This is a genomic window from Candidatus Peribacteria bacterium (assembly GCA_023038255.1).
GTDB lineage: Bacteria > Patescibacteriota > Gracilibacteria > Peribacterales > Peribacteraceae > CALREJ01.
Genome location: CP082927.1, coordinates 915,488 through 1,144,793, shown reverse-complemented (window position 1 = coordinate 1,144,793; position 229,306 = coordinate 915,488). Strand labels below are relative to the sequence as shown.

Genomic DNA, 229,306 nt, shown 5'->3' with positions numbered 1-229,306 from the left:
CCGCTCGTTCGATGTAGTGCGCACCGTGTCCAAGCCGGCTGCGGAACGGTTGCTGTCGTGGAAGGTGCAGAAGTCCAAAGTATCTGTCGTGCCGTCTTTCTATCTGGATCACCAGGTATTTGCAGCGCTCCAGCAGCCTGCAAAAAAACAGTATGACGTCGCGTTCTGCGGACGGCTGGTCGAAAACAAGGGGCTCGACACGTTGCTTCGCGCTATTGCCAAACGCCCGCGCATTACGTTGCTTGTCATTGGTGATGGGCCTGAGCGCAAGCGGTGTGAGGAACTTGCACGGCAGCTCGACATTAGCGAGAGAGTGGAATTCCGCGGCTGGCTGGCGGAGCAGGATGATGTTCTTCGCACCCTGATGAACGCAAAAGTCTTCGTGATGAATTCCCTGAGTGAAGGCGGACCGCGCATTGCACTGGAAGCCATGGCCTGTGGACTGCCTGTCGTGGTGACAAAAGTCGGCGTGATGCCGGATGTCATCGAAGACGGGAAAAACGGGCTCTTTACCTCCGGTACGCCGGACAACCTGATTGTCATGATTGAACGGCTGCTGCAGGACGAAGCGCTGCGCATACAGATGGGGCAGGAGGCAAAAGGCGTTCTGCAGCGTTTTGAACGCGAGAAGCTTATTGCCAATTACGCCCGTTTCTTGCAGTCTGTAGGGACTAATGGATGATCTCTCTCCTTTGTCACAGGCTCCCATCCCCTCCCGCCCCTTTGGGGCACCCTCCCCTGCAGGGGAGGGGAAGTTGAAGCTTCTTTTTATCACCCAGAAACTCCACGGCCAGGATGCCTTTGGCATTCTGTGGATTAACGCGTTCCGGAATGCTGGCTATGACGTGCAGGTTATTTGTCTGGAGTGGCGACCGGAGGAGGCGATGGCCGCGCTCGGCATCACCAGTATTCCGTTCACTGTGCACTCGCTGGGGAAAGAAAGAGGGTTATCGAAGATGATGCAGATTCTCACCTTCATCCGCCTGACATTCACCCTCCCTTTCGATCGCATTTTCATTCATATGGCACCGGTGTGGGGACTGCTGGGAGCGCCGGCATTTATTCTCCGCCGTAAACCGACCTACCTGTGGTACACCCACTACAAAATGCAGGCCGGACTCCGGCTCATCGGTTGGTATGGAAAGAGAATGTTTTGTGCGACGCCACAGAGCATGCCGCAATACGAGGGGAATCCGAAGAAAGTCGTTGTCGGTCATGGTGTGGATCTGGGGTACTGGGCGAAGCGTCCGAATGTCGATCCTGATCCGAGGAAGCTGCTCGTCGTGCACCGTCTGTCACGTAGCAAACGCCTGGAACTTATCATCCGTGCCCTCATTCTTTTACCCGAGGATTTCACGCTTGATGTGTACGGGATTGAAGCGGAAGCGGACTATGTGGCGGAGCTCAAAGCACTTGTCACAGCATTGCAGCTGGAACATCGCGTCACGTTCCACGGCATCATCGCGAGCAAAGATCTGCCTGCTCTGTATGTGGCGCATCAGCTGATTCTCAATATGGCGTCAGAAACAATCGACAAAACCATGGTCGAAGCTATGACCTGCGGTTGTTACCCGATGACCACCAAAGGCAATGCGCTCGCCATCGGTATTCCTGTTGCTCCAGAGACCGATACTCCGGAGGCGATTGCCGCTTTCATTCTGACGTACGGATCGAAAGCGCCTATCGACGCCAATGCCATGTATGAAATTGTGGAAACGCGGCACAGCCTGAAAGCACTGATTGCGAAGATGGACGTCTACATCCACTCCGGCACATGACGCACTCTCCCATTCCCTGTTCGGTCCAGGTTCTGACGCGTAACAGCGAGCGGTCTATTGAGCATTGTCTGGAGACCCTCAAGGATTTCGGAGAGGTGATTGTGCAGGATGGACATTCCACAGACCGGACAGTGGAGATTGCGAAGCGCTATCCGAATGTGACGATCATGCCGCAGAACCCGGTGTACCTTGATACCGAAGGACGTATCCGCGATTTTGCCGCTATCCGTAACGAGAGCATTAATGCTGCAAAATATGATTGGGTTTTAGTTGTTGATGCTGATGAAGGCATCAAGCCGGATCTTACCGAGGAGGTCCGTCGTCTCATTGCCGACGACAAAAAAGGCGTCTACATGGCGTTTCGCCGGTATTACGTCGACGGCACGAAGATCATGTATTCATCCCAGTACCCGGCGCTCCAGATTCGCTTCTTCTACCGGCCGCTCATTGAGGGGTATCAGAAGCCTGTTCATGAGCGTATCAAAGTGAAGGAGGGAGTGGAGCTTCAGATGCTTGAGTCAGAACTGCCTGTCCCGCTGCCGCCCGCGAAAGATCTGGTTGCCAAGAACCATCGGTACCTTCTGATGGAAGCAAAGCGCGCGGAGAACATCACCTTTTTTGGATGGTGTAAGTGGGTGCTCTGGCGGAATACCCGCACGATGATTGGCGTCACGCTGCGGCTGCTGAAGATCTGGCTTGTTCCGCGAGAGGGAGCAAGATTGCCGCTTGCATACGAAATGCAGTTCCAGATGCATTCCCTCAAAACCATCATTCACACCTTCCCACTGATGGTCCGATTCCGCCGGCTGCCACTCCATGCCCGTCAGTTCATTACCTATATTTTTACCGGAGGGTCGGCGGCTGCCATCGACATTGGTCTGTATTTACTTCTGATTACGCTGGGCCTCTTTTACATCACTGCATCGATTATCAGTGGCGTCTGTGGATTCATCAGTGCATTCCTGCTGCATAAATATGTCGCATTCAAGAAGCATGACCGGATCGGGAATCACTTTCTACGGTACTGTCTGCTTGGGCTTTGGAATCTGTTTGCCACGACCCTCGTGCTCTATATTTGCGTGGACATTATCGGGATTCCAGAAGAGGGGGCGAAGATTCTTGCCAACGCATCGGTCGTGTTCTGGAATTTTTTCCTCTATAAATTCTTAGTGTACGTCTGATTATGGTTTGCGTCTGAGGATCTGGAGTATCCACCAGACTTTCAGCATATCGCTCACAGAGCTGATGATCGTCGAAGGTTTGCCTCCGCGTGCTTTGCCGCCCTTTCTCGGTTCCTGGATCATCTCCACATGGGCGATTTTGTAGCCGCGTTTGGCGGCACGAATGAACCGTTCGGCTTCCACAAAGACGCTGGTGGATATGACTTTTATATCGGAAATAATTTCCCGGCGGACACATTTGATGGTGCCCGGATCGTGCAGGTCCACGCCAAAAAGAATGCGCGGGAGCCAGCGGTAGGCGGAAGAAATGATGTGCCGGTAGATCGTGTAGTCTTTGTAGATGCGGTCGCAGATGACGACGTCGTGCGTCTCCAGGAGCGGCATGCATTTCATGAGGGTTTCCGGTGGGAATTGCCCGTCTCCGGAAATGAGGAAGAGGAAATCTTTGGTAGCGGCTTTGTATAAATCCTCGAATGTCGTTGCGATTCCCTGATTGATGGCATGACGTTCAATGCGGATCTCCGGGTGTTTTATTTTGGCTTCCTGCAGGAGTTCCCATGTATTGTCTTTACTCGCATCGTCCAGCACGATGAGCTCGTAATCCGGTGTGCAGTTTTTCAGAACGGTAATCGAGCGATCAATAAGATCGCTGATAGTCGCACTTTCATTGTAGGCCGGAATCAGGAGGGAGACTGAGGGCATGGACGCCTCAGAGTACCTCGTTCAGCGCACTGATAACAGCGTCAATCTGTTCGCTTGTGAGTTCCGGGAACATGGGGAGCGAGAGGATTTCCTCGGCCAGCTTTTCACTGTGCGGGAAATCGCCCTTCTTCCAGTTGCTGGCATAGGCCGGCTGGAGGTGGATTGGGACCGGATAGTGGATGCCGGTAGCAATACCTCTGTCTGCAAGTTCTTTCTGGACACGGTCGCGGTCAGCAACCCGGATGATAAAGAGGTGATAGACAGATGTGCTTCCTGGTTGGGTAGCAATCGGCACTGCTTTTTCCGGAAGTTTGGCCAGATACTCTTCTGCGTGCGAACGGCGGGCATTATTCCAATTGTCTAAATGCGGCAGCTTGACGCCAAGCACCGCGCCCTGAATACCGTCCATACGTTCATTCCATCCCACTACATCGTGATGATATTTCTTGGGCGAACCGTGTTCGCGGAGCACGCGGAGCTTCTGGGCAATCTCTGCATCATTGGTGGTGACAGCTCCACCTTCTCCGTAGCATCCCAGATTTTTTCCGGGGTAAAAGCTGAACGCCGCACCGTCACCCAAGCTGCCTGTTCGCTTTCCGTTGTAGAGAGCGCCGTGCGCCTGGCATGCATCTTCGAATACCAGTACGCCGTGTTTTTTGCCGATTGCCATGATGGCATCCATATCGACCGGCTGTCCGTAGAGGTGCACAGGGAGAATCGCTTTCGTGTGCGGGGTGATAGCTGCTTCAATTAATGCAGGGTCCATCAGAGCGGTATCGGGCGTGCAGTCTACCAGGACGGGGATGGCACCGATTTCGGAGATTGCTTCCGCGGACGCAAAGAAGCTGTTGGTGACCGTAATCACTTCATCTCCTTCGCCAATGTCATACGCCTGCATCAGGAGTGCGAGGGCTGCAGTGCCTGAATTGACCGCGACGCAATGACTTGTGCCGCAGTAGGCTGCAAATTCTTTTTCAAATGATTCCACTGCCGGCCCCAGAATATATGCAGAAGAATCGAGCACTTTCTGGATGGCGGGACCGATGTCGTCTTTGATAGTGCGGTACTGGGCCTGGAGATCAAGGAAGGGGACAGACATGTCAGGAGTGAAAAGCAGGTAAGAATCTGATGATTACGCTTCTGGTTCTACATGAATGTACAGGGCGCCGTCCAGCGTGGCGACAGTCAGTGTGTTGTCCGACCGGCTGATGACCGTGCCCGGGCTTTGAACGGGATACAGCATGCGGCGTTCCGCGTGGACGATCGAGCCGAATTCGCACACCGGCCACTGCAGCGGAGGGAATGTAAATGCCCGTATCCAGTTGTACAGGCGTTCCGTCGGCTGGTTCCACTGCACGGTCTTCTCCGAGAAATGTATCGTGTTTCTGCCGTAGTAGGTGTAGTCCTCATTCTTTTGCGGGGTGCGCGTATTCTTTTGCTCGAGAACCGGGAGGCAGTGCTCGGAAAAGAGCTGTGTGCCGTGCTCTATGCAGGAAAGATATACGTCTTTGGCGGTATCTGCCGGCTGGATGGGGAATATTTTTTGGGCGATGATATCGCCTGTATCGATGCCTTCATCTATGTAATGAAGCGTGACGCCCATTTCTGTTTCACCGTTCAGCAGGGACCAGGCACCGGGGAAGCAGCCTCTGTAGCGCGGTAACGGGGAGAAGTGAAGGTTGATCACTCCGTAGGTTGCGCTTTCAATGACTTCTTTGGTCAGCAATTCGGCACACTGAAAGGAGAAGAGAAAATCCGGTTTGCTATTTTTGAGCCAGTCGAGCGATTCGCGGAGTTTCGTGCGGTGCAGGGGAAGGTTCTGGCTTTCGGCATATGCGGCAAATGACGGCTGCCAGGTAGCGGTGCCCGTGTCTTTGGGGTCAGGGGAGACGGCCAGGATGTGCGCGTGTTGCTGCAGGATCTGCGTGCAGCGGATCGCGATATCGCCATTGCCTGCAATGATTGCTGTCTTCATAGGGCGGGATTTCCTTTAACAATGGCATGAGCCGGAACGTTTTTTGTCACCACTGCGCCGGCACCGATCATAGCTCCTTCACCAATGCTGATGCCCGGCAGGATAGTCGCGTTGGATCCGATGGATGCCATCCGCCCGACATGTGTTTTGAGACATTCCCAGTCCTGTTCGGTTTGCAGACTTCCGTCCGTATTTACGGCACGCGGACGCTTGTCATTGGTGAACATGACCCCGTGACCGATAAATACCCCGTCTTCCAGAATTACACCCTCACAGAGAAAACTATGACTCGATACCTTGCAGTTTTTTCCGATGACCACGCCTTTCTGTATTTCGACAAATGCCCCGATGCGCGAGCCGTCACCGATAGTGCAGCCGTACATATTCACAAAATCACGGATGACAACGTCTTGTCCCAGAATAACATCGGGTGCGATTTTTTGAAGCGGGGAGCGTTCCATGCTTAGAAGGTAAGGGGGCGGTTTTCTGCAATCGACTGGTTCGCGTATTCCAGAATCTGGAGAATTTTCCGGCCCTGTTCTCCGGGTACTTTCGGTTCTTCCACCCCTTCAATCACTGCGCGGAAATGGTTTGCTTCCAGGCGGAGGGCCTCTGTGTTATCGAGTTTCGGGATCAGTACATCGCCGCTTCTGTAGATGGGGAAGAACGGGCTGGCATCTTTTGATTCGCCCAATGCGCCGCGCTGGACGCCGGTGTCGTAGATGCGGATTTTTTCGGAAGGATGGATGTCATCAAACAGAACCATTTTGTTTGTTCCACCGATAATTGTCTGGCGGAGCTTGACCGGAGAGAGCCAGCTCACATGGATATGCGCTTCAAATCCGCCCTCAAAAGACATGTGCAGATGGCCGATTTCCTCCTGGTCTCCATAGTGTTTGCTGCCGTGTGCGAAGAGCGTTTTGATGGTTGTGAGATCGCAGATCAGGCCGAGAATCGAGAGGTCGTGGATGGCAAGATCCCAGAGAACATTTACATCTTTCTGAATCAGTCCCAGGTTAATGCGCGACGAGTCGAAGTAATAGAGATCCCCCAGATCGCGGTTGTCGACTAACTCTTTAATCTTCCGGACAGCGCCTGTGTAGACGAATGTGTGGTCGACCAGGATATGCAGGTTTTTGCTTTTGGCGAGGGCAATCAGCTCATCAGCTTCCGCAACGGTTGAAGTGATCGGTTTTTCAATAAGAACATGCTTGCCGTGTTCGAGCGCCGCTTTTGCGATCGGAAAATGTCCCCGTGTGGGTGTTGCGACAGCAATGGCGGTCAGCTCGGGATCGTTCAGGAGATCGTCGAGTGATTGGGTGTGGGTGACAGACGGATACTGCGCGCGCATTTTATCCAGATTCTTCTGTTCCAGGTCGCATCCGTATTTCACTGTCCAGCCGTCCGCTGCACTGAAGTTCCGGAACAGATTCGGTCCCCAGTAACCAAGGCCGACGATACCGATTGAGAGGGTGGACATGGAGGGAGTATAGAAGGAAAAATTGAGAATTGAGAATTGAAAATTGAAAATGATGGGTTCGGGTTCGGGTCGGGGTTCGGTATAGTCTGAGCATGCGACGGGATTCATTTCTCTCTCTGGTACTTCTTTGTGCGGTGATTGCCGGCTTTTTGTCTGTGCTGCCGTATGTTTTGCATACGTTCTCTCCCGATTTTCAGGGACTGACGATCATGCGGGATAAAGACTATGCAAACTATGACAGCCGTCTGCAGCGGGTCTTGGTGGGGTATCCGGAGGAAGCGTCGAATGCGATTACGCCTATTGGCTCAGGGATTGAAGGATTGCAGGTTGCGGGGGTGGAGAAGGTGATCGGGGTGCTGTTCGGATGGATTCCGGTCGATGCACCGACTCTCAGTGTCATTGTGACCGGCGTCCTGACACCGCTTCTGTTTGTCCTTTTTTATCTGCTCTTTACGACGCTTTGTTTCCCGAAACGCTGGTCACTTGGCATGACACTTGTCCTCTTTTCCGTGATGTTCCATGGCCTGACCCGCGTGGTGCATCCGGGCTGGAGCTTTGTGCCGACTATTGCGGCTCTCCTCGCATTTTTCCTGTTCTTCCGGAAACCGTCAGTCACTCATCTGCTAATTGGCATCTTTTTGCTGGGGTTGATGCCGTATATTTATTTCTGGAGCTGGACCTGGAGTTGGGCGGTCGTGGGATCGTTTGTCCTGCTCTCGCTTTTTTCCGGACCGGATACAAATCTCCTTCGGCGGTCGCCGTTCTTTACGGTCCTGCTGGCACTCGGAATTCTGCTTCTTGCAGTACCTTTTGCCCTGCAGACCATTTCGCTATTCGGCAATGCCATCTATCCCGAAGTCTCTATCCGCGCGAGTTTCCTGTACCAGCGTTTTCCCGAGTCCCCGGTCCGGTCCGCCTTTCTTCTCCTGCAGCTTGCCGCTCTTTTCTCCCTCTTTAAATCGTATCGCTCCGATTGGACATATATCGCGGCAGTATCGTTCCTCTTGGGCATCGTTCTTGCCATGCATCAGAACGTACTGCATGAACGTGTACTGATGTTTGCGTCCCACTATTATCCGCAGCTACTCATCAGCACGACCGTCTGTGGCGCGTGGGTTCTGTTACGACGGGTCTGGATGCCGGCAAGAATTGCTGTTGCAGGAATCGCGGCTGTTTTTCTTGTAGCCGGTGTCTCTGACTATTTTTTCGCCCATGCATTCTTCATTCCGAAGCCGGAGGATTTCCGGGATCAGCATATGGCCAGTGCCATCGCGCTCCTGAAAGATCAGCCCCGCCAAACCATTCTCACTGACGCCGACACCGGGCGCATCGTCACCGCATGGACGGACCATGGCATTGTCTACACGACACACGCCCGATTCCTCTTTATCTCCGATGCTGACTTGGTAGAGCGCTACTGCGTTGCAGAAATTGCGAATCCTCAACCGGAGGGAAACCGCGTCCTTGATTTTGAGTACAACAGAATCCTGCAGTCAGCGGTGTATCAGGCGTACCAGCAGCGTCTTATTACCGAGACCTGTATCCGTGTGAAGGCCGATCCTCTCACCTATTTCCGGAAGTATAATGTGAGTCTCTTTTTATGGAACAAAGAACAGCGTCCGGCTTGGACTGTGGATGCAGCGCGCCTTGGATTGACTGAAGCACAGGAGGGGGAAGACTGGATTTTATGGAAAGTGACACAATAGGGCGGGGGTTTGGGTTTAGGTCGGGGTTCGGTAGGATACAACTATGTCTGAACGCACGTATCGTCTTGTGCTTGGAGTGGCTGCTTTGTTTTTGGCGGCGTGGATTCTGTTTCCGTTTGTGCGCTATGCGTCGTATCCGGATTATCAGGGATTGGTGCCGCTGCGGACCGGAGATGATGGCGCGTATTATGACCGTATCCAGACTGCGCTGCTTGGACGGTTTGATGAAGTGAGTAATGGCATTACAGGCCCAGGGATTCAGGGAGTGGGATCGGCGTCAGTGGAATTCATTACCGGATTTTTGCTGCAGGGGACAGGGCTTCGCGGACCGGAGGCGGGAGTGCTCCTGATGGTTCTGATTGCGCCGCTTTTCTTTGTCTTCTTTTCGCTCTTCTTGCGCCGGCTCGGGGTGTCTGCACGGATGTCTCTGCTCCTGACTGCGCTTTATACCGTCATGGTTCTCGGGTCGCTCCAGCGGCCGGTAAATCTGTCTTTCACTTTGCCGTATACCGCACTCGTCCTTCTGGTCTTTGCGAATGCCCGTTCGCGTGGCGGCATGGTCCGCTGTCTGCTTGCCGCCCTTCTGATTGGCGTGCTCCCCGGGGTGTACTTCTGGGCGTGGACGTTTTTGTGGGCAGCCTGTGCATGTGTTTTGCTTCTGCAGTTCATCGCATTTCCACGCTCAGGCACAAATGATGTCTCACTGCGTCGGCTTATCGGAATGGGAACGGTCACATTTCTTGTGGCATTGCCATTGCTCTTCCAGACCTGGGTGATGCAGGTGACCAGCTCGGTTTTTTCTGATGTCGCGTCGTATCGCAGTGGGCTCTATCCGTCCCATGCGATTGAATCACCTGAGCGCGCCGTGCTCCTTTTGCTTCTGGTCATTGCATCGCTGACGATTTTTATCCGCAGGAAGGATCTGCGTGAGGTGTTGCTTGTGCCGGTCTCGCTCGTCATCAGCGCGTTTGTGGTCATGCATCAGAATGTCATCCACGGAAAAGATCTGATGCTTTCCAGTCATTATTATCCGTTCGTCTGCCTGGCTGCGGTTGCCATGGCTGCCACTGTTCTTGCGCACGACCCTGTCCGTTTACGCACAGCTCTTGTGAAGTGGCCCTCCACACTCGTCCTCATTATTACATCCATATTGCTGGTTGCAGGATTCTGGGACTACCGCATTACATGGAAGTTACCTTTTGCAAAACAGTCAGATCTGAATATGCAGTACCTTGCACCCGCTCTCAGGCATCTGACAGATGGCACGCGTCACGCTATCCTCTCCGACGGGAAAACCAGCCTGCTCGTTGCGGCCTGGACCGATGACAGCGTCGTCTTTACACCATATGTTCAGAGCCTGCTTGTGAGCGATGCGGACTATATTCGTCGTAGTTGTTTGTCCCAGCTGTTTCATCCCGCCGGCCCCGATACCCGTGCGATTGCCTGGGAGCTGACACAGTTCCGTGGTGAGCATTTGCTCGATGTACGGGAGGCCGAAGTGCGCTCTCTCTGTACAACACTGTTCTTGAATCCTCGTGCTGCATTGGAGGCGTATAACGTCGATCTGCTTCTTTGGAATGAAACGCTCTACCCGCTCTGGACGATCGATCCGACACTCTTTGAAAAGACAGAAAGCGGAAATGGCTGGAGTTTGTGGGCTCTGCGGAGTAGGTGAAGTGTGCTATCCTGCTTCGTCCATGCGTATTGCTTACTGCACCAACGTCCGGCTTCCGAGTGAACGCGCCCACGGCCATCAGGTCGCGCAGGTGTGTGATGCGCTCGCGCATCTGGGTCACGAGGTGACGGTGTTTGCCCCGTTCCGGAAGAACGTTGTGACTGATGATTATTGGACGTATTACAACGCCGACCGGCGTGTGAACATAGAACATCTCGGGTCGTTTGATCCCATCGACTCGCCACTGCTTCCCGGAGTCACGGGGCTTCTGACGCTCAACGTGCTTTTGCGTCGTGCTCTGAAAACGACTCTGACACAGGAGCGCTTTGATATGGTCTACACCCGCAGCCCGGCTCTACTGCCTGCACTGCTTGAAAGCACTATCCCTGTGATTGTCGAACTGCATCAGCTGCCGCGCCGTAACAAAAGAGCATTCATCAAACAGTGTAATCAGTGCCGGATTGTCTCCTGCCTCACCTCTCCCATGCGCGACACGCTGCTCTCGTGGGGCGTGCTCCCGGAGCGTTTGATGGTTGCGGGAGATGCGGTTGATCTGACCCGCTTTGCAGCGTTGCCCACGCGTGATGCTGCGCGCGATGCGTATAAAATCCAGACCAACAGACTGGTTGTCGGATACGTCGGACGTCTGAAGACTCTGGGGATGGAGAAGGGGGTGGGGACACTGCTGGAGGCGCTCAAATATCTGCACGATTCCCATGAATTTTTCGGACTGGTGGTTGGTGGACCGGAATCTGATCGCAAAGAATACGAAGCGATGGCTGCATCATATGGGCTTGGCCCGATGGACATTCTCTTTACCGGTGAAGTGCCGGGTAGCGATGTTCCGCTCGCGCTTGCTGCCTGCGATATGTTTGTCATGCCATTCCCGGATTTTCCGCATTACCGCTTCAACATGTCGCCGCTTAAAATGTTTGAATATATGGCCGCTGGTCGCCCGATTGTGACGTCTGATCTCCCGACAGTCCGCGATGTGCTCAATCACGATACTGCAGTTTTCTGCAAACCCGGTGATGCTCAAAGCCTGGTTCTTGCCCTCCATTGGATTAAAGACCATCCGCAGGAGGCCGCAGAACGTGCGACAAAGGCGCAGGAGCTTGTGAAAACCCATTCGTGGGAAGAACGCATGAAGAGAATTCTGGATGCTGCTACCATCAAGGCATGAAGACGATTGTCTCTGTCTGTTCGGCGCGCCCCAACTTCGTGAAAGTGGCGGCAGTCCATCATGCGCTGGCAAAACACGGCGGCGAGTTCAGGCATGTGATTGTTCACACGGGTCAGCACTACGATCCACTCTTCTCTGATATCTTCTTTGAGCAGCTTTCCATCCCGCTTCCGGACTACAATCTCGGGATTCATGGCGGTACGCGTGAGGAGCTTTTGGCTGCCACGGAGATTGCCTGCTGCGATGTTTTTCCGAGCATTCAGCCGGATCTTATTTTGGTGTATGGTGATGTGAACGGGGCTCTTGCTGCCGCGCGCGCTGCAAAGAAGTGTGGCTATATGCTTGGTCATGTCGAAGCCGGACTCCGCTCATTCGATCCTTCCATGCCCGAAGAACTGAATCGCATTGAAGTCGACGGCCTTGCAGACATTCTTTTCTGCAGTGAGGGTGCGGGTGTGGAGCATCTGAAAGAGGAGGGTGTGGGTGGCAAAATTTTCCTGGTGGGAAACACCATGATCGACACGCTTGTCCGCATGATGCCCCTTATTCAGGCTGCAGAATTACCTGTTCGTTTTGACGGCCCGTTTGCCGTTGCCACGCTGCACCGCCCGAGTAATGTCGATAACCCGGAGACGCTTCGCGAAGTACTGTCATTTTTCTCAGAAATCTCCCGGCATATGCCGCTCGTGCTTCCTGCACACCACCGTCTGATGCATGCCATCACTGAGTTTAACCTTGGCGACAGCGTTGCACCGACCATCGAACTGATTCCGCCGCTCGGATACGTCCCTTTCATTCGCATGGTGAAAGAGAGTTCCTTCATCCTCACGGATTCTGGCGGTATTCAGGAAGAAGCTGTGTATTTGCAGAAGCGCTGTTTCACACTCCGTCGCAATACCGAGCGCCCCGCTACCATCGCCAGTGGCAGCAATGTCCTGGTCGATACGGCTGTCCACGCAGACCGCAGCATTATGCTCGCGTTTGCTGAACACCCTGTTCCGCTTGATGTGACGGTACCGGATTTGTGGGATGGGCAGACGGGGGAGAGGATTGTGGGCATATTGACAAATATGTAAATTTTATTAATATATCAAATATGCTTTCTCATCCTGATTCAGAACCGACTGATTCATTGCCAACAAAGACACAGTTTTTTAGCGATTTAGCTCAGAGTGTTCCCTTGACTGCATGGAGAATGCATAAGGAAAGTGGTCATTTCGATACGCCAAGAATGCATCATTATCGTGCTGAACTCGAACAGCGTTATGAAGCGGACAAACCTGCAAACCCGGGACGACAGGGCGTGCTTGAACATGTACTCGTTGTTGCTGCACGTGTGCATGAATTGGGAGTTATTGTTGATCTGTCTGCTGATATGAAAAAGAAACTGCAGACGGCGGCTATTTTACATGATGCCGGAAAGTATGAGGAAAGACTGCTGATGCAGCACGCTAAGAGGGAATCAACATCAGAATGGGATGCCTATGATCAGGCTGGAGCGCGCACTTGGACGAATATTAATAATGAAGGATTTGATTCCGACATCGTTCATATTTCTATGGCTGCCGGACACACAAGTATCCCCGAGGCCCGATATATTCTTAGCAAAGAAAATCTGTCAGAAGCGGATATTGCGTGGCTGGTTCTGCATTACGTTGATGATATTACGCGCGGTTCTGCTCCTATTGATCCCGCATTTATCAATGCCGAAACAGGATACCTTGAGAACGATCTGGATAAACGCATGAATATGAATCGTACAAATTCTGCATATCAGAATCTGAACAATGAAGGAGTAAGCCGTGATGGTTTTAATATGCCAACTTTTGATGCACAACAGGAAGTCGGTCATGCAGTTGAGCGGCGTCTTTTTAATATGATCGGCATTGAACGCCTACGCGCAATTGTCGCTACAATCCTTCATTCAGATGAATCACTAGAGGAAATGATGCAGCCAGTACGCCTGCCTGAAATCATCGATCGTCTCGTGCATTCACGATTCAATGGGGTGGATCAGCGCTGATTATTCCTGCACCTTCTTCTTGATTGCCCGGTTATACCAGTACCAGTATCCCGGGAACCGCTTCAGGATTTTCCATTCCTGACCGATCGGCATAGGCCGGCCTTTCCAGCTGGTCGGGATTTCGGTGATTTTGCCGCCTGCTTTGTAGGCGCGGAAGAGGAGGGCCATGGAGTACTCGGTGCCGGCATCGGGGATATCAAACGGGAGGCTCTGGAGGAATGGACGACGGTACATTTTGTAGGAGTTTGCGCAGTCCCAGGTGGGGACGCCGGTGAGGATTTTCAGGCTGTAGCAGACGACGCGGGAGAGGATGTTCTGGAGAATGGGCCCGCCTTCTTTGTGTCCGCCTTTGATGTATCTCGATCCGCACACGACATCGGCAGATCGTTCTGTCATCGCAGCTGCCATTCGATCAATCGTTGTTGGGTCATCACAGTTATCGGCCATCACCGGTACAACCAGATCACCTGTTGCAGCTTTGAGGCCGGTAATCACGGAATTACTGAAACTGCCTTTCCGCTCGGTATTCTTCACCATTTTTATCTGCGGATAGGCCTGCATCAGTTCTGTCACGATCTCCTCAGTCTTATCCGAACAATGGTCCGCAACCACGATCACCTCATGCGGATTTTTCACATTCGTCACAACGCCCAGCACGGTGGTGCGGATGTTGCGCTCTTCGTTGTGGGCGGGAATGACGACGGAAATCATGACTGGAGGTTGAGGTTTTTCAGGACAGCTTCTGCTTCTGCAAATTTGTCTACAGCCTCCTGCTTTTCGCCCCACGACACAAGTTCTTCCATGCCTTTTTCAAAGCTGACGGTCGGCTGCCAACCAAGGATCGACTCTGCTTTCGTGGTATCTGCAAAACAGTGACGCACATCGTTCTTCCGGAATTCTGCGGTGATCTTTGCCGGGACATCGATGCCGGTCAGCTTTGAGAGCGTTGCGGCAATGTCTGCAATGGACGTCCGGTGGCCGCTGCCAATATTGAATACCTGTCCGTTTGCGGCATCGGTATCGAGTGCGAGCAGAAAGGCACGGGCGACATCGTGGACCGAAATGAAATCACGGGACTGTTTGCCGTCTTCGTAGATGACAGGGGATTGATTGTTTTTAAGTCTGGAGAGGAAAATGGCGGTCACACCGGTATACGGGTTGCTCAGGCTCTGGCGCGGTCCATAGACGTTAAACAGGCGGAAGGCGGTCGCCTTGATGCCGTAGAGCGGCGCGATATTCATGACCATATCTTCCTGCATGTTTTTCGTGAGTGCGTAGATGGTGCCGGATTCACGCAGGGCATCTTCTTTGATAGGTACACCTTCTGCAGATGCTCCGCAGACCGGACAGTGCGGTTCCCAATCATGCTGTTCCATCTGCTCCACCGGACGCAGGCCCGGGCGGACATCGCCGTGCGTCTCACATCGGTACAAGCCTTCGCCATAGGACGTCATGCTTGTTGGAATCAGAATCTGTTTCACCGTGCAGTCTTTCTCAATCAGGAGCTGGAGCAGGTTTGCGGTGCCGCCTACGTTAATATCGGTATAGCGCTTGATCTCGTACTGGGACTGACCAACACCGACTGCAGACGCGCAGTGGATCACCGTATCCATGCCGCTGAGCGCTTTCCGGAACTCATCAATATTGCGGACATCACCGTGGATGAATTCCGCTTTCTCATTCAGATACTCCGGCTTTCCGTCCGGATGGACCTGTGTTTCCAGCGAATCAAAAATCCGCACCGTGTCGCCACGTTCAATCAACGCATCGGTTATAAAAGAGCCGATGAATCCGGCTCCGCCGGTTACGAGGATCTTCATAGTGCGGACAGTGTAGCAACTTTTGCCTCTACATTGTTGCGCTCAGGGATGCTTGCGACCATCTGCTCCAGGATCGTATCAATGTCGTATTGCTGCTTCCAGGCGGGATAGTGGCTCTGAAACTTGCTCATGTCGGAAATGTACCAGATATGGTCACCAATGCGGTTTTCGTCGGTGTAGGTGACATCTGCTTTGTTACCCGTGAGCGCTTCCACTTTCCGGATTGCCTCGACCATGGAGATATTGCTGAAGCGTGTGCCGCCAATGTTATAGGCTTCGCCGCAGCGGGGATTGTCTGCAAATGCATCAAAGGCGCTGATGACATCACTGGAGTGGATGTTGTCGCGGACCTGCTTCCCCTTGTATCCCATAATCGTATACGGCTGGCCTTTTGCAATCGAGAGGACGAGGTACGCGAGGAAGCCGTGAAGTTTTGCACCGGAGTGGGAGGGGCCTGTCAGGCAGCCTCCACGAAAGACGCCGGTCTTCATGCCGAAGTACTTGCCGTATTCCTGCACCATCACATCGGCTGCCACTTTCGAGGCGCCAAAGACGCTGTGCGTGGAATGGTCGATGCTCATCGATTCATCGATTCCTTTGTAGAACGGATGATCCATGGGGAGTTCGTAGCGTGTCTCAAGCTCCAAAAGCGGGAGGGCATTCGGTGTGTCGCCGTAGACTTTGTTGGTTGAGGTGAAAATGAAGACCGCTTCCGGGGAATGGAGACGCGTGAGTTCAAGCAAATTCAGTGTTCCCTGCGCATTCACGCCAAAGTCCGTGAGTGGTTCTTTGGCAGCCCAGTCGTGGGACGGTTGTGCGGCGGTGTGGATAATGCGGTCGAATCTCTCTGCCTTAAAGAGTGTCTCTAGTCCTGCCAGATCGCGGATGTCCAGCGTGTGGTGTGTGTAGTTTGGGAACGTCTGTTCCAGCTGCTTTCTGTTCCAGTCGGTTGATGCGCCCTCTCCGAAAAAATACTTTCGCATGTCGTTATCAATTCCGTGCACATCGTGGCTACCGGTACAGTAATGTTTGACTGCTTCCGAACCTATTAAACCTGCCGAACCCGTAACGAGGATCTTCATAAAGGCATGGTAGCAGGGGGCAGGCGGTTTCTCGACAGATTTTTTCCCGCCGGTATGCTGATTCCATGGATATTCTCGTAACCCGACTTCGCTTGCGAGCTACGCCGGGCAAGCCGGCAGTATTTGGCCTGTATTTACCCCATATTATATGAGAATCCTTGTAACAGGAGGTGCCGGCTTTGTTGGCTCGCAATTGGCAGTTTCTCTTGAGCAAAACGGGCATAACGTCACTATTGTCGACTGGCATATGCCGGATAGACATGCTGTGCTCCATGATTTCCGCGGAAAAACCGTGTCTGCGGATGTGAGTGAGGAGTCCTTTTGGACAGGTTTAACGGAGCGTTTTGATGCAGTTTTTCATGAAGCAGCCTGCACCGATACTACTGTGACCGATGAAGCATTCATGATGCGCCACAACCGCGATGCGTTTCAGTATGTGCTCGACTGGGCGATTGAACACGGGACGAATGTGATCTATGCGTCTTCTGCGGGAACGTACGGCAATAGTGCTGCGCCGCAGACGGTGGGTGTTGGCGAAGAGCCGGTGAATATCTATGGTCACTCCAAGCTTGCGATGGACCGGATAGTTCGCGGACTGCTTCCGGAGCCCCCTATCAAGATCATCGGTCTTCGGTATTTCAATGTCTACGGTCCCGGCGAAAGCCGCAAGAAGCATATGGCCAGTATGATCTATCAACTCGCACAGCAAATGAGAGAGGGGAAGAACCCCCGGATCTTTTTTGATGGAACCCAGAAGCGGGATCAGGTGTATGTAAAAGATGTAGTGCAGGCGAACCTGTGTGCGCTTGCGGTCGGTCACGAAGCCAGCGGCATCTATAACGTCGGTACTGGCACCGCAGTGACGTTCAATGCGATCATCGATGCGCTCAATGCAACGCTTGGGCTCAGTCTGCCACCGGATTATATTGAGAACCCCTACGTGGGCTCGTACCAGAATTTCACGCAGGCGGACATTGTCCCCACGCAGGAAAAGCTCGGATATGATCCTGCATTTACGCTTTTATCCGGTGTACAGGATTACTTCGAAAGCGGCTTATTGCTTCCCGAGTAACCGACTCAGTGCATCCCAGACACTGTCGACGGTTGTCTCTCTGCTTGCACGCAGTTGCTCGTCTGTTCCGGTGCGCGGCGTCTTTGCGATGAAGACCCAGGGCACTGTGCCTGCGGGTGGGGGAACGTGGATGACGCGGCTTGAGGGTGGAGGCATCTGTTCGACCGGATCGACAGGTCCGACCATGGCGGCAATAGGCGCCTGCATTGCTTCTGCTATATAGAGCGGCCCCGTATCGACCGAGACAAACGCAGCAGCGTTGCCGTAGACCACCGCGGCCTGGTGCAGGTTCAGTGTTGATGCATCGACAGCTACAACCTCGGGTGAGAGGTGCGTGCGGATCTCCTGAATGACGGATTGGTCCAGTGTGGAAAGGACAACCGGCATTGCATAATCTGCATGAATCCGGCCAGCCAGCTCCGCCCATTTTTCGACCGGCCATTCCTTGATGCCGTTTCCTGCAGTCGGGTTCAGGACAACGAAATGTTTGGGTTTCACTGTAGACTGTTCCATCCACTGCGTGGCAGTCGCGACGTCATCGGTGCCCGGGAAAATGTCGAGCTTGTAGGGAATAGGTTCCAGATGGAGTGCCTGCAGAATCTTCATCTGATGTGTGAAGGTCGATTGATGGAATCCGTAGTGCAGGGTGTGTGTGCTGAACAGGCTGAGGACTCTGACGAGTATGCCGTGGACGCTAGAGATGGTATTGCTGCGCACGGGCGCCCCTGACCAGATGCCGATGATGGATGCGAATGCATCGGGCATGACGCTTATCACCCAGTCGAACCGCTCTCTGCGGAAACGTCTCAGGAGTGCGCGGCGGTCGGTTTTTTCATCGTACGTGTGGACCGTATGAATGAAAGGATTGTTGCGGAGGACGGCTGCACACGATGTCCGGCAGAGGACATAAATGTCCGCTTGCGGCTGCCGTTCTTTCAGTGCACGGATGATGGGGGTAGTTGCCACAAGATCGCCGATTTTTCCGAAACGGATTACCAGAATCTTGTGTGGTTTTTCTGCCTTTTTTCTAGTGGTTAGCAGTAAAAAAGGAGAGCAGATAAACGTGGCCAGTGCCCAGAGAATCGTCTTCATGCGCGGGGGGTACGGGCAAGTTTTTCGGTGGTTGATCCGAGCTCTTTTTTGACCGGAATCAGTACCAGTTCCGCACCGATCTCTTTCACCACAGGAGCTTCGATGCAGTTTGCGCCGTATGTTTCTGCATTCGCATGCACGTCGGGGCGGATGACTTTCAGCCACTCGCGCGGATCGTCGTCATCAAAGACAAAAACAGCATCGGCATGGAAGGCGACATGGAGGGCGCGGGTGTGTTCGTCATCAATCGGGCGGTCGGGGCCTTTGTAGCGTTTGACTGATGCGTTGCTGTTTACACCGACTATCAGCAGATCGCCATGTTTCCGTGCTTCGCTCAGTAGGAACAGATGACCGGGGTGGAACAGGTCGAAACTGCCGTTTGTGGTGACCACTTTCTTTCCTTCTTTCTGAGCCGTTCGTACAAAATCCGCTGCTGCATCTATGCTCAGAACACGCTCACCAGCTTCCTCAAACAGCATGTCCGCCAGTTCATCCATATCTGTAACTGTGTCATCGGATGGAATGGTGACCGGGTATTCGGAAGAAGACAGTCGCACCGTCCGGGCATTGATTGCTTTCCCGAATCCGATATCGGCATCTTTGTCTCCCACCATCAGGACGCCTGCTGAGTGTATATCCGGATATGCTCGCTGCAGCTGATGCCAGAGTCCTGCTTTGGGCTTGCGGCAGTCGCAGCCTGCATCTGTATTGTGGGGGCAATAGAACGTGTGTTCAATGATGATATCGTCGGTTGCCAATCTCTCTGTCAGCTCTTTCTGGAAGGACAGAAATTGCGCCTCTGGCACATCGCCCCTGCCGATGCAGGATTGATTGGTGATGATGAAAAGCCGCAGGCCTGCTTTCGCCAGACGCTTCAGCCCCGTTACCACGTGCGGCAAAAAAGCCAGATGATGGACATCATTGGTATTGCCCTGGTCTTCAATGAGCGTGCCATCCCGATCCAGAAGCAGCGCGTGCAGAGGCGACATGATTACAGGGTGGAAGCGAGCTCTTCGGCGGTGGCGGTTGCAGTACCGGCCTTCCGGACCACGATGCTTGCGGCACGATTTGCCAGATCTGCAGCGTCGGTCAGGCTTGTGTCGGATGCCAGTGCGAGAGCGAGTGTTGCGGCAACCGTATCGCCGGCTCCGGAGACGTCGGCCACTTCCTGTGTGAGAGCCGGAAAGACCTGTGCCTTCTTTCCTTTTTCCATCAACAGCATGCCGTGCTCTCCGAGTGTGACAAGGACGCTTCCTCCTAGTTCTTTGGAGAGTGCAGCACACATTTTTTCGGGTGTGAGATCGTCTTTCCCGGTCAGTACAGCGGCCTCTTTTTTGTTCGGTGTAATTAGCGTGGCACCTTTCAGGCACTGCATGTAGGACGTGTCACGTGGCTTGGGGTCTACAATAACCGGAACCTTTGCCTTGGCTGCCATCGCGATACATTTCTTGATGAGGGAGGGGGAGAGGAGTCCCTTTGCATAATCCGAGAGCAGCAGGACATCGCAGGTTTTTAGCCCCTTGGCGATTTCCTGCAGCACTGATTTTTCCAGTGCGGTGCTGAGTGTATGCGTGCTTTCATAATCGAGTCGCAGGAGCTGGTGGCTGCCTCCCAGAATACGTTCTTTGCGGATGGTGTGGCGGGAGCTGTCTTTCAGAAGTATGGCATTCACGCCTTCTTTTTTGAGGATGGATTGCAGTGTCTTTCCGTACGCATCATCGCCAATGACGCCAATGACCGTCGCCTTTCCTCCGAGTGCCGCCACGTTGCGTGCGGCATTGGCTGCCCCTCCGGGCACCTGATATTCGGACCTGAACTGGACAACAGGGATTGGGGCTTCAGGAGACACGCGATCTACTGCGCCGATAATATAGGAATCAAGCATGACATCTCCTACGACCAGGACCGATGCTTTTGGGAAACTGTTTAGCACTTTTTTCTCACGCTCAAAACGGTCTTCATCTACATGGCCGGATTCCTTGATCCGGTAACTGTCCTCCTCTTTGTGCGTAGTGGAAAACTCCATAATCTCACTCGCTTCTAGTCCCGTAAAACGGTGTGGTGTATTACGCTTCACATGGACAAAATCTCCCGGCAGAAGGGTGAAGGTTTCCTTTGCAAGCTCCAGAAGCACCTTGCCCTTGAGGACGTAAAACACCTCATCCTTTTCTTTGTGCTGATGAATACTGCAGCGCATGTTTTTTTTCAGGACAAGCTTCTTACCGCAGTATTCTTTATTCACAATCCAGTGTTCTTCGCCCCAGACTTTCGGGACTTTGTAGACCTCACTGGCGCGGAAGTAGGGCTTTTTTGAGTCGTCGTTAATAGGAGCATCCATGGCGGAAGTATACGGAAGGTTCAGAGGAAGGTTAAGGGTAAGGATCAGGAGTCCTTCTGATGTTTTGTGTAGATCCCCTCCAGTGTTTCAATCATCTTTTCCATCGAGAAATGGCTTTTCATATGATTCCGTCCGGCTTTCCCCATGGCTGCGGTTTCATCGGGATGGTCCATGCACCACTGCATTGTTGCGCGGAAAGTGTCTGTATTTTCTGGATTCAGAATCCAGCCCGACAGTCCTTCTACTACCGATTCGCGGGCTCCGCCCATCGTCGTTCCTATGACCGGACGTTCGCACGCCATGGATTCCAGGCAGATGGTCGGGAAGCAGTCCAGACAAAGTGATGGGACCAGTGAGACATCGCAGGCGGTGTAGAGCGTCCGCATTTCCTCGGCGGACTGATTGTTGAAGCGGTGGAGCCGGTCTCCCAGATGATCAAAAATCGGTTCACTCAGAATGCCTGCAGCAATCAGATGTGCATCTTCCGGAAGTGCTGCATTGACCGGCACAATGCCTTTATCAATCCCGAGTCTGCCTGCGAGCAGGAATAGTGTTTTGTCTTGTGGTAATCCGAGGGTGGCGCGTGCTTTTTCTTTTGTCTGCTTCTCTTCCCAGAATGACAGATCAACCCCGTTATGCACCGTCCGCAGATTGCGGTATCCGAACTGTTCCATCCAGGTGCGCAGTGCATCGCTCACCGTCAGGACCGTGCAGTGTGTCATGAGAATGTTGCGGATCATCATCGTGCGGAACGGATTCCAGCTCCAGCGCAGACGCTTTAGATCCTTGAGCCAGATGTGTGTATCGTCCGGCATCACGCGGCCGCAGGCGATATTCATGACATCGTGGCAGGTCACAATCACCGGGATGCCGGCTTTGCGTGCCAGCGGAATCCAGGCGTAACCCGCCTGTCCGGCGAGGAGATGTGCATGGATGACATCGGGTTTGACTGCATGGATGTGACGCATGATTTCCCGTGCGCGCCTTCCGGAAAAGACACTGCGGTAGTGGGCGAAGCGCTGGGGGAGTGGCGGGAATGTCCGGATGGAAATGCCGTCTTTTTCTGCAGGAAACACGCCCGGTTTTGCACAAGTGAGAATGGAGACAGTATGTCCTTTATGCGTGAGTCCTCTGGATATTTCCCACACTATGCGTCCCGATCCGCCAAGAACCGCAGGAGGCAGGCCGTCGGTTATCTGGAGGATGTTCATGATGCAGCAGGGGCATCGTACACGGTTTCAAACCAGTGACTCAGCTGCATCAGTGTCGACAGAGAATGCAGGCCGTACTGTGTGTGAGCTTTGTGCTTCTCAAAGACGTCGCGCACAGCATCGACATCGAAGAGTTCCTGAATGTGCTTGTTGGCGAGCATTTCTTCCACCAAGGGTGCCGTTTCACGGCGGATCCACTTGGCGAGTGGTGGATAGAAGCTGGCTTTATCGAGGGTGAACAGGTGCTCCGGAAGAATGGAGCGGTAGGTGTCTTTCAGAAGAACCTTCGTATGTTTCATTGAGAGGTGCCAGCCGGTTTTCGTGGCGTGCGATGCAGCAATAATGCGCGGGTCCAGGAATGGAACACGGCCTTCGACACCAAACGCCATCGTCGTGGCATCGGCTAACTTCAAAGACTCATCAACGAGCCAGAGGCCGCGGTCGAATTCCATGAAAGCACGGACATCATCCTTTTTCCGGAGAGGCTCAAATCGCTGCTCGAAGAGCTCGGTCGTTGCTTCGGGTTTGAACCAGTCTCCCTTCACAATCGCCGATGTTTCGGGAATGGATCTCGCAAGTAAACGTTCTGCCAGTTCCGGACCCGGACTCATGGCAAGGACATCGCGCGGGTTGCCAAGCGCACCCCCGACGAGTGAGCGGAGGGGTGGCGGAACACTGCGGAATTTTTCGAGAATGTGTGCGATGCGATAGCGCGGATACCCTCCAAACAGCTCGTCACCACCGGCACCGTTCAAAATAACGTCGACATGTTTCTTGGCTTCTTTGGAGAGCAGATATTGAGCAACTGAAACCGAATCCGCATTCGGCAGATCCAGTGCCCGGGCGGTATCTTTATAGTGCTCGCGGAAGAGATCGGCGGTCAGGAGCAGTTCGTGGTGGTCTGTGCCGTAGTGTGCGGCTGTTCTCTTTGCGAGATCGGCATCGGTATTGAACCGTTTTGCCCCTTCAGATTCTGTTGCTTCAAACCGGACGGTAAAGGTGCTGATCGGTTTTTGCGCATGTTCCGCCATGTGGTGCAGGACGATGGAGGAGTCCATGCCGCCGCTTAAGAAAATGCCGACCGGCTTATCCGAAATGAGGTGATCCTTCACGGCATCGCTCATCATCTGCGGGAAGCGTTTTTTAAAATCCTGCTTTGATGTAAACGTCGGCGCATCAACAGCGGGTGTAAACGTTCTGCGCGCTTCTCCTTTGGCGGACCAGGTGAGAATCGTTCCAGGCGGCAGTGATTCAATGCCCTCGCACAGCGTCTGCGGGCCCGGTACATACTGGAGCCTCAGGTACTGCGAGAGTGCGGTGTAGTTGATGGCGGGCTTCTGGGGCAGTGCGCTGATGAGCGTCCGCATCTCCGAGGCAAAATGCAGCTTGCCCTGCGGGTAGCTGACGTAGAGCGGCTTGATACCCGAACTATCACGCGTGATGTACCAGGTACGGGTGGTAATGTCATAGATGCCAAAGGCAAACATGCCAATCAGCCGCTGTACAAAATCCATGCCGTAGCGGTCGTAGAGCTTGAGCAGCACTTCCGTATCGGTTCCGGTTTTGCAGCTCAGGTTTTCCTCAGCAATCAGTCTGCGGAAGTTGAAAATTTCTCCGTTAAAGACAATTACCGCTGTGCGGGCATCGTTCCACATCGGCTGGTCGCCCACTGGCCGGGGATCGAGAATCGCCAGACGAGCATGACCGAGCGTTGCACCTGGTGCTACGACAACGGCATCGCCATCCGGACCGCGGTGTTTCAGGCACTGAACCATCCGCTGCATCCGCACGTCATCTTCGCCGGCAAATCCTGCAATTCCGCACATACCAACCCAGCTTACAGGTCCATCTTCTCCCAGGCGATCCTATAGAGGATGGAATCCAGGCGCGATGCTTCGGGAATCATTTCAAGCTCAAAGTTGTCATAGATGGTGACATAGATCTTATCCTGTCGCTTTCCTTCCCGGAGCAGGAAGAGATAATCCACATTCCGGTCGCGGAAATACTGCTTGAGCTTGGCGCCGGCATCGGGTTCTTTTAGAAGGGCGGGAATGTTCGGGTCGATATTCCCGGCAATATCCTGAATGGGCACGCCCGTAAAGAGTGCAATGCGGCCATGATCGCGGATGCCGAGGACGCTGCCTTCGGGGACGTTGGTCTTTATCCATTCAATCGGTTCCCACAAGTCGGCAATATCTTCTGCTGATGGTCGCGCAAGAATGCTCATGCGGTGACCCCAGGGCATTTTGTTCGACAGATCGTAAAAGGCGTAGAGCGAGAGGATTACTACCGCCAGCGTGCCGATGCCCAGAGGAATCCGCGCTTTTTTGCCGGTAAACAACTGCACAAACATCCAGGCGATAAAAATAAAGAACAGATGCGCTGTGGGATTGATGTAGCGCAGACCGTGGAAGTCCGCGAAATACCACTGATACGCCACAAGCGCACCGCAGAAGCTGACGAGGTAGATGGTGGTGATGATTGCCGCTTCCCGTGTTTCTTTGCGCACGTACCCATACATCAGCGCGACCAGACAGAGGAGCGTGGAGCCTGTTGCAACGGTGAAGAGCTGTTCCAGTTCGAATGTATTCCAGATGACAATCCGCAGGTAGCGGAGCAGCTCAAAGTTTTCGAACGAGAACTGATGCCACGCCAGAGAGATTTCGCGCCGTCCGATCTGGTTTGCCAGAAACGGTGAGCCGGTCACAGAAATCTGCCAGATAGTTATGACAGCCCAGCCGATGAATGCTGTTGCCATAAAGCCGATCAGAAGACGGATTGCTGATTTTCTGTCCGATGCACGGGCAATCTGGATGAGCTGCATGAGGCCGATGGTGCCTGCCACAAAAATACCGTCACCGCGTGTCATGAGTGCAAGGGCGACCGCAACACCGGTAACCAGTCCGCGTTTCATGGGGGTCAAACGCTCCGTCCACACGCCTGCGTAGAGTGCAAAAGCAAGGACAGTGAAGAATGTGAAGCTGGCGGTGTCCATACCGTTCACCGCTTCCAGAAATGCATTGCCGGAAAAAGTCGCCATCAGAAATGCGAGCCATGCTGCTGTCTTGTGACGGGTGATGTGCAGCGTGAAGACATACACAACGATGGTTGCGAGTGATGCGAAGAATCCGGAGAAGATCAGAGAGGCTTTGACCGCCAGTGCCTGATTGAACAGCATGAAGCACAGCGACATCAGATACGTCCACAAAAACGGGGACCCGGTTGTGGGATGGACGAAGTCGTAGGTGAAGCCGTACCCTAGGGCGATATTCTGTGAGACCGCCATTTCAATGAATGCATCATCAATAATCCAGCTGGTCAGTGAGAGCCCTTTGATGGACGACAGCAGGATAAAAACAGCTTTGAAAGCCAGAACGGCTCCGGCAACCATCAAAACGTAACGTGCGTCCCAGAGGGACTGGCGAAAGGTAGTCATGACTGGATTGTACCGATTGACGCTTCGTACGCAAAAAATCGCATTCCTTCCCCTTATCCTGACCGCTGACCTTCTCTATACTTACTCTATGGGTGAATGGTCGAATTTCCGGCAGATGTTCATGATGCTGCGCAATGCGGGCATGAAGCCTGCGTATTTTATTGTGCCGGGACTGCTTTCCGCTGTTGCTGCCGCATTCGAAGGAATCAGCGTTCTGCTTCTTGTACCGATTGTGCAGGGGCTCTTTAACCGTGATTTCAGTTTCATCCGTGCAAATGCGCAGACCACGGAGATTTTGTCCTATTTTCCTGCATCCTGGAGTGCGACGGATCAGGCGGTCCTTCTTTTTATTCTGACGGTGTTTGTGGTTGCGGTCGTATCTAAAAATCTGCTCCGGTATGTGTCCATGCTCAGCATGTGTTTTCTGGCGTATCGCACCGCACATCATCTCCGCAAACAGATTTTCTCCCGCTACCTGACCTTCGGAAAGTTCTTCTTTGACCGCTCCACCATCGGTCACCATAACACCGTGCTCACGACATTTACCGAGCTTGCGATGAATCCGCTGATCGGCTTCGACCGGTATCTGAGCCAGGCGTTTTCCGTTCTCACGTACTTCATCATCATGTGCACGCTGTCGTGGCAGCTCACCGCGTATGCGATTCCTCTCTTTTTGGTGCTGCACTTCACTGTCTCTTTTGTCATCAAAAAGATCCGCGCTATTTCCGCACAGATTGCCGATGCATCCAAAACACTCCAGAAAAAATCCATCGAAATCCTCACCATGATTCCGGTCGTGCTCGCGCATAATGCCCAGTCTCTGGAGCAGGGGAGGTACAAAAAGCTCAGCGATCAGCTGTCCGCCACGTGGTTCAAAAACAGCATTTTCTTCAACATGGTCAATCCCATCAACGAACTCGAAACACTCGTGGCCATGATCGCACTCTTTGGCGTCATCCTCTTTCTGCTCCCAGGGTCCCAGCTGACGCCGTCCACCATGATCGTGTATTTCTATCTGGTCATGAACTCAGCGATCAAGTTTTCCACACTGACCGGTTTCCGCTCACAGATCGCGAGTGCGTCCGGGCCTGTCACGGAGATTCTGAAGATCTTCAATAATGAGGAAAAATTCAGTGTTCCCGGCGGATCGAAAGAATTTGCGGGCCTCAAAAAATCCATCGATTTCAAGCACTTCCATTTCTCGTATCCCGAAAGCCGCGAAGTGCTTACTGATATTTCGTTCTCCATTGAGAAGAGCAAAATGACCGCCATTGTCGGTCCAACGGGTTCGGGCAAAACCACGCTGATGAGTATCCTGATGCGGTACTACGACTGCGGTCCGGATATGCTGTTTGTGGATGGTACCGATATCCGCGCATTCACCCTCGAATCACTCCGCTCCCGTATGGCACTGGTGAGTCAGGATACGCTGCTTTTCAATGATACGATTGGCAATAACATTGCGTACGGATTCAAAGATGTTACCAAAAAACAGATTGAAGACGCAGTGGCGGAAGCATCTCTCTCCGAGTTTGTCGCGAAGCTTCCTCAGGGGCTCGATACCATTGTCGGTGACCGCGGCGTGCAGCTCTCGGGTGGTGAGAAGCAGCGTGTCTCCATTGCACGCGCGCTTTTGAAGGGTGCCGATATTCTCATTCTGGACGAAGCAACCAGTTCTCTCGATAGCCGTACGGAAGCCCTCATTCAGTCTGCCATCGATAAAGTGACCAAGGGCAAAACGTCGATCGTCATCGCACACAGGCTCTCAACCATCAAGAACGCAGACAACATTGTCGTCATTGAACACGGCAAATGTGTGGAACAGGGATCACTTGATGAGCTGCTCGCCAAGAAGGGGGTATTCCATTCGTACTGGGAAGCTCAGAAATTCTCCTGATCGCGCGTGACTCATGATTCTTCTGCATCGGCGCAGTCAGGCAGGCGCCTGAAAGTTCTGCTTGCTGTTATGAAATATGATTACGGCGTGCAGGAACAGGGGTATGGGTATGAGCACTATCAGTTTCATGATGCGCTGGTGCGCATGGGGTGCGAGGTGCTGTATTTCGATTTCATGACTCTTCTGAAAGAGCACGGACGGACCGCTATGAATCGTCTGCTGCGGGAGACTGTTGACCGCGAAAAACCGGATATTCTTTTTTGTTCGCTCTACAAAAATGAGATCGACAAAGATGTCATGCGTGCCATCACCGAGCAGACCGAAACGGTCACCCTGAACTGGTTCTGTGACGACACATTCCGCTTCCGCGGATTTTCGAGCAGATGGGCCCGCTCCTTCGACTGGATTTTCACGGTTGATAAGCACTGTGTTCCGCTTTACCGCCGGTTGGGTGCGGCGCATGCGGAGTACGTTCGTTGGGCGTGTAATCCTTTTCTCTATACAAAAAATACGAATGCGCCGCTCTACGATGTCACCTTTGTCGGGCGATCGTACGGCGGGAGAGGAGCGGCTATTGAGCGCCTGAAAAAAGAAGGTTTTTCCGTCCGTACGTGGGGGCGTGGATGGGAGGGTGGCAGGTTATCCCAGTCTGAAATGGTGGAGGTCTTCGGTCGCAGCCGCATCAATCTGAATTTTTCCGATGCGTCCGTGCGTCCGGGGTGGAAAGGAAAAATCGGCCTGAAGTTCCCGAAACAGATTAAAGGGCGCTTGCTCGAAGTGCCGGCATGCGGCGGCTTTCTGCTCACTGGCGATGCCCCGCTTCTTCCTGATTATTACACTCCTGGAAAAGATGTTGCGGTCTTTACGTCTACAGACGATCTGGTGGAAAAAGTACGGTACTACCTTTCATATGAAGAGGAACGCGCCGCCATTGCCCGGAGCGGATACGAGCGCACGATGCAGGAACATACCTACATTCACCGCTTCCATGCGATGTTTGCAGCAATGGGCTTTTCGACTCCAGATCCCGCCGCTGTGTTGGCAGGGGATGTTCCTGCGGGAACATCTACGGACGTGACACTGGCCGTCACAGATCCTGTCGTGAGCGTGATTGTGCCGGTGTATAACGGGGCGCGCTTTGTCGGACAGACCATCGAAAGTATTCTCGCCCAGCAATTCCGGGATTTCGAATGCATCATTGTGGATGACGGATCTACCGATGACACGCCTGCAATCATCGCGCGGTATGCGGCAACAGATGCACGTATCCGCTTGCACCGCCTGTCACCCAATGCCGGAAAAATCGCTGCATTCAATGCAGGTTTCGCGCTGGCTCGTGGTAGATATATCGCCATCACCGGCGCGGATGACATCAGCCTGCCGCAGCGCCTGTGGAAGGGGGTGAATTTTCTGGATGCCCACCCGGACATTGCAGCCGTTGGCAGCTGGGTCGATATCATCGATGGCGACGGAACCGTAACCGGCATTCTTCGTCATCCGTCATCGCCTGCACTCATCGCCTGGCTGCTGCATTTCCGCAATCCGCTTGCAGCCTGTGCGACACTCATTCGTCGCGATACATTTGAGCAGCTGGGCTGGTACCACGATGAAGCGTCGGAGGATTATGATTTCCTCGCGCGCCTGAGTCAGTCCCATGCAATCGCTAATATTCCCGAAGTCCTCGCACAGTATCGTGTGTGGGATGGTAATTTCACATCACGTCACAAGGCTGCGGAAGAAGACACTGCCTGTTCTGTCATTGGAAGGCTGTCTACCTCTCTTTTGAAAGAGCCTGTTCCGGCGGAATCTGTCCGTGCATTGCGGCTGGCGATGGATGGCAGCGAACCGGTGAGCCTGTCACAGGTTCGCATGGCTGCCGCGCTCTGCCTGCGTCTGCATCGTGCATTCAGAAGAAACCGCCGGCTGTCTGTGCGCGATGCGCAGATTGTCCGTCACAGCGTATCGGAATATCTGTGCCTGCTTGCCCGTCATGCGGCACGGCAGTCACGTCTGTTGTCGGTGTGGCTCTATGCAAACGCGCTCATCAGAAATCCGCTTTTTGTGTCCCATGTTCTGCGTCACCGGTTCAGGCGCTAAATAGGATCAGTCTTTTTTCTGCTGAGCCAGATACGCCAGAAATTCATCGTAATTGCGCAGATAATCTGCTTCGTCGTACGGACCATCCGCAACAATCAGCAGAATGGTATCCGGCTGGAAATGATGCAGAGTCCGCCAGACGAGTGCGGGCAGCAGGAGCGGTTTTCCCGGAGAATCGAGCGTGACGCTTTCTGTCCGTGTGCCGTCGGTCACATCGACCACGCATCCTCCCTGCAGTGGAACCACAATTTCTTTGACCGTTTTATGCGCATGTTTTCCGCGGACTGCATCCGTCGGGACATTTTTGACGACCAGTACTTTCCCGATCCTAAAAGGAAGATTTGTGCCTTCCTCGAACATCAGTAAATCACCCACATTCTTTCCATGGCTTTCAATGGTGATCCACTTGTACAGGGCATTATCCATTGGCTTTTTGGTAGAGATCGATATAGGTCGGGATGTAGTCCTTCAGGGCAACTGTCGGTTTCCATCCGAGTGCCCGTAGTTTGCTGCAATCCACCGAGTAGCGTCCGTCCTGCCCCTGCCGGTTTTCAATGCGCTCCACCCAGTTTTCCCAGTTCTCGCCGGGCTTCATGACTTCCACAATCATCTGCACCACATCCATCACGCTGTATTCCTCGTTGGAGGAAATGTTATAGATTTCATTCTCACCGCCCTGCTCCATAATCTGCAGGATAGCCCGGACGTTATCCGCCGCATACAGCCATTCGCGGATGTAGGTGCCGTCCCCGTGCACGGTCATTTTTTTGTTGTTGGCCAGATGCACGACGGTTTTGGCAAAGAGCTTTTCCGGGTACTGGCCGAATCCGTAATTATTGCAGCTGCGGCAGATTTTGTAGCGGATGCCGTATGTTTTTGCCCAGGCAAGAATCAGCTGATCTGCGGCTGCCTTTGTTGCGGAGTAGGGACTGCTGGGACAGAGCACCTGCTCTTCTGTCGCTGCGCCCTGCATCATGCTGCCGTAGACTTCATCGGTGGAAATATGCACGAATTCCGGGCGGTCACTCACATCTTTTGCACGGATGATTTCCAGCAGGTTATAGACGCCGCGCGTGTTGCTTTCAAAAAATACCTGATTGGCGACGATGGAGTTGTCGACATGGCTTTCTGCCGCAAAATTCACCACGGTGTCGACGTTCGGGGGCAGGTGTTTGATGGAGCAGATATCCTGTTCCAGAAATTCATAATGCGGATGTGTTTCAAATGTCAGATCTGTGCGTGCGGCATAGGTCCGCTTATCGATATTGATGACATGGTAGCCGCTTTGCAGAGCAAGCTCGACAAAGTACGAGCCGATAAAGCCCAGTCCGCCGGTGACGACGATCGTCTTCATGGACCGGCAGTGTAATAGAAAAGCGCCGATTCTTCCAGTTACTGCTTTCCTTGCGGCACGCGCGCGAATTCACTATCGTTCACCCACTTATGATCCAAGCCATTTCCCAGTGCAGAATCTGCAAAAACACGCATCTTGTGAGCATTCTTGATCTTGGGAATCAGGCTCTGACGGGCATTTTCCCTGCAAGTACTTCGGAGGAAGTACAGGTGCAGCCGCTGGAACTGGTGAAATGTGAAGGAGATGGTGCCTGCGGACTTGTGCAGTTGAAGCACAGCGGGGATCTGGAAGAGATGTACGGGGAGGATTACGGGTATCGCTCAGGACTGAATCGCTGGATGGTGGAACATCTGGAGGGTATTGCTGACTCCATTAAAGCACGGGGCATCCTTCAGGAAGGTGACACGATTCTCGATATCGGCAGCAATGATGCAACGCTTCTCACGTTTTTCCATGGACAGGGATATAGGCTTGTCGGCATGGATCCGAGCGCTGTGCATTTCTCGGAGTTTTACAAAGAGAACATGCAGCTTATTCCACACTTTTTTGATGCTGCACGTTTCACCAAAGAGCTGGGTCCGGTGAAGGCGAAAGTGATCACCTCGATTGCGATGTTTTATGATCTCGAAGATCCGCAGGCGTTCGTGAACGGTATCGCGTCTATTCTGGATGACAACGGACTCTGGCTGTTTGAGCAGAGCTACCTGCCCTCCATGCTGGAGGCCAATGCGTACGACACAGTCTGCCATGAACATCTGGAGTACTACGCCATGCGGCAGATTGAGTGGATGCTGGAGCGCGCGGGCATGACGGTTCTGGATGTCAGTCTGAATGGAGCCAACGGAGGAAGCTTCCGTGTGACAGCGGTGAAAACAGGCAATCCTCTTCTTGCTCAGAAAACAACGGCGGCGGAAGATTTGCGGAACCATGAGGAGCTGCTTGGCATCAATGGATTACAGGTTTATGCAGAGTTCCGTACACGCGTGGAAGAGCATCGCCGTCATCTCCGTGCCACGATCGACGCCATCAATGCAAAAGGGAAGACTGTGTTTGCATTAGGAGCCTCCACCAAAGGAAATGTTGTGCTGCAGTACTGCGGATTCACTGCCGAAGATATTCCGTATGTTGCGGAAGTGAATCCGGATAAGTTCGGCAAAATGACGCCGGGTACGCATATTCCCATCATCTCCCAGGCCGATGCCGATGCGCGTCACCCCGACTATTACCTAGTCCTGCCGTGGCATTTCCGCACTACTATTACCCAGAACATGCGGTCATACCTGGAGAAGGGTGGACATTTACTATTCCCGCTGCCGGATATTCTGACGGTTGGCAAAGACTCTCTATGACCAAACGCGTTCTTGTGACTGGCGGCAAAGGATTCCTGGGATCTGCGGTATGTGAAAGGCTCAAAAAAACCGATTGGGCGGGAGAAATTCTTGCGCCGAGCAGTGCGGAATATGATCTTCGCAATCAGGTTGCGGCAGAAGCCATGTACCGTGATCTGCGTCCCGAGATTGTCATCCACTGTGCTGCGCATGTCGGGGGAATCAAAGATGCGCGTGAGCATCCGGCGGATTTTTACTATAACAACCTGACCATCGGGACCAATGCCCAGCACTTTGCGTACAAGGCCGGTGTCGAGAAATTTATCGGTGTCGGATCGGTGTGTGCATACCCCGAGTGGGCACCCATTCCTCTGCGGGAAGAAACACTCTGGGACGGCTATCCGGAGAAAGTGAATGCTCCCTACGGAATCGCAAAGAAAATGCTGCTGGTCCAGGGCAATGCATATCGTCAGCAGTACGGCTTCCGCTCCATTCATCTGCTTCTGGTTAATCTCTACGGCCCACGTGATAACTTTGATCCAGAAACTTCTCATGTCATTCCGGGTCTCATCCGGAAATTTCTGGAAGCGCAGGAAAGTGGGGCGCCGTCCGTCATGCTCTGGGGTGATGGTACGCCGACACGCGAGTTTCTGTATGTGGATGATGCCGCCAACGGCATTGTGCTTGCCGCAGAGCAGTATGACAGTCCTGAGCCTATTAATATCGGTGCCAGCCGTGAGATTGCCGTGAAGGATCTTGCACACCTCATTGCAGCTGAAATCGGGTACACAGGCGACATTCAGTGGAATACATCGGTCCCGAACGGCCAGCCGCGACGCTGTCTGGATACATCAAAAGCGGAAGAGCTTTTCGGATTCCGTGCGGGCATGCCTCTGGAGGAAGGCATTAAAAATACTATTACGTGGTATAAGTCACAGAGCTAAGAAGCATTTTCAAACTGCTCTGCCTCAGCCATCAGGCGGGCGAGTTCTGTGAAGGTGATTTTCGGTTCCCAGCCAAGAAGCTTTTTTGCCTTGGATGCATCACCCAGAAGGACATCAACCTCAGTCGGGCGGAAGTAGCGCGGATCAATGTGGATCAGTTCTTTGCCACTTGTTGCATCGAACCCGATTTCATCTACGCCGCTTCCTTTCCACTGCAGTTCATAGCCAAAGAAGCGTGCAGTCTCTTCTGCAAATTCGCGCACAGTATGGGTCTCATTCGTAGCCAGAATGTAGTCGTCTGGCTTCTCTACCTGCAGCATGAGCCACATACCTTCCACGTATTCTTTTGCATATCCCCAGTCGCGTTTTGCGTCGAGGTTTCCGAGGTAGAGGAGGGTGTCCAGTCCGGCATGCATGCGTGCAAAGCCACGGGAGATTTTGCGGGTCACGAATGTTTCGCCGCGGCGCGGGGATTCGTGGTTGAAGAGAATGCCGTTCACGGCAAACAGGTTGTAGCTTTCGCGGTAATTGACCGTCATCCAGTACGAGAACAGTTTGGAGATGGCGTAGGGGGAGGCGGGGCGGAAGGGTGTCTCTTCGGTAATCGGCAGCGTCTTTGCATTGCCAAACATCTCGCTCGACGCAGCGTTGTAGAACTTCACCGGGAAATCGACATCGCGGATTGCCTCCAGCAGGCGCAGTGTTCCGAGGCCAGTCACATCACCCGTATATTCCGGAATATCGAAACTCACGCGCACGTGACTCTGTGCTCCGAGATGGTAAATTTCATCGGGGCGGATGTCTTTCAGAAGGCGGTTCAAATTACTTCCATCAGACAAATCCCCATAATGCATGAAGAGTTTCAGGTTCTTCGTGTGCGGGTCCTGGAAAATATGATCCAGACGTGTTTTCACCACCGTGCTTGAGCGCCTGATAATGCCATGCACCTCATAGCCTTTTTCCAGCAGCAGTTCTGCCAGATACGAGCCGTCCTGCCCGGTGATTCCTGTAATCAGTGCCTTTTTCATAGAATCAGTATAAAGATCGGCATCAAATTTCGATAGGGGCATGGCATGCCATGCCCGTACAGGATATTCTGTCCCTCCATGGCGTCTTTCAGCATTATTCTGCCGGCGTATAACGAGGAAGAGGGCATCGCTTCTGTGCTGCAGGATATTCGTCGTACGTACCCGGATGCAGAGATCATCGTGGTCGACGATGCCTCAACGGATCGGACTGCTGCCATTGCGCAGGAAAACGGGGCCAAGCTCATTCGTCATCAGTTGAACATGGGGGCGGGGAAGAGCGTGAAAGACGGCGTGGAGCAGGCGTTCTGTGACCGGATTATCATGATGGATAGTGACGGCACCTATCCGGTCGCATCCATTGCCACCTTGCTGACTGCACTGGATGAAGGCTACAACCTGGTCGTTGGCGCGAGACATGGCAAGGCCTACAACGGGCGTTTGCTGAAGTGGATGGCACGGATCGTCTTTCGATTCCTTGCTGAATTTGCGACAGGCAAACGCATTCCTGACATTAACTCCGGCATGCGCGCATTCCGGCGGAGCGAGATTCTCCCGTATTTCCCGCATCTCTGTAACGGCTTCAGCCTGCCGACCACGATGACGCTTGCGTATTTTTTCACAGGCATGAAAGTGCAGTATGCTCCTATTGAATACTACAAACGCTTCGGCCACACCAAAGTCAGGATTATCCGTGATAGCCTCCGCACCCTACAGTATATGGTTGAATCCATCGCGCATTACAATCCACTCAAGCTGTTTCTGCTGCTCGCGACGTGTGCGGTTGTCTGTGGCATGATTGCCATGTCGTGGATTGGGATTATCGGGTTGTTCTTGGGGTTGCTGTTTGGGGTGCTGGTGATGGCGGTGGGGGTGGCGGCAGAGAGTATCAGAAAGACCTAGCACAACCCTCCTTGGCGACGGGGCCCCTCCCATGTATTTCTTAGACTGTGAATTCTCTCAGGTCTTTTTATTCCTAAAAGCCGCAAGCTATCCACCACACCGTATCTTCACCATCATCATCGCCCCTTTCACCGCGTCCTTCCAGTTAATCTTTTTGCCTTCCTCAATACTGCGCGGATGGTAGCTGATGGGAATTTCGACGATGCGTGTGCCTTTTCTCAGGCACTTGGCGGTAATTTCCGCTTCGAGTTCAAAGCCGTTGCTTGTCAGATTCAGATTCCGGAAGAGATCTGTCGGCAGCAGTTTGTAGCAGGTATAGGTGTCGGTCAGGCGGGCAAAGAAGAGAATATTCATGAGTGCGGTCATTGCTTTGTTGCCCATGAGAAACCGCCAGTAAATATGCGGGGTTTTTCCGTGGAAGAAGCGTGAGCCGAAGACGACCGTGCCCGGTTCTTGTGTAGCGCGGCTGATGAGCAGATCAATTTCTTTTGGATCATATTCCAGATCCGCATCCTGAATAACGGTATAGGCACCTGTTGCATTCTCGAGTCCCAGCCGGATAGCAGAACCCTTCCCGCCATTTGGTTTGGTGAGGACCAGATCAGCTGGTCTGGCGTGCGCATGCAAAAGCTCAAGCGATGCGTCTGTCGATCCGTCATCCACATAGACAATCTGTGCGCCCGGGCAGGCGCTCACAATAGCGGACATGATTTTTTCCAGCGTCCGTGCTTCGTTGTAGACCGGCACAATGATGCTGAGTTCGGGGGTCATGAGAGCGTGAACGGATGCGGGAGCAGAGCGAGGGCAATCGCGATGCCGACTCCCAGAAAAAGCACGGCAACGGCAATCAGGCGTGCAGGGAGCGTATCATGTTCTGCAGCCTGGAGCAGGACGAGTGGATAGACCGGCGTAATCACCCGGCCAATTGAGGTGATGGAGCCCCAGATGTGGTCCGGCATCAGGAGCATGAGGCCCAGGAACAGTACGGAAAAAAGAGGCAGGAATACGGTCATATTTTTCTTCCACAGATTCCAGAGTGACCAGAGAAAAGCGGGAAGAACGAACCCGGCAAAGAGTGCAATGGATGAAAGTGTATACATGTCGTAGCCCTTTGCGCCGCGCAGAATATCGATAATCGCGGTAAACGGTAGAGAGTGTTTGTCCGTGCTCCAGAGGAATGGCACTTCATGGAAGACCTTGTAGATGAGGGCGTGGAGTGCGAGGAAGGTTGCGATCGGGATGATTAGCAGAAAACAGTCCTGCCACCTGCGCTTCCAGACGAGGTACAAAAACAGCAGCCCGATAAAAATAATATTCACTTCCCGGGTCAGCACGAAGAGTGACAGCAGGATGATATCAATGGTGTTGAGTTTGGCCCGATCAATAAAGCGAACCAGAAACACGGTCAGCAGTGCGAGCGTGAGCGGCTCTGCAAGAGAGAAGTGCAGTCCAATCATTGCGGCAGGAGACAGGGCGAGTGCAATGCTATACAGCGCACGCCTCGGGTGGAACCAGAGAATGGCGCCTGCCACGCAAAGCAGGCTCGCAATCTGAATGAAAAGGAAGCTGTAGGGGAGCAGGTGCGTCTGACCGAATGCCAGGATATACGCAGTCACCGGCAATAAAAAACGCTGGTACGAGTAGGCAATGGTCGGGTGAATCGCGAGCTTTTCCCACAAGTTAGGTTGTACGAGAATGCCCATGTGCCTGGCAATCTGGTAGTACTGTTCACCGTCATACCCCGGAACACTGAGCAGGACGAACTGTTCCGGAACGCCGTATTTTTCCGCGGTAATCGTATCCATGTGAAAAAACGATGTCATGTTTCCGCTGTATGGACGGACAGTCAGCAGGACGATTGCAGCGAGCGCGCCAAGGAGCAGCGCCAGCGGCCAGTAATACCGTGCGGATGGCATGTATGTTTAGAGTGACAGATAGATGCGGCCGGCGTCGGCAATTGCCTGGCTATCCAGAGAGGATTTCAGATCGTAGATAATGCCGCTTTCCTTCGTGGCATCAATCATTGTCTGAAGAGGCAGTGAGCGGTAGGCGGCGTGCGACACGAGCATCAGGATGGCATCGTACGGACCTTTTTCCAGAGAACCCGGTGTGTGCTTCATGTGCATGATCTCTGCCTCGGTCAGAAACGGATCGTGTGCTTCGACGGTCACTCCTTCTGCTTCCAGTGACTTGATAACGTCATGCACTTTGCTGTTTCTGGTGTCGGGCACGTCTTCCTTGAAGGTGAGTCCAAGGACCAGAACGCGCGCTTTGCTTGGAGGAGTGGTCAGTGCCTGCAGCACCTGATCCGCCACGAACTTGCTCATGCCGTCATTGATCATGCGTCCTGCACTGATGACGTGCGTGGTCATGCCCATTTGTTTTGCTTTTTCCACCAGGTAATACGGGTCCACTCCAATACAGTGTCCGCCGACGAGGCCCGGGCGAAAGGGAAGGAAGTTCCATTTGGTGCCGGCAGCGGCAAAGACATCACCGGACTTGATCCCGAGTTTCACGCTCATCATCGCGATTTCGTTGACGTACGCGATATTCAGATCGCGCTGGGCATTTTCGATTGCCTTCGCCATTTCTGCCACCTTGATGCTCGGAGCACGGTGGATGCCTGCTCTTACGACAGATCCATAGAGATCCGCAACGGTATCCAGGGTCTGCTCGTCATCACCGGAGACAATTTTGATGATGGTTTCGACTGTATGGGTTTTGTCACCCGGGTTGATGCGTTCGGGGGAGTAGCCCAGATGAAACCCTTCACGCCAGACAAGTCCGGATTCTTTTTCAAGAATAGGCGCACACAAATCCTCTGTTACACCCGGATACACGGTGGATTCGTACACGACAATCGCGCCTTTCTGCAGATTCTGTCCGACAGTTTTGGTTGCATCGAGCAGAATGGTCATGTCCGGATTGTTGTCATCGTCCACAGGAGTCGGCAGCGCCATAATCACCACGTTCGCCATTTTAATAATGCTTGGATCATCGCTAAATCGGATACTCACTTCTTTCAGCTGGTGCTCGCTCAGTTCGAGTGTGCGGTCATGTCCGTTTTTCAGTTCCTCAATACGACGGCTGCTGATATCGAACCCGCAGACGTCATATCCTTTTTTTGCAAAGGCATGCGCCAGTGGCAGGCCGACATAGCCGAGACCGACAACGCAGATACTGATAGGTGCTTCTGACATGGGCGGAGTATAGGGATTGGAGGGGGGTCTTGCCAGTTATTTGAGAGGTTATAGGTTATGAGTTATGGGTTACCGGGGGTGGAATTCTTTTTTTATTATCAAAAGTATCAACCTTCATTTCTCGGTCTTCCCATAACTCATAACCCATTACCCATAACCCGTTTGTTAACTGGTAACAGCTAACAAAACTCTGTACGCTCCCGGCATGACCAAGTCTTGGGCGGGACGCACTGCTCTTGTCACCGGCGGTACGGGATTTATTGGAAGCTTCCTTGTTGAATATCTGCTCGACCACGGAGTGAAAGTCCGTGTGCCGTTGCGTGCTGAAAATTACCGTGCGCTGTCGTCACGCAGAGCGGAAGTGGAGTGGATTGAGGGTGACCTGCGTGATCCTGCATATTGTACAACTCTCGTCCGTGGCGTTGACGATATCTTCCATCTTGCGGCCAGCCGTCGGAATACCGAGTATCACCAGAAGCGCCCGAGCGATGTCATTAACGATAACGTTCGTATGACGCTTGCGCTGCTTGAAGCCATGAAAGAATGTGAGTCTTCGGCATCAGTTACGTTCTTCAGCACCGCAAACGTGCCACCTGCCATTGATCCTATCGCCATTGCGCAGTCAGGCAGTATTGACGGTTATGTTCTGGGCAAAGCGCTGTGCTGCACCCTGTGGCTGACTGCTGCACGGCAGCGCAAATTTCCGCTTCTCATTCTCCGACCGGTCGGCGTCTATGGTCCGCGCGATACGTTTAACGAAGATGCCAACCTGATCCCGGCTCTCATGGTCCAGACCAGAGACAGCAAAGACAAGCTGGAAGTGTGGGGCGACGGTACACAGGAGCGCGCGTTCCTCTATGTGGGTGATCTTGTCCGCGCCGTCATGACACTCATTGATGCCGGTGCACAAGGCGTTCAGTACATCACGACCAATCAGGTGGTGACCGTCCGTCAGCTTGCCGAGCAGATTCGCGATCTCGTCCGACCGGGACTCCCTATTGCATTTGAACCTGCAAAAAATGTAGAAAACCGCACAATCCCGATGCTCCCGATGCATCCTGTGTTACAGTCGATGGACTGGGTTCCTCTGTCTGAGGGGCTTGCCCTTACCTACAAAGCCTGGAACGGCTTACCCGCATGATCAAAGCACTTTTCCGCAGGCATGCATCCCAGCTCTGGAAATTCATGATTGCCGGCGGCAGCGGTGCGATTATCGACTTTTCGCTTCTCAACCTTCTGAGTGTGGGTGCAGGGCTGGATCCGCGCTTTGCAAACATCTTCTCGACACTGATTTCCAGTTTGGCAGTCTTTCTCATCAATAAATTCTTCGCGTTCCGTCACCGCCAGGGGAATGCCGGCAAGCAGGCGATGCGCTTTGCAATGGCGTATGCTCTCGCGTATTTCCTGAACGTCGCCTTCACGGCGCTCTTCATCACCATCGGTGTGTATCTCCTGCCACAGGTCGCTTTGCCCATTATCTCGAACCTTTCCAAAGCTGCAGCCATTGGTGCGGTGATGTTCTGGAACTACTTCCTACTGCATTCGTTTGTGTTCCGGCAGAAGAAAAACAATATGCCGGAGGTTGTCACTGCCGGCGTCTAAGCGTAGGCATGCTGCGCTGCTCCTGCTAGGATGCTGAGGCTTTTAGCTAGCTCTATGCCAAAAATCGCGATCATCGCCGGCGCAGGTCCCGCAGGTTTAACCGCCGCGTACGAACTGCTGAACCGCACAGACATCAACGTGATTGTGTGCGAGGCGACCGATGCCATCGGCGGGATCGCCCAGACCTATAATTACAAAGGAAACCGCATCGACATCGGCGGACACCGGTTCTTCAGCAAGGAAAAACGTGTCATGGACTGGTGGTTCAATATCCTGCCGCTCCAGGGCGCACCGTCTGCCGACACGATCGAAAAAGGACATGAGATCGACTACATCTCGGAGGCGGTTGTGGAATATCTGTGCACTCATCAGAAGAAAACCATTCCCGCGCCAGATCCGGAAAAAGAGGATCAGGTGATGCTCCAGCGTCCGCGCCTGAGCCGCATTTTCTACCGCAAGCATTTCTTTCCGTATCCCATTGGCATCACGCTGCTTGTAGCCCGTCGCCTGGGGCTCTGGAATACCTTTCTGATCGGGATGAGTTATATCAAACGGCAGGTGTTTCCCATCAAAAATGAAACGTACTTGGATGCGTTTTATAAGAATCGCTTTGGCGATCGTCTGTATAAAACATTCTTTGAGGCCTATACAGAAAAAGTCTGGGGCGTGCCCTGCAGCCAGATCCGTGCCGACTGGGGAGCGCAGCGCGTGAAGGGGTTAAGTCTGAAACGAGCCATTGCTCATGCGATCAAAGATTTGCTTTCCAGTGATTTCAAGAAAAAGCAGGAGGAGCGCGAGACCAGTCTTATCACCCGTTTTTTCTATCCGAAGTTCGGCCCCGGACAGATGTGGGAGACGGTGACGGAACAGATCAGGGGCTGCGGAGCCGAGGTGCGGATGCAGACCCGCGTGGTTGGCGTGCGGCATGAAGACGGGAAGGTGGTATCTGTGACGCTGGAAGATGCCAAGACCGGAAAAACCGAGGAGATCCATTGTGACTATTTCTTCTCCACCATGCCCATCAAGCACCTGATCGGCATGATGCGTCCGCGTCCGCCTGCATCGGTTGTAGAAGTGGCAGAGGGTCTCAGCTATCGTGATTTCCTCACTGTCGGATTACTTCTGAATAAGCTGCATGTGCAGGAAGGAAAAGAAAAACCGGCTGCCGATGTTCCCGATAACTGGATCTATATTCAGGAAGGCGGAGTTCGTGTCGGGCGCGTACAGATTTTCAATAACTGGAGTCCGTACATGGTCGCAGACCGCAAGAATCATATCTGGATCGGCCTTGAGTATTTTGTGAACGAAGGCGGGGATCTGTGGATCAAGCCGGACCAGGAGATGATCGACCTGGGGATTTCTGAAATGGAGAAGATCGGATTCCTCAAAAAAGAAGACGTGGTCGATGCCTGCGTGCTCCGCATGCCGAAAGCCTATCCGGCCTACATTGGCAGTTACACCCAGCTCCATGTCGTCCGTGAGTATGTGGCAACCATGCCGAACTTCTTCCTTATCGGCCGCAATGGCATGCACCGTTACAACAACCAGGATCACAGTATGCTGACTGCCATGATGGCGGTGGATAACATTATTGCCGGCAAAACCGATCACTCAAACCTGTGGGAGGTGAATCTGGATATGGTTTACCATGAGGAGAAGAAATCTCAGGAATAACCAATCATCCGGCGTAGCACATTACTTATCGTCCGTGTGATCTCCGCCTTCAACTGTACGCATATCCTCAACAATATTTTGTGCAGTGAGATCTATATCATTGAGCAAATCGGCATACTTTTCATCAGTGGGGCACACTGCTCTTGCCTCCTGAATGAGTTCCAATGCCTCTGCAAGGTCGCCGTTTCTTCTGTGGAGCAGTGCGAGGTGTAATTTTGCCCCCGCCAATTGCTTGGCAGCATCCGGCATGGTTACCAGCACAGCCATCAGTGAGTCTATCGCTTCAGCTGCACGCATTGTTTCATTTTCTGCAGCCTCAGAGGTATGTTCTGTCTCCGTCTCGTCAACAGTCACAAAGGGTGCCAATCTTCTGATGCCGCGTCCGCAAAATTCTGCGCTTATCCTGCTTCTCACCCCTTCATCCAAAAGATGGTCTTTTTGCTCCTCAACAATCGAGCAGATATCTGCGCAGGGGAGATTATTGATCGCTCCTGTTGCCAGGAGAATCTGCGTATTGCGGTTACTGTTTTTCAGACTGTCTAATACGGTATGGATGTCATCTCTGTTATGGGAAAAGACACAAATTGCCCAATAGACCAGGCTGCGCAACGATCCGTCTTTTGCGAGTGCATCGGGATTTTTATGCAGAATAGCTTCCGCTTCCGATAATGTCTGCAGCTCTCCTGCTTCAGTTAACTCTTTGGATTCATACAGCAATTGTGCCGCTGCAAGTTTTACGCGCGGTTCATTACCCGCCTTCATGGTCTGGGCGCAGTGGGGAAGTATTGTATCGAGCACCTGCTGCCGCAGCTCACTGCCCTCCATCATTTGCAGCAACCAGAGCATCATGAATTTCTGCTGCTGCCCAACCTTATTGATGTGTGCCATCAGCACTCTTTGTAATTGCATTCTTTCTGCTTTTACTTGCTCTGAATCATTCAGCGGATCTATGAACAAATGCTCTGCAGTCAGGTCAATCAGGACGTCGATTTTTTCTGGTGAAGGAGGCGAGTTGGGCTGCATATTATGCGGGGGAAAGATGACCTTGTGATACATAGACTGCCTCAATAAAACCACGGAAAAGACGGGATTGTTCTTTGGGGTCTGCCTCCACTTTTTTGATGAACTGTTTGGCGCTGTAAAAGAGCCAGAACGCAGCGCGTATCCCAAGTTCCTTTTCACTTTTTGGATTTTCTGCAGTGATATATGGATCAAGTTCTTTGTGGATGGTCGGTAAATATGTCTCAACGTTGAGGGCAAAATCCTGCAGTGTCCGGATATTCAATTCGTCCAATAAACGGAGGACTGCTGGTGCAGCCCTGTATTCCGAGAGCAGATCAGCGCCACAGATTTCTGCTGAATACGCACGATCCTCACCCGAGATATATTGTTCACGATTGGGATTATTCGGCTCTATCTTCAGTACAAAATCACGAAGATGCGATAGTTCATGCAGCAGCCCAATGCCCGCCCATTCCTCTGTGATGTCCTCGGGCCGTATGCGTAACTGATGAATAGCATGATGAAGGGGGACGCTGAGTAACTCGCTTTGTTCATTCATTACCCGATGATCCGAGGGGATAGCGATGAGCCATGCCATGCCCATTTGGCCGCCTTCAGATGCACGGATAGCCTCGCCATCCATTTCTGCCCAGCGAACGGCGTCCTTGCGGAATGATTTCAAATCACTCAGCAGAGCCATATCCGGATCCTGATCGCGTCGGATATGTGAGGGGACATATTGTGTAATACGTTCATATCCTGCGTCATAGCGCTGTCGCACTTTTGCAGGAGTAAGCAGTGCTCCTTCTAAAGGCACGTTTATCTCCGCAATTTTTTCACGCGTTCTGTCTCGTACCAGTTTGACGCCCCGCACAATAAAAATATTGTTGGCGATTTTCTCTGCGTTTTGCACATCCTGCCCCGTGACAGCAGAAAGACCCTCAATAGAATCTCCCTTTTGATTAATGACTACAAAAGCGGTGTTCCTGCTCCCGGGAATTTCCACAAGCTCCGTGTTGTTTGGTCCCTCCACAAGCTCCTCCGGTATTTTTTGCATGAAAGAAAGTAGCCCCTTTCGTCTCTGGAAGATCTCATACTCCATCGTGTTTGCCTCGCTCCACTGAAATGCATCAGCACGTATCACGTCATTTTGTGCCGGCACCAGGACTCTTTCCATTTTTCCTGCATCACGCTGAATCCATAAAGAAAGTTTCTCCGGAACGCTTGGGTCCCATTCCACCTGAACATTGTCGTGAAAAACGGTGTTGTTAGGGGTTTGCATTATTATATTCTATGTTATTATTGTTTTTTGTCAATTAACCCTCAAATCTCTGATTTACTGCCTTCTTCCTGTTCTTTTTTGTCATTTTTTCCCAAAAGATCAGGAATGATAGCTTCCACTGCATTGTGTGTTTCTCCACTGAGATCCGTCGTTTGTTCGATATATCTTCGTCCAAGAGCATCTGGATTAAAAGCATTCCGCGTCACACTGCTGCGTTTGTTATCAAATATCCCAAAGTGATCTTGAAGTTCAATCATGCTTGCAATTGTATGTTTTTTTTCTTTTCTATCAAATCACTTACGGATTCATCTTTTACATTTATATAAAGCAAACAGCAGATGAAATGAATCATCTGCTGTTGGCGGTTGCGGCACACGGGAAAGGGTGATGTCTAGACGATGATGCATTCCACCTCGGGATTGGCCATCAGCATTTCGATGGGGCTTTGAATGCGAACGACGTGACCTTTCCCTGGATGTTGCGGATCGGGCTGCCATACTCCCTGGTAATCGGCGCCTGTTTCGGCACAGGCCATACGCAGGCATCCCACTACCTGCAGGGGGATATCGCTGTACACCACCACATGGGCAGCAAGTGCTTTGCTGCTTTGCTTGTGTCCGTAGAGCGTGACCGGCTCTCCAATGAAAATCGGCTTTTTGCACCAGGCACACTGAATGGTCATCGCTGTGATTTCTGCCAGGGAGTAGTCCACATTCGCTGCAGCATTGAGCGAAAGGGTCATGAACCTTCTCTCGCCACCCATTTCCAGATAGCCATGTCGCTTGGTGAGCTGCCCTGAATTCGATACATACGTGTTGCCGGTTTCAATCAGCATTTGACGCCACAAGCGTCGCATCCACTGAGGTAGCATGATTTCATCCTTTTTTGTGTGCAGACACTGCCGTTATCTTCCACCATGAAAGACAACGGAATACCTGCCGCGTACTGTCAAAGAGCGGTTTGGCAGAGTGCGCTTTCTCCGTGGGAAATGCAATCAGGTGTTGGCCTTATACCACTCCACCGCTTTTTCAATCCCTCTATCAAACGGCGTCTGCGGATTGTATCCCAGTTTTGTCTGGGCCTTTGTGATATCCGCAATATAGTGTGTTACTTCGCCCGTTCTGGCTTCACCAATGTCGAGTGTGGAGGTGCTTCCGAGCAGTTCCTTCATGCGCTCCGCGAGGTGCAGAATGGTGGTGCCCTGACCGTATGCGAGGTTGTAGGTGTCGTTCTTGGCGGTCTCCCACTTTTCAATGCCGAGCATAATGCCGCCCACACAGTCGTCGATGTACGTGAAGTCCAGACACTTGTCGCGGCCGAAGACTTTCATCGGTTCGTTGTTCTTGGCCTGGCGGAAGTAGAGAGGGACGACGCGGACGGAGTTGTCGTACATGCCGTAGACATTCGAAAATCTCCAGATGATGGTCTCCATTTTGTAGCAGCGCTTGTAGGCTTCAAATAATGCCTCACCGCCGATTTTGCTTGCGGTATAGGGGCTTTCGCAGGTCATGAAGTGTGCTTTGTCTTCTGAGTATTTCTGTCCTTCCGGCAGGTGAATATTGCCGTAGGTCTCGCGCGATGATGCGAACATCAGTTTTTTGATGCCGTTCTTGCGGGCGAATTCGAGGACGTTGAAGGTATCCTGGAAGTTATCCATCGCGCGCTCCGGGTGTTCCACAAGTTCGTAGACGCGTGCATTGGCCGCCAGATGAATGATGAGCTCCACATCCGTCGGGAGCTTCCCGAATTCCTCCGCATGCCGCAGATCAATATCAATACGCAGTGCTTCTACTTCTTCTTTCCACTGACAGGGTTCCCAATCTGCTCCTACAACAGTATGACCTGCTGCAAGGAGTTTCTCACAAAGACGGGTGCCGATGGTGCCGGAGGAGCCGGTTACGAGAATCTTCATTGGCGGCAGCTTATAGCTTTTAGCTTCTAGCTTCTAGCTTAAAAAAGTTTTCACCACTTTTTTTCCCATAACCCATAACCAATAACCCATAACCCGTTCGTCTTACCCCTATTTTCCGCTATTCTCCCCATGTCATGCTTTCCCTCATTCTCCCCACCTTCAACGAATCCAAAAACCTGCCTGAATTGATGGCGGTGCTGAAGGGCGTGCTCCAGATGCCGCATGAGATTATTGTCGTGGATGACAACTCGCCGGACGAAACATGGAGAGTGGCGGAGGAGCTCAAAACGCAGTATCCGACTATCCGCGTGCTTCGCCGCATCGGGCGCAGAGGGCTCTCGTCTGCAGTAACAGAAGGATTCGCGATGGCGCATGGGGACGTGCTGATGGTGATGGATGCCGATTTGCAGCATGATCCCAACCTGATTGTAAAACTCTACGACGCCGTCCAGAACGGTGCCGCGATTGCGGTTGCGTCCCGGTACATTGAAGGCGGTAGCGTGGGGGACTGGGTGACGGGCCGCCGGCTTCTTAGCAAGACTGCAACCTGGCTCGCATCATCTTTGCCGCCTGTGCATTCGTCCGATCCGATGAGCGGATTTTTCGCACTCAACCGTGCATCGTACAATCTGATTGCACCGCACCTCCGGCCGACCGGCTTCAAAATCCTGCTGGAAGTGCTGTCGTGTCTGCCTGCGGGCAGCACTATCGCTGAGGTTCCCCTCCACTTTGCCTTCCGCAAACACGGTGAGAGCAAATTGAACATGTGGGTGGAGATGCAGTTTGTGCTCCAGCTCCTGAGAATCGCTGCCAAGCGTGTGTGGCAGATACTGATGCGTCGCGTGTGGATCTTTTTCCTGCTTGTTGCCTGTGTGCTCCTTCTCACATTTTTGCCACATGTCTGGCGTCTGCGCTTGCTCTATACCGATGCTGCTGTCCGGTCATCGGTTCAAAAAACCATGCAGGCTGCTGCCGATACACACGGTTGGCTACTCTCAGATCTGATTGTCGATGAAGTCTTTCCGGATCGCGTCCGTGTCCTGCATCGCACAGTGAATCGCGGGACGGACACGTCTGAATGTATGGATCTTTCCTACAACACTTCGTCTCCCGTGCCATGCGCCGATTGATGTCTGCTGTCATTCTGGAGATCTACGCCCTGTGTCTGGCGTCGTACCAGTATGCGCAGCATGTCCGGACCGATGAAGCCAAATATCTGCTGAATATTCCGTATCCGCACCCGCCACTTGCACGCGGCATTCTGCATACGCTCGACGGTTTTGTGTTCCAGGAATTTTTCTGGCGCCTCGTTTTTGCGTCTCTTCTGGTCCAGGCAGTCTGGCTCGCCGTGCGGTTACTTCCTGACCGCAAGACCTCGGTTTACATTGCCGTCAGCGCGTGCTGGCTTTTGTGTACCGGCATTCTCCTGCAATCCGGCAGCATCATGATGGCGCCGCTCACCGCTCTGCAGATGTGGGTGTTTGTGTACTGGTATCTGCAGGATGATCATACGAAAAACCGTGCCGGGCTGATCGGATTCTTTTGGTTACTCTCGCTCTTTACGGCGTATCAGGCTGTACTGATTGCGCCGGTCGTTGCGGCACTTCTGTGGCGGCAGCTGGAACCGATGGTCCGGAGGATCACGTATTTCTTTCTGCCAGTTGCGCTGCTTCTGGTCTACACCCTCACGAACCCGCTCGTTCCCGCGAGCCTGCTTGTGCATGGAGGTGACAGTGTTTCAATAAACGATTCGCTCTTTGAACTGATGATGTTGTGGCTGTGGAGCGGCAGTATTTTCCTGAGTATCAGTGGCCTCATTGGCAGCATCAGGGCGCGTCTGTGGCCGGTTGGTATGAGTCTGTGCCTTGTCCTTGCGTACGTGTTTCTCGCACGGTTCAGTTATTACGCGATTCTCTTTGTACCTTTGTCTATGGCGGGACTGATTGTGCTTGTCCGTGCCCGGAAGATGTCTCCGTTTATCATCGCAACAGGCGTGGCCGTGGTGACAGCCGGATATGTCCTTATGTTCCAGCCGCTTCCGGAGCCGAGTCCTGCGCGTCGTGTTATGCAGCAGCTTTCCCGTGAACAGGTAAGTGGCCCACTTCTGCTGCAGGGCAGTTTCGGACATGAGTGGCAATACGAAAGCCACATGCCTGTTGGTCGTTACACAGAATCAAGACTGACAGATGCAGGAGCTGTTATCTGCGTAAGTGCGTGCAGTGATCTGGATACCAATCCAGCCTGGCGGCAGGTAAGTGCGGAGCCGCCCTTTGTGTATGTCCGCCGCTGATGCCACATAACAAAAACGGCCCCTGCGGATGCAGAGAGCCGTGGTTGTTTGAACGTCTCGTTTAGCGAGCGGAACGGATAGCGCCGCGTGTGGAGCAGGACTTAATCTTGGTGCGGTAACCGCGATCAGTCGGCTTGTACGGACACTTTGTCGTCTGATAGTTGGTCAGAGTGACGGCGCCGGTCACAGCGCTTGCTGTGGCGGTGCTGGCAGTCTGCAGCTGTGCGCTGAGAGTGATCAGAAGCGCGAATGCAGATGCTGCAAAGGCACTAACAAGGTGAGCGTAACGGCTCTTGTGAGAATGTCCTTTGGACATAGGTGTGGGGGTAAGTATGTATGTTGGTATTATAATAACATATTTTTGTTAAATTTGCAATGCTCCTACTCCTCATTTCACGAGAATAGGCGTTTCTCTATATTCCGTAGTATTCCCTATACCAGTTCACAAACCGGGGCACGCCGTCTTTAATCTGGGTTTGCGGCTCAAATCCGAGCATTTTCTGCGCTTTGCTGATATCTGCCAGACTGGCGCGCACGTCACCCGGCTGCATAGGGAGATAGTCTTTTTTAGCTTCTTTGCCACAGGTCACTTCCACCATGCGGATGTATTCCATCAGTTCTTCTTTGCGGCCGCAGCCGAGGTTGAAGATCTCGTCATCGTAGTTCTTATCAATGGATGCAATGATGCCATTGGCTATGTCTTCCACGTACGTGAAGTCGCGCTGCATTTTGCCTTCCCCGAAAATCTGGAGTGGCCTGTCTTTCAGAAGCGCATCGGTGAACAGGAAGAGTGCCATATCCGGACGACCCCACGGACCGTAGACCGTGAAGAAGCGGAGGCCTGTCGATTTTGTTCCGTACAGTCTGTGGTAGGTGTGCGCCATCAGCTCGTTATCTTTCTTGTTCTGACCGTAGAGCGAGAGCTGATCATCTGTGCGGTCATCTTCCGCGGCGGGCAGTTTGCCGTTGCCGCCGTAGACGGAACTGGAAGATGCATAAATCAGTCCCGGAATGTTCTGCTTTCGTACTTCATCCAGAATGTGGAAGAACCCGGTGATGTTGATATCAATGTATTCATCCGGATGATCGAACGCATAGCGGACACCCGCAAGCGCTGCGAGGTGCAGTACGCGATCAACGCCTTTCATGGCATCCGCCACCGTTTTTCTATCGAGAATATCACCTTTGATAAACGTGAATCCGTCGCGCTGTTTGAGCATCTCCAGACGCTTCTCTTTCAAGGTCGGATCGTAATACGCGTTCATGTTATCGAGTCCCACAATTTCATCACCGCGATCAAGCAGTTTCATGATTGTGTGGAAGCCAATAAAGCCGGCGGCGCCTGTCACGAGAATCTTCATACGGAAGTCAGTGTGCGTGAAGGAGGCTTTGGGGGCAAGTACTCTCCTTGCACTTGTGCGGTTTTTATCTAAAATCCGCTCCTTATGGAAACTGGTTCACAGCGAGACTACCTCCTACATGTACAAAGGCGACAAGAAGATTGGCAGGCATATGTGAATTGCGTGTCTGTCACCGGTCTTAAAAACTTGCTCTCTACGTTGCAAAATCCACCACGTTATAGCGAAAAGGATTTACAGAATGTGCTGATCCGACTGCGTTCTACGCAAGTGACAGATGCTATTCTTTCTACCAACATAGAACAGCTGGAAGCTCTTATGCAGCAATTTCTTGCAGAACAAGCCCCTGTTATATTGCAGACTATTCAGCAAGAATCCCAAGAGGGACGGCTTAAAATGATGTCCCTCCTCAAAAAGAAGTCACAGGATTAAAGGCCAATTCCATGGTAGATGAACCCGGCCTCTGTGACCTCGCGTGGTTCATAAATATTGCGACCGTCAAACAGGAGATTGCCCTTCATGTGTTCTTTGGTGAGCTTCAGGTCTGTGCCGCGGAATTCGTCCCACTCGGTCAAAACCACGAGTGCGTCAGCTTCCATGACCGCATCCATCGAGGTATCGGCGTAGTGGGTAATGAATGGCAGCAGCGGCTTGGCGCGCTCGGTGGCAACGGGATCAAAAGCGCTTACCGTATGTCCGGCGCTGATGAGTGCATTGATGACATCAATACTCGGCGCTTCGCGCATGTCGTCGGTCTTCGGTTTGAAACTGAGTCCCCAGATGGCGACTTTCGACTGCGCCGGGAGCATCGACACAATCTTTGCAATGAAGCGTTCGCGCTGATGCTGGTTCACGGCATCGGTCGCTTCCACAATCGGCATCGGGATGCCGTACTCTTTTCCGGTGGCGAGCAGTGCTTTTACATCTTTCGGAAAGCAGCTGCCGCCGTAGCCGATACCCGCATGCAAAAAGCGTGGACCAATGCGGCTGTCGAGGCCCATGCCCGTTGCGACATCGCGGATATTGCCGCCGGTTTTTTCCGTCAGCTCCGTGAGCATATTGATGAAGCTGATCTTCGTTGCGAGGAAGGCGTTGCTTGCGTACTTCACAATTTCCGCGCTCTCTCTCTTCATGAAAATGATCGGCTTATTGGCTCTGGTGATGGGGCGATACAGCTCTTCCATCAGTTCTTTTGCGCGCGTATCACCATTGATTCCCACGACAATGCGTTCAGGCATCATCGTATCCGGCACCGCCATTCCCTCACGTAAAAATTCAGGATTGCTCACAACAGGAATACTCCAGGTAATACCGCGCTCTTTCAGGATTGCATTGATCTTCTCCTCACACAGCTCGCCGGTCCCCACCGGTACTGTCGATTTATTCACAAACACAATCGGGTGATCCACTTTCTGCGCGATTGTTTCTGCAACAGCAAAGACCGCACGCAGGTCCGCTTTGAATCCTTCGCCCGGGGGAGTGGCCACTGCGGAGAACACCACTTCTGCATGTGGGAGTGCGAGTGTGATATCTGTTTCAAATATCAGGCGTCCGTTTGCGAGGCCCTGCTTGATGAGTTCTTCCAGTCCGGGTTCGTAGATCGGGCTTTTGCCGTCGCGCAGCATTGCAACTTTGGCGGCATCAATATCAATGCCATACACCGTGTGTCCGAGTTCTGCGAAGCATGCCGCAGACACGAGTCCTACGTAGCCGGTGCCAATTACCGCGATGGTCATGGACGACAGCTTACATGCCTGTCCGTAGCTCTGGAAGAGCGAAGGCGGGTAGCTTTTGGCTTTCAGCTTCTAGAGTTCTCCAAAGAAAAAAGCCTCCCCGTTACAGAAGGCTTTTATCAATTCCGAGAAAAAGATCGCTTAGAGATCTTCGCCACGAACGGTCTTGCGGCCGTTAGCTGCTGCGCGCTTGATAGCCTCGGAAAGAAGCCACTCAGCGAGAGCGCTCACGTGCTCAGCGAGATCGCCGGAAGACATCATGTTCTTGCCATTGATGTATTCCTTAACCTTGCTAGCCACGATGAGGGCCATTTTGCCCGGCGTGAAAGCGAGCATGTCTGAACCACGAACCGTCTTGCGGTCGTTAGCCTGGGCAGCTTTGACGCCCATACCCAGCCACATTTCAATGTGCTTGCTGAGGTGTTCTGCGAGGTCACCGGAGGACATCATGCCCTTGCCGTTAACCAGCTCTTTAACTTTTGAAGCTACAACGTAACTCATAAAAAAAGAGGAAAGAAATAATGCGAGGTGAATTCTATTCACCCTAGAGTGCATTATGCAAGCGAGAATTTGAATTTCACGTAGGAATAGCACTGAAATGTTCAATGGACGACGCTACAATTTGTCGTGGGGTCATCTTTTACGATACCCGTGTTTGTGTGCACTTTTTTGGCTGTATGAAGAGAAATACAGCCCACCAAACATCCGCAGGAAAAATCCTCCCAAAAAACACACCGGTCCATGTAGTGAGATTTCTTTCTTTATGGTGTTATTGGATGTGTTTTCTATTGATGAAAGGGTGATTTTGTTCAGTTTGATGTACAAATAGCTTTCGGAAAAGAGTCTGGCCGGAGGCCAGCCGAAGCCTTGGCGAAGGCTGGCGGAGAGGGAGAGATTCGAACTCTCGAGACCCTTTTGAGGCCTACACGATTTCGAGTCGTGCGCCTTCGACCACTCGGCCACCTCTCCGCGCGTAGCGCAGACGATAGCCGAAATGAGTTCTCTGTAAAGCGGAGACTCAGGCAGCATCTGGCTTTTTCCCGCTCTGCGCCCCCGTAATCCACGCCACTCTTTCTGCCAGCAATGCACGCAGTGCAGCGCGCTGATGTTCTGCTTTTTTATTAATATGATCCGCGACTGTACGGACACAGTTCAGTAGTTCTTCCTGACTGGCCTTTTTGTCTATAGCGGTATCCAGTGCAATCAATGCCTTGTTCACTGCATCGTCCGGAAAATAATCCAGTGTGGGAGTGTCATCAGTCACGTGTGTAGTATAGTACACTCTTCGGCTCCGCTCGGGGTGACAGTTTACTGCTTAGCCAATCTCTTTAATTCTGCATCAATAAACATCTGAATATCGCCATCAAGTACTCCTTGTGTGTTACTGGTTTCGGCGTCAGTACGCAGATCTTTCACCATCTGGTACGGATGCAGAACATAGCTGCGGATCTGCTGCCCGAATGATGCACTCTGTGATGCGCCTTTCAGTTCCTGTTTTTGCTCGAGTTCTTCCGCGCGCTTTTTTTCGAGGAGTTTTGCTTTGAGCAGGTTCATCGCGCGCTCGCGGTTCTGGATCTGGCTGCGCTCAGTTTGAACTGCTACGACAATATTTGTCGGGAGATGTGTCAGGCGGATGGCGCTATCAGTTTTGTTCACGTGCTGACCGCCGGCTCCGCTGGAGCGGTAGGTGTCGACGCGCAGATCGCTCGCATTGATAACAATCTCATTTGTCTCCGTAATTTCCGGAAGCACTTCGACGAGTGCGAAGCTTGTCTGGCGCAGGCTTTTTGCGTTGAAAGGGGAGAGGCGCACGAGGCGGTGTGTGCCCTTCTCGCACTTCAGATATCCGTATGCCGGATCGCCTTCCACAAAAATCGTGACAGTTTTGATGCCCGCTTCCTGTCCATCTGTTTTATCAACAATCGACGTCGTCCATTCCATGCGCTCGCAGTAACGCAGGTACATGCGCATCAGAAATCCCGCCCAGTCCTGCGCCTCGGTTCCTCCTGCTCCGCCGCTGATAGTGATGTAGCAGTTGTTGTGATCGAACTCACCGGAGAGATAGAGCATCGGTTCCAGGATCGCCCATTCTTTTATCGCCTTATCATATTCGGTCTGTAATGCCGGCAGGTCATCCAGAGAACTGATCTGCGTCATCTCCACCAAACCATCAACATCACTCTTCAGAGCTGCCACAGGGTCCCACTGCTTCTTGAGTCCGCGGAGTTTTGCAAAAAGCTCGTTCGCTTTCTGCTGGTCATCCCAAATATCGGACGCGGTTGATTTCGCTTCCAGTTCGGCTATCTGTGCAGGCACATTCCGGGCCTCAAAGAGAGTCCTTTCCCATGTTCACTGCAGACTGCAGTTCCTGAAGCTTCAAAAGGAGTTCTTCCACGGGGAAGGGGGGAGAGATTAGGGCTCTACTCTACCGCATCTCGGTCTTTCTTTATAAGTACAAATAAAAACTATTTACTGTATTGTCAAACACACACCGGTTCAAAAAGATCACTTTTTCTGCTATACTGTCTAGAAAACACATGTTCCCCACACCCACACTTACACCGGCCCAGAAAGAGCCATTCCAGGATATTCTGGAACGCGTTGCATTGCCGCTCATGCTTTTTTCAGCAGTGTTCTTCGTGCTGCTCTTCGTCTCATGGTTCGGCATCCTTCCGCGCTTCACAAGTTTTGCAGTGTCCGACGAGCGTCTTTCACCGGTAGAAATGGAAACCTATGTGTCGCACATGAAGGCGGAACTTATGACACAGGAAGACACGCGTAACCGCCTTATTCTCCCGACGTATGACGAGGCGTATGAAACGCTGAAATCCGCGAAGCGCAGCGAGATGAGTGCGTTTGTGCTCCGGAAGAAGCTCGAAGAAATGGGCGTTGCGGTTGCGATGAAGAAAGATGCAGTCGTCATCACACGCATTTCTACTGATGGATCAACAGTCACTCTGAGCGGCGATGTCCGCAATGTGGACCTGCGCAGCATGACTGTGCTCGCATCGTTTGTGGAAGCAGTCGAAGATCTTTCTTTTGTCAGCAACATGACGCGTCCGTCTTTCACCCGTGAACAGAATGCAGACGGTACGTTCCATTCTCCGTTCACGATCACCTTCACGCTCGCAACCACATGATCACCGTCGCATCCATCCGCCGGCCGGGCCTTCGGGTGCAGTATCTGCTCTCAGCCATGCTGCTCGGGCTTTCCATTCAGCTCCTCACGCTGCACGTGGAAACAGTGCGTGATATGCGCGACATTGGATTACCGGCTGCCCTTGCACTGCCTTCCATCCAGCACCGCATGAATATCATAAAAGAACAGTCGGAAGTGGCGCAGTTGCAGGCGAGTATCACCGGAGACTCGAGTGAGGAAATGCTGCGGATGTATGTCCTTCCGGATGACACCGCTCTTGATCGCCTCCTTGCAACCGTTGATGCTCTGACGACTGAACTGCGAAAGCAGGGGATGCTGGCCAGCCTCTCACCGGTACAGGTCGGTGATGAAACGGATGCTGACGGTTTCACAAAAACGCCGGTCTCTTTTGAGGCTGATGTCACTGCAGAGGGACTCAAGACGCTCTTTCTCTTCCAGGACCTTTCCGGACTTCTGACTGTGAGTGATGCGCTGACTGCGGACGAACAGACAGCACTGCTGCAGCTGACGGAGCAGGAAAATCCTGCTGCTATCACCGCACTCGAAACATTCCTCTCGATGGATCTTCTCACCTACGCCAAGGCGCCTCAGGTGGCACAGGATCAGTTGTTCCGCTCTTTTTCCTCTGATGTCTTCACCGATTCCTTCAGCCGCATGACCGAGCAGTCGGATCTTGGTGCGATTGTCGAACTGCTTTCCGGGCCACTTGCTCGTTCACTCGAAGCGCAGAAACTTTGGCCCCTGCGGTTCCTGATGCCTGTCAAAAGTGCGATCCGCCAGACGGGAGTGAACCAGTATCACATTGCAGTGACGTGGGAGGCGTATAGTCGGTGATTGGTCATTGGTTATTGGTAGCGGGTTTTGCGTGAGTTTTCTTGACCGTGATGGGTATTTTGCGTAGATTAAGCCCAATTTTCCCCCTCAATTTTCTGAGACAACGATTTACCCATGGCAGACAGCAGAAGCTGGAAAAGCGTCCGCGCATGAATGAACAGATCACCAGCCCCCAGGTTATGCTTATCAGCGACGAAGGGGAAACGGAGACAGTCACGATTGCCGAGGCCCTGGAGCGTGCCAAGACTGCCGAGATGGATTTGATTGAAGTATCGCCAAAAGCAGTACCACCAGTCGTGAAGATTGGGGATTTTGGTCATTATCTGTACCAGATCCAGAAGAAGGAGAAGAAGCAGAAAGCCAACAGCAAGCAGTCGGAAACGAAAATGCTGCGCTTCGGATTCCGCACAGAAAAGCACGATCTCGATCGTTTGGTGGATCAGGCGAAGGATTTCCTCGCAGAACGCCACATGGTGAAGTTTTCCGTGCGTCTGCGTGGTCGTGAGCTCACCAATAAGGATTATGCTATTACAAAGCTTAAGGGGCTGATGGCAGATCTTGCCGAATACGCGGAAGTAGAGCAGGAGATTAAACCGCAGGGAAACCAGTTTATTGCAGTTATGCGGCCAAAAGCCAAATAAGACCCTTCATCTGTATCTTGACCTCCAATTTTCCTTTGCATCCTCGTTAACTTTCCCTATACTCCCAGCCCGTCACAGGTTTTTTATGCCAAAAATGAAGTCACACAGCGGCGCGAAGAAGAGAGTCCGTAGGACTGGATCCGGTGCGCTTGCCATGAAACGCCACGGTCGCAGCCACCTTCTCCAGCAGAAGAGCAAGCGCCAGAAGCGTTTGAACCGTACTATTATGGTCCACCCGACCAACGTGCCCGCTCTGAAGGGTCTCCTCCCGAACATCTAATCTTCTCTTCACTCCCATGCGTGTAAAACGTGGTATCGTCCGGCATCGCAGACACAAGAAAATCCGCAAGTTAGCAAAAGGCTACGAAGCGGGGCGCAGTGGCACGTTCGTGAAGGCGAAGGAAGCTGTTATTAAAGCAGGTCAGCACGCGTACATGGATCGCAAGAAGAAAAAGCGTAACTTCCGCTCCCTCTGGATTATCCGCCTCAACGCGGCTATTCGTCAGACAGGCAGCAAGTACTCTGTCTTTATTGATCAGCTCAACAAAAAGGGCGTTCAGCTCGACCGCAAGGTTCTTTCTGAAATGGCTATCCGCGAGCCGGAGGCGTTCCAGAAGATTGTGGAGATGGTGACTGCTAAATAAAGCGTGTCACGCTAAGAGTTTTCGAACTGTGTCATGCTGAGGACGCTCGAAGCATATCTTTACATATAATCTTCTCTCTTTGTATGTAGATTCGCTCCGCTGGCCGCTGCCGCGGGGGGCATTCTTTTTGCCCGTGCAGCAAAAAGAATCAAAAAGTGCGGTCCGGCCAGAGCCACTGACCGCTGACCCCCTCACCCCCCGTGGCCGGACACCTCGCCACGAACCTTCATTTTCCCTTTGGGAAAATGGTCCTGGTGGAACTTCTTTTTTTATGAACCAACAGAACTCCCTCGCCCGGAACGGGAGAGGGCTAAATCTCAATCTCATCCCCCAATCTACTTCTTCTTCGTCGCCACCTTCTTCACTGCCTTCTTTCCTCCTCCCGTCACCGGCTTGGTAGCGGGCTTCATGTGTCCGTACATCTCAATGGTACAGAGCGTGTAGAGCACGGTAGAGAGAGTGGTGAAAGCGGCAGAGAGCACATTCAGGATTGTCAGACTCATACTTGTCGGCATGTTGATGCCAAAGCCATCGAGAATACGGATGGGTGCGAAGAGGATGATGCCCAGCAGGAACAGCTTGATGAAGAGCTGCCACGTGTGGCCTTTCACAATCGCTTTGCTTTTCTGGAGTGCGGGGCGGTAGGAGATGCCTTCTTCAATTAAGATGATGGAATAGAAGGCGGTGCGGACGCTGTAGATGACACCGGGGACAATCAGGAGAAGCGCCCAGAGGAACGTGATGATATTGCGGAGAATGCCGGTCAGAATCAGCGGGATAAGGAAGCGGCGGGCTTCCGTACGCACTGCGGAAAAAGACGTTCTGCTGCGGCCGGAACTGGAGCCCAATTGTCTGCTGCCGATAAGCAACACACAGGCAATGCCCCATACCAGAATAACGGAGAGGATGAGGATGAAGAGGGCACTCAGAAGAATGGGGGCGCCATTAGCTGCATCCATTTTCAGAGCAGGATCGGCCATGAAGGACGAGAGTTCGTTCATACCGATCATCGGCAGGAACATCAGCCAGATTGCAACCTGCATCAGCACGGACTGCTTTTTGGCGAAAGCCCAGGCATTGCCGATGAGTGTAAAAACAGATGGCATTATTTGCGCTTCACACGAACGAATCCGGAGACCTCGAGGACTTCGAGCTTCTTCTCTTCTTTGGCAAGCAGGTCGAGAAGCAGGTTGATACCCATTGCGTCGCTTCCCATGTGGCTGCACTGGATCATGTTCACGCCGTATTCTTTACCCTGTTCCACTTCTTTCTCGGTAAAGTGCATGGCGAGGATAGTGCCGACGCCCGCTGCGGACTGCGCTTTAATGAAGTCTTCCGGTCCATTGGTTCCTCCGGTGAATTCTGTAGCAACCAGTTTTCCAACGCGGCTGCCGCGGCTTCCGTTCACAATAATGGGCGGGTTGCCCTTCTTTGCGTAGTACTTGTATTCCTCAATGTCGTGGAGTGCGTTCACAATTTCGCCGAGATCATCAAAGTTCTTCTTACAGACGTTCTTTTCCATCCACTGCCAGACGAGGTTATCGGTAATCGTGTGACAGCCGAGAGCGGGGATACCGAGGAGCTCTGCCGTGCGCTGGGAGCGGAACATGTTGTCTGCGTGGATAGCGCGCCAGATGCGGTCCTGACGAGGACGCAGGAGATGTTCTGAGTGATTCACAGGCACACCGGCTTTGGCGTAGACATCGACCTGTACATCCATGACCTTATCGAGGTCAGCCAATGAGCGGCCTTCCGGATGGTGGATCATGACAGCATCAATTTTATGCCCCTTTTCGCGGAGGCGATCCGCAAGGATGAATTCCTGGGTTTCGATATCAATACCCACCATCAGATGCTTCACTTCCGTATTGTCGTCTCCCCACAGGATGCCGGAATCCGAATACGGGTTCCAGGTGCGCTCCATATTGAAGAGTTCTTTCTCGCGGCCTTCAAGTTTCTTGCTGCGGTCGAGTTCTTTCTTGAGCATTTTTTCAATATATTTGCGGCCACGGGGGTCGGCGTCGATACCGTATTCAACGGCGCGTTCCATCATTTTCTTGAGCTTCATAACGAAAAACGGAAATGTGCAAAATGTACCCTCTAGAGTAAGAGGGCGCATACATAAAAGTAAAGCACGATTTTGCGCATTTTTCGAAGATACAAGAAACAAGATATTCCCTCTGGGGACCCTTCAGAGTCTCTTGTTTCTTTTATCCAATCACGACCTTTGCATCGGCAATAATCACGTGACTCTCCGAGACAAGAACCGGGTTTAGGTCGAGCTCCTGAATCTCCGGGCAGGCCATCATCATGTCGGACACGCGTTCGACGACGGTTGCGAGTGCATCAATATCGCGCTGCGGTTTGCCGCGCATCCCAAGGAGCAGCTTCCAGGCCTTCAGCTCCGTGAGCATTTCGTACGCCATTTGCGTGCTGACCGGTGCAATGCGGAACGATGTGTCGGCAAACAGTTCCGTATAGATACCGCCAAGACCGGCCATAATCAGCGGACCAAAGGACGCATCGCGCGTGGCGCCGACGATGAATTCATCGCCGACCGGGAGGAATTGCTGGACGAGGACGCCATTGATGGTGGGTGATTGGTTATGGGTTATGGGTAATGAGTTATGGGATTTTTGGACGTTGCTGATGATTTCTGTGAAGGCTTTTGTGACATCGTCTTTTGTTTTGAGGTTGGCGCGGACGCCACCGACGTCTGTTTTGTGGAGGATTTGTGGAGAGCTGATTTTCATGATGACCGGATAGCCGATTTGCTCTGCGATGATTGCGGCTTCCTCAGGACTTTTTGCCAATGCCTGTTTGGGCATCGGGAGGTCGAAGTGGGTGAAGAGTGCAGCGGTTTTTTCTTCATCTAGAAGACCTTTTGGGAGATCGGTCACCGGAGACCGGTGATCGGGTGTGTCATGCTGAGGGCACTCGAAGCATGTAGACGTGTTCACCCTTCGAGCGGCCTCAGGGTGACACTGCAGTGCGGCCATGGCCGCCACTGCTCTCTCTGGTGTCGGGAAGACGGGGATCTTCTGGCTGCGCAGATAGGCAATCGCTTCAGTCACTGATTCTCCGCCCATAAAACATGCACAGACCGGCATCAGCGATGCAGAGCGCGTGACATCCACAATCATTTTTGCAATCTCCAGACACGGCGTCATCACCTGTGGAGTTAAAATCACCACAAGTCCATCTATGTTCGGGTCTTCACAGCATGCAGTCATGGCGGCTTCATACCGATCAGCTCCTGCATCACCAATGACATCAATCGGGTTATGGATGGATGCGCTGGCAGGGAGTTTTGGCGCGAGGACAGCTGCTGTTTTTTCACTGAGTGCAGGGAGTTGCAGGTGCACACTTTCTGCTGCATCTGTCGCGAGAATACCCGGCCCACCGGCGTTGGTCACAATACCGATTTTATGCGTGAGGAGCGTCGGCTGTGTGCTTAGAACCGCGAGCAGGTCGAACAGCTCTTCGCTGGTGTGGGCGCGGTGGATTCCTGTTTCTGCGCAGAGTGCATCAATCGCACTGTCACTTCCGGCAAGCGCTCCTGTGTGGGATGCAGCAGCCTGTTTGCCGTGGTTCGAGACACCTGCTTTCAGCAGCACAATCGGTTTTACTTTGGCAACGCGTGCGGCAATATCGCGGAATGTTCTGCCGTCTTTGATGCTTTCCAGATAGAAGGCGATCACCTTGGTTTCTTCATCTTTCTCGCACAATTCCAACCACTCACATTCATCCATCACCGCTTTGTTTCCAATGCTCGCCATCAGCGAAAAGCCGATGCCTTCCTGTGGCGCGCGGTCCATCAATGCCACAGCAGTTGCACCGGACTGACTGATGAGCGCGACGGTTCCCGCAGGCGGCAGATCTTTGGCAAACGATGCGTTCATGCCGATAGCCGGACGGACGACACCCAGACAGTTCGGACCGACGAGGTGGATGCTGTACTGGTCAGCAATGGCGACGAGTTCTTCCTCCAGCTTCTTTCCGTCATCGGTATGGACTTCGCTAAATCCGGCACTGATAACGACTACAGATTTGATGCCTTTCTCGCCACATTCTTTCAGAGCTGCAGGAACGACCGCAGCGGGAATCACAATCACCGCAAGATCAACCGCATTACCAATGTCTTTGACCGATGTGTAGACCTGCTTTCCGAGAATCTCGCCACCCTTCACGTTTACCGGATAGACCTGACCGTTGAAGCCCTGTGTGAGCAGGTTTTTTAAGATGTCATGGCCGACCTTGCCTTCCTGTGAGGAGGCTCCGATGACGGCGATGGATGTTGGTGTAAGAAGCATGAAGGCAGCTTAGTCCTGTGTGTCTGCGAGGGCAGCTATTTCATTCCAGATTTTATAGAATGTTTCGTCGTCCCAGGTTTCTCCGGGTGACAGGTAACGTTCCACGGATTCTTTGGTGTCTGCGTAGACATCATCTCTGAATGCCTCATTGTTTTGCAGAAGGTACGTGCCTATGTGTGTGGTAATGCGGTCTTCCAGAGTTCCGAATCCGCCGCTTGCATTGGTTCGACGTGTACTTTCAAGAGCTCTGCGTAGGATTGCATCCTTATTGTCGTCCGTCAGATCAATTCCGATCGGTGCTTTCTGCTGCTCATTTGCCTGTGCGAGTCTGGCTTGTGCGTCCTCTTCCTCTTTTGCCATTTGTTTCGCTTTGAGTTTTGCAAGAACCTGCTCGCGGATGGTTAATTGTCTGCCTTCAACAGGCTGGGCAGTGGGAGCGCGGGTGGGGGCGGAGAGAGTGCGAAGGTTCAGTGGGTTTTCCGCAACTTCGCCGTTTGGCCCCGTTGCGAGCATGTCACAGTATTGCGCCAGGTGTTTGAAGTATTCCGTAAAAAGAATAATCGGGCATCGCTGCCCCGCATAGATCGCTTGCAATGTCTGCAGGCAGTCGTTGTAGCGCGCCACTCCCTCTTCGGATAAAAGTGCATTGAAGATAACTAATCCACACTGTTGTCGCTCTTGTTCGAGCGCCCGTGTGCCTGCCTGCATAATGATGTTTTCATATTTTACTTTCTTTTTCTGAATGCCGTTTCTATGTTCAGGTCTGACCGTGAGTGCGTAGGGAATGGTCTGCATTTCTACGCTCTTTTCTGCATCCTCGTTTGGTTCCGGAGACATGGTGACATCGGAAAGATCGATCGTTTGTCCGATCGCTGCTTCAATCATTGCAGGGTCTTTTTGCGGCTCCGGGTGCTGTTGCTCTTGGCTTCCTAAAGACGATGGGGTGTTTGTCATATGTTTATTATAACATACTTATTAAAATATGACAATATAACGCATTCTAACGTATTTTTGACGATATCTGCACTATTTTCTCACCGTTTTCCTGTCTACAATGCTGACCAATGTCCTCTCTGCACATTATCTACGCTTCCACGAGTGGTCACACGGAATATGTCGTTGACCGGCTTATTGCGTCGCTTACAGGTGTGACAGCGGAAAAGCAGCGTGCGGAACTCGCGCAGCCCGGGGATCTTTTGCGGGGCGATGTGCTGGTTCTGGCAACCAGCACGTGGAATACAGGCGGACCGGAAGGCCAGCTTAATCCGCATATGTTTGCACTGCTGATGGATCGCGCAGCGCAGATCGATCTGGCGGGGAAGCGCGTTGCGGTCATTGGACTTGGGGATGACCGGTATCATTTCACCTGTGCCGCAGCGGATCACATGGAGGAGTTTGTGACATCCCATGGTGGGACACTCGTCAAACCGACACTCAGAATCATCAACGAGCCTTACGGTCAGGAGAAGACGGTGGAGAAGTGGGCTGCTACCCTGCAGAAAGCATGAGTCGTCTTTCTCTGAAAATCGTCGGCGCATCAGGCCAGGGAATCATTTCCATCGGCGAGATTCTCGCAAAGGCGTTCAAGCGTTCCGGCTACTGTGTATTTGGCTATCGCGAATACATGTCGCTTATTAAAGGCGGACACGGCAGCTATCAGATTGATGTGTCGGATCATCTTATCCAGAGTTCGGAGGAGCAGGTGGATGTGCTGATCACGCTCAACCATCACGGGTTTGAACATAACCTCATGGACCTCAAGGAAGGCGGTACCATCATCCATGACACGAAAGTCTGGAAATTTTCGAAGGCCGATGAAGCACTTCTGAAGAAGCAGAAAGTGCAGGTGGTGTATCTGCCTATTCATCAGATGCTGCAGAAAATGCAGGCCAAGCCGATTCTCGCGAACGTGATTTTCAGTTCGTTCATCTGGTGTGCGGTTGGGGGCGATATCAAGCTTCTGAAGAGTCTGGTCGGGGAGCGGTTCGCGAGCAAGAAAGATCTGCTGGAGATGAATATGCGCTGTATAGACGAAGGATTTGCAGTCTGCACAGAGTCCGGTTGCACCCTCTCCGTTGCGCTTCCGAAGCCGGATAAAAAGTGGAAAGACCAGTTGCTTCTGACAGGCAGCCAGGCGATGGGACTCGGGATTGTGCATGCGGGCTGTCGCTTCTACGCAGGCTATCCGATGACGCCGTCGTCACCGTTACTGTCCTATATTGCCGAGATTCAAAACGAAACCGGTATGGCCATCAAACAGGCGGAAGATGAAATTACAGCTGCTCAGATGATGAGCGGCGCGATGCATATGGGAACACGCGCCATCACCGCTACATCCGGTGGAGGGTTTGACCTGATGACCGAAACCATCTCGATGGATGCGATGATCGAAAATCCCGCAGTCATTGTTCTAGCGCAGCGCCCGGGTCCTGCCACAGGACTCCCGACATGGACTGCGCAGGGAGATCTCCTGATGGCTGTGCACTCTGCTCACGGAGAATTTGCCCGGTGTGTGCTGAGCGTGAGCGACGCCGAAGATGCTTTTCACCTCATGCCGAAGGCCTTCAATATTGCCGAGGAATTCCAGACGCCTGTCATTGTCCTCACCGACAAGCACACGGCCGAAGGCATTTACACCCAGAAGGCGTACGATCAGAAAAAGGCGAAGATTGTCCGCGGCAAACTTGTCACAGCATCAGCAGATCTGAAGAAGCTGAAGAGCAGTGACCGTTACGATCCGACTGCCAAAGATGGCATCAGCAAGCGGTGGTTGCCGGGTGCTAACGCTGCGACCTATTGTGCACAGGGTGACGAGCACAGTCCGGATGGAAGTGTCAGTGAATCGGCAGACAATGCGGTTGCGCAGATGGAAAAGCGTATGCGGAAAGCTGCTGTTTTGAAGAACGTATTGCCGGAGCCGGAGTTTTTCTATGGCGACACCATGCCGGAGCCGGGAAATGCAAAGCTCGATCTTCTGATTGTCAGCTGGGGCTCGAACAAAGGCGTCATGCTGGACGTACTCAACGATCCGTCACTCACCAAAAAGAAGGTCGGGTACCTGCACTACACGTATCTGTGGCCGCTCAAAACAGAGATGTACGAGGAGCTTACAAAGAAGGCAAAGAGAGTGCTCTTTATTGAGTGCAGCTATCAGGCGCAACTCCTTCAGCTTTTGCGCATGCAGTGCGGGACGCAGGAAAGTAATGTGCTTCTGAAATATGACGGCCGGCCGTTCTTCTACTACGAATTACTGCAGGCGGTTCATCAGTATCTTTCCAAATAACATGTCCATCAAACTCGATCTCACCGGCCCCAGCATTTCTCCGCTTGAGTATCATTCCGAGAACAGGTGTACGTGGTGTGACGGCTGCGGGGACTACGGTATCTGGACTGCGGTGAAGCGTGCACTGTCTGAGCTCGGCCTCCAGCCGCACGAAGTGCTTCTCTGTTACGATGTCGGTTGCCACGGAAACGGTTCAGACAAAATTGAAGGATACCGCTTCCATGGACTGCATGGCCGTGTGATGCCGTTTGCTGCTGCTGCAAAAATCGCAAACATGAAGATGCCGGTCATTGCTTTCGGTGGTGATGGCGCGAGTTTTTCGGAAGGAGTCGGTCACCTGGTCCATGCCATACGCAGTAATTATCCGATCGTGTTTGTGCTTCACAACAACGGGAACTACGGACTTACAACCGGACAGGCGAGCAGTCTGACCCCTCAGGGAAAGAAGATGAACGCGGCCCCGAACGGCATTCCGGAACAGACTCTTCCGAGCATGGATTTTGTGTTCTCGCTTGAGCCCACTTTCGTTGCCCGCGGCTTCTCCGGAGATATTCCGCAGATGACAGATATCCTGAAAAAAGCCCTCGCGCACCGCGGCTTTGCCTTCGTCGATTTCCTGCAGGCATGTCCGACGTATAACTACTTCGCGACCCATCAGTACCTGCTCGACCGCTGCTATCACCTTGAAGGTCATGACACCTCGGATTTTGTGAAAGCGCGTCAGCTGGCAGTCGATACATCGGAGAGGATTGCGACCGGCATTCTGTATCAGAATGAAGAGGTGCCGAGCTTCTATGAGCAGCTGGTGCCGCGTCAGAATAAAAAGACGATGCTGGTAGATGAAGTGCAGGTGCAGGATGTGAGTGGCCTGATGCAGCAGCTTATTTAATCAGCGCTTTCAGCAGTGCTCCTGTGACCAGAAGCGGATGATTCAGTGCGAACATCTTCATCTTTTTCCCGTTGCCGCTCATCGGGGTTTTCTGCTTGTTCTTGCGGCGTTCGAAGAACTTCCGGATCATGACAACAAGGGCATCCTTGCGCGCTTTTTTTGCAATTCTCATTGTTTTTCCGAACCACGGGAGCGTCAGAATCAATTTGTCGAAACAGAGAAGGCGGTCATAAATGCCGGCACCGGATTCCTCGTTCTGCGCACTGGCACCTTTAGGATGCACACGGAAGGAGCCCAGATTTTCTTTCACGTAGACAATATCGGATTTCGAAAGAGCCCGGAGCCAGTATTCCACGTCCAGAAACTGTGGCAGGTCCTCCGCAAAAAATCCGATCTGCCGGATGAGTGACTGACGGAGCATGACAAAACTCGGTTCGCCGATGAGGTTCGGATGCAGCTGGCGCTTGATCCATGTGTGCAATAGCTCCTGGCCGCTCTGGAGTCCGTTCTGCAAAATCTCGTTCCGGATAGCGCGCACTTCCTGGTACTTGTACGCATTCGCAGTACTCTCGCTGCAGTCGTAGGTGTGGTCAGCCGCTGCAAAGCCTGCTGTCGGATGTGCCTGAAGAGCTGCCAGCATTTTTTCCAGATACGTCGGTTCCCACACGTCGTCCTGAAACAGGAACTGCACGTACTCTGCCTCTCCTTTTTCCAGAGACAGATTCCAGTTTCCGCCAATACCGTACCGTCTGTTGTTCTTCAGAAAAAAGACGCGCGAATCGCGCATGAAAGGCTCCACACTTGACCGGACATTGGACTCGGAATGATCATCGTTTACAAGTAATCGCCAGCGCGTTTCCGTCTGGGCTATTGCCGATTCGATGGCCGCCCGCAGATGCACGGGATCCGCCTCGTAGGTCGGGATGAGGATGTCGATGAGAGGAAAAGCCATGAGGCTAGCTTATAGCTTCTAGCTTTCAGCTTCTAGGCAGGATTGCAGCCTCTCTTTCGGAGGATGTGGCAAGCAGGTAAACTAAGCGCTCTTATGCGAATCGATATTTTAACCCTGTTTCCCGGCATGTTTGAAGGGCCTCTGACGGAGTCCATTTTGAAGCGTGCGCAGGATGAGGGGAAGCTCGACATCCATTTTCATGATCTCCGGTCGTTTGGAATCGGTGCCTATCATCAGGTGGATGACACGCCGTATGGAGGTGGGGCGGGCATGGTGATGCGGGTGGATATTCTGGTGGATGCTATTGAGAAGATTACGGCTGAAGGGTTAACGGTTATGGGTGATGAGGTGAAGCCGTATCGGATTTATTTTTCACCGCGGGGAAAAAGGCTTGAGCAGGAAATGGTGGAGAGTATTGCATCGACGAAGGAATGGTTGATATTGGTGTGCGGGCATTACGAAGGGATTGATCAGCGGGTGATTGATGGGGGATGGATTGATGAGGAGATGAGTATTGGTGATTATGTGCTGACCGGTGGGGAATTACCTGCGATGGTTTTGGTCGATGCGGTGGCGCGGCACATTCCCGGCGTCCTCGGACACGAGGCATCAGCGGAAGAGGAAAGCTTCAGCCCTGCGCTCGACCGGAAAAAAGAGTATCCGCACTATACGAAACCGGCGGAATTCCGCGGACTTCAAGTGCCTGATGTCCTGATGGGCGGGCATCATGCGGAGATTCAGAAGTGGAGGAAATCACAACTCCGGTAAACACATGACCGATGCACTTATCAAGCGGCTTGCTGCAGAGGGTGCCATCACCGTGGCTGTTCGCGTCCGGCCTCATGCAAAAGTAACACAGATCAAAGACGTGATGAGTGACGGCAGTCTGAAGATAGATCTTGCTGCGGTCCCGGAAGACAGCAAGGCGAATGTTGCACTGGTCCGGTTTCTGGCCGGCATCTTCTCTGTACCGGCATCACACATCCGCATCCTGTCCGGTGCCACAGCACGGGTAAAACTTGTACGAATCAGTCAGCAAGAGCCGCAGTAATCTGTCCGCGCAGATCCGCATATTCGGGCAGTCCGACATGCAGTGTTTCATCAATGACGTACGTCGGTGCCAGTGTGACATTGTACGATGCTACGAGCGCTTTTCCGGCAGCAAGTGCTGACTGCAGTGTCGGACCTTTCAGACAGTCTGCGAAAGTGGCGGAGTTCAGTCCCATGTCTGTTACCTGCTTTTGCAGTGTGGCCGGATTTACTTTTGAGAAGAGGAGATCATTCATCTCCTGTCCTTTGCCCTGCAGTGTGGCACAAATCAACATGGAAGCGCTCGCATCGCTCTGTGCATATTTTGCGAAACTGACAGGAACCACCCCGATCTGGAGCGTGTTCTTCGAGATGAAGTCTTCAATTAACCGGGGGAGGAGCGTCGTGTGAAATTGCTGCGAATACGGACTTGAGTGATTCACAAAAAGAATCATGGAGACAGGGGCGTTAGTACTGCCCATGTGCAGCATGCCGCCGCTCTGAAAACGCTCGGTTACTTTTGTCATGACAGGGGCAACGGACGATGCGCTGCTGCCGGATGTTTTAAACTCCGCACCGCTTTCCGTCACTTCAGCCTGCGCAGCGCAGCCCGCCAAAACGAGTGCCGTTGTTGCTGCCAGAAATGTGACTATCAGACGCATGGTGAAAGAGTAACAGAAGAAAGGACATGATAATAACCGATCTCTGATATTCTGTCCGCACATGTCCCGCATTTCCATCCTCGGCGTCCCCATCGATGCTATTACCCGTGAACAGGCTATCGAGCGTCTTGCCGACATGCTTGTGTCGGAGCGGCAGCATCATGTGATGACCCCGAACAGCGAGATGCTCGTTGCAGCACAGAAACATCCTGCCTTTCATCAGGTGTTGCAGCGCAGTGACTTAAATCTGCCGGACAGCCAGGGGATTGTGACCATGGGGCGGTACATCGGGCAGTATGTGCCGGAGCGTGTGACGGGTGTGGATACGGTCACGGCATTGTGCGCAGTGCTCACCGAAGCGGACAGCGTGTTTTTACTTGGAGCTGCGCCAGGCATTGCCGAAAAAGCCGCGGAGGCCCTCAAAGCAAAAAACCCGCATCTGCGGATTGCCGGTGCGTACGCCGGGACGCCGAAAGCGCATGACGCAAACAGCATCATCGCGCGCATTAACGACGTGCACCCCCATATTCTTTTTGTCGCCTACGGTGCACCCAAGCAGGATCTGTGGATTGCAGAGTACTTACAAGAAATGCCATCCGTTCGCATTGCGATGGGAGTGGGCGGAACCTTCGACTTTCTCGCGGGTGCAAAAAAGCGCGCTCCACTTCTGCTCCAGACAATGGGACTCGAATGGTTCTGGAGACTGGTGTGCGAACCGCGTCGTCTTCCCAGAATTCTTAACGCTGTGCTGGTGTTTCCGTTTCTGGTGATTCTGCGTCAGCGGTCTGATGTAGTGGCTCGATAAAATCAACCATCCACTGTTTGTTCTTACGGAGTTTGATGAGCTTCGGACCGTCTTTGGTTTCTGCCAAATACGCACGCTCGGTGTCCTCATCATTCATGCGCAGCAATGTCGTGTTGCCCAGCTCTTCATCCTGCAGCAGCAGATAGATCGCCACGTCCGGAGCGTCGGTCAGTGCAGCTTTGAAGTTATGTGCGGCACGTCCCAACATAGATACAGCACACACAATCGCGATGCTCATGAAGATGGACCAGAGCACGGTGTGGCCGTAACGGCGGGAGGAGAGGGTGTGTATGTGGAATTTGGACATCGGATTATTATAGCAAAAAACGGTCTTTTTTGGAATCCCTTCACGAACTCTGTATACTCATTTCATGGGTACACTCATTCTTCTCCGGCACGGCCAATCTCAGTGGAATCTCGAAAACCGCTTCACAGGGTGGTCTGATGTGCCTTTAACCGAACAGGGGACCAAAGACGCCGCAACGGTGGGACAAGCTCTTGCGGAATTTACATTTGATTGTGCATTCACATCCCGCCTCATCCGCGCCCAGAACACGCTCTCGATTATTCTCACGCAGACCGGACAGATCAACGTTCCTGTCATCGAAGATTCCGCCCTCAACGAACGTCACTATGGAGATCTGCAGGGACTCAACAAAGCCGAAACTGCGGAAAAGTATGGACAGGATCAGGTGACACTCTGGCGCCGCAGCTACAGTACGCGTCCGCCAAACGGAGAGAGTGTCGAAGACTGTGAGCGTCGCACGTGGCCGTTTTTCAAGCAGTACGTGTTCCCGCATATCCTCAACGGAGAAACAGTCATCATTGCTGCACACGGAAACAGCCTGCGTCCCATCATCAAAAATATGGATGGACTGACAGGAGACGAGGTTGCTGTTCTGGAGATCGGGCTCTGCACGCCGTACATCTACAAATTCGACGGAGACAGAATGGTGGAAAAGCAGATCCGCGAAGTCGAAGGCATTGTCACCCTCGGCGCGTCCCAGACACAGAAGAACGTCGAAGGGGGACGGGTGTAAGGTTTTATTGACGCTCTTGCAGAGAATCCCTAGAGTGCCCGACCTATGTCTGCCAGCCCTGAAACCGGCCTTTGGATAGAGCACACCTGCGATGGCAATCGTCGCGCTGGTGTGAGGAAATTGGCTCAGCAGGGTATTATTGTGAACCCTGCCGATTTAGATGAAGACCAGGCTTTTGAATGTAACAATGATGGTGGTGAGGCAACGAAACGTATTATTGAAGCGGCGCGTGATGAGATGGTGGGACTGATTTCGCTCTGGGCGTGGTCTGTGAATAACTGGAAACGTCCACCTGGACAACAGAAAGCTGTTTTTCGTGTTGTCGAAGCATTCCTGCAGGATTTGGAAGCAAACTGGATACATCTACCGGAAAATCAGGATGTCCGCTTGGTGCACATGGGGCGCAAAGAAAGATTGACGCAACAGGCGCCGTCGATGATGGATGTCATGCAGCGGGTTATGGATATTACACAGGATCGCAAGGGAATGGTTGTATCACTCATGATGGATTACAGCGGACCGGATGAAGAAGATCGTGCGCGGGAACTCTGGAAAGCAGATACCAGTCGTCCTTTTACAGATTTCCTGGATCTTCCGCAGCAGGGCATTGCCTGGCGAGAACTGGATTTACGCATCCGGACCGGCGATGGCGATACCGACCTCAAACATATCAATAGTGTGATGAGCGGTTACACGAGAGATAAAACGCGCGATGTGTTCCCTGATTGTCTGCTGGAAGATTTCACTCCTGAGCTCTTTCGCACCTATCTCGCAGAACTGCGAAATATGAAGCAGAAAGAGGGACGATAATCTGCTACTCTCTGTTCCATGACTGAGATTACCTACCGTTCACCGACTTTTTTTGATGACCTTGCAGCCAATCCTGAGCCGCACGTCCATCTTATTCTGATTGCCACCAAACCAGACATTATCAAGCAGGTTCCGCTCTACAAGGAACTCAAGAACCGCGGACATCTGGTGCTGCTTGGCCACACCGGCCAGCACTACGACGAAAACCTGAGCGGGGGAATGCTGAAAGAATTCGGGGTCGAGCCGGACTTTAACCTGAACGTTCGCGGCAGCATGCACGAAGTGGTCAGCCAGATTATCGGACGGCTGGGATTTGTGATTGCGGAGTTGAAAGCAAAAAACAAGATCGTCATTCCGTACGTCCACGGCGACACCACCACTGCGATGGCTGCGAGCAATGCAGGGTACTGCAACGGCTTTGCATCAGTGCACGTGGAGGCTGGTATCCGCACGCTTACGCCGCGCTTTGCAGATGAGCGATTGGCCTTCGACGATGTCTCTCATTTTGATGTCGCTCTCTGGCGTGAGTTTCTGATGGACAGCACTAACTGGGAACGGGGCAGTCAGGAGCCGTATCCGGAGCAGTTCAATACGCGTGCTGCTGAGGCGGGAACCGGTGTCCATCTGGCGCCTGTAGAACTGGATCGTATGTTTCTGGAAAACGAAGGATTCCCGGATGATCGCATATTTGTTGTCGGTAATTCCGTGGTTGATGCAACGCTCGATGCACTGAAAAACGCAGAGCAATCCGATATTTTTGAACGCTATCCCGCACTCGAAGACGGAGACTTTGTCCGCTTCTGCATTCACCGCCGCGAGAACTGTATGTCTGAAAGTCGCTTCCGCGCGATTTACGATGCAATGAAATCACTCATCCTCGACGGGAAAACAGTGCTGCTCATTTCGCTCTTCCAGACAGAGGCCGCCTTCGACCGCTTCGGTCTTCGTGCAGAAGTGGAAGAACTAAAAACTTCTCATCCGAACTTTATCTACTCTGCGGTCTGGCCGCTCTACACGGATGTTATGACTGCCATGAGCAAGGCTGCCGTCTGCGCGACAGACTCCGGTTCCATGCAGGAAGAAATGAACGTGCTTGGCGTCCCGTGTGTCACACTCCGCTACGGTTCCGACCGCAGTGAATCTGCCATCGCCGGAGGCAATCTGATTGCTCCGCCCGTCGACGGTGCCCTCATCCGCCGTATGATTGATTTTGCCTGGAATAACGAAGAGATGCGCAAGACTCCAAAACTCTATGGAGAGGGTGTCAGCGCCCGCTGTATTGATGCGGTCGAAGACGTGCTCGCACATGGAGAAATTTTCCGGAGCGAAGAAGAGCGTTTGTTCCAATAAGTTCCGTATAATAGCCATAATAAGGAATTCTTGGAATAATCTTGCAAACAAACATTGCAGGAATAGTATGACGCGCTTATGGAAAACCCTGGCTCTTCTGATTCGGTGGTGCTCGCGCTTTCTTCTCTAAGAAGGAAGGGAAATAGTATTGTGCGGGACCTTGAGGAATTACAGGAAATGAGAGAGATGTATGAGATGGACGGGGAAGGCGTTCCCGGATTCGTGAAGCAAAATATCCGGACATTGCTTCAGAAAATCTCCCTTTTTTCTGAGCGAGTAGAGTCACAGGAGATCAGTTCTTTATGTGCAAACAATGCTGTGCATCAGCGTATTTTTGAACAGATCATACGTATTGCCAGTATCATACAGGCATCGGTTGGATTGCTGGATGTTATTCTGTCCTTGCCCGACAGCAGAGATGATGACGATGATTGTGATGATAACGATGATCGCGATCGTGATGATGATCCACGGCCATCACCTTCATCTCCACAGAGTCGAATACTGACAATTCATGATATAGCTGTTTAAAGATGATTCGCTATCATAGTCCTATGCTTCAGCGTGTCCGCGAATGGCTGGCTCTGCTCCTCATAGTGCTCCTGCCGTTTCATGCACTCGGTGTCACGGTTCTGACAAAACTGATTGCAGGCCCCGGTCAGGCGCCGCTTCTGCAGCTGGCTATATGGAAAGAAGGGGTGCTTGGCATCATCCTGCTGATTGCATGCGTGGAATACATCACCCGTCTTATTGAAGTCAAAAGTCTGAAGTCTATCGGACGGCATTTTGATGTCATCGATGTACTCATCGCAATCATCATCGGACTTTCTTTTCTGGTCTCTGATTTTCAGCCGGAATTTTCAGTGTCACAGTTTGCACTGGGCGTGAAGTACGATCTTATTCCGCTCATTGCACTCCTGATTCTCCGCCGCGTGCACTGGTCTGCGTGGTTCAAAGAGACTGCGTTCCGCGCCATTCTCTGGGTGGGCGGGATTGTCTCTGTGTACGGCATTCTCTCGCTTCTGCTCCCCGACAGTTTCTTCTACTGGCTCGGGTATTCCGATCTACATTCTCTGTACGTTGCAGACAAGCCGCTCGCTGCGTTCCAGCAGATCGGGGGATCGACGCTGCATCGGGTCCAGTCGACGTTCAGCGGACCGAATCAGTTGGGGATCTGGCTGCTGATTCCGATTGCGATTGCTGTCACAGGTGTCACCCTGAGGTCGCTCGAAGGGTCGACGCCGGCTGCCTTAAAGCGTGTTCATGCTTCGAGTGTCCTCAGCATGACACTATTGGCTCTCGTTCTTATTGCTCTCTTCCTGACTTTCTCCCGCGCTGCCTGGATCGGCGCATTCGTCATCATCGTGATGGCGCTCTATCCGTTTGTGAAAGCGCACATGACGCGCGGGCGTTTGCTGGGATCGGTCTTTGTGTGTGGCGCTCTCGTCTTCACAGCAGTCGCACTTTTTCCAACGGCACTGCTCCGTATCTCCTCCACACGTGGTCACATCGACCGGCCTATCGAGGCTATCGGCAGAATGATCGAGTACCCTTTGGGCATGGGCCTTGGTTCCGCAGGTCCCGCCACTAACCGCTCGGCTGATACATGTGTGATGCTCCGCCCCGAAGACGATCCGTCCTGGGCGAAAGACCGGGCGGACTTGTGTGTGTTTCTGGGTGACAAGCAAGTGCAGCCGACAGGACGTCTGTGCGGCTGTCCGTTTTTGCCGGAAAACTGGTATCTGCAGATTGGAGTTGAGCTTGGAGTTCTTGGCTTCATTTTATATCTGTCTTTGATCGGGCTGATTCTGCGTCGGTTATGGGTTATGGGTTATGGGTTATGGGGAGTAGGTTTGATGTTTGTGGGCGTGAGTATTGCGGCACTCTTTTTGCATGCATGGGAAGATGCGGCGATTGCGTACAGCGTATGGATGCTGATTGCCCTTGGATTGCCCGTTGCCTCCAGGCGGTAGGGTGCGTACAATCCCCCTATGTCAGCCCCTATTCATCCAAAAAGCATCGTTATTCTGGATTTTGGGGGACAGTACGCCCATCTCATTGCACGCCGCGTGCGTGAGGCCGGGGCTTTTTCGGAAATCCGTCCGCCGAGTACACCGGCTGAGGATCTGAAAGAGGCTGCGGGAATCATCCTCTCCGGAGGTCCGCAGAGCGTGTACGACGCAGGCAGCCCGCAGGCCGATCCTTTGATCCTCGAGCTGGGTATTCCTGTTCTGGGTATTTGCTACGGTCACCACTGGATCGGGCACACGCTCGGAGGTGAAGTGACCAGCGGGAAGACAAAGGAGTACGGACGCACGCCTATTGAGGTCAAAGCGGAGACGGCACTTTTCAAAGGACTCCCGCATACATTTGTCGTCTGGATGTCTCATGGAGATGAAGTCACACGCCTGCCGCACGGATTCATCACCGCTGCAAGCTCCTCTGATTGTATCAACGCCGCTATGGCCGATGAGGTGCGCAGAATTTACAGCGTCCAGTTCCACACTGAAGTGGTACATACCGAACACGGATCTGAGATTCTCCAGCGCTTTGTAAACCTGACCGATCACGCACCCTGGAATCTGAAGAGCTACGCTGAGCGCATCGGGAACGAGGTGAAGAAAGATGTCGGGGACAAGCGCGTGTTTATGATGGTGTCCGGTGGCGTGGATTCTTCTGTTGCCTTTACAGTCCTGAATGAAGTCCTCGGTGCGCACCGTGTGCAGGGGCTTTTGGTTGATACCGGTATGATGCGCAAGAACGAGGCACGCGCGATCATGAATGCGTTCCATCTCTTTGATATCGAAAATCTGGAAGTCGCCGATGCATCCGAAGAATTCTTTGCAAATCTGAAAGGTGTCTACGATCCCGAGGAAAAGCGTCGCATCATTGGCGAAACATTCCTCACGGTGCAAAAGCGCGTCAGCGAAGAAATGCACCTGCGGATGGAAGACGGCTGGATGTTCGGTCAGGGGACTATTTACCCGGACACAATCGAAACCGGCGGCACGCAGCATGCAGACAAAATCAAGACGCACCACAACCGCGTAGATGCCGTGCAGAAAATGATTGATGCCGGACAGGTCATCGAGCCGCTCAAGGATCTGTACAAAGACGAAGTCCGCAAGCTTGGCGAAGAAATCGGTCTGTCACACGACCTTGTCTGGCGCCATCCGTTCCCGGGTCCGGGACTCGGTGTCCGCATTCTCTGTGCCGAACAAGCATTCGATCCTGATGCCGATCTTGATCTCGCTATTCCGCATAAGGCATTGCCCGTTCGTTCTGTCGGTGTGCAGGGAGATGGTCGAACCTACCGTCATGCGGTTGCGCTGTTTTCAAAAACACCATTCCACGTCGAGCCGCATTTTATGGATCTCGCGACCTCGATCCCCAATGCAAACCGCGCCTTCAACCGCGTGCTTCAGTGCACCTCACACGACACACCGCCGGAGTTTGTCTTCACTCCCGGTTACATCACGCGTCAGCGCGCAGACCTCCTCCGCGACGCCGACGATATTGTCTACGACGAAATGCATCGCGCCGGACTCTACGAAAAAATCTGGCAGTTCCCGGTCGTGCTTCTTCCCTTTGGAACGAGTGAAGGGGGACAGTCGATCGTCCTTCGTCCCATTGAATCTCAGGAAGCCATGACCGCCAATGCGGTTGCCCTTCCGGATGAGGTCATCAAGAACATGACAGAAAAAATCCTGCAGCTTCCGGGCATTGATTGTGTGTTCCTTGATCTAACAAACAAGCCACCAGCTACGATAGAGTGGGAATAATCTTTGTCAGAGTTTTTCAAAATGTGTGTCTTATCGAGCACATACATGACTGGTCGTAGCTTTAGCGAAGGCCGGGCTCTATACTTATGTCCTCATGATTCCTCCACTTCTCGACGAAGCGGAGCTGCAAAAGCTTATCGCTCTGGCCCAGGATGGTGATACGGATGCTTTCGGGCGTATCTATGACCATTTCTTCACACCTGTATACCGGTACTGTGCGTTTCGTCTGCCTGTGGAAGTGGCGGAGGACACGACGGCGGATATTTTCGTAAAAGCCTGGGAAAAGATTCATACGTATAAAGCGCAGCGGGGGGTGCCCTTTGCTGCCTGGATTTTTCGTATTGCCCGCTACAGCGTCATCGATACCTATCGATCAGCGAGAGGATTTGATGAAGTTCCTGAGGATATTCCTGATTTGGACAATTTTAACCGTACAGAAGGCCGAGCGGAGCGCAATGATACCCTGCGCATTGTCCGCCATGCATTGGACCAATTGCCCACCCGGTACCGTGAAATCCTGCTTTTGACCTATGTGAGCGATTTGCCGTACAGCGAAGTGGCCAGAGTGCTTCATATGACTGCTGGAGGGGTGAGAATCCTCAAATTGAGGGCTCTGCGGAAACTGGAATCCCTTCTCCCCCCGGAAATTGTCAAAGACTCGTAACAGAAGCCCTTTTCCCACGTTTTAATAACCGACATGGACCTCGAAAAACGTATCCAGCAGCTGGCGAGTGAACTTGCTCCGACCACGGAGCAGCATGCACGCGTCCGCTCCATTCTCGAGCGTCGCATCCAGGGGCCGGCCATTCTGAGCGAGGCAAAAACACAATCATCTCCCGACGCGCAGCAGAAAAATCATCTGAGAGAACAGATCTCCGATCGTATTTCCATGCCGGGGGTCTCGTCTGTATTCGGTCGCATCCATGCATTTCTCTCACCAACATCATCGGTACAGGCGCGCATCAAGCGCTCTGTATTCGATCACCTGATTCCGCCGACACCCGTACCGTTCTTTCAGCGTGTCACCAAGTGGGGAGCAGCATTTGTTATTGTCGCGCTTGCGCTCCGTGCCAGCCCGTTTTTGTTCCTGGCACCACAGTCGAACGCAGTCTCTGCGGTTATTCTTGATCCCACACCGACTGGCGTAGAACTGTCATCCCACGGACTCTGGCAGCCGGTGACACAGGAAGTCGAACTGCATGAAGCCATGAATTTGCGCACCGCAGACGGAGAGGCAACCCTGATGATGCACGATGATGGAAACGTCCGTCTCGATGCGCACACCACTATTGCGCTCAATGATGTGTCCGACCAGCCGTCGACACAGCTCGATGCCCCGACATTCACTGTTGAATCCGGCACCGTCTGGTTGCAGGCACTTCTGCCGGACCAGGTCCGCGGCTTCCTTGTTGCCACTCCTGCAGGAACCATCACGATGCACGGGGGGAGTGTGTCCGTGGCTGTGGAGGGCACTACTGTCCGCATAGAAGTCTGGGACAGACATGCAGTTGTTGTGCATGAAGGCCAGGCAGCATCACTCGTTGCCGGTGAATTTGTGGAACTGACACCTGGCAGCAAACTGGTGGTGCAAGATCTTCCTATCAATGCATACAAAGGAACATGGGTGGCACAGAACCTCGGACGTGACAGCGTGCACCAGCGTGAACTCGCGCAGTTGCAGCAGGAGCGCCGCGCTGCAGAAGCGGGAATTCTGCCAACGTCACCGTTCTATACCGTGAAGCGCGTTGCAGAAACCGTGGATGTACTCCTCACGCTCGACCCCGCCGCAAAAGTGGAGAAGCGTTTGCAGCAGGCAAGCATCCGTCTGAACGAAGCAGCTGCTCTTATCATCCAGGGTGATTCCGGAGCCAGCATTCCGCTTGATGAATATCGTCAGACGCTCATCGACGTTGCATCCGGAACAGGGGATACGCTCGTCCAGTATCTGGTCCAGCGCACCGTTGCGGAAAATGCAGCACAGCTGAGCGCGGCTCTGCCGGATGATCAGCTCTACATTCTGAAAAAGGCAGTGCTCCAGGCAAGCGCTGCTTTGCCAAACGACACACTCGACGAACGCGATGTGAGCGGCACACTCCTTGTCGATACACTCAACATGCTCGAGCAAGCCATTCAGAACAACGATGTCGATCAGATGCATCTCGCACTGAAGACGCTCTCACCGTATCTTCCATCGCTCCAGAGTGGCAGCGGAGACCTCCTGAAGCCGGATGCGCGCAAAGAAGCACTCTCACTGCTTACACAGGTTGCAACCGCACTGAAGCAGACAACAAACGGCAGCGGCACCGTTCTGACAGACGATATCGCCCGTCAGATTGCCGACTATCTCCCGACGCCGGCAGCATCAGCAGATGCAGACACGCCACGCATTGTCATTTCTTCATCCTACACGCCGCTTACCGAATCCCAGCTGGAAACGGCAGTCCAGGGAGCGCTGCGTCGTGTGTTTGATATCTACACCATGCCAAACAGCCGCCTCAACGCCCTGCGCGTCGAAATCAAGAAATTCGCCGATTCCCCGGACGAGGGCCGTTTCCTGCGCCGCCTCTACCGCGATATGCCTGATAATGACGTCTTCCGTCAGGTTGTCCGCACGGCTATCCAGAATTTGAGAGTGGAGCAGTTTATTGAGGACGAATCTGTGGAGACGGGAAGTGGTACAGGAGCTCAATAAAAAGCTTTTAGCTTCTTGCTTTCTGGTTTTAGGGTTCTTTTGATGGGGTGTATTGACTCAAATAGGCTTCTCGGACTAGAATTTTGGCCCTTTTCACCAAATCCCTATGTACGAAATTACAGAGTTAAAGCCGGGTCGCGCTATCCAGATTGATGGCGAACCGTTCGTTGTGCTCACGTCCGTCTTCGGCCGCAAAAGCCAGGATAAGGCGAACATGCAGTGCAAACTCAAGAACCTGAAGACCGGTGCGATTATTGCCCGTAACTTCCAGGGAAGTGAAAAGATTCAGCCAGCAGACGTCGGCCGCCGCCGCGTGCAGTTCCTCTACAGCAACGATGGCATGTTCACCTTCATGGACAGTGAGAACTACGATCAATTCGATCTCCCCGCCGAGATAATTGGTGATGGAGCCGGATACCTGGTGGATGGCAATGAAGTGGACGCACTGGTGTTTGAAGAAAAGCCCATTGGTATTACGCTTAAGGCAACAGTCGACCTCAAAGTGGTGGAAACCATTCCGGGTGTGAAAGGTGATACAGCGACTGGCGGTAACAAGCCTGCCAAGCTGGAAACTGGCATTAAAGTGAACGTGCCTCTCTTCATCAATGAAGGGGACATCATCAAGGTGAATACGGAGACGGGGCTGTATATGACGAGAGTCACGAAGTAGAGATTGCCTCTTCCGGCCCTTCGGGCCACCCTCTCCTTGCCGCCCACACTCCCACTGGAGAGAGAGGAAGTGGAAACAATTTTCTTCTTATAACAAAAAGGCCACTTGCGTGGGCCCTTTTTGTTTTTGTTTTGTCGTCCTTCGTAGCTATCGACGTTATAAATATAACATTGAGCTACCTATACATGAAGGTTGACTGAGGAGAGGAGTCCTCGATTCTCTGCCTTGCTCTGGTCTCTTGTTTCTCCTCGTGACCTGACGAAGTCCCCGTACCGGTTCCACGAACAAGGCACAGGGCCAAGGGGAACACTGGGGAGAGAAGGGGCTGCGTACGGTGAGCGACCTCACATCGACCGCACGAACGTTACAGAGCAGAGAGGAGGATGAGCGCGGACTTAACAATCACGTACCTAGACCCAGAATGTATGCAAAGGGTTGCAGGTGTGTGGCCGGGAGGAACGAGTGCCAAAGCACACGATCATCCTTCTCTCTGTTAGCTTGCGGTGGAGTTACCCTACTACGCTCTTTGAGCTTCGCGGGGTGATCCGATGGGGATCAAAAGAACTGTGTTTGTCTTTGTTGTGTGTGTCCTGATTCCCCGAGTGGGTGAGTGACCTGTTCGCTCTGTGCTGAACAAATCACGTCATCGTACGCTTATGGGGAAAATACGCAACTGAGTGTGCTGGACGGAGATATGAAACTATATTTTGAATACATTTGGTGTTCAAAAAGTAGCCTGTTTTCTTACTTTCTCGGCCATCCTGTTTTCGCTGTTGTAGCACAGACAGTCCATTGTTTTATGGCCTATTGTTATTTTTCTGAACACTCGGTGCCCTTGATTGCAGAAAAAGCAGTCCTAGAATGCGTCAAATTTCCCCCTCAGCACCGTATGATCAATGCACTGAATACGATGACTATTCCATTGGATTACGCCGTACAACAGGTAATGATCCGCAGAGGCATTCCAGAAGCAAACAGGCACAGGGTGCGACAGGCAATCGATAGCATTCTCACTCAGTTTCCTGAAAGGCGCCTTTACATTGATGACATTTCGGGATTACTCCCATCCGACATCCAAGAAAAACCGGCGGATTCGGACTGATTATTCTTCTGATTTTCCGCCCTTTCCGTGATGGTCTGGTATACTTCTTTGCTATGCAAAACACTATCCAATCCCTCTTAGAAACCGGCATATACGGCAATTCCGCTGAGCGTTTGCTTCTGTCGCTCCTCACATTCCTGGTTTTGTATCTTGTCTTTTTGCAGGTCCTGCCGTTTGTCCTGAAGCGTTTGCGGTCACCAACTTTTACGGCCGATCAGACTGTTCTGGGTACTGTTATTACATTCGTACAGAAGATTCCTTCTTTGGTGTGGGGTTCGCTCGCTCTTGTCATTGCTTTGCGCTGGCTCATGCTGCCACCCCGGATTGAATATCTGGTAGCGGCCGTCTCACTCTTTTTGGTTGTCATTTTGGGTGTGCTCCTCGTCCAGAAAATTCTTGAGCATGTGCTCAGTCATTTCATGCACGTGACAGGCAGCGAACAGAAACCGCCTGCGATTTTCCAAAATGTGCTGTCGATTCTTCTCTGGATTCTCGGCACCTTGATGATTCTCTCGAACCTCGGTGTGAACGTTACCTCGCTTATTGCAGGACTTGGAATCGGCGGGGTGGCGTTTGCGCTCGCATCGCAGAGAATTCTTGCGGATATTTTCAGCTCGTTTTCCATCTACTTCGACAAGCCGTTTCGGGAGGGGGATTATATTGTGACCGGCGATCACAGCGGATTTGTCCGGAAAATCGGCCTCAAGACCACGCGTATCCAGGCTGTACAGGGAGAGGAGGTGATTATCCCGAACCAGGAGCTGACACAGGCCAGAGTGCGGAATTACCGCCGTATGAATGAGCGCCATGTGGAGTTTGATATCCTCGTTGCGCCGGATACCTCTGTCGAAAAGCTGCGCCTGGTACAGACTATTATCCGCGGCATTATCGATTCGCTTGAGCCGCTGCACTATAACCGCGTCACGCTCACGAAAATCTCCAAAGCGGCCATCACGTTTACCGTCGTCTACGAGGTAAAAAACAACGATCATGACATGCACATGAACCTGCTGCAGGAGATCAATCTGCGGATGCTGGAGGAATTCAGACGCGTCGAGATCGCTCTTGGATAACCCCACTTCGCCTCAAGGCTTCGCGGGGCAGGACACAAAAAAGCCCGATCCTGTGACCGGGCTTTTTCTGATAATCCTCTGATATTTACTGCTGCGCCACCTCTTCCCATGCGCCGAATCCTGCCTCTTCGTCCACTGTGCGGTGACGGACAGTCAGCTGTTCGGCTTCGCCAATAAAGACGCCATACTGGTCACCTCCACCTGCCCACCAGCACTGGATGGATGCAATGCTGCCTGCAACGTCCTGCAGCTCTGTAGACGCTGTTCCCATACAACTGGTGCTGTAGATCTCTTCTTTGGTTGCCGCTACCTGCAGCGTGATTTTGGTGACAGGCATATCGCCTTCGCCCACCTTTTCACCGGTGTCTACGGCTACCCATTCTACTGGCATGCGCTTGCCCATGGATGGTGTGTCCGTATCGGTCGTTGTCTGCGTGTTACATGCTGCCAGCGTGAGAGCCAGGCCCGCAATCATCAGATATTTTTTCATGAGAGAGAGGAGAAAAAAGTAATGCGTGAGAGGGGAGATCTTCTGTATCCATGATAGAAGATTGGGACGAAAAGGCCAGAACAACAGAATCGCCGAGGAAACGAAGTGTTTCCAGTGCCTCCGCCCGTATAATCATTTTTTGCTGCTGTATGCGTTTTCTTGTGGTGAGTGCATACCATATTTTCCCCAATCGTGTGAGGGATTGCGAAGGGGTATCTGTACTCTCGATCATTATTTGATCTTCTATCTTCATACAGATAAACGTATCACCGGAGCTTCTCCTGCAGAAGGCTATTTACCTTTCCCGGGTTCGCCTGGCCTTTGGTCTCTTTCATAATCCATCCGACAATTGCACCGAGTGCCGCAGCTTTTCCGCCTTTGTATGCTTCAACTGACGACTGATTCGCTGCGATCGCAGCATCAACAATCGCACCGAGCGCACCGTCATCGGAGATCTGTTTCATGCCGCCTTCCTCAATAATCGTGGAGGCATTTTTGCCGGTTTTGATCATGGTTGCGAGGACGTCTTTGCCGGCATTTCCGCTGATAGTTCCGGCATCAATTGCTTCCACAAGTTCAAGAATGCGTGCAGCATCCGGTCCATCTGTAATCGTCTTGTTCTCCGCTTTCAAAAATCCGAGCAGTTGTGTCAGGACCAAGCCGGACGTCCGTTTAATGTCGTTGGTCTTCTGGAACACGGCATCGAAAATTGTGCGCAGTGCATTGTCATCGGTCAGTTGCAGAGCCGCTGCCTCTTCCAGTCCGAGCTGGACATACGTCTCGCGCTGGTCGCGGGGGAGGGCGGGGAGCGATGCTTTCACCGCTGCAACGTCGGCGGCGTCGAAATGCAATGGCGGAATGTCCGGTTCCGGGAAGTAGCGGTAATCCTGTGCGTCTTCTTTGTCGCGGAGCATGCGTGTCTTTTCTGCATCATCCACCCAACCGACGGTGATGTTTCCTTTCAGGGGGCCACCGGTTTCTTCCCATAGATCGCGCAGTCTCTTTTCCTCGTACTGCAGCGCTTTTTCGAGTGCCTTGAAGGAGTTCAGGTTTTTGATTTCGCTGCGGGGATTCAGTTTTTCTGTTCCTTTTTCACGCAGAGAAATCGACGCGTCGAAACGCATCATGCCTTTGAACATATCCGCTTCCGATGCATTCACAGAAATGAGAATGCGGCGGAGTTCCTGTGCGAACGCGACGGCTTCGTCGGCGTTTCGCAGATCCGGCTCGGTCACAATTTCCATGAGAGGAGTTCCTGCACGGTTGTAGTCACAGAGCGTGGTGTCGCCATAGTGACTCAGCTTTCCGGCGTCATTCTCCATGTGCAGGCGCGTGATGCCGCAGACTTTCTCGGCAAGCTTTCTGCCGCTTGGATCGCGCAGGTCGTAGTGGACGGCGCCGCCTTTTCCGAGCGGGAAGTCGTACTGCGAAATCTGGTACCCAAACGGAAGGTCCGGATAGAAGTAGTGCTTACGATCAAAATGACAATCAGGGGCAATAGTGCAGCCGATCGCGAGAGATGCTTTCACCGCTTTGCTGACAGCTTCGGCATTCGGCACCGGGAGTGTTCCCGGGTGTCCCATACACACAGGACATACGGTCGTGTTTGGTTCTTTTCCAAACGCATCGTTATCACACCCGCAGAACATCTTCGTGTTCGTGTTCATTTGCGCATGCACTTCCAGGCCGATGATGACTTCAAGTTCTGCCATAAGCAATTCTGGCAAAGAGTAGCGGAAAAAGGCGTGGATCGGCAAATGGAAATCGCTCTGTTCAGCTCATTCCCGTACGCGGGAGACGGGTGCTATAGAGATTTGTGAAATACTGAGTCGCACCCGCTACCGTAGCCTGTTGGAATATGCGCACTTCCGCTCTGCTGGGCTCTGCATTATTGAGTCCCAGAATGGGGGCAACATCGTCAAAAATTTCTACAATATCGAGGTGTGTCGTGCTGATATCTTGCCCGTCGCGGTGCAAGGGTGTCGTTCCCTGAATACTGCTGCTACTTACTTTCCAGGATTTCCCCAGCCTGGTGCAGATGGCAGTATGAATTGCCGTTCTGACGCGCGATAGCTCCTGATCTTTGCGTAGCAGCTGTGTCGATTCAGCGCCTGTAGCCTCTACGGTCTGATGTTCAATAGCGGACATAGCAGAGGATTTTGACGGTTTTCCAGCTGTTTGCAATTCCATCTACAAGGAAGAGGGTATTTCATTCCAAAAATGAACTTTCACCCTATTTTAGTCTAGTCTTAGCGATGCTCTTGATATTTGACATGTGTAGTGATTATATGGTCCCCAATATGGAATCACTCCTGGAACAGGAAGTGGCCACTCCAGAAACTACAGAAGAACCGCAAGGCTCTCTGGATGCCCACACTGTCTCTCAGGATATGACGGTTTTAGTAGGTCCAATTCTTGAGGAGAACATCCCTGATGAACAGTCTAAGTTATTTTTCCGTTATGTCCGTTATGGTGATCAGCAGGCTTTTCATGTTCTTGAACGGGAATGCCGCGATGCCGCTTTGTATCGTGCCTTGCGATTGGTGCCCGATCCGCAGCAGGCACAGGATGTTGTCCAAGAGTGCTGGATACGGGCCTTAGAGCACAGTGGAGCTTTCGATTTCAGTAAGCGTTTCATGCCGTGGTTTGTATTCATTATTGCCAATTATTCATTAGATCTTCTGCGGAAAAGAAAAAGGCAGAAATTCTCAATTTCCAGAGAAGCCGATAACGCTACTGATTTGAGCATTGGAGCGATTGCCATCGCCCAGGATTCACTTGAAGAACATTTGCAGGAAGAAGAGGTGCAACAGTGCCTGTCTGAAATACATGATGAGACTGACCGTAAACTAGCTTTTGCCATGATGCATAATGAGTCTTTCAAAGACTTTGCAATACAAACAGGGCGCAACGAGGCAACTGTACGTTGGCGCGGCGAAAGAGTGCGTCATAAACTTCTCAGTATTTTGCACAGACGGGGGTGGTCAGTCCCTGTGCAGCTATAAGAATTTACAATGCCTTTCCGCTCTGTGGGTAATCCACAATAAGTTTTCCCTCCAGGTGATCCACCTCATGCTGCACCACGCGTGCATCAATTCCTTCGAGCATGCGCTCCTGCTGTTCACCCTTGGCATTCAGGTAACTGACGACAATAGAAACGGAGCGGGGGATCTGCAGCCAGACATCGGGCAGACTCAGGCAGCCTTCTTCTGCAAGTTCAGTATCGGTACTGCGGAAGGTGATATCGGGGTTGATGAGCGGCGTGAGCTTCTTCCCCATGCGGACAATGCAGACGCGTTCCGTGCGGTTGATCTGCGGGGCGGCCAGGCCAAGTCCATCAGCGGCAATCGTTGTGTCCTCCATATCCTTGAGTAACTTTAGAAGTTCTTTTGTGACCTGCGGAACTTTCTTCGTTTTGCTGCGAAGAATAGGAGTATCGGCGCCGGTGACAATTGGTAAATTGGCCATAATCAAAGATGGTGGCAGTGTACGGGAAAAGCGATGAGATTTGAAGCTAGGACTGATATCGTAGGATATCTGTATCGCCGTCAATGCCGGTTATACTTTTTCGGAAAAAATCGACCAGTCGACTTGGCTTCGTGTTTCCAGACAAAGATCCGAACAAATGTCGCCCCATATCTTCATTGTGCACATAGCAACGAACAAAATCCTCAAATGAAAGAGTATGTAAGCTATCAATTGTCGCAATGCTGGCTGCTGTCATAGATACCGCGCGCATCGCTTGCGCCCCCTTTTCTTCATTAGCAAGATACAATTGATAAAACCGCTCTGGATTCTTGCAGAGGGATTCCCATGTCTCTGTTGCGGGATCAAAAGGGTGATTGCCTTCATTCGCTGTTGTATCGGCCACTTCAGGCATAGCAATATTGTACGACGACAGTCTGCTCGGAGTCTATACTTAGCGTGCTGCCATCTGTACCATCCCCGCCCTTTTGCGGAGCTCATCCATCGAGGAAATTTTTCCGTGATTCAGCATTTTTATCAGAATCTTCGCGGTCTGGATCACATCCGGCAACGCGCGATGGCGGCCGCCTTCGAACGGCAGTTCAAAGCGCTGGCTCAGAATATCGAGGTTGTGACGGAATTGTGTGGGGAACAGGCTCTGGCTGAGGCGCATGGTGCAGAGAATTTCCGGAAGCTCGACGTATCCCCAACAGAAGTCCTTTTCGTTTTCGAGGAAGCCTTTGTCGAATGCGGCGTTGTGCGCAAAGAGGATAGAGCCTTTGCTGAATTCCAGAAATTCCGGCAGGACGGTCATGATGCTCGGTGCATTGATCACGTCGTCATTGGAAATATGATTGATGCGCTGCGCTTCCAGCGGAATCTCGCGCTCAGGATTCACGAAGCTGCTGAATGTCTGTTCCGTTATGATGCCGTTCTCAATCCGCACACCGGCAATTTCAACAATTCTGTGACCTTTTTTCGGGTCCAGACCAGTTGTCTCCGTGTCGAAAACTGTCAGCGGGGGAAGCATGGGAGCTGATTATACTCAAATGAGCATGATGCGACAGACAGTTTTATAGACATTGTGCGGGGACTTACTGTCCGAGTTCACGCATCATTTTTGCCTGATTTTCTTTATAGGCATCTGCCTGCTTCATTGCTTCCTGTTGTGCGGTTTCCACGTTCTGCTGCACACCTTCTTGTTGTTTGATGACTACATAATAGATTCCTCCGGCAATAATCAGGCCGATTCCTATGAGCATCAGAAAACGCATATGCCGATTCTAAAAACTCTTTCGTGTGCCTGCAACATTTTCCAGAAGACAGGGGTATACTTTTTGCATGAAAAGGCCTGACGGCATTCCAATGGCCACAGTGCTTACAAAGCTCGGAAAGCTCTATACGCCTCCGAAAACTTTTCTGCATTACCGCACGCCGGTGGATCTGCTGGTCGCGGTTATTCTCAGTGCGCAGTGCACGGATGCCCGTGTGAATATCGTGACCGAGACCATTCTGTATCCGAAATACAAAACGCCGGAAGATTATCTCCGGGTTCCGGTTGAGGAGCTGGAGGATGACATTCATTCATGTGGCACATTCCGCATGAAAGCAAAATCGATCCGTGGCATGTGTGCCATGATCATCGAGAAACATGATGGCAAGGTCCCGGATACTATGGAAGAGTTATTGGAACTTCCGGGCGTTGGTCGCAAGACAGCGTCGGTCATTCTAAGTGCTGTCTTCGATAAAAATCTCGGCATTGCGGTGGATACACATGTGCAGCGCCTCGCCCAGAGAATCGGCTTAAGTAAATACGATGACCCGAAGCGTATCGAACTCGATCTGATGGAACAGGCGCCGCAGAAAAAATGGCGGCAGGTGACAACACTTCTGATCAGTCACGGGCGGGCGGTGTGTACAGCACGGGGGAGACAGTGTGGAGCGTGCGTGTTCAAGAAAGATTGTCCGTCGTCACTTGTAATGGGGCGGAGTGATAAGGCTAAGCCGAAGAAGGGCGGCATGAAATCGAGACTGCGTGCTTCATAAAAGAAGCCAGTGTTCAGGAGTAAACACTGGCCGCTGTACTGGCTTCTTCACTTTGCCCGAAGGCAAAGAGCGGTTGAAGAAGCGCTACAGCTCGCTTTTCAGCTTATTCAACTATAGAACCATTAATATATCTGTCAAACCATCAGACATCGTAATATCTGAAGAACTCGTGCGGGGTTGGCCGCATGCGTTCGGCGCTCACCTCGGCTCGTTTTCCTGCAATGTAATCCATGAGGAATTCTTTGGTGAAGACACCTCCTTCCAGCAAGAAGCTATGATCCGCTGCCAGTGCATCGAGTGCAGCGCTCAGGTCTTCCGGGGCATGGGGAATTTTATCAAGCTTGGCAGGGTCCATGGAATACAGGTTTTCATCCGTCGGTTTTCCGGGGTTGATTTTGTGCTTGATGCCATCGAGTCCAGCCAGCAGCATAGCCGCGAATGCGAGGTAGGGGTTTGCTGCGGGATCGGGGGAGCGGAACTCTATGCGTTTGGCCTTCGGGCTCTGCGAGTACATGGGGATACGGATAGCCGCAGATCTGTTGCGGGCGGAGTAGATGAAATTCACCGGAGCCTCGAAGCCCGGGACGAGGCGCTTGTAACTGTTGGTCGTTGGATTGCAGAGAGCGCACAATGCCTGTGCATGCTTGAGAATGCCGCCCATGTAATAGAGTGCTGTCTGACTCAGGCCCGCGTATTCCTTCCCTGCAAACAGCGGCTTTCCCGCCTTCCATAAACTCTGATGCGTGTGCATTCCGGAGCCGTTATCACCGAATAATGGCTTTGGCATAAAGGTCACACTTTTCCCGAATTCTGCAGCAACATTGCGTGCAATATATTTGTAACGCATAAGTGCATCGGCCATCACCAGGAGTTCATCAAACCGCATGTCGATTTCTGCCTGCCCACCCGTTGCCACTTCATGGTGAAATGTTTCGATGCGGATACCGGCCTTTTCCATTTCCATCACCATCGCGGCACGGATGTCCTGGTGCTTGTCTGTGGGGGCGCCCGGGAAATATCCTTCTTTGTGACGGATGGAGTACCCAAGATTCGGACTCTCACAATCACCTTTGCCGCAGTTCCAGGTGGCTTCTTCGGAATCCACTTCGTAGTGTGCGGTGTGGTTCGCGCAGTTGTAACTGACATGATCGAAGATGAAAAATTCCGCTTCGGGTCCAAAGTATGCCGTATCCGCAATGCCCGTCTTTTTCAGATATGCCAGCGCCTTCCGTGCGATGGTGCGCGGACTGCGCAGATAAAAATCTTTGGCACCCGGTTCGCGCACATCGCAGAGAATCGAGAGAGTCGGTTCCACTGTAAACGGGTCCATAATTGCCGTATTGGGATCGGGGATCAGGAGCATGTCAGACTCTTCAATCTGCTGGAATCCGCGGATGCTCGACCCGTCAAACCCTGCTCCGTCACGCAGTACATCTTCGAGTTCGTGGATCGGCTTACTTGTGTGTTGCAGCGTGCCGGGTACATCCACAAATGTGAGATCGAGCACGGTGGCTTTGTGTTTTTTCGCAAGAGCGATAACATCTTTGTCTGTCATAAAAGTGGGGGGAATAAGATGGAGGAATGAGGGATGAAATTGAGAGATGGCAATCAAAATAATTGTCGAGGTTGTACGTGCACATCACCCGATCATCAATCTTTATTGTGTGAGAAATTTTGATCAGTTCATTATTTTTACAACATAAGTACACATTCATTTTTTATCTATATGTAAACGTTTTTTCGTATTATGATTTTTTATTTTATAGATAAAATCTTTGTGTTGTTCATTTTGGTAACATATTGATACACTCATAATATATGGCAAAAGATCTTCTTCCCGTGCTGCAGGCTGTCGGACTCGACGACAAAGAATCGGAACTCTATCTCGCTGGATTGCAGATAGGATCTGCACCTGCATCGGACTATGCAAAAGCAACATCGCTCAATCGCATTACTGCGTATAATTCTCTTGAAGCACTCGTGCATCGCGGATTATTTACGCATGTGAAGAAAGTGCGCGGCAAATGGTATGCACCGGTTGCTCCGGAATATCTGTCTCTCGAAGTGCAGAAAAATGCACAAGCTCTGGAGAGAGCACTGCCTGAACTGCGGTCACTCCAGGGATCCAAATTCCGTCAGCCGCGCGTCCGGTTTTTCGAAGGGTGGGAAGGTGTGCGCCGGGTCTATGAAGATACTCTGACTGCGAAGGGAGAGCTGCTGAATTTTGCCAACTCCACTGTTGTCCGAAAATTCTGGCCTGCGTATGACGCTGAGTATGTAGATGAACGCGTGAAACGCGGTATTCATCTCCGTGGTATTGCCCCGGATGATGCGACCGGCAAGGCGGTACATGGAGAGGATAAAGCCAAAATCCGTGAAATCCGTCTGGTTCCTGCCAAGGAGTTCGATTTCACCAATGAGATCAACGTGTACGATCACAAGGTTGCCATTTGTTCGTTTGATTCGGGACTCCGTGGCAATAGCGACATGTTTGGTGTGATTATTGAGAGTAAGGAGGTGGCGGAAACACAGCGTCAGATCTTTGAAATGGCATGGCGGTATGCTGGTGCAGGAAAAGGCTGGCGAAGATAAGCCCATTTTCCCTTTTCAGACTCATATCCCATGCTATAGTGTCGTCTCTTTTTACTTTTCTCCTTATTTTTGTATGAAGAAAGCTCTTTTCTCTGCTGTTTCTGTTTCCCTTCTTGCTCTCGCAGCTTGCAACGGCACAGCGTCCGTTACAACGGATACTGAGACCGGTTCATCCAGCAGCTCCATGATGATCGAGGAGACCAGCTCTGCAATGACAGATATGTCCAGCGCCAGCTCTGTAAGCACAGATGCTGTATCCAGCGCTTCTTCTTCCACAGAGGGCGTGTCCATGTCCGTTTCTGCAGAAGTAACCGCTCACTAAGATTGTCTGTTACGTCTAAACGGTGGCTTCCTGCAGAGGAGGCCACCGTTTTTTGTTCAGAAAGATATCAGTACTGATATGCTATTTCCCTTTGATTTGCTCTGTGGGAGGTATACATTTGCCTGCAATCTGTTCTTTCACAGCGTCGTTTTTGTGCCTTTTCTTCAGAATACGAGCAGCTATTCCAAGCTGTAGCGTAAGCTGAAGGTTAGGGCACATGTTCGATTTTTTTCTAGAGAAGATCGCTGTGCCGCAGTTCGTTTCCGTTTCGTGACTCATGTTGAGTCGAGTGTTCAAACCTTTTGGAGAAGTGTGATCATGTTGAAACGCTTGTGCAGTTGGATTCCGAATCGGTGGGTATGTCTCAGTGTGGCCTTGATCGCGTCTTTGGCTTTCGTCGCGGGTGCCGGCAACAATACGGTAGCTCACAATGAAGCAACGCAGATTGCCACAGCGAATCCGAATCTGGCTCCCGATCTCGCGAACGCGCCGAATGACCCTGGCAATACCGTCGCCAGTACGTCGATCATCACTCGAGCTGCGGACAAGAATGCTGTGAATACCACGCCGGCCACGAACGCGCCGCCGAATATCCACCGCATCGTCAATCGAACCGTCGTGATTACGGCTGTGAACGGCACCTTCCTGGTGCCGTCCTAGTCGAAGTCGACACCTAACCTATGAGTTCCCCACGAACTCATAAGCCCTTAAACGGGAAGGGTCTGTGACTGCTTTTGCATCACAGGCCCTTGTTTTAGAATGCCTGTTTTTCTTACGCCGCTTTCGCCGCATCGGTTTTTTCCTGCTGCCTGCGGAGTTTGTTCATCACCTTCACCATCAAAAAGAGAGCGAATGCGACAATCATGAAATTCACAATCTGGTTGACGAACAGTCCGTAGTTCCAGGTGGGGATTCCTTTCGCTTTGGCATCCACGAGTGATGCAACGGGAGTGGAGGATAGATTGAGGAACATGTCCCTGAAATCGACCTGCCCGGTAATGGCGCCGATTGGAGGCATGATGATGTCGTTGACGAGTGAGTCGACAATCTTCTGAAACGCAGCACCAATCACGACACCGATTGCGAGATCCATGGCATTGCCTTTGACCGCGAATTCGCGGAATTCTGCGAAGAATTTCATGCGGTCATTATCTCATGTTCTTGTTTTCAGGCAAACAGATCGTTTCCGAGCAATCCCTCTATTTCCCTACGGCGGTTTTCCAGCTGTGCTTCCAGGCGGAGCTGGCCGTTGAAAATTGCTTTTGGAATTTTATCATCATTGAGTGATTCCAGTTCTTCTTCGAGTTCCTGTTTATTCAGCATAGGTTTGTGTGGGAAATGTTTCTCATCAGTATACCAAAAGTGAACGATCCGGGCAATTGCCCGTGACGTGGTTTTGATGGAAAGGTAGGATGATTTTCCCAGGACTTCACCCTTCGAGTGTCCTCAGGGTGACACGTATGAAGCAATATCACGATCTCCTCCGGCATATTCTAGACAACGGCCACCGCCGGACAGATCGGACGGGCGTGGGCACAATCAGCGTTTTTGGCTATCAGATGCGTATCAATCTTGCTGAGGGATTCCCCCTGCTTACGACCAAAAAAATGGCGGTGAAGTCGATTGTGCATGAACTGATCTGGTTTCTGAAAGGGGATACGAATATCAAGTATCTGGCGGATCATGATGTGCATATTTGGGATGAATGGCCGTTTCAGGATTATGTGATTGCCAACAAGCTCACGGGACAGTTGCCTATGTATTCGGAAGGGTGGATGGCGGAGAAGAAAAACTTTATTGAGAAGATCAAAACCGATGCTGCGTTTGCCGCGCAGTGGGGCGACCTGGGACCTGTGTACGGAAAGCAGTGGCGCAGGTGGGAGGGGGCGGACGGCAAGACGTATGACCAGATCGGCCATGCCATTGAGCAGATCAAGAAGAACCCGGATTCCCGCCGTATTCTCGTATCTGCATGGAATGTGTCTGATGTGTACGGTCACACAAAAACAGCGCCGCCGTTGTGTCACACGCTATTCCAGTTCTATGTGGCCGATGGGAAACTGAGCTGCCAGCTCTATCAGCGCAGTGCGGATTCGTTCCTGGGAGTGCCGTTCAATATTGCATCGTATTCACTGCTGACCCATATGATTGCGCAGGTGTGTGGATTGCAGGTGGGGGAATTCATTCACACGTTTGGCGATCTGCATTTGTACAGCAATCACCTGGAGCAGGCGAATGAACAGCTCAGTCGCGAGCCCAAAGCGCTGCCGACACTGAAGCTGAATCCCGCTGTAACAAACATCAGTGATTTCACCTTCGAGGACATCAGTTTTGAAAACTACGATCCGCATCCGGCCATCAAAGCGCCGATTGCTGTGTAAATATTTGCATGGCAAAACCCGCTACATCCTGTAACGGGTGGTGCTCTTCGGGCATGTGACTCATTTCTTGGTCACGCTTTCTGGAATCTTTTGCGGAAGATCGTATGGGACAGTGAGATTCCGCGGAATTCTGAACGTACGCTGCGAGAAACTCTTTTTGTCGACCGGCGTTCTTCCTTTTTTAAAGGGAGATTCCAGGGGACGTTCTTTGTGAAATGCGATCCATTCTTCCTCAAAATGTGTGACGGCTGAACCGTACCATAGCTGAGCTGAGACAGCAGATGCATCAAACGATGCATCGTTTGGAACGGGCGTAATGAGTTCAATAGGCATCAGCAGATCGTCATTGTCGTACGTGAGAGGGCCGATCTTCTTGATGAAGATTCCTGCAAATGCAGTCGTTCCTTCAATGCTGTCGATTACGACGAGGAATGAATCCTTGTCTTTGCCCGATTTCACTTCCGGATGGGTGGGTCCTCTCTCCCAATAGCGGAACTTTTTCGGATCTTTCGTCGGGTCTTCTTTGCCGCGCAATGCACTGAATCCCAGCGCGTAGGCGGCGGCCTTCGCTGGAGATCCTTTCCCTGGATGGAAGATAACTTCCACCGTTTCACTCTTCTCTTCAATCTTGACGCTGCTGATTTCCTTCAGGGCCGGTGTCGGAGCAGGCACTTGCGCAAGCCCGCATGCGACAAACATCAACAATAGCTGGACCATGTTGTCTCCACTCCTTCAAAAAATGAGCCGAAGGTGCCTAAAGGGCAATCCCCAACAAACACTGCTGAGGACTTCACTCTATACCTTCTTTCCGGGAAGAAAACAGGTAAGCTAAAACCATGATTATCAGCCTTGTCGCCGCCGCATCGGATAACAATGTCATTGGCAAAGATAACTGGATGCCGTGGGATTTGCCGGCTGAATTAGAGCATTTTCGGGCGTATACGCGGGGCAAAACGGTGATCATGGGGCGGAAGACCTACGATAGCGTCGGACGGCCGATGCCCAACCGTCATAACATCGTTGTATCGCGTCAGGAGGGGCTGGAGATTCCGGGCGTGGATGTTGTGCCGTCCATTGAAGACGCGATCGATCTGGCGCGGGAGGATGACCTGCCGGAGGTTTGTGTGATTGGCGGGGAGCAGATTTACAGACTTGCGATGGATTATGCGACGCAGATCAACCTGTCCCGGATTCATACGACGATTGAAGGGGGAGAGGCGTTTTTCCCGGAAATTTCGATGGATGAATGGAAAGAGGTATCGCGCGTGGAACATCCGGCTGATGCGGAGAATGCGATTCCGTATACGATGCTGGTGTACGAGAGGGTGTAAGACGTGGTTCCTGGTTCCTGGTTTTTAGTTATTGGTAACCAAACCAGAAACTAGTAACTAGTAACATTATTCCTTCTCCGTCCTCAACCACTTTACGCCCCAGTACACAAACGGCGTCTCAATCACGCTCATTGCACATTTGATCAGCCAGTAGGGAATCAGGAGGCTGACAATGAAGGTGACGTTGCTGCCGACTGTCTGGTCGAAGGCGTAGAAGGCGGCGAACATGAAGATGACTGTGTCTAAAAATTGAGAGAGAAAGTTACTGACGTTGTTCCGGAACCAGAGGGCTTTTGTGCCCATCATCGCGCGGATTTTTGCGAAGATGTAGAGGTCGGTAAATTCGGCGACTGTGAAGGCGAGGAGGCTGGCAAACGAGAAGCGGGCGGAGAGGCCAAAGATTGTCTGGTAGGCGGGTTCGGTGGGTGCGAAACGGGCGGAGGGCGGGAGGGCGGTTGCGAGGAGGGAGAACAGGAAGACACAGACGACCATGGCTAGTCCTGCGCGGATGATGCTGCGGGTGCGCTCTTTGCCGTAGACTTCTGTAATAACATCGTTGATGGTGAAGACGAGCGGGACGGTGAAAATACTGACGCTGGTATTCAGATTGAGCCAGCCCCACTGCACGAGCGGGAACGTCTTTGCGCCCATCAGTTCGGATGTGAGGATGCAGAAGATGTAGAGGGCTATCAGGAGGTCGAGTTTTTTCATTGTCACTATAAGGTCAGAGTAAAGGTTTAGGTTAAGGTACGCTGAAAACGGTCGCTTTGCCATGATCGTCTTTTCCGCAGTGATAAGCGATTTATGTGCAACATGGTCGCTTGGTCTGCCCCGATGCTTGTTGTATGCAAAAGCGGGGGGATGATTGGCGCATATGGAAACCCCTACAACATCACCGGCATTGGATGCAGAGCTTCTGGCTCAGAATTTCCAAGAAACCATTGCAACAACGGACGCGCAGACGGTGGATGATTTCATATCGAATGTCCGCACCATGTCTTCCACTCTTCTGCAGGCAGGAGGCGCTCTGGCGGATGCCGGAGAGATAATGCAGAAAAATGCGGATAACGTGGAACATGCGGTGGATGGGTCCATGAATATTCAGGTCGATGCCACACTCGAACCCGGACTCAATGGCTTCACCTATGTGGGCGGAACCGATAGCGACATTACGCTGAACGCTGAGCTGCTGTACGCCTACGATACGACGCAGGAGCTGGAGCAGACGGTCATTCATGAGAAGGAGCATAACGATCAGAAAGAGCTGAAGACCGGCGGACAGGAAACCATTTTCTACACCGCATCGCAGGAGGCCATCACTGACCCGACTCTCTTCTACGAAGGCGGTGCAGAGATGGCAACGGCCGATGTCTTCGGGCGCAGAGACGACCAGCCTGAACTTTATGAGACTGCACATGATATGGCGGAAGAGATTCATGCGGACCATGCGGAGGCGCTCACGACCACGCTTAATGTGACAGGGGATCTCTCGACGCTGCAGGGACATGTATGGGAAGCGGGGCTGAAGGACGGGTCACTCACGATGGATGAACTTATTGTCCAGGCAGAAAAAACAGGATACACAGACAAGGCGGCAGAGGTTCTGAGCACACATGTGCAGATGGTCGGAGCAGGACAGTAAGGCAACAAAAAAGAGCCTCGTGGAGAGGCTCTTTTGATTGCGGAGAAAATGATTATTGCTGCAGCTCCGTCTTCGCACCCGGGAAGAGCTTCCTGTTATTGGCGAGGGGAGAGACGGCGACCTTGCGTGCCATCCAGCGGGTGATGATCATGCCGGTGAACATGGAGATGATGACACCCAGACCGAGCGTGACGGCAAAGCCGCGGACGAGGGAGGTTCCTACCATGAAGAGCAGGACGCAGGTGATGATGGTCGTGATGTTACTGTCGCGGATTGACGGCCAGGCGCGGTCGAAGCCGACCTCAATGGCGGTCTTGAGCATTTTGCCGCGCTTGAGTTCTTCCTTCACACGCTCGAACACGAGCACGTTACAGTCCACCGCCATACCGATACTCAGGATCATACCGGCGGCACCGGCGAGCGTGAGGACGATGTAGCTGTCGGAAAAAAGGAAGAGCGGGAGCTTCAGGATGGCAATGAAGATGACGGCGTAAATAAGGAGCGCAAGGTTCGCGAGGACACCGAGGAAGCGGTACATGAAGAGCATGTAGAGCATGACGATAATCATGCCGATGAAGCCTGCGAAGACAGACATACTGAGTGCCTGTGCGCCAAGTGTTGCTTCCACTGTCTGCTGACCATTGAGGTGGATTGGGGCGGGGATTGCTCCGGTGTTCAGGTCCTGAGCGAGGATGCGTGCCTCTTCGTAGTTCTGGCTACCGGTAATGACCGCGCTGCCTCCGGTGATTTCTGTCTGCACGGTCGGAGCGGAGACGAGTTCGCCACCCACAAAGATCGCGATGCGCTTGCCGATGTTTGCCTTGGTGAGTTCCTGGAACAGGCGGGCACCTTCTGCATTGAAGACAATCTGCACAACCGGGAGGCTGGTATTCGGTTCAAGCGTGACTGTTGCGGAGCGGAAGTGCTTGCCATCGAGTTCGGTGTCCTTCCAGCCTGTCGGGCGGAGGGAGAAGAAGAGGGTGCGGAGTGTAATAGCATCTTCTGTGCTGCGGACCTGACCGCTCTGGAGGCGGGTGAGCATCGCGTTGGCACGGGTCACAGCGTCTGCACCGGTAATCGTGAGAGCATCGAAGGTCGCCTTGTCTGCAGGCATGTACGGTGCTTTGTCGACGCGGATGATGTGGTAACCAAACGGTGTCTCGACAGGATCGCTCAGGACGCCGACTGCCTGTGAGAAGGCAACGTTTTCAAAGCTAGGCACCAGGGAACCGTGGGTAATAGGCCCAAGGTTACCGGCGTTCTGTGCGGATGGACCGTCACTCTGTGTACGGGCGATATCTGCGAAGTTCGCTCCTGCCGTCAGCTGTGCTTTCAGCTGCTGCGCGCGGGCGAGTGCTTCTTCTTTTGTGCGGGTAACGTTTGCCGGAGCTGAGTTAGCTCCCTTGTAGGCAACGAGGATGTGACTGACATCCACCTGCTGTGCACCCGGAACATAGCTGCGCAGGAAAATCAGCTGGGCAGATCCGTCGTCCATGGTGGCCACTTTCAGCTCACCGGACTTCATCTCTTTGATGGTGGAGATGAGGCGGGTGGGGACTTTGTCATCGAGAGAAATATCCTGTTCCAAACGCTGTGTGGTGGTTGCTTCGGACTTTGCGAGGACGCCGAAAGCCTTCGGAGCTTCGTTGATCACGCGGCCGGTCATGGTGCGCGGAGCGAGCACTTCAACAAGGAAGATGCCCGGGACTTCATCCGTCACAAGAGCGCCCTGCGCGTCAGTGTTCTGCACGCTGACAGAGCCTTCAATACGCTGCACGCCGTTTGCGGCTGTCATGGACCATACTTTTTCCAGCCCCTTCGGAAGCTCATCCTGGAAGTAGACGTGTGATGCCTCGTAGCCCATGCCGAGCTGGGAACCAAGATCCTGCCCCAGTGTTGCGAGCGTGGCTCCGCTCTTTGTCATGCGGGCGACGGCTGCGGTCACGTTGTTACGGACGGTTGTTTCGTAGGCTGCGTCAGCTTCTGTGAACTCTTCTTTGAATTCGAGCTGGATGGTTTTTCCGACGGTATCAATACACTGCTGCACGTCGACCACACCCGGACATTCCACCAGAAGGTGCTTTTCGTTTCCGACATAGGACGGAGTGATGACTGCTTCACTCACACCGAGGGCGTTGATGCGGCGCTCGAGAACGGTGCGGATAGCTTCCACAAGGTTTGTCTGCTGCTCACGGATGGCTGCGCGCTCGTTCTGGAGCTGGAGCAATTCGGTGCTGCCGGCGCCTCCCTGTGCCTGCAGTTCATTAATGCGGGTGTCGAGCTGCTTCACCTGATCCTCGATTTCATTTTCGGAAATGCGGAAGTCGAGCTGCGTGCCTCCTGCGAGGTCGAGACCGAAGTGAAAATCAGGGTTGAGGAACGACGGTGCCCATCCTGCCTTTAAGGAAGACGGAAGTGCGATCACGATGACGATAACTGCAATCGCCGCGTAGACGATCGGCCAGATGGAGGATGAACGGGAAGCCATAAAAAGAAGGTTACGGAACCGGTGTAAAGGTGACATGTAAACCGACGTTCATATCGTCGGCGAAAATAGTGGCAATATCGGCATTCGGAACATCGCGGATAATCAGATCATTGGGGACCTCATCAGACTGGACGGTGAGCAGACTCACGAGTCTGCCACGGACGAAAATACCGATGCTTTTTCCCTGCATTTTCTTGAAGAGTGCCTGGATTTTTGTGCGGCCCTCTTCGGTCAGTTGCAGGCGCACTTCGCCACGACCGTTTTTCGGATCTTTGCGGGCAGCAACCCATGTGAAATCTTCCTGTGTGATATCGGTTTTCGTAAAGTTGCCCCGGCCTTCAATGGTAAGATCCACCGTCTCATTCGGACCGGTTTCACTCATAATAGACAGATCAAACGGCTGCACGAGTTCGGCAGTGAGTGCATCGGCAGCTTCCTGGTTTGGCAGCCGGACGACGAGCACCGTCTCATTGTTCTGCACCTGCGTATCTTTTCCGGTCATCTGTACGCCCAAATGCGCCAGACGGCGATCAATCACGTCCATGCTGGCTGTGGTCAATGCCTGCTGGTCTGACACGTCCGTGACGTCAAATGTCAGGCGGTACCGTGCGGTCTGCTCCGTGGAGCATGCGGCCAGTAAAAGGATGGTTGCCAGAGAAAGGCTGATTCGCTTCATAGGGTGGTGAGGAGTGTAGGCCAGACTTGCGAAAGACGCAATTGAGGTGGCTATCAATCTTTGCGGATCAGACGGGTGTTCCGCCGGATCATTTTTCCGGTCAAATCCACCCCCCGGAGCTCACACCCGTCATCAATCACGCAGCGCTCCAGTACACAATCATCAATAATGCAGTTATCAAACAGGACTGTATTCTGCAGTTTGCTCTTCGTAATGCTGTTTTTGACTCCTGCCACGACGCTTCCTTCGGATGTCGAGTCTGTCATTGTTGATCCCTCTCCCAAGAGCACTGCATCTCCTACCAGTGCCTGGGTTGCTTCCAGGTAGGTCTCGAATGAGCCGATGTCGAACCACTGCTCCTCAAACCGGAAGCACTCCACTCTTTTCCCGAGGCGCAGCAGTTCCTCAAAAATCCCGCCGACGTTATCGGGTTTCACTTTTGCAAAAGCGAGGAGATCGGGAATCACGCCTTTCGGGAGAATCGAACAGCCGGTACTCACCAGACTGGTTTTTGGTTCAGCCGGCTTTTCCTCAAATCCTGTAATCGTCTTTCCGTCACTATCAACAAGAATGGTGCCGAATGCACTCGCTTTGCTGATGTCGCCAATATCAAACGCAGCGACCAGTGCAGCTGTACCATGAAACGCCTGCAAAAATGTCTGCATCGTGAAGCCGAAATAGTTGTCACCGGTGAGCAGCAGAATGTCATCACTGATCTGCTCCTGCGTGATCCACTGTGCAGTGGCACCGAGTGTACCGAGCTTTTCATCGTCACTCTTTGTCTGTTCTATGCGGATCTGCAGATTCGGCCGGTTGATTGTTTTCTTCCATTCTTCAAAACTCGCACCAAAGGCGGCATTCGTACTGACAGTCACCGGAATCTCCGCAGGAATCATCGACACGATATGTGAGAGCAGTGGCTTGCCCGCAAGCGGTAACAACGGTTTTGCCCGGTGTTCCGTGAGCGGCCAGAGACGGGTGGCGAAACCGCCGGCTAATATAAAGGCTTTCATTACAGTGAGCTTATCTGTTTTAGGCAGGTGCTTCTAGATACTTTGCGGGTTATGAGTTACGAGTTATGGGATATGAGGGGATAAGGAATCATTTTTTATCAATCTTCGTAAAAGTATCCCATAACCCATAACCAATTACCCATAACCGTTCTTCGGCTTCAGCCGAAAAACCAATGCCACCATTTTTTCACCGGTCGTACCATCGCGACCTGACGTCCTTCAATCGATTCGATCGATTCGTTGTTGTTCACCATGCCCAGCACAGACGGCAGGAGAATGTAGGTGATGTTCCGGTTGTTGCAGGCAGAGAGGAGATTGATGGACTGCTCAAGATCGCTGCATTGAATAAGATGCGTGATGCGGTATTTGGTGATGGTCTCTTCCAGCTTGTTCAGTTTTCCCTCGACCGGCACGCCGTGGACATCTGGTTCTTTCAATCCTTTTGCATCAAGAATGGCAACAGGGGTGAGCGGGCTGCGCTGATCGTTGAGTGTTTTGATGAGCGCTGCGGCTTCGCGTGTCATGCCGACAATGAGCGTCGGGTAGAGCGGTCTGCCGGTCCGGAGGAATTTCCGCATGACCTGTTCAAACCCGATGTGCCAGACTGTCAGGAATCCGGTGCTCAGGACGAATGCATAGACGAGCAGCAGGCGGCTGAAGAACGTGACATAGAGGAAGTAGTAGGCCAGCGTGAAGAATGACAGCCCCATCACACACGCAAAAATGATGTGTGCGATATTGCGTTTGTCACCCTGTGTACGCATCAGACGGAAGACGCCCAGTTGTGCCAGAACCGCAATCGTGAGCGGCGCGATCATGAAGACAGTCTGCAGAAAAAGGTTCAGCGGGAAATCTGTGGAGACAATCCATCCCACGCGCAGAAAGTACGCAAGGACGTAGGCGCCGACGAAAATAAGAACATCGGTGACGAGCCAGAGGATGAGGAGGGCAGCGCGGCGCATGGAGGAAGTGTAATTGAGAACTGTTAGTTTGTCGCAGCTTTCTTCTCTTGAAGTGCTTCCCGGATGAGTGCGATCAATACCTGGCGAAGCGGCTCTATCTTGTTTTGATTATGCAGTGCGAATGCTTCTGCAATAGGCTCTGCATCTGCTTCGGCTGTGGAGCCATCCGGAATTCTCGCCGTTGGTAAGTCCTTTACAGTCTCTGCCCCTGTTCGTGCCAGACGCATATCTTTGTCTAATCCTTCCGATGTCTGCAACGCTCTTCTTAACTGTATGATCATCGGTTTTGCTTTGTCGGGCATATTTTTGAGCAATGTGATGATTGCCCGTCGGTACGGAGTGTCCATTGCTGGAGGCTTTGGCCATTCTGTGGCAGCAAGATCGATAGCTGGATTGATATGCTGTAAAAAGTGAGGACAACCCAAGTGAGTTTTCTCACTTTTGCACTCAGGTTCGAATGCACTGGGATACAAAACGGTCAAACCTCCTCTGACAATAGAAGTATCTCCAATAGGCATGCCGTCTTTTGTGCGTGGGACGTCTTCATGGCCCAGAGGTTTTCCGGGACACAGCAAAGGTCTCTCGCACATTGTCAGCAGCGCTTCAAGATCTTCTTTGGATGATTCGTGTAAAAACATGTGTTCACGGAATCGGATTCCAATCATACGATAACTTCGTTGCGTCCCACGGAACCTTTTTGTCCCAACTGTATTCAGCGGTTCCCAGCACATTTTCTGCAACAGGCAGATATGTGTCCATCCACTGCAGCTTGGCGGCGATGACATCATTCGTCTGCGCGCGTTCCACCATCGACGGGCGCTGTAGGACATAGGTTGCGAATGTTTCTGCAAAGTCTTCGAACGGATCGTGGGCAGCGTAGCCGGTGACAAAATCAGCATCAGTCTGGCCTGCCTGCATAATGTCTGTTTCCATCCAGGAGAGAGCGAAGAAGGCTGCGGCGGGGGAATCAGCGGCGAAGGTGTCTTTGCCGTCTTTGAAGGCGCTCTCACCGCTGCGTGCGTTGCCGAGCATGTTGCCGTGCATTACGTGACCGCATTCGTGGACGAGCAGTCCTGCAAATTCTGTGTCAGAGACCGTGCCATCCAGAATGATGGTGCTCTTTCCGCCCAGTCCGCGCTGCTTTGGATTTGCATAGAGCACGTAGAAGTTTTTGAGATGATCGCGACAGAGGGCGGGGAGACGGCGGAGAACGGCATCAGCAATAATGCGGTGCTCTTCGCGGATTCCTTCCTGATTCACGACGGGGAGCAACGCCGCTTTTTCGGTGATTGCCTGTACTTCTATGGTCTGGGCCAGCAGACGTGTTTCCTTGCGGACAGCGACAGAGCTGGTGATGGGCTGAAGCCGGATTTTCTGTGATGCTTCATGATCCGTGTCCCTTGCGGTCGACTGCGACTGTGTTACAATCAGCGCAAGAACGACAGAGACGCCGACAGCACCGATGGAACCTATGGACGCTTTCGTGACTGCGCGTACTGACATATCTGCATCAGAAAAATAAGGGAGTATTTATATAATATTATCAACGCAATGTCAACTACTGAGCCCCCTGTCCACAGCGGACAGCAATACACCGTCAGCATTGAGAAAGTGACCCATGGAGGCTCTGGATTGGCCAAGATCGACGGTTTTCCGGTGTTTGTGCCGTCCAGTATCCCTGGTCAGCAGCTGGAGGTGGTTATTACCAAGCTCACACCTCGTTTTGCGGAGGCGAAAGTGGTCAAAGTACTCCGTCGTGCCAAAGAGGAGATTATGCCCCGCTGCCAGCATTTCCACGAATGTGGTGGCTGTACCTGGCAGAATCTGCCGTACGACAAGCAGTTATCCTACAAAGAGGACATTGTCCGCGAAACCCTCGAACATCTCACGCCGGGTGACGATGCGGTCCGTAAGCAGCTTCCGGGCCGTGTACTGAAAATCATCCCGAGCCCGCAAGTCTTTCACTACCGCAATAAACTGGAAATGAGCTTCGGGTACGGCGAGATGCGCACGGAAGAGAAGAATGGCAAAAAAATCCACTTTGATGAAAACCCGACTATCGGCTTCCATCAGCCGAACCAGTGGTCGACCGTGTTGCCTATCACTGAATGCCATCTGTACGACGAGCAGATCGGCACACTGCTCGCGGATGTCCGCCGCTTCATGCAGGACACGAAATTGCCGGTGCATAATCCAAAGACGCACAAAGGATTGCTCCGCACCATGCTGCTGCGCCGTGGTATTCACACCGATCAGCACATGATTGCCTTTACGGTGAATGCGCGGAAGAAAGAGCTCGAGCCGCTCTTCCAGTACTTCATGCGTTTCGGCGGCCGCCCGGGGCTTGCGTCTCTCATGGTGATTGAAAACACGACACTCAACGACAAACCGGAACAGCCAGTCATCCACACGCTCATCGGCAAACCGTTTATTACCGAACGCCTCTTCGATCTCGAATTTGAAATTTCCCCGTTCTCGTTTTTCCAGACCAACACCCTCGGCGCGGAAAAGTTGTATCAGGCAATTTCCGTTGCTGCGGATCTGAACATGCGCGACACCGTGCTCGATGCGTACTGCGGCATGGGAACCATTGGTCAGTATCTTTCGCGCTTCTGTCAGAAAGTGGTTGGAATTGAGAGTCATCCTTCCGCAATTGAAGATGCCCTGAAATCAGCCGGCAAAAACCGCATCGGGAATATCAGTTTCTACAAAGGACGCACGGAACAGATTCTGTCGGATCAGGTGAAGGCAGGAGGGAAGTATCATTTTGATGTCATCGTTGTCGATCCGCCCCGTGCCGGTCTTCATCCGGATGCCACGAAAGCCGTCATTGCCCACAATCCGAAAAAAGTGGTCTACGTCAGTTGCAACACCGCAACCTTCGCACGCGATCTTGGTGAATTTCTGAAGGCAGGATACGAATTGCGCACCGTGCAGCCGGTCGATATGTTCCCGCACACGGCGCACATTGAGACGGTCAGCGTTTTGCAGAAACGGTAAGAGTCATGGTTCGGCATCGCTCACCATGACATGCGTGATGTCTTCGACTAGGATTGGGGCCACACATGCAGAGGATTGTTTTAATATGCATCGGCCGGTTACGCGAACCCTGGGCGAAAGATGCCTGTGCGTTTTATACGGAGCGTCTGAAGCATGCGATCAAATTTGATGTCATTGAATTACCTGCGAGCCGTGAGGTGGATAGCAAACGGCAGGTGGAGGATGAGTCGCGCAGACTTGTGAAATTTTTGCATGGATACGATGCGGACATCTGGATTCTGGATGAACACGGAAAGGGATTGAAGTCGCCATCGTTTGCCAAAGAAGTAGCAGCCTGCCGCGATGGCGGTCGCTCTATGGCATTTGTGCTCGGGGGATCGTACGGCCTGAATGATGACGTGCGCGCTGCGGGACGCATGCTCAAACTCAGTGACATGGTGTTGCCGCATGAACTGTGTCGCGTGGTGTTTTTGGAACAGCTCTATAGGGCGACGGAGATTAATAAGGGGTCGGGATACCATCATTGATGGGCTATTGGTTATTGGTTTATTTTTAACAAACCAGAAACTGCCGGAAAATTCATAGAATTTTGCGCCTGCTTTGACGTTTCCGCGACATCTTCTGAGTAGTATTTGTCGTGTTTCCCGGCCGTTCATACGGCGGCTACGGAACCTCAACAATCCGAATCAGAGTGCCACTGTCAGATGAATCTGCGTGGCGGGACATAGGAGAACAACCGGGGGAGGGTTGGAAGGTCCCTTCCCCGGTATCACCGTTTTTAGGTCTAGGGGGGGGCTTGGCATGCCAGGCCTGTACATGTTTCAATCTGCTATACTGTATCTCTATGAGAATCTTAGTTGTCGAAGACGAACGCGGCATTGCGGATAATATTGCGGAGTATCTCCGTCAGTATTCATTTGCGGTGGATACGGCGTACAACGGAGATGACGGATTGAAGATGGCGAGGGCGCATCCCTACGACATTGTGCTGCTCGACTGGATGCTTCCTGGGACTGATGGACTGACGGTGTGCAGGACACTCCGTAAAGAATTTCCGCAGCTCGGCATTATTATGCTTACTGCCAAAGATACCGTTGACGATCGCGTGTCTGGGCTTGATACCGGAGCCGATGATTACATCATCAAACCCTTCGCGCTCAAGGAGCTCATGGCCCGTATTCAGGCGCTGCTTCGCCGGAATTACCGGTCGCAGACGGAAGAGAATAAACTGGTGGTGGGAGACCTGGTGCTGGATCTTTCCAGTCAGCAGGCGGAGCGTGGCGGACAGACTATCAAGCTCACCAGAAAATTGTTCCAGATTCTGGAACTCCTGATGCGCAACGAAAACAGAGTGGTCTCGAAGGCGGAGATTGAAGCGCATATTTGGGATGCGTCCGCAGAGCTGTGGAGTGATGTGGTCCGGTCCCACATGCAAAAACTCCGGGAGAAAGTCGACAAAGGATTCCCGCAGCAACTGATCCGCACCGTACACGGAACCGGGTACCGGATCTCCGCGGAACCATGAGATCGAATTTTTTGTCTATCAAGTGGCGTCTTGCGCTCCAGTTCACACTGGTTGTCGGACTGATGTTAATGATTGCGGGAAGCGCGGTCTTTTTTCTGTTCGTGAGCAAAATGCAGCAGGACATTGATACGCTGCTCTACGTGCAGAATGCCGCTGTCCGCACAAGCCTTCCTATTACCATTGACGACATCGGCGCGCCCGACTGGCGTGAACAGATGTTCAAAAAGATCGAGGCCGTGAAGAGCCTCGGGTTTGTGGTCATCATCACGGACGGCAGTGGCAGTGTGATGGATCACTCCTCTCCGTTTCTGGCACCACTTCCGAAGCAGATCGGCTTTTCATCTGTGGATGCCGGACCCAATGATTATCGTCTCTACAAAGATATCTACGGCCCGTACGTGATCACCATTGGTCGCACACTTGATTCCCTTATTGCCGCGCAGAATGCTCTTGTCTCGGTTCTTCTTCTGACACTTCTCTGTACCCTCGGACTGACCGCCGGTTTGAGCGCCATGTTCGCCGGTCGCGCCCTGAAACCTCTCACCCGGTTCAGCAGACGTGTCCGCGACATTGACCCGCGCCATCTGCCGGTTCCGGCCCTTGTCGGCAAAATGCCGAACGACGAAATCGGTCAGCTTGCCCGCACCTTCGACGACTTCCTTCGCAGACTGGAACAGGCTTTCAAGCGCGAGCGCCAGTTCACGCAGGATGCATCGCATGAACTGCGCACGCCGCTGATGGTCATCAAAAGCTCTCTCGAACTTCTGGCGGTCAATCGCTCTCTGACAGATCCCCAGAAAGAGAAGCTCGCCCTCATGCAGGGTGCGGTCAAACGTATGGAAACACTCGTGACAGAACTCCTCGAACTTTCGCGCGGGATGCAGAGCGGCACCCGCGAAAATATTCCTCTTGGGGACTATATCCGTGAGATTGAAACCGGTTACCGCGCGATGGCGGAAGAGAAGGGGTTGAATCTGACTGTGAATATCGCGAAGCATGTCGCAACGATCAGTGCACACCGCATCGCACTGGAAAAAGTGATCGGGAACCTGCTCAAAAACGCGATCCGTTTTTCCGATGCAGGCGGCATCACCGTGGATGTAACGGGCAATATCATCACCATTTCCGACACCGGCATCGGCATTGCCGAAAAAGACATCCCGCATATTTTTGAACGCTTCTACCGCGGCGATACCTCACGCAGAACGGAAGGAACGGGACTCGGGCTTGCGATCTGCAAAGACATCTGCGATGAAGAAGGATGGACGATCCGCGTCCAGAGCGACGTCGGGAAGGGGACGACGTTTCGTGTCGGGTTTTAAAATCGCCCCCTTTGATGCTTTCGGTGGCGTCTGGCGCAGTTTTTGAGGATCGGGATTTTTCGGTATAGTGCCATGCTCTATGACTTCTGAATCTCCAAACGGGCGTTATCCCGAGCTTGCGGCTTCTCTGATTAGCCTTGGGATATCGACCAAGGATGTCAGCCCGCATGAGACGAATCCGTCCATTGCACCAACCCTTGAACAGATCACTCAACTGACGGAGATATGCAAAGAGATAGGGCGTCTGGAAGGGGTCACAGTTGCGTGGCCTTCCATTTCGCGCGTGGGTGCAGAAGCGGCACACGCTGCATGGCGCATTTTGGTGCATGCTGATACATATCCGCATCTTCAGTCGCGAGCTGCAGAGCTGATGCAGAAAGAAACCCCCGAAGACGTGGAACAGCCTGCTATTGCGTATATGCTGGATCGTTGGCTGATTAATTCTATAAGAGGTGAAGAGGAGCCATTGGGGCTACAGAATTATGGAACACAGGTAGAATTTATCCCGGATTGGGAGAGCAGGCAGAGTCGTCTTATCTTCACCTTTCCTCCTATTATTATTAGAAATACAGCTGCAAAGAACCAAAAACCCCGACTGTGGCGGGCGCATAAATTTGAAAATATTAATCTTGAGAGACTGAATAAAAGAAGGGCAGAGCTTGGATTGGGGGATTTTGAAATATTTGTGAATCAACAGATACAGAAGCGGCGCAAGGAAGGGGAGAGGGTGACTGCGCTTTGGAATCTTGCTCCCTGGGAGCAGCAAACATTCCTCCGTCAAATAAGAGTGGAAACTGCTGAGCAGGCAGCAAGAATTGTCTTTGAACATGCGCCTGAAAATGCTGATACCGTCATCACGGAAGAGCAGCCCCCTCCTCCAGTTTACTGATATCCAGTGAAGACACAGATTCATAGACTATCGTCGAGATAGCACTGATGGCGGCGTTTGCATTATTAACATCTTTTCCACTCGTCATCACGCACAGGATGTAGGCCATTTTCGGGTGGTAGACGATGCCGCAGTCATGCAGTTGCCCCTGGCCTTCTGCAAAGCGGAAGCCGAACTTGTGTGCAACGCGCAGGTCTTCCGGAAGGCCGCTGACAATCCCCTCGCGGAAAGTGGAGCGGGAGAGGAGATCGAGTGCGTACTGGGACATGTCTTTGGACAGGTAGCCTGTGTTGTAGAGCACGCCAAAGAGTTTTGCGTACGAAGAAATGGAGACATAGGTGTCTTCGGTTTCCAGCATGATCTGCAGCACATCCAAATCACGGAAGGTGTAGTACGCTACGGATTCAGAAAGCGAATGCATCTCGCGGAGCAGCAATGAGTAGGAGCGGTTATCCGAGTAGATAATCATTTTCTCCAGCAGTTCGCGGATGGTGTAGAGTGTGTCTGGTTGGATGGTTTCTGCGGGGGAAAGGAGGTTGTCATCAATTTTGAGTTGTCCGGTAAAAGACAACTGCTTATCCAAAATCTCAGGATCCAGATCGGCAGCGTGGAGAAAGAAAATAGCGAGCGGAACTTTGAGCAAACTTGCCGGCTCGAATTTGTCGTACTCTCCGATTCCGAAGCGCGGTCCGTGGTCGAGATCCTGGAAGTAGATGGAGAGATGATCCACCTTTCCTGCAGCTTTCAGCTTCTCTTTTGCAGCAGACAGCGTGTCGCGCAGATGTTCATAGTTCCACTCACCCTGCGGCAGTGTATTGTTGCAGCGCCGCGCAGGGCTCAGCAGGTCATACTCCGTGTGGCAGAAGGCCAGGCGGCTCCACAGACTTTGCACAATAAGCATAGAAAAGATCCCCAATCCGAATGCCAGATACACAGAAGAATGTGCTCTCAAGAAAGCGCGGATGCTATTGAAGGATGGGGGGTGCATGTAAAAGGAGCCTACATGTCCTTCGATGCTGCGTCATGCTGATTGCAGCATGTGCATCATTCCTCCGTTTTTGATGCCCTTTTCCTTTGGCAAAGTGGCCTCTATACCCCTTGAAATATTTATACGTATGGAGTAGATAGCGCTCTAACCCATCCTCCATACTGCGTATGAAACTGCAAGAACGCGTTGCCGGCCAGGATATACAGGATCCAGCAGAAACCCAGTCCTGGGCTATACACAGTGTCGATACTGATCAGGTGTTTACGCCTGGTGATTCTTTTGATCAGGTTTTTACAAAGATGAATGCGGAGCTTGGCGCACTTGCTGATTGGGCAGCACTTACGGCAGGCAGTATGGAAAGTGTTCCGACTGGAACATATATGGCTTCTTCCCGCCCCCGGACGGAAGGGGTCATACAGTATTCTGTGTCCCCAGGAGGAACGAGCCCGGACATTGAAGATCTGGAGCGACGCCTTGTCCTGAGCAATCTGTCTCTCGTTCAGGCGCATGTACGGAGTATCAACGATGATGCACATGCCAAAGCCCTGGATATTGCGCTTCTCAACGATTCGACACATGGAGAGGTTCCTGCAAAAGAGGCGTCATCCGATCATCGCGCATCAGACACAGCGGAGCATGACACAACACATGAAGAGGCTTTGGAGCATCACGAACATCATGTGCATCATGATGTGAAGGTGCATGAGCACCATGGAGTTCTTGTGATCCGCAGTGCAACACTGCACGGAGGTCGTGCTGCTATTCACCATAAGGACGGCTCAGAGTTGGCGATTGGAAGCTTCGAGCATCATGGCGAGGTTCATATTGCAGCTCCCCGCGAGCATGGAACGTACACACTCGTCTTTAAAGATAAGGAGCATAGGGTTGTGGCAACGGTTATCATCAACGTGAAGGTGCAGGGGGTGGAGGTGGGAGAAGTGGAGCATGAGCATGAACATGAACATGACCACGAGGAGCACGACAAACATGAGCACGAGCACGAGCATGAACATGAGGATCACAAGAAGCATGATGATCATCCTCACAGCGAACATGAGCACGAGCACGAGCATAAGCATGATCATTACCACGAACATCAGCACGCGCATGAGGATCATATCCACGCCCATTCTGCCTTCCACGGAGGTCACGCCCATGCTGCACATGATGAAGCGCACGAAGGTCATGGACACGGCCACGGCCACGGCCATGGCCATGGAGGAGAGGCGCACAGGTCGCACGAAAACCCTATTCCACTCTGGGAACTGCTGGAAATGGAGGCGAAAGAGCGGGCGCGTCTGCGCGTTTTGCAGGATGAGACATTTATAGCGCTCTCCGCTTTGCCACTCCTTTCGTTCCAGAACGGGTTCAACGGACAGGGTACTGATATGGCACAGTCCAATCTTCCTCATGGCGATACTGCCCTGAACATTCAACCTCTGGCAGCCAATGGGCAGTACCAGGGAAGAATGGGCAGTATGCGCCGTCCATCAGCCAAGAAAGGCAAATCCAACGGGGATAATGAGGATGAGGGCGGAGATGAATAAGTGTGCCCAAACCTGCCTTTCAGTGTTTGAATTGTCGGACAATGTAGTTATACTTTCGGCCTTGTCCGGCTTGCTTTCACAGCAAAACCGGGCCAGTTCTTTCTTTCCACGGCCCCATCGTCTAACGGTTAGGACACCTGGTTCTCATCCATGAAATAGGAGTTCGATTCTCCTTGGGGCTGCCACTAACGTCTGTAGGAGTTTCTCAGAACATCATGCACCGACGCGCCACTCGCATGGCTGTCCGCATTTCGTGCAATACTGTTCCCCGTATTCATGTCTCTTTCCGTGCACACATCCCGCTTTGCAGCACTGTGATTTCATGAAGAGCCGGGCTTCCGCGGTAATAACTGTCGGAGGCTTTTTTCCTTTGATGTGTTTTTTGCAGTAGCTTTCTCCTCCAGTGGCGCCTTTACAGTCTTTTATCAGACAGGCGGTTTTGACAACTTCTTCCATGCGGGTGGGGAGGAAAATAGTAAATGCAACTATTGATTGTATTGGCAATGTCTTAGGGGGGCAATGGCGTGTGTCTTTTTGGACGAGATTGAAAAATAAGGATTGGCACATGGACTGTAGATAATCCTGCATTTTACAGGCATTTTCATCGACAGCAGCAAGCGGGCATCTTATAGTTTTTCGTGTTGTTTCCTTTCGTCTAACCCCATGCTGTCCCGCGTGTTCCCGTTTCTCGCACTTCTTCTTGTAGCCTGCGTGTCTGGCGATTCTGCATCACAGGAAACACTGTCATCTGTCGCATCATCCTCTCAGACATCATCAGAGGCTCCTCTGGAACAGTTGCCTTCCGCATGGACTATCGAACATTTCGCAAATATGCGCCTGAGCGGGACCGGGCTCACGCTGGATAGTGTCGAATCTAAAAACAGCGTCTACACGCGTCACAGGATCAGTTACTTCAGTAACGGGCTGCGCATTACCGGCATTCTGAATATTCCCCTTGGCGACGGTCCGTTTCCGCTTCTGATTTTCAATCACGGCTACATCGAGCCGTCTATCTACACGCAGGGCCGCGGACTCAAACGCGAGCAGGATTACATGGCCCGGCAGGGATTTGCTGTGCTCCACACCGATTACCGTGGCCATGCGGGATCGGACAAGAGTCCTATGCCGGAGGACGATGACCGCTATGACGGGAACCTGGAGTATGCGATGGATAGCGTCAATGCCATCAACGCTGTGCGTGCTGCCAATCTTCCCAGTATCGACGCGACCAAAGTCGGCATGCTCGGACATTCGATGGGAGGCGGAGTCACACTGGCCATCCTCACAGCGTATCCGGAACTTGTGAGTGCAGCCGTACTCTATGCACCGGTTCATGCCGATGTGTGGGAGAACTTTGTGCGCTGGAGGCGCGAGCGGCCGGAGGGGGATCGCACCATCGAAGTGATGAAAACGCGTGACGAGAATCCTGCATCCTGGGATGCGCTCTCGCCACAGACCTATCTCAGCGCCATACAGACGCCCATCATGCTGTTTCAGGGCGACAAAGACAAAGATGTGCCTGCAGAGTGGTCCGACACCCTTGCAGACAATCTGCGGGCTGCAGGCAAAGAGCTGACGTACGTCGAGTACCCGAACGAAGGTCATGAGTTTGCCACGCAGTGGGGGGACTTTATGAAGCAGTCGGCGGCGTTTTTTCAGACGCAACTAGCTGATCAATGAATGTCAGATACGACGGCGCAGCATGCATGTGACTCCCAAGCAAAAACCCGACCATCGCCAGGATGCAGATATCAATGAGGGCTACAAACAGCAGTGACTGGCGGGAAGCAGGTGGTAGCGGAACCGGCAGTGTTGCTGCAGCGCCCGTTTTTTTCTGACGGCGTGATTCCACAACGGCAAGAATAATCAGGGTTAATGCTGTCAGCAGAAGGACTCCTTCAAAGGCGCCGACACTGATGGGTGTTACACGCGGCAGCGGTGGTGTGGTGATAATCAGCATGCTGGAAAACAGGAGCACTGCCAGACCCGTCAGCATCTCACTTAAAAGGACCGCAGGAAACATGGCCGCTTCTTCTTGGTGCGTGGCGGTAGCAGTTTCATTCTCCACTTTCAGCAGAGAACGATAGGTGACGTGATGCTGATACAGCCGGAGCGTCAGGAGAAGGAGCGCGAAGCTTCCAAGTGCAATGGCGTGGCCGCCCCAGTGCGTTGTGAAGAGATTCAGAGGATCTTTCAGATGCAGCCAGACAATGTACATGCCGCTCGCACCGCCTATTGCCAGGGAGACCATCAGGAGCCGCGAGAAGCGCCTCAGTGAGGAGAGGGTTTTTGGTGTTGCCAGGAAAAACACCACAAGTCCCCCGATCCACACATCCTTGAAGAGCAGGTGGACAGCGTTCATGCCGATAGAGAATGTGGGCAGAAACAGGGACGCCGCAGCATGACTGACTCTGGCACGCAGGATGACCATCGCGATCATCACCGCCCAGAGAGCCCACTCTGTTTTGGTCACTTTTTTTGATTGCAGAATGGATGGCAGGAAAGGGAGGAAGAGTGCGCATGCCGCTATCCCAAGTACCATCCGGTACAGTGTAAACCGGCCGACGACGGTCTGGAAAAAGGTCCAGAGCGCATTGCCGAATGGAACGTCACGATCTACAGCAAGATCCAGACTTCCCATACAGAGGTAGCCGATGCAGCCCGTTGCTATCAATAGTGCGGCAGCGGTCACCATTGCCCGAAGATGATTGATTCTCTGCGGGCGTTCCCAGACGGTCGCAAGGAGAGCGAGGACTCCTATCATCATCGCACCGCCCAACAGTTCCAGCCAGATCATGATGGCAAGCGCCCAGCTGGAGCAGTGCTCCACTTCAGGTAGTGTTTCCTGTCCCGGAGTCATCTGTGCGTCTTTGCCAACCGAAAAGAGATAGCTTCCTTTCGTGAAGTGGCCATCATCTCTCGATACGACCTGCCACAGCACGGTGTAGGTTCCTGTGGCAGTGCCGGAGATGTGTGCGAACAGATGTCTTGGGTCTGCGGGATCGACTGTAGAGATTCCGGTATCGGCCGCTGTTCCGTCTGGTGCAAAGACCCGGATGCTGCTTGCAGCCGGATCAACACGCTCATTGAAATGCAGGTCGATGATGAGCGGTGTCAGGACGTCGGCAGATGGAGCTGCAGATTCTGTACCCAGCGGGATAGCATGTGCATGCACATGCACGGTCGCCGACAGCAGTATCAGGAAGAGGCCTGTACGAGCAAAGAGTGACATGGGAGTGTGACCGATCATACAGGATGTTCCACAGAAAAATCGCGCATCTTTTCGTAGAGCATCTTGTGGCGACATGATAAAATGGGTTCCTAGTATTTTCCCCATCTGTATGAAGAAAATCACGCCCCTGTCTGTTGTTGCACTGGTGCTTCTCAGTGCCTGTGCCCCCGCTGCCAGTAACGGTACATCGGATTCGTCTGCCATCTCATCCACGGATCATTCCATAATGGATACGAATCACTCAGACTCCTCACATGATAGCAGTGCCGCTGCGACGTCTTCGGAAGAAGAGGCTGCCAGTTCTGCCGCCGCATCCGCCGCTGTGACAGCAGGTGCCCGCATTATTACCATGTCGGTTGAAGATTTCGTCTTTTCCCCGAATACCATCACTGTGAAGAAAGGGGAGAAAGTGGTAGTCCGTCTCACAGCCAAATCCGGTACACACGGATTCGGATCCACTGACCTCGGACTCAATGTGCGTATTGAACCGGGAGAGACCAAAGATATTGTCATCCCGACAGATCGTGCCGGAACCTTTACCTTCAAGTGCAGCGTTCCATGCGGATCGGGTCACCGCGATATGACGGGAACAATCATCGTCGAGGAATAATACGTACAATCATCAAAAACGGACGTCAGGTCAGGGCGTCCGTTTTTTTGAAGTACATGGGTGGTTATCCGCCAAACTGTGAGACCAGCGTGTGATAGTAATAATACGTCGCAAAGCCGACGAAGATCACAATGGCGGTATTGAACACAATCTTCAGGACAAGAGACCGCTGCTGCGCTTTTTTGCTATGCATCAATGACTCCTGATTGGCTTTCAGGATATCGCGGATCTCGGTCAGCAGTTCGATGGTCTGGTCTTTGGGCATGGATCAACAAAGAAAGGATTATAGACCGAGGAACATGGAATCGACACTGATAGTGCCTGCGCCCAGCGTAAGGAGTGCCAGACAGCCACCGAGCAGGGCAACATCAAACTCCCAGCCCATTTTATCCATGGCGGAGAAGGGGACATGCCATTCCTGTGTCTTCTTGTAGATAGCGCCGATCATGATGATGCCGAGTCCCAGGCTCGCAAGCTGGGTCAAAAATCCGAAGAGCAGCGCGAGGCCGCCGAGCATTTCACAAATGCCGATGAAGCCCATAAACGATGTAATGTTCCCGAGCTTCTTGGAACCGTGGTACAGAAAAATTACAGCGATTGCGAGGCGAAGAGCCAGTACGCCGTAGCTTCCGTACGAGAGGAAGAATGCATCAAATGCCTGCATGTTGAGAAAGGGAAAGAAGGTACAACAATGCAGTCTATCACAGTGTTGGCCTTTCCCTACCAGATTTACTGGATAGGATCTTCTTTTTTCGGGCTGACAATCTCTACATCAATACTGCCGTCAGTCTGAATGTCGACGCGGATCGGGGTGCCCTGGGATGATGACACATGAATATCGATACCCGCAGATGCAGCACTCTGGACGGTCAGGGATGAGGTATTCTTCGGGGACGAACTACCGCTACCGGAGGTAATGCTGGACGATGCAGCCCTCTTTGTCAGTGCGCTTGTCTGCATGAGTGTGACAGATGCATCAGGGCCGACACTGACCTGAGCGCCGCCGTCGATATGCATTTTTGTCAGTTCATGTGCGGTCTTCTGGCGGAGCTGCTCGGCACCGACTGTGAGATTGACTGCAATCTGTGCATGCTTGGATGAAGATGATGAGCTCGTACCGATGGCCGTATGAGAAGATGCCATCATCATACCGGTAGCCATAGGATCGGATGACGACGCATTCATAGCAATCGCATTGCGGATGGATGAATCGAGCATGACGGTTTTGTCTGCAGCACGCTGGACGTTTTCCGCCATCATCGCAATGGCGTCATCGTGCAGGAGGACGGTGACCTGCTCGCGCAGGACTCTCTCCGTTTTTCTGCCGATCTCCTCCGCGCGTTCGCGGTTTCCCTCATCGGCGACTTTCTGAATGTTCGTATGGCTGTTCGCGATATGCGTGTTGAAGGCGACAATCAGCGTGTCATTCTTTTCCGGTGTGAGGCGTCCCGTCTCTGCAAGACGCTTTGCCTCTTTCACACGGCGCTCCGCACGCTTTGCTTCCCAGTACGCCTTTGCTTCCGGTGTGATGGCGAGTGCGGTCTGCACTTTTTCGTTCACGTGGATTTTGACAGAGTAGAGGGCTTCTCCAGGCAGAGCGGATTCTGCGGCATAGGACAAACTTCCCGTTCCGAGAACCAGGATCAGCACTGCTGCCAGTGCCGAGCTATAGCGGAAGGAGAACAGCGAGAAGAGCCCCGTAGATGCCTCCGCCCGTTCGCGTTTTTTTACAGCTGCTGCCATATCCACCGGGTGGTCTTTCATGAAGGCGAACAGGGTTTTTTCGACACGGCTCGATTCCTCAGTGCTGAGGCGGACGGTCTGCGCGGAGCGCACAAGGGAGGGATCGAAGTCTGTCATATGCTCTGTAGGACACGCCTTCTGTGCATCTCTTACAGGGTTTTCTTCAATTTTCTGCATCAGCTGTACCCGGCACGCGGACAGCTCTGCTTCGCTCAGGCAGACCTTTTTTGCCGGATCAAAAAATGCATCCAGCTTATCCATGGGGCATGAGGGTACGCAGCTGTTTCACGCCTCTGGTAATGCGTACAGAGACCGTATTGGCCGATTCATCAAGGATTTCTGCGATTTCCGCCGGGGACAGGCCCTGGATATAGCGCATGCTGACTGCGGTGCGGTAGGGCTCTTCTATCCTCTTCAGGACTGTCATAACCTCTTCTTCCGCTACTACATCACGTTTCAGGCGCTCATCTTCCGACGGGGGATCGTAGCCTTCTTCCTGCAATGCTTCGAGCGAGGCTTCGGTTTTCTTGCGCTTATAATTGAAGCAAAGGTTGGATGCGGTGCGGTATAAAAAGGCCCGGACATTGTCGATATCATTGCCTTTCGCGATGTATTCCCACGTCTTCATGAAGGCGTCCTGCATGATTTCCAGCGCCAATTCGCGATTAAACACAATAAAATGGCAATGACGGAAAATCTCATCATGGTACTCCGCGAATGCCTTGGCGAAGTCTTCTTCTGCGTTACTGGTAGCGCGGATAATCATAAGGAAGGCTGGAGCGGGCATTGTAGCACAATTCCTTATTGTTTTTGATGTGTTTTTCGGGCTTTCTGCTGCGATTTTTCCTTGTTTCTGCTAGAGTGACCACTCCCATGACGACACCCCAGGATTCCGCATCGTTTACTGTGTTTCCGCTTCTTGGCCGGATCGTTGCGCTGACGCTTGCCGCGTTTGCCATCTTTCTGTTCCTACTGACACTGATAGTGACCATTAGCCCCCTGAGAGTCGCCGCCATGCGCGGCGTGTTGATGGTAGCCGGAGCGGCACCTCCTCAGGATTCATACGGATTTACAAACATTCTTCTGCTTGGAGTCGGAGACAAAAATCATGACGGTGCCGACCTGACAGATACGATGATGATTGCGAGCATTGATCCCGGAACACGGAGTGCGGTCCTGCTCAGTATTCCGCGTGACCTCTACCTCACCGGCAATAAAAATACTCCAGACGGTCGTATCAATACGCTCTACTTTTTTGCGAAACAGGCACTCAAGAGAAAAGACAAAACATTGAGCGACAAAGATCTCTCTCGCCTGGCATTGCAGGCTGTGGGAGAGGAGATGGGGGAGAAGCTTGGAGTAGAGGTGCACGGTGTGGTGAAGGCGGACTTCACGGCATTTGTGAATACCGTTGATGCGCTTGGCGGAGTTGATGTGGACGTGGCGAAAAAGATTATGGACTACTCGTATCCCGTCGGGGAAAACGAAGTGGGACTGTTTGAGCTTGATGCCGGACTGCAGCACCTGGATGGTGAGACCGCTCTCCGTTTTGCCCGTAGCCGTCACGGTAGTACAGACTTCGACCGTTCCGCACGCCAGCAGCAGTTGTTGCAGGCACTCTCCGCAAAGGTGCAGACGATGAGTCGCCTTGAGCAGATCAGTTCTGTTTCTGCTCTTTTGAAGAATGTCGTGAATCATCTCGACACAACGTTTACTACACAGGAACTGCTTGGCATCACGCAGATCGGGTCTGAGCTTTCCATGGAGAATCTGATACGCATGCAGGTGAATTACAATGCCGGTGGTGACTACATTCCGGCACAGGCCGGAGGATTTGTGTATGCCCCGGATCCTGCGCTGTATGAAGGCGCGAGTGTGCTGGTGCCGACGGTGCTTCCGACTGACAAAACCGGTTGGGGGCAGATGCGCACGTTTGCCGGATTCCTTGTCTACCAGCGCGCCCTTTACCTCAGCAAAGCAGAAGTGCAGGTGGTGAATGTTTCTGCCACTGCCCTTGCAGCAAACCGCCTGGAGAACGAGCTCCGTCGCTACGGCTTTAGGGTTGGTGAGGCACCGAAGCCGCCGAAAACAACCGGCAAAACACAGACCGTCAATGTGCCTGCATCATTTATCATCTTCACGAACAGCGTCGACAAGCAGATGGCAGGGTTCTTTGGCGGACTCCTCAACATGGATGTCTCCCAGCAGAGCCCGACTGATGCGACCGCGACCGGCAGCATTGTGCGGATTGTGCTTGGAAAAGATTTCAAATATCAGCCGTTCCAGACATTGGTTGGAACAGGCGCCGCTTTGCAGTAAGTCTTCTTCGAAGCGTATGATCGCTGCATGACTGTACTCCACGCTTTGCTTCTCGGAATTGTCGAAGGTTTTTCGGAATTTTTGCCGATCAGTTCCACCGCGCATCTCATTCTCACATCCGCTCTTTTAAAACTGGAGCAGACGGAGTTTTTGAAAACCTTTGAAGTGGTGATTCAGCTCGGTGCCATCCTTTCCGTAGTTGTTGTCTACTGGCGATCACTGCTTATCCGCAAAGATGTGATGCTCAGAATCATCGTCGCATTTATTCCAACCGCCATCATCGGCTTTTTGCTGGAGCGCATTATCCGCAATGTTCTCTTTGAAAATATCCCAACCATTCTCTGGTCGCTGTTCATTGGTGGATTGATTCTCATCGCCTTTGAAAAGCTTCATCAGTCTTCGCTCTCTGAGCTACGCCCGACAAGTAAACCATCACCGAAAGATGTCGCCGATATGAGCACCATGAGTTACAAACAAGCGTTCCTTGTCGGACTCTGTCAGGCGCTTGCCGTAGTCCCGGGTGTCTCCCGGAGCGGCGCCACGATTGTTGGCGGTATGCTCTTTGGTATCAGCCGCAAAGCTATCGTTGATTTCTCGTTCGTGCTTGCTGTCCCGACCATGCTTGCGGCGACGGTTCTGTCGATGGTGAAGCACAGCGATGAGATGTCGTTTGATCAGTCGGGATTACTGGCAATTGGGTTTGTCACATCATTCATCGTCGCACTCATCAGCATCAAGTGGTTGCTCGGGTACGTGAAGAAGCATACGTTTGTGGCGTTTGGGGTGTATAGGATTGTGATCGCGCTGGTGTTCTGGACTCTTCTTTTTTAGAAAAATTGTATAGTCTTTATCATACTGTTTCCCATTCGATATTATGGTTGAATCGTCTGCAGCTGATGGAATATACGATGCTATGCTGCAATTGGAAGCCGCATGTCGCGAATATGCGTTATTAGATCTGTCCTCCACTCAAGGCATTCGTCATGGAGCCCATACTGCTGTGTCGTCTCTCCTTGATTTAGACCTGGATTCTGGAGAACAACCAGGTTCCGATAGCCAGGATAATGGCCGTCACAACCACCAGGACCGTAATATCTAAGCTGTAACTGAATTCCAGGGCACCCGTTAATGCGCCGCGCAGGCCGTCGACGCCGTAACTGAGCGGATTGATTTTGGTGAGGATGGCGATGGGGCCGGGGAGGTTACTGAGCGGGAAGATGGCACCACTCAGGAAGAAGATCGGCATGACGAGGAAGTTCATGATGATCGGGAAGGCCTGCATGTCTTCGAGTAGACAGGCAATCGCGGTTCCCATGGCAGTGAAAAGAAGTGCGAGCAGTGTAATAAACAGGAATGCCAGCGGCAGCAGTGCCCAGCTTTCCGGGCGGAATCCTGCAATGATGGTAATAACAAAAATAATCAATCCCTGTATGACCGCGACCGTTGCGCCACCGAGTGTGCGGCCAAGCATGATCTGCCAGCGTGGTACCGGAGCGACAAGCGTCTCTTTCAGAAACCCGAATTGTCTATCCCAGATAATCTCAATTCCTCCAAAGACCGCCATAAAAAGAACGCTCATGGAAATCACGCCCGGGGCGATGAACTGCACGTAACTTCCCTGACCAGCTTGCTCAAAGACAGGGCCCAAGCCGTAGCCGAGTGCGAGCAGGAAGAGGAGCGGCTGACCGAGAGATCCTATAATGCGCGACTTCGAGCGGACGTAGCGTTTGAGTTGCCGGAGCCAGAGGATGTAGATGGTACCCATGACGAGGTTTGAAGGTTTAAAAGTTGAAAGGTTACTGTAGGAAATTAATGACGGCCCCAGGCGCGGCGCATGTCGCGCATATTCTGGGCGGAACTGGCCGCTTCGTCACGGATGGCGTTGCCGGTGAGCTTCAGGAATGCGTCTTCGAGGTTGGTGGTTTCGGTCTGCTTTTGCAGATCTGCTGAGGAACCAACGGCAATGATTGTTCCGTGGTCGATAATCGCAATCCGGGTGGCGACTTTGGCTGCTTCTTCCATGTAGTGCGTGGTCAAAAATACCGTGATGCCTTCTTCTTTGTTGAGTTTCTGCACATAGTCCCACAGGTGATTTCTGGTCTGCGGATCGAGTCCGATAGTCGGCTCATCGAGGAATAAGACTTTCGGGTGATGCAGTAAACTGCGGGCAATCTCCAGACGGCGTTTCATTCCCCCGGAGAATTCTTTCACGAGGCTGTCTTTGCGATCCCAGAGCTCCACGAATGTGAGGAGTTCCTGGATGTGGGCTGCCCGGCCTGCGCGTGGAACGCTGTAGAGTGCTGCATGGAGTTCCATGTTCTCCTTGGCCGTCAGCTCGCCATCCAGGCTCGGGTCCTGAAATACAATGCCGAATGCTCGTCTTGCTGCACTTTGGTCATGCACGGGATTATGCCCGTCAATCATCACTTCCCCTTTTGTTGGTCGAAGCAGGGTCGTTAGCATTTTGATAGTCGTGGTTTTGCCGGCACCGTTTGGACCCAGAAATGCGAATATTTCCCCTTTTTCCACGGAGAAGGAGATATCGTTCACGGCTGTAAAATCCTTAAAGGTCTTCGTGACGTTTTTGGCTTCTATAATAGGTGACATGAGAGTCACGATAGCAGGGGAGCGGTCTTTGATCACGAAAATTGCGGAGTTTTATGCTTTGGAGGTTTGCATGTTAGAACGTTTAAACCTGCAACTTTTAAACCGTTAAACCCCTATTCTCAATCCGCCATTCTTCATTCATACTCTGCCTATGCGCCTCTCTCAGCTTTTCACAAAAACATCGAAGGATTCCCGCGGTGACGCCTCCAGCAAAAATGCGGACCTGCTCGTCCGCGGTGGCTTCATCCACAAGACCATGGCTGGTACCTATTCGTATCTGCCGCTCGGGTTGAAAGTGCTTCGTCACATCGAACAGATTGTGCGCGAGGAGATGGACGCAATCGGCGGACAGGAAATTCTGATGTCCGCACTGTCGCCAAAGGAGAACTGGGAAAAGACCAACCGCTGGGACCATGCGGTGTTTGAAGTCCTGTTCCACGTTCCTGCCGCCAACGATTCCGAATATGCCCTGAATCCTACACATGAAGAACTGGTGACGCCGATTGCCGCACAGTACGTGCATTCCTACCGCGATCTGCCGTTTGCTGCGTATCAGATCCAGACCAAATTCCGGAACGAACTGCGTGCCAAGTCCGGCATTCTCCGCGGCCGCGAATTCCTGATGAAAGATCTGTATTCCTTCCACACGTCGCAGGAAGATCTGGATCGCTATTACGAGATTGTGCAGGGTGCGTACGACAAGGTATTTGAGCGTCTGGGCTTGAGTGATGTGACGTATCTGACCTATGCGTCCGGTGGGACATTTTCCAAGTATTCACATGAATATCAGGTGGTATTGCCGAGCGGTGAGGATGTAATTTACATCAGCGTGGACGCGGAAAAGCAGGGGAAGAGGATTGCAGTGAACAAAGAGATTTACGAAGCAGGTGTGACGGTGTGTCCGGTGACAGGAGGCACAGAATTCCGTGAGGAAAAAGCGTCCGAAGCAGCAAACATTTTCAAACTCGGGACCAAGTTTTCATCCGCGTTCGATCTCTCATTTAGTGCACAGGACGGTTCCAAAAATCTTGCCATCATGGGCTGTTACGGCATCGGTATCTCGCGCCTGATGGGCATTGTTGCTGAGGCAATGTCCGATGATAAAGGCCTCATGTGGCCGCAGAATATTGCTCCAGCCGTGGTGCACATTATCCCGGTTGCAAAGACCGAAGACGATGAAGCATTCAAAATTGCAGCCGATCTCGTTGCTCAGCTTGAGAAAGCGGGGAAGCAGGTCCTCTTCGATGACCGTATTGATGCATCTGTCGGATTCAAACTTGCTGATGCCGATCTGATCGGGGTGCCCGTTCGCATCCTTGTCTCACCGAAAACGCTTGCGGAGCAGAACATGGAAGTCCATGACCGCACCACCGGAGAGACGAAGATGGTGCCTCTCAGCTCAGCCAAATCCCTATTTGCGTGACAATCGCGCCAAACGCGATACCCGCAATCACCTGCAGAAACGAATGCCCAACGCGCTCGGAAAACTTTGTCCATTTCTGGAGTCTGTTCAGCATTTCTGCCTGCAGCCCCACCTCGCGGCGGACGCTCATGGCGTCGTACCAGACGACACAGGCAAAGACGAAGCTGATGGCAAACGGCACGGAGTCGTACCCCGTTTTGTGTCCGACAACCATCAGGAGTGATGTCACGAATGCAGAGTGGCTGCTTGGCATACCGCCCGACCGGAAAATACCGGAACGCCAGTCACCTGTGAGAATGTATTCAATGGTCACTTTCAGAAAATCCGACAGCACCATGACGATGAGCGGCGTGAGGAAGATGTACTGACGGAGAAGGGACATGGGGTTGGGGTTCGGTGATCCTATGGTAGCAGTTTTTCAGTAGTTGTTGCGGGTGATTTCGATCACCTGGCCACGGTCGGCGGTGTGTCTACTGGTTTTTCCTTTCAGAAGCAGTTCGAACATTGCCGCTGTCTCATCACTGTTCAGGCTGATCGTGACATCTTTTCCAAACGCGCCAACCTTCAGCATCAGGGTATGACCTGCGCGCTTGCATTCCAGTATATCAAGCTCCACATCTCCTCCCAGTGCGCCGCCGTTTGCGGAGACCAGGTACTTCTGTGCGTCGAGGTACATACAATCTGTGCGGATCATCAGTGAGTGTTTTTTATCGTCCAGTGTAAATATTACCTCGGTCTGGCCGACGAGGTTTTTATTCTCGGGGAAAGATTGGAGGAGATCCGAGATCGGAGATCGGAGATCGGGTCCCTCCTCCGCTGCGGCTTCGGCGGGCAAGTCGGGCTTGTCCTGAGGAACGAAGGATTCGGCTATAATGATCGGCTCTTCTTTGACGATGGGTTCTATTTTTGGCTTGGGAGCAGGTCGTGAGCGGATTACTTTTGGCTTGGGCTTTACCTCTGTCACAGGTTTTACCTTCGCAACTCCTTCGGTTTCATTGGTCACTTCTGCAACCTCTGTTACTTTTTTTCTCGGTCTCATCCACCGTGTCAGCTGCGTGGTGAGCGACCTGAGGCTGCGGCCGATGGAGGAGTTCTGTTTGGTCATTATTCGGTTTGGCTATTGACGGAGGCAAGTTGCTGCAGGACGTATTCATATTTTTGCTGTGCCCAGCGCTTTCCTGTCAGGCGTACATCCTCTGCCTCTGTTCCCTGCAGTGCGAGACGGCGTTCCCCCACATCTGTTGTGATCCATTGGCCGCTCTTCACCTTCCACTTATTGATGTCCGCATCAAAATACGCATAGAGAGGATTGTCGAAGACGCTGTAACGCACTCTCCAGATAGATCCGCAGTCATGGGTCAGACTGGTATCAGCGCTGGCCGAAGCATTGCGCAGGATTTCTTCGCCCCGATTTCTGCGTATCTCGCGGATACGCAAGACGCGGCTTTCGTCTAATTCCCTTTGGTTTTGTCTTTTTTCCAGAGTGACGAGCCCGCGCTGACCAGGGCCCGTTGTTTCATTGGTGAGTGTTTTTGTCGGGATCTTTTCTCCCGGGAGATAAATGGCATAGGTTCCGAAAGGCAGGGTAATGGGATCATCTGTTTTCGGTTCGATTGCCTGAGTGTAGTCCAGCAGGTAGCCGCCTTTGGAGGGAAGGAACTTATAACCTTTTGCTCCTTTTACGACCACTGCTGTCCCTCTGATGCGCACTGTGTCTTCGCCCGGATTCATCAGGTCTGTCATCGTGACTGCGCCTAACTGCTCGGGAGATTGTGATTCCTGCGTATTGGTGCTTTTGCCGCCCCGCTCTTCGATGTGTCGGACCATGCCTCCAGGGGAGAGGAGTGAGGAAATATGTTCATATTTCGACGGGTCACCGAATTCTTTCCACTGGAGCTGTGTGCGCCCGATACGCTGATAGTAGAGCGGCTCCTGAGAAAGAATCTGACGCAGTGCCGCCATGCTGTCCTGTACGTCGGATGCTGTGATAGGACTTGTCTTTTGCTGTAGTGCATCGACCTGTTCCGCCAGTGCCTTTTGCAGGAAGTATGCCGTTGTCAGGCGTGCGACATTCTCGCTGTATCCTTCGCCACCGGTCATTTCCAGCCCGTCAAAGTCTGCTGTGCGAATGCGCATTTCCATGTCCGACAGCTCATGTGTCAGCTGTACGAGCAGCATGGTTTTTGTATCTCTAATGAAGTGGGACGGACGTTTGTCTTTCATCTGCTGCAGAGATTCTGCATTGATCTCATCCAGCTTTGTTATCATCTCGGCTACAATGCTTCCCTTTCCTTTTATGATCGTGCCGTCTGCCTGTTCCGTGTCTGACCATTTCAGGGATTGGAAGGTTGGATCAATTCCCTTCAGGATGCAGGCTCTCCACTCACCTGCCACGATGCGTGCGTACATTTCCGCATTTCTCAGCATGTCGGGTGTAACGGTTGTGTACTTTCCTTCTGTGTGCGAGCGGATATATTCCTCTGCTGCACTGATGTATTTTCCACGCTGATCTGCATTGATGCTTCCGAGGCGTGCCATTTGCTTGGCGCGGTCTTCGTGATGCTCTTCATCGGTCAGATATTCCTCACCCATGTCCGGCAGTTCGTGAGAGAGGTGCTCAAAATAGGCGCGGTAGGCTTCGCCACGGACGAACTGGTTGGCTGTTTTGACTGATTCATCCACCATGCCGAGATTGGCCGACAGTGCCTGCGAACGGGACATGTACGTATAACCCCGACTGGAACGATCAATGGTTTCCAGAATGGTTGCCTGATCAACATTGGCAAAATCTTTCTGACGCAACAGCGTGTAATTCACACCCTCATCAATGCCGGATTTCAGCATCTGTCCTCCCATGTTTGCCAGGAGCAGCGCTGTTGCCGGAATGGTACCGACACCAGTGAGCAGCATACCTCCTCCAATCGTGTCTGCAGCAAGGCTGTATTCCTTTGCGCGCAATTCGTGCCAGAGCATATCTCTCTTGGTTGCGTCTGTTTCCAGAGACATCTCCTGAGAAATACGCTGACGTTCATAGATATAGTCGACGTATTCATAGGCGGTCAGCGCTACCGTGGCAGTGCCGAGCCCGACGCGTACGCCGGTTCCAACTTTCTGCAGAGCAGTTTTTGGCAGGACTCCCTTTGCATCACGCACAGCTTCCATACCGTTCATGCGTGGCTCCCATTCATATCTCCACCAGTCCTTCCATCTATCCCGTACTTTCCAGAATGCCCATTTTCCGAGGTGTTCGGTTTGATGATCTCCCACAGCAGCCATCGCATTCACGCGGCCACTGATGACCAATTTCTCTGCTTCAAGTGTTGCAGCCGCTGCGGTCATACCGCGCTGTTGCAGTCGTTGCACGATTTTATATTTTTTAATGTATGCCTGCACCGCGGTGTGATCATTCTGCAAATTCGAAAGTTCTCGTATTTGAGCCCACTGATCGTACTTGAAAACGGGCAATATAAAGTTTGTGGCAGTGCCAACTACACCTGCGGTTGCTGCAACCAATCTCGGACCCATGAGCGCGGTGAAGAGTAATTTATTATTGGAAACAAGAGCGGATGCATTGGTCATGGTGTCTTCCACCAATCCGCCCGTTTTTTCCTGAATGTAGAGCAGCATGTTATTCAGCTCTATTTTCTGCTCTTCTGTCAGATTCATTTTGATGGCCAACTCATCAATCGAGAGCCCGCTGCTCAAAATTTCTCCCATCAGTTTTCCGGAAATATTGTGGTACCTGTCCACAGCGAGTGCGTTGTATTGCTTGCTGTCATGAAGGATATCAATGACCTTGTAGGTCAGGAGCAGCGAGACGTTTTTGTTTTTGAGGAGATAGAATAACTGGAATGCGTCGCCAAGCGGGATGTCACCGTTTGTCAGCAATGCATCAATTGCTTCTGCAGTTTCCCGGTCTTTTTCCGTTCTCTGTCCATCGTTGACAGGAATGAAGACAGAGGACTGCAAGCTGGCAATAGTGCTCGACTGTACCAGGATTTCTGCCAGTGCATGGATCATGTCTTTTGTTTCCGGAAGAGACGTTGTGTCTTTTGCGAGTGCTTCTTCCAGGTTGTTCAGTGTAATGCTGCTGTTGGATACAAAGAAAAGCGATGTCTGCTTCGCAATCTCATCAAACTCTTCGTCAGTTTTTTCCTGAACAGATGGAACGGATGCTTTCAGATCTTCCAGAATAAAACGGATGCGCATCTGTTTTTGCAGATCCACCGTATCGCGGAAGAGCTTCTGTGAGAGATCTTTGAAAGCCGGCAATCCGCCTTTCATGAATCCTCCCATAACGCTTGTGACGTTCAGGGCGTCAGCCAATTCCATTGTTCCCTCAATGGCATGAGAGTAAAAATCCAATCCTTCCGCAATCGTGCATGTCTGCAGATTGCGCTTGGAACTTTTACCTGCGGCCTCAATTTCCTTTTGATATTTCTTGAAGAAGCTCACGATAAACTTTGCTGCTTTCATATGCCGCTCCTGATCAAGCGGTGTCTGCTCTGCATAGGGTGTTGCCGGATAGGCGGCATTGATCAGGTCAATGAACGGCTTATCGCGGCTGTCTTTTCCCGTGTTGATACAATCAGTCACCAGTTGCAGACGGGCATCTTTTGCCAGATCCAAAAATTCCCGGGCATCGGACAGGAGAGTGGTATTGCGTCCGTTCAATGCGCGAACGCCCTGTTTTTCTGCAAGATCGTACTGCAGTCCGAATGCTTTTTTTGCCACCATGACCCCCGCCGTTTCCGATGCTTTTTCAGTCAGTGTTTTTCCTGTCTCCTTCTTTGCAATCTTCTTTTCCAGCTCCGCCACTTTCCGATCCGCAGCCTCGCGCGCTTTCCCGGTCAGTGCAGCGGTTGCATCCTTGGTTTCTTTCAGCTGCTTGTTCAGGTTTTCCAGTGTCTCCTGCATACCCTGATACTTCTTCCAGATCTGGTACAGACCCACTCCAGCGAGTCCTGCCACTCCGAGTCCCACGATCCATTTCCATGTTGAACTGCCTTCTGTGTTCTGCGCTGCTTCTTTGCCCCTGCTCCACGAATAGAGGGCCCATGCAGCCAATGCCACACCACCCAGAGTGATAGCCATTCCAGCGCGCTGCTTCTGTGTCTCGGACCAGTTTTTCGTCCATTCATCCGGGAGGATTGTATCTGTGACGCCTACAGAAAAATCGTGCACGTTTTCGCTGAATGTTTTTGGAAGTGCAGCAGTATCCACTTGAGGAGCGGGCGTCATCATTGCTGCTGGGACAGCGTCTGCGACAGGTTTTGGAGAGAGAAGCGGGGAAGATTGAATAGCTGACGGAATGATCGGCAACTGACGCTGCAACTTCAACAGTTCCCGCTGATTCTGGATCACGAGTTTCGCATGTTCTTTCTGCTGGTCTTTGATGACAGTGGACGACTGAATCGCGTCCGACAAATCGTCGAGTTCGAGATCAGTCAGCTGGCGCACGGTCACTTCATCAACGGGCACCTGCGCTTCCGCATTTTTCATGATCTCTGAGACTTTCAGAGAGGGCGCTGTTTGTTTGAGCGTGTCTGCCATACGTCACAGGTTCAGCATGAATAAATCTTCCCAGTATAGCACAAAACAGCCCTTTCTCCTATAGAAAGACCGTTTTCAGCCTTACGCAGACTGGTGATAGCTCTTATTTTCGAGACCTCCCTTTATGGCTCTTCCAATGTCAAAAACACCGCGAACAGCTCTTCCGGTGCCGTATGCCAGTACTTTGGCTGTCCCGATTGCTGCATCTGCACCTATTTCAACGGTTCCGGTCAGAATATCACCTATTTTTGCATGAATACGGCGCTGTGCCTTTTCGACTACAACGTCTTCATCCTGGGTTTCAATGCCGGAGGGGGAGTCGGGGGTATTCATAAGGTTTAGACAGAGGGTCTGAATTCCACGCCGTACACTTCAATCGGGTAGGGTGTTTTTTGCTCTATCTTTTTTAACAAATTTTCCAAGTCCCTATTGCTTTCAAAGATGTATGGCATGGTGACTGCCGTTCCATTGAGAATATTCTTTTGTCCGGTATCAACGGTTATCATGAGTTTTCCATTTTCGATCTTCAGTTCTGTGACAGGTACTACATCATTTTTGTTTCTATAAGAGAGTTGCCATGGATTTCCATCAATATTTATTTTGCCATTGTCTAATTTGGCGTTCACCGTTTTGTTATCGCGTGTTGCACTAACCATATTCACCCCCTTTGATTCCAATGTAACAGGCAAAGAAGGTCCTTCCGCGGCCTTGTCTTTTTTTGCCTGATCTAATTCCTTCCCGAATACATTTTTCTGAGTGAAATCGGCAAGTTCCTGGAGAGTAAATGTTTTTCTGCTTGTTGTTTTTTCCAGATGATCGGCAAAGCTCATAGCGGCAGAATCAAAGAACCCCCTGAGTGTGTATGCACTGTTTTCTTTACAAACATCTTTAGCCATTGAAATCATCTCATCAATCGCCTTTGTATCCTGTCCGGGATTATCCGGATGAAACACAGGATCGATCTGCTTTTCGCGAAGCGCACTGAAGAGCATTGTTTTTTCCATGCCCAAAAATGTTTCAATCATGGTGACAGTCGAGTCACCACCGAAGAAGGGGATGCCTTTCAGGGATGCGAGCAGTGGTGCCAGCTGATACGCAAAAAAGTTCTTGTAGTGCTCGATCATTGTGCCGATTTTGCTCATGAAATCTTTCGGTTTTTCCGGCACAGGTGTCACGTCTTTTTTGACATCATCCGACTCGGCAATCTGCTTTTCGAGCGCATCAAGTTTTTCATATTTCTCTGAAATTTCCTGTTCTTCTGCAGCTGTCAGTTTTTCCTTTTGTGTCTTTGCCTCCAGCTTTTTCAGATTTTCCAATTGCTGCGGGAGCTCCGCAGATTTGTCGCCTTCGCTGATACGTTTTTCAAGAACCTGTTTCAGATTCTGCAATTTTTGCATCACATCCAATTTCTCCTGCTGTTTTTCCGCACCCGCTGATGCTTGTGGCCCAGCCTGAGGATTTGGCTTTGGGGTGTTTGTAGTTTTTGGAGGCATAGAATGCGTGAATGTTTCCAGAAATTATAGCATAAATCGGTTTTTTGGACAATATCCGGCTTTTTTAGTGTATTTGTGCTATCATCCGCGGTGTTCTTTTCCCCCTTATTCCATGCAGATCGAACACTTTGAAAAAGGGCTTACGTATACGGATAAGGAATTACTGGCTGTTGCCAGAAAAATCGGCAAATTGGCTACATATTGCAGCCGTTTAAAGGATGAATCGTCCGTTATCCGCGTGGAAGCGGAGCGGCGGGATACAAAGAAGGAAAATGACATGATTAAAGTCATGATCACCATTGAACTGCCGAAAAAGCAGTTCCGTGCAGAATCCCGCAAAAAAGGAGTGGTGGAGGCGTTTGACCGTGCGGCGGAAAAAATTGAGCCGCAGCTTATCCGATACAAAGAAATGCGCAGTCAGAAAGGTCGTGTCCGTAAAGCACGCACTGAGCGCAATCGTTCCCTTGCCGCTTAAACAGTATGATGAACCTTCTGTCCCGCATCGGTGCCGCCGGTTTCTGTGTGTTTTTTCTTGCCACCACATCTGTTGCCATAGCACAGGAAGCAGAATCATCATCGTCTTCTGCAGCGCTGATCGGCGTCATTACCGGTCCGGATGATGTAGCGATCGGCCGCACGATTGTGCTGGATGCAACGGTAAACAGAAGTTCCGGAAGTACGGTGACGTACCGGTGGTTCGTGGCAGGGAGGTCGCAACCCATCAGCGAGACAGTGGAGGCGGTGTACACGCCGGAGTCCGCCGGCAGTCTGCTCTTCCGTTTGGTGGTAACGGTCCGCACGACAGCGGGTCAGGTGGAGACATCGGAGATCACCCACGTCGTGAACGTCTATAACCGCAAAATCGTTCTTGTGGCCGCGGCATCGGTTCCGCCGGAAAAGCTCGTTATTCATCAGAAAATCGCATCCGAAGCAGGAGTGTTTTTGCGCATCCTTCGGCCAAATTCGTCTACATCTCCTCTGGGGGATGAAGAGGCGCTGAGCCTTCTTCTGACCGAACAGGCGGATTCACTTGCGGGTGCGAATGCGATTGTGCTGTGGACCGGTGGCATCTCCGGACTGCAGTCATTGCAGCGTGCGGTTGCAGGCAATGCAGAGCTGCTCGCGGGTATGAATAATCAGACGATTGTCCTCCTGACGGATGGCAGTCTGCAGACACTCGCACGTACGGCGCGCGGACAATATTCCGTGCTCCATCCGCAGCAGATTGTGCTCACCAGAAAGGAGGCGATTGATCCGCTCCTGCAGGCACCGTCTGTCGATCAGTTTTTGCAGGAACTCCAGACGCGTGACATGGAAAATGTCATCATCAATGCATCAAGTGCGGGACTGCGTCCGTGGAATATCCTGTCGTCACTTGTGAATACCATGCTCATTAAAGGTGTCCCCAGCCAGACCGTTATCCTGCTCCTTGTTCTGCCCTTTATTGCGCTCATTCTTGCGTTCCTGAAGCAGGTGGTTGGAATCACTACTTTTGGCTTGTACACGCCATCAATCATCGCCCTCAGTTTCCTTGCACTTGGTTGGCAACTCGGTGTGTTTTTCCTGCTCTTCATTCTCTTTACCGGCTATGCAACACGTGCTGCCATGAAGCGCTGGAGACTTCTCTACATTCCGAAAGTGGCAGTCATTCTGACAGTGGTCAGTTTCACTCTCCTGATCCTGATGGGTGTCAGTGCTGCATACGGCATCACGTTCTCGCGTGAGACGATTTTCATTCTGCTCATCATGAGTACACTCACCGAAAGTTTCCTCGCGCTCAAGACAGAAGAGGGATGGAAGTCTGCGATTATCGGTGTGCTTGAAACCATTGCCGCGTCTCTTATTTGTGTCTTCATTGTACAGTGGGATGTCTTCCAGTCGCTCATCCTGGCGTATCCGGAAATCGTGCTCCTGACCGTTGTCTTCGATGTGATTCTGGGACGATGGACAGGATTGCGCCTGCTTGAATATATCCGTTTCAGAGAAGTCTTTAAGCACCTTCAGGAAGAATGAATTGGTTATGGGTTACCGGTTATGAGTTATGGGATGCTTGTAAACCGGTTCTCCATCTGTCCGTGATCTCTCCCCATAACTCGTAACTCGTAACTCGTAATGTTCCCCTTCGTTTCCAACAAAGGCATCCTTGGTTTGAACGCCCGCAACCTGCTCTACATCAAGCCATATAATCCGCGAAAAGCGGTGGCGCTTGCGGATGACAAGCTCAAAACAAAAGCGTTCCTTGCAGCGCGCGGTGTGCCGGTTGCGAAGATTTATGCACGCATTGAAAGCCGTGATCAGCTCCGTGCATTTGATTTTAAAAGTCTGCCCGATGAGTGTGTACTGAAGCCGAATAACGGGTTTGGTGGAGAAGGAATTATTATCCTGAAAGGCCGTAAAAACGGTCAGTTTCTGGAGCAGGGGAAACAGCCCATCAGCGATGAGAAACTACGGGAGCATATTGAAGATATTCTGGACGGAAAGTTTTCTATCAATGGACGTGAGGACACAGCTTTTTTCGAAAAAATCCTTGTGACAGACCGCTGCTTTGCGCCGTTCCACCCGGCAGGACTTCCGGATATCCGCATTGTGGTCTTCAACCTTGTCCCGGTGATGGCGATGCTTCGCATCCCGACAGTGGAGAGCGGTGGTAAGGCAAACGTGCATCAGGGTGGAATCGGTATTGGCATCGATCTGTCCAAAGGCACCACCACCTACGCAACGCAGTACAACAAGATCATTCACCGGTTGCCGCACGGAGGCAGTCCGTCGGGGATTGCGATTCCGGGATGGGAGGAGATTCTCCTCATTGCGTCACGCATCCAGTACAACACGAACATCGGCTATCTGGCGGTTGACCTCACTATTGATGCCGATATGGGACCTGCTTTGCTCGAAGTGAATGCCCGTGCCGGTCTCATGGTGCAGATTGCGAATCTTGCGCCACTGCGCGCGCGCCTGGAGCGTGTTGCCGGTATTGATGTGAATACTCCTGAAAAAGGCGTGCGTCTTGCGCAGGATCTTTTTGGACAGAAGAAGCGTGCGTCACATCAGGAATTATCCGAGGACGACAGGCCCGTGCTTGGCACCCATGAAATGATTTCGATTGCCGGTATCGGCGCGACCGTCGATGTGCCGGCATTGCTCTCTGCAGAGCATGAACGCACTGTATTTTCATCCAGCCTCTTAACCGAACTCCAGAGCATTGATGGTGCCATCAAGCTGGAAACAGAAGAAGAGGGCTACCGTGTGAAATTCGCATTGGGCGGCCGCAAAATCCAGACTATTGCACGCATTGGAGATGTGCCGTCAGACGTTCGTGCCATTGTCGGACGACGTGATTTGTCCGGTTTCCTGATTGATCCCGTGAAGACCCAGTCTCCCGTTGCCTCCGGCGGCGTGAAGGAAGATCTGCGTGCCATCGACCGGTTTCTGGCAAGCGTGGATCACGATCTATTGCTGCTCAAATATGTGAAACCCGAGAACTTGTTTGAGGAGCGTGCACGTGCAGTCGAAGATAGACGCTATAACCCGATCTTCCAGTACGCACCTGTTCAGGTGGATATGAATGATATTGAAGGCCGTCTGATTGCACTCTCTCCGGATGATTCCGCACTGGGATTACTGCTCCGCAAAAAGCGCCGCGAACTTCTGCAGCGCATTACTGTCCTGCGATCAAGAGGGAATGCCAGAGCCTTCACAGATGCCTGCAGCGCAATGTACGGCCAGCCGACGTCGGTTCTGCTGTCTGCGGCGACATCGGTCCTCAGAAGCCAGCAGGCGTGTGATTTGCCCCGTCCGGAAAACATGCTCACGGCCGAACAGGTGGTACCCATGCTCGAAGAGGTGCTCAGCAAGTACGGATTGCATGACTGGCGCGTGGACATCCGTGACAGTGTCGTTGCGCGCATAACGGTCGGCAGTCAGTCTGTGTACCTGCGCCGCGATGCCATGTTCCCGAAAGAAGACATTCAGGGGCTCATCGCCCATGAAATTGAGACACATGCACTTACGTCTGAAAACGGCAGCCATCAGCCTTTTGAACTCTTCCGTCGCGGTTTTGCGCAGTACATGGATACGCAGGAAGGTCTCGCGGTCTATAACCAGAACCGTTTCCTCTCTCCGCATCACGAAAAGCGCTACGGCCCGGCCCGCAATATTCTGGGGACGGCATTCGCTCTTGAACATTCCTTCGCCGATACCCGCCGGTACCTGCAGGAAGAACTCGGGTACGACGCAGACAAGGCGCTGACCAAGGCGATCGACATGAAGCGCGGTATTGTGCATACAGCCGAACCCGGCGGTTTCACACGTGGCATTGTCTATTTCCGCGGTCTGCGTGCCATTGAACATTTCATTGCAGCAGGAGGGGATCTGCGCCGACTGTACGTCGGCAAAATCGCTCTCGAAGATCTGGATCTCCTTAAAGATATTCCCGGCATGAAAGAGCCTCTCATCCTTCCGGAATTCCTGCGGGAGGATGTACAGGAGATTGGGAAAAAGAAGAGGACGAAGAAAGCCTAAGTTATGGGTAATGGGTTATGGGATTTCTTTTTTTGAAAAACCGACATTTAAAGATCCCATAACCCATAACCGGTCACTCATAACCGGTCAGGTTATTCCTTCTTTTCGCCTTCAGCAGGAGCAGCAGCACCTTCAGCAGCCGGTGTTGCACCTGCGGCAGCGGCATCAGCGGCTGGAGCCACTTCTTCCACTACTTCAGCGCGCGGTTCCTGAGCGATGACGATCACTGTTTCTGGATCGGAAATGAGGGTCACACCATCCGGGATGATAAGATCGGCAGCGGTGAGTGTTCCACCCATGTCTGCGAGCTTGCTCAAATCGATTGCGAGATCGTGCGGGAGTTTGGCAGGAAGAGCCTGCACCATCACTGTGTGGGAAGCGGTCACGAGGATAGCGCCGTCCTTTACAGCAGGGGATTCGTTTTCGAAACGGATCTGCACTTCAGCTTCCACTTCCTTCTTCATGTCGACCGCGTAGAAGTCGACGTGGATCATACGGTCGGAGACCGGATCAAGATCAACGGAATGGAAGAGTACAGGGATCTTCTTTCCTTCTACATCAAGCTCCACGAGTGTGCTTTCACCTGCCTTCATGTGCGCTTTCTTCAAAAGCATTTCTTCAACCTGGAGCAGGGTGTTCTCCACTTTGTTTCCGTAGACCACAACGGGAATCTGACCTGCCTTGCGGAGATCTTTCACGTTGGCGCCGTGGACGCGGGCGGATGCTTTGAGGGCGACGGAGTTGGACATAGAAAAAGTGGGTAATTCCCTTAACGGGGCGCTAGGATAGGTCAGGGAGTGTTTGAATGCAAGCTTTGTTTGAGGTGCAGATTGAGGAAATGGGAGGGATTTACCGCCATTTCCAGAAATACTGTATGGCACTTATGGCATGAATACGGCCTGTTTTTTTAAGTAAAACAGACAAAGCATTCCCTTCACTGAGTCTGCGCTTCCTGTCTCCGGCAATAGCCTTGGGCAGATAATGCACGCGGAAGCCCGCATTCCAGCACCGGCGGCAGAGGTCCATATCCTCAAAAAAGAGGAAGAAACGCGGGTCAAATCCACCGATTTGCGCCAAAAGATCGTGTCTGATGAGCATGCAGGCGCCCACCACCCAGTCGACATCGCGGGCGGTATTTGGGTCATTTTTCCGCTGCAGATAGCGATCCATGCGATTATGAAAGTGTCTGGCGAGGAATGTCCGTTTGATGACGGTATCCGAAAGTGTGGGGAACGCGCGGGCGGAATCGCGGATAGTGCCGTCCTCGTGGACCAGTTTTGGCGCCACAATGCCGATATCCGGGTGTGCTTCCATCTCTTTGAACATGATCTCCAGGGCATCGGGCTGGAGTTCGTTATCGGGGTTGATAATAAGGACGTACGGACTCGTTGCCTGCTTCAGGCCAATCGCATTGCCGTTGCCGTAGCCGATATTTTCTGCGGATTCGAGAATGCGCACGCCCGGCATATCACTGAGGCGATTGCGGATGATGCCAATGGAGTCATCATCAGAATGGTTATCAATGACCAGAATCTCCACCTTGTCCGCGATTGTCTGGTTCTTCAGGGCGCGCACGCAGGCCACCGTGTTTTTCGGGGTTTTGTAGTTGAGGACAATCGCCGTTATGAGAGGAGGGTTTGTAATAGGGTGACAGTTAAGGAGTTATTGGAATTATGAGTGATGAGGTATGAATTAAGAAGGGGAGTTTCTTTATCCATAATTCCTGATTCATAAATCATAATTCAGCTAAAATAGTTCTATGGCTTCGGCTCTGGATCAGACACTGGCAAATCTCCGCAAGCGCGTCGCTCGAGCGTCCACCAAGCCCGGTGTGTACCGCTGGCTGGATAAAGACGGGACGATTATGTATGTGGGGAAAGCCAAAAACCTGCGCAACCGGCTCAAGAGTTATGTGATGACGAACGCAGCGAAAGATCAGGGTCCGTGGAAGCAATCGATGTACCAGCAGCTCGTGGATTTTGATGTGACGGTCACAAACTCGGAGCTGGAGGCACTGATCCTCGAGACAAATCTGATTAAAGAACATCGCCCCAAATACAACGTCCTCATGAAGGATGATAAGAATTACGTCTACGTCCGCGTGTCACTTGATGATCCGTATCCCTCGGTTGAAGTGACGCGGCAATTGCTGAAAGACGGTGCCAAATATTTTGGGCCCTTCCTCAGTCCGTTTGAAGTGCGTCATACACTGAACATGCTTCATAATTTTTTCCAGTGGCGTGCATGCAAATCTGCACTGGATGCACTGAATCGTGCGTCGGGTGACCGGGAGGCGGTGTTCAATACAGGCAAACTGAAGCCGTGTCTGGATTCACAGATCGGGCAGTGCAACGGGCTCTGTGCCGGCATTGTTTCCAAAGAGGAATACAAGCGCCGTATTGATGAAGTTATCCGCTTTTTCAAAGGTGACTACGACCCGATCCTCATGCGTGGCCGTGAGCTGATGGTTGTGTACGCATCCCAAAAGAAATTCGAGCGCGCTGCTGAAGTGCGTGATACGTTGCAGATGGTGGAACATATGAAGGAACGCCAGCTGGTTTCAGACACCTCCGGTGACGATGTCGACGTGGTCGGTGTGGCGCTTCTCTCTGGGAAGGCACACGTGGAAGTCATGCAGAAACGTATGGGAAAACTGATCGGGGAACATCACCTCTCCTTGATGGGAAAAGCGGAATCTGTCGGCGATGTCCTCGAACAATTCCTGCCGCAGTATTACCAGGATGTGGTGGATCTTCCCGAGAGTGTGCTGATTGGCGAAACATTCGAAGGGGTTGATGCACTCGAACAATTCCTCACCCAGAAGCGCGGGAAGAAAGTGAAAATCCGCATCCCTGAACGCGGCACAAAATCACAGCTTCTGCAGCTGGCCGAAACCAACGCCCACGAAAAAGCGAAGCAGGCGGAAGCCAGTTGGGAAGCGGAACAGCGGAACCTTGATACTGCTATCAGTGAGCTTGTGTCGTATCTCGGACTTGAGAAAGATCCGGTGCGTATTGAAGGGTATGACATCTCTCATTCAGGTGGCACCGAGACGGTTGGCAGCATGGTGGTGTTCTGTCATGGAAAACCCAAAAACGATCAATACCGGTCCTTCACGATTCATACACTCGCAAGCGGTGTCATCGACGATTACCGTTCGCTCAAAGAAGTGCTCACGCGTCGTCTGCGGCACATTGCGGGAGGGTGGAAGATGGAGGAGGGGGAGTGGGAGAAGAACGGCATCACAGTGGGCAAGGCGAAGAAGATTGAGGGGCCGCTTATCGAAGATAGGTTATTGGTTATTGGTAATGGGTTATTGGGGACTGAGGCGGAGGCTGATGATGAGAAGAAGGTTTTTCCCTATGACGAGTTTTTTGTTGCGCGACATGAAAGTGAGTTGATGGGATTTGTGAGACTGCATCAGCATGAGAGTAAAACGGTCGAGCTTTCTTCGCTCTGGATTGATGAGCAGTTCCAGCACACGAAGCTCGGACAGTTTCTTATCAGAGCTATTCTGCGGACGGTGAAAAAAGGGAAAGTGTATGTGTGTATCGATCCATCACTGGAGCAGGAATATGCGTCGCTCGGGTTCCGGCATGTGCTCAAAAATCCGAAAGGCCTGGAAGAGTGTGGCGAGAAAATGGTGATGGTCTATGACTCGGCATCGCAAAAAACAGACAGCTCGCTTGGCACACCTCCGGATCTGCTTGTGATCGACGGCGGCAAGGGGCAGCTCAGTACGGTGCACGACGTGCTCAAGCAGTTTGATATCCAGATTCCTGTGATCGGTCTCGCGAAGCGCGAAGAGGAAGTCTTTGTGCCCGGAAAATCCGATCCGATTATTTTCCCGAAAGACAGCCAGGCCAAATTCATGCTGATGCGCCTGCGTGACGAGGCACACCGCTTTGCAAACCGCCACCGCAAAAAGCGTGTCTCGAAACATGCATTCGAATCACAGCTCGATCGTGTGCCGGGACTGGGCGAAGAGGGGAAGCGCAAACTGCTCCTGACATTCGGCGACGTCGATACCATCCGGAAGCAGACAGATGAGACGCTGCTGGAGGTGATTAGTGAAGAGCAGATCGCGGGGCTGCGGCAGGTACTATAAAAACAGCAGACCGATGAGCGGGAGGACCGACGAGTAGGCAACCAGGAGCATGACAATACCGAGTCCTGTCTGCGCCAGAATCCTGTTCCACTTTTTCATGCCCGATGACCGGACTTTCAGCAGTCCATAGCCGCAGAGGGTGATAAGAATGAGCCCGAAAACAGGCAGAAAACGCAGAAGTGCAGCGATCCTGCTGTCGATCGGCTTGTTATTGATACAATCATCCACACGGTACATTCCGACATTCCTGCTGCTTTCATGTACTGCGAGGATATAGGTGTGTCCCGCCTCTAAAAAAAGACCGAATCCATTGTTCTCAATCTGCACCTCTCCCATGGCCCACCCTTTCAAGAGCGCGTCTGTTTTCAGAGTGTACATACTACTCGATGCAGGCTCCTTCAGCTGTTTCGTGCGCGTGACATGTCCGATGAACACAATGTCTGCCGACAGATACTCGCTCATCACACTTACCTTTTTGCTGCAGAGTGTCGCAGATGCTGTCTGACTGACGGTGAGCAGAAGGACTGCCATCAAAAAAAGATAGTACCCTTTGTGCGATACGACAGAAGAGTGTGCAGACATGGGAGAGTGTGTGGAAAGTTATGTGCATTCTACACTTCCTTTTTTCTGTGTCTGTCTTTCCGTTTGCTCTGTTTTTTTCTCGCGTTCATCTTTTGATCGTTGTAGTATCTCAGACATTCTTTCCCCTTCGATTCTATGAAAAAACTTTCTCTCCTCCTCGGCACTCTTGGTGGTGCCATGGCCGGATATGTTTTTAGTAACACCAAACTCCGCGATGAACTCGCCACTGCAAAAGATGCCGAAGAGGCTGGACGCATTCTGGCCAAGCATCTTTCCACCGACGGAAAGCAGATCGGTAAGGAAGTGAAGTCGTTTGTCGAAAGTGATGTTGTCCAGAAGAACATGAAGAAGGCACAGACCTACGTGACCAAGAACGCCAAGAAGCTGCAGGGCGATCTCAAGTCCATGGTGTCCGGCACCAAGAAAAAGGCTGCGCCGAAGGCTGCAAAAGCTGCAAAACCGAAGAAAACAGCTGCAAAGAAGGCCACAAAAAAGGCAAAAACAAGCAAATAAGCATTTTTATACAGTTGGCGCACGTTCCCCTTGTCTCGGGGTGCGTGCGCCTTCATGATGTATGGCGAATAGTTTTTTGAGCCGTTTCCCATTTTTTCCATGACGTACCTTCTGTCTGTATCCTTATCCAACTCACTCGGTATTGTTGCCCTCTCGGGAGTTATCGCCCTCGTGTTTGCAGCTATCTTCCGCTTCATCATCGGTCGCGAGAGCGACGGAACAGATGTTATGCAGAAGATCGCGGGCAAAATCCGTGTCGGTGCCATGGCTTTCCTCACAAAGGAATACTCTGTCATTGTCCCGTTTATGATTGCCGTCGGTGTGCTTCTGTACCTGTTCCTTGATGTACGCGTTGCAGCGGCAGGGGAGCATAACTGGGGCGCTCCTTATACTGCTCTCAGCTTTATTATGGGAGGTGTGTGTTCCGGACTCGCCGGACTCATTGGTATGCGTACCGCCACCATGGCGAACGTCCGCACGGCTCAGGCTGCGCGCACAAGCATGACCAGAGCTCTCCGCATTGCATTCATGAGTGGCGCCACGATGGGTCTTGCTGTCGTCGGTCTCGGACTCCTCGGCTTTACAGGTGTGCTCTACTACCTGCTCCAGCACGTCAGCATGACGGCTGCATTGCAGTCTCTCACAGGATTTAGCTTCGGTGCGTCCTGTGTGGCTCTCTTCGCCCGCGTGGGTGGCGGTATCTACACAAAAGCCGCAGACGTCGGAGCGGACCTCGTTGGAAAAGTGGAGGCAGGTATTCCGGAGGACGATCCACGCAACCCTGCCGTGATTGCCGATAACGTCGGTGACAACGTGGGAGATGTGGCCGGAATGGGTGCAGACCTTTTCGAAAGTTACATCGGTGCCATTCTTGCGACCATGCTTGTGGGTCTGCATGTCACCTGGGGTATTGAATACATTGAGCGCGCGCTTCTGTATCCGCTCTTCGTCTCTGCAATCGGTGTGATTGCCACCATCATCGCTACCTATTTCGTCCGCACAAAGAAGGCTGACGGCGTTCAGGCCGCTCTTAAAAACGGTATGATCATCGCGTCTGTGCTGATGCTTGCCGGTACCTGGTTCTTCACAAAAATGTGGCTTCCGGTCGGTGTCGCAAACAGCGTCTTCTTCGCAGTCACAGCCGGACTTGTTGCCGGTGTGCTCGTTGGCGGTATCACGGAATATTACACCTCCCACAGCTACGGCCCGGTCCGCGCCCTTGCACATTCTTCGAAGACAGGAGCAGGAACCGTGCTCATTGAAGGACTTGCTCTTGGTTACCTCTCCACCGCACTTCCACTCATCGTCATCGTCCTCGCCATGGGTATCGCCTATGTGCAGGCTGGCCTCTACGGCATCGGTGCTGGTGCAGTCGGAATGCTTTCCACTCTCGGTATGACCCTCGCGATCGACGCCTTCGGTCCGGTGGCAGATAACGCGGGCGGCATTGCAGAAATGTCCAAGCTCCCGCACGAAGTCCGCGAGCGCACAGATGCTCTCGATGCTGCAGGAAACACAACCGCTGCTATCGGAAAGGGCTTTGCCATCGCCGTCGCCGGCTTCATGTGTCTCGCACTCTTCGGCGCATTCAAGGAAGAGTCCGGACTCGAATCCATCGACGTCAGCAACGCATTCACCCTGATCGGTCTCCTTATCGGAGGAATGCTACCGTTCCTCTTCAGCTCCATGACCATGCGCGCTGTCAGCCGCGCCGCTATTGCGATGATTGAAGAAGTCCGCCGTCAGTTCCGCGAGATCAAAGGACTGATGGAAGGAACCGCAGAAGGCGACACCGCCCGCTGTGTAAGCATCGCCACCGCGTCCGCTATCCGCCAGATGATCCTGCCGGGTGTGCTCGCTATCGTCTCTCCGGTGTTCATTGGTCTGCTCCTCGGCCGCGAGGCACTGGGAGGACTGCTCGCCGGTGCACTTGTGAGCTCCATGATGCTCGGTATGTCCATGGCGAACTCTGGTGGAGCATGGGACAACGCGAAGAAGTACATCGAATCCGGCAACCTCGGCGGCAAGGGTTCCGATCCGCACAAGGCAGCTGTCGTGGGTGACACTGTCGGTGATCCGTTCAAGGATACATCCGGACCAGCGCTCAACATTCTCGTGAAGCTGATGTCCATCGTTTCTGTGCTCACAGCCAGTTTGTATGGCGTGAGTGGATGGTGGAACTAACCCTTCGGCTCCGCTCAGGGTGACATTTTCATTGAAACAAAGACAGCCTCCGGAAGGGGGTTGTTTTTTTGTTTAAAACACTATATTTGACAATATATGTCAAACAGCAGAAAATGCTTCACTATGGCTCAACTTCTCTTCAATAAAGACGAACATCCGGACGCAACGTTTAATGATATTTTTCTTCTTCCGAATAACGATATTCAGAAAAAGGTATTGAAGGTTGCAACCGATGAAGAGCGGATGCGTATCCAGGCGGCATGTCGCAAATATCTTCAGATTACCGATGAAAGACAGCCACTTGTCGAAAATGCCGATACAGAAATAGATTTTCCTGCATACCAAGAATATCGTTCCGTCTTATTGGAGATTGCAGAGCTGCACAAAATCGGTGGATCTTTTTCTCGTGATGACGTTGATTTGAAGCCGCGCGGTGGACTGTCCAATACACCTCTCATTGTGGCAAACATGAATAACGTGACAGGGAAGCGTATGGCAGAAGCAATTGCGCGTGTGGGAGGTATTGCTGCCGTTCCTCAGGATAAAACTGATGAAGAGCTTAAAAGTATCACGGAATACATGCGTACACGTCATGATGTGTACGAGACGCCGATAACAGTTACAGAAGATACGAAAATCCACGAATTCCATAAGTTACTCACGAAGCGCTCTCATAACATGGCTGTCGCAGTCGATGCAGATGGCACTCTTATTGGAGTGCTTGGCAAAAAAGACATACCGGATGGTGTGAATAACGATATTTCGGTTAGTGCATTTATTCGCAGAGAAAATTTTGAAACACAGCCCGATGGCATTGGACCCCGTGCTGCTATTGATTACATGGACGAAAAGCATGTGTCATATTTGCCGATTGTGACCGGTGACAAAAAGGTGACAGGTGTATTGCCTCTGATGGATGCTGCAATGAGACTGCGGTACAACCCCAATCTCGATACACGTAATGGAGGATTGCGTGCTCTCTATACCATTGGCGCTCTGAATAAAAATCCGATTGATCGTGTGAAGTATCTTCTGGATCTTGGTGTGTACGATATTTTATTGGACACAGCGAATTTTGATCAGGGGATTGTTCCGTATCGCAATATTGAAAAGGTGAGGAACATTGCCGAGCAACGTGGTGTCGATATTAATCTGATGGCTGGTAATGTTGTCACCAGAAAAGCAACGCGCGATATCCTCGCTGCCGGTGCAAAATTTGTAAAAGTGGGAGTTGGCCCCGGTGCTATGTGTACAACACGTATGCAAACAGGAGTGGGACGTCCGCAGGTGTCTGCTGTTTTGGAATGTGCGGAGGAAGCAAATAAGCGCGGAGGATTTGTGGTGGCGGATGGCGGTGTAACGCACCCGCGTGACGTGGCCATCGATCTTGCTGCAGGTGCGGATTACATCATGGTGGGCAGCCTTTTTGCAGGAACCTATGAAAGCCCGTCCGATTTGTTGGGCGATGAAAAGAATGGATTCTACAAAGTGAATTACGGGATGGCTTCTACACGCGCTTCCGTATTGCGTACATTTGGTCAGCAAAGAAAAACGGACAAGGAAATATTCCGCGCAATTGTAGGGCAGCGCTCGGAAGGAATTAGCGAGAGTAGAGTCTACCTAAAGCCAAATCGCGAATCTGTTGCGCTTTTGCATCATGACTTGCTTGATGGCCCCGCTTCAAGTTCCGGTTACGCCAATGCATTATCATTGCAGGAATTCCCGAATGAAGCTGTTATGGGTATCCAAACGACGAGCGGATTCCAGGAAGGAACGGCAAAAGAGAAATTCTGATTTGCCAACACCACTGCCTTGGGCTAATAATAGCTCATGGTTACGCAAAGCAGACCCACCAAGGAGCTAGCGGAGTTACATTTCCACCTCGGACAGTCGGTCGAGCCACACGTCTTGTGGTCTATTGCGCATGAGCAGGGTATTAAACTGCCATCCAAGGACTACTGGGAGTTTTACGATTTGGTCACCCTCAACAAGGAAACGGTGACATGGGAGGACTATCATTCCCTGTTCCACCTCACCGAACTTATTCAGAGCTCGCCGGTTGCGATGGAGCGGACGCTCTACGAAGTGATTTCCGGAGCGTACCGTGTAAATAACATCACATTGCTGGAACCGGGCTTTAACCCGCTCTACAGAAACCGGGAAGGAGAGCGTGATTTGGATCAGATTATCCTCGCCGCCCTCCGTGGTATGGAGCGTGCACTTGCGGAATTCCCGCAGGTCCGCGCCGGTCTGATGCTCATGCTCGACCGCCGTCTGCCGAAAGAAGTGAACGCCATCATCGTCCGCAAAGCCATCAAATACAGAAGCCGCGGTGTGGTGGGTATCGACATTGCAGGACCGCTCAAGAAAGGCGAGGTGTTTAACTATGCTGAATATGCCGATCTCTATGCCGAAGCCCGCGCCAATGGCCTGAAAACCACAGTGCATACAGGTGAGGATGGAACCGCTGAGGAGATGAACCACGTCATCGACGTGCTCCCACTCGACCGTCTCAATCATGGTTTCCGCGCCTACACCGATCCTGCGCTCATGAAGAAAGTCCGCGACAAGAACCTGACCATGTGTTTGTGTCCCACGTCCAACCTCAGTGTCGGATTCATCAAGGACGGCGCGCACCTGAAAGAAGTACTCCAGACACTCTGGAAGAACGAGGTGAAGTTCTGCATCAACACCGACAATCCGTCGATGCTGCGCACGAACCTCACGAAGGAAATCGACCTGCTCCGCCAGTACGATATTTTCGATGAAGATCAGATCGATCAGCTCACCCGCTGGGCGTTTGAATGCACGTTCATTCCGACGGAACCCGGTCGTAATCTTTACCTCTAAATCCTATGGCCGCCAAAAAATCCTCCTCCGCATCTTCACAGATCGTCATGGAAGGACTCACGTTTGATGATCTCCTGCTTCTTCCGAACTACACGACGTTCCCCCGCGAGCAGGCAGAACTCACTACCAAACTGCACTCTTCGATTACGCTCAAGCTGCCGATCATCTCTTCGCCGATGGATACCGTCACCGAGACGGATATGGCCATCGCCATGGCGCAGAGCGGGGGACTTGGGATCATTCACAGAAATCTTCAGGTGGATGCACAACGGAAAATGGTGGAGGTAGTGAAGAAGGCGAAGGTTGAAGACAAAACGATCGCCAGTGTCGACAAGCAGGGTCGCTATCTGGTCGGTGCGGCAATCGGTGCGGGTGCGGATATGGAAGAACGTGTGAAGGCATTGGTCGGTGCAGGCGTTGATGTTATTGTTGTTGATTCCGGACATGGCCACAGTCAGTACATCATGGACTGTGTCACGTTCATCAAGAAGAACTACAAGAATAAAGTTGTTGTCATGGCGGGCAACGTTGCGACCTACGACGGAGCCAAGGCAATGATGAAAGCAGGCGCTGACATCCTCCGCGTGGGCGTTGGCCCCGGCAGTATCTGCACAACCCGCGTTGTCACCGGCATGGGCGTCCCGCAGGTTACCGCTCTGATGGAAGTGGCTCGCGCTGTGAAAGGAAGCAAAGTCACCTTCGTCGCAGACGGCGGTATCCGCCAGATGGGCGACATGGCCAAGGCTCTCGCCACAGGCGCTGCAGCGGTCATGCTCGGTTCCATGCTTGCGGGCTACGAACAGTCGCCCGGTCAGAAGATCAAGCAGGGTGGTGTGTGGTACAAGCAGTACCGCGGCATGGGTTCTATTGGAGCCATGCAGAAGGGTGGTGCGGAACGCTACGGACAGAATATGAAGACGGAAGCCAAGAAGCTTGTGGCAGAAGGTGTGGAAGGTCTGGTTGCGTTCAAAGGCGATGCCGATGATTTCCTCTATCAGGCAGCGGGTGCACTGCGCTCATCGTTCTATTACCTGGGCAGCAAGAACATCGGGGAGTTCCACAGGAAGGCAAAGTTCGTGCGTATCACGCAGGCGAGTTTGCAGGAGAGTCATCCGCACAGCCTCAGTGCCATTACGGATCTCGGAGGGGCGTATAGAGCTTAATTTTTGGCTTCAATACGGCTTTTTTCAAAGTATTTACATTATTTATAAATGTGAGTATAAATATATAAATACTTTTGTATTATGACGCACGATTCTGCATCTCTGTTCGATCAGCTGCTGGTCAGCCAGGATGGTGTTGTGGATGAAATCGATCTGGATCATGCAGAGAGCGACTCTGCTTCCGGAGCAGTTATTGCGAACGGTATTATTGTTATCAAGCAATCACAGCTCGGGGAAATTCAGACTGCCATTGAGCATTCCAGCATCGATATGATCAGGCGGTCTGCCGAGTGGACGAGTCGCAGCGTGAAAGCGCGTTTGGGGTTTGATGTGCACAGCATTCAGTCTGATACCTTCCATATTGGCAACAACGGGGATGCATCACTGATGGCAAAGTTCGCTTTTCATCCCTGGGAAAATGCAGACGGCCTTGCCGTGGAAAATCCTTTGCCGGCTCTTCTGGAACGATACAAAGGCCGTTTGCGCATTGCCTGTGGCCGTCTTTTCATACGCCCTCCGGATCGTCACGCACTCAGTGCTGTAGAAATTCATCGTGCCAAAGAACTGGGATCTCTGGAGATCAACGGCGCACATGTTCTGAGTGATGGCGGTGTTCTGCTTCCGGTGCATCCGCATGAGCGGTACCCTCTGCGTTACGATCTCATGAATGAATTCAATGTGATTGATGCCCTTGCGGGTTCGGGGCGGGGGACAATCGATTCGATTCAGCCGCGTATTCAGGAAAACCTCGTCATTGCGCCACATTCCTATGGTATCGGATCGACACGCTGTTCCCTTCTTGAGCACCGGGGTGTGCTGGAAAACCAGATGATAGAATTGCACACGAAGAATAGAAGCTCATTGCTGCTCCATGGTTCTTCCCGTGTCTGGGACAACGGCAAGACAACGGGTATCAATCAGCCGCGCCATCTGGAAGTGAAAAATCGTTCCGATCAGCCTATTGATGCAACCAAATATGGCGTGAAACTGTCTCTATATCCTGCCCCTCAGGCAGACGGAGTCACTGCCAGTGTCATGGGTCATTCTTTCAATAAAGTCAGACATCAGGGGCTGAGTATTGATCAGTATCTGCAGTCCGATCCTTCCCATGCCCAGCGCTTTCGTGACATTCTTACGACACTTGAGGAAAGAGCTGACCTGGCAGGTTTCCTGCTTGGGGCGAACGGTATTCATGAGATCCGTCAGGAGCGGCACGCCGTCCAGCAGGATCAGGCGATGGTGGCCTCAACAAAACGGTATTTGCGTGAGGGGGTACAACCGACGCCGGGGCAATACCAGGATCTGTGTAATTACATGAGAAACATGAGTGACCCCCGCCAGCGTGCCATTCTGTTTGCCAAGCAGACGCCATCTTCAGAAAAAATACGGGAGCTGATGGATTGCGGTGTTCGTTCGATTGTGACGTCAAACATTGCGCAGAATGAGTCCGATATGTACGTCAGCGACTCTCTTTTGCAGCATTACCGTGAGCTCGAAAAGAAGGGATTGAATTTGTATCTGATCACTCCGAAAATCATCAGAAAGATGTGGAAGAACTTCTTTGTAGATGTGCATTCTCTGGAAAAAATGCAGGATATTGATGTGCGTTTCTGCATCTATTGTGCGAGTGCGACCGGTGCTGATCGTTTGCTGGAATTGGCGGAGTATCCACAGTTTATTGATGCAATCAAAAGGGATTTCCCTCATGCGGCCATTATTACCGGTGCTGCAAAAAACGGAGCAATGCATTATGCAAACCTCATTGCCAGGGACAGGGGGATTGTGACTATCGGTGTGGCGAATCACATTGCCGGACAGGAGACCACAGAAGATGAATTAGATGCAGGCACATTCTTTGATGAAGACGGATTTAGTCCGCGTCAGGGGCTGATGTCCCGCTGCAGCGCCATTCCGATTATCGGCCCGGGTGCGCAGGGATCAGAATTTGAGGGTGCTCTTGAACGCGTGCATGCCAAAATTGCCAAAAGCCAGTTGGCTCCTGTGTCGTATATTGATCCAATCGGTTTGGGGGCCGACCGTTCGCATTTGTGGTCACCGGTGATGCAATTAGAGCATCAGTACACGGAAACGACAGATATTCCCGGAGGCATTCCCGTGCAGCTGACCCGCTCGCCGTACGTGGCGAATATGACTGTTCTTGAGCAGTCCTACCTTCAGACATATGAAAAGGTTATCCGGCCGTTTATGGATGATCCGGCAGCCTTCTGGTCAAAATGCGGTGTTCCGGATGAAATTGTGAGGAAGGCAATGAGCCGCACCCTCCGTGATGCAGACTATACAGGTTTGCAGGTTCCGCCTTATTTGAAACCTGTTATCCAGAGATTGGGCCTCTGAGGCTTTCTTTTCTTGCTTCTTTGACCGCGTTCCGTAGAATACGTCGCGGGCTTCTCCCCGTAATCCGCCCAGTTTCTCCTATGATTCCACCTAAGAAAGAATCGCCGGAAACGAGCACACATACACGCTTTATTATCGTCACCGGAGGAGTCTGCAGCTCACTTGGAAAAGGCATCGCCGCCGCATCCATCGGAGCCATTTTGAAAACGTGCGGATTGAAAATCTTTGTGCAGAAACTCGATCCCTATCTGAACGTGGATCCGGGAACCATGAGTCCGTTCCAGCATGGAGAAGTATTTGTGACAGACGACGGAGCAGAGACAGACCTGGACCTTGGCCACTACGAGCGTTTTATTGATGAACCGATGAGCAAGCTCAGCACGGTCACAACCGGAAAGATCTACACCGATGTCCTCGCGCGCGAACGCAAAGGGGATTTCCTCGGGGGAACCATTCAGGTGGTACCGCATATTACCGATGCTATCAAAGGAGTGATTACGAACGCAGCCAGCAAAACGAATGCCGATGTGATGATGGTGGAGATTGGCGGAACCGTGGGAGACATTGAAGGAGAGCCGTTCCTGGAAGCCATCCGCCAGCTTCGCAATGATTTGGGTCCACAGAGACTCTTCCATGTGCATCTCACACTGCTGCCGTACCTCAAAGGATCCAAAGAACTGAAGACCAAGCCGACGCAGCTCTCTGTCCGCGAACTCCGTCGCATCGGCCTGCAGCCGGATATGATCCTTGCGAGAGCGGACTACAAGATTGCAGATGATCTTCTGGATAAAATCAGTACCTTCTGTGGTGTGGATCGTGCTGCAGTGATTCCCGCTCCCACGTTGCACTCCATTTACGATGTCCCATTGGGATTAAACAATTACAATATTGCGCAGATCATCGGCAAAAAGCTGGATCTTGGCGAACTGCATCCGGATATGACTGAATGGGAAGAGGGAAAGAAGCGCCATGAACAAGTAACGAAAGATGTGAAGATCGCGCTGGTCGGAAAGTATACAAACCTCGAAGATGCATATTTGAGCGTGATCGAATCCATCAAGGCTGCTGCCGTGTTTGATGGTGCGAAAGTCGAACTGCTGTGGGTGGACAGTGAGAAGCTGGAAAAGGAGGATGAAGAGACGTGGAATCTGCTCAAATCCGCAGATGGAATTGTGGTGCCGGGAGGGTTTGGAAAGCGCGGCATCGAGGGAAAGATCAAAGCGGCAAAATATGCGCGTACCGAAAAAGTGCCGTATCTGGGACTCTGCTTGGGATCCCAGATTCTCGCGATTGAATTTGCGCGTGATGTGCTGGGAGACAAGACACTGACCAGTGAAGAATTTGATGAAGAAGACACGCTCACGCCGGACAAGTACGTGGTGCACTTCCTGCCGGGTCAGCACAAAGGAAAGGAGAAGGGGGGCACACTCAGACTTGGTGCATATGATTGCAAGCTGGTACCGGGCACAAAGGCGCATGCGCTCTATGGTGCAGACATGATCTCCGAGCGCCACAGACACCGCTACGAATTCAATCAGTCATTCCACAAAGACCTGGAAAAGAACGGTCTGATTTTCTCCGGAAGCAACCCCGATACGGGGCTGATGGAAATTGTCGAAATCAAGAATCATCCGTTCATGATGGGAAGCCAGTTCCACCCGGAATTCAAGAGCCGCCCGCACAGGCCGCATCCGTTGTTTGCAGGGTTTATGCATGCGGTGGTGGCAAAATAAGCGTGCTTAGATGAGAATGTGAATTTGCCATTGACTCTCTTTTAGTTGCTCGTAGTATATCGCCAACCCTGCTGAGGCAGGTAGAAAGGAGGTCCCGATGCAGATGGTTTGCATTTTCTGTTGGATCATAAGGTCCAATCTGGTTGCAAAACTCATCGAGCCTCCTCCGCTCTACCCCCGTTCCATCTCTATTGGGAATCGGGGAGACAGGTTTTCCAGGAAAAGGTGGTCTGTACCACCCATCCGGGCACCTGACTGAGTGAAGGAGAGTCTCACGCTTATCGGCCTTCGTCTTCGGATCGGATACACGCTGTGTGTATCCGATCCATTTTTATATCTGGCCTCTTCTTCCCTGTATCCGGTATAGTTTTTCCAATGAACCTCTCCCAAACCATCCTCGGTGTCGACTTCTCAAACCCGACTGTTCTCGCGTCCGGGATTATGGGAATTACGTCCTCGAGCTGGAAGTATTGCGCAGAGAACGGAGCAGGAGGCATCACCACAAAATCTCTGTGGCTCCACGAACACAAAGGTCACAGAAACCCGACCATCATCTCGACGGATTACTGGACGCTCAATGCAGTTGGTGTGCCGGATGCCGGACCCGAAAAGGCGAGAGAGGAGATTGGTGCATATAACAAAGACAAGCCTGTGCCGCTTATCGGCAACATCATTGCGGAATCGATCGAAAACTATGCACTGACTGCGGAGGCAATTCTGCCGCTCGGGGTGGATTTCCTGGAAGTGAACATCAGCTGCCCGAACATTGAAGACGAATTCGGCCGCCCGTTTGCATGTAGTGCGGCGGATGCCTCGAGTGTGACAAAGGCGGTGAAGAAAGTATCCGGAAAAACGCCGGTCTTCATCAAGCTGTCCCCAAACGTCGAAAACATCGGAGCTATTGCGCGTGCCTGTGCCGAAGCCGGTGCTGACGGATTTACGCTTATCAACACCGTCGGTCCGGGCATGGCGATCGACCTCCGCAGCCGCATGCCGATCCTGGCAAACAAGACCGGTGGAATGTCGGGTCGTGCCATCAAGCCCATCGCTGTTCGCTGCACCGCTGATGTCTACGCTGCAACGGAAGGAAAGTTGCCGATCATCGGAACGGGAGGCGTATACACAGGCGAAGATGCTCTTGAACTGATGCTGGCGGGCGCCTCGCTTATTGGCGTTGGCACCGCACTCTCCGCACGCGGAATCGATGTCTTCCAGAAAATCTGTGACGAAATGCAGCTCTGGTGCACGAACGAAGGAGTGTGGGAGGTGAGCGATATGATTGGTGGCATGCACAAGCAACTTACTTCCCGTCCGTAATCTCATGGCTATCCAGCTTCAATCACAGCTCCCGCGCACGTATCGCATCAAACACATCAAGCAGGAAACGGAGATGGTGCGGACCTATACGTTCGATGGATCGCTCGGTGCAAAACCGGGACAGTTCGTGATGGTGTGGCTTCCCGGAGTGGATGAAAATCCGATGAGCGTTGCGTATGACGATGGCGCGGAAACAAAGATTACCTTCTTCGCAGTCGGTGACATGTCGGAAGAGCTGGCAAAGTGTCAGGTAGGGGATTTGGTGGGGCTCCGCGGCCCGTTTGGAACGTCCTACGAGTGGAAACCCGGCCAGCACATTGTGCTCGTTGCAGGAGGTTATGGTGCGGCTCCCATGTACTTCATTGCAGCCAGTACAGTTGGTCACGGCTGTACCCTGGAAGTGATTGTTGGTGCGCGCGGCAAAGAGCATCTTCTGTACCTGGAAGAGTTTGAAAAACTGCCACACGTTTCCCTGCACATTGCGACCAACGATGGTTCCGTCGGATACAAGGGGTTCAATACCGAGGTACTGGAAAAACTGCTCGCGAGCTGTCCGGTACCCGAAAAGGGAAAGAAGCTGAAGAAGGGGGAATGTGATCCTATTGATCAGATTTTTGGGTGCGGACCGGAGATGATGCTCAAGCGCATTTCCGAGATTGCTGCCGCACACAATGTTCCGGCTCAGCTTTCTATGGAACGCTACATGAAGTGCGGATTCGGACTATGCGGAAACTGCGTGATTGATCCTCTGGGCATCCGTATGTGTACGGAGGGGCCGGTTGTGAAGAATGATGTTCTTCTGAAGCTCAATGAATTTGGGACATACCACCGTGATGACCTGGGAAAGAAGCATGAATTTGGTGCGAAGTAACAAAGAAAGAAGACCATTTTCTTGAATGCTTTTTGAAAATGCGCGAGGATAGGAAATCCTGCTTGGTCCATCGTTATCACTCGTCAAGCGAGAGTGATAGACAAAGTTCCGCCAGTAGGTATACTGTGGATGTTTTCATTTCTTTTCCCCCATCTCCCATGACAAAGACTGATGGCGGATGCGGTGGCTGCTGCTAAGCACTACATTGCATTCTAAAAGGCGTTCCGCTTGCGGGGCGCCTTTTGCTTTATCATCTCAGATACGCATTTCAATCCAGAACCAGCGAGGCGTCTGGAAGCGCTTGCGGGATACGACGGTAATCGGGACTCTGCGTTCTTCGCGGGCTACCATCAGCGCGTGCAAACAAAAACCGAGGAGAATCAGAAGCATGCCAATTGCCATGTCCTCTGCTGCATAGGCTCTTTCATACACATGCACAATCGCTTCCGGAGGCGTCGGGAGAGCGGCATTGTGGAGCAGGAGATCAGTTCCCATACCGGTCAGCTCCGCTCTGGCATAGGCAATACTGTTTCCAATAGTCACGGCAATACCGGTATCCAGAACCAATGCGGTCACAATGCGATAGAGGATGTTCATATGTGTATTTGACAGAAATCATTAATATTATATATTAATTCACTGGCAAAGACAACCCCGGTTTCGTATACTGCGCAGGCTTCCTCGCCACGCGAGACAGCTCTTTTCCAGTCACGGCCCCATCGTCTAACGGTTAGGACGCAGGATTTTCATTCCTGTAATCGGAGTTCGATTCTCCGTGGGGCTGCCACCTATCCTGTAAAAGAGCCGAAAATCTTAGGTCACAGGAAGAATGAGGAGTAAGATTTTCCTATGAAAGGATTCCACGCAAACATCGAGACGAAAACACTCGGCAACGATCATTTTCGACATGTTCTCTACACTGCAGAGCACAGCCAATTGGTTGTGATGAGTCTGCAGCCGGGGGAGGAAATCGGTATGGAGGTGCATGAGGAAAACGATCAGTTCTTCCGCTGCGAAAAAGGGCAGGGGACGTGTGTGATTGATGACAATGAGTATGAAATACGGGACGGTTCAGGCTTTATTATTCCCGCCGGTGCACGCCACAATCTCATCAATACATCTGCTACTGATGCGATGAAGCTCTACACTATCTATTCTCCGCCACATCATAAGGACGGAGTGATCCATCAAACCAAAAAGGATGCTGAAACGAGTGAGGAAGAATTCGAGGGGAAGACAACGGAATAAACTATTCAGTACTCTCTGAGTTGAGGGGTAGTTGTTCGCATCATTCACAAACGTCCAGTGCAGTGTTCTGTTATTTCAGCTTTACCGCCGTTCCTGAAATAGACACCATCAGCATGCCGTTGGCCTGACCGAGGACTTCGTAATCAATGTCGACGCCCACAATCGCGTCGGCGCCTAATTCGGCTGCGGCATCGACCAGATCTTTCTGTGCAAGCGCGCGGGTTTCGTCGAGGACTCTTTCGTACGACTGTGTGCGGCCGCCCACGATGTCGCGGATAGAGGCGAAGATATCGCGGAAGACGTTTACACCGACAATCGCTTCGCCGGTAATCACGCCAAGGTACGATTCGATGTGTTTGCCTTCGATGGATGGGGTGGTGGTGATGATCATGGGGAGAGAGGGAAACGATAGAATGATACCGCTTTACTCATGCATTTTAAAAAGCCCAATAACAGAGATATTACCGGGCTTTCCGTTTATTCATCTGTTTAGAAAATTCCCGCGAATCTCAGGAGCATCACCAGCGCAATAACGCCGATCACAATGTACCCGATACGCTTCAGCTTTGCGTCCATAGGAATGTAATTGAAAATCAGTGCGACGATCAGAAGAACGATGAAAGGTGCGATAGCGCCCATAGGAGGAAGGGGGGAAGGATGAGGTCTTATAGATATGACGTTTGAGAGAAGCTTTCCTTACGTGTTACTTGTGGGTCTCTGCGTACGTTTTATTTATTGCTGCCCAGAACATGCGGTTTATAGGTGATAACAGCAGTGCACATTTTTGACTTATTTATTGTTTGTTTTATAATAAACTTAATGAAAGTCTATCATTACAGCAGGCTGGAGAACTGGAGGGATATTGCATGTGAGCAAGATGGAAAAAAGACAGGCCTGATCCCGGGAATACGTTTGGGTGAACAATACAAAGGAGCAAGTGAGCGGTCCGCTATTTTTGCGCTCCTGCAGCCAAAACCAAACGGATGGACTCACTGTCCGGATTTTCCTGAAGGCAGCAGCCCCTGGGAAAGTCTTATGCGAAATGTCGGAAAATTGCTCCTCGAAATTGATGTGGATCCTGCGCAGACATCGGTAGTGGAGTGGGGGCACCGCGAAGGATATTTGAGAGGTGCAGGACACAATCCTGACTTTACGGTCCCGTCTCGCTTTGCGCATCAGACACGATTGGAAGCAGAGACTGCATATGTGAAAAGTATTGTGCCGTTGCAGCAGTATGTGAATGAAGAGATGCAGTACGTTATTCCCGAAGTATTGATCGAAGAACACGTTCCTATGGAAAGGGTTCATGTGTCTGCAGATCAATCGGTGTTACGTGAGAATATCCAAAGCTGGCCGCCAGAATGGTGCCATGATAAATTGCTGTACCTGCAGTATGTACCCGGGCTTGAAGGTATACGGGCAGAATTGCAGGCGGCTATTGATGCGTGTACCAAGACGCAAAAAACCAAGCGTCGTAGAAATAAAAATACGTTTGGGGGGTAATACTTTTCAGGTCTATAAAGCCTATTCAACCCAAAGCAATAAACTCTTTAAGTAATCCGTCTCCGGATAATAAATATTCACCGGATGATCGTACGCCAGGTGATGACGCTGCAGAATTCTGACCGATCGGTTCGCCTGTCGCGCGGCGTGGAAGACGATGGTTTGCAGAATGTCTGGGGTAATTTGAAACGAACACGAACAGGTAAGGAGTAATCCGCCGGGAGGCAGAGCTTTAATGGCCATGCGGTTCATGTCCGTGTATTTGTGCTTCGCAAGATCGAGCGATTCGGCGTTTTTTGCAAACGCTGGTGGATCGAGAATAATAAAGTCGTATGGGCGGGGGAGGGGTTCGCGGCGGAGGAAATCGAAGACATCTTCATCAAATGCGTCGAATTGTGAGGGGTCGATGTTGTTCAGATCACGATGCTGGTTGGCTTTCACAATGGCTTCCGGATCGTAGTCGACGGCATCTGCGGCAATGGCGCCTCCGGCGAGAGCGGAGAGGGCGAAGCCTCCCACGTAACTGCAGCAATCAAGCACAGTCCGGCCGGGAGCTAGCTGTTTTACAAGCGAACGCATCTCGCGCTGATCCAGAAAGAAGCCTGTCTTCTGGCTACCGGTCAGATCAATCTGAAACTTCACGCCGCGTTCCTGTATCTCGATTGTCGTCTTCCCGTTTCCGCGCAGCCACTGCTCGCGCGGTTCCAGTCCTTCATTCTTGCGGCTCTGACTGGTCGACTTTTCGTAGATGAGCGTAGCCCCTGTCAGGTCTGCAATCGTGTTGATAATCCATGCCCGCATCTTATCCATTCCGAGTGTCGTGAGCTGCAGCACAATCACATCGCCGTATCTATCGACAATCAGCCCCGGGACGCCGTCACCTTCGGCATTAATCAGGCGATAGGCCGTTGTGTCTGCGCTTGAGAAGAATTGATTGCGCAGTTCTATCGCGCTTTTCATGGTGCGGCGCAGCGTCATCAAAGGATCTCCCGGTTCAAAGGCAATCGCACGTCCGCAAATGTAGGCGCGCGTATTGATGGTGGCGTAGCAGAGGAAATCACCTTCGCTTGTTTGGATTTCTGCAATCGAACCGTTCGGCACATCCGGAGCCCGGTCAAACGATGTCCGGTAAATGGCATGGTGCCGGTTTAACACGGATGCCTCGCGTTCGGGTTTCAGCCGGAGAGTCGGATAGGTGCTCACAGACGGTCATTCTACCAGATTCAATCTTCAGGCGCTCTGTGTTTTTCTCTTGTTTTAGAGCCAAATACGGGGTTGCCTGGGTTTCGGATTCTTTCGGCGTGCATTTTTTAAAGGGCTCATTAGAATGCCCGCAATCTTTTTCTTTTCAACCCTCTGTATGTATCGTTCGTATCATCATAATTGTACTTCTGCCGAGATTGGTTCTGTAGAACAGGCTGATTCCGCAAATGTCCTGTCGCTTCAGCAGGAAAAAATGCAGCACACGGAAGATGTCATCGCTTCCTGCACAGCCCGCAAAGCGCTTTATACTGCTTTCCTGAAGAAGGATCGATCGGAGCAGACAGAGATTTTGCGCCAGGCCATGAATGAGGTTGCTGCAAACGAAGCTCTCTAAAAAGGCAGCATTTCCATTTCCTCTCCTTTTGTATGTCAGAAGCAACCACCTTAGACATGCCCCTGATTGAACGAACTGAGGCTGTGCAGCCGGACGCACTGGAGAATCAGGCACTGGCAGATACCATCAATATGCGGGGATATCCGGAAATCACTGCGGCACAGGTTGCCGAAATCCGCTTCATGTACAGGCAGCAGATGCGCGGCCGTGATCTTCCCCTTGCGCAGAACGATGCAATCAATGCAGTGATCGCCATGCGCGCAATGGTCCGGTCACACTCGGAGGATTTTGATGACTGATGAGAGATATGATCGGATTGTTCGCCCGTGCAGGGTAATCAATCCTGTAATGATCAGGACGTAATAGAGCCCGACTATTGCCACTCCGATTTTTGGAAGTGTGAGAGATGCGAATGGGATGCGGGCGAGAGTGGTGGCTATCAAGAGAATCAATTCCATGCATCCCCACGCCACAAACCCGGTCAGCTGTCCGACGGGGAGTGAGACGATGCTGATGACGGTTCCCAGGAATCCACAGAGCATTGCAAACGGAATGAGCGGGGCGACGAGAATATTGGCGAGAGGAGAAATGAGAGACAGTGTCCCAAACTGCAGCACAACCCATGGCATCGCAAAGACCTGAGCGGCGATGGTGACAGTGAGTGCTTCCCGGACACCGAGGACATTGGGAATTCTTTTGAGCCATCGTTCGAGAATGGGTGCTGTTTCAGAAAGGCCGATGACCGCCAGAAACGAGAGCTGGAATCCGGCGTCGTACCAGAGGAGTTTGGGGTTCCAGAGCAGCATGAAAAACGCGGTCCACGCAATAAGCAGGCGGATGTTTTTTAAGCGTCCTGTCTGCAGTGCAAAGAGTCCGAGAATGCCCATGATCGAGGCTCTTGCTACAGAGGCGCTTGCGCCGACGAAGAGCGTAAAAAGAATGATGGTGACGACAGCCGGCATAAACCGCCACTTGAGCGGCAGGAAGAACAGGGCACCGGAAATGATCGTGATAATAATTGTGATATTGAATCCCGAAATCGCGACGATGTGCGAGAGACCCGTTGCCTTGAATGCATCGGTCAGATGGTCTGGCATCCCGCGACGGCTACCCGTCAGGAGCCCTGCGAGGAACGAGGCCTGTGGTTCCGGGAACACGCGGTTGATCTGTGCTTCGAATGCTTCGCGCAGACGGATCAGTCCGGCCATGACGGGATTTTTGTGACCTTCAGATATTTGTTCGATCACCGATGCACGCATGGTGGTGTAGATCCCAAAGCGGCTTAGGTAGTTGTCGTAGGCAAAGGTTTCGCTGTTTTTCGGGAGATCCACTATTCCTTTGATCATTACACTGTCGCCGTACCGGTAGCGCGGCCAGTGACGTCTGTCGGTTACGAGGATTTTTCCGGTGACGGGAATCACGGCGCCAGTCGCAAAGAGCTGCACATCGGTTGCATCAACGGTGTAGCGGATAAAAATCTGCCGGTCATCGGGGGCGTCAGCGATGATGCCGTGGATGGTGGCGGTCTTTCCTGTTGCATAGGTATCGATTGTTGTTTGCGAGGGGATGTGGGTGGTGCGGGAGACGGTGAAGAGTGCGAGGCTGATGGCTATTGTTGCTGCAAGAATGATGCTGGCGATGACGCCTTTCTTCAAAAGGATGCCGACGGTTCCGAAGAGTCCGAGGATTCCGAGGATGATCCAAAGTTCCAATGGATAGGATGTTTTTTGCCACCACTGCAGCGCCAACACGGATACGAGAAAGCTTCCAAGAAAGACGTAAGCGACCGTCGAGGATTTTACCGGTACTGTGCGAGTCTGATCCATTCGTCTATGGAAAGAGTCTGCGGTCTGCGGGTCGGTTCAATGCCGCAGGCTTCCATCATCGCGTCGCCGTTTGGCAGACTGCCGAGTGTGTTCCGGAGCATCTTTCGCTTCTGGCTGAATGCGAGTTTGGTCAGAGCGAATACGCGGTCCATCGTGTCTTTGTCCGCGAGTGGTTTTTCAAAACAATCAATGTGGAGCACGGCCGACTCCACTTTGGGCGGCGGCATGAAGGCGGCAGGCGGTACGTTCACGACAATGCGCGGGCAACCGAAGAGTGCGACGACAATGGTCAGGATGCCTGCATCTTTCGTATCACAGATTTTCTCCGCGACTTCGCGCTGGATCAGAAGTGTCAGACTTTTGGGTGACTGTGTGCCTTCCAAAAACGCGTGTCGCAGGAGAGGGGATGTGATGTGATAGGGAATGTTTGCGACAATTTTGTAGGGCGTGGTCGGGAAGGCAACATTGAGTGCATTGCCCTGAATAACCGTCGGCACTTTATTTTCACCCTGTGCTTTGATGTATGCGTGCAGCAGGGGAACCAGGTGTGCATCGATTTCGATTGTGGTCACATGTTTGGTTCTGCGGAGCAGCTCATGCGTGAGGATGCCGATACCTGCACCGATTTCCAGGATAGTTTCGTCTTTCTGAATATCTGCCGCCTCCAGAATTTTTTCCAGAATCTGGCTATCAACCAAAAAATGCTGACCCAGATCGGTATTCATGACGAGTTTCTGCTTTTTGCAGAAGAGCCGGATGGTGTCTGCCAGGGTGGCCATACACACAGTGTAGAGCATTTATGCTCCAGAGGAGGCCTGTTTCGCACGTCTGTACACCCTTGAACCATTAAAATGCCGGTACAAACCCATAAAACACATCCTTCATGATGCAAGCGCTTTTTTGTCACTTTTCGGTCAGACTACTGTCTTAACCCTCGTATGCGTAAAACACTACTTCCATTATCGGCCGCTCTGTTGCTGTTCCCCGCAGTGACGGCCATGGCACAGAGCGCTTCATCTTCTTCTATTTCCTCCCTTTCGTCGTCCTCCTGGTCGTCGATGCCCTCATCCCAGTCATCGTCATGGATGTCATCATCCATGTCTTCCTGGATGTCGTCGATGTCGTCTTCCCTGTCTTCGTCCTCACGTTCGTCGTCTCTCTCTTCCTCGTCCCGTTCCTCCATGCGTTCAACGGGTCGTCGTGACTATGACACGTCGAACATCGGACGCTATACGGACCGGGCAAACTGGGATCTTCCGTCGAGCGTTGCTATCAGCGTGCTGACGCAGGCCGGTGTGCTTGAGGGTGATCCATCCGGAACATTCCGTGCAAGCTCCACGCTCAATCGTGCGGAGTTCGTGCAGATTATCATGCGTCTGCTGCCTCCCAGCGACAACCGCGAATACATGAACTGTTTCCCGGATGTCGCTCGCGGTATCTGGTACGAAGCCGCGGTCTGCCGTGCCAAGTCCATGGGTATTGTGCGCGGGAACGTCATTGCATCTATTGCTCCGGAGAACTGGAAATTCGAACCGAACCGTCCTGTTCAGTATGAAGAGGCGGTGAAAGTTCTTGTGAAACTCTATGCCTATTCCGCTGTCGAAACGAACGGTGACAACTGGTACGTTCCGTTCATCAACGAAGCGCAGCAGAAGGGAATCACCATCAGCGGTGTTGGAGTCGGTGACAAACTGACCCGCGGCGAAATGGCCCGTCTGGCTGCAAACTTCCTCGCGTACAGCGAAGGAGATCTCGATCTCCTGAAGGCTGCGCAGAGCAGGTCTTCCTCCTCACGCATGTCTTCGTCTTCCCGCTCGTCTCTCTCATCTTCATCCCGTTCATCGTCCTGGATGTCATCTGCGTCATCGATGTCGTCATCGTCCCGTTCCGGTACGTATGATCCTCTGACAGACACGTCTGTCCGTTCCCAGATCGTTCTTCTTGGACAGACCACACCCGCTCTTGCGAGTGCCAAGTTCTTCAGCAATAACGAGCCGCTGAACGTCCAGTCTCTGGACATCAGCCTCGCGTCACCGTCGACATCCGTGGATTCTTTCCTGGTGTATGACAACGACGGCCGCTTCCTTGGAACGGCTACCAAGCAGGGAACATCCTCTGTCTACCGTGTCTCTTTCCCGACAGACATGCTGCGCCTTGAGCGCCGTGTGGATCACTCTGTCTATCTCCGTGCCCGTCTGAAGGCCAGAGACAGCGGTGGCGTGAGCGGAGAGGCATTGCAGATTGCCACCATCCAGATTACGGGAACCGGTGAGTGGAGTAACGATACCTATAACTCGTCTTCCTCCGACAGTTTCCCGGCATTCGCTGTGGCACGCGCAGTCATCACCTCTGTGACCAATGCAGGTCCGGCAACGAACCTCATTACAAACGGTAATGACCAGCTCCTCGCAACGTTTGCATTTAACACCACGGCAACCGACAGCCAGGGCAGCGTCCAACTCCAGCAGATCCGCATGCAGGTTCAGGCAACAGGCGGTACAACCGTCTCCAATGTCGAACTCCGTCAGGAAGGATCAGACACGACAGTGCCGTGTACCATTGCCGGTAACGTCGTGACCTGTAACTCCATTCCGACGAACTTCGGAACCATCACCGGTACCGAAAACTTCCGTGTCTATGGTGATGTGACTGTTCCGGGTACAGCCAACAACCCGAGCCTCAGTCTGACCATTAATGAACCGGGCACCTCCACCGTTGCCGGCGACATTACCTGGACTGATGGAACCTCCAGTTTCACATGGATCGGCAACAGCAGTGCGCCTGTCGTCCGTGGAACACAGTTCCAATAAAAATCGTTCTATGATGGAAAGCAGGGATCCAATCGGGTCCCTGTTTTTTTTATACATGTGTGTCATGTTGAGCTCGTCGAAACATGGACTCGTGTCGACTCTTCGACACTTCGTCGCGCTCAGTGCAAGCTGGGCTCAGAGTGACACTTAAAGCAGCTTGAGCGGGGCAATGCTGAGGGCGAAGGTTTTCTTGGGTCCTCCATCAAAAATGATTTCCACAATATCGCCGCGCTTGGTTTCGATTGTTCCTTTGCCGTAGAGCGGGTGCTCCACACGGGAGCCGACATCCGGGTCGCCCTCTGCGCCAAAGTCCACATCCTGATTGAACTCGATCTCCACGTCGTTTGTCTGCTGACGGAACGGTTCCAGTTTGCCGCCGCGCATCCGCTGCTCACCCTGGCCACTGGCCCAGGAGAATGCACTCAGCACATCGTCACTTCTGCGTTCAAGCACCTCTTCCGGCAGGTCATCCAGGAAGCGGCTGTGGGGATTGCTTTTGCCTTCGCCCCACATGAAGCGGCTCTTTGCGAAGAAGAGTCGCAGCTGTGTTTTGGCGCGTGTCATACCCACATACATAATGCGGCGCTCTTCTTCCAGCTGCTCCTTGTCGTACATGCTGTTGCTGTGCGGGAAGAGGCCTTCCTCGCAGCCCACAATCATCACATGTTCGAACTCAAGCCCCTTGCACAGGTGCAGCGTCATCAGCGTAAGAGCGTCGGTTCTGCCCTCTGACAGCTTGTCCACTTCGGACACGAGGGCAACTTCCTCGAGGAAGCTCATCAGCGAGGTTTCCGGATCAAGAGCGTCATATTTGTGCATAACCGTCAGCAATTCCTGGACGTTGCGCCAGCGCTCCTCGCCTTCCTCTTCGCCTTCGGTCAGCCATTTTTCCATACCAAGATCGGTCAGTAACTGCTCCGCAAGAGCGCTTACCACGACGGTCTTTGACATGTTTTTGTAGAGGCTCAGGAGAGCTGTGAAATTATTGATGCGGTTTCGGACGCCGTCATCCAGTGTCTCAATCTGCGATGCGTAGTTCAGACTGTCCCACAGACTCAGGTGTTGCTCGCTCGCGAATGCCTGGATTTTGGACAGCGTTGTCTCTCCGATTTTGCGCGACGGTACGTTTACAATGCGGAGCATCGACACGGTGTCGTAGGGGTTCAGGATGGCATACAGATACGCGAGCACATCCTTCACTTCCTTGCGTGCGTAGAATTTCACGCCGCCCAGAATGCGGTAGGGGATGCCGGAGCGCATGCAGGCTTCTTCAAAGACGCGGGATTGTGCATGGGTGCGGTACAGAATGACTTGTTCGCGGAGAGGTGTTCCACTTGCGAGCATCTGCTGCACTGCCTTCACCACTTCTTCCGCTTCGCGTCGTTCGTCCCGGACTTCATTCACGATAATCATCGGACCCTCTGTACGGTTGGTCCACATGTTCTTGTCCGGGCGGTTCGGGTTTGCAGAAATCACCTTGTCGGCTGCAGTCAGAATGGGCTGGGTGGAGCGATAGTTCTGTTCGAGTTTGATGCGCACAGCGTCTTTATATTCTTTCTCAAACTCCAGAATGTTCCGGATATCCGCACCGCGGAAACCGTAAATGGACTGATCCGGATCACCGATCACGCAGATATTCCGGTACTTCTGCGCGAGCAGAGTAATCAGCAGATATTGTCCGTGGTTCGTATCCTGATACTCATCCACATGCAGATACCGCCAGGTCTCCTGGTACCTATCGAGCACATCCGGGCACTCATGAAAGAGGCGAACGGTCTCAAGAATCAGGTCATCAAAATCGAGTGCATTACTCTGGCGCAGTGCCGTCTGGTACCGCTCGTACATCTGGGCAATTTTAATCATTTTATCGGTCGTTGCTTGCGCGAGAGCTTCCTTCGGACTGTAGGCTTCAGACTTGAATTTGCCGATATAACTGAGCGCCGCGCGCGCCTTCATTTCCTCCTCCGGAATGCGCATGTCTTTCAGGACTGTCTTCATTAGTTTCTCCTGATCGTCCCCATCGTAAATCACGAAGTTCCGGTCGCGTCCGAGCTTTTCAATGTCGCGCCGGAGAATGCGGACACAAATACTGTGAAATGTTCCCATCACCGGCAGTTTTGAATGTCGGTCACCCTGCGACTGGTCGAATGGGCCCGGCGTATCCGGATCGCTCAAATGCAGCATCGATTTGATGCGCTCTTTCATCTCGGTGGCCGCCTTGTTCGTGAAAGTGACCGAGAGGATCTGCCACGGCTGTACGCCTTTGCTGATGAGATACGCAATGCGGTGCGTGAGTGCGCGCGTCTTGCCTGAACCCGCTCCAGCCAGAATAAGCACAGGTCCGTTTGTCTGGAGCACTGCTTGCTGCTGCTCTTCATTCAGGCCATTCAAAATCGCGTCGTTGTTGAGGGTTTCCACGGAGGGAGTGTAGCGGAAAGGGGACGGGTCTCGACCAAGTTTCCCTGACAATTGTCTTTTCGGGAGCCCTGGAAGAAATTCTTATTTTTCTTGAGCGAACGGAGTTTTGTTCCTGGTTGCTTGTTGCTCGTTTTCATGAAAAGAGCGTGTCTGTCAGTAATGTCTCAGCGTCATTCAGGCTCTGCTTTTTTACGGGTGCATCCGGTGAGACCAGGCGTTGTGCCTCGACATTCTGCGCCGTGAAATCACTGACGATTTTTTTGATTTCCGTGGCTGCAACAGATGCTTTTGCGTTCATCGGGATTTTCTTGAGAGCCACTTCGTCGGCAATGGCCGGATCAATCCGCTGGGTTTTGCGGAGCAGATCAACGCCCATTTTTGACATGACAATATCGACGGCGTTCCGGAGGTTTACGTGGAAGTCGAGTTCGGCAATGGTCTGGATAATGTTCTCGCGCTGCTGCGGGTCCATCTGCTCGGCAAATTCGTAGCGCGTGATATTTTTGAGAGAGGCAAGGACGGCAGGAATGGCTTCCGGAGAGATGACGAAGAGCTGATACCCTTCCACCGGATAGTGATGCACTTTGAGCTCGCTGAGCGCTGTTGCCGGGACGACGAGGAAAATCCATTTGTAGATACGCTCGTTGTTTTTTACTTTCTCCACCGTCTTTTTCACCTGATCATTTACGTAGGTCTGCAGGCTTTTTGCTTTCGAGACTTTTGCATCGAACACGACATACTGGTCCAAAAACTCAATCATGAAATCCGGCTTCAGGCTGCCATCAAATCCTTCCGGTAAATTGGTGTTGGAGTACGACGTGAACGCAAACTGCGGCTGCTTACACAGATCCGTCAGTGTGGCAATCACACCGTTTTCGTGGTCAGCCCAGAGGCGATCGCGTTCCAGAAGCTCCTGCGCTCTGCGCTCCTCGTCTTCACGGATCACACGCTGGCGCTCCTGATCCAGGCTGAGTTTTATACCTTCCAGTCTGGTCATCTTCTCGGAAAAATCACGCTCATGCTGTTCTTTGTCTGTTTCAAACTTCACCACCTGTTTCTTCAGGCTGTCGCGCTCCATCGTCAGTGCCTCAATTTTTGCTTCAAGCTTGGTTGCCTCCAGAAACATCTGCTTGTTGGTTCCCGCCCACTTGTCCTTCTCAGACCGCTCCGCATCAATTTTGACAGTCATCCGTCCGATTTCCTCTGTCCGCTGATTGAGCTCGGCCTTCAGCTGCGCATTTTCTTCGCGGAGTTCCTGCGTGTTATCTGCCTGAATTTCCTGTTTTACAGAGAGCTTCCAGGCAATGTACCCGATGCCGGCAAGGCCGAGGATTCCGAGGATGATAGAGGCTGTGGTCATAAGAATGAAAGAAAAGGGAATTCATCGTATCATTTTTTCGTTCTATAGAGCATGGGGTTCACCCCTGAGCGTAGCCGAAGGGTGAACGTTAGTACACTCTTCGGCCGAAAACAATGTCATTTTCACTTGCCAATTTTTGGCGTTTTCGTACAATAGGCGCCTATCCGTGCTTCAGAAAGCGCTTTTGCTTCCAGAGGCTCGGTGGACTCCTTATTTTTGTTGTCTCCTCCCCACTTACCATGGCCATCAAGCGCAAAACCAAGAAGAAACTGATCACGGACAGCCAGATCCACGAAAAGGATACCGGCTCCCCGCAGGTGCAGATCGCTATCCTCACCAAGGAAATCGGTCTCCTCACCGGCCACCTTCAGGAACACAAGAAGGATCATTCCGCACGCCGTGGACTGCTTGGTAAGGTTGCACAGCGCCGCAAACTTTTGAACTACCTCCGCATGAACAAGCCGAACGAGTACCAGAAGGTTCTCGAAACACACGGGCTCAAGAAATAAATGATCATCCAGCATTCAAAAGGCTCCGCAAGGAGCCTTTTTTGTATCGGAACCGGCCCCGGAGTATTCTTTCTGTATGGCCGTTTCCAAAAAGCACATCGCCGAACTCTACGAACTCTTTGCATCTGTTGAAGACGAGAAAGAAGCAAAGCTGCTCCTGACCGATATCCTCACACCGCAGGAACTGGAGTCGCTCGCAGAACGCTGGCAACTGATTCAGGCGCTTAACAAGGGAATGCCCCAGCGCGAGATTGCAGAAAAACTGGAGATCAGCATCAGTAAAATCACCCGGGGAAGTCGCATGCTGCAGTTTGGCGAAGGGGGATTCAAGCATTTTCTAGGCAAGTTACAGAAGAAATAGGGTCTCGTCCGCCTAAGGCGGATCGACCTGTTAAAATGCTCTTGATCTGTCGTGTGTCCTGATGTACCGTTGCAACGTTACATGAGTACAGAAGCATTGCCATCGGCAGAGACGAATCCGGAAGCAGTTGTGCTGCCGGAGCCGGTGAATGTGGTGCTTCAGGTTACAGATGCCATAACGAAGTATCACAAAAAAATTGCGAATTCTTTTCCGAGAAGCAGACAAGGAGGGTGGGGAGAAGGCAGCCGTGTGCTGCCTCTTTCCTGAGCGGAGCGCGTTGAAGATGATTCGTCTGCAGTGCGCTCTGCTCACGTGCGCAGGGCATGGCCAAAAGATTTTTCTTTTGGCGCTGCAGATCTTTTACATCAATGCTTAGAAAGAGAAGGAGGATTTCAGTATGTTCCGACGTGCATATACAGCCCGGCAATTGAATCATGGTGAGGGGATGATCTTTCACCCGTTTACAGGGGAGCGTCTGGATACGCTTGAATTTACGTATTATGGAAAGCAGTTTTTGCATCGGGTTCCTGGCTTGGTCGTTGCATGGGGCGTGGAGGATGACGTTCTCTACTATCGTCCCTGTATTGGCGGGTGTGGTCGCAAGAACTATCGTGAGGGAGATTCTTATCCTCATCGATGGATTTTTGATCCCTTCACTGGTGAGAAGCTTTCTTAGCAAAGATGTAAGAGAAAGCCCCATTTTCCCTGAGAATGGGGCTTTCCTTAAAATGTCAAAATCTGTATACTATCCCTAGTTCCTTCCCTCTGCCGTCTCCCTGCTTCCTTCTGGGTTTACGTTCGAGTCTCCGTGCGCGGATACTGAAATGTGAATCCACTCTGGTAGGTAGAGTCTCAGTAGAGGAAAGGTTTTTCGTATCCTTTCTTCTTATTTTTATGGCTGAAAAGCAATACACCCTTGAGCTGGGTGATCAGAAGCTCACATTCTCGACGGGCAAAATCGCCCGTCAGGCCAATGCCACCGTACTTGCGCAGATGGGTGATACCGTCTGTATGGGTAACGTGACAGTGTCCGAAAAGCCGCGCGACGGCGTCGATTTCCTGCCGCTCCAGCTGGTGTATCAGGAAAAGTACTACGCAGGCGGCAAAATCTGCGGCGGTCGTTACCGCAAGCGCGAAGGTCGTCCGAGTGATGACTACGTGCTCCTTGCCCGTGTGATTGATCGCGGTCTTCGCCCGATGTTCCCGAAGTACATGAGAAACGACATCCAGGTGTTCTGCACCGTCCTCTCGTACGACGGTGAAAATGAACACGATGTCCTCGCGGCAAATGCAGCCAGCCTTGCTGTTGCCATCTCCGATTGTCCGTTCGAAGGCGCTCTCGGATCTGTCCGTGTTGGATTGATCGGCGGCGAACTCGTGTTGAATCCGTCTGTGGAAGCTCTCAAGAAAAGCGACCTCGATATGTTCCTCACCGCCTCACTCGAACGTGTGGTGATGATTGAAGCCGGTGCCAACCAGGTGCCTGAGGCTGATATCCTCCGCGCAATTGAATTCGGAAAGAAGTGGGCACAGAAAATCGCAAAGTTCCTCGACGAAATCCGCAAGGAAATCGGTAAAGAGAAGTTTGTGGTCGAGGCGCCGTTCATGCACGAAGAAGGGTACAACTATCTGAAGGAATGGGCAGTGCCGACCATCAGCAAGGCGATTAAGGACGACATGTCCAAGAAGGCCCGCCGCGCGATTTTCAATCAGCTTATTGCCGATGCCAACGCGAAGCTCGAAGAGAAGTACGGTCCGGCCGGCGACGATGAAACACTGGCAACCCTCTACACACATGGGTCCGTGTTCCTCGACAAAATTATCAAGAATGAAATGCGCCGCCTCGTCCTCGAAGAGGGTATTCGCATGAGCAGCCGCAAGATTGATGAAATCCGCCCGCTGACTGCAGAAGTGGATATTCTTCCGAAGCGTGTGCATGGCTCCGCTCTCTTCCAGCGTGGAGAGACGCAGGGTATGACGACCTGTACGCTCGGATCCCCGGGTGACAAGCAGCTCGTGGAGGGAATGGAAGGGGAGCATGAACTCCGCTACATGCACCACTATAACTTCCCGCCGTTCTCCGTTGGTGAAACATCCAATCGCCTGATGACCGGTAACCGCGAAATCGGACACGGAAACCTCGCACAGCGCGGACTCCTGCCGGTGCTCCCGACGGAAGCCGAATTCCCGTACACCATCCGCACTGTTACCGAAATCCTCGAAAGTAACGGTTCATCCTCCATGGCTGCAACCTGTGGTTCCACACTCGCGCTCATGGCTGCCGGTGTGCCAATCAGTGCTCCGGTGTCCGGAATCGCGCTCGGTCTTATTTCTGACGAGGAGAAGGGACAGTACGTCATTCTCTCCGATCTCCAGGATGAAGAAGACTTCGGCGGTGATATGGACTTCAAGCTCACCGGAACTGCGAAAGGTGTGACGGCTATCCAGATGGATATCAAGATCAAGGGTCTGCCGGATTCCGTCTTTGCAGACGCTCTCGAGCGTTCCAAAGTCGGCCGCGCATTCATTCTCGATGTCATGCTCAAAGCTATCCCAGAGCCACGCAAAGAGATGAGCCCGTACGCACCACGCATCGAAACCATCACCATTAACCCGGACGATATCCGTCTCGTGATTGGAAAGGGTGGCGAAACCATCCAGAAGATCACCGGTGAACTCGGTGTCGAAATCGACATCGACGACAGCGGACTCGTGTTCGTCACGGCTCTCAACGGAGACTCAATGGCGAAGGCGAAGGAGTGGATTGAAGGCATTGTTGCCAAGCCGGAAGTCGGAAAGGTCTACGAATGTAAGGTTGTCCGCATCATTGACGGCACCGGTGCCATCGTTGAATTCCTGAAGGGCAAAGATGCAATGATCCACATCTCCGAGCTCGCATGGGGTCGTACCGAGAAGGTCGAAGACGTCGTGAAAGTCGGCGATGTGATCCAGGCCAAGTGTGTCGAATTCGATGCACAGGAAGGCAAGACCCGCATGTCTCTCAAGCAGATGACTGCGCCTCCGGAAGGCTACGTTGCCCCAGTCCGCCGCCCGCCGATGAGTGGAGGACGCCCGGGTGGATTCGGTGGTGGCCGTCCAGGTGGATTCCGCCGCTAAATAGCTGTCAGCTTCCAGGATTGACTCAAGAGGCCCCGATGAAAGTCGGGGCTTTTTTGTGTCAGGCACGTGTCATGCTGAGGACGCTCGAAGCATAGGCACGTTCAAGGACGGGCTCGGTGTCGACCCTTCGAGTGTCCTCAGAGTGACGCCTCTATTCAAAGTGATGCCTTCAGCCCTTTGGTAATACTCATAATCTCCTTAAAAATCGGGCTCTTGGTTTTATGTGTCTGCTGCCAGTGCGGCATGACGGTTTCCACGATGGAAATCAGTTCTTTCAGCTCACTCGCACTCTCGTGTTTCTTCCAGGCAATTTTCTTTTTCGTGAGCAGATCTGTCAGTGTCTTCATGCGACGGAGTGTGCGCTGGATGGCTTCCAGAAGCAGGGTGTCGCGCTTGGCATCAATGCGGCTGCCGTAGAGCTGGGGCATGTCTTCCATCAGTTTTTCGGCTTGGATGTAGGCGGTTGCAAGAATGTCCCATTCTTCCGGTGTCAGTGTTTTTTCTGTCTCCAGTCTCTGGATCAGCGTATCGAAGTCTTTCCGGACAATGAAAAGTCCCTGCCGCAGACTGTGGAATATACTTTCGGAGGTCATGCGATGCATGTCATCCATGATTATGTCCTGCCTGCGGGTAACGAGCTTGGCCACAAAGATGGCAAAGATCAGGAGTGCCAGAATCGCCTGCACCATCGCTATGGCCTTAGATAATCCCATCGGCACAATATCGCCGTATCCAATGGAGGTAGCGGTGATAATACTGAAGTAGAAGCTGTTGAAGAGGCGATCCCATGTCTCCATTTCCGCCAGATGCGTGGGGGCGCTGGGACTATGCAGTGCACCCAGCTCGAAGTACCACACTGCACAGACGATGTTCAGAAGCATCCACAACAGAAAAAGCTTCGTGTAACTGGCGTTACTCAGCTTCTCCAATGGGCCCATGCGAACTTTTTTCGCCATGGCCGGCACTCTACGGCTTCGCCGGTGTTTTTCCACTATCTGTTTGAGCCGGTTTTGTGTCTGGCTTCTTTTCAGGTTCCGTCTTCTGCTTTGCGTCAGTCATTGCAGGGGGCTGCTTTGGGATTGATGATGATTTGCTGTCCGTCTTATAAAAGCCGCTGCCCTTAAACACGATGCCGGGCATTGAGAGCATCTTCTCTGTTTTCTTACTGCCACACTCCGGACACGCGGGTTTCGTTTTCACGCCGAAAGAGAGTGTTTTTTCAAAGACAGACTTGCAGGCGGTGCAGGTGAAATCGAAGGTTGGCATGGTGAAAGTATAACGTATGGAGAGGGTACGAGTAGAGACCTTCGTATCGTGCATCTGCATAGCTCAGTTATGCCGCCATCCGATGCCCGCCGACTGCATCCCCGACATCCAGAAGAAGATCGGATGTTACCAGCCGGAATCCGTCTGCAATGGCGCGGATAGGGTGGAGAGTCACGACGTCTTTCAGGAATTCTTTGCCATCACGACGCATGCGGCCCAGTGTTCCGTTGGATGGTTCCAGCTTCTGATCCAGCACACCTGCCACAATCTGGTCTGTTCCCTCCAGAATCACGCTGGCAGCCGCCATGACCGGACCGGTAATCATCTGGATGGCATCATGCTTTTGGTATGGCCCTGTAATGTATTCTTGACCCAGATCCTTTCCGTATGTTTTCAGATTCGATCCCACTTCTTTAAACAAGTGGATACACCGTGCTTCGCCGGATAGGAATGCTTTGTACGGGCGTTTCATGAAATCATTATCGTCTTTTCATTGATGATAGCCAGCAAAACGCCGACTTTTTTCCGTGTTCTAAGCATAAATTGTTAAAATTCTCTTGCATCGAAAAATTTCTTCACGTATAAGGTTCCGGCTTCGTTTTAGCTGTTGCGCAAGCCACGGCGAACGATTCCTGTTCTTTCCATCATAGAACGCTGTCCCGAAAGGGCGGCGTTTTTTTTGTTTAACCGAGAGCGAGCAAAGCGAGCCGATGGTTAAACAACCCTGAGCGAGCGTAGCGAGTCGAAGAGGGAGGCCGCTATCGACAAGGCTTATTGCTTCTGCAGCGATGCATCAAGGTCTTTTCTTTTGCCCATCGTAAGCATCAGGCCATTCAGATACTCTTTTACTGCTTCAAAGGGGCCTGTATTTCCTGTGATGTCTGCATATCTGTACATCATATCCATGGATGTCGTGGGCTTCTCGTCAAATGTGCTCGCCATGTAGGCTTGTGCCTGAGGGAGTAATGTTTGTACAAGATCCGGTTCCGCTCTGAGCAGAATATCAATAGCGGCAAGGCAATAGGTCTCCGATAGATTCTGTGCGGCCGACTCCTCATAGCTCCGTCTCTGCTCTGCAATGAGTGCAAGAATAGTCAGTGGCGGACTGATCTGTTCCGATACTTCAATAACGCCCCTTTCTGTATCTATTTGGTTTGCTTCTGATTTCCGATCAATATCCGGATTCCACATAAGGATGTGCATGCTGTGCTGCAGATGCCGGATTTGCTGTTGAATTGTTGCATAGGGAATGGGAGTTTCTGCAATCCTCTCCAAAAGAGCCTGCAATTCATGGTCAGATACGGGTTCTTGGTTCATAATATTATTATATAATTTTATAGTAAAAAGTCAAATACTGATTACATGCAAATCGCCATTTTATTCGGTTTTACTAACTTGGCGGCGATACATTCTGTTATGCAGAAGCGGTACCTTTTCGGGGCACCGCTTCGGTATGTGCTGTTCTTTCGTACAGCGTTAGTTGTGTCGTTTTAGAATTTTACTGCCTGCTCTGCTCTTTCAGTATAAAGAACGTATGCATTGGCTGAGGGGGCTTTTCCTCCTGAGGAGCATCGTGACTGAGGATGAGGCCAGCTGCATCCGCAAGCAGTGTAAGGATTTCGGCTGCCGACCGCGTCATATTGATATCTGTTAATATGTTCACGGATCTCTTATTGTTACCAGAATCCCATTGCAGATGATTGGCATCTTTGCCAGGTGTCCAGACTAGGATGCACCTCTCTGCTTCGAGCCAACCAATACAATCTCCGGCCTGAAGAGCCTGTTTACCACATACTTCGCCTGCTTCGTTTCTTCTAATCATTTTTGAATCCTTTTGTTCTTTTGAAAGATCATCGACACAATTTACATATTAATATCATTTTAAATTTAGTCAAATATCGCCTTTCTCCCCAATTCACCTATACTTCACCCGTGCTCGAGAAAGCCTACGATCCAAAGGGAACCGAAGACCGCATCTACGCGATGTGGGAGGACAGTGGTGCGTTTAAGGCTGATGCAAACAGTACGAAAGAATCATTCACCATCAGCATGCCGCCGCCCAATGCGACGGGGCAGTTACATCTTGGCCATGCTGTGATGCTCGCACTGGAAGACATTTTCACGCGTTTTGCGCGTATGCAGGGGAAAGAGGCGCTTTGGGTTCCGGGTACGGACCATGCGGCGATTGCGACGGAGAACGTGGTTATCAAGAAGCTAAAAGATGAAGGCATGAAAGATCCGCGCAAAGAACTGGGACGTGAGGCGCTGGTCGGGAAGATTGCGGAGTTTGTGGAGAACAGCAAGACAACCATCCGCGGTCAGGTCCGCAAAATGGGTTCGAGCTGTGACTGGTCCCGCGAACGTTACACTTTTGAGCCGTCACTCAACCGTTGTGTGAATGAAGTCTTCAAGAAGATGTACGAAGATGGTCTCATTTACCGTGGTCACCGTATTGTGAACTGGGACCCGAAACTCCAGACCACCGTGTCCGACGATGAAGTGGAATGGAAGGAGGAGACCATTCCGTTCTATACGTTCCAGTACGGCCCGTTTCAGATTTCGACCGCGCGCCCTGAAACCAAATTCGGCGACAAGTACGTGGTGATGCATCCGGATGATGAGCGCTACGCTCAGTATAAACACGGCGATACCTTCGAAGCCGAGTGGATCAACGGACCTGTCCGTGCAACCGTCATTAAAGATACTGCTGTCGATCCTGCGTTCGGTACAGGAGTGATGACGATTACCCCGTGGCACGATACGGCGGACTTTGAAATTGCCGAGCGCCATGGCCTCGAGAAAGAACAGGTGATCGACTATGAAGGAAAGCTGCTTCCGATCGCTGAGGAATTTGCCGGGATGAAGATCGAAGTGGCGCGTCCGCTCATTGTCGAAAAGCTGCAATCAAAGGGGCTCGTCGTAAAGACCGAAGAAGGCTACGTGCACAACAAAGCCGTGAACCAGCGCGGCGGGGGAACGATTGAACCGCAGATCAAACTGCAGTGGTTTATGGATGTGAATAAAGAGGTGGTGGATTGGAAAAATCAGAAAATGAGCCTGAAGCAGATCATGCATGATGTCGTGCATCATGGAGATATTCAGATTATTCCTGAGCGATTCAACAAGACGTATTTCCACTGGATTGATAACCTGCGGGACTGGTGTGTGAGTCGTCAGATCTGGTGGGGTCATCGCATTCCGGTGTGGTATCGCGGCGATGAAATTTATACCGGTGTGACGGCGCCTGAAGGTGATGGTTGGGAACAGGACACTGACACTCTCGACACCTGGTTCTCATCCGCCATGTGGACGTGGTCGACACTCATTGATCCTGCGCTGGCACTCGATCCGTCGCTGACACTCAACGAATTATTGGAGCGCAGTCCTGACTTCAAAAAATTCCATCCGACCTCTGTGATGGAAACCGGCTACGATATTTTATTCTTCTGGGTCGCCCGTATGATCCTGATGACAACATATGCGACGGGGCAGATTCCGTTCAAGACAGTGTATCTCCACGGTCTCATCCGCACGCGTGACGGTGCAAAAATGAGCAAGAGTCATCCCGAAACCATGATCGATCCGCTGGATATGATCAGCAAATACGGAGCAGATGCGCTGCGTCTTTCGATGATCGTGGGCCAGAGTCCGGGTGCCGATTCCCGTCTCTACGAAGAAAAGATTGCCGGCTATCGTAACTTCATCAACAAGCTCTGGAACGCATCGCGCTTTGTGCTGATGCAGTGTGAGGCGGCTGGTATTGATCCGAAGAGCATTGAATCATTGCCCGATGTATCAACGTTATCTCTCGCAGACCGTGCCATCCTCCATGCATCGGAAATTCTGATTGAGGATGTGACGAAAGGGATGGAGACCTACAGCCTGAGCGAGACCGGCGAAAAGCTCTACAGTTTCACGTGGGATTACTTCTGCGACTGGTACCTGGAACTCTCGAAGGGGACTGCGAATCATGCTGTTTTGGTTCATGTGCTCCGCCGTCTCTACAAGCTGCTGCATCCGTATTGTCCGTTCATTACCGAAGAACTCTGGGCACAGATCAAGCCTGCAAATGCCGGTATGTTGATGGCGGAAGCGTGGCCTGTTGCAAAAGAAGAGCGTAAGGATCAGGCAGCTTTTGGTGAATTGCAGATATTGATCGACGTGATTACCTCTATCCGCAGACTGCGTACAGAGCAGGCGGTGGAACCGGCGAAGGAGATTTCTGTGACGATTGTGACCGGTCTGTATTCCAAGGTGTTGGAAGATCAGGAATCACACATCCGCCGTATGGGAAAGATCGGTAACCTGACTATTTCTACCGATGCCCAGAAGCTGGAGAATGTGGCGTCCGTATTCCTGGCAGACATCGAAGTGCATCTCTCTCTTGAAGGGTTGATCGATGTTGAGAAAGAGAAAGCGAGTCTCAGCAAAGAGAAAGAGAACCTGGAGAAGTTTGTTGCGGGAATCGAAGCCAAGCTTGGAAACGAACAATTTGTAGCACGAGCCCCGGAAGCTTTGGTGGCAGAACAGAAGGGGAAGTTGGAGGAGGCTAGGGGCAAGCTTCAGAAGATTGCAGAGCGTTTACAGGGTCTGTGATTCCCTTCGGGGAGCCTTGCCAGGCGGGCATTCTTTTTGCCCATGCAGCAAAAAGAATCAAAAAGTGCGGTCCGGCCAGAGCCACTGACCGCTGACCCCCTCACCCCCCGTGGCCGGACACCTCCCAACGAAACCTCATTTTCGCTTTGCGAAAATGGACCTGGTGGAACTCTTTGTTTTATTTATTCCTGAAAGCCGAAAGCTAGAAGCTGAAAGCTAAGATTTCTACTCATACAACGGCAAATTCACCCCTCGCTTCTTTTTGTGCTGTACTCCCAGGGCGCTGCCCCGCGTCACGACATCGCGTCCAAACCGGACACGCAGACTATCCAGTGACTGCTGGAGAATTTCGCTGCGCATGGTTTCTTTCGGGCTTTTGAAGAGCGAGAACTGGGTGGCGGCTTTGGGGTGCAGGTCCCAGAGCGCGAAGCCGACTTGGGTGTAGGGCGTGCGGGCTTTGAGCATTTTTTCGAAGCAGCGTTTGACGACGGGTGTGATGGCATCTTCAGTATCAAGCAGTTGGGGGAGGCGCTGTTGCTGGCCTGTGTGATGATAATTGCCGTCGCGCAGCCAGATGGAGATACCGCGGGTGGCCAAGTCCTGTTTCCGCATTTTTAATATGCAGTAACTGACATGCTCCAGAAGCTGTGCCCAGATTTTTTCTTTGCTGATAGTTTTTTTGAATGTTCGGGTGCGGGAAATAGATTGAGGCGGTTCTTCGTTGCTCGCTACCTTCGACAGTCGTTCTCCCAACAGCTCGCGCTTCAAATCAATACCCGGTCGCCCGAAGAGTTTCTGGAGTGTCATGTCATCAACCACCGTCATATCCAGTGCCGTCACCCAGTTATTTGCCGCAGCATGCTTCTGACGCGCTCTGCCGATGCCTGGAATCGCCGCCGCGGGACGATCGGCCAGAAATGTCTCAATATCCCGCTTCTCCACGACCGTGACCCCTGCAGGCTTCCGATACTCGCTGGCCATCTTTGCAAGCGTCTTGCTCGGTCCTATGCCCACAGAGACGGACATGCCAGTCATGCTCAGCACTTCCTGCTGGATATCTTTCGCCCAGATATAAAGATCGAATGGAATACCTCCCACAAGCGCGTTCAGATCTACAAACCATTCATCAATCGACATCTGTTCCAGAACAGGGGAATGGTTCTGCAGAATGGCTTCTATCTGGTGAGAGGCGAGCGATGTCTCCGCAAAATCTGACGGCATGCGGACTGCTTCCGGACAGAGTTCCATTGCCATCCTGAGCGGCATCCCGGTCTTCACCCCTTTAGCTTTTGCTTCGTAACTGGCGGCAATCACACAGCTGCCACCCATGCCCATCGCCAGCAAAGGCTTCCCGCGGAGTTCGGGATGTTTTCTCTGTAAAACAGACGCGAAAAAACTGTCAGCATCAATATGAGCAATCATAGGGATCGACGGAAAAGAGAGTCTTAGTAGCGGCGGATCACTCCACGGACAACGCCTGCGACCTGGAGCTCATCCATAGCGTACAGGTCCGGGTAATCAGGGTTTTCTGCCTGCAGGTAGTACTTCCCCTTGTCCTTGCGAAGGCGCTTGAGTGTGTACGCTCCATCCAGCACGCCCACCACAATATCGTGTACTTTCGGTTCTTTGCCGCGCTCGACAATGACCAGATCACCGTCGTTAATGCCGGCACCGAGCATGCTTTCGCCTTTGACGCGGAGCAGAAAGGTCGCGTTTTTATCGCGGACGAGATAGTTTTCAATGGTCAGCATTTCCTCTGCCTGTTCTTCTGCAGCTGCCGCAAAACCGGCGGGGATGGGGCCAAAGAGAGGGAGGCTGAATGCAGGGACGCCGTCATGTGCATCTTCATTTTCCAAGATTTTAATCCTTCCCTTGGGATCTTTCTCCAGATGTTTCTCCCGTACGAGTGCGTTTACCACCTTCGCAATTGCGTTCTTGCTGCGGACGCCAAAGGCAACCGCGAGGTCAGACAGCGAGGGGCTGTAGCCACGCTTGCGCTGAAATTCGCGGATGTAATTTAACGTAGTGCGCTGGTGGGGAGTGAGGGACATGCTGGGGGTTTGAAAGTTTAAAAGTAGAAGGTTGAAAGGTTTATGATTTTTTAACTGAAGACGAACGTTCACCATCATAGGTGTACGATTGTCCACAGTCAACAGGAGTTTTCCAGAGAGGGTGTGGAGAACTCTTGTGCATCTTTTTGTACGTATTATTTTTCTGTTTTGTGCGCGTTTGCCGTATTTGCCTGTGCCGTCGGCATGATCACTAGATCATTGATGCAGACGTGTGGCGGGCGCGTGACGGCAAAGAGAATTGCTTCGGCAACGTCCACTGCATCCAGTACGCGTAGTCCTGCATAGCGTGCTTTGGCTTTCTCGCGGTCACCTTTGAATCGGACGACGTTGAATTCTGTTTCTACCATTCCGGGGTCGACAGAGGTGACGCGGATATTGTGGGGGAGGAGATCGATGCGTAGCGCTTTGGTGACGGCGTCCACTGCGTGTTTGGTCATGCAGTAAATATTGCCGCCTGCGTATACCTCTTTTCCCGCAATAGAACCGATGTTCACAATGTGTCCGTTCTTCCGTTCGATCATCCCCGGCATGACCGCATGGGTGACATTCAGCAGCCCTTTGATGTTCGTATCGATCATGGTATCCCAGTCAGTCGGATTGCCTTCGTTGATAGGTCCCAAGCCAAGGCCGAGCCCTGCATTATTCACAAGGATATCGATGTTCTTCCAATCTGCCGGCAGGTTTGTGATACCAGCTATGACACCAGCACGATCGGTGACGTCGCAGTGCAGAATATGCACACGGCCTTTCTGGAGCGCTTCCAGCTTTGTTTTAAGTGCCTCCAACCGTTCCATGCGCCGCCCGTTTATGATGACATTAAAACCGTTGGCAGCGAGAGTTTCGGCTGTTGCTGCGCCGATTCCTGCGGTGGCGCCGGTGATGAGGACGGTCTGAGACATAGGTGTTTATCCTAATCAAAGTATGCCCTGATGAAAAGGCATCCGAGGTTTCCAGGGTTTCAGAGGTTGCCCATGATCTGTACGTCGGCGCCTGGATCACATCGTACACCTCACAAACCTCACAAAATCTCATCCAGATCCTTCTGCTTGATCAGCTCCAGATACGTAATCGTCCAGACCGTGTGCTTGAATGCCTGGAGGTACGCAAAGAAATAGCTTGCGGCAATAACTAGTCCGACACCCACAATGCCCGCGATGGTGTAGCTCACAATGGGGGAGATGAAGAGCGCCAGCAGATAGCCGATGGCGACAATAATGCCGGGGATGAGGATCAGCATCGCGATATTCAGGACGATGCGGATCGTGATGACAAAGAGGAGGAGCAGCAAAAACATCACGTGGCTCAGGTGGCTCACGATCAGTTTGAAACTTTTGCCCATCGCCTCAAAAATATTCATTTTCTGGAGGACGGCCGCCTGGTTTGCGAAGCTGAAGAAGAAGCGGAGGACGTTGCTCAGCACAAAGAAGAACAGGAGAATCGAGATGCTCCAGTAGCTAAGCGGTGCTTCCACGTAGCGCAGAATCAGCGATGATGCAGTCACCACGGTCGATACGCCGGCCAAAACCAGGAATTCGTGAATACCGAAGATTGCAAAGAAGTTATAGAGCCCGAGCACCAGTCCGCCTTTCACATCTTCTTTCCGGTACGATTTGGCGGCCAGCCCGATGATGGCACCCGTACAGAGGTGTGGCAGGAAAATTTCCACCACAATCAGCAGGATGAAGAAAATCATGAATGCCAAAAAGACCCCGAACGGTAGTGACTGGTAGATGAGGATTTCAATATCGAAGAATCCCGCGTCGCCGCTGCCGTAGAAATGCTCGTAGGCAAAGTAGACCTGGTATACGAGCAGTTTTACATCGAGCAGTGTTTCAAAAAAGGACGACGTAAAAGCCCATCGCCGGATGGGGCGCTCTTTGGTGGTAATGGCCCAGGCTTCCGCAATGATTTCCCGCGGCGTCATTGAATGGGTTGGAAGAGGGACTGCACAGGGGTGTAAGCATAGTCCTTTCCAAGCAGAATCTGAATGGAAGATGTGTCCATTCCAGCGGCAACCTCGGGAGCCAGAATGTCCAGTTTCATCTTGAGGAGATCGGCGAGGAAGGTCGCTTTCTCGCGATTGTCTTCCGATGCACGGACTGTCGACTGGTCCAGCTTTTCCCCATTGTCGCTGTTGGCCACTCTGTCGATCGTGAAGCTGTACCGCTCAAGTTCGTCGCTCTGTTTGCGTCCGCTGCCCGGTGCTGCCCCTGCATTCAGCACGTCAATCGGCGTGCGGTCTGCAAAGAAGGTGCGGTTATCAATGACGAGATCCACGAGAATATTGATCTGCTTCCAGGTGATCGGCATGGGGGGGATCGAGACAGGGAGTAGGACAGAGGCGCCACCGAATTCTGCGCGCGGAGGCGTGTAGAGGAAGCCGCCCGGGCGGACCATCGATCCGTACAGACCGTTCTGGTCATTGAGCTGCAGCGGCAGAATATTCGCGCGGTCAATCTCTCCACCCATTTCCGCAAGGCCGAGCATCTCGCGGACGGCGAGCGTGGTTTCGACGTGCTCTTCAAGAATCTTCAGGAGGTCCAGGATGCGGCCGGGTTTCGAGAGTGCCCCACCTTCCTTCAGCTTATCGCCGAGTGCATTGAGAATCTGCTGCTGACGGCGGGAGCGGTCGAAGTCGCTTGTTGAATGGCGGCTGCGTGCATACTTGAGTGCGGTTTCTCCATCCAGGTGCTGCGGGCCGGCCTTGATTTCAAACGTCGTGTAGCTGGTTTCATCGGCCGGATATTGTGTATCAATCAGATCTTCCGGCACCTCAATATCCACGCCGCCGATTGCGTCCACTGCCTTTACAAAGCCAAGGAAATCGACCATCAGTGCTTCGTGAATCTCCATGCCGAATGTGCGTCCCAGTTCCGACGCGACTTCTGCCAGAGCCAGTGTTTCAGCTTCATCTTTGGTTTTCCCCTCACGGATGAGTGCCACTTTATAATCGCGATACATGGTATTGATGCGGCCTTTGCCCATCTTCTCCGTCTGCAGCAGATACAGATCGCGCGGGATACTGAGCAGCACGACGCTCTTGGTTTTGGTGGGATCGATGCTCGCAATCATGATGGTATCCGTCAGATCCACGCCATCGTGTCCGGCATCGCCTTTTCCGAGGAGCAGGATGTTTGTATGGCCGTATGCGTCTGCTGGTAAATCGGATGCAGCGACAGACACCAGACTCTTGATATTCAGCACTTTCAGACTGACCAGCGCTTTCACGGTTGCCGCAAAGAGCAGCGCAGCACACAGCACGGTAATGAGCACCACAAGCACACGCTTGAGTACATTGAGTCGTTCTTTCTTTTTGGCTTTCTCCTCACTTTTCTTCTGGGCATGCGCGTACATGATTTCACTGAACGCCAGAATCGGGCCGCTGACTTTCAGCAGCACCTTCGTGACTTTTTTCCAGGGGATGGGCCGCCTCTTTTTCTTCTTGTCGTCTGTTAAACGACGAACCGTAAATGACATAGGCGGAGGTCAGTATAGGGTGAGGGTCCGGGGTAGGGCTAGAGGAAAATAGAGAGAACGGTGAGCAGGATCGGTTGATGGAGAAGATAGATGATGAGGGCGTAACGGCCGGGGATGGTAAAGGTTGAGGTGAGGGTTGAGGGATGAGATTCAGAGGTGAGGATTGTCGGGAGGTTTTTTCGCCAGATGAGATGATCAACGTACAAGGTTTGGCCGATTACCAAACCAATCAGCACAACGCCGAACCAGGGAATGAGCGGGAAGTAATCGACGGTCCGGAAGTGCGGGCTCATCAGGCCGAAAGGCAGAAGGAGCGATGTAGCAATGCGCATGGATGAGACCCACTGCGAGAGCACGAGCAAGATGGCTGCCACCCCCAGATTCCATCGCTTGAGAGGCACAAAGATGGGAAGGAGCAGGATAGACACGCCGATCATATGCAGGATGCCGAAACGGACATACGTGTCCGGGTCTGCAGTGTAGGTTGCGATGCTGACGAGCATGCCGCAGCCAAGTAGCAGTAGCCCCCGTTTGAGAACCTTGAACCGGCGCTTTGCTGCAGTGGTCCGATTGTAGGAAATTGCAAAACTGATGCCGACGAGCAGCAGGAAGACCGATGCGACAGTCACCTGAAAGATTTTCCACGCACCCTGATTCACATTGATAGCAACACCGTAAAAAACCTGCAGATCAAATGCGGCGTGATACACGATCATGCCGATGACTGCCAGGGACCGCAGTATGTCGAGTTCGGGGTAGCGCTTCATGGGTTATGGGATATCGGTTATGGGTTATGGGATACGTAAATAATAGCTTATCAAAAAGAAGTTCCTTACCCTCATAACTCATAACCCATCACTCATAACCGATTATCCGTCACCGGCGCGGTCGCATCATCCACGCTGCTGCAATCAAGACAATGACAGCAATCAGACGCAGAAGTGGGAGAAACGGAGTCAGGAATGTCATGATGACGCCGATTCCCAGGAATGACGCGGGGAGGACCAGACAGACCGGGCAGAACAGTGTGACAGCGCCGAGGATTCCCGCTACACCTGTTGCTCTTTTGGTGCCTTTGGGACAACTCCCTTCGCGGGTGTTCCACACAATCAGGCCGGCTGTGAGTGACAGGAGGAGTCCGAGGAGAATCGTGAAGAAGATATCAATGGGGGTGGCGGGGGTGCGCGGAAGAACCGGCAGAGCGGGGATGAGCATTTGGAGGAAATCCAGCTGCCATGCAAAAAATGCACTCGTCACAATCAGCGTGATGCCAAAGGGGATCCAGAAAAGCCGCGAACGAAAAAGTCTGTTCATTCTTATGCAGCGTGATTGCAGTTACCCGGACAGTTTTTGCTGCACGCACCGGAGGTACATTCCTTTGTATTGCAGCCTTCTCCCGTACAGACTTCCTGCTTCATGGGGCAGTAATTCTTCGAAGCAGAGAGCAGTGTTCCGGATTGTCCCATCACAATGACATACCCAAGAATCAGGCCAAAGAGACCGATGCTGATCGTAAGCCAGGGGGATGTCTGTGTTGCAGGTGTCATCTGATCCATCACTCTCAGTATAGCAGAAAGGGCTTCCTGATGCCACGGCCCCCCTCTACGAAAAACGCCCCCTTGCGGAGGCGTCTTTTCTGAATGCAATAGAGGGGAATTAACCCATGCCACCATCAGAGTCGCGCTTGGCCATGAAACAAGCCTTGCAGAGGACCGGCTTTCCGCCTTCCTCAACCGGACGTGGTTTGAACGGCACCTGGCAAGCTGCGCCACACTGGGCACATACTGCGTCGTGCATTTCACGCATAGCACCGCGATCGTTCTTGCGAGCGGAGCGGCAGTTCTTGCAGCGCTGTGGAGCGCTCAAGTTCTTGCTAGCGTAAAATTCCTGTTCACCGTCTGTGAACGTAAATGCCTGTCCGCAATCGCGGCACGTGAGCTGCTGATCAGCCATAGTAGAAAAAAAGAAAGAAATGAATCACAGTGTTCCTCTTTTCTGATCTCTGGTTTGACTGCCTATGGTGAGGTTGTCGTGCCGTATGACTTGAAACGAAGGTAGCTGTTGCAGTCACTATACAGTGAATATATGCAGTGTCAACATAAATTGACGTATTTCGTCAAATAGATACGGTTTTATTGCCTGTCCGCACTGATTCAAAGATAGCGTCTTCGCCTTCCGTTAGATCCAGTATATCGACGATTGCATGATAGGTGCCTTCTACCACATCAAAAGGAAAAACAGGTTTTAATCTTGTCTGGTTCTCTTCTTCTATAATAAGGAGAGTTTCGCTCATTGCGTCTTATTCTATCATTATTGCATAACACAAAAAAGACGACCCGAAGGCCGTCTTTTTAGAATCAATGAGATGAGAAGAATTACTTGAGGTTCACCTTTGCACCAGCCTCTTCGAGTTTCTTCTTCATAGCCTCAGCGTCAGCCTTCGGCACACCTTCCTTGATGATCTTCGGTGCTCCGTCGACAGCTGCCTTTGCGTCACCGAGTGCAAGACCCGTGATTTCGCGGACAACCTTGATCACGGCGATCTTCTGAGCGCCTGCTTCTGCCAATTCGACATCGTACGCAGCCTTCTCTTCAGCACCGCCAGCGGCAGCACCGTCGGCAGCAGCGCCACCAGCCATAGCGACCGGAGCGGCAGAAATACCGTATGTTTCTTCCATGTATTTAACGACGTTGTTCAGGGAGACAACGTTGAGCTTTTCGAGGGCGGTAATGACTGCCTTCTCCTCTGCGGTGAGCTCGATGGTAGCTGTATCAGCCATAATAGGGGGGAGTAGAGGGGATTAAAAAATGTAACGAATTAAGCGGCAGGAGCATCGGCAGCAGGTGCTGCGGGAGTTTCCGGTGCGGCTTCTGTAGTTGGGGCAGCATCTGCTGCAGGCGCTGCTTCTTCTGTCTTTGTTTCAGCAGCAGGAGCGTCCGTTGCCGGAGCTGCTTCTACCTTCGGTTCTTCTTTTGGAGCAGGCGCTTCCTTCTGTTTTGCAAGCTCCGTGAGGCCGCGAGCAAACGACGTGAGAGGGCTGTTCAACATGGCAGCAAACATACCAAGCAACTGGAGCTTGCCAGGGATCTTCGCGAGACGGACTGCTTCCTCTTTGGAGAGAAGCTTGCCTTCGAAGATACCGCCGATGAGTTCAACCTGCGGGTTTGTCTTTCCGAACTTGAATGCAACCTGAGCGCCTGTCAGAGGATCGGAAAAGCTGAAGATACAGGCAACAGGTCCTTCAATTGCCTTATCTGTCAGTTCCGGCAGACCAAGATCCTTCGCAGCAAGCTGCATGAGGGTCTTCTTGGCGACTTTCATTTCTGCATCGGATGCGCGGAGCTGATCGCGGAAGTCGCTGACATCGTGGACAGTGAGTCCAATGTAGTGAGCGAACATCACGGAGCTGCTCTTCTGCATTTTATCCTTGAGCTCCTGGAGCTGGGCCGATTTCTGCTTCTTGGTGAGGGCCATAATCTAGGGGATAGGTTATAGGGATTAGCTTTTAGAGGAGGTAAGGGTGATTTTTGTAGTAATTTTTATACAAAAAATCGTTGGTTCCCTTCCGCCCGGGAGACCAACGAGGCAAACGGCACGAATCACCAAGCCGGAGCCGGATGAGCGATGCTGTGTGCCTCGGGAGGGCTTACCTTCGGTCTGCGACCTAATGCCTCCGGTCTTCGGACAGGTCTGCATCATAGCGGGTGTCAAAAATATGTCAACAGATTGTGCTCAGACTTTGGATTATTCTGTTTGTCTATGCGTCTTCTTCTTCAGAAAGTGAGTAAAGCCCGCGTGATTGTCGACAAAGAGACAATCGGCTCCATTCAAGATGGCTATGTGCTGTTTCTCGGTGTTTTACATGGTGATACAGCCGCACAGGCGGATTGGCTCGCGGACAAAGTGCTCAGTTTGCGTCTGTATGCCACGGAGGAAGGCGACAATAAGCAGACTATTCTGGAACACGGCGGATCGATCCTTCTTGTCTCGCAATTCACCCTGGCGGCTCAGACGGATCGGGGGACGAAGCCGGATTATGGGTATGCAGCCCCGGGACCTGTGGCAGAACCGCTGTATCTCCACTTTGCAGAGGCATTGCGATCTCGCGGCATACTCGTGGAAACAGGTCGTTTTGGTGCTTTTATGTCTGTTGAGCTCACCAACGAAGGGCCGTATACGCTCTGGCTGGATCGTTGAGAAAAAACACATATTTTTGACAGTTTTGTGGTACAGTCAGCAGAAGATGCTCATCGACCAACGCACCATTGCGCCGTCTCAGACTGCATTCGACATGCTGATGACCATCCGTTCCCGCGCGTCGGTTCCTACCGATATCGAACGTCTCCGTGAGGCGTATGCTTTTGCAGACTCGCACTACGGCAACACAATGCACTGGACGAAGGAGACGGTGATGGATCATTGCCTGGGAATTTTACGCACTCTCCTGCAGTTTGAACCCGATGATGACACGATCATCGCCTGCTTGCTTCATCATACGATTGATGCCGGCGCCTGCACACTTGCAGAGCTGGAACGGCGGTACGGCACAGCGGTCCGTAATATGATCAGCGGGGAAAATCTGTTGTCGCATGCGACGGTCAAAAACCGGCGCATGTCGCTCGAACAGCTGCGTCTGATGTTTCTGAAAGTGTCAGGAGACGCGCGTCTCATTCTGCTTCTCCTGAGTCAGCAGTATCATCTTCTTGAGCGTCTGGATGCTATGAGCAGCGAGGACCGCAAACGCATCTGCCGTGATACATTACAAATCTACTCACCGGTTGCTGCACGTCTGGGTATTTACACGCTCAAACACCAGATGGAGGCGCGGGCTTTTCCTGTCATGTATCCGGTCGACGCAACACACATTGCAGAACAGCTCGAAAACATGCATGCAAAACATGGACAGTTTTTGCAGCTGGCATCCACACTGCTCATGAAAGATCTTGCGCTGGCCGGCATCCTGGCCCGTGTGCAGATCCGTGAAAAGCAGCCCTACAGTATTTTCCATAAAATGCAGCTTAAGAGTCTGTCACAGGTGGAAGATCTGTACGATCTCTTTGCGCTCCGCGTCATTGTGTCTGATGAGAGCGAATGCTATCAGGCCCTTGGTGTCCTACATCGTCTCGGACATCCGGTGGCGGGGCGTTTCAAGGACTACATCGCCTTTCCGAAACCAAACGGTTACAAAAGTCTGCACACCACACTGGCACAGTTGCCCGGTGTTCCTGAAGGGGTCTTCATTGAGGTGCAGATCCGTACCGTCGCCATGCAACGCGAAGCGGAATACGGTATTGCCGCGCACTGGAGTTATAAAGAGGGAGGGACAGCTGAACATGCGTTGCAGCGTGCCCAGATTCAGCGGGCCCTCACACAACCGATTGGCGACAATCCGGCACTGGACAGCACAAACAGCCGCATCTTCGTCCTGACGCCGCACGGCGATGTCATTCAGCTGCCGGAAGGAGCAACACCGCTCGACTTCGCGTTCCATGTGCACACGACGCTCGGGCTCTCATTCAAAGGTGCGAAGGTGAACGGCAATATTGTTCCTATCGACCATATTCTGGAGAACGGTGACATTATCGAAATTCTCAAACATCCGGATCCGCGCCCATCCCCGCAGTGGATCACGCTGCTCAGGACTGCGTCTGCGCGGTCCCGCCTGAAACATTATCTGCATTCACAGGAACGTCCGATGCATCTGGCAATCGGGCGTGATGCGCTCAATGAGGAATTGCAGAAACATCATCTGCCGTTACTCGACACAGATCTCTCACTCCTGCGTCTGGTCGATCATGAATCGCGCACCATGTCCGAGCGCGAGGATCTGCTTGTCCGCATCGGGCAGGGGATGCAGAACGTATCTTCTTTTCTGCCGCATCTCACGCTCCTCAAAGATCGGCTGCAGGAGCGGCCGCAGCGGCCGGCGGTGTTTGTACGGGGCACATCGCTCATTGCAAAAGTAGACGGCAATATTCCGATGCCTGTGCTTTTTGCAAAGTGCTGCAAACCGGATAGCTCTGAAGGCAGTCCGGTGATTGGCGTCATCAGCAGAACAGGGGATATCCGCGTGCATCTCACGGGGTGCAAGATGCTGAAGAATGTGAATCCGGCTCGGAAGATCGGCGTGAAATGGACAAACCGCGCTGAGGCGCTGAAATCCGAAAATCGAAATCCGAAATCCGAATAGACTCGAGTTTCGATTTTCGGATTTAGAATTTACGCCAGTAATCCCTCCATCACTTTTTCCACGAGTGCTCTCCAGCGCAGTTCTTCATAGAGGTTGCCGTGACTGTCGAATTCTTTACGTGCCTGGACTTTCTGTTCTTCGGGGAGGCCGCTGATGAAGTTGTCACCGCTTGCAGCGACTTCTTCGTCGGTGACAGTGACACCTTTTTCTTCAATCAGTTTTGCCATGCCGAGGCGCAGTTTCCAGCGGTCTTCGGCCTGCTTTTTCAGGTCTGCTTCTGCCTGCTCCACCGTCTTGCCTTCTTTCTTGAGCGCATCGGCAATCGTCATATTCTGGCGCTCGAGTTGCTGGCTCCATTCATCAATCAGTCCGCGCATTTCTTCGTCGAGCAGTTCGTCGGCAATCTCAACATCGGTGCGCTTGCGGATTTCGTCCATCAGTTCGCGTTCGCGGCGCATGCGGTCAAACTGCTCTTCCTGCATCGTGATCGACTTTTCGACAATCGAGCGGAACTCGGCTGCGGAGGGCGCGTTCAGTTTCTCTTTGGCAAACGTGTCGTTCAGTTCAGGGAGCTTTGTCTCTTCCACTTTGGTGACGGTCACGTGGAACGTTGCCTGTTTGCCGCGGAGACTTTCTTCCTGGAATTTTTCCGGGAGTGTGAGCGTGAAAGATTTTGAATCTCCTTTCTTCAGTCCCTTGAGCTGCTCTTCAAAGCCGGGCAGCAGGGTATTGGATCCAATCAGTGCGTCATATCCTTCTGCACGCATGCCGGTAATCTCTGTTCCCTGATCGTTCGTTGCATGGAAATTGAGCATCAGGCGGTCATTCTCAGTCGCGGCACGCTCCACTTCGGTCGATGTGCGGTGATCGTTCAGGACGGATTCCACGACGCGGTTGACATCTTTTTCATCAGCCTTGATGGTCTTCTTCTCAATCTTCAGCGTGTCGATATTCTTTACCTTCACAACCGGACGCTCCACAAATGTGATTTTCACGCTGAGCGGCTCTGCGGTTACAATCTCGATTTTCGGAGGGATGACGGGCAGAATCTTGTGCTCATCAATAATAGCGGGAAGAGCGGTGCGGACGAGTTCGCGGACTGTTTCCTCAAGCAGTTGATCCTTCGGAATGCGGTTTCTGACCATATCTGCCGGAGCATGTCCGACGCGGAATCCTTTGATATTCACGTTCGATGCCAGGTGTGAGAGTGCATGTTCCTCAGCAGCGGTCTGTTCTTCCTTGGTGAAAGACGCAGTGCAGACGACGCGGGATTTTGGCAGACGTTCAACAGAAATGTTCTGAGCTGACATAGACGAGGGGGATGAAGAATGGAGAATTGAGGATGGAGAATGACGTATGGAACGCTCTGTCACATCATCATTCCATCCTATTACCGATCGCGCTTTCTGAGGAAGACGAGAATCGGGGTGGCGACGAAGTACGAGGAGTACATACCGACAATACTTCCGATAATGAGTGCCAGCATGAACCAGCGGATGGATTCAGATCCGAAGATAAAGAGAGCGAAGAGCATGATGAGCAGTCCGAATCCTGTGTTGAACGTGCGGCTGATACAGGCCCAGAGAGCCTTGTCTGCAACGTCTGCGAGTTTTGCGTGCTTGTCGCTTCCTGTAAGCGTTTCACGGATACGGTCGAAGATCACGATCGTATCGGACACAGAGTGACCCATGATGCTCAGGAGTGCTGTCACAAACAGAGTGTCGACCTGGAAGGTCGTGACGTAACTCAGCACGGTGAAGACACCGAGCAGGATAATAATGTCATGCATGAGAGCCAGAATAGTTGCGAGACCGAATGTCCATGGGTTCAGGCTGCGGGGGACTGCGCGGAAGGAGAACGCGACGAAGGCCATGATCGCAAGGCTCGCGATCAACAGTGCCCAGAAAGCGCGCTGCTTCAGGTTGGCACCAACGGTCGGGCCAATGGTGGTGTACTGCAGCTCCTGCACATCGCCAATGGCGCTTTCCACATGGGTGAGAAGCTCGGTGTGCTGTTCATTGGTCAATGTTTCGGTCTTTACAAACCATGTACCGGTCTTGGTCCGGGAGAAGTGTGCATCCAAGGATTCACCCTCTACCTGGAAAGAGCGGATGGCTGTTTCAAGATCCTGCTGTGTTTTTCCTTCCGGCAGACCGATTTCCATCAGTGTGCCTCCGGTGAATTCAATGCTGACATTGGGGCCCGGATAGATGAAGACCACAATAGACGCCAGGACCAGAAGGCCTGAAAGGGGCAGGAAGAACCGTGAAAGTTTGATGAAAGACATAGAAAGGCGTTAACGGGATCGGAGACTACAGGAAAAATGGAGAATTGAAAATTGAGAATTGAGGATTCCTCCCACCTGCCCCATTTTCTTTTTCTTTAGATTTTCTTGAGCACAATCGTCAGAATGCGCCCGTTTTGACTCATCTTCCATTTCATATGACCGGAGGTGCCAGCAGGGACAATCGCTCCTTTGGAGACGGTTGGCAGGGTGTGGTGGAGGAAGGCATTCCATTCTGCACTGTGAATGAGGCCCAGAGCGGCCGGAATATCGTCCAGACCCGCGAGTGATGATGCGGTCTGGCTGACAGCTTTCTCGACGGCGTCTGTGTCATTACTCAAAATATACCGATTACTGCGTATCGCTTTCACGAGAACGGTGTCCGCATTTTTCTGGCGGAGCGTGCGGACAGTCCAGCCGTATTCGGTCTTTGTTGTGTCATCAATCAGGCTTTCATCCTGACGGATATCCTGCCAGTTGAATTTGTCGTCGAACGTCTCGGTGTGTACGGAAGCGGTTTTGAGAGTGGCCAGGAACAGATCTGTGAGATGATCCAGGGTCGCTTCATTATCCGGCATCTCTCCTTCCAGATAGACACGCAGTCCATTGCCTGTGTCTTTCTTTGCAACTTCCAATGTTGTTGTGCCTTCAAGGAGTGGCGGCAGGTCGTAGGTCGGACTCAGCTCTTTGCCGAAGAAATTTGTGAGTGTGCTTTGGAGAACGGTTTGCAGCACTGTCACGTCATCGTTCTGGAAAGTGTCGGACAGGAGATCCAGAAATGCGGTGCCATTGGAGACATGAATAATGAAGAGAGGTTTTTCAAATAATTCCTTAGGACCGCTTGTGAGCATTGGCAGGCGCACACCATCGGTCACCAGTCGGAGTTCCAGTCCGTCTGCAAGGCTGATCATCATCACAGGCTGATTGGTTTGCAGGAGAGATGCGACAGGGGACTGCGCTTTGAGTGCGACTGATGGAAACGCCAGCCAGCCGCTCGGGAGAGACGTCTCGTCATCGGCCAGTGCGCTATAGCTGTACTGACGGCTGAGTGGATTGGTGACTGCCTGAAACAGCGGATCAAACGATGGATCGGATGTGCGGATTGTGAACGGTTGATCGCCACCCATCACCGGTTCCACCACGGCCCATCCTGTTTTGCCGCTGCCGGTTTTCAGGAGTGCGACTGCGGATGGTGTATCGGTTACAGGAACATTCGCGAGCGCGCCGATGTGTGCTGAGAAGGTGCCGATGTTCTGCGTCGTGATATTGGTGAAAAAGGCGATGGTTTCCTCTGCCGGGACCATGCGGGCTGGATCGTTTTTCCCGGATGGAAGTGAAAGAAAAGCGGCAGCCGTCGTCACAATAATTATTCCTGCTGCGCCGAAGCCGATGAGGAGTTGCTTTGTGAAGAGGGATTGCATGGAAGGATGGGAGTCGGTTTACAGTTTATTGAGTCTCTCGCGAGCGCTCGTTAATTCCGGGTTCATCGACAGTGCTTTTTCCAGATTCGAGCGCGCTTCTGCAGTGTTGCCGTTTTCCGCCTGCACCCATCCGAGCAGCATGTAGGCGACTGCGTCGTTCGGCCACTTGGCAACTGCTTCTTCCGCCTTTACCTGCGCCTCCTGTTTTTTGTCGGACGTGAGTGCGGCTGCAATGTAGTCGCTGTAGCTCTGGAGTCCTGCATCCGGGAGCCTGGTGAGGGCGTCCTGCTGATCAAGTGCGAGGGTGACATTGCCGGTGATGAGCGCTTCTTTTGCAATGAGCCTGCGGACTTCTGCTTCCGGCTGGAATCCGTTTTCCAGCGCGTACTGGAGGAAGGTGAGAGCATTGCCGTGATCTTCCTGTGCGCTGTACACGCGGCCAAGGAAGTACTGTGTTTCCGGCTTTTCCGGATCGAGCTGATACGCGCGTTCGAGAGAGGCCAGTGCTTCGGTCAGGCGTTCGGTGGTGAGTTCGCAGAATCCCTGCAGAATCCATGCGTCGCGGTAGTCGTCCTGCTGATTGGTTGCTTCAGACAAAAGCGGCAGCGCGAGTTCGCATTCCTGCACGTCTGCGAGAGCGTGGCCGAGGAGGGTGAGCAGATGCAGTTCCGGGCTTTCCGGGAAGAGGGCGAATTCCTCGTAGGCTTTCTGGAGTGTGCGTGCGTAGGTCCGCAGGACCGGCTCCCATCCTGTTTCGACAAGAGCGAGTTCCTTGCGTGCGGTCTCTGTGTCGCCGGTAATAATGCCGACCAGTGCAAGGCCGTAGTGTTTCTGCGGGCTGTCCTCACTCGCATTCAGAAGGGTGAGTGCTTTGCCGAGTTCACCGGTGCGCAGATCAATAATACTTTCGAGGAGCAGTGTGTCTTCTTTCTTGGCGCCACTTCTGCGGAGCTGATCCAGCGTCGTCTGTGCGCCGCGGATGTCGCGTCTTTGCATCTGAGCCTGGGCCAGTTTACGCAGAGCAGTCAGTCCACCTCCTGCATCCACTGATTTCTGATATTCCTCCTGCGCATTTTTCCATTCGCCGCGCAGTGCGAATACGTCGCCCTGACGGAGACGGAGGAGTGATTCATTGCCGGTATCTATAGCGGCCAGCGGCGTTGTCTGTGGGACGGTGGCTGCACCGGTTCCCGTTGGTTTCTGGATGCCCGCACTCAACATGGCTCTGGTGCTATCCAGCTGCCAGAACAAAAATCCTCCCGCTGCAATGGCGCATAAGAGGGCAGCGCTGATGGGGAGGGTGATGCGGGGGGAGAGAGGCATGCAGACAGCTTATAGGTTTTAGCTTGTGGCTTCTAGGTTTTGGGGGTTGTTCTGTGGCGGATAATGAAAGATGTGTACATCATGTGCCCTTTCTCTTTTATATTGTTATTAAAAAATATACGGGTACTATCTGCAAGATTTTATGGCTCAAAGCTTTATAAGCAATGCTGCTGACTGTTTCCCGCAGATACCGGACGATGCGTCGCTCCCGGAGGTCATTAATGAGTCGGATATCCAATCGGACATAGAAGATGCGCGCCAATCAATATTGAAATTGATAGACAGATATTTTCCTGCCGGAGGTCTTGTGGCCCATCGTCATCCTATAAATAACGAATTAGTGGATGATTTATTCGACCAAATTCTGAAAACAGCCACAACAGTGACACTGTACGGAGAGCTGCGTTCTATCCGGCAGCAAATCAGTACACTTATTGATCGTGCTACGTTAAATCATTCAATGCATCACAAGGGAGCTAGTATCTATACGCCTGTCGCTCTTGATATTAAGGAGCATTTTGTACGGGCTTCCTGGAAGTATGCCATGAAAATAAAGCCTCTTCAGCCAGGGCATGTCCAACAAAAACACACCCCTCAAACTGCTATGGATGCCGGAAGAGACAGGTCTTCCGAGTCTGATTCAGTGCTATCTGTGCCTGTAGAAAAACGAATCATGAATGAGCCGCACATTGCCTCCAGGCCACCGATAAAACGAGATCCGCTAGAGAGCGTTCCGGATGAGGCAGTTTCTGCCGCAATCCCTGCCGGTTTGTCAGTGGTGCCCTGTACCTGTGCTGCTGACTGCAAAGGATCATGTTGTTCTGAGGCGCCTCTTGAACCAGCTCCTTGTGTGGAGATTCCTTCGTGGGAACCCGCTGCTGTTTTGCAGCATCTTCACACTGTGACACAGGAAAGCGGTGGCGACGAAGCAGTAATGCGCGCTCTTGTAGAAGCACGCGGTATTCCCTGGGAGACCTTTTGTCTGTGGAGAGAGTAGGAGAGTGACTATATTCTGGCTGCAAAGATGCTGACGGTTCTTGCTGAAGACGGCAATCTTCCAAGAGGCGAGTATGAGCATGCCTCAAAGACTCTCTTGAACATACTGTTTGCCGGTATCCGGCAGCGTGGCCACCAGCTCAGTAGTACAATGTTCCTACCTGTGTAGGAATCTGATTCCGGGACCTAAAAATCCCACACACGTCTGACCCTTTCTACTCAGAACCCCTCTTTCTTTGCAAAGAAGGGGTTCACTTTTCGTATTATCATTTCAAAAAAGGACCCTTCCGGGTCCTGATCATTCATTGTAGGAAGCCTACTCATCCGTCTTCTTCTTGCGTGTCTTCTTCGGCGCAATGTCCTCATCCTCAAACGACGGCACCTGTTCCATCATGGTCGGGCTCATTTCACCGTCGCTCATGGCGCTGACAATGTCGTGTGCTGCCGCTTCGGCCAGGTGCTTCGGAATGACTGCTTCAATGGCGGCCCACTGTGCTTCGCCGGTTTCCGGCAGAAGGACAGTAATCTGGTCGCCGACTTCCGCGCGGTAGAATGTAACGGACGCAAGAAGGACGCGGAGTGCTTTGCCTTCCGTGAGAACTTTGTACTGTCCGTCTTCCTGAATAAGTACACCTTTGCCGAGTCTGCGGTCGACAGGGGAGATTTGCTTGTAGATGAATTTTCCTTCATCCGTGATTGTCAGTTTCATGCCGTCACCCTCCACGAGCTTGCTCTTCGATGCATAGTTTGCCGGGACCGGATAACTCTGACCCGTACTGTCCACCATGTTCTGGCCATCGAAAATTCCCTCAATGATGCGGCCGCTGACTGGACCTGTCATCACCGGAGTTCTGCTTGCGTTGGAGACATGGCGTTCGCGGGACGGATCGGCGACGCCGGTCATCTCACGAAGCATAGCGTTGGCGGTCTTGAGAGACGCCTGCGCACTGTCGAGCAGTTCCTGGATAAGAATAAGAGAATCGTCTGCCATGAGTAGAAGTAGGTAAGGGGATTGTGTGTGAGGATCAGTTCAGTTCCGATAGCATCTGAGTGGCGGTCAGGAGGCCCTTCTGGGCACCAATGACACCAACGACACTCCTCGCGTTTATAGTACCTGCTCTGAGGCTTGTTGGCAAGTTTTTGCCGTTTACAATGGCCCATGTGACCCCTGTACCGAAGGCGTCTCCGGCCCCGGTCATATCCACGACCGGACCCTCGACAATCGGACAGGTGTAGACCTGTTTTCCGTCGGTCGCGATCGACCCGTTTTTGCCGTCCGTCACACAGACGATGCCCGCGCCCGCAGCAATCAGCAGATCCATTGCATCTGCCACTGTGTCGGCGTGGGTAAAGGCGAGCGCCTCTTCTTTGTTGAGAAAGAGGATATCGGTCACGGCAACGAGCGCTTTGTTATGTTCTTCTTCCAGTCCCAGCTCAATCTGACAACCGCCTGGATTCCAGCTTAAGTGGATCTGGGGATTGCTTGTGAAGGCCTCAATAATATCGTCCTGGATAATGCAGGATTCGCGGTGAATGTGATTCAAAAATACGGCATCCACATTCCTGATGGCATCACGGTCAAAGGTGACATCGTGCAGATGGCGGGCTGTTCCCGGGTGATTGAGAATCACACGCTCGCCACTTGCTGCTGAGAGGATCAGGGAAAAGCTGGATGTTTCTTTGTCGACGACGGTCGCGGCATCAGTGCGGACCCCTTCCTTTTTGAAGGTCTCAAGAATCGCGGAACCCCACTGGTCTTCGCCGACAATACCGCAAAATGCAGCCTCGCATCCCAGGCGCGACAAGCCGACGGATGTATTGGCGGCGCCTCCGCCTGCGGTACTGATGACGTCATTGATCCGGATTTTCTGTCCGAGCGGCAATGAGAGGTGATCGAGTCCGTCCTGCGCATGGACGACGGATTCGTCGGTCCGTACAAACAGATCAAAGGTGGCCCCTCCTATCGAGAGAGTTTTGATCGGAGCGGTACGGGTGGCGGGTGAAGACATGTGACGGGTTTGGTTACTGGTTTCTCGTCGCTAGTTTATGGTTTTTTCTGCTGATGAACCAATAACCAGAAACGAAAAACCAAAAACTTTATCGATGATACTGCGACTGAATCGCTGCCAAAAATGCATCGGTGTGGCGGGCTGCTGTTCTGCGGTGCCAACCATAGAGTGCACCTGCAAGACCCAGGAAGACAACAATCATCCACGCTGCGGTCGGCAGACCTGTCGTTGGATTTCCCGGAGCGGGATTCACGCCGCCCGGCGTTGTACCGAGGTTGCCCGGGACCGGATCATTCGGACCGGCATGGAAGCCGCTACCGTCCGGGGTACCCTGACCCTTGGCTGCAAGATCCTCCAGCGTGTCGCCGGTCACCGTGACCGGGACGAGCCGGATAAAGTAGGGGACACCGTTGATGAGATCACGGATGGTGAAGTCGCGGAGTCCGGCGTTGAGGGTACGTGTTTCTGTATACGTCTCTTCAGCAGTGCCGTACTCAAGTGTGAATGCGGAGAGGGGGAGATCGGTCGACAGAGAGGTCCACTTGATCTGCAGGGAGCTGTCTCCCGGGACGACATCCAGTGAGAGACCGAGAGGTATGACCTGTGCAATGTCGCTCTTGCTGCCGCTTTCCAGACTGCCTTTTACAGCGGTGACGGCAAAGTAATACGGACGACCCGGTGTCAGGCCGGCAACCGTTGCCTTCGTGGTCACGCGTCCGGTGTCGAGCGTATAGAGGAAGTTCTCCGGAGACTCGCCGACGTAGACGCGGTACCCGTCAATCGTCGCATCGTTGAGCGGATCCCACTGGAGACCGACAGCATTCACACGTGCCTCTGCTGTGAGATTTTGTACGGTTGGAAGGCTCTGCGCGCCGACATTGAAGGTGGTGCGGACTTCGGTCTTGTTTCCTGCCTTATCAATCGCGGTGACTGCAGGCTGGTACGAACCGCCTTCAGGAGCAGTGAAGAATCCCTGATACGATCCGGATGCAGCGGAGCTTTCCGTGAGCGTCACTACCTGTTCATTAATAGCGATTGTGATTTGGGAGAGGCCAGGATCACTCTCCACCACCGCGAGCACTTTCTCGCCTGTGGTCGGTTCACCCGGTGAGAACGTGATGCCGCCGATAGCCGGAGGTGTCCTGTCGAGTGTGAGGTGAATGGAACCGGAATCATTCTGACGGGTGTCATCCTGCACGCGGAGTGTGAAGTCCTGCTGCGAATCGGACAGGGTGACCGGAATGGCGAATGCGCCGTCTGCATCGGTCATGCCGACTGCATCCTGTATGCCGCCCATCACAATCAGGTTTGCATAACGGGGGCCTTTTCCTGTCACCAGAATATCCAGGGAATTCACAGCGTCACCGTCTTTGTGTGACGTGAGCGTGATGCCGTTGGCACTCTGTCCGTTTCCACCCTGTACCAGGATGGTGGCGCTTCCTTCAATAGACGGATCGCCTCTGTCTGTCACACGGAAGATCTGTTCGCCCGGCGTTTTGAAGGTGAGGACGAGCGGGAAAGATTTCTGTCCAAGATCTCTGTCTTTAAATGTGTAGGTGCCGAAGTTCGGGAGAGTCGCGAGTGGATCTGTCGATTCAAACACAACGGTGCCCACGTAATTTTCAACTGTATTCCCGTTGCGGTCCATTGCGCGGATGACTACTTTCTGCGCCTCTTCTCCGAGCGGGAGGGTGGTGGGTGCGACGATGTCGAAACTGTATACAAGATCGAAAGAATTGCTGCCGACCTGTGCGTAGAAACGACGCCCGTTGTCGAGAGTGCTTGCGGCATACATCTGCTGTGTCGTGCCGCCCATCGCAGCCTGGGTACCGGCCTGGATTTCCACGGTTGATGTGAGCGTGTTGCCGCTCAAAAGATCCACAGCACGAATAACGGCCGTGCCGCTTTCATCTGTCTTCAGTGAAAAGTGCTGTGTACCGTCTTTCCCGGTTTCCGGTGTGAGAGCGGTAATGCGGTCTGCGTTGCGGCTGCTCACAAGCGCGACCGGACGGCCTGGCAGAATATTGCCGTAGCGGTCACGGAGGGTAACACTCAAATCCGCAGTGTCGGAACCATCAGCGCGGATGCGTGGTGTCCAGGACTGGAGCTCGGAAATAGCAGGGTCCATCGTTTCTGGCAGTACAGCGACCGATGCGCTCGCAAGTGTCTTGCTGTTGTCTTTCAGGGCGACGGTATAGGTGCCTGCAGTCTGTGTATGTTTGCCACTCACATTCACCATTGCGTTTCCCTGAGCGTCTGTCTGCACGGGGAGTGTCGTCTCTTTTCCGTTCGGATTTTGTACGCTGAGGAGCGCACCATCAGCATTCGTCATCGAGCGGACATTCACGGTCATCCCGAGACCTGCGATGGAATCGTTTACCGTCATCTGCGCAGCAGCGATTGCCTCGAATGGAACGAGCAGTGCCGCAGTCAGCAGGACGATTTTTTGGAAGTGTGTGTGTTTCATAAATCTCAGTATTGTAGCACGAAACGTTTATTTGCTCAATTCTACGAGGTATATCAGACATCATTTGCAGATATTGTCTATGGAGATCTTGGGTCGAGACCGGATTTGTCCGGTTGTTTTCGTTCGCTTTCTCTTTCTGATACACTCTGTCGTATGAAAAAAATCCTCCTTTCCTCCCTTTGTTTCCTCGCTCTTGCTGCTTGTGGCGGTGAAAGCGCTACTGTTTCCTGTCAAAACCAGTATTGGGATGGAACGGTTGGCACCTGTCTCCCGGCCGGATGGCACGTGGTAGACCGCGCTGCGCTGGATGATCGCGGCGTGCCGCCGGAAGCGATTATTGCTTTCCAGGCTGATGAGCCTTTTTCCGGACAATATGCGACAGTCACTGTTATCCGTGAGCCACTCACACGCCAGATGACATCCACCGAATACAGCGATGCCAGCATTCAGTCTGTGAGTACGGTTGCCGGTTACACGAAGGTTGACAGTGAATCCATCACCGTCGACGGAGAAGAAGTGATTCTGCACACCTTCACTGCTCAGCCCCGCACAGATGAGCCAAAAACCCGCTTTGCCCAGGTCAGCGCCATCAGTGGCATGACTGGTTACACCTTTACAGCTGCAACGCCTGTTGCGGTCGGAAACACGCTGGAACAGCAGGTACTCCTCATCCTCAAGAATATGACGATGAAAGATCCAAAGGCAGCAGCGGAATAAAAAATGCATCGATCCTCAAAAGGCGCCCGTCTCTGGATGGGCGTTTTTTTGTGTGATAGCAAAAGAGCCAGCCGTCGCTCGCTCTGGCGAGGTTATGGCTGACAACCTTCTGCGAAGGTTGGTGGAGCTGAAGGGATTCGAACCCTTGACCCTCTGCTTGCAAAGCAGATGCTCTGACCAGCTGAGCTACAGCCCCACGGATGGGAATTTCAATGGTCAACGACGCTGGAATGATCAGGAGTGCGCCGAGTGTAATGGCATTTAGGCAGGCATTCAACTGGAATCTGAGTTTTGGAGGTGCCGGCGGGAACTGCACCCGCGTATGGGGGTTTTGCAGACCCCTGCCTTACTACTTGGCTACGGCACCAGTGCGCGTCAGCATAGAGAAAAATCACATCCGGGAAAAGGCGTGAAATGGGATATTTTGGGAAATCTACTGTATCGGCGCCATCCCGCTCTGCGCCCCCGGATTCACGCCACCCGGCAGTAGATACAAAAACGGCATAAAGAGTGCATCTGTTGTGCCAGTCATGGTGGCCAGGCTCCAGAGGAAGATGAAAATTGCGAGGAGGATCACGAAGTTGTAGACACCTCCCGTGTAACGCATCCAGTCCGCTTCACCCATAAAGTCCCCGATCCGCTCACGGTACTTGAGCATGAAAATCGAGAGGATAATCCCGCAGATGGAGAGGAAAATAGACATGAACTTAGGCCGCAATGGCGTTGTCGAGTTCCTTCTGCATGTCTGCCTTCGAACGGGCGCCGACAAACTGGGAGACGACTGCACCGTTTTTGACGATGATGAATGTTGGGATGCTCATGACGTTGAATTTTCCCGGAACATCCATGTTCTCATCGACGTTCATTTTCGCGATTTTTACTTTCCCTGCGTAGGCTTGCTCCAGCTCTTCCATAATCGGCGTCATTGCCTTGCATGGACCGCACCACGGAGCCCAGAAATCAACAAGAACGGGGACGTCCGATTTGAGGACAACGGATTCGAAGTCGGCGTCATTGATCACGTGGGACATGGTGGGTTATGGGTAATGAGTTATGGGTTATGGGGACGGAGAAATAGTATCTCAGTTTTCGCGGCCGTGTCCAAGAAGATCCTTCGCAATTCTCTTGCTGAGTTCGACTCCCGGCTGGCCGTACGGATCAATGCGGTAGAGCTTCCCAAGGAGGACCACTTCCATCAGGAAGAAGTAGAAGAGTTGGCCCAAATGATATTCATCGAGTCTGGTGAGCGACACAGTCACATGTGCGCGGCGCGCGGCAGTCAGCCCCTGGCTTGTTCCTGCCAGACACGCATCGACCAGCTGGCCGAAACTTTTGCCTGCAATATATCTCCATTCCTCCGGTACATCCGTCGGGACGGTGACGCGTGGTTTTTCGGTTTCAGTTATAAAGAGATGCCAGCATTTGTGCGGGCCCTGAATCCACTGCTGCAGGAGCGAGTGCTGATCCTGTGTGCCGATCGCGGCGACGGGGAAGGGGTTATGCACTTCATTCTTTCCCAGGCTCTCTGCCACGAGCTGCTGATTCCAGCGCGCGATGGATTGGAGGCGCTGGGCGTAGGGCATAATCACACGGATCAGGTAGCCTTTTTTTGTATCAAGTAAGTACTGCACTGCGGCCAGAAGTGCGGCGGGGTTTTCTTCCATCAGATCATTCTGGCAGGCGCTGTCCATATCGATCGCACCCTGCACAAACTTGCCGATATCCGCATCTAGAAGCGCAAGAGGAAGGAGTCCGACAGGAGAGAAAATGCAGTAGCGTCCGCCGACATTTTTCGGAATCGGGAGCATCTCAATTCCTTCACGTGTGGACAATGCATGGAGTGATCCACTCTCCGGATCGGTGATGGCAATCACACGGGATGCGGCCTTCTTTCCCATCGCTTTTTTCAGTTCTTCGTAGAACAAAAAGAACGCGCTCATGGACTCGAGTGTCTCTCCGGACTTGCTCACGACCACCACGAGTGTGTGCTTCCAGTCGACAATCTGCAGATAGAGTTCGATGAAGGATGGATCGATTGTATCGACCAGAATAAATTCCATCGTCTCCGGACCTTCAAACATTTCCTGCAGCACTTTCGGACCCAGCCCCGATCCGCCGATGCCGATCCACAGCACAGTCTGGATTTTTTCGCTCTGCGCACGTTCCGCAATCTCGCGGCATCGCTTGACCATCGCTTCATTGAACGGATCTTCCATCCACGCATGCTGGCCTTTTTGCCGTTCCAGCTGCACGTCCGCAATCATCCGTTTCATGGACGTTTTCATGGCGGTCAGCTCATGTTCAGGGAGTCCCAGAGACGGCGTGAGGACTTTGGCGAGGACGGAGGTGATGTCGAGGTGAAGCATACGGGCGGGTTATTGGTTACTGGTGATTGGTTATTGGGATGCTTATAGATTGCGTAGTGCGGCGGTCACACGCTCCTCGGTGGATGTGAGATCTGATGGTAATGATTCGAGGGCGCGCATGATGTCCGGGCTGGCAAATCCGAGTTGGGAGAGGGCGGCAATTGCGTCGCGGTCGAAGCGGGAACCGGAAATCGCCATCGCTTCTGTCGAGAACATTTCCATGTGTTTCTCCGCGAGAGACTTGAGTTCAAGGAGTAATTTTTCTGCTGTCTTTCTGCCGATTCCTTTGATGGATGTGAGAACGGCAGGATCTTCTTCATTAATTGCCTGCACCAGAATGCCGCGCGGGACGGCGCAGAGCTCGAGTCCCATCCGCGGACCGATGCCGTTGACCTGAATGAGTGCATCAAACAGGTGTTTGGTCTGCATATCGGTGAATCCGAACAGATCGAACCGGTCTTCGCGCACGTAGGTGCTGACATGCAGTTGCGCAACCACCCCTTCCTCCAGATCATCCCACATGGTGATAGGCACCGAGACGCCGTAGCCGACGCCCTGTACGTCCACAATAATGCTGCCGGGAGTCGTTTTGCCGATGGTTCCCCGCAGACTTGCGATCATATGCGCGGAGCATAGCAAACTGCCTGCGGGCATGTGCTTTCCGGAAATGCCTTTTTCATGTATAATATCTGGAAATGCACACCCTTAACCGGATCCTGACTGCGCTCTTTGTTCTGGTCGTTATGTTACCGGCCGGTACGTTTGCGCTTGTGTCACTGGATCAGCGGGAACAGGCGGAGGAATCGCTGCAGGATGCACTGAACGACGCAGTGAACAGTTACCGCCAGCGCGGTGCAGCTCAGTCGCGCTTAACAAAAGGTCAGAGTCTGCAGGAGAAAGGGGAGGCGCGTATTCAGCAGCTCGAAGCGCGCAAACTGGAACTCCGTAAAAAAATCGTCGCACAGAAAAAAGTGATTGCGACTGTCTCGAGAGTGTACGGCATCACCCTCACAGGCAGCGGTCAGATTGCGAAAGTGATTACTGCCGAAAAAACGCGTCTGGTCCGCATGGTCCGCGCGCGGTATTTCCGCCTGCAGCTTTCCACAAACGATGCGCCGCGTCAGATCATTGTCGATTCCATGCTTCATGCTGCGGCGGGAAACAACTCGCTGATAGATGCGGACGATATGCAGTCCGCCCAGATGCGCTTCCTTGCAGATCTCTCCATTGCCGAGAAAGCATTCCTCGCACTGCCGGTTCTGGAAAAAGAACGTGCAGCCGTTATGGCTGATTACAATGCCGCACAGCAGGAAATAGCTGATGGGTTGCAACTGGAAGAGAGCGGGGATTCGAGTCTGACAGAGATCCAGAAAATCACGATGGATGTGCATAACCAGGTGCTCAAAATCCAGAGCGATCTTGCACGTATTGATGCCCGTCTGAAGAGCAAAGCCGAACGTGCGCTCATCGAAAAAGGTCTGCTCGATCCCTCGAAACTTGCAGGCGGTTCATCCGTTCCATCCACGCCGGTATTCCACTGGCCGGCCTACGGTTCTGTTTCTGCCGGATTCATGAATGCCAGTTACAAGAAATTCTTCGGCGTACCGCACCTCGGGACCGATATCGTCGTGCCGCAGGACAGTGCTGTCTATGCAGCAGCAGACGGTGTCGTCTTCCTTGTCCGCGATGGAGGACTGAAAGGCTACAGCTACATTCTCATCGGTCACCGCGACGGCTATGCAACGCTCTACGGACATGTCTCGCAGGCACTCGTGAGCGCAGGACAGGATGTGACGGGCGGTCAGCAGATTGCGATCAGTGGTGGAACTCCCGGCACACACGGTGCTGGTCCGATGACGACTGCAGCGCACCTGCACTTTGAAGTGATTCATGGCGGGGTGAATGTGGATCCTGCGACAGTGCTTCCCTAATACCCCTTGCTCCTGAAGATGGCAGGCGTACGATGGTGTTTAGTTGTCTTTTGTTGTCTGGTTGCTCTTTTGCTTATAGAAGGAGATTGCTATGCCATGGTATGACGATGACAGAACGTACTCCAGTCGGCGCGGTCATAACCCTAAAGTCGGAAAAGCGGCGTCCAGACGGGCGCGCGGCGAACCCATGATTTGTGTCTGTGGAACACAGACGTTTGCGAGCCATATCGACGGTCACCTCAAGAAAGCTCACAAAGCGAAAATGCTAAAGAGAAATTGATTCAATCGCCAAGCAATTGGAGAGCAAAAAACCAGACAGCAGCCCTACCTCGTCGGTAGGGCATTTTTAGAGAATCAGCATTCCATCCCCAAAACTAAAGAACCGGAACCTTTTCTCCATTGCTTGTTTGTAGAGATCAAGCAGCGTTTCGCGACCGGTGAATGCAGAGACCATCATCAGGAGGCTACTGCGGGGGACGTGGAAATTGGTGATGAGCCCGTCGACGAAGTTCAGACGATCATGTTCTGTAATGAAAATATCGGTGATGCCGCTGAGTCTCTGGAGTGATCCATCGACTGTTGCAGACTCCAATGTGCGGACACTGGTGGTACCGACTGCGATAATCGGACGGTGATTTTTCTTTGCGTCGTTGAGCAGTGCGGCGGTGTCCGGATCGATTTCATAGAACTCTTCGTGCAGCTTCTTTTCTTTCCAATGTTCGTTGGTGAGCGGCGCGAAGGTGCCGAGGTTCACGTGGAGGGTGACATACCGCACATGCCGGCCACTTTGTTCAATTTTTTTGATCAATTCTTCCGTGAAGTGCAAGCCAGCCGTCGGTGCCGCAACTGATCCGGTTTGGTTTGCGTAGACTGTTTGATATTCACTGCGGCGCTGCTCTTCCGAGAGCGGTGATTCCTTGATGTACGGAGGCAGCGGCGTTTCCCCGAATTGCTGCAGCAATGACTGCAACTGATCCATCGGAAACGACGGTGTGAGCAGTGCGTATTTTCCGTCGCGTTCTTCCACCATAAAGAAATGATTCTCATTCCACTCAAGCCTGTCACCCGCTTTGAATTTGCCGTCGGCCATCACGCGGATGCGATTTCCTTTCTGTTCCAGATACAGTGCCCCGACTGCGCCACCTGTTTCTTTTTTCAGATGAAAACGCGCGGGAAAGACTTTGGTCTGGTTGAACACAAGGACGCAGTGCTCCGGCAGATAGTCGATGATGTTTCGGAACATATCGAAGGATGTCTGCGCAGTTTTGCGATCATGAATCAGTAACTTCGCAGAATCGCGCGGTGAAGCGGGGGACTGTGCAATGAGTTCCGGCGGGAACGTGTAATCAAAGGGAGCCAGCACATCATCAAGACTGTTTTCCATCAGCGTTCCATGGGACCGATCACGACGACAAATTCTCCTTTTTTCATGATTTTCTTTGCAACATCGGGTAGCGCTTCAACGGTTGCGTGTGTCATCTCCTCGTGCATTTTTGTTAATTCACGCCCAATCACCACCGCACGCTGCGGCTGATCCTTCAGCGCTTCATGCAGTTCCATCAACGTTTTCTCGATGCGGTGGACCGATTCATAGAACACGATCGTCTCTTTGGTGTCTGCGAATCCCGCAATCATCGTCTTGCGTCCTTTCTTGAGCGGCAAAAATCCGAGGTAGAGGAAATGATTGATGGGCAGGCCCGACGCCGAAAGGGCAGCGAGGAACGCGGATGCGCCCGGAATCACTTCCATCTTGATGCCTTCTTCGCGGCAGCGGCTGACGAGGAGGTAGCCTGGATCAGAAATACCCGGCGTGCCTGCGTCACTCACGAGGGCGATATGTTCACCTTGAACAAGTCTTGTGATCACTGAGTCGAGTTTTCGTGGATCTGTATAGCCGTGCAGGCTGATCAGTTCTTTCTTTGGAAGTTCGAGCTGATGTAGCAGATTGCCCGTCACGCGCGTGTCTTCGCACACAATCGCCGAGACATCTTTGAATGTCTGGATTGCTCGTAGTGTGATATCTCCAAGGTTTCCGATGGGGGTGGCAACTATCGATAACATGGCTTATAGCTTATAGGTTTTAGCTTTTAGGGGATAGGGTAGAGATAAATCCGCTTTGTCATCTATAATTGACATATTTCTATAAATCATCATAATATTATACTCCCAGGCTTTTGGCTTGGGGTGATCATTCACTTTGTCGGTAGCAATGGAGGACGACAGCGTTTTGTCTATTTAAGATAGTAGATAAGAGGCTGTCGTCATCAGTGGGATGACACGCAAGAGTTGAGCATTCGCTCGTGAGTCATTTTTTTTAAGGAATCGATTAGTGAAGAAGACAGCCGCAGGTCAAATGTCGTTGGTGCAACTGCAGCAATTGTTCGAGGCCCGGAAGGGTCATGTGCAGACGTTGTATGAGCGCCGGCAGGAGATTGAGAATCAAGTCCGCACGATCGATGAAGAGATTGCGGCGCTTGAAGGCAGAAACGGAACCCGACGTGGCATTCGCCGTCCATCGGGCTCTACGCGTCGAACAGCAACGGATCGCCGGGTAGCCCTGGCGCAGAACAAGAAGTCCCTGAAGAACGTTGCCATTGAGGTGATGGCAGGGAAGAAGGGATTGAAGGTCGGGGAAGTGTTGGAATTGGTCCAAGCGACTGGATATGTGTCCAGTAGCGCCAACTTCAAGGGCGTGTTGTATCAGTGCCTCTACCAAAACCCGGAGATTTTCCTCCCCCAAGGTGATGGGCGTTATAAGGTGGCACGCGCTGCCACGGCGAAGGTTTCGTAGGATTTCGCGTCTTACCAAGAAAGTATTGCTACCGACATTCCGGAGTACCTTGTGTACTCCGGTTTGTTTTGTCTGTTCATTTTTCTTGTCCAATTCGCCCAAGCCTCTTCCTGTAACAGTATCTTCGGGTGTCATCTCCGCGACCTATTCTTCTTTTCTCTATGGCTTCAAAAGACAATATCAACCCAACCGAAGGACAACAGGAATTGACTGCCGGCGATTCATCTTTTTCAATCGACCATCCTTCATGGATCGCATTGATGATCTGCCATGAGTTCATTCTGTGGTCACTCATTTATTCCATGGGAAGTGAAAGAATATGCTCTGCATGCGGAAAGATCACTTCCGGTGCCATACTCATAATACGTCGATGAATCAGTCCAAAAAGAGGACGGCCAGGGCATCCATGTCTATCACCGGTCACCCGGGCAAGTCCTTGTTCTATTTTTTGACGAACTCGTTTTTGCGTTGATTTGATAATGCGAGGATGCAGGCAAATTTCTAATTCTTCGTTCAGACGTAAAGCCCGCACATCGTATCCAGGAAAATTAAAATTCGTCAGCCCTGTCTCCAGCGGTGCAGTGGGTTTCGTATTTTTGTGTTTCATGGCATAGCCGATTCCATAATCAAATACATCTTGTTCGGATGATGTGATATCTAACAGAAGCGGAAGCATTGAATCTGCAATATGTTCCCATGTCTTAGGTTTCACGATTTCTTGTTTTGTTTCTTTGAAGAGTTCTGGGACACACAGGATGCCGGCCAAATCGCCATGTGTCACATTTTGAATACCTCCCAGAATAATTTGCACCAGTGCGACGGTGTGCCATTTTTCAGGAATATCCGGGTAGGTCTTCTGAAGATTTTGATTACTGCCGGGTAATGCAACTTCTAGCCTGCCCCAGTGATCTGCAGCAAGAAATGCAAATTCTTGTCCGTCCTCCGTAATATGTTGATTGATCACTTTTACGACCATGTCATGAAATGGTTGGTTCAAAGTCATGCGTAAATCATCGATAAGCTGACGGATGGATGTGGCATTTTCAACGATCGCTCGCAATGCATCTTTCTTTTCAGGAGTGATCGCAAAACGGGGGTCCTCCTTAATGGAATGCAGACCCTGAAAGAAATGTGCAAGATTATTTCCTGTTTTCCCCTTGGGAGGCGCCGCCAATTCTTGCATTGTTAAAGCTGACTTGGGGATGCCTTCGTGAATAGCATCTACGATCTGCCGGGTGGTCATCATGGGCTTCATAATTTATTCGGACGGGAGTGAGAGAATTTTTTCGGCATACGGGAAAATTACTTTTTCTGCAGCCAGCATGATGCGCTTGTGAACGAAGGGGAATGCCAGGCGTACGGGGCAGCCCGTTCTTTCGCCTGTGACCTTACTATCGCCTGATGCAATCAAGCCCAGCAGTCTTTCGCGTGTCGGTTCAATAATCCGCTCATGCAGATGCATCTCCATATTTCCATTCAATCGAAAAGCCCAGGGGTCGTATGCCGGCCAGTCAAAGTTATCTTCACTGAAGGCGGGTTCACTATCAGGTATTTTTTCCGGGCGCGTTACTTCACCAGTTAACATTGCCCAGCTAATACCATCAATAAAAACATCTGATTCCGATGATGCAATGTGTTTCAGCATTGGGAGAGACGATTCCGATGCCAGCCGCCAATCCGTTGGTTCTATGACAGCATCATATTGTTCTTCGAACAGTTTGGGTGCAGTGAAGATGGATGCCAGAGAATTAAATGAATAATTCTGTATACCTCCTACCATTGTTTCCGTTAGAGATTGTTTTGCCAGCTCTTCTTCCGATGCATCAGGGTATTTTTTTCGTATTCCCTCTGCTGCGTACGGTTTGGTTTTATTTTGCCGAAGCCAGTGCTGCATTTTAAAATGAGGATACTGTTCATTAAGGATTGGAATCTTTGCTGTTTCTTCTTCCAACACCTCTAAAAAATAGACGAGTGCCGTATCGAACGATGGCTTCATAGCTATGCGTATGTCGGCAATCAACGAACGAATAGATGTAGCCTGCTGCATTGCACGATGCATCGTATCAATTTCTTCCTGTCTCAGTCGGTATGCCCAATGATTCTGCGCTGCGTTAACGGGTGCCATCATGAAAGAAAAGCCATCGGCCACTTCTGTTTTACCCAGCGGCGTTCCTGCTTCCTCAGATTTTTTGGCAAGAGGCAATCCTTCATGAATTGCATCCACAACCTGCCGGGTGGTCATCATTGTTTCCATGGTCCCACACTATAGTATTACCAAAAAACAAAATCAATAAAAAAGCAAGTATAGCCAGCTTCTCAATGGTTTTCCTGTACCCTCTGTTTGTTTCGCCTGTCGCTTTCCTCTATCATCTCCGCGACCTATTCTTCTTTTCTCTATGGCTTCAAAAGACGATATCAACCCAACCGAAGGACAGCAGGAATTGACTGCCGGCGAAGGCGGCGAATCGTTGTCATCCATTGGTCGCATCAAACCGCGCCCGATTGTGACAGAAATGGAGGAGAGCTATTTGAGCTACGCGATGAGCGTTATTGTCTCCCGCGCCCTGCCCGATGCACGTGACGGTCTGAAGCCGGTGCACCGTCGTATTCTGTACGGCATGCATCAGCTCGGACTTCGTTCCGCAGCCAAGTACCGCAAGTCTGCGCTCATCGTCGGTGACGTGATGGGTAAGTATCACCCGCATGGTGACTCGTCCATTTACGAAGCGCTCGTCCGTATGGCGCAGGAATTCTCGATGCGCTATCCGCTGGTGGATGGTCAGGGAAACTTCGGTTCCATTGACGGAGACGGAGCGGCGGCCATGCGTTATACGGAGTCCCGCATGGAAAAGATCACGGATGATATCCTCAGTGATATTGATAAAGACACCGTCGACTTTGTTCCAAACTACGACGCATCCCGCAAGGAGCCCTCTGTGCTCCCGAGCAAAATCCCGAATCTGCTTTTGAACGGTACCGTTGGTATCGCGGTTGGTATGGCGACAAACATCCCGCCACACAACCTGCATGAACTCATCAACGCCCTGAACTATCTCCTCGAACATCCAGAAGCGTCTGTGGAAGATCTGCTCAAATTTGTGCAGGGCCCGGACTTCCCGACAGGAGGTATTATTTACGACAAAGAAGCCATCAAGCAGGCATATCTGACCGGTCGCGGTTCTGTGATGATCCGTGGAAAGGCGGAGATTGAAGAAACAACCAGTGGCCGCTTCCACATCCGCATCAGCGAGATTCCGTACCAGGTGAACAAATCCGTGCTCATCCAGAAGATGGCGGCACTGGTGAATGACAAAATTATCGTCGGCATTTCCGATATCCGCGACGAATCCGATCGCGAGGGAATCCGTATTATTGTCGAACTCAAGAAGGACGCGTATCCGCAGAAGATTCTCAACCAGCTCTACAAGCACACAGACCTCCAGAGCAGTTTCGGGTACAACATGATCGCGCTCGCAGACGGTCTGCAGCCGCGCCTCATGAACCTGCAGGAATTGCTTGCAGTCTTCATTGAACACCGCCGTGTGGTCATCACACGCCGCATTACCTTTGAGCGTGACAGAGCGATGGAGCGTGCGCATATTTTGGAGGGTCTCGTCATTGCACTGGATAACATCGACGAAGTGGTTGATACCATCCGCAAGAGCGATAACCGCGAAATGGCGAGAGAGCGTCTCATGAAGAAATTCAAACTGAGCGAGATTCAGGCGGTTGCGATCCTCGAAATGCGCCTTCAGACACTTGTCGGACTCGAGCGCCAGAAGATTGTCGATGAGCTCAAGGAAGTGAAGCGCTTCATTGACGAATGCAACGCGATCCTCGCTGACAAAAAGAAGATCGATGCCGTGTTCCAGAACGAATTGATCGAGATCAAAAAGTCCTACGGTGACGAGCGCCGCACTGCGGTGGTGCCGAATGCCGCCGGAGAGTTCAGCGCGAAGGACACGATCCCGAACGCTCCGATGATCGTGACGCTCACACGCAGCGGTTACGTGAAGAGACTCAGCCCGCTCCAATTCCGTGCCCAGCACAGAGGAGGAAAGGGAATCAAAGGAGCCGATGTGCGCGACGACGACGAAGTGCTCTCGATCCTGCACATCATGAACCACGACGACCTCCTGTACTTCACAAACACCGGTCGTCTCTTCCAGATGCCTGCATACGAACTGCCGCAGGCCGGACGCATCGCGCGCGGACAGGCGATTGTGAACATGCTTCAGCTCAAACCTGATGAGCGCATCACAGCGATCCTCAAAGCGGATCTGAGCGAAGCGAAATTCCTCTTCATGGTGACCGATCACGGCACTGTGAAGCGCACGGAAGTCGGCGAATTCCAGAATATCCGCAAGAGTGGTCTCATTGCACAGAAGCTGCCGGAAGGCGAGAACCTCCAGTGGGTGGTTGCGACCGATGGCAAGAACGAAATCCTCATTGTCTCCCAGAAAGGAAAAGCAATCCGCTTCAAGGAAGACGACGTCCGCCCGATGGGCCGCAGCGCCGCCGGTGTCTACGGAATCCGCCTGGCTGATAACGACCGCGTGGTCGAGGCAGGCGTCATCCGCGATGCATCCAAGAGCAAACTGATGGTGGTGATGGAAAACGGTCTCGGCAAAATGAGTCCGGTCACAGAATATCGCTTCCAGGGACGCGGAGGATCCGGGGTGAAGGCAGCACAGCTCACCGCCAAGACCGGTGACATCATCGGAGCCGTGGTGCTGGAGGAAGGTGCAGAAGGCGATCTTCTCTGTATCAGCAAGCAGGGTCAGACCATCCGCATGGGGCTCAAAGACATTCCGTCCCGCGGACGCGCCACACAGGGTGTGATTGTCATGCGCCTCGATCCGCCGGATAAAGTCGCCACCATGAGCGTCGTGATGTTTGATAAAGAGGCGGAGGAGGCACTGTTGCTCGCAGCGGAAGAGGAGCGCGCAGGAGAGGCGGAAGAGCTCTTTGAAGAGGCGGAAATGGTCGAAAAGGCTGCCAAGAAGAGCAAGAAGAAGGCGGTAAAAGAGGTGAAATAAGATATAATTCGTTGTTTTTGGTCTCTAGGGGCGTGGCATGCCACGCCCCTACTTGCACCATCAAAATTATTATGTACAATGCCCCTACTATGAAGTCCGGAATCCACCCAGAAATGCATCTAAAGGCGAAAACAACCTGCTCCACCTGTGGAACAGTGTTTGAGATTCCGAGCACGGTTGCCGAGCAGACCGTTGAAATCTGCCGCATGTGCCACCCGATCTATACCGGTAAGCAGCAGAAGGATCTCCGCGGAGGCCGTATCGACCGCTTCAAGAGCCGTATGGACAAAACGGCTGCAAAGAAGAAAGACGCGTAACTCACGATTTCATCCTGATGATTACAAACCCGCGAAAGCGGGTTTTTTAGTGAAATTATGGTTCAAAATGAGCCATGGATGCCGTGTGAGCTCCTGGCACTCTTTTGTAAAGAGTGCTATAATCAAGAGCGTATGAACACGAGGCAAGCAAAGCTTCTAGCAGCGATTATCGACGAGTTTACGAGGACGGCTTTGCCGGTTGGATCCAAGCAGATTATCGATCGTGGATTTTTCTCCGTGAGTGGAGCGACTATTCGCAATGAAATGCAGGTTCTGGGTGATGAAGGATTCATCGGTCAGCCACATACGTCTGCAGGCCGCATTCCTACCGTGAAAGGCTACCGCGCCTACGTGCAGGAATTCATGGACCCGAGTGTGCAGGAGAAGCAGGTGCGGTCTCAGTTTGAACAATTCCGCAGACAGTACACCGAACACAAAGACCGAGAGCGCGTGTACGAGGCGGTCAGCCTTCTTGCGCGCATGATTCCAAACGTGAGCTTCGCAACGGTGCCGCACCGCGAACAGGTGTATTACCTCGGCCTTTCCAATGCGCTTCGCCAGCCGGAGTTCCAGTCCGATCCACAGCTCTTTTCGAATGTGGTGGAAGTGCTGGAGCAGAGACTGGGGGAACTGATGGCGGAGATCGATCTGACGGATGAGGTGCAGTACTTCATCGGGCAGACGGATTTGTGTGAGCAATTCCAGAGCTGTTCGATGCTTGTGACACGCTACACCATCAATGGAGAAGCGGGCGCCATCGGCATTCTTGGTCCGACCCGTATGGATTACGCCTATAACACTATTGCCCTCGATATGGTCGCAGATCTCCTGCGTTCCGCCAGATAACATTCATGAGTTCTTCCAAGCACAACACCGTGCTCCTGCGCATCCGCCCGTCTCTCCCGACGCAGGATGACATCAGTGCCAGCCGTGGCCCGCTCATGATGGAAACGGCGCTCTCCGCACTGCATTCCCTGGAAGACCGCGATGCAGAAATGAGTCTGGAAATCGGTCTTGCTGATGGAAAAATCGGACTGTTTGCGCGCTCACACGGAAGTGCTGCTGCGCTGATTGAAAGCCAGCTCTACGGACAGTTTCCCGATGCAGAAATTGAAGTGGCTCCTACTGATCTCTTCGATCCGAAAGAAGGCGAAGTGGTGGTCTATGCGGATCTCTCTCTCGTCGAACCGGATCTGTTTCCCATCAAGCGTTATCCGCAGTTTTCGGACCTGGTGAGCAAGCAGACCATCGACTCGATTGCGGGTATTACGTCGACTCTCGTCCGTTACCCGAAACTCGGGATGCGCGGACATGTGCAGGTGGCGTTTGAACCGATTGGCGAAGCGTACCGCAAGCGTGCACTCAAGATGCTGCCGTTCCTCGAGCGCGGCATTTCCAAGCACTGGACTGCGTATGCCAAGTTGTTTGCGAAAGTGCACCTGGCAACCGGTATGGAACGTCTGCTGTATTTCCCGCTCGATATGCTGATGGGCGGATGGAAAGTGTGGTTCGGTGGCTTCAAATCAAAAACGTCTGTCTCGCTTCTTACGGGTGCCGATGTGGAACAGGAAGGAACGGACGATCATTTGCAGATTAGTGCCCGCACACATGATCGCGAAGACAAGATGATGGGTGCTGCCGACAAACTGAATCGTCTGCTCTTCAAGACCAATGTCCGCGTGAGTGTGATTGCACCTCTTAGCTGCAAGCATGAAGCGGTCGCGAAGGTGCAGGAGATCGCGAGCAGTTTCCGCCAGTTCACGCTGCCGCACAGTAATGGTTTCCACATGCATGAGGTCCATGCATCGGCTCATTTGCCGACGGGACTTCGTTCCGCGCCGTACGTGCTCTCTGCAGAAGAAATCGCCACGCTCTGGCACATCCCGAATATCCTTGTGAAAACCCCGAATATTGACTGGGTGACCGCCAAAAAGCTCGAACCACCGGTCAACATGCCGATTCCGAATGTGACCGATCCCGAGGAAAACCTCACCATTCTCGGAGAGTCTGTCTTCCACGGTCGTCGCACGCAGTTTGGTATCCGCCCGGAAGACCGCGCCCGCCACATGTACGTGATCGGAAAGACGGGTATGGGAAAATCAACACTGCTCGAAAACATGATTTACTCCGACATCTACAGCGGAAAGGGGATCGGAGTCATCGACCCTCACGGAGATCTTATCGAAGATATTCTGCGCTTCACGCCGAAACACCGTTCCAACGACATCATTCTGTTCGATCCTGCAGACCGCGATTTCCCGATTTCTTTCAACATGCTGGAGTGTGCGAATCCGGATCAGCGTTCGCTGATCTGCTCCGGTCTCATGAGCGTCTTTACCAAGCTCTGGCCGGAAGCGTTCTCCGGACGTATGGAACACATTCTGCGCAATACACTGCTCGCGCTTCTTGAAAATGAAGGCTCCTCCATGCTCGGTATTCTCCGCATGTTCGGCGACGACGCGTACCGCGCCAAAATTGTCAGCAATATCACTGATCCGGTCGTGAAGAGCTTCTGGGAAACCGAGTACGCCGGCTGGACCGATAAGTACCGTACAGAGGCTGTGGCTGCTATCCAGAACAAGATCGGACAGCTGCTCACAACACCGCTCATCCGCAATATCATCGGTCAGGTGAAAAGCACGCTTGATGTCCGCCACGCAATGGATACCGGCAAAATCGTGCTCGTGAATCTCAGTAAGGGAAAGATCGGAGAAGATACCGCAGCATTCCTCGGTTCCATGCTTGTGACCAAATTCCAGATTGATGCGATGAGCCGCGCCGATATTCCGGAAAAACAGCGCCGCCCGTTCTATCTGTACGTGGATGAGTTCCAGAACTTCGCGACCAAGTCCTTCGCGACGATTCTCTCCGAGGCCCGCAAATATAAACTGGCTCTCACAATGGCGCACCAGTACGTCGGACAGCTTCTTATTGCAGGAAACGACACGGCCCTCCGTGACGCGGTGTTCGGAAACGTCGGTTCCATGGTCAGCTTCCAGATCGGCTCTGATGATGCAGAAGACCTGAGTCTGCAGTTTGAAGAAATGGTCAGCGCGAAAGATATTCTCAGTCTTCCGAAATATAACGCGTATATCCGCCTGATGATTGATGGTATCCCCAGCAAGCCGTTTTCTCTCGCAACACTTGCGCCGCCTAAGGTGGAAGTGGATGAAGAACGCGTGCAGACACTTCGTGATCTGAGTCGTGAACGCTACGCTCAGAAACGCGCTGTGGTGGAGGAGAAAATCCTCCGGTGGGCGGCAACCGCCGGTGAGGCGAAAATCGCTGCCAAGACGAATGAAAAGGCAAAGGAGAAAGAAGAAGAAGAGATCAAGAAGGCGCGTGCCAAGAAAATGTCTCTGGCTGACTACCGTGTCTGGCGTGACCGCGAAATGTGGACCAATGAATATAATTCCGTGCGCAAGAAGCAGTTTTTGGATGAGCCTGTTACCGAAGCTGAATTGGCGCTGATGGCAGAGCTCGGTGCAAAACTGGAAGCATCCGGTGGTATTCCGCCTCCAAGCAAAGGCATGATCGACGCAAAAGCCAAGAAGGATGGAACCTATGTGCCGAAAAAGAAAGCGGAGGAAGGGGAGGCGCCTGCGGCGTAACAGTCCTTGTATTGGAGAAAGTTCGTTCTAGAGTAGAGGTAATCCCTGTGCTCTTTCACAGATTGGAGGTGTCCCGTGTCCTTTACACCATTTGGAGATTTTTTTGAGGTATCGATCGGTTCGTATCTGGCCAATCCGATGAATGTTCCTTTTGGTGCGATGGTCCTTTTGGCACAGCTGATTGAGCTGTGGCATCACCCGTGGAAACGAAAGCCGCGTGTGTATCATGTGGCAAAAAATGAGCGTGTCTAAATGGTTTTCCCTTTGTTCTGTCACTGCGATAGACGTGAAAACCGACTGACCCCGAAAGAGCACAGGGTCAGTTTTACTGTACAGACGTCGTCTGCTCTGGAATGCTTTTGGTGTTCCCTTGCGATCTTTGAAAGAAAGGTGTGATCATGACTGACTTAGAAACCGCCGCCTCACGTTTGTGGTGGGCTGTCCTCCTTTTTTTGTGTGGAGAACTTCCGGTTGGTATTACGATCATGATTATTGCTGGAATCTATGGAATGAACGGTGTGTGGCTCTCTGGATCAATGATAGTGATCCTGCTCCTCAACCTTTTCTACATGGGTTTCTGGTTCCGTCGGTGGACAGTTTTAGATTTAGCACACAATGCAAAGCATCTCTGAAATGTTTCTTCGCAAGGGAACACTTCTTACTGCTTAATCATCGCACGGATGGTCATATCCACGTACGGATAGAACACGATGCCGATGACGATAATATTCGTGAGAAGTGCAATCAGTGATGCCGCTGCCGCGACGTCTTTGGCTGCTTTGAGATTGTGGTGGTAACCCTCGTTGCCTTCAATTTTACGGTTGTGATCAATCACATCCACAAAGCGTTCGATGGCGGTATTCAAGAGTTCCGTTGCCATGAACATGCCGCCTGCCATCACGACAGCCAGCCATTCCCAGAGGAGCAGGTGCAGATACACGCCCAGGCCGATGACGACAATATAGACCCAGAGGAACATCCGGAGGTTCTTTTCACGCTCAAAGGCGTGGCGGAGGCCAACGAGGGCGAAGCCGAGGCTGCGTTTCATGCGGCGCATGGAGTGCAGTGTAGCAGTGTCACCCTGAGCTCGCGAGCTTCGGCAACCTCAATCTCATACAAAAAAGACCCGAATACATCATTCGAGTCTCTCTGTTTTTGTGTTTGTCCTGGGGGACTCCTGGGACTGCTGTGCTCTGGTCTCTTGTTTCTCCTCGTGACCTGACGAAGTTCCGGGGATTGGTTCGTCGTAAGGCTTGCGCCAGAGAGAACCGCGGAAGTGGAGGGGGTTGCGCAGGATCGTACCGCTACGAGACTGCGAGCGTTGCACGGCAGAGAGGGGGGTAACCACACTTGTGGAACATCTAAGGGGGCTATCACGTTTCCATGCTCAGGATGATGCATAGGAAGCAAGGGGTGGCTGAGGGGAACGTGTCCGTATTCCAGGATGATTACCACTCTCTCTGTTATGTCTCGGTGATGTAAAAGAAACTATGTTTGTCTTTGTTGTTTGTGGGGTGAAATGTGCTGCTCTGTGCGTCACGTTTCATATCATCGTACGCACGGCAGCAGGTGAGTGCAACAATCTGTCATGGTGTAAAAACAATGATGTTATATGGATACAATTTGTGATCAAAAAGTGACATGTTGTTTTTTGGCTTACTGCTGCGTTCAATAGTTGATATTTTTCTGATTTGTCTACAAGCCAATTTTCCTGCTTCAGACGACGCTACACCTTCTGAAAAATGTGTTTTTTTGCTATACTAGAGAGATTTGGCACATGCATCCTTCTTCCACCGGCTTTTGGTCTTCTGCGGCATTGTGACTGTCCTTGCTCTTATGGCATTCCTTATTGCCTGGCAATTCATGCTGCGCACAGAGGGCGAGGGAAAGACAGTGTCATCTATTGAAGTCGTGTCCGATACCACATCAGCACTGAGTGTGTGTGGTGACGGATTGATTGAAGAGTCTGAAGAGTGTGATGACGGGAATGACTGGGATTACGATGGCTGTACGCGTTGTCTGGTGGATGCATCGTATGCGTGCGTCGGGGAACCGAGCGTGTGCGTAAAAACGTCAGCGGGGAAAACGGGATGTGGAAACACTCGTATTGAGGCAGGGGAGATGTGTGATGATGGAAATGGCAGAGACGGCGATGGCTGTTCATACCGGTGTGAAACAGAGCCGGGTTATGTGTGCGATGGCCCCGGAACCTGCCGGCACCGTCCGCCGTGTGGCAACGGAGCGATTGAAAGCGGTGAAGAGTGTGACGATGGAAATAGGACGGATTATGATGGGTGCAATGCTGCCTGCCAGACGGATCACATGTATGTATGTACCGGCAGTCCGAGTGTGTGTACGGAGCAGGTGCCAGTGCCTGCGGAATTCTGATATCATGTCCCTATTCCTTCCTGTTTCTGTATGAAGCACGCTGCACCTTTCTCCTCCCGTCGCACATCCTTTCTGCTCTCGGCACTTTTTGCCCTGAGTGGTATTGCCGCATTGCAGCAATCATTACCGGCAGGCAGACAGGATATGAGTGCGCTGCTTTTGCCGCGTGTCAGTTCGGTTGCATCATCGTCTTCTGCAAGCAGTGTGCGGGGCCGGCGTGTCAGTTCCAGATCATCCTCTGTCGCATCTCTGCGTGCCGTTGCCCCTGTCCTTAGCAAGCGCCGCCGCAGTACGGGTGCTTTGGTTATAACGCGTACAAGCTCTGCGCCTGCAACAGCCATTAAAGCCGGCTGCGGTGATGGACTGATGACCGGAGCGGAAACATGCGATGACAAAAATGCCGTCTCTGGCGATGGTTGTTCCGCAAGCTGTGCAGTCGAAAGCGGCTTTGAATGTGCAGGTCAGCCATCGAAGTGCTGGTCCCTGTGCGGAGATGGCGTGACTGCATCGAACGAACGGTGCGATGATGGTGATCTGGAAAACGGTGACGGGTGCTCTGCTTCCTGCAAAGACGAATTCGGGTACAAGTGTTCCGGATCTCCAAGTGTCTGCAAAATCCCTGCCTACTGTGGCAACGACATTGTCGAGACAGGGGAGACCTGCGATGACGGAAATAACCGTCAGTATGACGGGTGTTTTAACTGCAAAACAGAGTAACGATCAGATTCCCGGCACCGGGAATGTGTGGCAGAACTCTTTGATTTCCCCGTGCAACGACAGCAAAGCGGCATCATCCGCACGGTGTTCGATGGCGCGGAGCATGAATTGTCCGAGTGTTTCCATATCCGCTTCTTTCATGCCGCGGGTGGTGATAGCCGGGGTTCCCAGGCGCACGCCGGATGGATCCATCGGTTTTCGCGGGTCATCGGGAATCATGTTCTTGTTGAGCGTGATGCCGACTCTATCGAGCACAGTTTCAACTTCGCCCCCGGGAACGCCGAAGGAGGTCATACAGTCGATCAGCATCAGGTGGTTATCGGTTCCGTTTGTGACGAGCTTTGCGCCGCGGTCCATGAAGAACTGGGCGAGGTGCTTGCTGTTTTTAATGATCTGCGCAGCGTACTCCTGGAATTCCGGCTGGAGCGCTTCGCCAAAAGCCACAGCCTTGGCTGCGATCATCTGCATGATGGGGCCACCCTGGAAGCCGGGGAAGACGGACTTGTCGATCTTCTTTCCGAGTTCCGGATCACGACACAGAATCATGCCGCCGCGGGGGCCGCGGAGCGTTTTATGGGTTGTGGTTGTAATAACGTCAAAGCCGTCATCAAACGGGTTTCTGAGCTGCTTGCCGGCAATCAGTCCGGCAATGTGTGCCATGTCTGCGACGGTATAGGCACCGACCTCCTGTGCGATTGCCTTCATTTTTGCGTAGTCGAGTTCACGGGGGTACGCAGAGAAACCTGCCAGAATGATTTTTGGTTTCTCGGCGAGGGCCACCTGGCGCATCAGATCGTAGTCAATTTCCCCGGTCTCCGTGTCTTTCATCTTATAACGCACAAACTTGAAGATCTTTGTCAGGTACGTGACCGGATGCCCGTGTGTGAGGTGTCCGCCGTGACTCAGATCCATGCCCATCACGGTGTCACCCGGTTCCAGGAGTGCGAAGTAGAGGGCGACGTTTGCCGGTGCGCCTGCGTGCGGCTGCACGTTTGCATGTCCCGCATTGAATAATTTTTTTGCACGATCAATCGCAAGGGTCTCAATCTGATCCGTATATTCCTGTCCCGCGTAGTAGCGGCGCCCCGGATATCCTTCGGAATATTTATTGTTAAAGACGTTGCCCATCGCCTCCATCACCGCAGGGGAGATGTAGTTTTCAGATGCAATCAGTTCCACTCCATCCACCTGACGCTGCATTTCACCCATCAATGCGTTGTAGATGGCGGGGTCGCCGCTTTTCAGAAAATCAAACGAAGGCATGCGCGGAGCATACGAAGATAGATGGTTGCTGTCACGGTCAAAAAATTGCTACACTCAGTCCACTATGAAAAAACTTCTTCCCCTCGCTGTTGTTGCGGCAGTCATCGGCCTCTATTTCTTTATGAGCAGAGAGACGGTCAGTTGGAAAACCGTGCAGAGCTCCGCACTCAACCTCAGCTTCCTGTATCCGGTACACTCATCCAAGGCTGCTGATCCGCTTGCGGGTACGGTGTCTGCACTTATCCAATACGATCATATCCCCTCGGGGCTGAAAGACTGGACGATTTCCACCACTGCAAAGAATGCTGTTATTGCGACACAGAGCTGTTTGCCTCTCCAGGGAACCGGTGTGTATCTGCCTATTGATACAGCAAAGCCGATGCAGTGCGGTATTGTGACGAGTGAAGCGGGGCTGGTGTCTGCGTACCTGATTGGAATCGGGCGTCCGGATGGGGGGACGGCGTACCCGGAAAGCATGATTCTGACCTTTAAAGCGGAAGGTGCTGCAATGCTTACCAAAGTGGCCGACTTCCCGATTGCAGAAGAAAGCGCCAACGAGAAAGTCGATGCGTTCGTCGAGACACACCCGAGCGCCGTGATTTGGCCGCCGGACGACAACGCAAAAATCCTCTACGCCGATGTGGAGCAGGTGGTAAACACTGTTGTCAGTACACCGTCGCAGGAAGTGATTGACGGTATTGCGCTCCTCAAGAAAATTGCGGAGACGGTGACGACAGCGAAATAAGGTCTGGGTTACGGTTTGGGTTGAGGAGTCACTAACTCCCGTGCGGTAATGACTGCGTCGACAGGTCTGTCATGCAGTTCAGTTGGCACATGATCTGTCAGCTGATGTTCCAGTGCAATGCCCCAGATGCGTGCATCCGGATTCACTTTTTTCAGCTCCTCTACAAACCGGTCGTAGCCTCCGTTGCCGCGGCCGAGGCGGTTGCCTGTGCGGTCAAATCCGACGGCAGGGAGCAAGACGAGTGAGACGGTTTTCAGGTCGAGTTCCGGTGCGCTTGCGAGCGGCTCCATCAAGCCGAATTTTCCGGGGAAGAGATCCTTCATGGAAAGAATCTGCCGGAATTCAAAGTGCACACGGGTGAAGCGGGGGATGAAGACACGATGTCCCATCCCGATCAGCTTTTCCACAAGCGGCGCAATGTCTGCTTCGCTTGCCATCGGCATATAGGCGCAGATTGTTAACTGGCCTTCCGGAAGATTTTCGACGACTCTTCTGCAAATGCTGCGGCTTTCTGCGTCGCGCTCTTTCGGGAGAAGTCTTTTCGCCCTTTCCCCGATTCGTGTCCGGAGCAACTGTTTTTCATCGCGGATGTGCATGATGAGTGATCGGGGATCGGTTACCGGAGGTGGAATGTTTAAAAAATATCAGCTGCGGCTTCGGCGAGGTTGACGGCTTCTGCGTGCGGCACAACGCCCGAGCTGCGGACATCAGATTCGAGGACGCACTTGATGCGCAGCGGTACTTTGAATATCGATTCCATCACGGTGTCTATGCTGCGTGCGCCTTCCGGGGAGGATGCTTTGTCGCGGTGGAAGGAGGAGCCGAAGACGACAATAATGTTGTTTCCTTCGACGGCGTGCAGATGGCCGTTTTTCAGGGACATGCGGACGTAAGCAGGTTCCGTTTTTGCGACGATGTCGGGCCAGGCGTTTTTCAGGGACATCAGGTCGACGGCAGCTGGAGCGGTTGGGTTATCGGTTATGGGTAATTGGTTATTGGGAATCTCTGGATCGGCGACTGGGGATGCGATCGGTTTTGATTCAGTGACGGGTGCAGCTGGCGTGACGACTGGAGCGGGTACTTTTTGTATCACAGGAGCTGCTGGCTGTGAGATCACAGGCTTTGCCATCTCTACAGGTGCTACAGTTTGCGGCTGCGTGAGAGACAGCAGTGTCGATTCGAGAACGAGTCCTGGGACTGGTGCAATGCGCAGGTCGCGGATGGTATCCATGAATGCGTCGAGCACGCGGACAAACGGGGCAGTGTTTTTCTTGTCCTGCACGGCGGTGTGCAATTGCTTCCGTACTTCTTCCAGCAGAAGCCGCGTGACGTTTTCAAAGGGGACTGCGGACTCTTCCATACTGCGAACAATGGTCACAATCGTGCCGGTATCGCCGGTCTGAATGGCAGTGAGTAATTGCTCAACGTATTCATGTCCCGATTCCCCGATGCGCTCTTTCACATCCTGCATCGTGATGTCTTTGGTGAGAGACCGCAGCTGATCAAGGAGTGAGATGGCGTCGCGCATACTGCCGCCGCTGTGATGGGCGATGGCTTTCAGTGCTTTGTCATCAATGCTGATGGATTCGGCGTCGGCAATAAACCGGAGCCTGCCAACCACGTCTTCCTCGCGGATTTGCCGGAACAGGAAACGCTGACAGCGGGACTGGATAGTGGCGGGAATTTTGTGGAGTTCTGTCGTGGCCAGGATGAAGAAGGCATAGGCCGGCGGTTCCTCGAGAGTTTTCAGGAGCGCGTTGAATGCTTCTTTTGTGAGCATGTGCACCTCATCAATGATGTAGACCTTTGCCTTTGCCACCACCGGCGTGAACTGGATTTTTTCCAGCAGGCTGCGGATATCGTCTATACCGCGGTTGCTCGCTGCATCAATTTCAATCAAATCCACCAGATTTCCTTCCTCAATAGCCTGAAGAATATTGCGCGTCAGCACCTCATCTTCCACCCCGCGCGTGAGCAGTTCTTTTGCAAGAATGCGTGCGATGGATGTTTTTCCTGTTCCGCGGATACCGGCAAACAGATACGCATGTGCGAGTTTGTCCTGCAACACAGCCTGGTTCAACGTGTCGACAATCGGGCTTTGGCCAGCGACGTCGGCGAAGGTTTTCGGGCGGTATTGGCGGTAGAGGGACATAGGAAAAGCAGTATAGGGGATCGGGGATCAAGTATGAAAGGAATGTCGCATTTTTGCTTGCCGGACGTAGCCTTGTGCAAAGTCTGGTCGATCCGGTTGCCTTCTTTTCGAGATCCTGCCATCCTGCCCGCACTATGAAACACTCCCTCCTCCTCTCCATTTCCCTCGTTGCGCTGACTGCGTGTGTCGATACGACCGGGCTCAGTGCTGAAACGTCCAAAACTGTTCATCCGCAGACGAATGCCAATGCAGCTGTCAGCGTGGTGGAATACGGCGATCTCCAGTGTCCGTCCTGCAAGTCGGCACTCACACTGGTGACAGAGCCGATGATTGCCCAGTACGGTTCACAGATTGCATTTGAATTCCGTCAGTTCCCTCTGGCGTCCATTCATCCTTTTGCGATGGAAGCTGCTGAAGCGAGCGAATGTGCCGCTGACCAGGGTAAGTTCTGGGATTTCCTGGATCTCAACTATGAAAATCAGGAACAGCTGAGCTCCAGCGCCATTGAAAACTGGGGTGAGCAGATCGGGCTTGATATGGACCTCTTCAACCGCTGCCGCAGCTCGAACATCAAGCGCAAAGTCATTCAGGCTGAGTATGATGCCGGCACAAAACTGGGTGTCCGCGGCACACCGACATACTTCGTGAATGGCGTCGTTGTCCCTGCAACTATCGCAGACATCGGCAAAGCAATTCAGGATGCAGTCGGAAGTGCAGGAAGCAGACTGTAATGTTTAGTCGAGTTGAACGAAGCCGTGGACAATACCAAGATCGTCGTCCCAGAGGACGACTGTCCGGTAGGAGTCTGCGGCTTTTTCTGGCAGTGCGAATGACTGCGCTCCAATAATGTTTTTCAGGAGTCCGAGATCCACCGCGCTGGCATCGGGAAATTCTCCCTGACGCGGATCGGTTACATCGGACAGATACACATGGAGGGATGGTCCCGGCGTGCTGATAAAGTCGGGGCTGAAATACAGCATGCCGTTCACCAGAGTCACGCTGCCGAGTGACAGGTCACGCTCACTGATGAAGTATCCTTTCTGTCCTTTGGCGTTCAAATCGATGGCGTCCTGTGCCTTCTCTGCAGCATTCGCACGCGTGCGGTCGATGACTGCTTTCTTGCCAGCATCTTTCATGATCGGGTCTTCCCGAAGCTGGAGCGACACCATGTGCTCTGCGAGGTCGGTATAATACCGCTGCGCAAAGAGGGGATTTCCCAGATTCTCGTCCAGTGTGTTACTGCCTCCGGTCTGCGTTGTGCCGCAGGCTGCGAGGAAGAGAGGAGCGATGAGAAGGAGGGTACGTGCGTGTTTCATAAGTGAGATTGGCAAAAGAGGTCCTATTCTAGAGGAGAAGGCATTTTTCCTCAATCAGCGCAAAACGCCGATTTAGTCCTTTTTCTGCGGTGCACCGTCTAATGTGAATTTGTAGCCCATCTTATCCAGTGCGCGCATTTTGGTTTTGAGCGGATAGTTATAGTTCCGGACCACTCTGCGGTGCTCTTCGTAGGAGACATCGTCAAAATGCAGCGTCGTCCAGTAGAGGAACAGTTTATCGTCCTGTTTCTGTTTGAACTTATCAACGGTGACGGCTGCGCCTTCCTTATCCTGAATATGGACCATCTGTGCCTTTTTGCATTCGTCGCGGATGGCATTCGGGTGGGCGGTATCACCACCGAGAATATTGTGTTCGAGTTTCCGGCTGTGGCCGTCTTCAATGTAGTTGCGGGTTTTGTCTTTATTGAAATCACTCTCGCTCGCGATGCGGTCTTTTTGCGGTGTGCTGTAGCGGTGCTCATGGACCCACACGAGGTTATACGCTCCGGTGGTGATGGCAGACAGTTCTTGTGAGCCGAGCAGCATGGCACGTTCGTATGTTTTGCCCATCATGCCCGGAATATTTTTGAGCATCATGCGCAAATCTGTCACAAGCTCCTCTGCTTCCAGATCCTCTTTTTCTTCCACAATGCGCGGACGGTGCGCACGCAGATACCGATCCATGGATTGCACTGCTCTGTTCTCTGGATCAAGCGCCTTTGCTTCGTTCAATAGTTCTTCAGCTTCTTCCCAGTCATGCGTATCGAAATTGTGGCGAATGCCAAGGATGAGGTTATTGATTTCACTCTGCTCATTTACATTGTGTTCCATGCGCTGTGTTGCTTCTTCCAGGTAAGACACACGCTGCTCGTAATCCATCAGCAGGAATTGATTGAGCGTGTTCTGGTGCATGCCGCGAGGCAGTCCTTTCTGTTTGATTTTTGCATTGAGTGCATCGAAATCCACGCGTGCCTGCTTCCAGCGCTCTGCGTTCGGATAGACGGTGTTTGTCAGGTACGCCTGCACTTCCTGCGGGGTCGCGTGGTGTGTGAAAATTCTGTCCATCCATGTTCCCACCTTGGACGGATGCATGCGGCCGTCCTGGCTGAAAGATTCCAGTTTTGAGTGCACAATGCCGTGCAGCTGAAGCATGTTGTTTTTGTCGGCTTTGATAATGGAATCAATGAGATCCGTGATGCCCTTACGCTCGGGGTAGGTCATTTTTGCAAACGCATCCGGGTTCATGAAGGCATTTAATTTTCCTGTTTTTGATGATCCCACGCGTTTGGTCACCAGTCGCTTGAGCTGTGAATCTGCGCTTAACTGTTCCGCGAGTCCGTCGCGCTTTGCCTTCACTGTCTGCCATTCCTTAATGCGAGTCGGGAGCACCTTCTGGATGTATGTTTCCTTGCTCTTATAGTCGACGTTCTTATCGCGGAATTTCTTGTCCATTTCTTTCAGCACGCGCTCGGAGATGGTTTTGTTTTTCAGTTCCCGGAGCAGGGGATCCATCAATTCCTCAAAGTAGAGGCGGCGGGCAAATTTCAGCTGCTTCTGCATTTCCCCATTCACATATTCTTCCCAGCCCTCCAATTCCTTTTCATCCTGCGGCTTATACTTGAGCCCTTCCAGAAGCGCCTTACTTTCGCTGGATGACGCCGCACCAAGTTCGTCAAACGTGATCTTCACGAAGTTGCGCACTTTGTCTGAAATCGCGCCCCATCTCGATTCAAAATTCTTCGGACCTTTCATATATTCCCGCGCCTGCTCCAGATATTTTTTGCGGTCGTTACTGCTCAATTTCCAGAATGCGTCCGGAGCGAGTGCATCAAAACTGCTTCCCCGTTTTTTGAGTTCCTGTGTCACGTCGTCATATTCCTGTCTGGTGGCCTGTGCCTCTTTCATACGTGGACGGATCTGCTGTTCGAAGTGGCTGCGCGGACGGTCTGTATCAACAGTTTCCTGAAACCAGCGCTCGGCGGTGTCAGGATGCAGGTACTGATCCCGTCCCGTTGCCGCCTCGTGCAGTATATCGCGCACATCCTGCAGCTTGGATTCTTTCTCTGCACGCTCATTGGCAAAAGTCAGTGCCTCACTGCCTTCGTAGTCTTCCAACAGAGACCCGCTTCCGGCCGACGATAGGGTATTGTTTGGCATGGGGTGTGAGGTGCATTCTGACTGGTCGTGATGCTGAACTCAAGTATTCCCTCCACAATATATAGTGTGTATTAGTAGTTTAATGCACAATTAATAGTACATAAATTTCTCATTAAGAGAGTTTTTTCTTGGTTATTCCAATAACTTTCGTTTGAAAAAAATATATTAAATCTTAATTTAATAAGAATGTATTAGAACTAATTTTTTCCTCTAATTGCGTATATTCACTAGAACTTAAGAATGGAACTCTCTAAGCTATTAGGTAATTGTTTATTATTTGTTTAGGTTATTTTATTTATTGGATATAAAGCTGAATAAAACTTTCTTTTCATTCCTATGATTTTATCTGATCGAGACATTAAAAAGGCTATAGAAAGTGGACGTGTAAAAATTGATTCAGCACAACCTGAGTTATTCAGACATATTCATGCTAGTTCAATGGATTTGCGTTTAGGTAATACTTTTAAGCTGTATGAACATAGTAAATTTGCAATATTAGATCCAAAAAACCCAGAAACTTTTACCGATAGAATGCGCATGATCACTATTACAGATGGTGATTCTTTTATAGTACAACCAGGGGAATTTGTATTAGGAGTAACCATGGAAAGCATTACTGTTCCTGATGATTTGGTTGTAAGAGTTGAAGGACGTAGTTCACTTGGCCGTTTGGGTATTATTGTGCATTCAACAGCTGGATTTGTTGATCCTGGCTTTTCAGGAACTATTACTTTGGAAATAAGTAACTTAAATAGAATGCCAGTTGCTTTGTATCCAGGTATGCGTATTTGTCAGTTAGCGTTTGAAATGATGACAAGCCCGGCTGAAACTCCTTATAATTTGAAGCCAAATAGTAAGTATTTAAATCAAATTTTGCCTGAAGAGAGCAGAATTATGACGGATACGGAATTTGCAAAAAGCATGCTCTAAACGTGGTATAAACCGGAAAGGGGGACTCTTAGAGCCTTGATATTTTTGCGAGAAAATGGTATTTCAATCATTCTTCTTTCACGTTTGGAAGAGGGAGTGATCTTTGAGTCCACCGGCTTGGAAGAAGATTTACTATCTGAATTTCACAACTACGTAGTTCAAAATTGAAAGGGACAGTCATGCGGATTGAACATGCAGCGACAGCAATTTTTGTGTTGGCAGTTTTGCACACCTTTTTGGTGTCGCAATTTCAAAAACTGGCTCACAAATACCCCGAGGGATCCAAGGCAGAAAATCTGTTTCACTTATTAGGGGAGACAGAGGCGGTATTCATCCTTTGGGCCGGCGTTCTTTGGTTAGTGCATATATGTATCAGTGCACTGCATCATGTGAATGGTCACCCCTATTCACTCGCTAATGTTACAGGAGGATTTGGTCATGGGTGGCATGAGGCCATTCATTATATTGAGAGCTTAAACTATACAGAGGCGAAATTTGTATTCGTTATTATGGTCATTGCAGGCACGAAGCCTGTTATTGATCTGGCGGATGCAATCATTCGAGCTGGCGCGCGACTCATTCCGCTCCCGTCTTCTGCAGCGTTTTTACTTTCGGCTCTGTTCATTGGAGCGCAGTTGGGAAGTTTTATTACAGAACCTGCTGCCATGACAGTAACAGCAATTTTGCTGGTACGACAATATTTTAGTAGAGGTTACAGTCGTATCTTCAAATATATGCTTTTCGGCACTCTGCTAGTTCTTGTATCGATTGGAGGCGTTCATACCCCCTTTGCCGCACCGCCTGTTTTGATGGTGGCAGACAAATGGGATTGGGACATTGTGTATATGGAGAGGCATTTTGGCTGGAAGGCAGCGGTGGCGATTTTGACCAGTTCGGTCTTGATGGTTGTTGTTTTCTTTCGGCAGCTCTGTGCCATGCCTCTTCTGACAGATGATGAATTGCATGCCTCTGGTTCCGTAGAAATGAAGAAGGCTCCTTGGTGGGTGATTGGGGTACATCTGGGCACTCTTGCGCTTGTGGTGGTTACTGCACATCACTCGGATGTGTTCATGGGGGTTTTTGTCTTTTTCCTGGGATTTTGTGTGGTGACACACGAATATCAGGAGGAACTCAAAGTGAAACAGGGATTGCTGGTCGGTGGCTTTCTTGCCGGCCTCGTTACTTTAGGAGGATTGCAATCCTGGTGGCTGGAACCACTGTTAGCCAGCCTGAATGAATTGCAGCTCTACCTGGGTGCAACGGCATTAACAGCTATTACCGACAACGCCGCACTGACATTCCTCGGCTCCCAAGTCGAGGGATTAAGTGACGGAAAGAAGTACGCGTTGGTTGCGGGAGCGGTCAGCGGCGGCGGTCTGACGGTGATAGCGAACGCACCTAATCCTGCAGGCTATTCGATTGTGAATCCTGTTTTTGGTAAAAATGGTATCAGCCCCTTAGGACTGTTTCTGGGTGCTTTGCCCGCAACCATCATCACCATGATTTGCTTTTGGTATCTTCCAAGCCTGTAAAACGGACCTAAGGATCCATGGAACCGCAGCACTTTTGGATGAGTGTTGCGGTTTTTCTATGTGCAATATGTGGTGGACGATCTCGGGATCGAACCGAGGACCTTACGAATGTGAATCGTACGCTCTAACCAGCTGAGCTAATCGTCCGTGCTGTAAACCAAAAGAGCTCACAGTCTAGGCAAGACGCTCATGCTTGGCAATAATCCTGCTTTTGCTATTCTTTCCATAGAAAAAGAGCCGACTTCCGGTTCTTACCCACATCGTTCATTCAGAAAAGGGCTTACGATGACGATTAGTTCTCCGACATTTCGATTGTCCGATTTTAAAAATGCGCCATTTGCCTTACGGACAGACAGCGGTACAAAAGCGCAGGCGAACAACGCAGCAGAGCCGTCAGGGCAGGGTTTCCGCTTGGTTTTGATCGCTCTCGTCTGCGGCATTGCTGTCGGCATTATTCTCACCTAAGGGAGGGAAAAGTCGTTGCAATCCTTCATGAATGGGCACATACGCCCGTTTTGTACCGGAGTTTCTGGTATAAAACGGGCTGTTTTCCTGTATTCTATGCGCATGCCTATCCGCCCGGACCGTATCCTTTTTGAAGACGACCACCTGCTTATTGTAAATAAGCTGGAGGGTGAGCTTGTCGTGGCTGCAGGGGGATTTGGGAAGAAGCCGCTGTTCGATTTCCTGAAGAAAGACTATCCCACGCTCCGCGTGGTGCACCGTCTGGACTTTGGAACGTCCGGTATCATTGTATTCGGAAAGACGGCGGAGGCTGTGCGCAATATCCGCGCGAAGGAATTCAAGGGGTGGGTGAAGACATACCGCGCGCTGGCTGCCGGGTACATGGACAGAAAATCCGGCACCATTGACCGCTCCCTTGCTGCACGTACAAGCAAGGATCTCATTCCGGCCGTCTCACATTTCAAAGTGATCGAAACATTCCCGACGGCGTCGTATGTAGAAGTGAAAATCGACACCGGCCGCAAGCATCAGATCCGTCAGCATCTCAAGTTCATCGGGCATCCGCTCTTGCTCGATCCACTGTATGGAAATCAGGAGCAGGACAAATTGTTTAAAAAGCACTTCAAATATCACCGTTTCTTTTTGCATGCGTACTCACTCGATCTGCCACATCCGATCACGGGAGAGAAGCTGCATATCGAAGCGCCGATTTCACCGGTGTTTGAAAAGGTTTTGCGCGAACTACGCGCAAAAAAGTAATCGGTAATTGGTTATGGGTTATTGGGGTGGAATTCTTTTTTGTAAATACGTCTTCTTTCACTATTCCCATAACCCAAGATATAGCTTTAGCAGCAACACAGCCCTATACTTTCCCTATGCGCGTCTTTTCCGGCATCCAGCCATCGGGTCAGTTGCACCTCGGAAACTACTTCGGGTCTATTAAGCCGAATGTGGATCTGCAGAAGGAGTCGGATCAGAGCTTCTATTTTATTGTGGATCTCCACGCTCTTACGACTGTGCAGGACCCTGCATTGCTCCGTCAGTATCGGACGGATGCGGTTCTGGATTTGCTTGCGTCCGGGTTCGATCCCGAGAAATCGATTCTCTTCTACCAGTCCGATGTTCCCGAACACACGGAACTGATGTGGGTTCTTTCCACGCTTGCGCCCATGGGGCTTCTGGAACGTGCGGTCAGCTACAAGGACAAGGTGGAAAAGGGGATTGCCGCGTCTGTCGGACTCTTCACGTATCCGGTGCTGATGGCGGCAGACATTCTTCTGTACGATGCGGAGATTGTGCCGGTTGGAAAAGATCAGAAACAGCATGTGGAGATTGCGCGCGATCTTGGAGTGAAATTCAACAATACCTACGGCGAGACGTTCGTTCTTCCGGAGCCGAAAATCCGTGAGGATGTGGCGGTGGTACCGGGCACAGACGGTCAGAAGATGAGTAAGAGTTACGGCAATACGATTCCGCTTTTTGGTGATGAGAAAGTCATCAAGAAAGCGATCATGGGGATTGTGACCGATTCCAAAGGACCGACCGATCCGAAAGATCCGGACAGCTGTATTGTCTATAACATCCATAAGCTCTTCCTCGATGCATCTGCGCAAAAGACGCTTGCTGAGGAATACCGTGCCGGCCTTGCGTACGGTGATGCCAAAAAGAAGCTGCTGGAGACCTACATGGATTACTTTGCGTCCATGCGTACCAAGCGTGCACAGCTTGCTGCAGATCCGGCGCATGTCGCAGCCATTATGAAAGATGGAGCGGCGAAGGCGTCTGCAATTGCGGAAAAGACCATGGAACGGGTCAGAAAGGCGATTGGATTGCGATAAAAGGCAAATTACGCTATAATAATGACACATTCACATCAAAATCCATTACCATCCTCTTGTATGAAAAAGTCCTTCAAGAAGTCTGAATACTTCCTCGGAGCAGTCCTCGCACTCATTGCAGGATTCCCGTTTGCGGTCGAACCGCCGGTGTCTGTTACAGATACTGCGCTCGCTGCATCGCTTGTTGCGGGTACCACTATTCAGGAGAAGGCTCTGGCGAACTACCGCTTCTACCGCGATAACCGCCGCGACTTCCAGGTCGCACGCGACTTGTGTGAAGAGCTCCAGGCGAATGGGAAAGATATTACCTGTCCGGATGTGAACGATTTATCCGGTATCCAGATTTTCCTGAAGACGCATGAGAATGAAAAGGCTGTCACCGTGACAGGTACGGGCAAGGTTGTCCTCACCAAGGAGGATCTGACCACGTTTGATGTGAACCAGCTCCGCCGTTTCCAGCGTATCAACACCTGTCCGGAATCCCTGAAGGACTATCTCCCTGGCTTCTATGAACTCTGTCAGTCTGTGGTGAATATCAAGCGTGTCCGCGGACGCACTGTGATTACCGGTCCGAATGGCGCAGAGACGCAGCCGGCACCGACGCTGGATGAGATTATCAAAGCGAACAAAGGAGTGCAGCGTACGTGGTGATTGTGTTACTTGTTTGCTGGTTTCTGGTTGCTGGTTGATTGGCGGTAACTCTAGACTGTAGATATGAGTGCTTCTTTGATTTTGGCATCCACGAGTCCGCAACGCGCATCGCTTCTGAAGGGGCTGGGTCTTTCTTTCGATATTGTCCCAAGTACGGTTGATGAAGACATTCATCCGGAGCGGGAGCCGGCCAAGCGGTCGCAGACCCTTGCACGTCTGAAAGCGGAGAATGTGGCGTACGATCATGCGGGATCCTTTGTGCTGGGTGCCGATACGCTTGTCGTGAGCAAAAACGGAACGTTGCTTGAGAAGCCTGCGGATGCTGATGAGGCAAGACACATGCTTCGTCTGCAGAGTGGCGGTGAGTCGATTGTCTATTCTGCTGTGTGTCTGATTGATCCGAACGGTCAGCTTCATGAAGGGCTTGATTCCTCATCTGTATTTTTCAAGACACTGACCGATGAAGACATTGAATGGTGGATCGGGACACATCTCTGGGCAGGCCGAAGCGGGGCCTTTCAGATAGACGGCCCCGGGCAGCTGATGATTGAGCGGATTGAAGGGGACTGGTCCGGTATTGTCGG

Annotated in this window: 226 protein-coding genes, 6 tRNA genes and 1 pseudogene (2 of these 233 cut by a window edge); 107 read left to right on the top strand and 126 right to left on the bottom strand. The window is 52.2% G+C overall.

Features of this window, described 5'->3' with window-relative positions:
• The 3 genes in view from K8942_05650 to K8942_05640 are tightly spaced (each overlapping or abutting the next) and all read left to right on the top strand, a layout consistent with a single transcriptional unit that may run on beyond the window.
• A protein-coding gene (locus K8942_05650) for a glycosyltransferase (protein ID UPA22503.1) crosses the window boundary here: on the top strand, positions 1-682 show its 3' portion. Its footprint begins 443 nt before the window's first position; the window shows 682 of its 1,125 coding nt (coding positions 444-1,125); its start codon lies beyond the left edge, outside the window; its stop codon occupies positions 680-682.
• Complete coding sequence (locus tag K8942_05645) at positions 675-1,778, top strand: glycosyltransferase family 4 protein (GenBank protein ID UPA22502.1); 1,104 nt, start codon at positions 675-677, stop codon at positions 1,776-1,778. The genes K8942_05650 and K8942_05645 overlap by 8 nt, the downstream gene beginning before the upstream one ends.
• The gene (locus tag K8942_05640; GenBank protein ID UPA22501.1) at positions 1,775-2,959 is read left to right on the top strand and encodes a GtrA family protein; all 1,185 of its coding nucleotides are present in this window, start codon (positions 1,775-1,777) and stop codon (positions 2,957-2,959) included. The genes K8942_05645 and K8942_05640 overlap by 4 nt, the downstream gene beginning before the upstream one ends.
• Here K8942_05640 and K8942_05635 read toward each other — a convergent pair whose 3' ends face one another.
• The 5 genes from K8942_05635 to K8942_05615 are packed head-to-tail and all read right to left on the bottom strand — an operon-like array spanning position 2,960 to position 7,116.
• Positions 2,960-3,661: a glycosyltransferase family 2 protein gene (locus K8942_05635; protein ID UPA22500.1), complete on the bottom strand. Its 702-nt coding sequence runs from the start codon at positions 3,659-3,661 to the stop codon at positions 2,960-2,962.
• A gap of 7 nt (positions 3,662-3,668) precedes the next feature.
• Positions 3,669-4,760 carry a DegT/DnrJ/EryC1/StrS family aminotransferase gene (locus K8942_05630; protein ID UPA22499.1) on the bottom strand — a complete coding sequence of 364 codons (1,092 nt, stop codon included), beginning with the start codon at positions 4,758-4,760 and terminating at the stop codon, positions 3,669-3,671.
• Between the two features lie 33 nt (positions 4,761-4,793).
• Positions 4,794-5,636: a methionyl-tRNA formyltransferase gene (locus tag K8942_05625; GenBank protein UPA22498.1), complete on the bottom strand. Its 843-nt coding sequence runs from the start codon at positions 5,634-5,636 to the stop codon at positions 4,794-4,796.
• On the bottom strand, positions 5,633-6,097 hold the full coding sequence (locus tag K8942_05620; protein ID UPA22497.1) for an N-acetyltransferase: 465 nt from the start codon (positions 6,095-6,097) through the stop codon (positions 5,633-5,635). The genes K8942_05625 and K8942_05620 overlap by 4 nt, the downstream gene beginning before the upstream one ends.
• Positions 6,098-6,099: 2 nt before the next feature.
• Positions 6,100-7,116 carry a Gfo/Idh/MocA family oxidoreductase gene (locus K8942_05615; protein UPA22496.1) on the bottom strand — a complete coding sequence of 339 codons (1,017 nt, stop codon included), beginning with the start codon at positions 7,114-7,116 and terminating at the stop codon, positions 6,100-6,102.
• A 92-nt stretch (positions 7,117-7,208) separates the two neighbouring features.
• Between K8942_05615 and K8942_05610 the strand changes: the two genes are divergently transcribed.
• From K8942_05610 to K8942_05590, 5 genes are read left to right on the top strand one after another with little or no spacing between them, the layout of a single operon-like run.
• On the top strand, positions 7,209-8,822 hold the full coding sequence (locus tag K8942_05610; protein UPA22495.1) for a hypothetical protein: 1,614 nt from the start codon (positions 7,209-7,211) through the stop codon (positions 8,820-8,822).
• 43 nt (positions 8,823-8,865) lie between these two features.
• Entirely contained in the window at positions 8,866-10,497 is a 1,632-nt protein-coding gene (locus K8942_05605; GenBank protein ID UPA22494.1) for a hypothetical protein, read from the top strand.
• Between the two features lie 22 nt (positions 10,498-10,519).
• A complete protein-coding gene (locus K8942_05600; GenBank protein ID UPA22493.1) occupies positions 10,520-11,680 on the top strand; it encodes a glycosyltransferase family 4 protein in 1,161 nt (386 codons plus the stop codon).
• Complete coding sequence (wecB, locus tag K8942_05595) at positions 11,677-12,756, top strand: UDP-N-acetylglucosamine 2-epimerase (non-hydrolyzing) (GenBank protein ID UPA22492.1); 1,080 nt, start codon at positions 11,677-11,679, stop codon at positions 12,754-12,756. Before K8942_05600 ends, wecB begins: the two co-directional genes overlap by 4 nt.
• Positions 12,757-12,776: 20 nt before the next feature.
• A complete protein-coding gene (locus K8942_05590) occupies positions 12,777-13,703 on the top strand; it encodes an HD domain-containing protein (GenBank protein UPA22491.1) in 927 nt (308 codons plus the stop codon).
• Here K8942_05590 and K8942_05585 read toward each other — a convergent pair whose 3' ends face one another.
• Genes K8942_05585 through K8942_05575 form a run of 3 tightly spaced genes read right to left on the bottom strand, consistent with a single transcriptional unit; the run spans position 13,704 to position 16,605 of the window.
• Complete coding sequence (locus K8942_05585; GenBank protein UPA22490.1) at positions 13,704-14,414, bottom strand: glycosyltransferase family 2 protein; 711 nt, start codon at positions 14,412-14,414, stop codon at positions 13,704-13,706.
• Complete coding sequence (locus K8942_05580; GenBank protein UPA22489.1) at positions 14,411-15,523, bottom strand: NAD-dependent epimerase/dehydratase family protein; 1,113 nt, start codon at positions 15,521-15,523, stop codon at positions 14,411-14,413. Before K8942_05580 ends, K8942_05585 begins: the two co-directional genes overlap by 4 nt.
• A complete protein-coding gene (locus K8942_05575) occupies positions 15,520-16,605 on the bottom strand; it encodes an NAD-dependent epimerase/dehydratase family protein (GenBank protein ID UPA22488.1) in 1,086 nt (361 codons plus the stop codon). The genes K8942_05580 and K8942_05575 overlap by 4 nt, the downstream gene beginning before the upstream one ends.
• Positions 16,606-16,753: 148 nt before the next feature.
• On the opposite strand from K8942_05575, the gene rfaD reads away from it, so the two are divergent.
• A complete protein-coding gene (rfaD, locus tag K8942_05570; GenBank protein UPA22487.1) occupies positions 16,754-17,677 on the top strand; it encodes an ADP-glyceromanno-heptose 6-epimerase in 924 nt (307 codons plus the stop codon).
• On the opposite strand, the gene K8942_05565 is transcribed toward rfaD, so the two are convergent.
• Genes K8942_05565 through K8942_05540 form a run of 6 tightly spaced genes read right to left on the bottom strand, consistent with a single transcriptional unit; the run spans position 17,660 to position 25,754 of the window.
• Positions 17,660-18,769, bottom strand: a complete 1,110-nt coding sequence (locus K8942_05565; protein ID UPA22486.1) for a glycosyltransferase family 9 protein — start codon at positions 18,767-18,769, stop codon at positions 17,660-17,662. The genes rfaD and K8942_05565 overlap by 18 nt on opposite strands.
• Entirely contained in the window at positions 18,766-19,758 is a 993-nt protein-coding gene (locus tag K8942_05560; GenBank protein ID UPA22485.1) for an HAD-IIIA family hydrolase, read from the bottom strand. The genes K8942_05565 and K8942_05560 overlap by 4 nt, the downstream gene beginning before the upstream one ends.
• Positions 19,759-19,760: 2 nt before the next feature.
• Positions 19,761-21,107, bottom strand: a complete 1,347-nt coding sequence (gene rfaE1, locus K8942_05555; GenBank protein ID UPA22484.1) for a D-glycero-beta-D-manno-heptose-7-phosphate kinase — start codon at positions 21,105-21,107, stop codon at positions 19,761-19,763.
• Between the two features lie 44 nt (positions 21,108-21,151).
• A complete protein-coding gene (locus K8942_05550; GenBank protein UPA22483.1) occupies positions 21,152-22,318 on the bottom strand; it encodes a glycosyltransferase family 4 protein in 1,167 nt (388 codons plus the stop codon).
• The gene (gene asnB / locus K8942_05545; GenBank protein ID UPA22482.1) at positions 22,315-24,144 is read right to left on the bottom strand and encodes an asparagine synthase (glutamine-hydrolyzing); all 1,830 of its coding nucleotides are present in this window, start codon (positions 24,142-24,144) and stop codon (positions 22,315-22,317) included. Before asnB ends, K8942_05550 begins: the two co-directional genes overlap by 4 nt.
• 11 nt (positions 24,145-24,155) lie before the next feature.
• Positions 24,156-25,754, bottom strand: coding sequence for a phospholipid carrier-dependent glycosyltransferase (locus K8942_05540; GenBank protein UPA22481.1), 1,599 nt, complete (start codon positions 25,752-25,754; stop codon positions 24,156-24,158).
• On the opposite strand from K8942_05540, the gene K8942_05535 reads away from it, so the two are divergent.
• Both K8942_05535 and K8942_05530 read left to right on the top strand, forming a co-directional pair.
• Positions 25,753-27,651, top strand: a complete 1,899-nt coding sequence (locus tag K8942_05535) for an ABC transporter ATP-binding protein/permease (GenBank protein ID UPA22480.1) — start codon at positions 25,753-25,755, stop codon at positions 27,649-27,651. The two genes, K8942_05540 and K8942_05535, sit on opposite strands and share 2 nt — an antisense overlap.
• A gap of 6 nt (positions 27,652-27,657) precedes the next feature.
• Positions 27,658-29,748 (top strand): glycosyltransferase, encoded by a 2,091-nt coding sequence (locus tag K8942_05530; protein ID UPA22479.1) that lies wholly within the window; start codon positions 27,658-27,660, stop codon positions 29,746-29,748.
• Between the two features lie 6 nt (positions 29,749-29,754).
• On the opposite strand, the gene K8942_05525 is transcribed toward K8942_05530, so the two are convergent.
• Together K8942_05525 and K8942_05520 are read right to left on the bottom strand one after the other, a co-directional pair.
• Positions 29,755-30,174: an FdtA/QdtA family cupin domain-containing protein gene (locus K8942_05525; GenBank protein ID UPA22478.1), complete on the bottom strand. Its 420-nt coding sequence runs from the start codon at positions 30,172-30,174 to the stop codon at positions 29,755-29,757.
• Entirely contained in the window at positions 30,167-31,102 is a 936-nt protein-coding gene (locus K8942_05520) for a GDP-mannose 4,6-dehydratase (GenBank protein UPA22477.1), read from the bottom strand. The genes K8942_05525 and K8942_05520 overlap by 8 nt, the downstream gene beginning before the upstream one ends.
• A gap of 89 nt (positions 31,103-31,191) precedes the next feature.
• Here K8942_05520 and K8942_05515 point away from each other — a divergent pair, with 89 nt between their 5' ends.
• The gene (locus K8942_05515; GenBank protein ID UPA22476.1) at positions 31,192-32,451 is read left to right on the top strand and encodes a class I SAM-dependent methyltransferase; all 1,260 of its coding nucleotides are present in this window, start codon (positions 31,192-31,194) and stop codon (positions 32,449-32,451) included.
• The gene (locus K8942_05510) at positions 32,448-33,374 is read left to right on the top strand and encodes a GDP-L-fucose synthase (protein ID UPA22475.1); all 927 of its coding nucleotides are present in this window, start codon (positions 32,448-32,450) and stop codon (positions 33,372-33,374) included. The genes K8942_05515 and K8942_05510 overlap by 4 nt, the downstream gene beginning before the upstream one ends.
• Here K8942_05510 and gmd read toward each other — a convergent pair.
• Complete coding sequence (gene gmd, locus K8942_05505; protein UPA22474.1) at positions 33,371-34,402, bottom strand: GDP-mannose 4,6-dehydratase; 1,032 nt, start codon at positions 34,400-34,402, stop codon at positions 33,371-33,373. The genes K8942_05510 and gmd overlap by 4 nt on opposite strands.
• Before the next feature lie 78 nt (positions 34,403-34,480).
• Between gmd and K8942_05500 the strand changes: the two genes are divergently transcribed.
• Positions 34,481-35,302 carry a glycosyltransferase family 2 protein gene (locus tag K8942_05500; GenBank protein ID UPA22473.1) on the top strand — a complete coding sequence of 274 codons (822 nt, stop codon included), beginning with the start codon at positions 34,481-34,483 and terminating at the stop codon, positions 35,300-35,302.
• An 87-nt stretch (positions 35,303-35,389) separates the two neighbouring features.
• Here the strand turns inward: K8942_05500 and K8942_05495 are convergent, their stop codons facing one another.
• From K8942_05495 to K8942_05485, 3 genes are read right to left on the bottom strand one after another with little or no spacing between them, the layout of a single operon-like run.
• Positions 35,390-36,073: a glycosyltransferase family 2 protein gene (locus K8942_05495; GenBank protein ID UPA22472.1), complete on the bottom strand. Its 684-nt coding sequence runs from the start codon at positions 36,071-36,073 to the stop codon at positions 35,390-35,392.
• On the bottom strand, positions 36,070-37,218 hold the full coding sequence (locus tag K8942_05490) for a hypothetical protein (GenBank protein UPA22471.1): 1,149 nt from the start codon (positions 37,216-37,218) through the stop codon (positions 36,070-36,072). Before K8942_05490 ends, K8942_05495 begins: the two co-directional genes overlap by 4 nt.
• A gap of 6 nt (positions 37,219-37,224) precedes the next feature.
• On the bottom strand, positions 37,225-38,502 hold the full coding sequence (locus K8942_05485; GenBank protein ID UPA22470.1) for a nucleotide sugar dehydrogenase: 1,278 nt from the start codon (positions 38,500-38,502) through the stop codon (positions 37,225-37,227).
• Positions 38,503-38,707: 205 nt separating this feature from the next.
• On the opposite strand from K8942_05485, the gene K8942_05480 reads away from it, so the two are divergent.
• Genes K8942_05480 through K8942_05470 form a run of 3 tightly spaced genes read left to right on the top strand, consistent with a single transcriptional unit; the run spans position 38,708 to position 41,778 of the window.
• Positions 38,708-39,643 carry an NAD(P)-dependent oxidoreductase gene (locus K8942_05480; GenBank protein ID UPA22469.1) on the top strand — a complete coding sequence of 312 codons (936 nt, stop codon included), beginning with the start codon at positions 38,708-38,710 and terminating at the stop codon, positions 39,641-39,643.
• Positions 39,640-40,104: a GtrA family protein gene (locus K8942_05475; protein ID UPA22468.1), complete on the top strand. Its 465-nt coding sequence runs from the start codon at positions 39,640-39,642 to the stop codon at positions 40,102-40,104. Before K8942_05480 ends, K8942_05475 begins: the two co-directional genes overlap by 4 nt.
• Positions 40,105-40,158: 54 nt before the next feature.
• Positions 40,159-41,778, top strand: coding sequence for an NAD(P)/FAD-dependent oxidoreductase (locus tag K8942_05470; protein ID UPA22467.1), 1,620 nt, complete (start codon positions 40,159-40,161; stop codon positions 41,776-41,778).
• A gap of 21 nt (positions 41,779-41,799) precedes the next feature.
• On the opposite strand, the gene K8942_05465 is transcribed toward K8942_05470, so the two are convergent.
• The 5 genes from K8942_05465 to K8942_05445 all read right to left on the bottom strand — a co-directional run bounded on the left by K8942_05465 (position 41,800) and on the right by K8942_05445 (position 45,974).
• Positions 41,800-42,801, bottom strand: a complete 1,002-nt coding sequence (locus K8942_05465) for a hypothetical protein (GenBank protein UPA22466.1) — start codon at positions 42,799-42,801, stop codon at positions 41,800-41,802.
• 1 nt (position 42,802) lies between these two features.
• Complete coding sequence (locus K8942_05460; protein ID UPA22465.1) at positions 42,803-44,062, bottom strand: hypothetical protein; 1,260 nt, start codon at positions 44,060-44,062, stop codon at positions 42,803-42,805.
• A gap of 41 nt (positions 44,063-44,103) precedes the next feature.
• Positions 44,104-44,319, bottom strand: coding sequence for a hypothetical protein (locus K8942_05455; protein UPA22464.1), 216 nt, complete (start codon positions 44,317-44,319; stop codon positions 44,104-44,106).
• Positions 44,320-44,453: 134 nt separating this feature from the next.
• Positions 44,454-44,918 (bottom strand): hypothetical protein, encoded by a 465-nt coding sequence (locus K8942_05450; GenBank protein UPA22463.1) that lies wholly within the window; start codon positions 44,916-44,918, stop codon positions 44,454-44,456.
• Between the two features lie 138 nt (positions 44,919-45,056).
• Positions 45,057-45,974 (bottom strand): NAD-dependent epimerase/dehydratase family protein, encoded by a 918-nt coding sequence (locus K8942_05445; protein UPA22462.1) that lies wholly within the window; start codon positions 45,972-45,974, stop codon positions 45,057-45,059.
• Positions 45,975-46,108: 134 nt separating this feature from the next.
• Here K8942_05445 and K8942_05440 point away from each other — a divergent pair, with 134 nt between their 5' ends.
• On the top strand, positions 46,109-47,104 hold the full coding sequence (locus K8942_05440; protein UPA22461.1) for a polyprenol monophosphomannose synthase: 996 nt from the start codon (positions 46,109-46,111) through the stop codon (positions 47,102-47,104).
• Positions 47,092-48,264 (top strand): hypothetical protein, encoded by a 1,173-nt coding sequence (locus K8942_05435; protein ID UPA22460.1) that lies wholly within the window; start codon positions 47,092-47,094, stop codon positions 48,262-48,264. The genes K8942_05440 and K8942_05435 overlap by 13 nt, the downstream gene beginning before the upstream one ends.
• 61 nt (positions 48,265-48,325) lie before the next feature.
• Here K8942_05435 and K8942_05430 read toward each other — a convergent pair whose 3' ends face one another.
• Positions 48,326-48,580 carry a hypothetical protein gene (locus K8942_05430; protein ID UPA22459.1) on the bottom strand — a complete coding sequence of 85 codons (255 nt, stop codon included), beginning with the start codon at positions 48,578-48,580 and terminating at the stop codon, positions 48,326-48,328.
• 97 nt (positions 48,581-48,677) lie between these two features.
• Entirely contained in the window at positions 48,678-49,625 is a 948-nt protein-coding gene (locus K8942_05425) for an SDR family NAD(P)-dependent oxidoreductase (GenBank protein ID UPA22458.1), read from the bottom strand.
• A gap of 84 nt (positions 49,626-49,709) precedes the next feature.
• Here K8942_05425 and K8942_05420 point away from each other — a divergent pair, with 84 nt between their 5' ends.
• Positions 49,710-50,054, top strand: coding sequence for a hypothetical protein (locus tag K8942_05420; protein UPA22457.1), 345 nt, complete (start codon positions 49,710-49,712; stop codon positions 50,052-50,054).
• Here the strand turns inward: K8942_05420 and K8942_05415 are convergent.
• From K8942_05415 to prfB, 5 genes are all read right to left on the bottom strand, one after another.
• Positions 50,051-51,358: a UDP-glucose/GDP-mannose dehydrogenase family protein gene (locus tag K8942_05415; GenBank protein ID UPA22456.1), complete on the bottom strand. Its 1,308-nt coding sequence runs from the start codon at positions 51,356-51,358 to the stop codon at positions 50,051-50,053. The genes K8942_05420 and K8942_05415 overlap by 4 nt on opposite strands.
• Positions 51,359-51,496: 138 nt before the next feature.
• Complete coding sequence (locus K8942_05410) at positions 51,497-51,856, bottom strand: hypothetical protein (protein ID UPA23152.1); 360 nt, start codon at positions 51,854-51,856, stop codon at positions 51,497-51,499.
• Between the two features lie 377 nt (positions 51,857-52,233).
• A tRNA-Ser gene (locus tag K8942_05405) sits at positions 52,234-52,324 on the bottom strand.
• Positions 52,325-52,373: 49 nt separating this feature from the next.
• Positions 52,374-52,619, bottom strand: coding sequence for a hypothetical protein (locus K8942_05400; protein UPA22455.1), 246 nt, complete (start codon positions 52,617-52,619; stop codon positions 52,374-52,376).
• 44 nt (positions 52,620-52,663) lie between these two features.
• Positions 52,664-53,671: a peptide chain release factor 2 gene (gene prfB, locus K8942_05395; protein UPA22454.1), complete on the bottom strand. Its 1,008-nt coding sequence runs from the start codon at positions 53,669-53,671 to the stop codon at positions 52,664-52,666.
• A gap of 221 nt (positions 53,672-53,892) precedes the next feature.
• On the opposite strand from prfB, the gene K8942_05390 reads away from it, so the two are divergent.
• The 5 genes from K8942_05390 (at position 53,893) to rplT (ending at position 56,634) form a co-directional block, all read left to right on the top strand.
• The gene (locus K8942_05390) at positions 53,893-54,495 is read left to right on the top strand and encodes a hypothetical protein (GenBank protein ID UPA22453.1); all 603 of its coding nucleotides are present in this window, start codon (positions 53,893-53,895) and stop codon (positions 54,493-54,495) included.
• On the top strand, positions 54,492-55,349 hold the full coding sequence (locus K8942_05385; GenBank protein UPA22452.1) for a hypothetical protein: 858 nt from the start codon (positions 54,492-54,494) through the stop codon (positions 55,347-55,349). Before K8942_05390 ends, K8942_05385 begins: the two co-directional genes overlap by 4 nt.
• Before the next feature lie 149 nt (positions 55,350-55,498).
• Entirely contained in the window at positions 55,499-55,990 is a 492-nt protein-coding gene (gene infC, locus K8942_05380; protein UPA22451.1) for a translation initiation factor IF-3, read from the top strand.
• An 85-nt stretch (positions 55,991-56,075) separates the two neighbouring features.
• Positions 56,076-56,270, top strand: coding sequence for a 50S ribosomal protein L35 (rpmI, locus tag K8942_05375; protein UPA22450.1), 195 nt, complete (start codon positions 56,076-56,078; stop codon positions 56,268-56,270).
• A 16-nt stretch (positions 56,271-56,286) separates the two neighbouring features.
• Positions 56,287-56,634 carry a 50S ribosomal protein L20 gene (gene rplT / locus K8942_05370; GenBank protein UPA22449.1) on the top strand — a complete coding sequence of 116 codons (348 nt, stop codon included), beginning with the start codon at positions 56,287-56,289 and terminating at the stop codon, positions 56,632-56,634.
• 335 nt (positions 56,635-56,969) lie between these two features.
• On the opposite strand, the gene K8942_05365 is transcribed toward rplT, so the two are convergent.
• The 4 genes from K8942_05365 to K8942_05350 form a co-directional block, all read right to left on the bottom strand.
• Entirely contained in the window at positions 56,970-57,740 is a 771-nt protein-coding gene (locus K8942_05365) for a hypothetical protein (GenBank protein ID UPA22448.1), read from the bottom strand.
• Positions 57,740-58,702, bottom strand: a complete 963-nt coding sequence (locus K8942_05360) for an NGG1p interacting factor NIF3 (GenBank protein ID UPA22447.1) — start codon at positions 58,700-58,702, stop codon at positions 57,740-57,742. Before K8942_05360 ends, K8942_05365 begins: the two co-directional genes overlap by 1 nt.
• Positions 58,703-58,844: 142 nt before the next feature.
• Entirely contained in the window at positions 58,845-60,947 is a 2,103-nt protein-coding gene (locus K8942_05355) for an acetate--CoA ligase family protein (protein UPA22446.1), read from the bottom strand.
• A 9-nt stretch (positions 60,948-60,956) separates the two neighbouring features.
• Positions 60,957-61,901, bottom strand: coding sequence for a hypothetical protein (locus K8942_05350; protein ID UPA22445.1), 945 nt, complete (start codon positions 61,899-61,901; stop codon positions 60,957-60,959).
• Between the two features lie 110 nt (positions 61,902-62,011).
• On the opposite strand from K8942_05350, the gene K8942_05345 reads away from it, so the two are divergent.
• From K8942_05345 to K8942_05335, 3 genes are read left to right on the top strand one after another with little or no spacing between them, the layout of a single operon-like run.
• Entirely contained in the window at positions 62,012-62,455 is a 444-nt protein-coding gene (locus K8942_05345) for a flavodoxin family protein (protein ID UPA22444.1), read from the top strand.
• Complete coding sequence (locus K8942_05340; GenBank protein ID UPA22443.1) at positions 62,452-64,230, top strand: 2-oxoacid:acceptor oxidoreductase subunit alpha; 1,779 nt, start codon at positions 62,452-62,454, stop codon at positions 64,228-64,230. Before K8942_05345 ends, K8942_05340 begins: the two co-directional genes overlap by 4 nt.
• A gap of 1 nt (position 64,231) precedes the next feature.
• Positions 64,232-65,119 carry a 2-oxoacid ferredoxin oxidoreductase gene (locus K8942_05335; protein UPA22442.1) on the top strand — a complete coding sequence of 296 codons (888 nt, stop codon included), beginning with the start codon at positions 64,232-64,234 and terminating at the stop codon, positions 65,117-65,119.
• On the opposite strand, the gene K8942_05330 is transcribed toward K8942_05335, so the two are convergent.
• Positions 65,112-66,071 carry a glycosyltransferase gene (locus K8942_05330; protein UPA22441.1) on the bottom strand — a complete coding sequence of 320 codons (960 nt, stop codon included), beginning with the start codon at positions 66,069-66,071 and terminating at the stop codon, positions 65,112-65,114. The genes K8942_05335 and K8942_05330 overlap by 8 nt on opposite strands.
• Positions 66,072-66,164: 93 nt before the next feature.
• On the opposite strand from K8942_05330, the pseudogene trmD reads away from it, so the two are divergent.
• Positions 66,165-67,122, top strand: a pseudogene (gene trmD / locus K8942_05325) (tRNA (guanosine(37)-N1)-methyltransferase TrmD).
• Here trmD and K8942_05320 read toward each other — a convergent pair.
• Positions 67,100-67,762, bottom strand: a complete 663-nt coding sequence (locus K8942_05320; protein ID UPA22440.1) for a DsbA family protein — start codon at positions 67,760-67,762, stop codon at positions 67,100-67,102. The pseudogene trmD and the gene K8942_05320 overlap by 23 nt on opposite strands.
• 61 nt (positions 67,763-67,823) lie before the next feature.
• Between K8942_05320 and K8942_05315 the strand changes: the two genes are divergently transcribed.
• Positions 67,824-68,567, top strand: coding sequence for a WecB/TagA/CpsF family glycosyltransferase (locus K8942_05315; GenBank protein UPA22439.1), 744 nt, complete (start codon positions 67,824-67,826; stop codon positions 68,565-68,567).
• On the opposite strand, the gene K8942_05310 is transcribed toward K8942_05315, so the two are convergent.
• Positions 68,500-68,874, bottom strand: a complete 375-nt coding sequence (locus K8942_05310; GenBank protein ID UPA22438.1) for a hypothetical protein — start codon at positions 68,872-68,874, stop codon at positions 68,500-68,502. The two genes, K8942_05315 and K8942_05310, sit on opposite strands and share 68 nt — an antisense overlap.
• 64 nt (positions 68,875-68,938) lie before the next feature.
• On the opposite strand from K8942_05310, the gene K8942_05305 reads away from it, so the two are divergent.
• The 10 genes from K8942_05305 (at position 68,939) to K8942_05260 (ending at position 81,086) form a co-directional block, all read left to right on the top strand.
• Positions 68,939-69,607: a 2,3-diphosphoglycerate-dependent phosphoglycerate mutase gene (locus K8942_05305; protein ID UPA22437.1), complete on the top strand. Its 669-nt coding sequence runs from the start codon at positions 68,939-68,941 to the stop codon at positions 69,605-69,607.
• 45 nt (positions 69,608-69,652) lie between these two features.
• The gene (locus K8942_05300) at positions 69,653-70,417 is read left to right on the top strand and encodes an undecaprenyl diphosphate synthase family protein (protein UPA22436.1); all 765 of its coding nucleotides are present in this window, start codon (positions 69,653-69,655) and stop codon (positions 70,415-70,417) included.
• 18 nt (positions 70,418-70,435) lie between these two features.
• The gene (locus K8942_05295; GenBank protein ID UPA22435.1) at positions 70,436-71,767 is read left to right on the top strand and encodes a UDP-N-acetylglucosamine 2-epimerase; all 1,332 of its coding nucleotides are present in this window, start codon (positions 70,436-70,438) and stop codon (positions 71,765-71,767) included.
• A 78-nt stretch (positions 71,768-71,845) separates the two neighbouring features.
• Positions 71,846-72,298, top strand: a complete 453-nt coding sequence (locus K8942_05290) for a hypothetical protein (protein UPA22434.1) — start codon at positions 71,846-71,848, stop codon at positions 72,296-72,298.
• A 23-nt stretch (positions 72,299-72,321) separates the two neighbouring features.
• The gene (locus tag K8942_05285) at positions 72,322-73,740 is read left to right on the top strand and encodes an O-antigen ligase family protein (protein ID UPA22433.1); all 1,419 of its coding nucleotides are present in this window, start codon (positions 72,322-72,324) and stop codon (positions 73,738-73,740) included.
• Between the two features lie 18 nt (positions 73,741-73,758).
• Positions 73,759-75,549 (top strand): glutamine-hydrolyzing GMP synthase, encoded by a 1,791-nt coding sequence (gene guaA / locus K8942_05280; protein ID UPA22432.1) that lies wholly within the window; start codon positions 73,759-73,761, stop codon positions 75,547-75,549.
• A 94-nt stretch (positions 75,550-75,643) separates the two neighbouring features.
• Positions 75,644-76,213 carry a sigma-70 family RNA polymerase sigma factor gene (locus tag K8942_05275; protein ID UPA22431.1) on the top strand — a complete coding sequence of 190 codons (570 nt, stop codon included), beginning with the start codon at positions 75,644-75,646 and terminating at the stop codon, positions 76,211-76,213.
• 33 nt (positions 76,214-76,246) lie between these two features.
• Positions 76,247-78,241, top strand: a complete 1,995-nt coding sequence (locus K8942_05270; protein ID UPA22430.1) for a DUF5667 domain-containing protein — start codon at positions 76,247-76,249, stop codon at positions 78,239-78,241.
• 106 nt (positions 78,242-78,347) lie between these two features.
• Entirely contained in the window at positions 78,348-78,911 is a 564-nt protein-coding gene (efp, locus tag K8942_05265; GenBank protein ID UPA22429.1) for an elongation factor P, read from the top strand.
• Between the two features lie 1,155 nt (positions 78,912-80,066).
• Entirely contained in the window at positions 80,067-81,086 is a 1,020-nt protein-coding gene (locus K8942_05260; protein UPA22428.1) for a mechanosensitive ion channel family protein, read from the top strand.
• A gap of 85 nt (positions 81,087-81,171) precedes the next feature.
• Here the strand turns inward: K8942_05260 and K8942_05255 are convergent, their stop codons facing one another.
• From K8942_05255 to K8942_05240, 4 genes are all read right to left on the bottom strand, one after another.
• Positions 81,172-81,576 carry a lipoprotein gene (locus K8942_05255; protein UPA22427.1) on the bottom strand — a complete coding sequence of 135 codons (405 nt, stop codon included), beginning with the start codon at positions 81,574-81,576 and terminating at the stop codon, positions 81,172-81,174.
• Positions 81,524-81,829, bottom strand: a complete 306-nt coding sequence (locus tag K8942_05250) for a hypothetical protein (protein UPA22426.1) — start codon at positions 81,827-81,829, stop codon at positions 81,524-81,526. Before K8942_05250 ends, K8942_05255 begins: the two co-directional genes overlap by 53 nt.
• 13 nt (positions 81,830-81,842) lie before the next feature.
• On the bottom strand, positions 81,843-83,288 hold the full coding sequence (gene gatB, locus K8942_05245) for an Asp-tRNA(Asn)/Glu-tRNA(Gln) amidotransferase subunit GatB (protein ID UPA22425.1): 1,446 nt from the start codon (positions 83,286-83,288) through the stop codon (positions 81,843-81,845).
• 61 nt (positions 83,289-83,349) lie between these two features.
• Positions 83,350-83,724 (bottom strand): hypothetical protein, encoded by a 375-nt coding sequence (locus K8942_05240; GenBank protein UPA22424.1) that lies wholly within the window; start codon positions 83,722-83,724, stop codon positions 83,350-83,352.
• Positions 83,725-83,876: 152 nt separating this feature from the next.
• On the opposite strand from K8942_05240, the gene K8942_05235 reads away from it, so the two are divergent.
• Positions 83,877-84,581, top strand: coding sequence for a sigma-70 family RNA polymerase sigma factor (locus K8942_05235; protein UPA22423.1), 705 nt, complete (start codon positions 83,877-83,879; stop codon positions 84,579-84,581).
• A 4-nt stretch (positions 84,582-84,585) separates the two neighbouring features.
• On the opposite strand, the gene def is transcribed toward K8942_05235, so the two are convergent.
• The 4 genes from def to K8942_05215 all read right to left on the bottom strand — a co-directional run bounded on the left by def (position 84,586) and on the right by K8942_05215 (position 86,315).
• A complete protein-coding gene (def, locus tag K8942_05230; protein UPA22422.1) occupies positions 84,586-85,044 on the bottom strand; it encodes a peptide deformylase in 459 nt (152 codons plus the stop codon).
• A 46-nt stretch (positions 85,045-85,090) separates the two neighbouring features.
• Positions 85,091-85,456, bottom strand: a complete 366-nt coding sequence (locus K8942_05225) for a hypothetical protein (GenBank protein ID UPA22421.1) — start codon at positions 85,454-85,456, stop codon at positions 85,091-85,093.
• Between the two features lie 39 nt (positions 85,457-85,495).
• The gene (locus tag K8942_05220) at positions 85,496-86,071 is read right to left on the bottom strand and encodes a 3'-5' exonuclease (protein ID UPA22420.1); all 576 of its coding nucleotides are present in this window, start codon (positions 86,069-86,071) and stop codon (positions 85,496-85,498) included.
• Positions 86,072-86,135: 64 nt separating this feature from the next.
• On the bottom strand, positions 86,136-86,315 hold the full coding sequence (locus K8942_05215; protein UPA22419.1) for a hypothetical protein: 180 nt from the start codon (positions 86,313-86,315) through the stop codon (positions 86,136-86,138).
• Between the two features lie 67 nt (positions 86,316-86,382).
• On the opposite strand from K8942_05215, the gene nth reads away from it, so the two are divergent.
• On the top strand, positions 86,383-87,087 hold the full coding sequence (nth, locus tag K8942_05210; GenBank protein UPA22418.1) for an endonuclease III: 705 nt from the start codon (positions 86,383-86,385) through the stop codon (positions 87,085-87,087).
• 142 nt (positions 87,088-87,229) lie between these two features.
• On the opposite strand, the gene glnA is transcribed toward nth, so the two are convergent.
• Entirely contained in the window at positions 87,230-88,642 is a 1,413-nt protein-coding gene (gene glnA / locus K8942_05205; protein ID UPA22417.1) for a type I glutamate--ammonia ligase, read from the bottom strand.
• A 263-nt stretch (positions 88,643-88,905) separates the two neighbouring features.
• Between glnA and K8942_05200 the strand changes: the two genes are divergently transcribed.
• Entirely contained in the window at positions 88,906-89,679 is a 774-nt protein-coding gene (locus K8942_05200; protein UPA22416.1) for a hypothetical protein, read from the top strand.
• Between the two features lie 63 nt (positions 89,680-89,742).
• Here the strand turns inward: K8942_05200 and K8942_05195 are convergent, their stop codons facing one another.
• Positions 89,743-89,970: a hypothetical protein gene (locus tag K8942_05195; GenBank protein ID UPA22415.1), complete on the bottom strand. Its 228-nt coding sequence runs from the start codon at positions 89,968-89,970 to the stop codon at positions 89,743-89,745.
• A gap of 418 nt (positions 89,971-90,388) precedes the next feature.
• Here K8942_05195 and K8942_05190 point away from each other — a divergent pair, with 418 nt between their 5' ends.
• Positions 90,389-90,661 (top strand): hypothetical protein, encoded by a 273-nt coding sequence (locus K8942_05190; protein UPA22414.1) that lies wholly within the window; start codon positions 90,389-90,391, stop codon positions 90,659-90,661.
• 112 nt (positions 90,662-90,773) lie between these two features.
• Here K8942_05190 and mscL read toward each other — a convergent pair whose 3' ends face one another.
• Entirely contained in the window at positions 90,774-91,142 is a 369-nt protein-coding gene (gene mscL / locus K8942_05185; protein UPA22413.1) for a large conductance mechanosensitive channel protein MscL, read from the bottom strand.
• Between the two features lie 26 nt (positions 91,143-91,168).
• Positions 91,169-91,324 carry a hypothetical protein gene (locus tag K8942_05180; GenBank protein ID UPA22412.1) on the bottom strand — a complete coding sequence of 52 codons (156 nt, stop codon included), beginning with the start codon at positions 91,322-91,324 and terminating at the stop codon, positions 91,169-91,171.
• A 137-nt stretch (positions 91,325-91,461) separates the two neighbouring features.
• On the opposite strand from K8942_05180, the gene thyA reads away from it, so the two are divergent.
• Positions 91,462-92,382: a thymidylate synthase gene (gene thyA / locus K8942_05175; GenBank protein UPA22411.1), complete on the top strand. Its 921-nt coding sequence runs from the start codon at positions 91,462-91,464 to the stop codon at positions 92,380-92,382.
• Positions 92,383-92,442: 60 nt separating this feature from the next.
• On the opposite strand, the gene K8942_05170 is transcribed toward thyA, so the two are convergent.
• Positions 92,443-93,081, bottom strand: coding sequence for a hypothetical protein (locus K8942_05170; GenBank protein ID UPA22410.1), 639 nt, complete (start codon positions 93,079-93,081; stop codon positions 92,443-92,445).
• Positions 93,082-93,218: 137 nt separating this feature from the next.
• On the opposite strand from K8942_05170, the gene K8942_05165 reads away from it, so the two are divergent.
• Positions 93,219-93,713, top strand: a complete 495-nt coding sequence (locus tag K8942_05165) for a dihydrofolate reductase (protein ID UPA22409.1) — start codon at positions 93,219-93,221, stop codon at positions 93,711-93,713.
• Between the two features lie 66 nt (positions 93,714-93,779).
• Here K8942_05165 and K8942_05160 read toward each other — a convergent pair whose 3' ends face one another.
• A complete protein-coding gene (locus K8942_05160) occupies positions 93,780-94,424 on the bottom strand; it encodes a queuosine precursor transporter (GenBank protein ID UPA22408.1) in 645 nt (214 codons plus the stop codon).
• Between the two features lie 163 nt (positions 94,425-94,587).
• On the opposite strand from K8942_05160, the gene K8942_05155 reads away from it, so the two are divergent.
• On the top strand, positions 94,588-95,355 hold the full coding sequence (locus K8942_05155) for a hypothetical protein (GenBank protein ID UPA22407.1): 768 nt from the start codon (positions 94,588-94,590) through the stop codon (positions 95,353-95,355).
• A gap of 52 nt (positions 95,356-95,407) precedes the next feature.
• On the opposite strand, the gene secD is transcribed toward K8942_05155, so the two are convergent.
• The 6 genes from secD to K8942_05125 all read right to left on the bottom strand — a co-directional run bounded on the left by secD (position 95,408) and on the right by K8942_05125 (position 101,997).
• Positions 95,408-97,843, bottom strand: coding sequence for a protein translocase subunit SecD (gene secD / locus K8942_05150; protein UPA22406.1), 2,436 nt, complete (start codon positions 97,841-97,843; stop codon positions 95,408-95,410).
• A 10-nt stretch (positions 97,844-97,853) separates the two neighbouring features.
• Positions 97,854-98,519, bottom strand: a complete 666-nt coding sequence (locus tag K8942_05145; protein ID UPA22405.1) for a hypothetical protein — start codon at positions 98,517-98,519, stop codon at positions 97,854-97,856.
• Between the two features lie 53 nt (positions 98,520-98,572).
• Positions 98,573-99,532, bottom strand: a complete 960-nt coding sequence (locus K8942_05140; protein ID UPA22404.1) for an NDP-sugar synthase — start codon at positions 99,530-99,532, stop codon at positions 98,573-98,575.
• A gap of 158 nt (positions 99,533-99,690) precedes the next feature.
• Positions 99,691-100,494, bottom strand: a complete 804-nt coding sequence (locus tag K8942_05135) for a hypothetical protein (GenBank protein UPA22403.1) — start codon at positions 100,492-100,494, stop codon at positions 99,691-99,693.
• Between the two features lie 23 nt (positions 100,495-100,517).
• Positions 100,518-100,841: a hypothetical protein gene (locus K8942_05130; GenBank protein ID UPA22402.1), complete on the bottom strand. Its 324-nt coding sequence runs from the start codon at positions 100,839-100,841 to the stop codon at positions 100,518-100,520.
• 295 nt (positions 100,842-101,136) lie between these two features.
• Positions 101,137-101,997 carry a putative zinc-binding metallopeptidase gene (locus K8942_05125; GenBank protein ID UPA22401.1) on the bottom strand — a complete coding sequence of 287 codons (861 nt, stop codon included), beginning with the start codon at positions 101,995-101,997 and terminating at the stop codon, positions 101,137-101,139.
• 48 nt (positions 101,998-102,045) lie between these two features.
• On the opposite strand from K8942_05125, the gene rlmD reads away from it, so the two are divergent.
• The 5 genes from rlmD to K8942_05100 all read left to right on the top strand — a co-directional run bounded on the left by rlmD (position 102,046) and on the right by K8942_05100 (position 107,230).
• Positions 102,046-103,494, top strand: coding sequence for a 23S rRNA (uracil(1939)-C(5))-methyltransferase RlmD (rlmD, locus tag K8942_05120; protein ID UPA22400.1), 1,449 nt, complete (start codon positions 102,046-102,048; stop codon positions 103,492-103,494).
• 65 nt (positions 103,495-103,559) lie between these two features.
• Positions 103,560-104,021 (top strand): 23S rRNA (pseudouridine(1915)-N(3))-methyltransferase RlmH, encoded by a 462-nt coding sequence (locus K8942_05115; protein ID UPA22399.1) that lies wholly within the window; start codon positions 103,560-103,562, stop codon positions 104,019-104,021.
• Positions 104,022-104,338: 317 nt separating this feature from the next.
• Positions 104,339-105,019 carry a response regulator transcription factor gene (locus K8942_05110; protein UPA22398.1) on the top strand — a complete coding sequence of 227 codons (681 nt, stop codon included), beginning with the start codon at positions 104,339-104,341 and terminating at the stop codon, positions 105,017-105,019.
• Entirely contained in the window at positions 105,016-106,341 is a 1,326-nt protein-coding gene (locus K8942_05105) for a HAMP domain-containing histidine kinase (protein ID UPA22397.1), read from the top strand. Before K8942_05110 ends, K8942_05105 begins: the two co-directional genes overlap by 4 nt.
• Positions 106,342-106,420: 79 nt before the next feature.
• Positions 106,421-107,230, top strand: coding sequence for a hypothetical protein (locus K8942_05100; protein UPA22396.1), 810 nt, complete (start codon positions 106,421-106,423; stop codon positions 107,228-107,230).
• Here the strand turns inward: K8942_05100 and K8942_05095 are convergent.
• Positions 107,196-108,131: a class A beta-lactamase-related serine hydrolase gene (locus K8942_05095; protein UPA22395.1), complete on the bottom strand. Its 936-nt coding sequence runs from the start codon at positions 108,129-108,131 to the stop codon at positions 107,196-107,198. The two genes, K8942_05100 and K8942_05095, sit on opposite strands and share 35 nt — an antisense overlap.
• A 254-nt stretch (positions 108,132-108,385) precedes the next feature.
• On the opposite strand from K8942_05095, the gene K8942_05090 reads away from it, so the two are divergent.
• Positions 108,386-109,765 (top strand): hypothetical protein, encoded by a 1,380-nt coding sequence (locus K8942_05090; protein UPA22394.1) that lies wholly within the window; start codon positions 108,386-108,388, stop codon positions 109,763-109,765.
• A 110-nt stretch (positions 109,766-109,875) separates the two neighbouring features.
• Positions 109,876-109,950: transfer RNA gene (locus tag K8942_05085), tRNA-Glu, on the top strand.
• A gap of 28 nt (positions 109,951-109,978) precedes the next feature.
• On the opposite strand, the gene K8942_05080 is transcribed toward K8942_05085, so the two are convergent.
• On the bottom strand, positions 109,979-110,221 hold the full coding sequence (locus tag K8942_05080; GenBank protein ID UPA22393.1) for a hypothetical protein: 243 nt from the start codon (positions 110,219-110,221) through the stop codon (positions 109,979-109,981).
• A 207-nt stretch (positions 110,222-110,428) separates the two neighbouring features.
• On the opposite strand from K8942_05080, the gene K8942_05075 reads away from it, so the two are divergent.
• Entirely contained in the window at positions 110,429-111,445 is a 1,017-nt protein-coding gene (locus tag K8942_05075; protein UPA22392.1) for an alpha/beta fold hydrolase, read from the top strand.
• On the opposite strand, the gene K8942_05070 is transcribed toward K8942_05075, so the two are convergent.
• Complete coding sequence (locus K8942_05070) at positions 111,396-112,997, bottom strand: copper resistance protein CopC/CopD (GenBank protein UPA22391.1); 1,602 nt, start codon at positions 112,995-112,997, stop codon at positions 111,396-111,398. The two genes, K8942_05075 and K8942_05070, sit on opposite strands and share 50 nt — an antisense overlap.
• A gap of 109 nt (positions 112,998-113,106) precedes the next feature.
• On the opposite strand from K8942_05070, the gene K8942_05065 reads away from it, so the two are divergent.
• The gene (locus tag K8942_05065; protein UPA22390.1) at positions 113,107-113,607 is read left to right on the top strand and encodes a cupredoxin domain-containing protein; all 501 of its coding nucleotides are present in this window, start codon (positions 113,107-113,109) and stop codon (positions 113,605-113,607) included.
• Positions 113,608-113,671: 64 nt separating this feature from the next.
• Here K8942_05065 and K8942_05060 read toward each other — a convergent pair whose 3' ends face one another.
• From K8942_05060 to K8942_05045, 4 genes are all read right to left on the bottom strand, one after another.
• Positions 113,672-113,872, bottom strand: a complete 201-nt coding sequence (locus K8942_05060) for a hypothetical protein (GenBank protein UPA22389.1) — start codon at positions 113,870-113,872, stop codon at positions 113,672-113,674.
• 18 nt (positions 113,873-113,890) lie between these two features.
• Positions 113,891-114,271 carry a DoxX family protein gene (locus K8942_05055; protein UPA22388.1) on the bottom strand — a complete coding sequence of 127 codons (381 nt, stop codon included), beginning with the start codon at positions 114,269-114,271 and terminating at the stop codon, positions 113,891-113,893.
• 65 nt (positions 114,272-114,336) lie between these two features.
• Positions 114,337-115,611, bottom strand: a complete 1,275-nt coding sequence (locus tag K8942_05050; GenBank protein ID UPA22387.1) for a DUF5667 domain-containing protein — start codon at positions 115,609-115,611, stop codon at positions 114,337-114,339.
• Complete coding sequence (locus K8942_05045; protein UPA22386.1) at positions 115,604-116,116, bottom strand: RNA polymerase sigma factor; 513 nt, start codon at positions 116,114-116,116, stop codon at positions 115,604-115,606. The genes K8942_05050 and K8942_05045 overlap by 8 nt, the downstream gene beginning before the upstream one ends.
• A 107-nt stretch (positions 116,117-116,223) precedes the next feature.
• On the opposite strand from K8942_05045, the gene K8942_05040 reads away from it, so the two are divergent.
• Together K8942_05040 and K8942_05035 are read left to right on the top strand one after the other, a co-directional pair.
• The gene (locus K8942_05040) at positions 116,224-117,669 is read left to right on the top strand and encodes an LCP family protein (GenBank protein UPA22385.1); all 1,446 of its coding nucleotides are present in this window, start codon (positions 116,224-116,226) and stop codon (positions 117,667-117,669) included.
• Positions 117,670-117,696: 27 nt separating this feature from the next.
• Entirely contained in the window at positions 117,697-118,500 is an 804-nt protein-coding gene (locus K8942_05035; GenBank protein UPA22384.1) for an undecaprenyl-diphosphate phosphatase, read from the top strand.
• A gap of 187 nt (positions 118,501-118,687) precedes the next feature.
• Here the strand turns inward: K8942_05035 and K8942_05030 are convergent, their stop codons facing one another.
• On the bottom strand, positions 118,688-119,434 hold the full coding sequence (locus K8942_05030) for an ABC transporter permease (protein UPA22383.1): 747 nt from the start codon (positions 119,432-119,434) through the stop codon (positions 118,688-118,690).
• Between the two features lie 44 nt (positions 119,435-119,478).
• A complete protein-coding gene (locus K8942_05025) occupies positions 119,479-120,276 on the bottom strand; it encodes an ATP-binding cassette domain-containing protein (protein UPA22382.1) in 798 nt (265 codons plus the stop codon).
• A 151-nt stretch (positions 120,277-120,427) separates the two neighbouring features.
• Between K8942_05025 and K8942_05020 the strand changes: the two genes are divergently transcribed.
• Positions 120,428-121,699 (top strand): prolyl-tRNA synthetase, encoded by a 1,272-nt coding sequence (locus K8942_05020; protein ID UPA22381.1) that lies wholly within the window; start codon positions 120,428-120,430, stop codon positions 121,697-121,699.
• Here K8942_05020 and K8942_05015 read toward each other — a convergent pair.
• The 5 genes from K8942_05015 to K8942_04995 all read right to left on the bottom strand — a co-directional run bounded on the left by K8942_05015 (position 121,671) and on the right by K8942_04995 (position 128,745).
• Positions 121,671-122,081: a divergent PAP2 family protein gene (locus K8942_05015; protein UPA22380.1), complete on the bottom strand. Its 411-nt coding sequence runs from the start codon at positions 122,079-122,081 to the stop codon at positions 121,671-121,673. The two genes, K8942_05020 and K8942_05015, sit on opposite strands and share 29 nt — an antisense overlap.
• A 36-nt stretch (positions 122,082-122,117) precedes the next feature.
• Positions 122,118-122,804 (bottom strand): hypothetical protein, encoded by a 687-nt coding sequence (locus K8942_05010; protein UPA22379.1) that lies wholly within the window; start codon positions 122,802-122,804, stop codon positions 122,118-122,120.
• Positions 122,804-127,252, bottom strand: a complete 4,449-nt coding sequence (locus K8942_05005; GenBank protein UPA22378.1) for a hypothetical protein — start codon at positions 127,250-127,252, stop codon at positions 122,804-122,806. Before K8942_05005 ends, K8942_05010 begins: the two co-directional genes overlap by 1 nt.
• Positions 127,253-127,333: 81 nt before the next feature.
• Entirely contained in the window at positions 127,334-127,585 is a 252-nt protein-coding gene (locus tag K8942_05000) for a hypothetical protein (GenBank protein UPA22377.1), read from the bottom strand.
• A 5-nt stretch (positions 127,586-127,590) separates the two neighbouring features.
• Entirely contained in the window at positions 127,591-128,745 is a 1,155-nt protein-coding gene (locus K8942_04995) for a hypothetical protein (GenBank protein ID UPA22376.1), read from the bottom strand.
• Between the two features lie 112 nt (positions 128,746-128,857).
• Here K8942_04995 and K8942_04990 point away from each other — a divergent pair, with 112 nt between their 5' ends.
• The 3 genes from K8942_04990 (at position 128,858) to K8942_04980 (ending at position 133,266) form a co-directional block, all read left to right on the top strand.
• Entirely contained in the window at positions 128,858-129,220 is a 363-nt protein-coding gene (locus tag K8942_04990) for an HPF/RaiA family ribosome-associated protein (protein UPA22375.1), read from the top strand.
• 5 nt (positions 129,221-129,225) lie between these two features.
• Positions 129,226-130,758, top strand: coding sequence for a hypothetical protein (locus K8942_04985; protein ID UPA22374.1), 1,533 nt, complete (start codon positions 129,226-129,228; stop codon positions 130,756-130,758).
• 99 nt (positions 130,759-130,857) lie between these two features.
• Entirely contained in the window at positions 130,858-133,266 is a 2,409-nt protein-coding gene (locus K8942_04980; GenBank protein ID UPA22373.1) for a DUF1704 domain-containing protein, read from the top strand.
• 92 nt (positions 133,267-133,358) lie between these two features.
• On the opposite strand, the gene K8942_04975 is transcribed toward K8942_04980, so the two are convergent.
• Together K8942_04975 and K8942_04970 are read right to left on the bottom strand one after the other, a co-directional pair.
• Positions 133,359-134,015, bottom strand: coding sequence for a 50S ribosomal protein L25 (locus K8942_04975; protein ID UPA22372.1), 657 nt, complete (start codon positions 134,013-134,015; stop codon positions 133,359-133,361).
• 100 nt (positions 134,016-134,115) lie between these two features.
• Positions 134,116-134,910 (bottom strand): glycosyltransferase family 2 protein, encoded by a 795-nt coding sequence (locus tag K8942_04970; GenBank protein UPA23150.1) that lies wholly within the window; start codon positions 134,908-134,910, stop codon positions 134,116-134,118.
• Between the two features lie 115 nt (positions 134,911-135,025).
• On the opposite strand from K8942_04970, the gene uvrC reads away from it, so the two are divergent.
• On the top strand, positions 135,026-137,374 hold the full coding sequence (gene uvrC / locus K8942_04965) for an excinuclease ABC subunit UvrC (protein UPA22371.1): 2,349 nt from the start codon (positions 135,026-135,028) through the stop codon (positions 137,372-137,374).
• Here uvrC and K8942_04960 read toward each other — a convergent pair.
• Positions 137,369-137,956: a hypothetical protein gene (locus K8942_04960; protein ID UPA22370.1), complete on the bottom strand. Its 588-nt coding sequence runs from the start codon at positions 137,954-137,956 to the stop codon at positions 137,369-137,371. The genes uvrC and K8942_04960 overlap by 6 nt on opposite strands.
• Positions 137,957-138,091: 135 nt before the next feature.
• Here K8942_04960 and K8942_04955 point away from each other — a divergent pair, with 135 nt between their 5' ends.
• The 9 genes from K8942_04955 to K8942_04915 all read left to right on the top strand — a co-directional run bounded on the left by K8942_04955 (position 138,092) and on the right by K8942_04915 (position 150,942).
• Positions 138,092-138,469 carry a hypothetical protein gene (locus K8942_04955; protein UPA22369.1) on the top strand — a complete coding sequence of 126 codons (378 nt, stop codon included), beginning with the start codon at positions 138,092-138,094 and terminating at the stop codon, positions 138,467-138,469.
• 99 nt (positions 138,470-138,568) lie between these two features.
• Positions 138,569-140,653, top strand: a complete 2,085-nt coding sequence (locus tag K8942_04950) for a sodium-translocating pyrophosphatase (GenBank protein ID UPA22368.1) — start codon at positions 138,569-138,571, stop codon at positions 140,651-140,653.
• A 123-nt stretch (positions 140,654-140,776) separates the two neighbouring features.
• Positions 140,777-142,447 carry an IMP dehydrogenase gene (locus K8942_04945; protein UPA22367.1) on the top strand — a complete coding sequence of 557 codons (1,671 nt, stop codon included), beginning with the start codon at positions 140,777-140,779 and terminating at the stop codon, positions 142,445-142,447.
• Positions 142,448-142,483: 36 nt separating this feature from the next.
• Complete coding sequence (locus tag K8942_04940; GenBank protein ID UPA22366.1) at positions 142,484-143,503, top strand: adenosine deaminase; 1,020 nt, start codon at positions 142,484-142,486, stop codon at positions 143,501-143,503.
• Between the two features lie 5 nt (positions 143,504-143,508).
• A complete protein-coding gene (locus K8942_04935; protein ID UPA22365.1) occupies positions 143,509-144,666 on the top strand; it encodes an IMP dehydrogenase in 1,158 nt (385 codons plus the stop codon).
• An 81-nt stretch (positions 144,667-144,747) separates the two neighbouring features.
• Positions 144,748-147,021: a hypothetical protein gene (locus K8942_04930; protein ID UPA22364.1), complete on the top strand. Its 2,274-nt coding sequence runs from the start codon at positions 144,748-144,750 to the stop codon at positions 147,019-147,021.
• 80 nt (positions 147,022-147,101) lie between these two features.
• Positions 147,102-148,754 (top strand): CTP synthase, encoded by a 1,653-nt coding sequence (locus K8942_04925; protein UPA22363.1) that lies wholly within the window; start codon positions 147,102-147,104, stop codon positions 148,752-148,754.
• 375 nt (positions 148,755-149,129) lie between these two features.
• Positions 149,130-150,071, top strand: coding sequence for a dihydroorotate dehydrogenase (locus K8942_04920; protein ID UPA22362.1), 942 nt, complete (start codon positions 149,130-149,132; stop codon positions 150,069-150,071).
• 4 nt (positions 150,072-150,075) lie between these two features.
• Positions 150,076-150,942 (top strand): dihydroorotate dehydrogenase electron transfer subunit, encoded by an 867-nt coding sequence (locus K8942_04915; GenBank protein UPA22361.1) that lies wholly within the window; start codon positions 150,076-150,078, stop codon positions 150,940-150,942.
• A gap of 255 nt (positions 150,943-151,197) precedes the next feature.
• On the opposite strand, the gene K8942_04910 is transcribed toward K8942_04915, so the two are convergent.
• Positions 151,198-151,539: a hypothetical protein gene (locus K8942_04910; GenBank protein ID UPA22360.1), complete on the bottom strand. Its 342-nt coding sequence runs from the start codon at positions 151,537-151,539 to the stop codon at positions 151,198-151,200.
• A 115-nt stretch (positions 151,540-151,654) separates the two neighbouring features.
• Here K8942_04910 and K8942_04905 point away from each other — a divergent pair.
• Positions 151,655-151,729 (top strand) — tRNA-Glu (locus K8942_04905).
• Positions 151,730-151,791: 62 nt separating this feature from the next.
• On the top strand, positions 151,792-152,190 hold the full coding sequence (locus tag K8942_04900; protein ID UPA22359.1) for a cupin domain-containing protein: 399 nt from the start codon (positions 151,792-151,794) through the stop codon (positions 152,188-152,190).
• A gap of 70 nt (positions 152,191-152,260) precedes the next feature.
• On the opposite strand, the gene K8942_04895 is transcribed toward K8942_04900, so the two are convergent.
• Together K8942_04895 and K8942_04890 are read right to left on the bottom strand one after the other, a co-directional pair.
• The gene (locus tag K8942_04895; GenBank protein ID UPA22358.1) at positions 152,261-152,581 is read right to left on the bottom strand and encodes a heavy metal-binding domain-containing protein; all 321 of its coding nucleotides are present in this window, start codon (positions 152,579-152,581) and stop codon (positions 152,261-152,263) included.
• A gap of 98 nt (positions 152,582-152,679) precedes the next feature.
• Positions 152,680-152,829 carry a hypothetical protein gene (locus K8942_04890; protein ID UPA22357.1) on the bottom strand — a complete coding sequence of 50 codons (150 nt, stop codon included), beginning with the start codon at positions 152,827-152,829 and terminating at the stop codon, positions 152,680-152,682.
• A gap of 135 nt (positions 152,830-152,964) precedes the next feature.
• Here K8942_04890 and K8942_04885 point away from each other — a divergent pair, with 135 nt between their 5' ends.
• Complete coding sequence (locus K8942_04885) at positions 152,965-153,693, top strand: hypothetical protein (protein UPA22356.1); 729 nt, start codon at positions 152,965-152,967, stop codon at positions 153,691-153,693.
• A 21-nt stretch (positions 153,694-153,714) separates the two neighbouring features.
• Here K8942_04885 and K8942_04880 read toward each other — a convergent pair whose 3' ends face one another.
• Positions 153,715-154,896, bottom strand: coding sequence for a class I SAM-dependent rRNA methyltransferase (locus K8942_04880; GenBank protein ID UPA22355.1), 1,182 nt, complete (start codon positions 154,894-154,896; stop codon positions 153,715-153,717).
• Between the two features lie 124 nt (positions 154,897-155,020).
• Here K8942_04880 and K8942_04875 point away from each other — a divergent pair, with 124 nt between their 5' ends.
• On the top strand, positions 155,021-155,290 hold the full coding sequence (locus K8942_04875) for a hypothetical protein (protein ID UPA22354.1): 270 nt from the start codon (positions 155,021-155,023) through the stop codon (positions 155,288-155,290).
• Positions 155,291-155,322: 32 nt separating this feature from the next.
• On the top strand, positions 155,323-155,589 hold the full coding sequence (locus K8942_04870; protein UPA22353.1) for a hypothetical protein: 267 nt from the start codon (positions 155,323-155,325) through the stop codon (positions 155,587-155,589).
• On the opposite strand, the gene K8942_04865 is transcribed toward K8942_04870, so the two are convergent.
• The 3 genes from K8942_04865 to K8942_04855 all read right to left on the bottom strand — a co-directional run bounded on the left by K8942_04865 (position 155,563) and on the right by K8942_04855 (position 158,299).
• A complete protein-coding gene (locus K8942_04865; protein ID UPA22352.1) occupies positions 155,563-157,116 on the bottom strand; it encodes a ComEC family competence protein in 1,554 nt (517 codons plus the stop codon). The genes K8942_04870 and K8942_04865 overlap by 27 nt on opposite strands.
• Complete coding sequence (rsmA, locus tag K8942_04860; protein ID UPA22351.1) at positions 157,089-157,895, bottom strand: 16S rRNA (adenine(1518)-N(6)/adenine(1519)-N(6))-dimethyltransferase RsmA; 807 nt, start codon at positions 157,893-157,895, stop codon at positions 157,089-157,091. Before rsmA ends, K8942_04865 begins: the two co-directional genes overlap by 28 nt.
• 140 nt (positions 157,896-158,035) lie before the next feature.
• Entirely contained in the window at positions 158,036-158,299 is a 264-nt protein-coding gene (locus K8942_04855; GenBank protein ID UPA22350.1) for a hypothetical protein, read from the bottom strand.
• Between K8942_04855 and K8942_04850 the strand changes: the two genes are divergently transcribed.
• Entirely contained in the window at positions 158,298-159,926 is a 1,629-nt protein-coding gene (locus K8942_04850) for an S-layer homology domain-containing protein (GenBank protein ID UPA22349.1), read from the top strand. The two genes, K8942_04855 and K8942_04850, sit on opposite strands and share 2 nt — an antisense overlap.
• A gap of 147 nt (positions 159,927-160,073) precedes the next feature.
• Here K8942_04850 and K8942_04845 read toward each other — a convergent pair whose 3' ends face one another.
• Both K8942_04845 and K8942_04840 read right to left on the bottom strand, forming a co-directional pair.
• The gene (locus K8942_04845) at positions 160,074-162,344 is read right to left on the bottom strand and encodes a UvrD-helicase domain-containing protein (GenBank protein ID UPA22348.1); all 2,271 of its coding nucleotides are present in this window, start codon (positions 162,342-162,344) and stop codon (positions 160,074-160,076) included.
• Between the two features lie 133 nt (positions 162,345-162,477).
• The gene (locus K8942_04840) at positions 162,478-163,704 is read right to left on the bottom strand and encodes a hypothetical protein (protein ID UPA22347.1); all 1,227 of its coding nucleotides are present in this window, start codon (positions 163,702-163,704) and stop codon (positions 162,478-162,480) included.
• A gap of 239 nt (positions 163,705-163,943) precedes the next feature.
• Here K8942_04840 and rpsO point away from each other — a divergent pair, with 239 nt between their 5' ends.
• The 5 genes from rpsO (at position 163,944) to K8942_04815 (ending at position 167,691) form a co-directional block, all read left to right on the top strand.
• Positions 163,944-164,213, top strand: a complete 270-nt coding sequence (gene rpsO, locus K8942_04835) for a 30S ribosomal protein S15 (protein UPA22346.1) — start codon at positions 163,944-163,946, stop codon at positions 164,211-164,213.
• Positions 164,214-164,289: 76 nt separating this feature from the next.
• Positions 164,290-164,574 (top strand): trp operon repressor, encoded by a 285-nt coding sequence (gene trpR / locus K8942_04830; GenBank protein UPA22345.1) that lies wholly within the window; start codon positions 164,290-164,292, stop codon positions 164,572-164,574.
• An 81-nt stretch (positions 164,575-164,655) separates the two neighbouring features.
• Positions 164,656-164,841 (top strand): hypothetical protein, encoded by a 186-nt coding sequence (locus tag K8942_04825; protein UPA22344.1) that lies wholly within the window; start codon positions 164,656-164,658, stop codon positions 164,839-164,841.
• Positions 164,842-164,971: 130 nt separating this feature from the next.
• Positions 164,972-165,250, top strand: a complete 279-nt coding sequence (locus K8942_04820) for a hypothetical protein (GenBank protein ID UPA22343.1) — start codon at positions 164,972-164,974, stop codon at positions 165,248-165,250.
• A 218-nt stretch (positions 165,251-165,468) separates the two neighbouring features.
• Entirely contained in the window at positions 165,469-167,691 is a 2,223-nt protein-coding gene (locus K8942_04815; GenBank protein UPA22342.1) for a polyribonucleotide nucleotidyltransferase, read from the top strand.
• A gap of 158 nt (positions 167,692-167,849) precedes the next feature.
• On the opposite strand, the gene K8942_04810 is transcribed toward K8942_04815, so the two are convergent.
• From K8942_04810 to K8942_04790, 5 genes are all read right to left on the bottom strand, one after another.
• On the bottom strand, positions 167,850-168,650 hold the full coding sequence (locus tag K8942_04810; GenBank protein UPA22341.1) for a potassium channel family protein: 801 nt from the start codon (positions 168,648-168,650) through the stop codon (positions 167,850-167,852).
• Between the two features lie 10 nt (positions 168,651-168,660).
• Entirely contained in the window at positions 168,661-168,960 is a 300-nt protein-coding gene (locus K8942_04805) for an FmdB family transcriptional regulator (protein ID UPA22340.1), read from the bottom strand.
• Positions 168,961-169,027: 67 nt separating this feature from the next.
• Positions 169,028-169,432 carry a hypothetical protein gene (locus K8942_04800; protein UPA22339.1) on the bottom strand — a complete coding sequence of 135 codons (405 nt, stop codon included), beginning with the start codon at positions 169,430-169,432 and terminating at the stop codon, positions 169,028-169,030.
• 299 nt (positions 169,433-169,731) lie between these two features.
• Positions 169,732-170,277, bottom strand: coding sequence for a hypothetical protein (locus K8942_04795; GenBank protein UPA22338.1), 546 nt, complete (start codon positions 170,275-170,277; stop codon positions 169,732-169,734).
• A gap of 181 nt (positions 170,278-170,458) precedes the next feature.
• Positions 170,459-170,782, bottom strand: a complete 324-nt coding sequence (locus K8942_04790) for a hypothetical protein (GenBank protein ID UPA22337.1) — start codon at positions 170,780-170,782, stop codon at positions 170,459-170,461.
• 161 nt (positions 170,783-170,943) lie between these two features.
• Between K8942_04790 and K8942_04785 the strand changes: the two genes are divergently transcribed.
• Positions 170,944-173,556 carry a valine--tRNA ligase gene (locus K8942_04785; GenBank protein ID UPA23149.1) on the top strand — a complete coding sequence of 871 codons (2,613 nt, stop codon included), beginning with the start codon at positions 170,944-170,946 and terminating at the stop codon, positions 173,554-173,556.
• Between the two features lie 225 nt (positions 173,557-173,781).
• Here the strand turns inward: K8942_04785 and K8942_04780 are convergent, their stop codons facing one another.
• From K8942_04780 to rplJ, 12 genes are all read right to left on the bottom strand, one after another.
• A complete protein-coding gene (locus K8942_04780) occupies positions 173,782-174,978 on the bottom strand; it encodes a DNA polymerase IV (GenBank protein UPA22336.1) in 1,197 nt (398 codons plus the stop codon).
• A 23-nt stretch (positions 174,979-175,001) separates the two neighbouring features.
• Positions 175,002-175,607 carry a transcriptional repressor LexA gene (gene lexA, locus K8942_04775; GenBank protein ID UPA22335.1) on the bottom strand — a complete coding sequence of 202 codons (606 nt, stop codon included), beginning with the start codon at positions 175,605-175,607 and terminating at the stop codon, positions 175,002-175,004.
• A 155-nt stretch (positions 175,608-175,762) separates the two neighbouring features.
• Entirely contained in the window at positions 175,763-176,527 is a 765-nt protein-coding gene (locus tag K8942_04770; GenBank protein UPA22334.1) for an SDR family NAD(P)-dependent oxidoreductase, read from the bottom strand.
• A gap of 119 nt (positions 176,528-176,646) precedes the next feature.
• Entirely contained in the window at positions 176,647-177,552 is a 906-nt protein-coding gene (locus tag K8942_04765; protein UPA22333.1) for a hypothetical protein, read from the bottom strand.
• Positions 177,549-179,105, bottom strand: a complete 1,557-nt coding sequence (locus K8942_04760) for an LCP family protein (GenBank protein ID UPA22332.1) — start codon at positions 179,103-179,105, stop codon at positions 177,549-177,551. Before K8942_04760 ends, K8942_04765 begins: the two co-directional genes overlap by 4 nt.
• A 38-nt stretch (positions 179,106-179,143) precedes the next feature.
• Positions 179,144-179,872, bottom strand: a complete 729-nt coding sequence (locus K8942_04755) for a DUF1624 domain-containing protein (protein UPA22331.1) — start codon at positions 179,870-179,872, stop codon at positions 179,144-179,146.
• 109 nt (positions 179,873-179,981) lie between these two features.
• A complete protein-coding gene (locus K8942_04750; protein ID UPA22330.1) occupies positions 179,982-180,419 on the bottom strand; it encodes a hypothetical protein in 438 nt (145 codons plus the stop codon).
• Positions 180,420-180,421: 2 nt separating this feature from the next.
• Positions 180,422-180,661, bottom strand: a complete 240-nt coding sequence (locus K8942_04745; protein UPA22329.1) for a hypothetical protein — start codon at positions 180,659-180,661, stop codon at positions 180,422-180,424.
• Between the two features lie 100 nt (positions 180,662-180,761).
• Positions 180,762-181,058, bottom strand: a complete 297-nt coding sequence (locus K8942_04740) for a zinc-ribbon domain containing protein (GenBank protein UPA22328.1) — start codon at positions 181,056-181,058, stop codon at positions 180,762-180,764.
• Positions 181,059-181,221: 163 nt separating this feature from the next.
• A complete protein-coding gene (locus K8942_04735; protein UPA22327.1) occupies positions 181,222-181,398 on the bottom strand; it encodes a hypothetical protein in 177 nt (58 codons plus the stop codon).
• Between the two features lie 82 nt (positions 181,399-181,480).
• On the bottom strand, positions 181,481-181,885 hold the full coding sequence (gene rplL, locus K8942_04730; GenBank protein UPA22326.1) for a 50S ribosomal protein L7/L12: 405 nt from the start codon (positions 181,883-181,885) through the stop codon (positions 181,481-181,483).
• Positions 181,886-181,923: 38 nt separating this feature from the next.
• Positions 181,924-182,580: a 50S ribosomal protein L10 gene (rplJ, locus tag K8942_04725; protein UPA22325.1), complete on the bottom strand. Its 657-nt coding sequence runs from the start codon at positions 182,578-182,580 to the stop codon at positions 181,924-181,926.
• Between the two features lie 285 nt (positions 182,581-182,865).
• Here rplJ and dtd point away from each other — a divergent pair, with 285 nt between their 5' ends.
• On the top strand, positions 182,866-183,303 hold the full coding sequence (gene dtd / locus K8942_04720) for a D-tyrosyl-tRNA(Tyr) deacylase (GenBank protein ID UPA22324.1): 438 nt from the start codon (positions 182,866-182,868) through the stop codon (positions 183,301-183,303).
• Positions 183,304-183,349: 46 nt separating this feature from the next.
• Positions 183,350-185,296, top strand: a complete 1,947-nt coding sequence (locus K8942_04715; GenBank protein ID UPA22323.1) for an HD domain-containing protein — start codon at positions 183,350-183,352, stop codon at positions 185,294-185,296.
• A gap of 29 nt (positions 185,297-185,325) precedes the next feature.
• On the opposite strand, the gene tig is transcribed toward K8942_04715, so the two are convergent.
• From tig to K8942_04695, 4 genes are all read right to left on the bottom strand, one after another.
• Positions 185,326-186,606, bottom strand: a complete 1,281-nt coding sequence (gene tig / locus K8942_04710) for a trigger factor (protein UPA22322.1) — start codon at positions 186,604-186,606, stop codon at positions 185,326-185,328.
• An 80-nt stretch (positions 186,607-186,686) separates the two neighbouring features.
• Positions 186,687-187,583, bottom strand: coding sequence for a protein translocase subunit SecF (gene secF, locus K8942_04705; protein UPA22321.1), 897 nt, complete (start codon positions 187,581-187,583; stop codon positions 186,687-186,689).
• Positions 187,584-187,678: 95 nt separating this feature from the next.
• Positions 187,679-189,001, bottom strand: a complete 1,323-nt coding sequence (locus tag K8942_04700) for a hypothetical protein (protein ID UPA22320.1) — start codon at positions 188,999-189,001, stop codon at positions 187,679-187,681.
• 18 nt (positions 189,002-189,019) lie between these two features.
• Positions 189,020-190,324: a tetratricopeptide repeat protein gene (locus K8942_04695; protein ID UPA22319.1), complete on the bottom strand. Its 1,305-nt coding sequence runs from the start codon at positions 190,322-190,324 to the stop codon at positions 189,020-189,022.
• A 142-nt stretch (positions 190,325-190,466) separates the two neighbouring features.
• Between K8942_04695 and K8942_04690 the strand changes: the two genes are divergently transcribed.
• Positions 190,467-191,321 (top strand): hypothetical protein, encoded by an 855-nt coding sequence (locus K8942_04690; protein UPA22318.1) that lies wholly within the window; start codon positions 190,467-190,469, stop codon positions 191,319-191,321.
• 315 nt (positions 191,322-191,636) lie between these two features.
• Here K8942_04690 and K8942_04685 read toward each other — a convergent pair whose 3' ends face one another.
• From K8942_04685 to K8942_04675, 3 genes are all read right to left on the bottom strand, one after another.
• Complete coding sequence (locus K8942_04685; GenBank protein ID UPA22317.1) at positions 191,637-192,311, bottom strand: hypothetical protein; 675 nt, start codon at positions 192,309-192,311, stop codon at positions 191,637-191,639.
• Between the two features lie 34 nt (positions 192,312-192,345).
• A complete protein-coding gene (locus tag K8942_04680) occupies positions 192,346-193,329 on the bottom strand; it encodes a carbohydrate kinase family protein (protein UPA22316.1) in 984 nt (327 codons plus the stop codon).
• A gap of 88 nt (positions 193,330-193,417) precedes the next feature.
• Positions 193,418-195,796, bottom strand: a complete 2,379-nt coding sequence (locus K8942_04675; protein UPA22315.1) for a fibronectin type III domain-containing protein — start codon at positions 195,794-195,796, stop codon at positions 193,418-193,420.
• A gap of 153 nt (positions 195,797-195,949) precedes the next feature.
• Between K8942_04675 and K8942_04670 the strand changes: the two genes are divergently transcribed.
• Entirely contained in the window at positions 195,950-196,513 is a 564-nt protein-coding gene (locus tag K8942_04670) for a hypothetical protein (protein ID UPA22314.1), read from the top strand.
• 119 nt (positions 196,514-196,632) lie between these two features.
• Here K8942_04670 and K8942_04665 read toward each other — a convergent pair.
• From K8942_04665 to ruvA, 6 genes are all read right to left on the bottom strand, one after another.
• Positions 196,633-196,709 (bottom strand) — tRNA-Ala (locus K8942_04665).
• Positions 196,710-196,805: 96 nt separating this feature from the next.
• Positions 196,806-196,880, bottom strand: a tRNA-Cys gene (locus K8942_04660).
• Between the two features lie 66 nt (positions 196,881-196,946).
• A complete protein-coding gene (locus tag K8942_04655) occupies positions 196,947-197,216 on the bottom strand; it encodes a hypothetical protein (protein ID UPA22313.1) in 270 nt (89 codons plus the stop codon).
• A gap of 4 nt (positions 197,217-197,220) precedes the next feature.
• Entirely contained in the window at positions 197,221-197,544 is a 324-nt protein-coding gene (trxA, locus tag K8942_04650) for a thioredoxin (protein UPA22312.1), read from the bottom strand.
• A 51-nt stretch (positions 197,545-197,595) separates the two neighbouring features.
• Positions 197,596-198,879 (bottom strand): hypothetical protein, encoded by a 1,284-nt coding sequence (locus K8942_04645; GenBank protein UPA22311.1) that lies wholly within the window; start codon positions 198,877-198,879, stop codon positions 197,596-197,598.
• Positions 198,880-198,921: 42 nt separating this feature from the next.
• The gene (gene ruvA / locus K8942_04640) at positions 198,922-199,500 is read right to left on the bottom strand and encodes a Holliday junction branch migration protein RuvA (protein UPA22310.1); all 579 of its coding nucleotides are present in this window, start codon (positions 199,498-199,500) and stop codon (positions 198,922-198,924) included.
• Positions 199,501-199,574: 74 nt separating this feature from the next.
• Between ruvA and K8942_04635 the strand changes: the two genes are divergently transcribed.
• Positions 199,575-200,810 (top strand): M23 family metallopeptidase, encoded by a 1,236-nt coding sequence (locus tag K8942_04635; protein UPA22309.1) that lies wholly within the window; start codon positions 199,575-199,577, stop codon positions 200,808-200,810.
• Positions 200,811-201,156: 346 nt separating this feature from the next.
• Here K8942_04635 and queA read toward each other — a convergent pair whose 3' ends face one another.
• Positions 201,157-202,194 (bottom strand): tRNA preQ1(34) S-adenosylmethionine ribosyltransferase-isomerase QueA, encoded by a 1,038-nt coding sequence (queA, locus tag K8942_04630; GenBank protein UPA22308.1) that lies wholly within the window; start codon positions 202,192-202,194, stop codon positions 201,157-201,159.
• Positions 202,194-202,871, bottom strand: a complete 678-nt coding sequence (gene rsmI / locus K8942_04625) for a 16S rRNA (cytidine(1402)-2'-O)-methyltransferase (GenBank protein ID UPA22307.1) — start codon at positions 202,869-202,871, stop codon at positions 202,194-202,196. Before rsmI ends, queA begins: the two co-directional genes overlap by 1 nt.
• Positions 202,872-203,187: 316 nt before the next feature.
• Between rsmI and K8942_04620 the strand changes: the two genes are divergently transcribed.
• Positions 203,188-203,601, top strand: coding sequence for a hypothetical protein (locus K8942_04620; protein ID UPA22306.1), 414 nt, complete (start codon positions 203,188-203,190; stop codon positions 203,599-203,601).
• A gap of 295 nt (positions 203,602-203,896) precedes the next feature.
• Here K8942_04620 and K8942_04615 read toward each other — a convergent pair whose 3' ends face one another.
• The gene (locus K8942_04615; protein ID UPA22305.1) at positions 203,897-204,856 is read right to left on the bottom strand and encodes a hypothetical protein; all 960 of its coding nucleotides are present in this window, start codon (positions 204,854-204,856) and stop codon (positions 203,897-203,899) included.
• A 3-nt stretch (positions 204,857-204,859) separates the two neighbouring features.
• On the bottom strand, positions 204,860-205,855 hold the full coding sequence (locus K8942_04610; GenBank protein ID UPA22304.1) for a hypothetical protein: 996 nt from the start codon (positions 205,853-205,855) through the stop codon (positions 204,860-204,862).
• A gap of 142 nt (positions 205,856-205,997) precedes the next feature.
• Here K8942_04610 and gyrA point away from each other — a divergent pair, with 142 nt between their 5' ends.
• From gyrA to K8942_04580, 6 genes are all read left to right on the top strand, one after another.
• Positions 205,998-208,640, top strand: a complete 2,643-nt coding sequence (gene gyrA, locus K8942_04605; GenBank protein ID UPA22303.1) for a DNA gyrase subunit A — start codon at positions 205,998-206,000, stop codon at positions 208,638-208,640.
• 89 nt (positions 208,641-208,729) lie between these two features.
• Positions 208,730-208,957, top strand: coding sequence for a 50S ribosomal protein L31 (rpmE, locus tag K8942_04600; protein UPA22302.1), 228 nt, complete (start codon positions 208,730-208,732; stop codon positions 208,955-208,957).
• A gap of 132 nt (positions 208,958-209,089) precedes the next feature.
• Entirely contained in the window at positions 209,090-209,803 is a 714-nt protein-coding gene (locus tag K8942_04595; protein UPA22301.1) for a hypothetical protein, read from the top strand.
• A 5-nt stretch (positions 209,804-209,808) separates the two neighbouring features.
• Positions 209,809-212,568: a type IV secretion system DNA-binding domain-containing protein gene (locus K8942_04590; GenBank protein ID UPA22300.1), complete on the top strand. Its 2,760-nt coding sequence runs from the start codon at positions 209,809-209,811 to the stop codon at positions 212,566-212,568.
• A gap of 75 nt (positions 212,569-212,643) precedes the next feature.
• Entirely contained in the window at positions 212,644-212,820 is a 177-nt protein-coding gene (locus K8942_04585; GenBank protein ID UPA22299.1) for a hypothetical protein, read from the top strand.
• A 146-nt stretch (positions 212,821-212,966) separates the two neighbouring features.
• Positions 212,967-213,200, top strand: coding sequence for a hypothetical protein (locus tag K8942_04580; GenBank protein UPA22298.1), 234 nt, complete (start codon positions 212,967-212,969; stop codon positions 213,198-213,200).
• Positions 213,201-213,226: 26 nt separating this feature from the next.
• On the opposite strand, the gene K8942_04575 is transcribed toward K8942_04580, so the two are convergent.
• Positions 213,227-213,625: a diacylglycerol kinase gene (locus K8942_04575; GenBank protein ID UPA22297.1), complete on the bottom strand. Its 399-nt coding sequence runs from the start codon at positions 213,623-213,625 to the stop codon at positions 213,227-213,229.
• A 713-nt stretch (positions 213,626-214,338) separates the two neighbouring features.
• On the opposite strand from K8942_04575, the gene K8942_04570 reads away from it, so the two are divergent.
• Both K8942_04570 and K8942_04565 read left to right on the top strand, forming a co-directional pair.
• Positions 214,339-214,956: a DUF4215 domain-containing protein gene (locus tag K8942_04570; GenBank protein UPA22296.1), complete on the top strand. Its 618-nt coding sequence runs from the start codon at positions 214,339-214,341 to the stop codon at positions 214,954-214,956.
• Between the two features lie 30 nt (positions 214,957-214,986).
• A complete protein-coding gene (locus K8942_04565; GenBank protein UPA22295.1) occupies positions 214,987-215,673 on the top strand; it encodes a DUF4215 domain-containing protein in 687 nt (228 codons plus the stop codon).
• A 3-nt stretch (positions 215,674-215,676) separates the two neighbouring features.
• Here K8942_04565 and K8942_04560 read toward each other — a convergent pair whose 3' ends face one another.
• Positions 215,677-216,936: a serine hydroxymethyltransferase gene (locus K8942_04560; GenBank protein ID UPA22294.1), complete on the bottom strand. Its 1,260-nt coding sequence runs from the start codon at positions 216,934-216,936 to the stop codon at positions 215,677-215,679.
• Between the two features lie 64 nt (positions 216,937-217,000).
• Between K8942_04560 and K8942_04555 the strand changes: the two genes are divergently transcribed.
• Positions 217,001-217,681 carry a hypothetical protein gene (locus K8942_04555; protein UPA22293.1) on the top strand — a complete coding sequence of 227 codons (681 nt, stop codon included), beginning with the start codon at positions 217,001-217,003 and terminating at the stop codon, positions 217,679-217,681.
• Positions 217,682-217,689: 8 nt separating this feature from the next.
• Here the strand turns inward: K8942_04555 and K8942_04550 are convergent, their stop codons facing one another.
• Together K8942_04550 and dnaX are read right to left on the bottom strand one after the other, a co-directional pair.
• Entirely contained in the window at positions 217,690-218,277 is a 588-nt protein-coding gene (locus K8942_04550; protein ID UPA22292.1) for a 5-formyltetrahydrofolate cyclo-ligase, read from the bottom strand.
• Between the two features lie 38 nt (positions 218,278-218,315).
• Positions 218,316-219,833 (bottom strand): DNA polymerase III subunit gamma/tau, encoded by a 1,518-nt coding sequence (gene dnaX, locus K8942_04545; protein ID UPA22291.1) that lies wholly within the window; start codon positions 219,831-219,833, stop codon positions 218,316-218,318.
• A gap of 134 nt (positions 219,834-219,967) precedes the next feature.
• On the opposite strand from dnaX, the gene K8942_04540 reads away from it, so the two are divergent.
• Positions 219,968-220,564 carry a DsbA family protein gene (locus K8942_04540; protein ID UPA22290.1) on the top strand — a complete coding sequence of 199 codons (597 nt, stop codon included), beginning with the start codon at positions 219,968-219,970 and terminating at the stop codon, positions 220,562-220,564.
• A gap of 3 nt (positions 220,565-220,567) precedes the next feature.
• Here the strand turns inward: K8942_04540 and K8942_04535 are convergent, their stop codons facing one another.
• Together K8942_04535 and K8942_04530 are read right to left on the bottom strand one after the other, a co-directional pair.
• The gene (locus tag K8942_04535; protein UPA22289.1) at positions 220,568-221,149 is read right to left on the bottom strand and encodes a DM13 domain-containing protein; all 582 of its coding nucleotides are present in this window, start codon (positions 221,147-221,149) and stop codon (positions 220,568-220,570) included.
• Between the two features lie 72 nt (positions 221,150-221,221).
• Positions 221,222-223,306, bottom strand: a complete 2,085-nt coding sequence (locus K8942_04530) for a hypothetical protein (protein UPA22288.1) — start codon at positions 223,304-223,306, stop codon at positions 221,222-221,224.
• Positions 223,307-223,642: 336 nt separating this feature from the next.
• On the opposite strand from K8942_04530, the gene dcd reads away from it, so the two are divergent.
• Together dcd and K8942_04520 are read left to right on the top strand one after the other, a co-directional pair.
• On the top strand, positions 223,643-224,236 hold the full coding sequence (gene dcd / locus K8942_04525; protein UPA22287.1) for a dCTP deaminase: 594 nt from the start codon (positions 223,643-223,645) through the stop codon (positions 224,234-224,236).
• A gap of 179 nt (positions 224,237-224,415) precedes the next feature.
• On the top strand, positions 224,416-225,768 hold the full coding sequence (locus K8942_04520; protein UPA22286.1) for a putative Na+/H+ antiporter: 1,353 nt from the start codon (positions 224,416-224,418) through the stop codon (positions 225,766-225,768).
• Between the two features lie 70 nt (positions 225,769-225,838).
• On the opposite strand, the gene K8942_04515 is transcribed toward K8942_04520, so the two are convergent.
• Positions 225,839-225,915: transfer RNA gene (locus K8942_04515), tRNA-Val, on the bottom strand.
• Between the two features lie 42 nt (positions 225,916-225,957).
• Here K8942_04515 and K8942_04510 point away from each other — a divergent pair.
• From K8942_04510 to K8942_04490, 5 genes are all read left to right on the top strand, one after another.
• Positions 225,958-226,233: a hypothetical protein gene (locus tag K8942_04510; protein UPA22285.1), complete on the top strand. Its 276-nt coding sequence runs from the start codon at positions 225,958-225,960 to the stop codon at positions 226,231-226,233.
• Positions 226,234-226,335: 102 nt separating this feature from the next.
• Positions 226,336-226,992, top strand: a complete 657-nt coding sequence (locus K8942_04505; GenBank protein ID UPA22284.1) for an RluA family pseudouridine synthase — start codon at positions 226,336-226,338, stop codon at positions 226,990-226,992.
• A gap of 116 nt (positions 226,993-227,108) precedes the next feature.
• Positions 227,109-228,071 (top strand): tryptophan--tRNA ligase, encoded by a 963-nt coding sequence (trpS, locus tag K8942_04500; protein ID UPA22283.1) that lies wholly within the window; start codon positions 227,109-227,111, stop codon positions 228,069-228,071.
• Positions 228,072-228,131: 60 nt separating this feature from the next.
• Entirely contained in the window at positions 228,132-228,722 is a 591-nt protein-coding gene (locus K8942_04495) for a hypothetical protein (protein UPA22282.1), read from the top strand.
• 63 nt (positions 228,723-228,785) lie between these two features.
• Positions 228,786-229,306 carry the 5' portion of a Maf family protein gene (locus K8942_04490; GenBank protein ID UPA22281.1) on the top strand. 55 nt of this gene lie beyond the right edge of the window, so only the first 521 of its 576 coding nucleotides appear in the window; it begins with the start codon at positions 228,786-228,788; the stop codon falls past the right edge of the window.

Excerpts from the sequence above, each read along its gene's own strand:
- K8942_05645 (UPA22502.1), top strand. The coding sequence starts at position 675 with ATGGATGATCTCTCTCCTTTGTCACAGGCTCCCATCCCCTCCCGCCCC.
- K8942_05640 (UPA22501.1), top strand. The coding sequence starts at position 1,775 with ATGACGCACTCTCCCATTCCCTGTTCGGTCCAGGTTCTGACGCGTAAC.
- K8942_05635 (UPA22500.1), bottom strand. The coding sequence starts at position 3,661 with ATGCCCTCAGTCTCCCTCCTGATTCCGGCCTACAATGAAAGTGCGACT.
- K8942_05630 (UPA22499.1), bottom strand. The coding sequence starts at position 4,760 with ATGTCTGTCCCCTTCCTTGATCTCCAGGCCCAGTACCGCACTATCAAA.
- K8942_05625 (UPA22498.1), bottom strand. The coding sequence starts at position 5,636 with ATGAAGACAGCAATCATTGCAGGCAATGGCGATATCGCGATCCGCTGC.
- K8942_05620 (UPA22497.1), bottom strand. The coding sequence starts at position 6,097 with ATGGAACGCTCCCCGCTTCAAAAAATCGCACCCGATGTTATTCTGGGA.
- K8942_05615 (UPA22496.1), bottom strand. The coding sequence starts at position 7,116 with ATGTCCACCCTCTCAATCGGTATCGTCGGCCTTGGTTACTGGGGACCG.
- K8942_05610 (UPA22495.1), top strand. The coding sequence starts at position 7,209 with ATGCGACGGGATTCATTTCTCTCTCTGGTACTTCTTTGTGCGGTGATT.
- K8942_05605 (UPA22494.1), top strand. The coding sequence starts at position 8,866 with ATGTCTGAACGCACGTATCGTCTTGTGCTTGGAGTGGCTGCTTTGTTT.
- K8942_05600 (UPA22493.1), top strand. The coding sequence starts at position 10,520 with ATGCGTATTGCTTACTGCACCAACGTCCGGCTTCCGAGTGAACGCGCC.
- wecB (UPA22492.1), top strand. The coding sequence starts at position 11,677 with ATGAAGACGATTGTCTCTGTCTGTTCGGCGCGCCCCAACTTCGTGAAA.
- K8942_05590 (UPA22491.1), top strand. The coding sequence starts at position 12,777 with ATGCTTTCTCATCCTGATTCAGAACCGACTGATTCATTGCCAACAAAG.
- K8942_05585 (UPA22490.1), bottom strand. The coding sequence starts at position 14,414 with ATGATTTCCGTCGTCATTCCCGCCCACAACGAAGAGCGCAACATCCGC.
- K8942_05580 (UPA22489.1), bottom strand. The coding sequence starts at position 15,523 with ATGAAGATCCTCGTAACCGGCGGAGCCGGATTCATCGGCTCTTTTATA.
- K8942_05575 (UPA22488.1), bottom strand. The coding sequence starts at position 16,605 with ATGAAGATCCTCGTTACGGGTTCGGCAGGTTTAATAGGTTCGGAAGCA.
- rfaD (UPA22487.1), top strand. The coding sequence starts at position 16,754 with ATGAGAATCCTTGTAACAGGAGGTGCCGGCTTTGTTGGCTCGCAATTG.
- K8942_05565 (UPA22486.1), bottom strand. The coding sequence starts at position 18,769 with ATGAAGACGATTCTCTGGGCACTGGCCACGTTTATCTGCTCTCCTTTT.
- K8942_05560 (UPA22485.1), bottom strand. The coding sequence starts at position 19,758 with ATGTCGCCTCTGCACGCGCTGCTTCTGGATCGGGATGGCACGCTCATT.
- rfaE1 (UPA22484.1), bottom strand. The coding sequence starts at position 21,107 with ATGGATGCTCCTATTAACGACGACTCAAAAAAGCCCTACTTCCGCGCC.
- K8942_05550 (UPA22483.1), bottom strand. The coding sequence starts at position 22,318 with ATGAACATCCTCCAGATAACCGACGGCCTGCCTCCTGCGGTTCTTGGC.
- asnB (UPA22482.1), bottom strand. The coding sequence starts at position 24,144 with ATGTGCGGAATTGCAGGATTTGCCGGCGAAGATGACGTGCGGATGCAG.
- K8942_05535 (UPA22480.1), top strand. The coding sequence starts at position 25,753 with ATGACTGGATTGTACCGATTGACGCTTCGTACGCAAAAAATCGCATTC.
- K8942_05540 (UPA22481.1), bottom strand. The coding sequence starts at position 25,754 with ATGACTACCTTTCGCCAGTCCCTCTGGGACGCACGTTACGTTTTGATG.
- K8942_05525 (UPA22478.1), bottom strand. The coding sequence starts at position 30,174 with ATGGATAATGCCCTGTACAAGTGGATCACCATTGAAAGCCATGGAAAG.
- K8942_05520 (UPA22477.1), bottom strand. The coding sequence starts at position 31,102 with ATGAAGACGATCGTCGTCACCGGCGGACTGGGCTTTATCGGCTCGTAC.
- K8942_05515 (UPA22476.1), top strand. The coding sequence starts at position 31,192 with ATGATCCAAGCCATTTCCCAGTGCAGAATCTGCAAAAACACGCATCTT.
- K8942_05510 (UPA22475.1), top strand. The coding sequence starts at position 32,448 with ATGACCAAACGCGTTCTTGTGACTGGCGGCAAAGGATTCCTGGGATCT.
- gmd (UPA22474.1), bottom strand. The coding sequence starts at position 34,402 with ATGAAAAAGGCACTGATTACAGGAATCACCGGGCAGGACGGCTCGTAT.
- K8942_05500 (UPA22473.1), top strand. The coding sequence starts at position 34,481 with ATGGCGTCTTTCAGCATTATTCTGCCGGCGTATAACGAGGAAGAGGGC.
- K8942_05495 (UPA22472.1), bottom strand. The coding sequence starts at position 36,073 with ATGACCCCCGAACTCAGCATCATTGTGCCGGTCTACAACGAAGCACGG.
- K8942_05490 (UPA22471.1), bottom strand. The coding sequence starts at position 37,218 with ATGCCATCCGCACGGTATTACTGGCCGCTGGCGCTGCTCCTTGGCGCG.
- K8942_05485 (UPA22470.1), bottom strand. The coding sequence starts at position 38,502 with ATGTCAGAAGCACCTATCAGTATCTGCGTTGTCGGTCTCGGCTATGTC.
- K8942_05480 (UPA22469.1), top strand. The coding sequence starts at position 38,708 with ATGACCAAGTCTTGGGCGGGACGCACTGCTCTTGTCACCGGCGGTACG.
- K8942_05475 (UPA22468.1), top strand. The coding sequence starts at position 39,640 with ATGATCAAAGCACTTTTCCGCAGGCATGCATCCCAGCTCTGGAAATTC.
- K8942_05470 (UPA22467.1), top strand. The coding sequence starts at position 40,159 with ATGCCAAAAATCGCGATCATCGCCGGCGCAGGTCCCGCAGGTTTAACC.
- K8942_05465 (UPA22466.1), bottom strand. The coding sequence starts at position 42,801 with ATGCAGCCCAACTCGCCTCCTTCACCAGAAAAAATCGACGTCCTGATT.
- K8942_05460 (UPA22465.1), bottom strand. The coding sequence starts at position 44,062 with ATGCAAACCCCTAACAACACCGTTTTTCACGACAATGTTCAGGTGGAA.
- K8942_05455 (UPA22464.1), bottom strand. The coding sequence starts at position 44,319 with ATGATTGAACTTCAAGATCACTTTGGGATATTTGATAACAAACGCAGC.
- K8942_05450 (UPA22463.1), bottom strand. The coding sequence starts at position 44,918 with ATGCGACGCTTGTGGCGTCAAATGCTGATTGAAACCGGCAACACGTAT.
- K8942_05445 (UPA22462.1), bottom strand. The coding sequence starts at position 45,974 with ATGAAGATTCTCGTAACCGGCTCCTCCGGCACCATCGGCACCCGTCTT.
- K8942_05440 (UPA22461.1), top strand. The coding sequence starts at position 46,109 with ATGCTTTCCCTCATTCTCCCCACCTTCAACGAATCCAAAAACCTGCCT.
- K8942_05435 (UPA22460.1), top strand. The coding sequence starts at position 47,092 with ATGCGCCGATTGATGTCTGCTGTCATTCTGGAGATCTACGCCCTGTGT.
- K8942_05430 (UPA22459.1), bottom strand. The coding sequence starts at position 48,580 with ATGTCCAAAGGACATTCTCACAAGAGCCGTTACGCTCACCTTGTTAGT.
- K8942_05425 (UPA22458.1), bottom strand. The coding sequence starts at position 49,625 with ATGAAGATTCTCGTGACAGGCGCCGCCGGCTTTATTGGCTTCCACACA.
- K8942_05420 (UPA22457.1), top strand. The coding sequence starts at position 49,710 with ATGGAAACTGGTTCACAGCGAGACTACCTCCTACATGTACAAAGGCGA.
- K8942_05415 (UPA22456.1), bottom strand. The coding sequence starts at position 51,358 with ATGACCATCGCGGTAATTGGCACCGGCTACGTAGGACTCGTGTCTGCG.
- K8942_05410 (UPA23152.1), bottom strand. The coding sequence starts at position 51,856 with ATGAGTTACGTTGTAGCTTCAAAAGTTAAAGAGCTGGTTAACGGCAAG.
- K8942_05390 (UPA22453.1), top strand. The coding sequence starts at position 53,893 with ATGTTCCCCACACCCACACTTACACCGGCCCAGAAAGAGCCATTCCAG.
- K8942_05385 (UPA22452.1), top strand. The coding sequence starts at position 54,492 with ATGATCACCGTCGCATCCATCCGCCGGCCGGGCCTTCGGGTGCAGTAT.
- infC (UPA22451.1), top strand. The coding sequence starts at position 55,499 with ATGAATGAACAGATCACCAGCCCCCAGGTTATGCTTATCAGCGACGAA.
- rpmI (UPA22450.1), top strand. The coding sequence starts at position 56,076 with ATGCCAAAAATGAAGTCACACAGCGGCGCGAAGAAGAGAGTCCGTAGG.
- rplT (UPA22449.1), top strand. The coding sequence starts at position 56,287 with ATGCGTGTAAAACGTGGTATCGTCCGGCATCGCAGACACAAGAAAATC.
- K8942_05365 (UPA22448.1), bottom strand. The coding sequence starts at position 57,740 with ATGCCATCTGTTTTTACACTCATCGGCAATGCCTGGGCTTTCGCCAAA.
- K8942_05360 (UPA22447.1), bottom strand. The coding sequence starts at position 58,702 with ATGAAGCTCAAGAAAATGATGGAACGCGCCGTTGAATACGGTATCGAC.
- K8942_05355 (UPA22446.1), bottom strand. The coding sequence starts at position 60,947 with ATGCTTCTTACACCAACATCCATCGCCGTCATCGGAGCCTCCTCACAG.
- K8942_05350 (UPA22445.1), bottom strand. The coding sequence starts at position 61,901 with ATGACAAACACCCCATCGTCTTTAGGAAGCCAAGAGCAACAGCACCCG.
- K8942_05345 (UPA22444.1), top strand. The coding sequence starts at position 62,012 with ATGTCCTCTCTGCACATTATCTACGCTTCCACGAGTGGTCACACGGAA.
- K8942_05340 (UPA22443.1), top strand. The coding sequence starts at position 62,452 with ATGAGTCGTCTTTCTCTGAAAATCGTCGGCGCATCAGGCCAGGGAATC.
- K8942_05335 (UPA22442.1), top strand. The coding sequence starts at position 64,232 with ATGTCCATCAAACTCGATCTCACCGGCCCCAGCATTTCTCCGCTTGAG.
- K8942_05330 (UPA22441.1), bottom strand. The coding sequence starts at position 66,071 with ATGGCTTTTCCTCTCATCGACATCCTCATCCCGACCTACGAGGCGGAT.
- K8942_05320 (UPA22440.1), bottom strand. The coding sequence starts at position 67,762 with ATGCGTCTGATAGTCACATTTCTGGCAGCAACAACGGCACTCGTTTTG.
- K8942_05315 (UPA22439.1), top strand. The coding sequence starts at position 67,824 with ATGTCCCGCATTTCCATCCTCGGCGTCCCCATCGATGCTATTACCCGT.
- K8942_05310 (UPA22438.1), bottom strand. The coding sequence starts at position 68,874 with ATGTCCAAATTCCACATACACACCCTCTCCTCCCGCCGTTACGGCCAC.
- K8942_05305 (UPA22437.1), top strand. The coding sequence starts at position 68,939 with ATGGGTACACTCATTCTTCTCCGGCACGGCCAATCTCAGTGGAATCTC.
- K8942_05300 (UPA22436.1), top strand. The coding sequence starts at position 69,653 with ATGTCTGCCAGCCCTGAAACCGGCCTTTGGATAGAGCACACCTGCGAT.
- K8942_05295 (UPA22435.1), top strand. The coding sequence starts at position 70,436 with ATGACTGAGATTACCTACCGTTCACCGACTTTTTTTGATGACCTTGCA.
- K8942_05290 (UPA22434.1), top strand. The coding sequence starts at position 71,846 with ATGGAAAACCCTGGCTCTTCTGATTCGGTGGTGCTCGCGCTTTCTTCT.
- K8942_05285 (UPA22433.1), top strand. The coding sequence starts at position 72,322 with ATGCTTCAGCGTGTCCGCGAATGGCTGGCTCTGCTCCTCATAGTGCTC.
- guaA (UPA22432.1), top strand. The coding sequence starts at position 73,759 with ATGTCAGCCCCTATTCATCCAAAAAGCATCGTTATTCTGGATTTTGGG.
- K8942_05275 (UPA22431.1), top strand. The coding sequence starts at position 75,644 with ATGATTCCTCCACTTCTCGACGAAGCGGAGCTGCAAAAGCTTATCGCT.
- K8942_05270 (UPA22430.1), top strand. The coding sequence starts at position 76,247 with ATGGACCTCGAAAAACGTATCCAGCAGCTGGCGAGTGAACTTGCTCCG.
- efp (UPA22429.1), top strand. The coding sequence starts at position 78,348 with ATGTACGAAATTACAGAGTTAAAGCCGGGTCGCGCTATCCAGATTGAT.
- K8942_05260 (UPA22428.1), top strand. The coding sequence starts at position 80,067 with ATGCAAAACACTATCCAATCCCTCTTAGAAACCGGCATATACGGCAAT.
- K8942_05255 (UPA22427.1), bottom strand. The coding sequence starts at position 81,576 with ATGAAAAAATATCTGATGATTGCGGGCCTGGCTCTCACGCTGGCAGCA.
- K8942_05250 (UPA22426.1), bottom strand. The coding sequence starts at position 81,829 with ATGAAGATAGAAGATCAAATAATGATCGAGAGTACAGATACCCCTTCG.
- gatB (UPA22425.1), bottom strand. The coding sequence starts at position 83,288 with ATGGCAGAACTTGAAGTCATCATCGGCCTGGAAGTGCATGCGCAAATG.
- K8942_05240 (UPA22424.1), bottom strand. The coding sequence starts at position 83,724 with ATGTCCGCTATTGAACATCAGACCGTAGAGGCTACAGGCGCTGAATCG.
- K8942_05235 (UPA22423.1), top strand. The coding sequence starts at position 83,877 with ATGGAATCACTCCTGGAACAGGAAGTGGCCACTCCAGAAACTACAGAA.
- def (UPA22422.1), bottom strand. The coding sequence starts at position 85,044 with ATGGCCAATTTACCAATTGTCACCGGCGCCGATACTCCTATTCTTCGC.
- K8942_05225 (UPA22421.1), bottom strand. The coding sequence starts at position 85,456 with ATGCCTGAAGTGGCCGATACAACAGCGAATGAAGGCAATCACCCTTTT.
- K8942_05220 (UPA22420.1), bottom strand. The coding sequence starts at position 86,071 with ATGCTTCCCCCGCTGACAGTTTTCGACACGGAGACAACTGGTCTGGAC.
- K8942_05215 (UPA22419.1), bottom strand. The coding sequence starts at position 86,315 with ATGCGTTTTCTGATGCTCATAGGAATCGGCCTGATTATTGCCGGAGGA.
- nth (UPA22418.1), top strand. The coding sequence starts at position 86,383 with ATGAAAAGGCCTGACGGCATTCCAATGGCCACAGTGCTTACAAAGCTC.
- glnA (UPA22417.1), bottom strand. The coding sequence starts at position 88,642 with ATGACAGACAAAGATGTTATCGCTCTTGCGAAAAAACACAAAGCCACC.
- K8942_05200 (UPA22416.1), top strand. The coding sequence starts at position 88,906 with ATGGCAAAAGATCTTCTTCCCGTGCTGCAGGCTGTCGGACTCGACGAC.
- K8942_05195 (UPA22415.1), bottom strand. The coding sequence starts at position 89,970 with ATGGACACGCCCTCTGTGGAAGAAGAAGCGCTGGATACAGCATCTGTG.
- mscL (UPA22413.1), bottom strand. The coding sequence starts at position 91,142 with ATGAAATTCTTCGCAGAATTCCGCGAATTCGCGGTCAAAGGCAATGCC.
- K8942_05180 (UPA22412.1), bottom strand. The coding sequence starts at position 91,324 with ATGCTGAATAAACAGGAACTCGAAGAAGAACTGGAATCACTCAATGAT.
- thyA (UPA22411.1), top strand. The coding sequence starts at position 91,462 with ATGAAGCAATATCACGATCTCCTCCGGCATATTCTAGACAACGGCCAC.
- K8942_05170 (UPA22410.1), bottom strand. The coding sequence starts at position 93,081 with ATGTTTGTCGCATGCGGGCTTGCGCAAGTGCCTGCTCCGACACCGGCC.
- K8942_05165 (UPA22409.1), top strand. The coding sequence starts at position 93,219 with ATGATTATCAGCCTTGTCGCCGCCGCATCGGATAACAATGTCATTGGC.
- K8942_05160 (UPA22408.1), bottom strand. The coding sequence starts at position 94,424 with ATGAAAAAACTCGACCTCCTGATAGCCCTCTACATCTTCTGCATCCTC.
- K8942_05155 (UPA22407.1), top strand. The coding sequence starts at position 94,588 with ATGGAAACCCCTACAACATCACCGGCATTGGATGCAGAGCTTCTGGCT.
- secD (UPA22406.1), bottom strand. The coding sequence starts at position 97,843 with ATGGCTTCCCGTTCATCCTCCATCTGGCCGATCGTCTACGCGGCGATT.
- K8942_05145 (UPA22405.1), bottom strand. The coding sequence starts at position 98,519 with ATGAAGCGAATCAGCCTTTCTCTGGCAACCATCCTTTTACTGGCCGCA.
- K8942_05140 (UPA22404.1), bottom strand. The coding sequence starts at position 99,532 with ATGAAAGCCTTTATATTAGCCGGCGGTTTCGCCACCCGTCTCTGGCCG.
- K8942_05135 (UPA22403.1), bottom strand. The coding sequence starts at position 100,494 with ATGCGCCGCGCTGCCCTCCTCATCCTCTGGCTCGTCACCGATGTTCTT.
- K8942_05130 (UPA22402.1), bottom strand. The coding sequence starts at position 100,841 with ATGGACACTCCGTACCGACGGGCAATCATCACATTGCTCAAAAATATG.
- K8942_05125 (UPA22401.1), bottom strand. The coding sequence starts at position 101,997 with ATGTCAGTACGCGCAGTCACGAAAGCGTCCATAGGTTCCATCGGTGCT.
- rlmD (UPA22400.1), top strand. The coding sequence starts at position 102,046 with ATGTCAACTACTGAGCCCCCTGTCCACAGCGGACAGCAATACACCGTC.
- K8942_05115 (UPA22399.1), top strand. The coding sequence starts at position 103,560 with ATGCAGAGGATTGTTTTAATATGCATCGGCCGGTTACGCGAACCCTGG.
- K8942_05110 (UPA22398.1), top strand. The coding sequence starts at position 104,339 with ATGAGAATCTTAGTTGTCGAAGACGAACGCGGCATTGCGGATAATATT.
- K8942_05105 (UPA22397.1), top strand. The coding sequence starts at position 105,016 with ATGAGATCGAATTTTTTGTCTATCAAGTGGCGTCTTGCGCTCCAGTTC.
- K8942_05100 (UPA22396.1), top strand. The coding sequence starts at position 106,421 with ATGACTTCTGAATCTCCAAACGGGCGTTATCCCGAGCTTGCGGCTTCT.
- K8942_05095 (UPA22395.1), bottom strand. The coding sequence starts at position 108,131 with ATGCTTATTGTGCAAAGTCTGTGGAGCCGCCTGGCCTTCTGCCACACG.
- K8942_05090 (UPA22394.1), top strand. The coding sequence starts at position 108,386 with ATGAAACTGCAAGAACGCGTTGCCGGCCAGGATATACAGGATCCAGCA.
- K8942_05080 (UPA22393.1), bottom strand. The coding sequence starts at position 110,221 with ATGGAAGAAGTTGTCAAAACCGCCTGTCTGATAAAAGACTGTAAAGGC.
- K8942_05075 (UPA22392.1), top strand. The coding sequence starts at position 110,429 with ATGCTGTCCCGCGTGTTCCCGTTTCTCGCACTTCTTCTTGTAGCCTGC.
- K8942_05070 (UPA22391.1), bottom strand. The coding sequence starts at position 112,997 with ATGTCACTCTTTGCTCGTACAGGCCTCTTCCTGATACTGCTGTCGGCG.
- K8942_05065 (UPA22390.1), top strand. The coding sequence starts at position 113,107 with ATGAAGAAAATCACGCCCCTGTCTGTTGTTGCACTGGTGCTTCTCAGT.
- K8942_05060 (UPA22389.1), bottom strand. The coding sequence starts at position 113,872 with ATGCCCAAAGACCAGACCATCGAACTGCTGACCGAGATCCGCGATATC.
- K8942_05055 (UPA22388.1), bottom strand. The coding sequence starts at position 114,271 with ATGCAGGCATTTGATGCATTCTTCCTCTCGTACGGAAGCTACGGCGTA.
- K8942_05050 (UPA22387.1), bottom strand. The coding sequence starts at position 115,611 with ATGGATAAGCTGGATGCATTTTTTGATCCGGCAAAAAAGGTCTGCCTG.
- K8942_05045 (UPA22386.1), bottom strand. The coding sequence starts at position 116,116 with ATGATTATCCGCGCTACCAGTAACGCAGAAGAAGACTTCGCCAAGGCA.
- K8942_05040 (UPA22385.1), top strand. The coding sequence starts at position 116,224 with ATGACGACACCCCAGGATTCCGCATCGTTTACTGTGTTTCCGCTTCTT.
- K8942_05035 (UPA22384.1), top strand. The coding sequence starts at position 117,697 with ATGACTGTACTCCACGCTTTGCTTCTCGGAATTGTCGAAGGTTTTTCG.
- K8942_05030 (UPA22383.1), bottom strand. The coding sequence starts at position 119,434 with ATGGGTACCATCTACATCCTCTGGCTCCGGCAACTCAAACGCTACGTC.
- K8942_05025 (UPA22382.1), bottom strand. The coding sequence starts at position 120,276 with ATGTCACCTATTATAGAAGCCAAAAACGTCACGAAGACCTTTAAGGAT.
- K8942_05020 (UPA22381.1), top strand. The coding sequence starts at position 120,428 with ATGCGCCTCTCTCAGCTTTTCACAAAAACATCGAAGGATTCCCGCGGT.
- K8942_05015 (UPA22380.1), bottom strand. The coding sequence starts at position 122,081 with ATGTCCCTTCTCCGTCAGTACATCTTCCTCACGCCGCTCATCGTCATG.
- K8942_05010 (UPA22379.1), bottom strand. The coding sequence starts at position 122,804 with ATGACCAAACAGAACTCCTCCATCGGCCGCAGCCTCAGGTCGCTCACC.
- K8942_05005 (UPA22378.1), bottom strand. The coding sequence starts at position 127,252 with ATGGCAGACACGCTCAAACAAACAGCGCCCTCTCTGAAAGTCTCAGAG.
- K8942_05000 (UPA22377.1), bottom strand. The coding sequence starts at position 127,585 with ATGAATACCCCCGACTCCCCCTCCGGCATTGAAACCCAGGATGAAGAC.
- K8942_04995 (UPA22376.1), bottom strand. The coding sequence starts at position 128,745 with ATGCCTCCAAAAACTACAAACACCCCAAAGCCAAATCCTCAGGCTGGG.
- K8942_04990 (UPA22375.1), top strand. The coding sequence starts at position 128,858 with ATGCAGATCGAACACTTTGAAAAAGGGCTTACGTATACGGATAAGGAA.
- K8942_04985 (UPA22374.1), top strand. The coding sequence starts at position 129,226 with ATGATGAACCTTCTGTCCCGCATCGGTGCCGCCGGTTTCTGTGTGTTT.
- K8942_04980 (UPA22373.1), top strand. The coding sequence starts at position 130,858 with ATGTTCCCCTTCGTTTCCAACAAAGGCATCCTTGGTTTGAACGCCCGC.
- K8942_04975 (UPA22372.1), bottom strand. The coding sequence starts at position 134,015 with ATGTCCAACTCCGTCGCCCTCAAAGCATCCGCCCGCGTCCACGGCGCC.
- uvrC (UPA22371.1), top strand. The coding sequence starts at position 135,026 with ATGGCTTCGGCTCTGGATCAGACACTGGCAAATCTCCGCAAGCGCGTC.
- K8942_04960 (UPA22370.1), bottom strand. The coding sequence starts at position 137,956 with ATGTCTGCACACTCTTCTGTCGTATCGCACAAAGGGTACTATCTTTTT.
- K8942_04955 (UPA22369.1), top strand. The coding sequence starts at position 138,092 with ATGAAAAAACTTTCTCTCCTCCTCGGCACTCTTGGTGGTGCCATGGCC.
- K8942_04950 (UPA22368.1), top strand. The coding sequence starts at position 138,569 with ATGACGTACCTTCTGTCTGTATCCTTATCCAACTCACTCGGTATTGTT.
- K8942_04945 (UPA22367.1), top strand. The coding sequence starts at position 140,777 with ATGGCTCAACTTCTCTTCAATAAAGACGAACATCCGGACGCAACGTTT.
- K8942_04940 (UPA22366.1), top strand. The coding sequence starts at position 142,484 with ATGGTTACGCAAAGCAGACCCACCAAGGAGCTAGCGGAGTTACATTTC.
- K8942_04935 (UPA22365.1), top strand. The coding sequence starts at position 143,509 with ATGGCCGCCAAAAAATCCTCCTCCGCATCTTCACAGATCGTCATGGAA.
- K8942_04930 (UPA22364.1), top strand. The coding sequence starts at position 144,748 with ATGACGCACGATTCTGCATCTCTGTTCGATCAGCTGCTGGTCAGCCAG.
- K8942_04925 (UPA22363.1), top strand. The coding sequence starts at position 147,102 with ATGATTCCACCTAAGAAAGAATCGCCGGAAACGAGCACACATACACGC.
- K8942_04920 (UPA22362.1), top strand. The coding sequence starts at position 149,130 with ATGAACCTCTCCCAAACCATCCTCGGTGTCGACTTCTCAAACCCGACT.
- K8942_04915 (UPA22361.1), top strand. The coding sequence starts at position 150,076 with ATGGCTATCCAGCTTCAATCACAGCTCCCGCGCACGTATCGCATCAAA.
- K8942_04910 (UPA22360.1), bottom strand. The coding sequence starts at position 151,539 with ATGAACATCCTCTATCGCATTGTGACCGCATTGGTTCTGGATACCGGT.
- K8942_04900 (UPA22359.1), top strand. The coding sequence starts at position 151,792 with ATGAAAGGATTCCACGCAAACATCGAGACGAAAACACTCGGCAACGAT.
- K8942_04895 (UPA22358.1), bottom strand. The coding sequence starts at position 152,581 with ATGATCATCACCACCACCCCATCCATCGAAGGCAAACACATCGAATCG.
- K8942_04890 (UPA22357.1), bottom strand. The coding sequence starts at position 152,829 with ATGGGCGCTATCGCACCTTTCATCGTTCTTCTGATCGTCGCACTGATT.
- K8942_04875 (UPA22354.1), top strand. The coding sequence starts at position 155,021 with ATGCCCGCAATCTTTTTCTTTTCAACCCTCTGTATGTATCGTTCGTAT.
- K8942_04870 (UPA22353.1), top strand. The coding sequence starts at position 155,323 with ATGTCAGAAGCAACCACCTTAGACATGCCCCTGATTGAACGAACTGAG.
- K8942_04865 (UPA22352.1), bottom strand. The coding sequence starts at position 157,116 with ATGGATCAGACTCGCACAGTACCGGTAAAATCCTCGACGGTCGCTTAC.
- rsmA (UPA22351.1), bottom strand. The coding sequence starts at position 157,895 with ATGGCCACCCTGGCAGACACCATCCGGCTCTTCTGCAAAAAGCAGAAA.
- K8942_04850 (UPA22349.1), top strand. The coding sequence starts at position 158,298 with ATGCGTTCAACGGGTCGTCGTGACTATGACACGTCGAACATCGGACGC.
- K8942_04855 (UPA22350.1), bottom strand. The coding sequence starts at position 158,299 with ATGGAGGAACGGGACGAGGAAGAGAGAGACGACGAACGTGAGGACGAA.
- K8942_04840 (UPA22347.1), bottom strand. The coding sequence starts at position 163,704 with ATGACCACAGCCTCTATCATCCTCGGAATCCTCGGCCTTGCCGGCATC.
- rpsO (UPA22346.1), top strand. The coding sequence starts at position 163,944 with ATGGCCATCAAGCGCAAAACCAAGAAGAAACTGATCACGGACAGCCAG.
- trpR (UPA22345.1), top strand. The coding sequence starts at position 164,290 with ATGGCCGTTTCCAAAAAGCACATCGCCGAACTCTACGAACTCTTTGCA.
- K8942_04825 (UPA22344.1), top strand. The coding sequence starts at position 164,656 with ATGAGTACAGAAGCATTGCCATCGGCAGAGACGAATCCGGAAGCAGTT.
- K8942_04820 (UPA22343.1), top strand. The coding sequence starts at position 164,972 with ATGTTCCGACGTGCATATACAGCCCGGCAATTGAATCATGGTGAGGGG.
- K8942_04815 (UPA22342.1), top strand. The coding sequence starts at position 165,469 with ATGGCTGAAAAGCAATACACCCTTGAGCTGGGTGATCAGAAGCTCACA.
- K8942_04810 (UPA22341.1), bottom strand. The coding sequence starts at position 168,650 with ATGGCGAAAAAAGTTCGCATGGGCCCATTGGAGAAGCTGAGTAACGCC.
- K8942_04805 (UPA22340.1), bottom strand. The coding sequence starts at position 168,960 with ATGCCAACCTTCGATTTCACCTGCACCGCCTGCAAGTCTGTCTTTGAA.
- K8942_04800 (UPA22339.1), bottom strand. The coding sequence starts at position 169,432 with ATGAAACGCCCGTACAAAGCATTCCTATCCGGCGAAGCACGGTGTATC.
- K8942_04795 (UPA22338.1), bottom strand. The coding sequence starts at position 170,277 with ATGAACCAAGAACCCGTATCTGACCATGAATTGCAGGCTCTTTTGGAG.
- K8942_04790 (UPA22337.1), bottom strand. The coding sequence starts at position 170,782 with ATGATTAGAAGAAACGAAGCAGGCGAAGTATGTGGTAAACAGGCTCTT.
- K8942_04785 (UPA23149.1), top strand. The coding sequence starts at position 170,944 with ATGTGGGAGGACAGTGGTGCGTTTAAGGCTGATGCAAACAGTACGAAA.
- K8942_04780 (UPA22336.1), bottom strand. The coding sequence starts at position 174,978 with ATGATTGCTCATATTGATGCTGACAGTTTTTTCGCGTCTGTTTTACAG.
- lexA (UPA22335.1), bottom strand. The coding sequence starts at position 175,607 with ATGTCCCTCACTCCCCACCAGCGCACTACGTTAAATTACATCCGCGAA.
- K8942_04770 (UPA22334.1), bottom strand. The coding sequence starts at position 176,527 with ATGTCTCAGACCGTCCTCATCACCGGCGCCACCGCAGGAATCGGCGCA.
- K8942_04765 (UPA22333.1), bottom strand. The coding sequence starts at position 177,552 with ATGACGCCGCGGGAAATCATTGCGGAAGCCTGGGCCATTACCACCAAA.
- K8942_04760 (UPA22332.1), bottom strand. The coding sequence starts at position 179,105 with ATGTCATTTACGGTTCGTCGTTTAACAGACGACAAGAAGAAAAAGAGG.
- K8942_04755 (UPA22331.1), bottom strand. The coding sequence starts at position 179,872 with ATGAAGCGCTACCCCGAACTCGACATACTGCGGTCCCTGGCAGTCATC.
- K8942_04750 (UPA22330.1), bottom strand. The coding sequence starts at position 180,419 with ATGAACAGACTTTTTCGTTCGCGGCTTTTCTGGATCCCCTTTGGCATC.
- K8942_04745 (UPA22329.1), bottom strand. The coding sequence starts at position 180,661 with ATGGATCAGATGACACCTGCAACACAGACATCCCCCTGGCTTACGATC.
- K8942_04740 (UPA22328.1), bottom strand. The coding sequence starts at position 181,058 with ATGGCTGATCAGCAGCTCACGTGCCGCGATTGCGGACAGGCATTTACG.
- K8942_04735 (UPA22327.1), bottom strand. The coding sequence starts at position 181,398 with ATGAGCGAAACTCTCCTTATTATAGAAGAAGAGAACCAGACAAGATTA.
- rplL (UPA22326.1), bottom strand. The coding sequence starts at position 181,885 with ATGGCTGATACAGCTACCATCGAGCTCACCGCAGAGGAGAAGGCAGTC.
- rplJ (UPA22325.1), bottom strand. The coding sequence starts at position 182,580 with ATGGCCCTCACCAAGAAGCAGAAATCGGCCCAGCTCCAGGAGCTCAAG.
- dtd (UPA22324.1), top strand. The coding sequence starts at position 182,866 with ATGCGTCTTCTTCTTCAGAAAGTGAGTAAAGCCCGCGTGATTGTCGAC.
- K8942_04715 (UPA22323.1), top strand. The coding sequence starts at position 183,350 with ATGCTCATCGACCAACGCACCATTGCGCCGTCTCAGACTGCATTCGAC.
- tig (UPA22322.1), bottom strand. The coding sequence starts at position 186,606 with ATGTCAGCTCAGAACATTTCTGTTGAACGTCTGCCAAAATCCCGCGTC.
- secF (UPA22321.1), bottom strand. The coding sequence starts at position 187,583 with ATGTCTTTCATCAAACTTTCACGGTTCTTCCTGCCCCTTTCAGGCCTT.
- K8942_04700 (UPA22320.1), bottom strand. The coding sequence starts at position 189,001 with ATGCAATCCCTCTTCACAAAGCAACTCCTCATCGGCTTCGGCGCAGCA.
- K8942_04695 (UPA22319.1), bottom strand. The coding sequence starts at position 190,324 with ATGCCTCTCTCCCCCCGCATCACCCTCCCCATCAGCGCTGCCCTCTTA.
- K8942_04690 (UPA22318.1), top strand. The coding sequence starts at position 190,467 with ATGGCTCAAAGCTTTATAAGCAATGCTGCTGACTGTTTCCCGCAGATA.
- K8942_04685 (UPA22317.1), bottom strand. The coding sequence starts at position 192,311 with ATGGCAGACGATTCTCTTATTCTTATCCAGGAACTGCTCGACAGTGCG.
- K8942_04680 (UPA22316.1), bottom strand. The coding sequence starts at position 193,329 with ATGTCTTCACCCGCCACCCGTACCGCTCCGATCAAAACTCTCTCGATA.
- K8942_04675 (UPA22315.1), bottom strand. The coding sequence starts at position 195,796 with ATGAAACACACACACTTCCAAAAAATCGTCCTGCTGACTGCGGCACTG.
- K8942_04670 (UPA22314.1), top strand. The coding sequence starts at position 195,950 with ATGAAAAAAATCCTCCTTTCCTCCCTTTGTTTCCTCGCTCTTGCTGCT.
- K8942_04655 (UPA22313.1), bottom strand. The coding sequence starts at position 197,216 with ATGTCTATTTTCCTCTCCATCTGCGGGATTATCCTCTCGATTTTCATG.
- trxA (UPA22312.1), bottom strand. The coding sequence starts at position 197,544 with ATGTCCCACGTGATCAATGACGCCGACTTCGAATCCGTTGTCCTCAAA.
- K8942_04645 (UPA22311.1), bottom strand. The coding sequence starts at position 198,879 with ATGCTTCACCTCGACATCACCTCCGTCCTCGCCAAAGTCCTCACGCCG.
- ruvA (UPA22310.1), bottom strand. The coding sequence starts at position 199,500 with ATGATCGCAAGTCTGCGGGGAACCATCGGCAAAACGACTCCCGGCAGC.
- K8942_04635 (UPA22309.1), top strand. The coding sequence starts at position 199,575 with ATGCACACCCTTAACCGGATCCTGACTGCGCTCTTTGTTCTGGTCGTT.
- queA (UPA22308.1), bottom strand. The coding sequence starts at position 202,194 with ATGGAAAACAGTCTTGATGATGTGCTGGCTCCCTTTGATTACACGTTC.
- rsmI (UPA22307.1), bottom strand. The coding sequence starts at position 202,871 with ATGTTATCGATAGTTGCCACCCCCATCGGAAACCTTGGAGATATCACA.
- K8942_04615 (UPA22305.1), bottom strand. The coding sequence starts at position 204,856 with ATGAAGCCCATGATGACCACCCGGCAGATCGTAGATGCTATTCACGAA.
- K8942_04610 (UPA22304.1), bottom strand. The coding sequence starts at position 205,855 with ATGGAAACAATGATGACCACCCGGCAGGTTGTGGATGCAATTCATGAA.
- gyrA (UPA22303.1), top strand. The coding sequence starts at position 205,998 with ATGGCTTCAAAAGACGATATCAACCCAACCGAAGGACAGCAGGAATTG.
- rpmE (UPA22302.1), top strand. The coding sequence starts at position 208,730 with ATGAAGTCCGGAATCCACCCAGAAATGCATCTAAAGGCGAAAACAACC.
- K8942_04595 (UPA22301.1), top strand. The coding sequence starts at position 209,090 with ATGAACACGAGGCAAGCAAAGCTTCTAGCAGCGATTATCGACGAGTTT.
- K8942_04590 (UPA22300.1), top strand. The coding sequence starts at position 209,809 with ATGAGTTCTTCCAAGCACAACACCGTGCTCCTGCGCATCCGCCCGTCT.
- K8942_04580 (UPA22298.1), top strand. The coding sequence starts at position 212,967 with ATGACTGACTTAGAAACCGCCGCCTCACGTTTGTGGTGGGCTGTCCTC.
- K8942_04575 (UPA22297.1), bottom strand. The coding sequence starts at position 213,625 with ATGCGCCGCATGAAACGCAGCCTCGGCTTCGCCCTCGTTGGCCTCCGC.
- K8942_04565 (UPA22295.1), top strand. The coding sequence starts at position 214,987 with ATGAAGCACGCTGCACCTTTCTCCTCCCGTCGCACATCCTTTCTGCTC.
- K8942_04560 (UPA22294.1), bottom strand. The coding sequence starts at position 216,936 with ATGCCTTCGTTTGATTTTCTGAAAAGCGGCGACCCCGCCATCTACAAC.
- K8942_04555 (UPA22293.1), top strand. The coding sequence starts at position 217,001 with ATGAAAAAACTTCTTCCCCTCGCTGTTGTTGCGGCAGTCATCGGCCTC.
- K8942_04550 (UPA22292.1), bottom strand. The coding sequence starts at position 218,277 with ATGCACATCCGCGATGAAAAACAGTTGCTCCGGACACGAATCGGGGAA.
- dnaX (UPA22291.1), bottom strand. The coding sequence starts at position 219,833 with ATGTCCCTCTACCGCCAATACCGCCCGAAAACCTTCGCCGACGTCGCT.
- K8942_04540 (UPA22290.1), top strand. The coding sequence starts at position 219,968 with ATGAAACACTCCCTCCTCCTCTCCATTTCCCTCGTTGCGCTGACTGCG.
- K8942_04535 (UPA22289.1), bottom strand. The coding sequence starts at position 221,149 with ATGAAACACGCACGTACCCTCCTTCTCATCGCTCCTCTCTTCCTCGCA.
- K8942_04530 (UPA22288.1), bottom strand. The coding sequence starts at position 223,306 with ATGCCAAACAATACCCTATCGTCGGCCGGAAGCGGGTCTCTGTTGGAA.
- dcd (UPA22287.1), top strand. The coding sequence starts at position 223,643 with ATGATTTTATCTGATCGAGACATTAAAAAGGCTATAGAAAGTGGACGT.
- K8942_04520 (UPA22286.1), top strand. The coding sequence starts at position 224,416 with ATGCGGATTGAACATGCAGCGACAGCAATTTTTGTGTTGGCAGTTTTG.
- K8942_04510 (UPA22285.1), top strand. The coding sequence starts at position 225,958 with ATGCTTGGCAATAATCCTGCTTTTGCTATTCTTTCCATAGAAAAAGAG.
- K8942_04505 (UPA22284.1), top strand. The coding sequence starts at position 226,336 with ATGCCTATCCGCCCGGACCGTATCCTTTTTGAAGACGACCACCTGCTT.
- trpS (UPA22283.1), top strand. The coding sequence starts at position 227,109 with ATGCGCGTCTTTTCCGGCATCCAGCCATCGGGTCAGTTGCACCTCGGA.
- K8942_04495 (UPA22282.1), top strand. The coding sequence starts at position 228,132 with ATGAAAAAGTCCTTCAAGAAGTCTGAATACTTCCTCGGAGCAGTCCTC.